Here is a 230686-nt window from a genome sequence, read left to right as displayed (position 1 = left end):
GCAGGTACCGCTGGTACGAGTAATACGCGATGCCGACATGACCGCCCAGGTCGAATACGGATCGCGCGCCGCTTTCGAAGAACTTCGAAAGCCACAGCATCATTGGATAGTCATTGATATACACGCGGCGCGTGCGCTCGCGATAGAGATCCGCGGATGCCTTGTTGTCATAGCTCGACTGGCGCGCCGAGGGGACGCTCGATTGGGCGGCCGCAAAGGTGGGATACACGCCGCGATAGAGGTTTTCCATCAGCGATGCCGATGAAAAGAAACGGCGCGTATAGCGCGCTTCCAGCCACTGCCGCACAAGCGGCCATTCGGTGACGGGGTGGGCGGCGGTGGGCGTGGTCATGCGATTCCTGCGGGCGGTAGGAGCATTCGCGTTGTAGCGCCTGCGATGAAGACGCTGCCATACGACGCATGGCCGAGGGCCTCCGTCGAATGGCCAGGTGCGTGGAAAATTACGCGGCAGGCAGCGTGAAGCAGAAGCGCGAACCCCGCCCGGGAACGGGTTCGAACCAGATCGTGCCCTGGTGTGCTTCGACGATCGAGCGACAGATGGCCAGGCCCATGCCAAGGCCATCCGTCCGCGTCGTGAAGAAACTTTCGAACAGCCGGTTCATGTCTTCCGGTGCGACGCCCGGGCCATTGTCTTCGACATCCACCTGCACCAGGTCGCCCAGGGAGTGGGCACAGAGCGCGAGATGGTGATCGCCTTCGCCTTGTTCGGCCATGGCCTGCATGGCGTTGATCGACAGATTCACGATGACCTGGTGCATCTGCACGCGGTCAGCCTCCACGGGAGGAAGGTCGGGGTGAAGGTCGAGCCGGAGTTTCACCTGATGGTTCTGGATTTCATGACTGAGGAAAGCGGCGGCGTCCTGGATGATCTCCTGGAGGAAAACCACGATTCGGTCCGGTGCCTGGGACAGGGACATCTGACGCACGCGTGACATCACGTCCATCGTCCTGTGCGTGTCGGCGACGACGCGATGAAGCAACTGCGTGGCTTGCCGGACTTCCGGTGGCGAACGGTCGAGCCATCCAAGCGACGCGCGGGCGTCGTTGGCTATCGCGCTGATGGGCTGGGTAATGGCCTGGGCAATCGATGCCGTCAGTTCGCCCAGCATGGACGTGCGCGCAGCGCGCGTGAATTCCGTCTGCTGCGACAGGCGCACCTTCTCAAGGCGTTTGCGGTCGGCGATATCGATCATGCCGACGAGCAGGGTGGTCGAAGGCACGTCATCGGTGGGCCAGGTCAGCGTGAATTGCACATCGACTTCGTCGCCCTGCAGCGTCAACAGGCGCGTTTCGCCTTGATAGCCAGGCACGCCACGCAGCTTTTCATCGCGATCGACGTCGCATGAAAAGCAGGCCATCAGCGCTTCGGCAAAGGCGCCACGGCTTGCCGGCGGCCAGAATCGCCGGACCGAACCGAGCAGTTCCTCGCGCTTGGAAGCACCGAACCATTCGATGCTTCGCTCGTTGACGTCCACGATCCGCACGGCTTCCAGCGCGAGATCGACGAAGGCAGGATGCGTGGCGATATGCGTACGCAGATCGGTAACCTGGTGCGCGCGAAGATCATCGAAGACGGCTTCGAGTCCAATGCACTCAAGTTCCCACAGCGACACGGCCATCGCTTGCAGGAGAGGGCGGTAACGCGCGTCGCTCGCTTCCATCAGGGAGCACACTCCGTCGAATCACCCATCGGGTCACCCAGGCGCATCCACACATGCGTGGTGAGGACATCGGCGCTGGCAGCGCCAACCCGCCTAGCGTAGCGCGTGGCTCAGCGGGCGCAACCGCCTCCACCTTGACGCGATCTTCACCGATCGGCCGAGCAGGACGATGGCGCGAAGCCCGTGCTCTGTCTACAGTGACGAATCGCCCCGCACCGGAACCTCGCCATGAACCCTCGCATTCATCCCGACACGGTGCTCATCACGGGTGCTTCCTCCGGCATCGGTGCCATGTACGCCAGGCGACTGGCCGCCCAGGGGCACGACCTGATTCTGGTAGCCCGCCAGCAGAACAAGCTCGACGCTTTGGCCACGGACTTGCAACAGCACCACGCTGTTCGTGTCGAGGTCATGCCGGCGGACCTGACCTTGCCGGATGACCGTTCGCGCATCGAACAGCGATTGCGCGGCGACGATGCCATCAACATGCTCATCAACAACGCCGGCATGAGCGTGTCCGGTGGCAACGCCCAGGCCGACCCGGACACGGTCGAGGCGATGATCGCGCTCAATGTCACGGCGCCGACCCGCCTTGTCCGGGCCATGCTGCCTCGGCTCCTGTCGCAGGCGCGCGGGACCATCGTGAACGTGTCTTCGGTACTGGCCCTCGCACCCGAACGATTCGGCGGCAGCTACGCGGCGACCAAGAGCTATTTGCTCAGCTTCAGCCAGGCCCTGCAACGGGAAGTGGCGGGCCATGGCGTGCGTATCCAGGTGGTGCTGCCCGGCGTGGTGCGCACCGATATCTGGGAGCGGGCGGGCAGCAGCCTGGACCGCTTTCCGGCTGACATGGTGATGGAAGTGGACGAACTCGTCGATGCCGCACTTGCCGGTCTCAATCAGGGCGAGCTGGTAACCATTCCTTCCTTGCCGGACCTGGGCGAATGGGACGCGATCAATGAGGCGCGTCGGGCCCTTCTGCCGAAGTTGTCCCTGCGACACGCGGCCGAGCGTTATCGCAGCGACATCTCGGAAGACGCCTGACGCTTCGAGCGGCCTCGTCCTCGGCGAAGAATTCACGTGGACCGTCCGATGATCCCGTCCAGGCCCATCCAGAAGCAGGCCTGTCCCGAGGCGGATGACCGGAGCGCCCATGAGTCGACCGATTCGCGTGCTGCTGCAAACCACGATCCCGACGTCGGACGACGACTGGCATATCGGTCGGTTTTCGATGCTTGGACAGCTATTGGCCGAGGCAACCGATCGGCACGGGCGAGCGTTGTTTGAAGTGAGCATGCGCGATCGCGGTGCGTCTGACCGGCCGGATCCGCTATTGTCGGAAATCGATCATTCGAACTTCGATGAGATCTGGCTGTTCGCCGTGGATACGGGCGATGGCCTGCATGCAGAGGATTGCCAGGCCATCGAACGTTTCCGCCTGCGCGGTGGCGGCTTGCTGGTGGCGCGCGATCACATGGATCTGGGTTGCTCCGTGTGTGGTTTGGGCGACGTGGGTGCGGCCAACTACTTCCATACGCACAACCTTGATCCCGATGCATCACGTCATCACATCGACGACCGGGTTACGGCCAATATTTCCTGGCCCAATTTTCATTCGGGCGCCAACGGCGACTGGCAGTCGATCGAGGCAGAAGGCGATCCGCATGCCGTGTTGTTTTCGCCGGAGGGGCGGCACGGCGTATTGCGCTATCTGCCCTCCCATCCCCATGAAGGCGCGGTGGGCGTGCCGGCTGGCGACGAAACGGCGCGCATTGTTGCGCGCGGGCAAAGCAAAGTGAGCGGAAGCATGTTCAATCTTGCGATCGCGTTCGAACCCACCACGCAACGTGGACCGGCAGTGGCGCAGTCCACCTTTCATCATTTCGCCGATTACAACTGGGATACCCGCATGGGTGCGCCGAGCTTCGTGTCGGAGCCACCGGGGCATGCGTTGCTTCGCCACGCCGGGGCCATGGCATCCACACGTCGCTATGCCCTGAATGCTGCGCTTTGGCTCGGTGGCCGCGAAGTGACGCTGGCGGCCTGACGGTCAGGCCGTGATCTCACGTCCCTGCAGGAGTCGACGCGCGAGGCGCGGCTGCCGCAACTGCTCCAGCCACCACGCCAGGGCGCGTCCTTCCTGGTCGCCGCGCCAGCCGACATACAGCACGTTGGGCTCGCGCGGGTTGGCGACTTTCTTCTGAACGAGCGCGCCTGTCTTGATCAGGCCAGCGGCGCGATCACGTGGCACCCAGCCGACGCCCAGTCCCTCCTGCTGCGCCCTTACTTTCGCCTGCATGCTCGGTACGGCGAGCACCGGCTGCCCGCTCTGAACGCCATAGACGCGGCCCGAAGTGGATCGCGACGAGTCGGCCACGACGACGCTTCGATGCGCAGCGATCATGTCGCGTGTGAGCGGTTCACGTACCTTCGCCAGCGGATGCCGGGGTGACACGGCGAAAACCCAGTCGATCACGCCCAGCTCGAACCACTTCAGGTGTGGCATGGACGGTGGCTCGTTGGTCGCACCCACCACCAGGTCCGCACGTCCGTCGCGCAAGGACTCCCAGGTGCCGCCCAGCACTTCATGGGTTATTCGCAGGCTGACGCCGGATCTCAGGGCATCGAACGCCTGGATGACCGGAATCAGCAGTTCGAACTCCAGGAGCTCGTCGGTCACCACCCACAGGCGGTCTTCCCAGCCGCTGGCGACCTGTTTCACGCGCTGGGTCAGGCGTGAGACATCCAGGCTCAACCGGGCGGCCTCCTGGGCCAGCAGTTGGCCGGCAGGCGTGAGCTGCAGTCGGTAGCGGCGCCGATCGAATAGCAGCGCATCGAATCGCGCTTCCAGCTGCCGGGCGGCGTGCGAAACGGTGGATGGTGCCTTGCCCAGGCGCGCAGCGGCACGCGAAAGGCTGCCGCTGTCGCGGATCGCTTCCAGCAAAGCCAGTTCGTCCTCGGACAACATGTTCGACACCTTCGAACGTCTTCGTCGTCGCGATGGTACGGCATCCGGCATGGCCGGGCGCAATCTTTCACTCAACTTCCCCCAACTTTTGAAGGATTGCGACATGAAACGTTTCGAAGGCAAGACGGTCCTGGTCACCGGCGGCAACAGCGGCATTGGCCTCGCATCCGCCCAGGCGTTTATCGACGAAGGCGCAAAGGTTTACATCACCGGCCGCGACGCATCGACCCTGGCGTCGGCCGTCACGGCACTTGGTCCGTCCGCACGGGGTATCCGCAATGACGCATCGTCCCGTGATGGTGCGGCGGAGCTTGCGCGTGACCTGGCCGGCGATGGCGTGCGCCTCGATGCCGTGTTCTTCAACGCAGGCATGGCAAAGTTTGCAAACCTCGCGGAGGTGACAGAGGACTTGTGGGACCAGACCTTCGACGTCAACGCCAAAGGCGTCTTCTTTCAGACACAGGCCTTGCTTCCCTTGCTCAATCGTGGTGCTTCGCTGGTTATCAACGGGTCGATCAATGCGCGCATCGGGATGCCGGCGTCATCGGTGTACGCCGCGAGCAAGGCGGCGGTGATCTCGCTGGCCAAAACGCTGTCGGCTGAGTTGTTGCCGCAAGGTATCCGCATGAACGTCGTGAGCCCGGGGCCGGTGGCGACGCCGCTTTACGGCAAGCTGGGCCTGGACAAGGCGCAACTGGACGCGACGGCCGCCCAGATTCAGGCGCAGGTTCCGCTCGGCCGATTCGGCAAACCGGAAGAAGTGGCGTCGACCGTGCTGCATCTGTCCTCGCCTGAGTCAGCTTTCATCGTCGGGACCGAGATCGTCGTCGACGGTGGCATGAGCCAGCTTTGAGATAGCTTCGCCCGCACCGCGATGCATGACTACCGAAACTGAGGAGAGCCGTGATGAACACCCGGATTGATTTTTACAAGGCAAGTCCCGATGCAATGAGGGCGATGATGGCCCTCGAACAGCGCATCGCCCAAAGCGGGCTCGAGCCACCGCTGGTCGAACTGGTTCGACTGCGCGCATCGCAGATCAATGGTTGCGCGTACTGCGTTGACTTGCATTCCCGCGATGCGCGCAAGGCCGGCGAAGACGAGCGACGGCTGGCGACGTTGAGCGTTTGGCGCGAAACGCCGTTCTTCAGCGAACGGGAGCGTGCGGCGCTGGCGTGGACGGAAGCGGTCACGCTGATCTGTCAGACACACGTGCCCGACGACGTATGGGATCTCGCGAAACCGCAATTTTCGCCGGCTGAAATCACGGATCTGACGCTGCTGATCGCCACTATCAATGCATGGAATCGCTTTGCCATCGCGTTTCGCAAGTTACCTGCCTGATCGCCTCCCTGCGACGTGCATGCGTGAATCGGCATGCACGTCGATGAATGCTTGCGCGAACCTTGCCGTGCTGTTCACACCCCGACAACCCGATGTGCACTTTTGAATTCCTAAGGTGCGGGAACTTTCACGGGAGAAAACACGCATGAATCAAGGGAACTCGAGCAAACTCCGTCATGCCTCGTGCGCGGCGCTGACATGGGCGATGCTGGCGGCGAGCAGTTCGGCGTTTGCCGATCAATCCCCAGCGTTGGATCGCGTGAGCATCTGGCTCGGCGGCTACTGGGCCAACACCGATACGAAGATCGGGGCAGGGGATAACGGTGGTCTGGTTTACGGCCGCTTCGGCCTTGAAGACGATCTTGGCTTTCCGGATCACAAGTTCAGTCCTCGTGCGCGCCTTGACTGGTTGCTCGGCGATCACCAGGGCTTTTCATTCGATTACTACAACATCAACCGCTCCGAAACCAAGACACTCACGAAGGACATCCGGTTTGGTGGCAATGACTACCTGGCCTCGGCGCGCGTCAAAGGCAAGCTGGATTTCGGCTTTGGCAGCGCGGCGTATCGATGGTGGTTCGGCTCGGGGCAAAGTGTGTTCGGCGTTGGACTTGGTGCGGCTTACTACCGTCTTCGTACCGGCCTCAGCGGTGAAGCCAGCGTGGGCGGCATCAGCGGGCAGGCATCAAGCAGCAGCGATGACAGTGCCTGGGCCCCCATGCTTCAACTGGGTTGGCGCTACGCCGTCAGCGATCAGTTCCGCATCTACATCGACGCGTCGGGCATCAAGAAGAATGGTGGCAATCTCAACGGCCACATCTACAACGCCGCGCTTGGCCTCGAATGGTTCCCGTGGCAGAACGTCGGCCTTGGTGCCGAATACGGCTACCAGAAGATCAAGCTCAATCAACGCCATCACGACTACTACGATGACCTGAACATGCGGGTCGATGGGCCGTCACTGTTTGTGCGCTTCCGGTTCTGAGTTCGAAACAACCGGATCGGCGCACCTGGGCGGGACGCTGCAGGGCGTCCCGCCCAGTCTTCCTTTAGCGTCGGGCGCGCTTGCGCGTCGCTTTGCCGGTGGCAGTCCGCTTCGCGGCCGTCTTCCTGGCGGCCGCCTTCTTGGCGTTTGCTTTCTTGGCCGGCGACTTTCGCTCGGCGGGTGTACGACGGTTCTCGGAGAGGCTTTTCTGCAGAAGTTTCATGAAGTCGACGACATTGGTCGCAGCGCCTTCGTCATCGCCTTCCGCAATCTCTGGAGGCGGCGTCACGGCTCCCTTGGACTTGATGCGCTTTTCGATAGTTTTGCGAAGCCGGTCGCGGAACTCATCCTGGTAGTCGGAGGGGTTCCATGTCGTGGTCATCGATTCGAGCAACTGCCTGGCCATCTCCATTTCCTTGGCGGAGATCCTGTACTTGGCCGGAGCGGCGTCGGGCAGCGCGTACTCTTCGGCATCCACGACCTCCTGCGGATAGCGCAGAAGCAGAAGCAGCAAGGCGTGTTCCTTGGGCACGACGGCGGCGAGGTATTCGCGCGAACGGACGACGACCCGGGCAATGCCCACGCGGTGGGTCTTTTTCAGCGTTTCACGAAGCAGCACATAGCCTTTCTCGGCTTTTTTGTTGGGCACCAGAACGTACGGTTTCTCGTAGAACTCCGGCGATAGCGAAGCCGCATCGACGAACGCTTCGATCTCTACGGTTTCCTTGCTGTCGGAGCGCGCGGCCTGAATGTCTTCCGGTTCGAGTACGACATAGCTGCCTTTTTTGTATTCATAAGCGCGAACGACATCCTTCCACGGCACCTCTTCGCCGGTTTCGGCATTGACGCGCTCATAGCGCACCGGCGCCTTGTTGCGGCTGTCGAGCATGCGGAAATGGAGGTCGACTTTGCGCTCGCCTGGCATCAGTGAGACGGGCACATTCAGCAGTCCGAATGAAAGCGAGCCGTTCCATAGGGGGCGTGGCATGAGGACATCTCTTCCGACCGGGGATGTCTAGCAAACCGGCACCGGGGTAAAGCGCGCGTGACCACCATGTATGTCTCGACCGCAAGGTCACGTGCAAGCGCCTAACGTGGCGCGAGCTTGAGGGAAGCATTCATGGCACGTACCGAGGACGCGAAGGTCCGCATCACGCATCCGGAGCGAGTGATCTATCCGGAGAAGGGCATCACCAAGCAGCAGGTGGCCGATTACTACGCCGCGGTCATGGACGCCTTCCTCCCGGGCGTGACGGGTCGCCCGACATCGGTCCTGCGTTGCCCCGAGGGACGCGGTTCGGCCTGTTTCTTCCAGAAGCACGAGATTGCTGGCCTGAAGCGCGTGGCCACCGTGCCCATGGAGGAGGTCAGTGGCGCCCGCGATGAGTACCTGTGTCCCGACTCGCCGGATGCCGTGCTTGAACTCGTCCAGTTCGGCAGCCTTGAGTTTCATCCATGGGGAGCGCTTGCCCGCGACCCCGGGCACGCCACCTTCGTGGTGTTCGATCTCGATCCCGGCCCCAATGTCACCTGGACCGATGTCGTGGCGGGGGCGCGTGCCGTGCGCAAAGTGCTGGCCGGGATGGGGTTGATGTCGTTTGTACGCCTGACGGGCGGTAAGGGTGTCCACGTGGTGGCGCCCCTGTGCCCTCCTTGTCCATGGGACGCGGTCAAACCCTTTGCCCAGGGGATCGCGCGATCTCTGGCAGCGCAGTGGCCCGATCGCTTCGTTGCGGTGGCCAGTAAGCGCGAGCGCGCCGGCATGATCTTCATCGACTACCTGCGCAACAGCCGTGGCGCGACCAGCGTTGCTTCCTATTCCCTGCGCGCCCGCGAAGGTGCGCCCGTTGCCATGCCTTTGCGTTGGGACGAACTGGGCCGCGCAGGGGCGGCGTCGGCATTCGATATGTCCAAGTCGATGCGTCGCCTGGCGCGCCAGCGCAGCCATCCCTGGGAAGGCTGGGACGACGTGCGGCAAGGGCTGCCGCCCATCGCATGAAACCCGGCTTAGTCAGTGGCTTCCGTACTGCTGGACGACTTGCGCGCAACGAATCGTCTCCGCGCAGATCTCCTCCAGCAACTGGCTCACGCGATCGCCAGGCTGCTTCTTGTGCAGCGTGAGCGCCAGGTCCGCGTGCAAAACGATGGAGCCAAGCACATTGTTGACCTGATGGGCCCACTGAGGATCTTGGGCAACGAATCCGGCGCTTTCGTGGGTCTGGGTATGCCCGTCCATGCTGTCCCATCGCAGCAGTGGCCACATCAGCGTGGTGAAGCGATCCAGCCCGTCCAGGAGTTCGCGATCAATCACCGTATCGTCGCTGAAATAGATGCCCAGCGAGCCAAATACGTTATCGCCCCGCACCAGCGGAAGCACGACGCCGCGCTGCAAACCCTCGCTGTCTGGCCAGGGATCCGAGGGTATTTGACCTCGAAACCACGTCGCCGGACCGCCCGCGATCAGCGCCCGTTCGGTCAGGGTGCCATCGAGTCCGGTGAGTGCCGAGTCGGTGACGCCATGTGCGGCCGGGCTTCGCCAGTGGATGCCGCCTTCGCCGTGCTGCGGATCGACTTTCACGATGAGGCAAAGCCGGGCCCCCACATGCTCGCGCATCACATCCAGCAACTCCTGGACGGCACGGTGCGGACACGGCCCCCCGCTCACTTTGGCCATCCATGTCCCAAGCAGGGCATCGCTCAACCTTGGCGTCGATGTCATGTACGTCTTGTCGCCTCGTCGCTGGCCGCGTAGCGGGCCAGCTTGTTGTAGATCGTCTTCGTGCTGATGCCAAGTACTTGGGCGGCGCGGACTTTGTCGTAGCCGTAGTGCGCCAGCGTGGTCATCAGCATCCGACGCTCGACCTGTTCGAGCGTCATCCCCACTTCCATGTTGAGTGCGCCACTGTCACGGCCGGGTGAACCCGGTGGTGGTGGCAGCAAAGACAAGTCAACGACGTCTTCGGCGAGGACGAAGGCACGCTGGATGCGATGCCGCAATTCGCGCACGTTGCCGGGCCAGGCGTAACGCTCAAGGCTTTCCAGGGTACCCGGAGCGAATTGCAGGTGCGCCGCGTAGCGCTGATTGAGTTGTCGCAGGAAATGGGCGGCCAGCAAGGCAATGTCGCCCACGCGCTCGCGCAACGGTGGCATGTGGATGGGGAAATCCATGAGGCGGTAGTAGAGGTCCGAGCGCAGCATCCCCTCCTGCACCGCGCTGAAGGGATCGCGATTGCATGCCGCGATGACACGGACATCGATGCTGCGACTTTTGTCGGCGCCGACGCGCGTGATTTTTCGTTCCTCGAGAACGCGTAGCAGATGCGTCTGCAGGGCCAGGGGCATTTCGGTGAACTCGTCCAGGAACAGGGTGCCACCCTGCGCCTGCTCGAAGAAGCCGGCGTGCTCCCTGATGGCGCCGGTAAAACTTCCCCGGGCGTGGCCAAATAATTCGCTGGGAAGTAGCTCATGGGCCACGGCGCCGCAATTCACCGCCACGAAATCACCCTTGCGTCCACTCAGCTCGTGCAGCGCGCGGGCGGCCAGTTCCTTGCCCGTGCCGCTCTCGCCTGAGATGAGCACGGTGGCATCGGTCGAAGCAACGCGGGTGATGGCCGCAAAGACGTGGCGCATCGCGCCACTCTTGCCAATAAGCGCGCCCACCTTGTCCGGTTCCGGCTCGCCCTGGCGCTGCGCCGCACTGGCGATGGCCCGGTCGAAAAGCTCATTGAGCTGCGCGCCGCGGATCGGCTTGATCAGGTAATCGATGGCCGCGGATTTGACGGCGCGCACGGCGGTATCCATGGTCGGAAATGCGGTGACTACGACGGCCTGGCCGGCACGCGCCAGCGCGATGTCGTTCAGCAGATCCAGGCCGTTGCCATCAGGCAGGTCCAGGTCGACCAGGGCCAGGTCGTATTCATGCGCGCTGGCGGCCGCTTGTGCCTCGGCATAAGTCGCTGCAGGAATGACCTTGCAGCCCTTGAGCGTCGCGTGCGCCGCGGCAGCATTGCGATAGGACGCATCGTCATCGACGAGCAGGATGGTGGGAGCGGAGAGGGGCATGCTGTTCTCGTACAGAGGCGAGTGGTGCATGCGGTGACATCCGGCGAAAGAGCGTTTGCAAACATCCTTGTCGACCGCACTCAAGCAATACTGCGCGCGCAAAAGTGCACGACTTGTCTACAGCGAGGCGCAAGAATGAACGCCAGCAACATGCTGAATTCACGCGCTGAAATCTCAGGGCGGATGAAGCGGGGACTGCACTTGCGGTTCATCTGCCGGGGCGCAAGGTCGGTCAAAAGCGTAAGGAGCCTTCACATGGCTAAGCACGATCGCAAAGACCTCGATCATCCGTCCGACCGCGAAGACAGAAAGAAGGAAAGTGAAGCTGAGCGTGCGGCACGCAAGCGCGCCGAGAGCGAGAACCAGGATCATTCGCTCGAAGAGACGTTTCCCGCGAGCGATCCAGTGTCGCCCTTCATTCCCGCCAAGGCACCCAAGGACTGAATCGTTGCTCAAGTGAGCATGGTCGGTTGCTCGAAAGGCAGGCGCACCAGTCCCAGGTCATGCATGACCAGATCCACGTGTGGCATGACTTCGCGTTTGCCGTCGAGGACAACCAGAATGCTGCCCTGTTCAATCTCGTGCTCGAATTTGCGCCGCACGGGGTCGGGCAGGGACGCGCCGGCCAGCGCGCTGGCCCACGCCCCCATCGTGGCACCGATGAGCGTCATCGCCCCGACGCCGGCGAGCGTCAGGCCCAGGGGCGGAATGACGATGGCGACCAGGCCCACCAGCAAACCTGAGGCGCCGCCGCCGACAACGCCTCGCGCGGCAGCCGGATAAAAATCATTCGTCACCACTCGCCGCTGGTCAGGAATCGACTCCAGCTCGATGTCGTGCCTGGCGATCAGCGAAATGCAGCGGCTTTCGATGCCTTCCTTGCGTGCCGCGCCCATCGCGCGCTTGACGAGGCCCATGTCGGGGGCGCTGTAGACGTGTCTGACTTTCATCGCCGTCCCCACGCAGTTGACGAGTCAGAAGCATGCGCCACGCCTCGTGAAGCGCGCGATATGTCGCGTTTTCGCGAGACGCAGATAACCGCCGGCTAAACGCAAACGATCCTGTGTATGAGGTCGTTGATGCGTGCCACGCGTTTCGTTGAAGCGATCACCGCGATGCTGTTTGCGTGCGGCGCCATTCGGCGCGACGCCGTGCAGATGCACCTTTCCCCCATTGGGCGCCGAGCCTCTGGAGACATTCCCCATGACTCAGCAGAACAAACCTGGCCACGGCATACCGGAAGATCAGAAACAGCATGCCCGCGAAGCCACCGGGAAGGAAGGCAAGCACCAGGATCAGCAGAGCCCGAAGCGCGAGGCCAGCCATCAGCCGCAGAATCCGCAGCGCCAGGACCAGGGCAACAAGCACCAACACTGACCATTGACGGCAGGGGCCGCGCAACGTCGCGGCCCCGGGAGGAGCAAGCATGCACGCAAGGGACATCATGACGGCGCATCCACGTTGCTGTGGCGCCGACGATACGCTCGAACACGCGGCGCGCCTGATGGCGGAAGAGGACGTGGGCGAGATTCCGGTGATTGATGCGGCGCATCATGTCGTGGGCGTGATTACTGATCGCGACATCGTCCTGCGCTGCGTTGCCCAGGGCGAGAGCGCCACGCTTGGCCCCGTGGGCAAATACATGACGGCGCCGGCCCTGTGCCTGGGAGAAGACGCATCGCTTGAAGACGTTGCCCACCTCATGGCGAGCCAGCGCATTCGTCGCGTGCCCATCACTGATGGCGAGCAATTGCTCTGCGGCATTGTCGCGCTCGCCGATCTTGAAAAGACCGACGCCCGTTCACTGAAGATGAAGGTAGCTGAACGTGTATCCGCGCCCCATTGATTCGATAGTGGCGGCGGGTGCGCCCGGTGAGGTGCCGGCCCCTGTGCCGGACCCGGTCAAGCCGCCGGCACCTTCCGAACCCCCCGATCCCCGTCCGGAAGAGCCTCCCGTTCCTCAACCGCACCGGCCACCGCTTGGCGACCCAGAGCCGCCGCCGGCTCCGGTAACCGATCCGGTTCCCCCACCCAGCGAGCGCCCTCAGGCGCTCGCTTTTTGCCGGGGTGTTGCCGCGTCCCTGCGGCAGACGTGACATCCCTGATTCAGATCAGTCGAGCGATTCGACCGCCTTGTTGGGCTTGCGCTCACGGCGGCCGCCAATCCGGCCGATCGCCGCCATGTGTTCCCGGTTCGCGCTCACTACCTGTCCGCCCTTGTGGCCGGCGAGGCGTGCCTCCTCGGCCGTGAATTCGTGGGCATTGCCGCGTGCATGGGCCGTACGGCCACCCAATGAGGACACCTCCTTCTGTCGCTGGCTGTCCATGCGTGCGAAACCACGAGGTGCCGGAGTTACGCCAGTGTTGTCGTTTACTGCCATCGTCTCGTTCTCCATGGGGATGAGTGGGGTGAACCACCGAAGTGGCTCATCCATAACGAGGCAATAGCCGTGCCAGCGCCCGAAATGGCGCTACGAAGCCATTGGCGACACGCTTGAGTGTGCTGGCGAGGGAAAAATGTGCAGGGCAGCGTAAGAACTACACGGCCATGGATAATCCGTGATCAATAAATGCACGATATTTCGGAAACCGTTCACATGACCGTGCGGACTTGCGGATTCCCTCACGTTGGGAATACTTCAGTTGCTTTGAAATCCGCGCACGTCAACCGAGGGAACCGTAGTGAACCTGATCATGGTCGTGGAAGACGACGCCGACATCATGGCTGTCACCAGCATGCTGCTTGAAGACGAGGGCTACGAGGTACTGCAGGCATCGCAGGCAAGTGAAGCCCTGGCGTTCGCCCGGCAACATCCGGAGATCGACGTCGTGTTTACTGACGTGAACCTGCGCGAAGGCGTGAATGGCATCGAACTGGCGCGTGACCTGAAAGCACAGGGCAGCCAGGCCTCCATGATCGTGGTTTCCGGTGACCTGGGCTGGGCGCATACCCGGCTCGATGCGGACATGCGATTCCTCGCCAAGCCCTACACCCGCAAAGACCTGATCGAAGCGGTGTCGCAAGCGTGTTCACGGCACCACGCCTGACCGGCGCAACGTCGCGTACGTCCATCCATTAAAAATCCAGCGGCGAACTCCATGTCCTCAGGCTTGCTTGCGGCTTCACCGGTGCTTGGGTCCGATGCGGACCGGTTTCGGCTGCTGGTCCAGTCCGTTGTCGACTACGCCATCTACATGCTGGACCCCGGCGGCCACATCGCCAGCTGGAACCTGGGTGCCCAGCAGATCAAGGGTTACTCCGCCGAAGAAGTGCTGGGTCGGCACTTCTCGATGTTCTACACGCCAGAGGATCGGGAGCAGGGCAAACCGCAAGAGGCCCTGGGAACTGCAGCGCGCGAAGGCCGCTTCCATGGCGAAGCCTGGCGCCTGCGCAAGGACGGCAGCCGGTTCCGTGCCCTGGTAGTCATCGATGCGATTCGCGACGTGGACGGGAGCCTGATCGGCTTTGCGAAAGTCACGCGCGATATCACGGCGCGTTGGGAAGCGCTCAACCGCCTTGAGGAAAGCGAGCGACGCTTTCGCCTGCTGGTGGAGGGCGTGCCGGACTACGCGATCTGCATGCTGGACGAGCAACGACTGATCCAGCACTGGAATAGCGGCGCGCGGCACATCACCGGTTACGATCGCCAGGACGTCATGGGCCGCCCCGTGCATTCGCTGCTCGCACTGGAGGAGCGCGCCAACGAAGAGGCGATGGATGCCGCCTACGATCGCGCGGTCTCCGTCGGCACCTACGAGGCCGATTACTGGCATCGTCGCAAGGATGGCAGCAGTTTCCTTGCGCACATCCTGATCCGTCCGCTGCGCGACTCGGATGGCGTACTACGCGGCTATGCGCAGATAATCCGGGACGTCAGCGAGCAGCGCGCCGCTGAAGAAGAGCTTGAGTCGACGCGGCAGCAGCTGTTCGAGGCGCAGAAACTGGAGGCGCTGGGTCAGCTGACGGGCGGCGTGGCGCACGATTTCAACAACATCATGCAGGCGGTGATGGGCAGCCTTGAAATCGCGCGGGCACGGCTGAAACGTGGTGACGGTGAGGCCGCGGGCACGCATATCGATCATGCGATCCGATCCGTCGAGCGTGGCGCCCAGCTGACCAAGCGGCTGCTGGCGTATGCACGACGGCAACCGCTGATGGCCACGTGTGTCGACCTGAACAAGCTGGTCGCCTCGATGGTCGACATGATCGAACGGACCGTCGGAATGCGCGTGAGGCTTCAGTTCGAGCCGACCGAAGGCGAGCTGCTAACCGTCTGCGATGCCAATCAACTGGAAACGGCGCTGCTCAACCTGTGCATCAATGGACGCGATGCGATGCCGGACGGCGGGCGCCTGACGATCAGCACGCGGCGTGGCGTCAGCTCGCACGTGCCGCATGACTGGGTCGGCGTGGCGGTGTCCGACACGGGCGTTGGCATGACGCGCGAAATCATGGAGCGCGTGTTCGATCCCTTCTTTACCACTAAGCCGCTGGGCCAGGGCACGGGGCTTGGTTTGTCGATCGTGCAGAGTTTCGCGGCGCAGTCACAGGGGGCGGTGAACATCCAGTCGAGCGTCGGCGTTGGAACCTCCATCGAGATTCGCCTGCCGCGTTACACGCCCGGTGCCGAAGAGGCGATCGGCACGCCCTGAGCGTGCCGACACCCGGGCGCCTGATCAGGGAATCAGTACGGCGCGCCCCTTGATTTTGCCATCGCGGAGTCGCTGATAAACCTCCGGTGCCTTCTCCAGCGGGAATTTCTCCACCAGCGGATGAATGCGGCCGCTCGATGCAAGGGCAATCACTTCCATCAGCTCCGTGCGCGACCCCCAGTAAGGCACCATCACGGATGTGCCATACGGCGGGTTGTTGGCGGCGTAGTGCAGGGTGCCGCCGCCCAGGCCGATCACCGTGATCCGGCTATGGCGACCGACAATTTTCGTACACAGGTCGACAGTTGGCTGGGCGCCGACGAAATCCAGCGCCAGCACGGCGCCGCGCGCGCCGGTGAGCTTGCGAATCGCTTCAGCGGCCTCTTCGCCGTTTCGCGTGTTGACGGTGTGCTTCACCCCCAGTTCGCGCGCGTGTTCGAGTTTCCCGTCGTCGATGTCCCCGGCGATGATCGTGGCTGAGCTCAGGGCCTGCAGGATTTGCACCGCCATGTGCCCCAGTCCGCCGATGCCGATCACCACGACGTGGGTGTCAGGCGTGAGTATCGGCAGGGCTTGTTTGATGGCGTGATAGGGCGTCAGTGCGGCATCGCTCAACGGCGCGGCAATCGCGGGATCGAGCTTGCCCAGTGGCACCAGCAGTCGCGACGAAGGCACCAGCATGAACTCTGCCATGCCACCGTCCGAACCCAGGCCACCACCCATGGTGGGTAGCGACGCGTGGTTCTCGCAGTAGTTCTCCGCGGATGTCTGGCAGGTGTGGCAGCGTCCGCAGCCCCAGGGGCCGTAGACAGCCACGGGATCGCCTTCCTTCCATCCCGTTATGCCATCGCCAAGTCCGGCGATCCAGCCTGCATTCTCATGACCCAGGGTGAAGGGACCCTTCAAGCCAAGCTCTTCATCCATGACATGCAGGTCGGAGTGACAGACGCCTGCGCCGCCAATCTTGATCAGCACTTCGCCTGGACCGGGTGTGGGTTTCGGGAGATCCACAACTTCGGCAGGCTTGCCGACACCGACGAATCGTATGGCTTTCATGGTGAGTTCCATGTTGCTTCTGGGGAAGTGCCTAACGTGCGCGATGCATGGTCAGTGCGAAGTGAACGGAAAGCGTCGAGACGCGGACATGTCGTCGCATGATGTTGATCAGGCGAATCCACCATTGACGCGAAGCACCTGCGCGTTGACCCATGCACCATCGGCCCCTGCGAGAAAAGACACGGCAGCGGCGATGTCTTCCGGTGTGCCCAATCGCTCCAGCGGCGCCTGTTCGGCGATGCGGGCAATGAGGTCTTCGCTCTTGCCTTTGAGGAAGAGTTCAGTGGCGACGGGGCCGGGCGCAATCGCGTTGACGGTGATGTTGCGTCCGCGCAACTCGTTGGCGAGCACCTTGACCATGCCTTCCACGCCGGCCTTGCTGGCGATATAAGGTCCGTACGACGGAAGGGATTTGGCGATCACGCTTGTCGACAGTGCAATGATCCTTCCGCCGTCCGAAACCGAACGGGCCGCATGACCCAGCACCAGGAATGCGCCCCTGAGGTTGGTGGCGATCACCTGGTCAAGTGCATCCACATGATCGGGATCGATCGTCGCCATGGGCATGATGCCTGCGCTGTTGACGACGACGTCGATGCGTCCGTGCGTACGCATCACTGCGTCGAACAGTCGCGCAACATCATCCGCGTTACCGACGTCGCCTTGTACGGCCGTGGCCGTGCCGCCGGCGGCGCGGATCAGCGCGAGACTTTCGTCGGCCGCTTCGGCGTGCCCGGCGTAGTGAATGACCACAACGAAGCCGTCGGCCGCCAGGCGCAGGGCGATGGCGCGGCCGATACCGCGGGAGCCGCCAGTCACGATGGCGGTGCGTGAAGCAGTGTTCATGGCAAATCCTTCAGCGGGGAGAAGGTGTCTATCGTGCTTGTTGCGATCTTTTGAATAAACGCGCTAAATCGGACAAGACTATTCAGAATGGGCGAACAATTGCGTATGGACCGCTTCGACGCCTTGCAGCTTTTCGTCCGGATCGTGGAGCAGGGAAGCTTCACCCGGGCCGCCATGTCCCTGGACATGCCGCGCGCCACCGCGACCCTGGCCATCAAAGAGCTGGAGGCGAGGCTTGGCACGCGGCTGCTGGAGCGCACCACGCGCAGCGTCCGCCCCACGCTGGATGGCGAGGCTTTCTATCTCCGCTGCCAGTACCTGTTGTCCGAACTGGACGAAGCCGAAGCGTCCCTGCGGCAAAGTCTCGATGATCCCGCCGGTACGCTGCGCGTCGACGTACATGGCACGCATGGTTCGCGCATAGTCATGCCGCGCATCGGCGAGTTCCATGCGCGCTACCCGCGCATCACCCTGAAGCTTTCCGCGGGCGATCGCCTGGTGGACCCGGTGCGCGAAGGCGTCGATTGCGTCATTCGCGCCGGAGAACCGCGGGACTCCAGCCTGGTCGCGCGACGCCTTGCAGTCATGCCTGAAGTCATCTGTGCCAGTCCGGATTACCTTGCTCGCATGGGCCAGCCAGCCACGCCGGCGGATCTGGGGTCCCACGTGGCGGTGGGTTTCTTCGCCTCCGACAGCGACGCGGGCTATCCCTTCGAGTTAGTCGTCGATGGCGAAGTGAAGACCTGGCGCCTCGCCCAGTGGCTGACGGTCAATGACGCGGAAAACTACGTCAGCGCGGCGCGCAGTGGCGCGGGTTTGATCCAGCTGCCGCGATATCACGTCGAAGACGAACTAGTGCGAGGGGAACTGGTTGAAGTGCTCGCGACGTGGGATAGCCCCGGCGTCCCGGTATCGGCGATGTATCCGCAGCATCGCCAGCTGGCACCGCGCGTGCGCGTTTTTATCGACTGGGTGGCGGCTGTCTATCGCGAACGGTTCGGCGAGCTTCCTTAGTTCCAGGGCATGGCCGGTTTAGCGCGACAACTCGCAGATCCAGTTCACCTCCCAGCTTTTTCCGCCATCCGGCGAGAACGACTGCTCCATGCGCGCCGACGTGGGCGAGATGTTGTGCCACATCCAGCGCACCAGCACGATGCGCCCGTTCCAGGTTTGCTGGTTGTAGAACTCGCCCCGGTCGCCGTGGAACTGGCCCACGACCGGCGCCTGCAGTTCGCCCTTGTCCAGATCCAGGCCGTAGATGCTCCACTGATGCGTGTCAGGGTTGTACATGCGCAAGGTCTGCGCCCTGATGTGCAGTTTCTTGTCGGGACTGGTGACATCGAACTGCTCGAAATTGGCGTTGGTATCGATCAGCTTGTGATGATTGGAAATGCCGTCGTACTCGTTCCACACCGTCGAATGATTCAGTCGGTCCGGCAAGCGGCGAACATGCGCCTTCCAGTCGCCAATCAGGAAGTCGAAGTCGTGCGAACCATCGCGCGCGGGCTTCTCGAAGGCCGCGGCGGCATCCTGGCGTGGGTTTTCGGCAAGTGTTGTGCGTGGTGCCAGCGTGGCGCACGCCGCGCAAAGAAAGATGGCCAGGGCAGCCTGTGGTTTCGTGAACACAGCAACCTCCTTGAGACCGGATGGGCTGCGGGACGATAGCACGGGGGCTTTGGAGGCAGTGCACGTCGAACATACGCGAAGGAATGCAAGGATCAGGTCGGTGGCGACTTCAGTCCGGGGCGTATGGCTACCGGGAGGTCAGCGTCGCATGCCCAGCCAGATGACACATTCCGTTGAGGCGGCAACGACGGGGTAAATCATTCGAAACCATGCGCTTTGCTTGGCCACCTGCGTCAGCGCCTGGTCGTGATGCAGGCGTTCCTCTTCGACGATGGATGATATAGCCCTTAAGGCGTCATCATCCACGCCCAACAGATGACGTTGCTGCTCTTCAAGATGGCGCAAGACCACGCTTTCAACCGCAGCCGTGGTGGCGGCAATGGCGGATGGTCCGAGCAGACCCGTCACGACCCCAAGAACCCATCCCCCGATGCCGCACAGTGCGTAGCTTCGGCATCGGCGCTGGCCGCGGCGCTGCAGTTCAGCGGCGAAGATCGCACGATGCCTGCGCTCGTGTTCACGGAACTCAGTCAGTTCACTGACCAGGTGAGGTGCACGAACACGCGCCACCCCGATCTGACCGGTATAGATGCAGATAGCGCCAAACTCGCCGGCGTGATCGACTTTCAGCATGCGCGTTCCGGGCATGCCCGGATGCATCATGTCCGTGGACGGGCGAGTCTTCACCTGCGGTCAAGATCCGGCCGTGCCAGCACCCAGAAGGTCATGGCCGTCAGGCCTCCCATGACCCCCAGGATGCCGGCGAAGATCAGGTTGTCACGCAGGATGCTCCGGGCGAATCCGATCCACGCCAGCATGCCGCCGAGGCATCCGGCGATCGTGTAATGCCACCACTTCACCCGATGAATCCACTTGAGCAGGGCGTGCGTGGGCAGGCCCACGATCACTGCCACCGGGTAAGTGATGACGATCGTGACGACGAAGCCGAAGGCATCGGGTGCTCCCGAGAAAACGGAAGCGACCATCACGACAAAGCCGGGAGCCAGGGGTGCGACCAGGAGCCCAAGGCATGCCTTGAGCGCAACGATGACGAACCCTGGGCGTGGGGCCTCAGCAGGAGGTGATGGAGCGTCCATGTGCAATCGAGCTCATCCCTGCTTGCTGGCGTCCTTGGACTTTCGATAGGCGGTGAGTTCTTTCACCATGTTTTCGTTGATCTGTTGCAGTTGCGGCACGATGCCCTTGACCTTGGATTCGCCCATGGCCATGGATTGCTGGACCACCAGCGGCATTTTCTCGATCACGGCTTTGCCGGAAGGCGTCAGATAGAAGGCCGTCAGGTCGTCGACTTCCTTCTGGGTAAAGGTTTTCTTGTAGATGTCGGTCAGCGACGGCTCAAGCTCCTTCCAGGCGACCTGCTTCGTCAGCAGGTCGGTCAGTTGCGTGACCGAGCGGGTGACGATCTCTTGCTCCTTGGGATCCAGATCACCATTCCCGTTGCCTAGCGCCTGCTTGGCCGAGCGCAACATGACCTCGCGCATCTGGGCCATGATGTTTTCCGACATCTTCTGCGCCTGCGTGACTTCCATCAGCTTGTGGATGGATGCATCGCTGGGGGGCGCATCGGCGCTCCAGGCGGGAAGGGCGATCAAAGCAAGCGACATCACCAACGCAAAACGCACTTTCATGAAGTTCCCCCGTGACACGATGAATGCATCGGGTAAGTCCGGGCAGGACGCGCGCCGCAATGCGACCCCAGCAAAAGGTCACGGCGGCGATCTGCCCGGGGTACCCCTGCGGCCTGGCGCGTGAAACCACATGCGGCTGGCCAATGACGCATCCTACTCCAGGTGCGTTGCAGCGGCGGAAGGCGTCAGGGGGTCGGCTTTCGAGTGGTCTTCGTCGGCGCCCGGAGCCGGGCATTTTTCTTCAGATTCGCCAGATTGAATGCGATGGCTGCCTTGACGAGACGCTTGAGCGCCGCAGCATCGAGCTTGTCGTCTTCATGTATGTCGATCGCGCGCCAGGTGCTGCCGCCCAGTCCGTTGTTGAATAGCTTGTCGGGGTCGGGGAGTTTTGCCCCGTGTGAAAAGGTGACCTTCACCTTGTCCTTGTGTGCATTCGCCACGGCGATCATGCCGTCACGCGACCATGCCGGACTTCCCCTCCATTTCCATTCTTCGATGATCGCCTTGTCGGCGGCGAGCATGGCCTTGCGCACGGCGGCAAGCGTTTTGCCGCGCCAGTCGTCCATGTTTCCAATGTAATGGTCGATGTGTTCCGAGGCGTCCATGGATGTCGGTTCCTGAGCGGTGCAGACCGGCAGGAGCGGAGCTTCGTGTCGATGCGTGCCGTGACGAAGTCGCGCTCATGCAGCAGAAGGTGATGGGGTTTGGTACCGACCCTGAAGCCGGTTGGCGGAGAGTGCATATACGTTTGATGGAACACCGGTGTCAATCGGTGCTGCAATCGAGACGCTTTTGCATTACGCCGCGCCACCTTTCAAGAAGCCTAATCCGGCGATAAGTCGCTTATAAGTTGCCGGGCGTAGCGTCGCTGCTGTTGGAATGCACCCGCGCATTCCCGGGATGACTGCGATGCGAACCATGCACGTTGCATTCGCGGCCCTGTGCCTGCTGTTGCCTGGCTGGGCGGCGGCGGGCGGAGGACCGTTTGGTATCGATCACATGGTGCATTACGACGACAGCGGCATCTGGAAACGCAGCAATCAGCAGATCCTGTTGTACGGCACCATCATTGGCATCGGCGCCAGCGCCGTCTGGTATGGCGAAGACGACACGTTTGGCAACACCGCCTGGCGATCAGTTGACGCGATGGCCGTGTCCGCCGCCAGCGCGCAGCTATTGAAATGGACCTTCCAGCGTGAGCGTCCCTCGCAGACCACCGATCCGAACAAGTTCTTCCAGGGATGGCACGCGCAGAGTTTTCCCAGCGGCGAGGTGGCCACCATCACGGCCGCGGTGACCCCCTTCATGGTCACGTACGGCCATGACCATCCGTCGGTCTACCTGTTGACCCTGCTTCCCCTCTATGACGCCGTGGCGCGCGTGAAGACGCACGGTCACTGGCAGAGCGACGTGCTGGTTGGCGCGGCACTGGGTGCGGGTGTGGGCATCTGGGCGAGCCGGCGCGATTCACCCTGGATCGTGAGTTTCCTGCCCAAGGGCGTGCAGGTCGGGTACGTGCACAAGTGGGATTGAGGCGCCTAGCGACCGGCCATGTTCGCGGCGCGCAACACGGACAGCGAGCCGGCCGCGTCGACCTGGTTGTTTCCGTTGACCGGTTTGCTGCCTTGCTGCAGCAAGTCGCGGATATGTCGCGCGTCCAGCTGCGGTGAAATGGCGAGCAGCAGGGCAGCAATGCCACTCACGTGGGCAGCGGCCATCGACGATCCCGACGTGAAGTCGTAGCCACCGCCAGGCTGCGTGGTCAGGATGTCCTTGCCCGGCGCGCTGACGACGCCCGCGGGTGCCGGGGTGGCCGTGGACGTGCGCACCACGATGACGCCCGGATCACCACTGGGAAAACCTTCCAGCGAGCCATCGGGAGGCAGCGCCGCGATGACGATGCGACGCTGGTTGAGCAGGGCCTGCAACAGTTGCTTGAGCAGTGGATCGGAGGGGCCGCCCAGACTCAGGTTGACGATTCGCGCATCCGTATCCAGTACGGCGGCGAGGGCCTTGGCAAGCGTGAATGAATTGCAGCGTGCGATGCCTGGTGCGTCCGGCGCGTACCAGCAGGCCTTGTAGACCGAAACCCGCGAGCGAGGCGCGATTCCGACGATTCCAAGATGGTTGTCCCCGATCGCCGCAATGACGCCGGCCACTTCGGTTCCGTGGCGATCAGCCTCGAAACGTGCTGCATTGCCGTCGACTTCGTTGGCCCCCGCTTCAACACGCCCCTTGAGATCCGGATGCGTCACATCGGCGCCCGTGTCGATGACGGCGACGCGGACGCTGTCGCCCTGGCTAATGCCATGGGCCTGCGCGGCATCGGTCTCGACGAATCCACGCTGCAGCTCGGCATACGGATCGTTGTAGCGATGGGCGGCCTGTGGCGCGTCGCTGTAGACGGCGTAGTCCTGCAGGGGCTGCGCCAATGCCACGCGCGGGTCGTTGCCCAGGCTGGCGAGCAGCGCGTCGCGTGACACGCCGGCGGGTGGCTCCAGCACGACGCAGTAAAGATCGAGCGCCTTGATGGACCATCCGGTGACTTCACGCAGACCGTAGTGCTGCTTGAGTTCGTCCAGCTGGGAAACGGCGCGCTGGCCTGCACCGTATCCTTGACCTGACGAGTAGCCGAGCAGGTTGGAGCCTGCGTGAAGCGACGGCGGATCCACCGGATTGCGCACCGCAAGGATAATGTCGCGCGTGCTGTCCATGTGCATGCTTTGTGACGCGTTCGCATTCTGTTGGCCGCGAACGGCCGTCGTGCTCGCGCAGGAACTCAGTGCGAGGGTGACCAGCAAGGCGGACAGCAGGCGAAGGGTCATGGCGTTAGCGCAGGCTCGGCCAGGCGAATGCCCTTGGTGGCGCGCAGGCTGGCCACGTCGGCGGGCCGGCCATTCGTCGGCGCGAGCGTATAGGCACCCACGTCGTTGGGGCCGGCAATGATCTGGAGGTGTTGCTGTTGCAGCAGCGCATTCCAGTCCGCGAGCGTCATCCCGGTTTCGGGCACGACGTGGATGGCTCCGGCCTGGGTGGTGACGACGGGGTCGCTCAAGGTGCGGAAGTTTCCCGGCGCAGAAGGTTCGCTCCACAGTCGCATGCCCAGGGCGCCGATGCCAATGGCTTGCATGACCACGGCGGCCGCCAGGGCGCGCGTGATCCACCCCGTGCGCCGCGTCGCCGGCAGACTCTCCGCCTGCGGCGCATCCAGGCGCGCCATGAGCCGGCGCAGGCCTGCATGGACATCGACGGGCACGTCCGACGGCAAGGACATGGCCTGGCGCAGCCGCGACTGCTGCGCGAACTCGGCGCGGCAGTCTTCGCATTGCGCCATGTGTTCCATCAGCCACTGGTCCTGGTCCTCGGACGCGACGTCCTGCAGTACCCAGGGCATGGCTTCCCAGGCGCGGGCACAGTCCCTGTCGTTGTGCGTCGAGTACTTCATGGGATGCTCGCTTGTTGCGTGGGGGATTCGCCGGCCAGGCCGGGCAGCACATTGCGGAGTTTGACGCGGGCGTGGAACAGGCGGGCCTTCACGGTGCCAACCGGGCACTGCATGATGACCGCGACGTCGTCCAGCGAGTGGCCCACGCCGTAAACCAGTTCCACCACCACCCGCTGGTCGGTGGACAGGCGATCCAGACCCTTGCTGAGCCAGTCGCGCAACTCCCGATCCTCTCCCGGGTCATGCGACGGAAGCAGGTCCTCTGGCAGCGCATCATCATCCACGGGCTCGTCGCCGTGCTGTCGCAGCGCTTTCAGTCCGCAGCGATAGGCGATGCCGATGATCCAGGTGGAGACGCGGGAATCGCCGTGGAAGGTGCCCGCCTTTTGCCAGGCAATCCAGAAGCAGTCGTTGATGACTTCCTCGATGATGTCCGGTCGCCGGGTCAGTCGCGACAAAAACCTGCAAAGGCGGCCGTGATAGCTGCGGTAGAGCACTTCCAGGGCCGTGCGCTCCCCTGACGCCATGCGCTGGAGCAGCATGCGATCGGTGGTATCGGCGTCGAAGTCGGCGTCAGTCATGGCTTTGCTCGAGCAAGCATGGGTTTCACGTGAGTGCCGTGCCAAAGCGATTAGGTTGCCGCCGTCAAAAGCTCCAGGACACCGTGCCCAGCCAGGGCGAAGCCGCCAGGTCGCCCAGTTGGCGCCGCATGTCCGGGTCGATCATGATCCGATCCAGCGCCACCCGCCACGAACCGTGCGTCCAGGCCAGGCCGAGGTGCCCGTAAGCGTAGGCGTGGATGCTGTCATGCCCGTAATAGCCGGGGCCGCCATCGCCATGGCCGTAGTCGCCGTATGCATGACTTTGGCTGTGAGCGTAGGTGCGATAACGCGTGGCGAGGCTTTCCGAGTACCCGGCGCTGGCGGTCAGGGAAAAGCGCCAGGGAAGCGGCCAGCGGAACCCGACGTCACCGGCCCAGCGGATGCTGCTGTCGCCCGATGCGAAGGTGCGCATGGCGGATATGCCGACACTGAGCGTATCCCGATACTGGGCGGTCACGCCCAGTTCGGCGCGATCGTAGGCGGGCAGGCTTGCCGCGCCGGGATAGTCGTAATAAGAGAGCCCGCCCTGGATCTGCCAGTCCGGGTCCAGCGTCCAGCGATGGGACACTTGCGCCAGGATCTGCGCGACGCGACTGGGCGCACGCACTTCCGTGGCCGCCGATGCACCCGCGGACCACCCACTTGCCGTGTTCCACGACAGGGCTCCCTGGAGCATGGGCGTTTCCGGCGACATCGCCAGGCCACGGTCAACCAGCTGCGAATCAAGGGATACCGCACCGTGCCAGATCGCACTCTGTGCCATCAGTGGTCCCCAGGGGATGCATCCGCCGGCAGCCAGGGCGGCTGCGACGACGAACCGTCGCCACGCGTGTGGCGCCACCACTCCCGCCCGGGCCTGTCCCGTGCGAACCGGATGGTCATCCTGACACCGCGACGCATCCATCATCGGTCCAGGTCACGTCGCGAAGACCTTGCGGTGCACCCTGTCATTCGTCCCCTTAATGCAGTGTGGCGAGATAAGCGATGAGGTCGTCCAGCTGCCCGGCGTCGTCCAGTCCAGGGTATTTCATCCGCGTCCCCGGGTTCGCCTGCCTGGCTGGCTGCGATAGGTAGCCATGCAGTTTGTCTTCTGTCCAGACCCACGGTGCCTGCTTGAGCGCATCGGTGTAGTTGTAGTCGGGCAGGGAGCCCGCATGCCGACCCACGATACCGAACAGGCTGGGCCCCTTCTTGTTGCGGCCCTCTTTGGGGCTGTGGCACTCGGCGCACTCGGACTTGAAGACGTTCGCACCGGCTTGCGGATCACCGGCGCGGGCGGGCGCAGCAGCGACGAGCCAGATCAGGATGGCAGGCAGCAGGCCATGCGCAAGCTTCACGAACCAACCCTCCCGGTCAGAACGCGAGACTTACGATCAGCGAGAACTGATCCAGGTCGTGCGCGTTGGTCACCGGGGAGGTCGAACCGGGTGGCACCCCAAAGATGTTCGAGCTGCGTCCATTGAACTTGCTGAAGCGGAACCAGGTGGCGGCGATCTTGAGATTGGCTTTGGTGGTCCATGAATCGTCCTTTCCGAACGGTGCCCAGAACAGGCTGTAGAGGTCGCTGGTCGTATCCGGATTGCCGAAGGGCGGGTAACGCACGGGGTCATGCGAGCCAGTGCTGACCAGATGCACCCAGTTCACTCCATAGGACTGCCTGAAGGTGTAGGTCAGCGACAGTGTGCGATCACGCGCGCTGCCGTGCGGCAGCCCCGAAAGTGCACCAACGACCGGTGTACTTCCGTACTGACGCTTCTCGTAGATGTTCACGTAGCTGATCTGCGCGATGTGCTCGCGATTGCCCAGGAACTGATAAGTGAGGTCGTATCCCAGGTCAGTGATGTCATCGCCCGCCGCACTGCGTGGCAACTTGCGCGTGGTATCGAGCGTGACGATGCCAATCGAGACGAACTGTCGCTTGAGGTCCTTCATCCAGGCCAGTCGGAGGTAGCTCGTACCGCTCAGCTTGCCGGGGTCGCCGTTGGGGTTGTAGCCAAGGTCATCCTGCACCGAGGGCTGCATCGATGAATAGGTGCCCAATTCGGCATACCACTGCGCATCGTAGAAACCGTAAGCCGTGGCACCCAGTACGCGATTGGCCAGCGCGTGTGCGCTCGATGGATTGAGCAGGGTTCCCGATACCGCCGGCGGGCCGAGGCTGGCCGCATTGGGCAACGCGCCGATCGCATCCTGGAAGCCCGGGCTGTTGTTGACGCTGACGCCGAACATGGCGTCTTTCTTACCCAGGTTCAGATCCTTGGCAACGAAACGCAGATCGAGATTGCTGAGCTTGGTGTTGTAGTTGTTGTGGCCATCGTTGTCGGTTTCGACTTTGGCGAAGCCACCGAAATGATCGTTGAGACGACCGGCGATGAAGATGTCCGCCTCGGTCAGCCGGGTCGAACTGTCCCCACGCTCAGGCACAGCGTGGGTGCCGATGAGTTGCGCGGCCAGCGGGATCTTCAGTCCCTGGCCATCGGTATCGGTGTAGCCGTTGAGCTTGAAGCGCATGCCATAAGGCGTCAGTGCCGGCCCGTACGCGCCGGCATGACAATCCGCGCAGGCCGATCCGGTCTGTCGCGCGTAGGCGGGAATGGCATCCGCCGGCAGGCTCACCAACAGCCCGCATAAGCCGCCCAGCAGCAACATCCCTGCGCTGCAGGCGAGCACCGTCCGGCGGCGCTGGCGGGAAGACGTCGTGTTCAACATGAAGACTCCTTGGCTTCGGTCACGGTGCCCGTCGGCCGGCCGGCCACATCGCGCGAAGGACCCGGTCGCGGCGAAAAAAGTGATGCCACAGCGCAGCCGCGATGTGCATCACGATCAGGCTGAGCAGCACCCAGGCCACGTCCGCATGCCAGATCGCCAGGCGATCGGCCAGGTCCTCATCGGGCGCCACCAGATAGGGAAGGCTGAAGCCGAACAGATGGGGAGGCTTGTCGGCGGCGCTGCTCATGGCCCAGCCGATGACGGGTTGCGCGAGCAGCAGTAGATACATGGCGGCATGCGTCGCGGAGGCCGCCAGGTGCTGGAGCCTCGGCATGCGCGCGGTCGGTGGAAGGCGGCCGAGCCTGAAGCGATAGCCGAGGCGACAAACCGTGAGCACCAGGATCGAAAGACCGCAATCCCGATGCGCATCGAGCAGCCACTGGCGCACGGCGCGACCATCCAGCAGTTCCCTCGTCAGGATGCAGGTCAGGCCAATGACGAGTATCAGAAAAGTCAACCAGTGCAGCACGATCAGCATCATGGGCCGATGCAACGCGAGGGCAGGGACGCTGGCATCTGCGCCAATGGGCGATGACGCGTCGTTCGACGTCGCATGGGTCTGCCACTGCATGTCCTGGCCTCTCTGCCCCAATCGGGCTCCCTCGCCGTCGCAAGCGCGCGGGAGCCTGGAAACGTAACGGGAATGAGTGCAGCCAACGGTGGGAAAGGTTGCCCGATGGCCCGGCGCACGACGCCATCGAACCGCACGCAACCTTTGCCGGAAGCGGCGGCACTCAGATGAAACGGTCGTCGACGCGGATTCCTCTACGGCACGGATCATGGACATCGAACGCGTTCAACTTCAGTCCCACGGCGACCACGGTGGCATGCTGGTATCGCTTGAAACCGATCGCAATGTTCCCTTTCCGATCCGCCGCGTCTATTACATCTTCGGCACGCAGCAGGGCATCCATCGGGGATGCCACGCGCATCGCCATCTCAATCAGCTGGCCATCGCCGTTCGCGGCTCGGTGAAGATACTGCTCGACGATGGAAACGGCGCGCGCGAGGTCCTCCTCGACCAGCCATCGAGCGGATTGTTCATGGGCAGCATGGTCTGGCGTGAACTCTATGATTTCAGCGACGACTGCGTGCTGATGGTGCTGGCCGACCAGCCTTATGATCCGACGGACTATATCCGCGATTACGCCCAATTCCTGGGCGAACTCAGCGACCGGACCTACCTGGAGGGTGTGGTGGCATGTCCCGGCCGCTGATCCTGATCGGTGCGGGCGAGATGGCGCAGATTGCCTGCGAATACTTCGAGCACGACAGTGACTACGACGTCGTGGCCTTCTCGGTAGAATCCCCATACCTCACGTCCCCCGATCTCGCGGGCCGTCCCGTCCTTGCTTATGAGCGCCTGGCTGACATTCATCCCCCGGGCACGGTCGACCTCTTCGTCGCCATACCCGCCAGCCAGTTGAATCGCCTGCGCACGCGCTTCTACCTTGACGGCAAGGCGCGCGGCTATCGCTTCGCCACGTACATCAGCTCCCGGGCGTTCGTCTGGCGCAATGCCGAGGTCGGCGAGAACAGCTTTGTTTTCGAGAACAACGTCGTGCAGCCCTTCGTGCACATCGGCAACAACTGCATCCTTTGGAGCGGCAATCACGTCGGTCACCGAACGGTGATTCGTGACAATGTCTTCGTGGCCTCCCATGCCGTGATATCCGGCTATTGCGATATCGGCTCGAGCAGCTTCATCGGCGTGAACGCCACCTTCAACGACGGTATCAAGGTCGGCGAAGACAACGTCATAGGAGCGGGGGCGCTGGTGACGAAGCATACGGAGCCCGGGCGGGTTTACGTTGGTTCGCCCGCACAGGCCATTCCCAACCGCTCCAGTTTCGATGTAAGGCTTTGAGGCCATGTTCGCCTGGACCAAACGCGGACTGGTCTTTCGCACCGCGCAGCAAGGCGTGGGGGGATGGATGCGCCATTCGGCGCTGACGCCAACACCCATACGGCGTGGCAGTGACAGGATTCGCGTGTACGCCGGTTTTCGCGATGAGGATGGTGTCAGCCGGATCGGCTATGTCGACATCCGCGCCGATGACCCGTCGCACGTGCTGTCGGTCAGTACGCGGCCCGTGCTCGATGTCGGTCGCGGCGGCTGCTTTGACGACAACGGCATGATCCTGGGCGACATCGTCGACGGTCCCGGTGGCCTGCACATGTTTTATGTCGGCTTCCAGCAAGTGGCGCGCGCGAAATTCCTCGCCTTTACCGGACTGGCGCTGTCGACCGATGGAGGCGACTCCTTCCACCGCGTGCAGGAGACGCCCATCCTGGATCGCGCGCCAGGGCGAAGCACCATTGGCGCGGTGCACACAGCGATGTATGAAAACGGAAGCTGGCGACTCTGGTATGCCGTGGGCGACAGCTGGGAGTTCATTGGTGGCCGGCCGTATCCGCGCTACCACATTCGCACCGTGGCCACGCGCGACCTGGCTGCCGTGCCGCGCGACGACCAGGTCTGCCTTGCGCCGCGGGGCACCGAATACCGCATCGGGCGACCGCGCGTGTATCGCATCGATGGTCGCTACGTCATGTACTTTACGCGCGGCAATACGCAGGGCGACTACTTCCCGGGCATCGCTTTCAGCCCCGACGGCGAGACATGGACCCGGGACGACGGACAACTTGGACTCGCGCTCTCCCGGTCAGGCTGGGACTCGCGGGTGATCTGTTATCCGGCGTTGATCCGTCATGGCGGACGCTGGCTGATGTTCTACAACGGCAACGACATGGGTGTGGACGGTTTCGGCGTCGCCGAAGCCGCGGATCATCCGGCTTTCGAGGCCGCGCATGCTTAGTCTGCTTCCTTACGAACCGGGGCTGGAGGCCGTCTGGGACGGCGTCGTCGATGCGTCGCGCAACGGCACGCTTCAGCATCGCCGCGCCTATATGGACTACCACCGCCAACGATTCAGCGATGCCTCGCTGATCGTGATGCGCAAGGGGATGCCGGTGGCCGTCTTTCCGGCCCATCGGATCAATGGACACATTGTCAGCCACGGTGGCCTCAGCCACGCGGGACTGATTCTCTCGCACGCACTGCGGGCGGAGGGCACGCTCGAAACCTTTGACCGGATGGCCGACCACTACCGGGCCCAGGGATGTTCGCGAATCACGTACAAGCCGGTACCCCATGTCTTTCAGGCCTACCCGGCGGAAGATGATCTGTACGCCTTGCAGCGACGAGGTGCGCGACTCGCCCGTCGCGAGCTGTCCACCGTGATCGGCTTGCAGCAGGGTTACCGATGGTCCGAGGCACGCCGACACGCGATGCACCGCGCGGAACGCGAAGGCGTCACCGTAGGCGCAGGCCGGGACTGGGAGAACTTCCATACCCTGCTGACCGATGTGCTCGCGTCACACGACGCCACGCCAACCCATTCACTGGGCGAGCTGCGCCTTTTGCACGCGCGCTTTCCCGGACACATTCTGCTTCACGAAGCCCGCCGGGAAGGACGCCTGCTGGCCGGTGTAGTCACCTATGACTACGGCCGGACCGTGCACACCCAGTACATGGCCGCGTCGGAAGAAGGGCGCGCCTGCGATGCGCTGAGCCTGCTCCTGGGTAGCCTGATTCGCGATCACTACGCATCGCGAACCTGGTTCAGCTTCGGCATATCGACTGAGCAGCACGGTGACGTTCTCAACGAAGGCCTTGTCGCCCACAAGGAGTCCTTTGGTGGCCGCTCGATCGTGCACGACACCTATGAGTGGACGCTGTGATGGCCGTGCCCTTCCTGACCGTCGGCGACATCAACGCGCGCTATGGCGACGAACTCAAGGCCGCCGCATCGCGAGTGATTGACTCAGGTTGGTACGTGCTCGGCGAAGAGCTCGCCGCCTTCGAACGCGAGTTCGCCAGCTACCTGGGTGCAAGGCACGTGATCGGCGTCGGCAACGGCCTGGATGCGCTCGTGCTGATCCTGCGTGGTTATCGCGAGCTCGGTTTGCTAATGCCGGGTGATCAGGTGATCGTTCCGGCAAACACGTTTATCGCCACCTATCTGGCCATTACGGCGACCGGGTTGGTGCCGGTGCCCGTGGAACCGGACCCCACCAGTTTCAACATCGATCCTGCCCGCGTGGAGGCTGCCATCGGGCCGCGCACGCGCGTACTGCTGCCCGTGCACCTGTATGGACAGCTGGCTGATATGCCCTCGTTGGTGGATATCGCGCGAAGGCACGGTCTGCTGCTGGTGGAGGATGCGGCGCAGGCACATGGCGCGCGCCTTGGCGGGCGCATGGCGGGGACGTGGGGCGATGCGGCCGCCTACAGTTTCTTTCCGGGAAAGAACCTGGGCGCCCTGGGCGACGGAGGCGCCGTCGTCACCGCGGACCCGGAACTGGCCTCACGCGTGGCGGCCTTGCGCAACTACGGCTCGCAGGAAAAGTACCGGCATCTCTACCTGGGGATGAACTCCCGCCTGGATGAAATCCAGGCCGCCATGCTGCGCGTGAAATTGCGCCACCTCGACGCGGACGTGACCGAGCGTCGTCGCGTCGCGCGGTGCTACCGACAGTCCATCGCACATCCCGATATCGCGTTGCCGCATGTCGCCATGGAAGAAGCGCACGCCTGGCACCTGTTCGTCGTGCGCTGCGAGCGCAGGGACGCGCTGCAACACCACCTGCTTGAACGCGGCATCCATGCCCAGGTGCATTATCCGGTGCCGGCTCATCGTCAGCCGGCGTACGGCGACATGGCGTCGATCTCCCTCCCGATTGCCGAGCGCCTGCATCGCGAAGTGCTCAGCCTGCCGATGGGGCCGACCATGGATGATCGTGCGATCGAACAAGTCATCGACGCATGCCTGTCCTTCGGGGTGGCCGCATGAATGCGGTGAGGGCAGGCGCATGGTCCGCCATGGCGACGGCCGCACGGCTGCTCGCCGCCCTGGTGATCATCAAGCTGGTCGCGTGGATCGCCGGCCCCGTTGGCGTCGGCAAGCTGGGGCAGTTCATGAGCCTCATGTCGATACTCGCGGTGCTGGCCGGCGGGGGCATCAGCTCGGCGATCGTCAAGTACGTCGCCGAGTACCGGTACGATGCCCACCTGCTCGACCGCTTGCTGGCGGCCGCCCTGTGGTACGCGCTCAGCGCGTCCGTGCTGACCGGCATCGTCGCTCTGGTTGCCAGCCGTCCACTCGCCGCCTGGCTGCTTGGGGACGTCCACTTCGCCAGCCTGATTCGCATACTCGCGTTTGCCCAGATCGGCATGGCGCTGGCCAACTACATCCTTGCCGTCATCAACGGGTTCATGGATGTGCGGCGGCTCGCCTTCATCCAGGTCACCGGATCCCTGGTGGGCATGATCGTCGCCGTCTGGCTGGCGAAGTGGCTTCAGCTCTACGGCGCGCTGTTGGCGATGATCATCACGCAGCTGCTGTGGCTGGCCGTGGGTCTTCCTGCATGGCGCCGCAGTCCTTATTTCCGGCCGGGCATGTGGCGGCTTCGCTTCGATGCGGAGATGACGTGGCGACTGGCGGCTTTTTCGGTCATGACGCTCACGTCGGCCTTGATGCCTCCCCTGGTGGGTATTGCCGTCCGTGACCATCTCGCCTTGCAGTTTGGCTGGGAGCAGGTGGGCTACTGGCAGGCCGTGAGCAAGGTGTCGGACGCCTATCTGTTGTTCCTGACCACCGCGATCAACGTGTACTACCTGCCGAAGCTCGCCGCCACCGAGGCGCCCGAGGACATCGTTCGCGAACTGCGGCAGGCCTGGCGCATCGTGCTCCCGCTGGTCGTCGGGCTGGCCTTGCTCGTCTATCTGGCGCGCGATGGGATCACGCACATGCTGTTCAGTGCGGACTTCGGCTCAGCGAATGCACTCTATGGTCCGCAACTGGTGGGCGATGTCATCAAAATCGCCTCGTTCGTGCTGTCCTACCTCATGCTGGCCAAGGCGATGACGCGGCTGTTCGTGGTGTCCGAATGCGTTTTCGCGCTGACTTACGTCGCCCTCGTCTATGTACTCACGGCGCACTACGGCCTGATCGGCGCGATGTACGCCTTCGCGCTCAACTACGTCGGCTATCTGGTTTTCACCGCGGTGGTCGCCCATCGCTATCTGGGAGTGCGGGCATGATTCAGCGACGCGCCGTGCCGTACTCACCCCTCGTGTCGGTGCTCCTGCCGGCATACAACCACGAGCGATTCGTAGAGCGCTTCCTGGACAGCGTGCTGGAAGATCCTTACCCGTCGAAAGAGCTCGTCATCATCGATGACGGCTCGATGGATGGCACGCGCGAGCGCATTGCCGCGTGGATCGTCCGGCATGGCGCCGACCTGCCCGTCGAGTTCGTCTGCCGCGCCAACAAGGGGATTGCCGCCACCCTCAACGAACTTGCGGCGCGAGCGCGCGGACAGTATCTGCGCCTCGGTGCCAGTGATGATTACCTGCTGCCGGGAGGCATCGGTGCGCAGGTGGCGTACCTGCAAAGCCGACCGCGCAAGTGGGCAGTCGTTGGCGACTCCATCGTGGTCGATGCGCAGGGCAGGCAGCTTCACGACAGTGGCATGCAGGATCTCCATGGCGCGGACAAGCGCATGTACGCGTCTGACGAAGGCATACGGCGCGCTGTCATCAGTCGCTGGGCCATCGGCGGCCCCGTCGCGCTTATCCGGCGCAAAGGGCTTGAAAGCGTTGCTGGCTGGAGCGAAACCCTGCGGATCGACGACTGGGATTTCTTCCTCCGCCTGGCCGCCCACGATGCGCTGGGATTCATCGATCGCCCGGTTTGTGCCTATCGGCTTCACGGCGAGAACTTCAGCCGGACGCGCAACCGGCGTGTGCGCGTGCACAACCTGATGGAGTCCCGCGATGTCGCCTTACGCAGGGCGTGTATGTTCAGCGGTCCTTTTCTGTTGCTGATGCGTGCGCAGGCGCACGTGATCGGCGCCAAGATCCATTTCCTGGAGCATCGCTACGGCGCCGTCGCAGGCCACATGCTGGCCTATGCGATGTTCTCCGCCATGGCATGGGTTCGCATGCGATCTGCGCAACGCGCCTTGCCCCGAAGGGTGGAGCACGCCTGATGCGCTGGCTGGCCCTGCCATCGACCTACATCGTCTTGCCCATGCTGGTGGCGTGCGCGCTTACCTGGCTGACCTACGACGTGCCGCCGGACTATCTGGAAGGCCTGGTGTGGCTCGTGGTTTCGTCGCTGGCACTCGCCGCCGCCGACGGGATTCGGGGAACACGACGCATGGACTGGCCGGCCCTTCGATCGATGCATTTCGCGGGGACGCGAGAAGGTCTGGTCGCACTGGCTTTCGCCGGTGCCATCGCGGTGTTCTGCTTCATCGATCTGGTGTTCTTTCCGATCCCCCTGTTCGACGAGCCCGCCGCGTACGCCAGCATGGCAGGCGGCCGCGAACACATCCGGCATGTCTCCGACATGTGCTGGGTGCTCGTCCCCATTGCGATGCTATGCACCGACCGTCGTCCTTTGCGGTGGTCGTTGCTCGCCCTTGGATTCGCATTCCCGATCCTGGTTATTGATCGCAACCGCCTGTTCGCGGCGCTGTGCGCCCTGGGCCTGCTGATGCTGTTGCGCAGGGATCGCTCAAGGCGGCTGCCGTGGGGCAGGGGGCTGGTTTTGCTGGTTGGCGGAGCTGCAACATTCTCGGTGCTCGGTATAGTGCGCTCGGGCACGCTGGACTATGTCACCTTGCCGTTTGATGACCTCTATCGTGCCTCGCCACCGGGCATCAAATGGCTTTTGCTCTATGCCACCGCCGGTCCCTACAACTTCAGCGCGATCCTCGCCAAGGGATATACCAACGCCAGCTTTCTGGTGAATCAACTGGTGCCTCTGGCCGGTTCGGTGGCGACGGCCGGTACCGATATCCCGCTTGATGCGAAGAACATCAACGTGGGCACAGAGTACTTTCCTTTCCTGATGGCGTGGGGCGCCGGTGGCGCGCTGCTGTCGATGGGGCTTCTCTACGGCATGCTCGCCTGGAGCATGCGGCGGCTTCGTGATGGCGTGTCGCTCTTCGCGCTGCTGATTTTCCTGCGCATGGCCTATGTCTGCCTCATGGCACCGTTCGCACCCCAGGCTTTTACCTGGACGAACTTTGGTTTCATCGCGCTTTGCCTCCTGATGCAATGGCTCGCCTGGTTGCTGCCAGTGCGCTCGAACAGTCACGGCGACCGTGTCGCCACTTTCGGATGACGGGATTCCCATGCGACGCGAAGAGATCTATCTGGTCGATCTTTGGCACGTCTTTCGACGCGAATGGCTATGGATGCTGGCTGCGCTGGTTCTTGCCGGCGCGGCGGCGTGGACGTTTACGCATACGGCGAAACGGCAATGGGAAGCGTCGGCATGGATCCAGATCGGGCAGGTTGGCGTCACGCCGCAAGGGCAGGATCCCAAGATCGAGCCGCTACAACGCGTGCTTGAGCGTCTGCAGATGGCGTCGTTCCAGAACGACGTCCTCGCAAGCCTCAAGATACCTTTGAACTCACCCGAAGCGGGTCTCTATCGGAAGAGCGTGAAGCTTGAGCCGCTGCCATACGCCGGACCCATGGTGAAAGTGAACTTCCGCGCGTACTCGCCGGACGAAGCCAGGCAACTGGCCGAAGCGACGGTTGCCTGGTTGCACGCCGTCCACGCACCGCTCCAGGCCCACGCCATGACCTGGGCCCAGCAGCGCGTGCGCCAGGTGGACGACGACCTGCGTGCCGCCAGGGCCGAGCGTGCGCAGCTTGCATCGGCAGCAACTGACCGCGTCAGTGCCGGCGTGTCGACGGTCGTGCTGTCGACCAGGAACGAGGAGATCCGCGTCCTGGAGGCCCTGCGCAGCGACCTGGAAGGGAAGCTAGGCAGCGCCTATACCTTCGAGACGTCGCTGGCATGGCCCGTCTATGTGCCCGAGCACCCGGTGTTTCCCAATGTCGTGTTGAGCTGGGGCATGGCCTTGTTGCTTGGACTCGCGCTCGGCGCCTGCCTGATGTCCGCACGCGATGCGATGCGCCGTCGTCGCCTGGCGGCGCTGTCTGTCGCCATGCGTTGATTCAACCCGGCAAGGCCGGGATGGCACTCACGGAAAACGTGGGCATCGTGCCCACGATCTCCACGACCGGGTGCCAACGGCATGCGTCAGCATCACACCAATACGCAGTTCCGGGCGGAGCAGGGGCCCGGCCGGGAGGATGAATTGTGCGAGGCGCGCCTGCTGGATACGCAGCGTGCCTTTGACAGCGTTGCTGCCGACTACGATGGGCCGCGCGGCAACAATGAACTGATCCAGCGCATGCGCGCCACGATGTGGGCGACGGTGCAGCAGCGGGTGCCCACAGGTGGCGCGCTGCTGGACCTGGGATGTGGCACAGGCCTCGATGCCCTTGAGTTCGCGCGGCTCGGTTATCAGGTCCTCGCCACCGACTGGTCGCCGGCCATGGTGGGCCGTACGCAGGCGCGCGCGGCGTTCGCCGGACTGGAGTCGCGGCTGCTTGCCGAGCATGTCGGCACCCATCAGCTCGATCGCATCCAGGATGAGTTCGACGGAATTTACTCGAACTTCGGTCCACTCAACTGCGTGCCGGATCTGCGCGCCGTCTCGCGCGAATGTGCGCGACTGCTTCGCCCCGGCGGCACGCTGGTGTTCTCCGTCATCGGACGTCTGTGTCCCTGGGAGGTCGTTCATTACGTCATGCGTGGTCGCCTGCGTCGCGCCGCCATCCGCGGCCGGCGCGGCCCCACGGCGGTGGGCATGAACAAGCACACGATCTGGACGTCGTACTACACGCCACGCGAGTTCTATCGTGCATTCGCCGGTGATTTCGCGCTGGAGCGGTACCAGGCCATGAGCCTGTTCATGCCGCCGCCCTATCTGGTCGATTACTACCGTCGACATCGCCGATGGTGTAACGCGATGGGTTGGCTCGACGATCGCCTGGGTGCCTTGCCACTCCTTCGGGGCATGGGCGACCACTTCCTGATCGTCATGCGCAAGCGTGATGAGCATGGACGGTAACTCGCGCATCGTGCAGTTGCGCCATGCCGCCGTGCACGGTCGGGGCGGGAGAGTGTCCCTGCAGATCGAGGATGGTCGTCTGGGCACTCCCACGGCTTCGGCCGGCATGCGCATTGATCTGCGCGACCACCGGATTTATCCGGGATTGATCAACGCGCACGACCACCTGCACCTCAATGCCTTGCCGGCCTACCGGCCGCGGCACCCCTTCGCGAACAGCTATGAGTGGATCGAAGCCTTCCAGGTGCAGTTTCGCGATCCTGCCACGCTGAAGGCGCTGGCCCTGCCGAAGGCACTTCGATTGCGGCACGGTGCATTGAAGAACCTGCTCAGCGGGGTCACCTTTGTCGCCCACCACGATTCCTGGGAACCGATGTTCGACGCGTCGGATTTCCCCGTGTCCGTGCTGCGCGATGCGGGTTGGTGTTACGCCCCCGGATGGCCGATGTACGGACCTGCGATGCGGCAGAGTTTTCTCGAGACGCCCGCCGGGCGACCCTGGATGATCCATCTGGCGGAAGGGACCGACGAAAAGGCGCACGCCGAGTTAACGGCACTCGATGCGCAGGGTTGCCTGTCATCGCAGACCGTGATGATCCACGGCGTCGGCCTTTCGCTGCGCGACATGGATCGCATCATCGCCAGCCATGCCGCTGTCGTGTGGTGCCCCACGAGCAACCTGCGCCTGCTCGGTGCCACGCTGGAACCCACGCGACTGGCCCATGCCGGTCGACTCGCACTGGGTACGGATTCACGCTTGACCGGCGCCGATGATTTGCTCGATGAGCTGTGTCGCGCCCGCGCATACTCCGACCTGCCTGCATCACGCCTGATCGATCTCGTCACCGAACGCCCGGCGAGGATTCTGGGCAGCGAAGGGCGCGGACACCTTGCGCCGGGCGCTTGTGCCGACCTGGTTATCGTTCCTGACCGGGGCGAAGGCACGTTGGTTGGGCTGGCGCGCGCCGATATCCGCATGGTCGTGCGCGATGGGCTGCCGCAATGGGGCGACCCCATGTTTGCCGCATGGTTCGAAGCGGCTGGCGTTCCCACCACCCCCGTCTTCCTCGATGGTCAACCGAAGCTCCTGGCAACGCAGTACGCCGATCCGGTACTGCTCGCACTCGAGCCAGGGCTGACCGCCACGCTTCCGATCACCTCACGCGATGTTCGCAAGGAGGCCCGATGCTGATGTCACAACTGCCTGAACTGGAGCCACGCGACGCTTACGCACTGTGGGCGCCGCACTATCCGGCGCATGCTCATAATCCGGTGATGCTGGCCGAAGAGCGGGCGATGCTTTCGATGTTTCCCGAATCGCTTCTGGGCAAGCGCGTGCTCGATGCCGGATGCGGTAGCGGTCGATATCTGTTGCATGCGCTGCGTCGCGGTGCCACCACGCTTGCAGGCGTCGATATCTCGTCCGAGATGATCCAGAGCGCCCGCATGGAACTGGCGGCCTGGCGCCACGACGCCTGCATCGCGCTGGCCCAGGGTAGCCTGACGACCTTGCCCATGCCCGGCGAGTGGGCCGACCTGACCCTTTGTGCGCTGGCGGTTGGCCATGTGGATCGCCTCGAGGACGCCTTGTTCGCCCTGCGCGAGGTGACGCGTCCTGGCGGCACGTTGCTGTGCAGCGATGTCCACCCCATCGGCGCAGGCCTGGGCTGGCAACGCGACTTTCGCAGTGGCGGGCGCCGCTACGCGGTGAAACATGCCATTCATACCGTCGAGGCGTGGCACGACACCTGCGCCAGAGTGGGGCTGACCATCGAGACCATGGCGGAGCCGGCACTTGATCCAGCCGACGTGCCGATGGGCGCGCATTTCGATCCGCGTGCACTGTCGGTACCGGTGGTTCTCGCTTTCCGCTTGCGACGCCCGGGATAGACCATGTCCGATCGTCCTCGCACCTTGCTGATCAACCCGACGGTTACCTCACGTCACAGCGCGCGGTTTCCCCTGGCGCTACTGCACCTTGCGGCCGGACTCGATGTGAAGGGCAGCTGCAAGATCGTCGACTGCAATGTCGATCGCGATATGCCCGGCGCGGTGCGTGCCGCGTTCGATGGTGATCGATTCGACGCGGTGGGCTTGGGGGTGATGGGCGGGCCGCAGGTCGCAACCGCGATCCAGGCGTCGCGTCTGGTCCGTGAGCTTGACCCACGGGTACCCATCGTATGGGGAAGCTATTTTCCGACCCTCTACCCCGATACGGCCCTGGCGGCTCCGTACGTTGACTATGCCGTGCGTGGCCAGGGCGACGTCGCACTACCGGAGCTGGTGCAAGCGCTGCATCAAGGACGGCATGATCGCATCGCGCAGATCGAGGGGCTTTCCTGGAAATCACGCGAGGGTATCGTCCACAACCGGGCGCGAAAGATCGTTCGCAGCGACCCCACCGGACTGTTGCCCTACCACTTGCTCGGTGACCCCCGGAAATATCTCGCGCATACCTACCTTGGCCGGCGGACGGTTGCGCACCAGGCGTCGATCGGCTGTCGCTTTCGCTGCACTTTTTGCGGTGTCGCCGCGATGTTCGGTGGTGCCACTGCGTTGCCGGATGCCATGCGGCTGCGCCGGGACCTGAACTACCTGAAGTACGACCTGGGCGCCGATTCGGTCCAGTACTTCGACCACAACTTCTTCGATCGCGAGCAGGACATGGTGCCGCTGCTGGAAGTCATGGCCGAGATGGCGCTGCCCTGGTGGTGCTTTGCCCGTGCCGATGCACTGCTGAATCTCTCGGAGTCGACGTGGAAGCTGGTGCGAAAGAGCCGGCTTCGCATGGCCTACATCGGCGCCGAATCGGCGAGTCCCGCGATGCTGCGCGAGATTCGCAAAGGCACGCGGCCGGACCAGACACTGGCCGTGGCCGAGCTCTGTCGTCGCCATGGCGTGATCCCCGAAATGTCATTCATGGTGGCGCCGCCGGTGAACACGGAGGAAGAAACCGAGCACACCTTCGAGTTCGTCCGGGAACTCAAGCGCATTAATCCGCACTCGGAAGTCGTGATCTACATTTACACGCCGCTCCCGGACAGTAGTCGCAACGAGAGGGATCGTGAAAGGCATCCCTCGGCGCCTCTGCTCGATGCGGATGGCCACCCTATGGTTTTTCCCGCCACGCCGGAGGTGTGGACCGAAAAGCGTTGGGTTGACTATGCCTGCCACACCGACGCCCCGTGGCTCACGGACCGACTGCGCCGACGGATCCGCGATTTTGAAACCGTGCTGCGTTGTCGCTTTCCTACCGTGCAGGACATGCGTTCGCCGCGCTGGGTCAAACGCACGCTGAGCGCCGCCGCGACATGGCGATACCACGCGCGACGTTACGACGGCCCGTGGGAACTGAACCTGGCCAATCGGATCGTGCGCCTGCGCATGCCACAGGTTTCCGGACTTTGAAGACGGTCATGCACGTGGTCCAGATCAATTTCGAGGAAGCGCCTGCGGATATGCCGCCGGGCGTGTTGTTCGACCGGTGGCATTCGGTGGCCGATATTCCGGAGACGGCGGCCAGCGTCGGCGTCCGCATGTCGGTGGTGCAGCACGCGCGCTACACGGGAAGCTTGCGTCGCAATGGCGTGGACTACCACTTCCTTGATGTCGGCGAGGTGCCACACCCAGGCAGCCGGGGGCAGCGCTCCGTGCGTCGCGTCCAGGAGCTGCGGCCCGACGTAGTGCATGTCCACGGCCTCCGGTTCGCTGCGGAGGCATACGCGCTCCAGCAAGGCCTTCCCGGCGTGCCAATCCTGATCCAGGATCACGCGGACCGCCCGCCGCGCTGGTGGCGGCGTGCCCGATGGAAACACTGGTATTCGGTGATTTCCGGCGTGGCCTTCACCACCCGGGCGCTGGCCCAGCCGTATCTTGATGCCGGCATGTTTGGTCCGCGCATGCAGCTTTTCGACATCCCCGAGTCGACCTGCCACTTTCGCGTCGGGTCGCAGCTCAGGGCTCGGGCGCGAACTGGCCTGCACGGGTCGCCGTGCGTGCTGTGGGTGGGGCGGTTGAGTTCCGGCAAGGATCCGCTAACGGTACTCGATGGTATCTCGCGTGCGATGTCGGTCTTGCCCGGGCTCGAGATGTGGTGCCTCTACGGTGACGCCACCTTGCTGGAGCAGGTGCGCAAACGGATCGACAGCGATTCGAGGCTGGCCGGGCGCGTCCATCTTCGCGGCAAGGTGCCCCATGCCGACGTCGAAGCCTATCTTCGCAGCGCGGATATATTCGTTTCCGGCAGTCATGCCGAAGGCTCCGGCTACGCGCTGCTGGAGGCCATGGCTTGTGGCGCCATGCCTGTCGTTACCGATATTCCGGCCCATCGCGCCCTGGCAGCACCGGTGGCCAGGCTGTGGCCGCGGGGAGACGCCGTTGCCATGGGCGATGCCCTTATCGAAGCGGCGCGGGGACGCTTCGATCGCGCCTCGGTTCGTGCCCATTTCGATCGCTTTCTTTCACGCCAGGCCGTGGGCAAGTTGTGGGCTGATGCCTACGAGCAACTGCTGGCCACGCACTGGCGGAGGACGGGATGAAGCTTGCGCTGGTGGTGCCGGGCGGTGTCGATCGGTCGGGCGAACGCAGGGTCATTCCCGCGCTGCTCGCCCTGATCGAGCGCCTGGCCCGGCTGCACGAAGTGCATGTGTACGCCTTGCACCAGGAGCCGCTGCCCGACACGTGGATGCTGGCCGGCGCGTTCATACACAACGTCGGCGAACGCGCGCCTCGGTGGCATGCGCTTCGTGCTATCCGGCACGAGCATCGTCGCGCCCCCTTCGATGTGATCCAGGCGATCTTCTCAGGCTATTGCGGACTCGTCGCCGTGCTGGCCTCGCGTTGGCTGAAATGCGCCGGGCTGGTGCATATCGCCGGTGGCGAGCTGGTCGATCTTCGCGCGATCGGTTATGGCGGGCGAAGGCGCCTGCGCGACCGATGGCGTGAGGCGGTTATTCTTCGCGGCGCCGACGCCATCACGGCGGCCAGTCATCCGGCGATCGACGTACTGCGTTCCCTCGGACTGCGTGCGCGACGGCTGCCATTGGGCGTGGACCTTCGACGTTGGCCGCCGATGGTGCCGAGGCAACGCGGCGCAGGCCCCGCGCGATTGATTCACGTCGCCAATCTCAATCGTGTCAAAGACCAGGGCACCTTGCTCCAGGCCATGGCCATCCTCGACCGGTCGGGTGTCGATTTCCAGCTGGACGTGGTTGGCGTCGACACGCTCGACGGCGAGACCCGCCGGCTCGCCGGACAGCTGGGTCTGGACCGTCGCCTGCAGTTCCACGGCTTTCGCACGCAGCGGGAACTGCGCTGCCTGATGGAGCGTGCCCATCTGCTGGTGATGTCTTCCCGTCACGAGACGGGTCCCGTCGCCTTGCTGGAGGCGGCGGTCATGGGTGTGCCCGCCGTGGGCACATGCGTAGGTCACTTCGCCGAATGGGCGCCGACAGCGGCCCTGGCCGTGCCCGTGGGCGACGCTGACGCCATCGCATCCGCGATCGGTCAAGTGTTGGGTGACGAGGATCTACGCCTGCGTCTGGCGATTGCCGCGCAGCGCCGCGCGATCGTCGAAGACGCCGACTTTACCGCGCGAGCTTTCGAGTCCCTGTACCTCAAGCTGCTCACCGGAGGCCTGCGGTGACGCCGCGCCGAAAGCGAGCCTGACGAGGTGACGCGTATCCGCGCGGGGCGTCGTGTGCGCGAGCAACGACCACGCGCGCGACACCATGCTTGCGTGCGCAGAATGATCCTGGAGCCATGCCTGCGTGCGTAGCATGGCCTTGCGTTCGCGCCGGGCTTCCGCATCCGGATGCAGTCGCGACGAGACGTATGCCATGGCTTCGCCGGTGCTGCGGGTCCAGCGCCATCCCGGAAACGCCGCGGGCCACACCGCCGAACACGATAGCCGCGTCAAGGCCGCTCCGGTTGTCAGCGGGCGTAAACGCCGTGGACAGCGTGGCTCAAGCGCGTCAAGCACGCGGCGTGGCACGGCACCGGCGAAATAACGTTCGACCAGTCGCAAGGGAGGGACGGCCCACCAGTCAGCCAATGTGCGGTGCGCCTCCAGCAGGACATCCCAGTCATGTGGTTGCAACAGCGCCGCCAGGCGGCTGATGTCATGCACGTGGATCAGGCGCACGGTGCGCGTACACATGTTGCCCGCCAGATGAAGCAGCAAGTGGCAGAGCAGGGCGCCCACGGACGCATACGCGTTGATGCCGGGTACCTGCGCGGCACCTCGAACGCGTGAGCTCAGATCAACCACGTGCATCGGCAGGCGTTCCTGGATCGATGTATGGACTTCAATCGTGATCGCCGCGTCGCGATGTTCGCCCAGCGTTGACGGTTCGAACGCTTGAGGGATGCGGTACACGCGGTGTTTCCACACGACCATCGAAAGCTCGTAGCCAAGCCGTTGCAGCAAGTCGCCGACGCGGGATTCGTCGGCCGGATCGATCAGCAGATCCAGGTCAGCCATCGGGCGTTCGCCGGGCGCGTAGACATCCAGTGCATGCAATGCCGCTCCCTTGAGCGGGACTAGCGGAATGCCGCGCTCACGCGCCAGTGAATCGATAGCCTCCAGTTGTGCCAGCAAGCGTTGGTGTCGCGCCTCGACATGCATGCGTTGACCGGCGAGGTACGTTTGCCAGCACCCATGCGGCCAGCCGGGATAGGCACTCAGCAGTGGCGCGACGCCATGGGCAGTTGCCATCGCCATGGCCAGTCGCCACTCAAGCGCGCCCCAGGGCGGTGGCTGGGCGACAGGCTGGGCGAGCTCGTGGGCAATCGCCTCCGTTACGCGCTCCATGCCGGCGCGTACCTCATGCCAGCCTGGCATGGCGGGCGTGTCAGCGCTGTTGGCGGGCATGGTGTGGCATCGCGATGATTCGCGCCTCCGCCCGGTGGGTGCGGTGGGACTGTTCGGTGGCCAGCAACGCATCCCATCGGCTATCCAGTGCGGTGACGGCCTCCTGATGTTGCGCTCCGTCGTCGACGACGTGCCATTGCTGCAAGGTGACTTGTTCATGCAGCAGGTCGCGGACGCGTCGATAGAAGTCCGTGTCGTACGCACCTTGAAACATCATGGCCAGGTCGTTGCTCTCGTGCCAATGCGTTTGCTCGCCCATTTGCGCCTTGACCTGTTCATAGAATCGAGTGCCGGGAAGCGGGTAGGACACACTGACGCCGATGTCGTCGGGACGGGCACGCGCAATGAGGTCGCGCGTGGCAAGCAGGTCGTCCAGGTCTTCGCCCAGGTAACCGAGCTGGATAAAAAATCCGACTTTGATGCCGTGCTCGCCCAGGCGCATACGCGCCGTGATCAGGTCCTCCACCTGGGTGCCCTTGGCCATGTGGTCGAGCACGCGCTGGCTGCCGCTTTCCGCGCCAATCCATGCTTCGACGCATCCGGCCCGGTGCAGTGCGGCCGCCATGCCCTCGCTGGCAAGATCGGCGCGCGTCTGGATGGTAAAAGGCACCGTGCCTCCGCCCGCGTGCATGTGTTCGGCCAGTTCATCGACCCAGCGCGTATGGAAGCCGAAGATGTCGTCGGCCATCCAGATGTGGTCGGGATGGAACTCGAGCCGGAGCCGACTCATTTCGTTGGCGACGCTCTGTGCCGTTCGCCGGCTGTAGTGATTGCCCCAGATGGGTTTGGCGCACCAGTTGCAGCGGAAGGGGCAGCCGCGCGATGCGGCCATGTTGAGGCTGAAATAGCCGTGGCGTGCCATCCAGAGCGCGCGATATGGCTCGATATCGACAAGATCCCATGCCGGGTGGACGGCGAGGCGCGGGTCAGGCGGCTGGGCGCCCGGGCGACTGACGTGAATAGCCCCTCCGGCCATCGTGGCTACGCCATGCAGTCCGTCTGACCACGACTCCTCGGACACGAAGCCACGATCCAGGCGATGCACGAGATCGAGCAACGGTCCGACGCCTTCGCCCATCAGCACCGCGTGCGCGCCGGCGGCAAGGAACGGCTCTGGTTGGTCGGACGCGTCGGAGCCGGCCACGATAACGCGCGCGCCGCGGGAGCGTGCTTCGCCGATCATCAGGAGCGCAGCTTCGCGCATCCTGCCCAGGCACATCTTGGTCAGGAAATTGAAGTTGTCTTCGTAGATGACGACAAGCTCGGGACGAGCATCATCGACGGCGGGTCCGAAGTCCTCGACGCCCTGCGCCAGCATCGCATCGAACAGCGATACGTGGTGGCCGAGGTCGCGCAGCATCGCGGCGACGTGGATCGTCGCCAGCGGCGGATACGGCTTGCCGCGTTCCCATTGCTTGCGGTCGTAACGCAGGAAGTACGAGTGTGCTACCTGGATCCTCAACATGCGCTTCCGCCTCCATCCCCGCCGACACACGGCGAACCAGGGTCGCCCACGCTTCCACGCTGGTTGGAGGTGAGTGCGGCTGCCGCGCACAAGGGTTGCGAGGCGGCAGGGCAACCTCTGCGCGCCGGCACGGCACTTACAAGCCGACCCACGACACCCGCCGCAGGACGCCGTGCTGCTGACCGAGACTCCACGTCCTGATTTGCCCGTCGCGACCAGCGTTCGCCATGTCGTGCTCGGCGTGCCGTTCCGCTTTGAATCCCGATATCCGCGCCTGCTTGACCTGGTCGACAAGGCTTACGCCGGGTTGCCAGAACATCGTTGGGTTCGCGAGGTGCCCGAATGCCTCGTCGAACTGAAGCTGTTGCCGCCGCGCCGCGGGGAATCGCCGTTGGCCCTGACGCCGCCGGAAGATCACGGCGATGTGGTGACGCATGCCCTCGATGCCGTCAACGCGGCCTGGATCGTTCCGGACGGGAGACGTGCCGTTATCGCCGTGACACCCGACATGCTCGAACGACCCTATCTTGTTCGGCACGAACTGATCGAATTCTCGGTGTACACGCTGGCGACGCGCGTCATGGGCCTTGTCCCCCTGCATGGCGCTTGCGTTGCGCGCGGGGATCGCGCCGTGCTGCTGCTGGGTGATAGCGGCGCGGGAAAGACGACGCTGGCCATGCACGCTTTGCTCGCAGGCTGGGACTTTGTCGCCGAAGACGCTGTCTTCGTTGAGCCGCATACGTGCCAGGTGACGGGCGTCGGCAACTTCCTGCACGTCCGTCCGGAGGCGGTGGGCCGGATCGAGGATGACCATGCCTGGCAATGGATTGTCGAGTCATCCCTGATCCAGCGCAGCAGCGGAGTGCAAAAGCACGAAGCCGATGTGCGGAAGGGCATCGGGCGACTTGCCTCGCGACCTCCCAGGGTCGCGGCGATTGTTTTTTTGATGCCCGAACCGGCCGCGCGCGGGAGCGATCTGCTCCGGGCCATCGACAACCCGCGTGCCATGGCTCGCATCGCCGCCGAACAACCCTATACGGCGCGCCAGGCGGGCTGGCAGGCGTTCCTGGATACCGGGTCAGGCATTCCGGCGTTTGAGCTGCATCGCGGTGCGCATGCCGCCGATGCCCTTGCATGCGTCGATGCGATGCTGGATCGCACGCCGGCGCCGCGCCATGGATGAACGCTTTCAACCGGGCCAGTCACCCGATGCCATGTTGCACGAAGACTGGCGCGGCCTTCCTGGCGCGCTGTTGCGCGGTCGCATCCGGCGTGTCGTCGCCTATGTCCTCCTGTCGCTGGCCACCGCAAGTACCGGCACCCTGGCCGCCTTGTGTGTCGTGCCACTGATCCAGTCTGGCCCGCTGACGTTGCCGTTTGTGGGCCACGGCTGGGCATTCGGGACCCTGGCCGGGCGCATCGCGGTCTTCGTCGCTGCATCGTCATGCTTTGGCGTGCTGCGATGGTGGACGACCTGCCTTGGCGCGGATCTCGTGACGCGCTGCGGCCTGCGCTTGCGCAGCGAAGTCCATGCGAGCCTGCAGTCAGCGCCGTTGCGGGAGCTTCAGCGCATGACCTCCGCCGAAGTCGCGCATGCACTGACGCACAACATCGAGACCCTAACGCAGGGATTCAGTGCTTTGCTGCAATTGTTCATCGCCGGCATCACCGCTGTGCTCAGCCTGGCTGTCGCGCTGTGGCTGTCACCCGGGCCATCGCTGATTGCCATCGTCGTGCTGGCCGCCGCCATGCTGGTGTCACGCATGAGCTCGCGCGAGCAGGCGCAGGTCAACCACCGCTACGTTGGCGACATGACGAGCTTGTTCTGGCGGAGCGAGGATTTCCCCAGGCGCTGGCGGCACGTGCATTCCTTTGGCCGTCGTGGTGACGAACAGGCGGCCTTCGAAGCGAATGCCGCGCGTCTTGGCGACGGGTACAAGGCGCAACTGCTCCTGATCGGGCGAGGCCGGCTCTATCTTGAGATGCTTGCCGTGTGCGGCATGGCGGCCATTTTCTGGCTCGCGCTGGGTACAGGGAACACGGATCGTGCCTCCCTGATAGCCGTCTGCCTGCTGCTCGGTCGATTGCTGCCTTACCTGACCACCACGCGGCAGAGTCTCCAGCAACTTCGCTCCGCGATACCGGCATGGCTGCTGTGGCGCCGGTTCAGCCAATGGCCGATAGATGAAAGCGATGTCCTGCCCGGGCGACCGGCGTTGATCGATATCGAGCAGGTGGCGTTGGCCAGGCCGGTGCCTGTCGATCTCAGGCATTTGAACCTGCGGCCTGGCGAAATGACGCTGGTGTCCGGCGATTCCGGCATCGGCAAGAGCAGCTTGATGGACGTGCTGGCGGGCTTGATGGAGCCGGTCACCTTTAGGGCGACCATGGATGGCCGCACGGCGGGATTCACTGTCTATCGCCAACATGTCAGACACGGCGCCTACGTCGGGCAGGGCGTGCGTTTGTGGCATCGCACCGTGCGCGATGCACTGGCCTGGGTCACTGGTGCGCCAACCGATGCGCGGTTCCTGTCCGTTCTTGACGACGTGGGCCTGACGCGTCCCGGCATCCTCGAGACGCTGGTGAACAGCCTGTCTGGGGGCGAGACGCAACGCGTGGCCCTGGCCCAGGTGCTATTGCGGGAGCCACGGCTGGCTATCCTCGACGAAGCAACCGGCGCGCTCGATGCCGCGTCCGAGCTGACGGTCCTGCGCCGCATGAAGGAACGTCTGACGCAAACGATCATCGTCGTCGTTTCCCATCGCCCGGGCGTCAGGGTACTCGCCGAGCAGGTCGTGTACCTGGGCGCATCCTCCACGGTCGAGGACGCGAACGGGGCTAGTGCTCGGGAAACAGAAGCGTCAGGCTGAAACGCAAACCCCAGTCCGGCCCGTGATTGGGCGCTTCTGCGTAGTAACGCACGCCACCCTGGTAACTGATCATCTGGCCGCCGATCTTCGTGACTTTCGAGTACATGAGGTTGATCGGAACGGTCCAGTCCTTACCCTTCCAGTCATACGTCGATTCGATGTTCACGGTGAGCGTGCGGCCGCCCTTGAACTGCTTGGCGAGGAACGGCTGGAGAAACGTGTTGCTGATGTCATTGCGCTTGCTGTTTCCGGCAAACGACCAGATGTGGTTAACCAGCATGCCGTAGGTCCATCCCGTATCCGTCTGGCGCAATGCCAGACCCGTGGGGCCTGCGCCCCATTTCTCCGTGCCAAGCGCCTTGTCGGTCGCGGTAGGCAGAAGGAAGGTCGGCCCAATGCCAAAGATCCAGCCACCCGCGGAAGGTTGCTTGGGCGAGAAGAAGAACTCGGGATTCATGTCGCCCAGTCCAAACTCACTGCTCGATCGTCCCGTCACATCGTTCTGGTACACGACGGGCGTGATGATGCGGCTGATCAGATTCCAGTCGCTGGAAATCGACGTGGGAATCACCGGCTGGATGTTGAGCTTCTGCTGCGTGCCGTCGTAGGGCCCTACGTTGAAATCGACGTTGTACTGGAAGGGGACGCTGATCAGCGAAGCGACCGGGTTGGCGAGCTTCTTGGCGAGGGCGTCCGCGTCCTGGGCGTGGCTGACGCTGGGGAGGGCTCCAACAAGCAACAACGGCAACGCCGCGCATGCATAGAAGCGATTCGTCATGTCCGGACATCCTATGGGCGGTGCGACGAACCAAGGGGAGCTCGCCGTTGCGATCAAGTATCCGAATCGCTTATCGAGCGACGCTACCGAAGCTCTACGGGAGCAGTGCAGGTAAAACTACTCGATGGTGAAGCGTGCAGATGCGTGCCGCGTGGGGCGAAATGACCTCATGATAGTGATGTAAGGCATTGATAGTACGTCATATGATTTTTGTATCCTGCGAACGAACTTCCGTGATGCACGCGAGTTGCCAGGCTCAAGCGCGGCATCACATGCGTCCCCCGGTCTGCGACACGCGCATGTCACCATGCCTGCATGGATGACTTCTCCCTTCCTCGGACCCTCGGACGCGGCCGCACTTTCGTCTACCTCCTGCCGTGCCGCGACCAGGACCTGGTGAAACTGGGTTTCTCCCGCCAGCCGTTGGTTCGCATGCGGACGCTGCACCGTCGGTTCTTCGAGCTGTTCGATCTTGAACGGGGATGGCTGCTCGAGGTGGAGCGGCTGGCCGACGCGCGGCGTATCGAGACATCACTCATCCGGCGCTTCGGGGTGCACCGATCACCGGCGCCCTTGCAGGTGATGGACGAAGCGGGTGGCTACAGCGAATGGTTCAGGGGCATCAGTCCTGAAGCGTCGGCCGTGTTCCGGGGCTTCGCGCAGGAGGAGGGCTGGCCGCTTCATGTCCTGCAGTCCTGGGTAAGGGACATGTTCACTGCCCAGGCGGACGGCTTGTTCGATTGGTCCGCGCGCATGCTCCAGATGATCGAGTACGAGACGTTCAATGTTCCGCCGGAACGCCAGCGCGGGGTGGCCGCTGAGTCCCTGGGCTATGTCATGGATGCCTGTGAATCCGTCGGCATGGATACGGCGCAATGGTTTCCCGACGAGGTGATCACCTGGCGTCGCAGTCGCTAAAGATCGACCTGGATGCGGATGTCGTTCGAGCCGCCATCCCGGAACGTGGCGATGCGTCCACCGATGCGCTCGAAGCCTAGCCGGAAGCGTTGGCCGGCGACTTCCAGTCCGTTCACGCAGAGGCGATCGATGCCCTCTGGCAGACGAGGATTGCGCACGTGCACCACGCCGCGTCGTCCATCGATGGAAACGCCCAGGCATGACTGCATCAGCATGAACATCGAGCCGGCTGCCCAGGCTTGCGGCATGCAGGCCACCGGATAGGCAACGGGCGGTTCACCGGTGCGGCGTGGAAAGCCGCAGAAGAGCTCGGGCAGGCGCATGCCGAACTGCGACGCCGCCTCGAAGACTTCACTGACCAGCCGGACGACATCATGCCGCTCGCCGTAGTGCGCCATGCCCGCGGTACACATGGCGACGTCGTGCGGCCAGACGGAGCCATCGTGGTAGGACATGGGGTTGTAGCGCGCCTGGCCGTAAGCAAGTGTCCGCACACCCCATCCGCCATCGAATGCCGCGGAACGCAATTGGCGGATGACTTTGCGGGCGCGGCTCTCGCGTGGAAGCCCGGTGTAAAGCAGGTGTCCGACATTCGACGCACGCACGCGACAAAGTTCATCCGCACCATCGCGCGCGATCCCGTAGAAAGACAGGTCGTCGTCCCAGAAGAGCTCTTCGACGGCCTGGCGCAGCGCCAGCGCGCGTTGGCGCCATCGCTGGGCGTGGGCGTCATCACCACGACGCTCAGCCATGCGTGCCATGGCGCGCAGGGCCGCATAAAGGTAACCCTGCACTTCGATCAGGGCGATTGGCCCCTCCGGGATGCGGCCATCCGCGTGGAAGACCGAGTCGTTGCTGTCTTTCCAGCCCTGGTTGACGAGGCCGCCTTCAGCCCCGCGTGCGTAGGCGAGGAAGCCATGCCCGTGGTTGTCGCACATGGCGTCGATCCACGACATGGCCGCGAGCAGGGATGGCCATAATTGATCAATGAAAGCATCGTCGGCGGTGCGCTTCGCGTAATCGCCAGCCAGCATGATGAATAGCGGCGTGCTGTCGACGCCGCCGTAGTAGAGGCCAAAGGGCACTTCGCCCAGCGCAGCCATCTCGCCGGCGCGCGTCTCATGCATGATCTTGCCGGGCGCCGAATCGCGAAAGGCTGAGATTTCCGTTGCCTGGCGACTGGACAGGTATCCCAGTACGCCACGCGCCAGGGATGGATCGACCCACAGCGTCTGCATGGCGGTGATCAGCCCGTCGCGACCGAAGGGCGTGGAGAACCAGGGGATGCCTGCGTACGGATAAGGTCCGGTCGGCAGGTCCGCCACCAGCAGGGCGATATCGGCGCGGGAGCGATCGAGCCATGCGTTGAACATGCGGGCATTGCTTTTCAGGCAAGCGCCCCGATGGCGCTTGTTGCGCATGGTGGCGCGTGCGCAGGCGGCGGCGTGCCGGAACCGTTCGCGTGTCGGTGGCACGTGGTCGTCGCCGACTTCAACGTACAGCGTCACCGTGCCCATGCGCGGCAGCGGCAGCGAGAACTGCGCGCGGTGCGTTTGCAACTCGCTGGGCTTGGCGGAGAAGGCGATCGTGCTGCGTCGGTCGACATGGTCCAGGCCGCGATAACCGAGCACGACGTGATCGCCCTGGAGCCGGGGCGGTTGAACCTCACCGCGCCGTTCGCGCTGCATGCCGCGCACTTCGAAGATGTCCCGGAAGTCCGCGTGAAAGCGCAGTCGCACGGGGACGATCAGATCGCGGTCGTCGAAGTTGTGCAGGCGAATTTCTTCGAACAGGCGGTTTTCCCACAGCAGGCGGATGCGCTGGATATGGATCACGCCTGCAGGGGTCGCGACGCCGCCGGTCGGCGGCAGCGGTTCATTGGTCAGTTCCGCCGTGAAAAGTACATTGTCGTGGCTGATGGCACCGCTGAGCAAAGAGGGCCGCGCCCCACCCACCTCCAGAATCCAGTGCGAGAGCACCCGCGTATCATTGCGGAACATCCCTTCGGCGCCACCGAGCATGTCCCCATGCGCATCGCACACGGCAAAGCTGTGCGCGGCCTTGAGTGCAAACATCGAGCGGGTTTCGGCAATGCCCAGGTCGCCGGTGATTTCGTTAGGGGCAAATGCGTCGTCCATGCGGTCGCCTCACATGCCGACGGCGCGCAGGCCCGGCGACTGCCGCATCACCTCGCGGTAGACGTCTTCGTAAGCAGCCGCCATCACGTTGGCCGTGAAGCGGCGCTCGAACACGCTGCGGATTCGCTCCCGACTGAGATGGCCCAGGCGCGAGATGGCCGTGACGGCATCATCGATGTTTGCCACGATGTAGCCGGTAAGCCCGTGGTCGACCACGCCAGGCACTGAGCCGCAATTCCAGGCGATGACCGGCGTGCCGCAGGCCATGGCTTCAATCATCACCAGGCCGAAGGGCTCGGGCCAGTCGATCGGGAAGAGAAGGGCGCGCGCATGACCAAGGAAGGCTTCCTTCTCGTGATCGGAAATTTCGCCGATGTATTCGATCAACGGATCATCGAGCAAGGGCTCGATCTCCTCATGGAAATAGGCGCGGTCAACAGCGTCCACCTTCGCTGCCATGCGCAGTGGCATGCCGGCGCGCTTGGCGATCGCGATGGCGCGGTCGGGCCGCTTCTCCGGTGAGATGCGACCCAGGAAGGCCAGGTAGGGCTTGTCGCCATCGATATGCGGACGGTACAGATCGCCGGGGATGCCGTGCGGTACCGTGGCAATCCAGTTGGCGCGCGGCAGGGGCGAGCGCTGTTGCCTGGATATCGAGGCCAGAGCGTACTGAGGCCAGCAGGCATAGGCGTTGGCCAGGTCTGTCAGGTCGAGCCGCCCGTGGAGCGTGGTCAGCGTGCGCTCCGCATAGGCTTCGAACACGGGCAGGTGCAGTTGGTCGATGTGGAAATGCAGGACATCGAAGTCATGCGCCCGCTCGCGCACCTGATGTAGCAGGACCAGATGCGCGGCCAGGTCCGATTTGAGCGGGGAGGGATCGAGGCGGATGGATCGCTCGCGCGTTGCCACCAGCCGTGCGCGCGTATCGGCATCCGCGCCGGCAAAGAGGGTAACTTCGTGTCCGCGGGCGACCAGTGCGTCCGTCAGGTAGGCCACGATGCGCTCCGTGCCGCCATAGAGTTTCGGGGGGACTGCCTCATACAAAGGTGAGATTTGGGCTATGCGCATGCTTGCCTCCGTGCGCTCACGCTGACGCGTGTCGCCCAGGTTAAGTGGCATCCATTCGTGGACTTTCGCGACACAACGTCCGTCGCGAAAGGGGGAGCGTCCACTGTGAAGCGGCGTCGGTGGAGTTCGCGTCGAAAGCACGTGAGCGATTCGCGCCAAGCAAGCCCTAGCATGAGGGCACCGTTCAACTAGTGATGTCGCGACTTGTGTCCGGACGCCTTCGGCGCCGTTTCGCGCTGAACCTTGCGCAGTTGTGCGCAAGCCAAATGCCCGCAAGCACAGGCGGATTCGATCACGCCGCTCTCGGCAACGCTTCGGCAGTACTCGCCGCAGAATTCACCGGGCGCGGCGACGGAACAGTTGCAAGGCGCGTGAGCGCATGTGGGAGCGTGAGTCGTCGCCATGGATGCATGCCTCTTGGTAAGACATCATGGACTTTGCGCGCGGTCACGTGCGCAAGGCGTGCGCCTGGCGTCGTCGGATCATGCATGGCTTCGCTCGATGCATGGTGCATTCATCCGGGAGATCGTCTGGCCAGGGTGTGCTTGCCCGTGACGGCGTGATGAGCCTGTTGTCCGGTGAATGCGCGCGAAAGAAACGCCGCCTGGTTCGACGTCAGGCGCTTTCGACCGCCAGCGTCCGCCGGAAAGCGCTCGGCGTAACCCCCATGCGATCGCGGAATGCGGTGCTCAGGTTGCAGGCATTGCGAAAGCCCACCTGGTCGGCCACGTCCTGGATGCTCATGCGCGAATCGGCGAGCAGCTCCCGGGCGCGGCGCAGTCGTTCATCGCGAATCCACGCAAAGACGGTCATGCCCAGATGCTGCCGGAAGATGGCGGACAGGCGCTTGTCGTGCGTGCCCACTTTGTGCGCAATGTCAGCCAGCGACGGCACATGGGCCAGATCGCTACCGATCAGGCGCATGGCGGCGCGAAGGATGACTTCGTCGTGCGAGGCGGGGGTGGCTGGCGTGAGGTCCGACGCTGGGGCAGGCGTACGCGCCGCCAGATGCAGGTGGATGCGAATGCGGGCCAGCACTTCGGCGGGAAGGCAAGGCTTGGGCACGTAGTCGACGCCGCCCTGGGTCAGACCCTGCAGGCGCTCTTCATCAGTGATGGCTGCGCTCAGGAAGATCACCGGGATGTCGCGCGTGCGCGCCGAGGCCTTGAGCAGCCGGCAGACGGCGAAGCCGTCGGTGCCGGGCATGCGCACGTCGAGGAGGATGATGTGCGGGTTCAGGGCCTGGGCGCGTTCGTAGCCCTGCCTGCCATCGGTGGCGATGCTTATCCTTAGCCGCTCCGCGCGAAGCAGGGCGGTGACCGCGCCCAGCTGTTCCGGCTGATCGTCAATGATGAGTACGAGCGGTTGTTCCTGCTTCAGCACCATGCTGCTCCAACTTCCTCAGACTGCATCGAGCGACTTTCCCTTCAGGCAAGACGCGCCGCGCGACCGGCAGTGAAGCGGATTTCCCCTGGCCGGGCCAGTGCCTGCGACGTGGTGACGCCATTCCGCTCACGCAAAGCTGGCGTCCGCTCGATCAAAAACCTGTTTCCTTTGATCGGCTTATCGTTCGCACCGTTGCCGGTCTAGCACATGGACCGAGCGCAAGTAAGTTGAGCCGATCACGGAAACAGGGGCCGTGATCGGTGCGTCGCACCCCATGCGACGTCCTCGAAGTTCCTCCCGCCGAATGACCAGTGCGACCGACGCTTCGTCCGAAGCGCTTCGGGCGCATCCGTGTTATCCGCGCTTCGGAAGTCGAAAACCACCCCCTCGGCGACAAACCCGCGCGTGCCTCTGGCGAGGCGCGCCAGGGGAGGTTTTGTCCTCAGAAACATGGGATGTCTGATGGAACTCCAACGTACGCAAGCCCCCACGATGCGTTCGCGCGCATGGCCCCTGCTGGGTCGCATCGCGCTCGCCGGTGTGCTGCTGCTTGCCGCCGGGCCGGTCATGGCGGCGGTCGACCTGGTCGTCAATAACTCCGACGCGGGTTCCGACCCTTCGCCGGCCGGCGGCATCGTCACCTACACGGTTCGCGTGGACAACAACGGCAGCACGCTCGCGACGGGCGTCAAGCTGATCGACACCTTGCCCGCGGGCGCTACCTACGTTGGCGTGAGTGCACCGGCAGGCGCGACCTGCGGCGCACCGGTGGCTGGGGTGCTGACCTGCGATCTGGGGTCCCTGGCGAGCAGTGCAAGCACCACCGTCAGCATCCAGGTGCGCGCGCTGGTGGCTGGCATCATCACCAACAAAGCCTCGGCGACGTCCAATGAAGTGGACACTGCGCCGGGCAACAACACCGACATCACCCAGGACACCACCATCAACCAGGGTGCGGACCTGGAGCTCTCGGTCGTGCAGTCGCCGACCAGCCAGGTGATATCGGGCGGCGCGCTCAGCTATGCCATCGCCGTGATCAATCATGGCCCGGATGCTGCCAGCAGCGTGCGCGTCACCGCGAATCTGCCGCCAGGCTTCAACAGTACCGGCACCTTGCCGACGGGCTGCACGATCGCCGCGCTGAAGCTCACCTGCGACATCACCGGCTCGATCGCCAAGGACGCGAACAAGAGCATCGGCACGGTCGGCGGTGTGGTTTCGGCTGCCGGCGGTTCGAACATGGCCTTCAGCGGCAGCGTCTCGGTGACGTCGTCCGGTGCGGCACAGGATCCGGACAGCGGCAACAACACGGTCGTGACGAATGTCGCCGTCAACAACGGCAGCGACGTCAGCCTGACCAAGACCGCCAGTGTTGGTTCACCGATTCTCACTGGTACGGCCTTCAGCTTCATCCTGGCGCCGCGCTACACCGGCGACAACCCGACCAGCGTCACCGTCACCGATACGGTTCCCTCGCAGTTCCAGATCACCGGTACGCCGTCGGGCACAGGCTGGACCTGTGCGGCGCCGGTGGGCCAGACGATCACCTGTTCGCGCCCCCTCGGTGGTTCCGCCGCTGGCTACAACATCGCCATGCCGCAGATCACGGTGCCGGTGAAGGCCGTGACGGCCGTGACGGCGGTGATCAACACGGCAACCGCCAACAGCACGCTCACCGACCCGAACACCGCCAACAACAGCGGCTCCGCGACCGTGGGCGTGGTCGATCCGACCTCCGACCTGGCCGCCATCAAGTCCGGCCCGTCGCCGGCGCTGGCAACGGTCGGATCGAGTTTCGACTGGGTCGTCTCGGTTCACAACAACGGCACCGCGCCGCTGACCGGCAAGGCGGTGATGACCGACACCTTGCCTGTGGGCGTGACGCTCACCGCCTACAAGCAGACCAACGGCTGGACCTGCGCACCCGCGGCACCGTTTACGCCGACGGCGGGCAACCAGACCGTCACCTGCTCGCGTGACTACACCTCCGGTTCACCCCTGGCTGTCGGCGGAACATCGCAGGCAGTCATCTATGCCGTTCATGCCGACGCCGTTGGCACCATGAACAACACCATGTGCGTGTCCTCGGCGCCTTCCGCCGCGGGTACGCCGTGGGGCGACAACGACAGCAGCAACGATTGCGTCAGTCATTCGGTAGGCGTGCAGGCCGGTCCGGATTCGGCCGATCTGCAGCTGATCAAGAAAGCCTCGGCGAGCACGATTGCCGCGGGCGACGAGCTGGACTACACGCTTGAAGTGGTCAATACCGGTCCGCAGACGGCTGTTGGCGTCACGGTCGCCGACCAGATCGACACGCTTATCAACAGCAGCACCGGCGCCACGGGCGCGGGCTTCATCGGCGCAGGCATCGCCAACGCACCGGTCGGCGCCACGTGTCCGGCACCAACCGTCACTTCGGCCAACGGTGTCAGCCTCAAGTGCACGCTTGGCGATGTGCCGATGTGTACGGCAGGCGTCAACTGTCCCGTGATCACGGTGAAGATCCGTCCCGGCGGCGATGGCGGCGCGCGCACCAACAGCGCGTATGTCGTCTCGCCGACGACCGCCGATCCGAACTACGACAACAACAACGACAGCGTCACCACCACCACCGATGCGCGCGCTGATCTGAGCGTCGTTGTCACCGGCACGCCTTCGCCGGCGACGGCAGGGCAGACGCTGACGTATGTGATCACGGTCAAGAACGGCAATTACAGCCAGGCGCAGGGCGTCAGCGTGCTCGATCAGCTGCCGCTGGATGTGACCTTCGTTTCGGCCACGGCTTCGGGAGGCGGTACCTGTACCGTCAAGCCGGCCGCCAATGCGGTGACAACATCCGCGAACCGCGGCCTGCAATGCGGTTGGGCTTCGATCAATTCGAAAGCCCAGCAGACGGTGACCGTCGTCGTGCGCCCGAACGATGTGACGCGCGGCACCACCCTGGTCAATACGGCCACGGCCAGCACCTCGACGATTGAGCTGGACTCCACCAACAACAGCGGCACGGCCAATGTCCCGGTAAACAATCCGGCGCTCGACATCCTCGGCAACATCGTCGACAACCCCGACCCGGTCGCCGTCGGCGACAACATGACGTACACGCTGACGCTGACCAACAGCGGCCCGTCGTACGCCGAAAATGCCAACTTCGTGGCGACCCTGCCGCCGGCGCTGCTGAGCTTCCAGTCGATCTCCACCCCTGCTGGCGTCACCTGCAGCATACCGCCCGTGGGTCAGATCGGCGGGAATGTCACCTGTCAACTGGGCCACGTCGCCAACAGCACCAGCGTCGCGGTGCAGGTCACCATGCGTGGCGAAGCCAAGGGCACCACCACGCTGAAGCTGGCGACCAGCTCCGATGAAGTGGCCGCCGGTTTTGATACGCAGCCGAACAATAACAACCCGACGGAAAGCACCACGGTGCGCACCAAGGCCGACGTGGCCGTGGTCAGCAAGACCGCCAACCCGTCCAGCATCGGTTATCGCGAGGGTTTCAACTACACCATCGTCGTCGCCAATAACGGTCCTGGTGTGGCCGATGGCGTGCAGCTTACCGACAGCCTGCCTGCGGGCATGGCCCTGACGGGCACACCAACGGTCGCCGCCAATTCGGGCTTCCCGTCGATGCCGTCGACGCCGTGTACCGGCGTTGCCGGTGGCACCAGTTTCGCCTGCGATCTGGGCGATGACGTTGCGGTCAATGCGACGACGACCATCACGGTGCCTGTGCGCGTCACGGGCCAGCCCTCGAGCAATCCCTCGACGCTGACCAATGTGGCCAGCATCAGTACGACCTCGCTGGAAACGCAGCCCGCGAACAACAGCGCGAACGGCAATGTTTCCATCACCACGTCGTCGATCGCCGGCTTCGTCTACGCCGACCTCAACAACAATGGCGTGAAGGATGCGGGCGAGGCGGGTATCGCGGGCGTCACCCTCAAGGTGACCGGTACGGCCGTTGACGGCACGGCGGTCAGCAAGAGCGTGACCAGCGCCGCCGATGGCAGCTACACCATTGCCTATCTTCCGAAGGGTACGTACACGGTTACCGAAACCACGCAGCCTGCGGGCTATCGCGACGGTATCGACGTGGCCGGTAGCGCGGGTGGCACGGCAACCAATCCTGGCGATGCGATCACCGCCATCAGTTTGCCGGGCAACACGGCCGCGACCGGTTACAACTTTGGTGAACTGCCCGACGCCAGGATCAGCGGCAAGGTTTACAGCGATCTCAATAACAACGGCGTCGTGGACGCGGGTGAGCCGGGCATTGGCAGTCCTGCGGTCACCGTCACGCTGACGGGTACGGACGATCTTGGTCTGGCCGTTTCCAAGACCACGACCACCGATGCCTCGGGCAACTACAGCTTCACTCAACTGCGCCCGGGTCAGTACACCGTCACTGAAACCCAGCCGACCGGTTACCTGCCGGGCAGGGCCACGGTCGGCACCGGCATCGCCACGCCAGGTACGGCGTCGGCTGATGGCAATGTCTTCACCGGCATCACGCTGAAGCCGGGCGAGCAGGGCATCAACTACAACTTTGGTGAACTGGCGGCGACGTCGCTGGGCGGCTTCGTCTATATCGATGCCAACAAGAACGGCAAGCGCGATGCCACAGAAACCGCCGGCATCGGCGGCGTCACGATCACGCTCACGGGCACCGACGACCTTAACCAGCCGGTCAATCAGACGACCACTACCGCAAACGACGGCAGCTACAGCTTCCCGAACTTGCGTCCGGGTACCTATGCCATCGCCGAAACGCAGCCCTCGCAATGGGAAGACGGTGAGGAAACGGTGGGTGTCGTCGCCGGTTCGCCGAACGGCGGTGTGATCGCCAACGACCTCATCGGCAACATCGTGCTTGGCGCGGGCCAGACCGGCACCGGCTACAACTTCGGTGAGATCGGCCAGGGTCTGGGTGGCTTCGTATACGTCGACGCCAACAACAATGGCGTGCGCGATGCGGGCGAGACCAGCATCGCCAACGTGACGATCACGATCACCAACACGACGACGAATGCCGTGGTGACGGTGACGACCGACGCCTCCGGTGCCTATCTCGCATCGAACCTGCCGGCGGGCACCTATCGCATCGCCGAAACCCAGCCGCCGCAATACAAGGACGGCAAGGAGCAAATCGGCACCCTCGGTGGTACCAACGCGGTCAACGATCAGTTCGACAACATCGTGCTTGGCGTGTCGCAGATTGGCGCGAACTACAACTTCGGTGAGCTTGCCGCGCGCCTGGCCGGTTCGGTCTTCGTCGACGCCAACAGCAACGGCACGCGTGACGCGGGTGAAACCGGCCTCGCCGGCGTGACCATCACGCTGACCGGCACGGACATGGACGGCCAGCCTGTCCATCGCACTGTCACCACGGATGCGCAGGGTGAGTACGTCTTCGACGGCTTGCTGCCATCCAATGGCGCCGGCTACACGCTCACTGAAACCCAGCCCCCGGCCTATGCCGACGGTGCGGAGCATGTGGGCAGCCTCGGTGGCACGGCAGGTCCTGCTGGCACCAGCGTCATCAGCGCGATCCATGTCGCTGCGGGCGCACAGGGCAGCGACTACGACTTCGCTGAGTTGACCGGCGGCATCACCGGCTCGGTGTTCGTCGATGCCAACAACGACGGCGTGCGCGATGCCGGCGAGAAGCCCCTGGCAGGCGTGACCGTGCGCATCGTCGGCACGGATATCGACGGCCATCCGGTCGATCGCACCACCACCACGGGCGCGGATGGCACGTACACCTTTGCCGGACTGACCAAGGCTGGCCCGGGTGGTTACACGATCACCGAAACGCAGCCGGAGGGTTACATCGACGGCAAGGCCATGCCTGGCCAGATCGACGGTTCGGCCTGCGCGGTGTGCAGCAACGCCACGCATCATGTAATCGGCAACGTGCCGTTCGATCCCGAAAAGACCTTCACGGCCTTTGACTTCCCGGAACTGACGCCCAGCGCACTGCATGGCTCGGTTTATGACGACGTCGATGGCAATGGCGTGCAGGACACCAACGAAGGCCTCAGCGGTGTCACCGTGACGCTCACCGGCACGGACGATCTTGGTCAGTCGGTCACGCGCACCACCACCACGGGCAGTGACGGTTCCTACAGCTTCGACAACCTGCGTCCGGGCGCCTATGTCCTGACCGAAACGCAGCCCGAAGGTCTGGGCGACGTAGGCTCGCGTGCCGGCACAGCCGGTGGCAGCACCACGCCGAACGCGATCAGCGCGATCAACCTCCCGCAGGGCACCACGGCCACCGGCTACGACTTCATCGATCACGGTGGCGTGCTTGGCGGCGCGGTGTATTTCGACCAGAACGGCAACGGCGTGCGTGATGCCGGGGAACCGGGCATTCCGGGCGTGACCATCACGCTCAACGGTCCGGTGTCGCATACCGTCACCACGCAGGCCGACGGCAGTTATCAGTTCACGGGTCTCGTGGCTGGCAACTACACCGTGACCGAAACGCAGCCGGCGCTTTACCAGGATGGTGGCGTCACCATCGGCAGCGCGGGCGGCACCAAGGGCACCAACAGCGTCGGCAACATTGCGCTGGCCGCGGGTATCAATGCGCATGGTTACGACTTCCCCGAACTGACGGGCGCCGATGGCAGCATCGCCGGTGGCGTGTGGCTTAACGACGCCAGTGGCAATCCGCTCGTCAAGGATCCGGGCGAGGCCGGCCTCCAGGGTTGGTACGTGGAGCTGTATCAGAACGGTTCGCGCGTGACCTCGGTCGCCGCCGCCGCAACGGATGCGCAGGGCAACTACCTGCTCAGGAACGTTCCGGCCGGTACCGGTTACGAGCTGCGCTTCGTCAGCCCGGGTGGCACGTACTACGGCTACCCGGTGTCGCAGGATCCGAACGCGCAGTGGAACGGCACCGTCGACAAGACGGCTGCCATGCCGTCGATTCGCGGCGTCAGCGTGGGCTCGGGTGTGTCGGTCATTCAGCAGGATCTGCCGCTGGATCCGGGTGGCATCGTCTATGACTCGGTGACGCGTCAGCCGCTGGCCGGTGCGCACGTCACCTTGCTGGGCCCCTCCGGTCAGCCGGTCGAGGCGCAGTACGTCGCCGGCGGCCAGGGCAACATTGCCCAGACCACGGGCAGCGATGGTCTGTATCAGTTCCTGCTGATGCCGGGTGCGCCGGCGGGCACGTACACCGTGCGTGTCGAAGCGCCGGCCGGTTACCTCAACGCGCCGTCGAGCATGCATGCGCCGGCGGGCAACGAGTTGCCTGTTCCCAGTGGTGCGGAAACCTATCGCGTGTCGCCGCTCAACGGTCCGCCGTCGTCGGGTGATCTGCCGCCGTACTACCTGTCGTTCGATGTGACGCCGACGTCGGTGGCCTTTGCCGGCAACCACATCCCGGTGGATCCGGTGCTGCAGGGCGCGATTCGCGTCACCAAGACCACGCCCAAGATCAATGTGAGCAAGGGTGACCTGGTGCCGTACACCGTTACCCTGACGAATACGTTGGGCGCGACGCTGAGCAACATCGCCGCCACCGACCTGGTGCCGGCGGGCTTCAAGTACCGCACGCAGAGTGCACGCGTCGACGGCGTGGCGCGCGAACCAGTCATCAACGGTCGCACGTTGAGCTGGCCGGAACTGACGATCGGTCCGAACCAGAGCCGCACCGTCACCCTGGTGCTGGTGATCGGTTCGGGTGTGGGCGAGGGCGAGTACACCAACCAGGCGTGGGCCGTGAACACCGTGGCCAATCGCGTGGTGTCGAACATCGGCACGGCGGTGGTGCGACTGGTGCCTGATCCGACGTTCGACTGCGCCGATCTGATCGGCAAGGTCTTCGACGATCGCAATGGCAACGGCTACCAGGACCAGGGCGAACCCGGCGTGGCCGGCGTGCGCCTCGCCACCCCGCGTGGCTTGCTGGTGACCACCGATGCGGACGGCCGCTATCACGTGCCGTGCGCGGACATCCCGCAGTACCAGCGCGGTTCGAACTTCGTCATGAAGCTCGACGAACGCAGCCTGCCGACCGGCTATCGCATGACGACGGAGAACCCCGGCGACGTGCGCATGACCGCCGGCAAGATGTCCAAGCTCAACTTCGGCGTAGCGCTGTATCGCGTGGTTCGTGTCGATGTGAGTGCGGCGGCGTTCGAGAAGGATGGCAACGCGCTGCTCGACACCTGGGCAAGCCAGTTGCCCAAGCTCTACGAGCGCATCAAGGGCCAGCCCTCCGTGCTGCGCCTGTCCTATCACCTGCAACCGGGAGAGAACGACGACAAGTCGAAGCCGCGATTGCGAGAACTGCAACGACGCATAGAGGACGACTGGAAACGGTCCGGCGATGGCCACCCCGTGCTGGTTGAACAGGAAATTGCCGAGGTGCAGCCATGATCGCGTTCCATCGTCACCCCCTGGCTGCGCTGATCGCGCTGGCCCTGGCCGCCCCCGTCGTGGCGCAGGCCACGGATGCGGCGCCGACACAAGCCGATAGCAACCACGGTCGCGTCGTGCAGAACGGCGCCATCGTGCCCAGTCGGGTGCCGCCCTCGAGTGAGCACGTGCAGACATTGCAGAACGACGGTGCGCGCCTTGGCAGCGATGTCAGCCAGGCAGGCAACCTGAGTTGCGTGACTGACGGCGTGCCGATGGCGCCCACGAGCGCTTTGCCATTCGTCGTCAGCGTCGACGGGGCACCTGCCAACGGGCAGGCATCCCATGATGCCGATCGTCAGCGATGCGTCGACGTGACGCTTGCCGGTGACACGGTGCAGGTGCGCTATGACCCCATGGTGGCCAAGCCGATGCTCAACGCATGGACGGCCACCGACGGTGGCGTGCGCGGCGAGCCAGTGCGTTTCCGCACGTGGAGCAACTACGCCGCGTGGGTCGCCCGTGCCGAGATTCGTGTGTTCGCGCGCGGTTCGAGCACGCAGGAAACGCCGCTTGCCGTTGTCCCGGTGGATATCGGGGGCGACGCGCAGTGGCTGCCCGCACCCGATGCGCCGGCCGACCTGACCTATGTGTTGCGCGTGGCCGACGCCAAGGGCCGCTTCGACGAGACGCGAGTGAAGTCGTTGACGCTGGTGGACTACCGTACGCACCACGACGACCTGGATACGCCGGAGCGCGAGGCACTGACCGGCTACGGCGAGGATAGCCGCGACGTCGCCAACATCCCGGTCCACGGCGCTGCGGTGACCGTCAACGGCCACGTGCCGCAGGCAGGCACGGCCGTGCATGCCATGAACACCGACGTGCCGGTCGGCCGCGACGGCAAATTCGCCATGCAGCAGATCCTGCCGCCGGGTGACCGCGTGGTGGACGTGACGGTCGGCGATCGTACGTATCGTCGCAGCGTGCGGCTGCCAGAACGCGACTGGTTCTACGTGGGTGTCATCGACATCACTGCCAGTCACGGCAGCGCATCGGCCAATGCGACCGTGGTCGATCCAAGCTTGCGCAATGAAGTGAAGAGCAGCGCGGTCGACGGCCGCCTGGCGTTCTATTCAAAGGGCACCTTCGAGAACGGCTGGAAGGTCACCGCATCGGCCGACACGCGCGAACAGCCGCTGTACGACCTCTTCAGCAACTTTGCCAGCAAGGATCCGCGCTACTTGCTGCGTCGCATTGATCCGGACCAGTACTACCCGGTCTACGGTGACGATTCGACGGCGGTCGATGATGCGCCGACGCAGGGCAAGTTCTACGTCCGCGTCGAGAAAGACGACAGCCAGTTCACCTGGGGCAACTTCCTGACCTCGTGGACGGGCTCGGAGCTGGTGCAGTACTCACGTGGTCTTTACGGCGCGAACGCGCTGTGGAAATCACAGGATTCAACTTCGCTCGGCGAGCGTCGCACCACCTTGAACGCCTTTGCGGCGGATCCTGGCACCGTTGCCTCCCGCGAGGAATTCCGCGGTACGGGCGGTTCGCTTTACTACCTGCAGCGCCAGGACATCACCACCGGCTCTGAACGGGTGTGGGTCGAGATTCGTGATCGTGATTCGGGTCTTGTCCTGCAGCGAACGTTGCTGGTTCCCGGTTCGGACTATGACTTGAACTACCTGCAGGGTCGCGTCTTGCTGCGTTCCCCGCTTTCGTCCATGGCCGATGGCTCCGGACTGGTCCAGGTGGGCAGCCTCTCCGGCAATCCCGCTTACCTCGTGGTGAACTACGAGTACGTGCCTGGCGTGACCGAGCTGGACACGTTTGCGACGGGCGCGCGCGGCGAGCACTGGTTCAACGACCATGTGCGCATCGGTGCTACCAGCTACCACCAGGGTGGGGAAGGCACGGACCAGAACCTGGGTGGCATCGATGCCACCTTGCGCTATAAACCGGGCACGTTCCTGCGGATGGAGGCGGCACGCTCGAAGGGCGAGGGCACCGGCACGCTCAACTCCATCGATGGTGGCTTCAACTTCCAGAACACCACCGGCCTGGGCAACCAGCCAACCGTCCGTTCGGGCGATGACAAGGCCTACGCCGGTCGCGTGGATGCGGCCGTGTCGCTGGCTGACTTCTCGGAGACCATGCGCGGCACCGTCGGTGCGTACTGGCAGGATCGCCAGAGTGGGTTCTCCGCACCCGGTCAGATCACGCTGGGTGGCGAGGGCGCGCGCCAGGTCGGTGCACATGCTGAGTTGCCCTTGGGTAAATCGACGGACCTCAATCTCAAGGCCGATCGCACCGATGCACTGAGCCAGGACCGCAACTCCGCGGAGGCCGCGCTGAAGCATCAGTTCGATCCGCACTGGTCGGGCAGCTTCGGTATTCGCGCCGAAGACCGCGGCGTGGCCGATGCCACGCTTATCCAAAGCCCCACGCTGTCCGAGCATGGCAAGCGCACCGATGCCATCGTTCGCGTGGACTATCAATCGCTGCTTGCCGATCAGGACAAGCCCAGCGAGCCGCCAGCCACGCTGGATGCCTGGAACGCCTATGGTTTCGTGCAGCAAACCCTGGCTCGTTCTGGCACGCGCAGCGACAACGACCGCGTGGGCCTGGGCGGCGGCTGGCAGGTGACGGAGCGCATTCATGCGAATGCCGAAGTCTCCGAAGGCGATGGCGGCCTGGGCGGCAAGCTGGGTGGCGACTACCGCATCAGCGATCGCAGCAATGTCTACGCGCAGTACCTGATGGAGACCGATCGCCCGGATCTGGCGTACCGCGGTCGGTTCGGTACATTGGTTGGCGGCGCCAAAACTCGCCTCAATGATCGCGTCAGCGTCTACGAGGAAACTCGCGAAACCACGGGCAGCGGCCAGGACAGTCTGATCCATGCCTTTGGCATCGACATGACGGTCAATGATCGCTGGACCACGGGCTTCAAGCTCGAACAGGGCACCGTCACGGATCCGTTGGCCGGCGACTTGCGCCGCCAGGCGGCAAGCGTATCGCTGGCGTACAAGGGCCTGATCACCAAGTGGGCATCGAGCCTGGAGTACCGCTACGAAGACAGCAACAACGCCGGACGCCGCACGTCGTGGCTGACGCGCAACACCATCGGCAGTCAGCTGACGCCTGCATGGCGCCTGCTGGGCAAGCTCGACATGGCGCGCAGTGGATCGAGCAACGGCGTGTTCTTCGACGGCAACTACACCGAAGGCGTGCTCGGTGCGGCCTACCGCCCGGTCGACAATGACCGCTGGAATACGCTGTTCAAGTACACCTACATGTACGACTTGCCTTCGCCTGGACAGTTGTCGCCGAGTGGGGGCATCGGCGGCGTGAGCACCGATCCGAGCAGCAATCTGTATGCGAGCACCGTGGCTGACTACAGCCAGAAGGGCCAGGTGCTATCCGTCGATACGATCTACGACGTGACGCGCTGGTTGTCGCTCGGCGCCAAGTTCGGTTACCGCTGGGGCAGCCTTAAGCCGACGCGAACGGCGGGCGACTGGCTCGACAGTACGGCGACGCTGTGGGTGGTGCGCGCGGAATGGAAGTTCGTGCGCAACTGGAGCGGGCTGGTTGAGTGGCGTCGCTTGAGCGCGCGCGAAGCGGGCGACGCCAGGCAGGGTGCGCTGGTGGGTGTGTACCGCTACGTCACCAAGCATGTGAAGGTGGGCGTGGGATACAACTTCACCCGCTTCTCGGACGATATGACCAACCTCAACTACAACAACCGCGGCGTGTTCCTCAACGTGCTGTCGACCTTCTGAGCATGGCGGTCCCCGGTGCGCCGCGGCGCGCCGGGGGCTCCATGACTTGAGTCCGGGCACAATCCACTGACGATTCGCCGGCTATGCGCCTATACTCGCCGACGCACAGGGGGTGCATGCGGTTTCCGGGTCGGTCCGCTGGAGGGCGGTACGACCGCTGCGGCAGGGAATGTGCCGCTACCCGTAAGTTCGATACCGACATTGTATGTGAACGAATCTTTGCCGTGACTTGCCTTCGCAAACCGTCACGGGGACTGGCCATGTTTCGCTTCAAGTGCGAGCGTGCCGCCACCCCCGATGATGCTCGACGCCGTCGTAGCCGCCAGAGGTTGATTGCAGGGTGGATGCTGCTTTGCGCCCTGTGCTGGCCTCTGCATACGTTTGCGACCCAGCTTTCACTGACGACTTACGACCAGGGCACTGGGCTGACCAGCCTGTCCGTGGTGCGCATCTATCAGGATCGGCAGGGATTCGTGTGGGCAGGCACGGAAAAAGGCCTCTATCGATTCGATGGCGTGGCCTTCAACCACGTGGCGGGTGAGCAAGGCTTTCAGGTTTCCGAAGTTGTCAGCATCGCCGAGGATGTGAATGGCCATTTGTGGGTCGGTTCGCGCGCGGGCCTGCAGTTGCGCGAGAACGAGCGATTCACCTGGGTCAGTCCCGACGATCGCCCCTTGCTCACGGATCGCGGCCAGACCCTGTCAGCGGATCAGGATGGCGGGATGTGGCTGGTCAGCGGCAACCGCTTGTCGAAGATAACGCGCGATGCGTCGGGCCACTGGCGCGTCACGCCAGCCTTCAGCGAGGCCCAGGTGGCTGCCATGCCGGGGCTGGGGCAGGTAAGCGCGGTTTTCCATCGCCACGGCACGACCTGGTTTGGTTGCGGGCCGGAGTTGTGCAGCGTGCGCGATGGCGCATTGCGACGGTTCGGTGCGGAGCAGGGTGTTCCCAGGGACAAGTGGCTCGGGTTCCTGGCGGCGCGCAATGGTGCCTTGTGGGTCCGCGGCATGCACCACGTGCGTGTCCTGGCCGAAGACGCCGACGACTTCCTGTCGTTCGACCTGCCGTCCAGCACGGGTGATGTGGCGGCATCGAGTATCGATATCGTGCAGGACCATGAGGGCCGCGTGCTTACGCGAAGCTCCACCGGCCTGGCGCGCTGGAACGGGCGTGCATGGGAGTTGTTCGGTGCCGATGACGGCCTGCCCAAAGTCGGGCTTTCGTCGCTCATCGTTGATCAGGACGGCACGCTCTGGTTCGGCACTTACGGTCGCGGGCTCCTGCACTGGAGCGGTCGCGATGCCGTGCAGAACTGGACCGCATCGCAGGGCCTGAGCGGCTCGCTGATCTGGTCGATCGCACGTGCATCGTCGGGTCACGTTTGGGTGGCTGATGACTGGGGCGGAAGCGTTCTGGACCCTGCCACGACGCGTGCCCAGCCCTGGCCCCTGACCGTTGCTCCGCCGCACCAGACGCGCACGGTGCTGACGGCGCTGGACGGGAGCATCTGGTACTTCCTGTTCGACGGCCGCGTGTTGCAGTACGAGGCCACGAGTCATCGGACACGTCAGGTCGCGACCCTGCCATTTCTCGTGCGCGGTGCTTTCCTCGACAGTCGCGGACGGTTCTGGGCTTACACCCTGGGTGGGCTGTTCGAAGTCGATCCGGTGCATGGCGAAGTGAAGCGAGCGGCGCCCGGATTGATTCCCACGTCCATGTGCGCAGACCTGGCCGAGGATGAGGAGGCCCGCCTTTGGCTGGCCTGCAACTCCGGCCTTTTCCGCTTCAGTCGCGGTGAGTGGACACGCGTCAAGGTGCTGCCCAAAGAGAGCCTCGGTGGCTTCGAGAATGTTGCTGTCACGAGGGACGGACGGATCTGGCTGAGTTCCCTGCAGCCAGGCGTGCAGGTCGGTCAGGTGGGGGAAAGCGACACCTTGACGCTGACCGAGGTGGACGATCCGCTGCTCGCCGACTCGCGCGTTTACTTCCTGCGCGCCGATCATCGAAATCGCCTGTGGGTGGGCGGAAACAGTGGCGTCGATGTTCTCAGTGGCGCGCAATGGACGCGTCTCACCACGCGCGATGGCCTGTTGTGGGACGAAACCAATCACGGCGCGTTCTACGCCGACAACGATGGTTCGGTATGGATCGGCACCCCCATCGGTATCTCGCATCTGCTCAAGCCTGATGAACTGATGGCGCCACGTCAGATTCGGCCGTGGCTCGTGTCAGCGCAGTACCGGGGACAGGAGCTGGTGGGGCAATCCCCGGAGATCAAGTTCCATGTCGCCAGCGCCCTCGTGCTGAAGCTCGCGGTGCTGGGCAACAGTTCGGGCAGTCCGGTGCGCTTCCGCTATCGCCTGTCTGGCATCGACAGCGAGTGGGTGGAGTCGGCCAACCGCGAATTGCGCTATGCCTCGTTGCCGCCAGGGCACTACCGGTTTGAGCTGCAGACGGTCGACGACAACCAGCGACGCATTTCTCCGCCGCTGATGCTCGACTTCACTTTGTCGCCGCCGTGGTGGCAGAGCGGGCCGGTCTACTTGCTTGGCGTGCTCTTGATCCTGGCTGGCATCGTCGCGGCCTGGCGCTGGCGTGTCCGGGTGCTGATTACGCATGCGCACCGGCTGGAACATGCGGTGACCGTCCGCACCGCCCAGCTGCAGGACGCTATGCGTGCCCGCAGCATGTTGCTTGCGCGCATCAGCCACGACCTTCGTTCGCCCCTGGCAGGCATCATCGATGGCGTGCGGCAGTGGCGGGCCAACGATGTGCAGCGCAACTATCCTGACTTGATCGAGAGTTCCGCGCGGCAACAGATCGATCTCATTGATGAATTGCTCGAGTTCTCACGGGACGAACTGACAGATCTGGAGTTGCTCGATGCGCCGGGCTATCTGCATGCTTTCCTGCAAGGCATTGTGGATCACGCGCACCTGCTGGCGGAGCGTCGTCACAATCAACTGCTATACACGCCATCCGATCGGCTGCCCGCCGTGGTCAAGCTGGACTTCCGCCGCCTTCGCCAGGTGTTGATGAACCTGCTTGGAAACGCGGCCAAGTTCACCGATGACGGCCTTATCGAGTTCTATGTAACGGCGTCGCCGTCCACCCCGGGCAAGGTCTTGCTGCAGTTCGTAGTCGAGGACAGCGGCATCGGCATCGATCCCCAGGACCAGGACCGCGTATCCACGCCGTTCGCGCGCGGGAGCAATGCGAGCCAGCACAGCGGTCATGGGCTCGGGCTGGCCATCGTGACCCAGATCCTTGACCGCATGCACAGCCGTCTGATCATCGGCGCATCGTCGAGCGGTGGCAGTCGCTTCGCCTTTGATATCGATGTGCCGATCGCCACCGAAAGTGAACTGGACCAGGTGCTGATCGAAGGCGACCTGGGTGCCGTAGAACTTGATGGCGGCGGGCGCTCCGTGCTGGTGGTCGATGACGATGCGACCAGTCGCGACATGCTCTGCGATCTGCTCGATGGTTTTGGTTTCGAGAGCCTGGGCGCTGCGAGCGTGGAAGCGGCCGTTGAGATTCTGCAAACGCATCACGTGCATCTGGTGATCAGCGACCAGTACATGCCCGGCCTGAGCGGCTGGGACCTGCTGCGCAAGCTTCGGCGCCGTTACGGGACGCTGCCCGTCCTGCTGTACTCGTCGTTGCCGCCACGACGCCCGAAAGGCTACGAAGGCCTCATGTTTGACGACACCTTGCTGAAACCAGCAACCGGACGAGCGCTGATGGAGCACGTTGAGCGACTGGTGAACCTCGGGCGGAACGTCATCGCATAGATCTGGAGATCGGTCGACGTCCCGATACGCCGGCTCGCGGCGAATGCGGCAACGCCATCGGCGCGCAACGCCCGTGGCTGGCAATGGAATGCCGAACGTCCCGGCCGCGCCACGTGCGTGCCCTCGATGCCAGAGGGGCTTGGTGCACTTCATGTGCCAGGTTGTGCCATATCCATGACACGTTATCAGTCGTCTGCCATTCAGGCTTGGATGGGGCTGGGGCGCGTTTGTGGAAGAGGATGTTGACCGCACCCATCCGCTCTCTTCAACGCAGCAGGGTGAGCATCAACTCGTTGCCACTGGGCAGCCGGCGAAACGCCCTCACCACGCATGGATGCGTTCATCGACAGGAGATCCATCCATGACCATTCGTAGCCTGTTGTCCGCAAGCCTTGTACTGGCGCTCGCGTGTCCGCTCTCGGCAAGCCTGCAAGCCAACACCAACTCCAACCAGGCCTTCGTCACCGAAGCCTCCCAGGCGGGCGCCACCGAGGTCGCCATCGGCAAGCTCGCGCAAGCGCAGGCCACGTCTGCCGATGCGAAGCACATTGCGGCGATGATCGTGAAGGATCACGTGCAAGCCAACGAGACACTGGCCGGTATAGCCAAGGCGAAATCGCTCCATGTCGCCGATGCACCCGGGGTCGAGGGGAAAAAGTCGATTGCCGATTTACAGGCGCTTCAGGGCGACCAATTTGATCGCGCATTTGCGAACATCATGGTGATCGACCACCAGAAAGCAGTCGCGGCCTTTGAGCGTGCCAGCAAGACCGTCACGGACCCGCAGTTGCGCGGCTTCGCGGTCGAAACCCTGCCGACGCTCAAGTCCCACCTGAAGATGGCGCAGGCGCTCGAAGGCAAGGACGGTGCAGCCAGCCATCCCCATGCGGAGATGCCGCCGGACCGCAGCGACAAATGAGCCATGTGCGTGGCTACGACCTCCGTCCTGGGCGAGCTGGTTCGTCCCTGGTTGAAAATCGGTGGTGTGTCACGATCGCACTGACACGCCCTTCATCCCGCCTCGACATTTGAGCCTCGTATCCCCCGCGTCGTGGACATCGATGCCCGACTGTTCATCCCGCGTGGAGGTTTGACCTTGCACCATGGACCTGTGTGATCAAGCCCATTAGCAGATAGGAGGTGTCATGACCCCGTTGGATAAACCACTGCGCCGTGAACTGGCGGTTGGCGATCAACGCTATACCCTGCTGATCGATCCGCAGGGACTGAAGATCACCCTGAGAGGCCATCGGCAGGGTGTCGCTCTGGCATGGAGTGATCTCATCAACGGCGATGCACAGCTCGCCGCCGCACTGAACGCATCGACGCATGAGGGTGGGTCGAGCTGATCCGCAAGCGTTGACTCGCATGTCGCCTGGCACGCAGCGTGCGGCCAGGCGACAAAACATCAGTGGTGATCGTGGAATACGGCGGTGACGTCGCCTCCCAGTCGGGTGTTCTTCATCGGCCGCAACGATTCGGCCTTCTGCGCGATGGGCCCCTGGCAGCTCGCAGCCCAGCAATAAGGTTCTATCCAGGCCAGTTCAGTGGGTTGCTTGCTTACATCTTCGAGTTCCTGCGGATAGCCGCTTTTCGCAGAGAACACCTGCGGATCGTTGATGCCAGCAAGCGTTCGTTCGGCAAGCCGCTTCAGGGCGCCGTTGCCCTCGCTCGCGAGATCCACGCCATTGGCCTTGCCGAAAGCGGCAATCATCGATAGTGGCGTTATCGCAAAGTTGTGGTATCCGAGTGCGCGCGTCTGTCGCGCCAGTTCGTTGGGTAGGTAACCGTCATTATCGACCTGGCTGGCAAAGATGCGATACGTCTTCACCGCCCAGTCGAACTCATCACGACGGTTCTCGACCACGCTGGTGGCCATGATGGCCCATGCAGCCCAGTAGAAATGGTTGTTGATCTTCTCGCGTGGCGAGTTGAGATCCCACTCGGTCAACACCTTGTCGCCCACGAGCCCAAGCCACGTCTTGATCTTCTGCGTCTGTTCCGGAAACGCCGCCAGTGGCTGTGAGCGGGAGAACTGCAGATGAAGGAAAGCGCCGCTCAGGCTGGCCAGCGACCACTTGCGCATGGCCTTGCCCGAATAGGACGCAGAAGGGCCGAGCAGCGCGTTGGCGTCGGCCCAGGTCGTGTACCACTTCAGCACGCATTGCAGCGCGTCGGCATTGCCGGTGCGCATGTACTTGTCGACAAGCTTGTTGACGCCTTTTTCCATTTGGCTGATCGGCTCGCTGCGCTTCTTGTAGTCGGCATTGGCTTGTTCGTTGAGTTGATCGCGCGCTTTGCCGGAGCCCTCGTACTTGCTTGGAAAGTCCAGCGTGTCGGTGTAGGGCGCCGGCGGGTCGTCGCAAGTGAAGTTCTTGTCCGGCTTATTGACGACTTCCGCGTAGTAGCCAGGTGGGGGTACCAGCGTCGACTGGGCCGCTACGGCACAGGAAAGGCCGGCCAATGGGAGGAATAGCGCAAGGCGGATCATGCGATGCCAGTGGAAGCGGGTCATGGGGTTCACCTTCGTTGTGCCGTGAGTTCCTGTGGGCCCCCTCGCTCACACAGTTGGGCCGTCACGCTGAGTGGCTTCGCCGGCGCCTGATCGAGCTGCATGGTGACACCCATCAGTGTCGCTGCAGCATAGTCGGGGCGATCCGAGCGAAGTTCGGCGTTGAAGCGACCACCGTTATCGACGTATTGCTTGTAGTGCAGCTTGAGCGATTCCTTCAGGCCGCTGAAGTACCAGACCTCGGCTGCCAGGTCCTTTACCGCCGGGTCGCTGAACTGGAATTCCAGCTGGTATTGCTTGCCCACCAGCGGCAGGATCTTGCCTCCGCCGTTGAACAGCACTTCATTGTTGCCCTGGTGCAGATCAACCTTGCGCTCGAGCACCGGGGTCTTGCCGCGGCAACCGTTGTTGACGAGCGGAATGGCCTGGCGATAGACCTTGAAGGCCATCTGCTCGGTGTCGGGGTAATCCTGGTAAGGCGTCTCCCAGATGATGAACTTCGGCGGGTGCTGCTGGAACTCCTTGCTTGCCAGGTAGTGCAGCAGCGAGCCTTCGTACGATCCGCCCGTGATGGCAACGTTCAGCACATCGACGCCGAGGTTTTCTTCCAGATAGCCGGCGAAGTTGTAGCCGCCCAGCGAGTCGCTGTTACTGGTGCCCACGAGCACGACATCGGGTTGCGACTCCCTGCCCAGCAGGCTGTCGCCACCCACCGGGTCGGTGACAAAAACAGGTTCGTATTGCATGGAGTACGCGCCGCCGCACATCTGCGACGCCACTTTCTGCAGCGTACCCGGCTTGCCAATGACCCCTTGAGTGTGGGTTTCGAATTTCTTCCGTGCGATGGCGGAAAAGCCCGGCTGGTTCTTCATGGCATCGGCGACAGCCTTGGCCGTGTGTTGCGCACCGGCGGCCGTCCAGTGATGGTCGCGGCGGAAGTAGTAGTCGTAGCCCTTGTGCTCATCGACCAGCTTGTCGAGCGCCGGAACGATGACGCCGCCTTCCGAACGCATGCGCTGCAAGGCCTGGGCGTAATTGCTGCGCGCCATGTCGAGGTTGTAGCCACGCCGCTGCGTGGGCGTGAGCTTGTCGGGGTCCATCAGTCCGCGCGGTGGCTGGTACACCATGACGATGCGCGTACCCCGTTGGCCCAGGGCCTCGCTGAGGCGATGCAGCTGCGTCAGACTTTCATCCGATACGTTGAACTGCGTGGGCAAATCCAGCGCTGTACGAAAGAGCCAGCCGTTGCGGCCGTCGATCAGGACGCGGAAGTCGTTCATGAACTTCGAACCCTCGTACGCCTGGGGATCGCCCGCACGCGGGCACAGCGAACAACAGGGTCTGGCGCTGTACTTGGGCAGGGTGGACGCCGTCGGCACGGCTGCCGGCGGCGTAGGATCGGCGGGCGGCGGCGAGCCGGCGACCACGCCGCCGGCCCACACCACTCCCGCAAACACAGATGCCTGGAGGAACCGTGGCATGGCGAACCTCATCCGTTGACCCAGATCAACACCGGACTGCTGCGCGTGCCCATGACGAACAGGCTGTAGGTACTTCCGCGCATCAGAGTGACGGGCTTGGCGTCGGCCAGCTTGTTGGCGCCGTCGTAAATGGCCAGATCGGCCTTGATCGGATTGACCTCCCGCTGGCCGGTGGCGTTGGCGGCGACGTTCTCCACCACGGCGGTGCCGTCGGCAGTCTTGAGGCTCAGTGTCGTGCCGTCGATCAGGTTGTACACGGCGACCAGCGACTTCAGCTGACTGTTGAAGCACTGCTGCTCGAACTGATGCACTTTGCTGTCGCTGCCCAGCGCCGCCGTGTAGCAATGCGAACCCTGGAGGTTGGTGTTCTCGCTGGCATCGCCGATCTTCACCGGATACTGCCCCGGAGGAAGAAAGGCATAGGCGCTGGCTTCGAGTGCATTCACGTCGCCAAGGTTCTTGCTGCCGACCTGTGCGGTCACCTTGGGTTGATTGGAGGCGTTGAACACCCGGATGAAAGCGGAGCCGGGTGGCGCGGCGGCGGGATAAAGGCCGGCAACGGCGGTCGCTGCACAGGCCAGCAGGACGAGAGCGAGTGCGGACTGGCGAAGCGCGCGTGCCCGCATGCGGCGATCAGAGATTGCTTTGGACATGGCTGGTGGAACCTCCTTCTCTGGCAGGGTTGCCGCCGGTGGCGGCCGATGCCGCCACGCGCGGGATCCACGCGTCTGGCGGCAGGTGGTAGGCGGCGAGTGCCGTCTGGGGAAGCGGCATGTAGCGTTCCGGCACTTCCCATATCACCAGTCGCGGCGGCGATGCGCGGAAGTCGGCGGAGTGGAGATAGGCGAGCATCGGCTCGAAGGGGCCGTTGCCATCCCTGGCGTAATTGAGCACGTCTGTGTGCAGGGCCTGCTCCAGCGCGCCGGCGAAGTTCCAGTTGGCCTCGGCGCTGTAGCTGGTTCCCACGAGGGCCACCTGTGCGCGCGGCGTGTCACCCAGGAGATCGTTGCCTTTCGCATCCGCGGCCGTCTGCACAGGCGTCAACACGTCAGGTGCTGGCAGCATCCAGCCGAACCAGGGATCGAGCGGAAGAAAATTGAAGAGGTCGCCGCGATGCATTGCGGGTGCGCCGGCGATGGTGTGGAAGTTGCCCGACGCATCGGCGACATGACCCGTCTGTCCGGCAATGGCCTGCGCGGAAAGCCGCGCGCCAAAGGGCGTCCAGTGCGTATCGGTGCGCAGATAGGTCGCGTTCCGTCGCTTGCCGTCCTGCAGGGGCTCCCGCAGGTCGACCGTGTTTACGCCACTGGCGCGAAGCTGGCTGATCATTTGAGGGTAGAGCATCTGCCGCAGTGCCGGTGGCTGCCTGCTGCCCAGATACTCCGGATAGATGCGCGCCTTGGCGGGAACCACGGCCACGACCAGGGCGACATGCTGCCGCTCCAGCTCACGCTTCACCCAGTCGATCAGCGCAAGGTTGCGCCGGACGAGCGTCGCCGAGTCGTTGTCCAGCTTGAACTCTTCGTCCGTGTACAGCCAGCCATCCTTGCCGACGATCACGCCCGGAAGGCCTTCGCGAAACAAGCCGTAATCCACGGCGGCCCAGAGGTTCACGCCCATGCGTTTGGCGGGAAACGTTTCGTCGTAGTGATTCTCGAACGCGTGCGCCAACGCGCCGCGGACCACGCTCAGTCCGGGTTCGGCACGGAAATCCACCGAGCGTACAAGCCCGGCCGCGCCGAGGACGGCGACCATCGTGGCAAACAACGCGCCGTTGAGTAGCGTCACGCGATGCGTCAATGCCATTGATCCTGACAGTCCCGCACGACGCCAGGCCCTTGCCCAGGTGCGCCCCAGTCGCAGGCGGGTACCACGGTGCGATGTCGGAATCACGTCAGAACCCGATGCCCTCGCGTCGAAAGCCTGGCTCATCGCTTGTCTCTGAGTGCGCATGCGTCGCTACCCCGCTAGAACTGGAAGTAGAGGAAAGGCGAGTAGCTCTGCGCCGAGAGCTTGAGAATCGCCAGGACGAAGACCGGCCACACCAGCCATTGCAGTGCCAGATGGCCGCGTGCACGCACGGGCGGACGGGGCGCGGGGCGCAGGCTCGCCGCACCCGTGGCGATGGTCACCACGATGGCCAGTCCAAGCGTGATCACTTGCAGCGAGGTGATACTGCCTGCATACACGTCCGACAGACCGTGCCCGTGGAAATCGAACATCGCGCGATAAACGTGAAAGGCATCGGTAACGGTGGGCGCGCGGAACATCACCCAACCGAGCACGACGAGCAGGAATGTCAGTGCCCAGCGATGAAGACGGAAGCGCGGCGATTCGGCCTTCACACCGGCAGCGCGCTCGACGGCAAGCATACTTCCGTGCCAGCCACCCCAGATCAGGAAGTTCCAACTGGCGCCGTGCCAGAGCCCGCCAAGCAGCATCGTCAGCAGCAGATTGATGTAGGTCCGTGCACGGCCTTTTCGGTTGCCGCCCAGCGCGATGTAAAGGTAATCGCGCAGCCACGCCGACAGGCTCATGTGCCAGCGCCGCCAGAACTCGGTGATGCTCTGGCTGATGTAGGGCTGGTTGAAGTTTTCGACAAAGCGGAAGCCCATCATGAGACCAAGACCGATGGCCATGTCGCTGTAGCCGGAAAAGTCGAAGTAGAGCTGTGCGGTATAAGCGAGCGCGCCGAGCCAGGCGTCCGCGGTATGCGGATGGGTCAGAGCGAATGCACTGTTGGCCAGTGGCGCGATGGCATCGGCGATCAGCACCTTCTTGATGAAACCCTGCATGAAACGCACCGAGCCTTCACCGAACTTCTCCCAGCTGTGCTCGCGCTGCACGAACTGGTCGGCCAGGTCCTTGTAGCGGAATACCGGTCCGGCAATGAGATGCGGAAACAATGCGATAAAGGTGGCGAAATCCACCGGGTGATGCGTGGCCTCCGTATCTCCCCGGTACACATCGGCGATGTAGCTGATCGATTCGAAGATGTAGAACGAGATGCCGATTGGCAGGATCACGTGCAGCCACGAGATCTGACCGCCGCCGGTGGCGGCCAGGGCGTCGTTGATGCTGCTGACGCCGAAATTGGCGTACTTGAAATAGGCCAGTGTCAGCAGGTTCCCGGCCACGCCGATGATCAGTCGCCGTCGCGCAGCCGGACTGCGCCGTGGAACGCGGGCAATGGACAGGCCCACGAAGTAATTCCACACCGTCACCGACGCGAACAGCATGAGGAAATCGAGGCGCCACCAGGCATAGAACAGATAGCTGCCGATCAGCACAACCGAGTTGCGCGCCCGGCCGCGGTTGGGTGTCAGGTAGTACACCGCCAGGAACAGGGGCAGGAACAGAAAGAGGAAGACGTTGGATGAGAAGACCATGTGTCGTCGCTCCGCGTCATTTGTCCGTACTGCTGACGCTCAGGGTTTCCGGTTTCACCACCACCGGAAGCTTCTGTCGCACCATGATGTCGAGCACCTTTTCCTGGTACGTGCCGAGCACGCCCGTGAAATGGATGCCAAGTTCACGCCGAGGCTCACGCAGATCGACGTTGTAAACCTCCAGGCTGAGGGGCTGGTCGATCGTGATCGGACCGGAGCCGTTGGACACGAGCTTGCCGCCCACCACGGTCATGGAAATGATCGGGTGGAACGGGTCGAGCTTCAGATTGCGTCCCGTATCGCTCAGGTTTTCGATGTGTCCGTAGATGCCGGACAGCGTGTTGCCCACGGCAACGTTGTCGCGCAACTGCACGTCGATGCTGTTGCGAACGCGTATGCCGTGGCGTTGGTTCGCCGTGACCAGATTGCGCCAGATGACCGTGTTCGGGCTCTCATAGATGGTGATGCCGTCCGAGTTGTTCCGGTAGGTCTTGTTGAGCGCAATGACGTTATGCATGCTGCTGCGATCGGCGACGATGCCGGACAGGCCGTTGTTGTGCGAGGTGTTTTCGACGATCCAGCTTTCGTTGACCTCGCGCGAAACGATGATGCCGTGTTTGATTCGCGTGTCGTAAACCGTGTTTCGCGCAATCAGCAGGCGCTTGGATCGGTCGTGCGGATCGATGCCGTATTTGATGTTGTCATGGTAGACATTGCCGACGATGGCCATGTCCTCCGCTTCGTAGCAGTAGAAGCCATACCAGTTGTCGAAGAATTCCGAGTTGATCAGCCAGCCGGTCGGCGGCGGCTTCTTCATGATCGGTGCTACCGAGGGGCTGTACTGGCTGATCGAGATGCCATACGCCTTGCTGGCCGCATAGCCCAGATGCGCGATGGTGCTGTGGATGAAATAGGTTTCCGAGCCACCCCAGGAGACCACGAAGGGCCGGAATTCCTTCTCGTCTTCGAAGATGGACGGTTCCTTCTTCGCCTCGTTCCATCCTTCCAGGCGGCTGCGTGAGACGAACAGGTTGCCTTCGTTGACAATGAAAGCACCGCGGTCCAGCGACAGCCTGAAATCCTTTACGTCATCGCCGATATGAAGCGTCGCGCCCGGCAGGACATCGATCGGCAACCGGGCAACGAAGACGCCGGGTTCGGTTTCAGCAAAGTATTGCTTCGGCAGGGCCCTGGCCATCTCACGCGGCGTCACGTAACCGCCACCGACATAGATGACCTGGGGCATCGACGACTGGCGCTTGGCCCATTCGCGCATGCGTTCGTCGCGGCCCATGAAGTTTCGGAACTGCGGTTGTTCGAGCATGCTGCCGACATGGACGTGCCCGAGCGGCGTTCGCTTGAGCCGCTTCATTGCCGCCGCCTCGGTGTACTGGTCGATGTCGGGAATGGTCGGCGGCGTCCACTTCATCAGGCTCTGCGCCGAACCCGTGCCGACGCTGTAGTTCTTGGGTTGCTCGGCATTCGACTCGAAGGCGGCGGCGTCCACCTGGTTGTTGTCGTCTTCGTCCGACCCGTCCGTCTGATCCGAATCGTCGTCGTCGCTGGCGGTTCGGTGTGGATCCTGGGGCGCAGACCTGGTGCCTTTCTTCGCACCATGTCCGGCGGTGGCTTGCGGCGGTGTCTGCGTCGCCCATGCCGCGCCACCGCTGCTTACCAGCAGCAGCGCGACAAGGCCGAACGCCAGCGTGGCGCGCTTTACATCCACAGGACCAGCTCCAGACTGACGCGGTACTCGTTGCGCGCATTGGGACCATAGGCCGAACCGGGCTTGAAGACCGAGCCACGGAATCGCACCGAACTGGCTGGTTCGTCGCTGCTGAGCAGATCCGTGTGGGCGATCTTCTTGCCGAAGAAGCGCGTGACCACCAGGTCGTAGCCCTGTCCCAGCGAGCCGGTGGTATTGACGGGCAGGGCAGAGATGTTTTCCGCGTAGACCGGTGCGTCGCCATGGACACGATCGAAGTGGTTGTAGATGAAGCTGGTGTTCCACTGTCCCATGTTCATCGACGCAAACGCAGTGGCGACTTTCAGGTTGCCGAGGTCCGCTCGATAGGCATCGGTGAATCGCTGGGTGAGCGAGTCGGTGCCGGTGAAGCGGGAATAGTTGCTCTGCAGGCCCGTCTGGCTGTATTGCGACGACAGGTCGTTGCCGTGGCCGCCACTGCTGTACACATAGGCGGCGCCAAGCTGCAGGGGGAACTTCTCGACAGGCAGGCGATAGCGCACCGCGACGTCCGCCGCCCAGGCATGCGACACGCGCCGATCGGTGACGTCGGTGACAGCGCGGGTAAGGGGATCGACCAGCGCGGTGCGCTGGTTACCGCTCAGCCAGTTGATCGATGCGTTGTAGGCAAACGGAGGCGCATCGGCACCGTCGTAGTAGTGGTTATGCAGGAACGCGCCCACCCACAGCAGGTTGCCGGCGCTTAGCTTGGTTCCGACGTTGGTGACCTGGCCGGGCTGGGGCACGTTGTAGTCGTCGTGGACATACATCATGCGCACGCCGATGCGTTGGTAGGCCTTCCATTCGCCGCCGAGTGTGCCGAACACGTAGAGGCGGTGTTTCTGATCCGGCGGAAGGCCGACGTCATCGGTGCGATACGTTCCGAATTCACGGCCGACGCCAAGCTCCGACTGGACCAGCGTGGTTTTGAAGATCCAGCGTGCCGAATCGACGTCCTGGTCGATATACATCGCATCGTCCTGGCGCACACGCTGTCGGCCCAGGCGAATGGATTCGCCGGGATAGCGGAAGCCGGCGTAATCGACCCAGGCTTCCTTCAGGCCCAGGAAGGCCTGGTTGGTGGGGCCGACGTTATTGTTGTCGTTGGCGTTGGTCTGCACGATGCCCGTCGGCGCAAACAGGCGCACGCGCAGGAATCCGCTCCAATGCTGGTTGAACTGAAAACGCATCCAGGGCGTGGCATCGAGATAGGCCTGCACCGAGTGGTTCTTGTCCTGCCGGCCGAAGTCACCGGGTGTCTGGTCCACCACCGCGATGTCGGTCTTAAGCGCGTAATCCGTTTCCACCGCCGTGGCGGGGGCGGCAACCAGCGCCATGAGGACGCCACATCCGGTGATCGAGAGCTTGCTCATCGCAGTTCCCTTTTTCATGGTGAGGATGGGGTGGCTTCAGCCAGGTCGGTCTGCGGCACTTGCTGACGCGCCGCCTCCTCCTGACGAAGGAGCCGCTGCGCCGACTGACGCTGTTGCGGGGTGAGCGCACCGGTCACCTGACCGGCCAGCGTGCGGATCGCAGGGGCGCCGTCGCGCGCACCCAGTTGCGCGAAGACGAATGCGTTGACGAGGTCCGGACACACACCTTTGCCCGAGGAATAAAGCCGCGCCAAAGCGCTGTCGGCGGCGACATAGCCGCGCCGCGCGGCGAAGAGCAGGTGATCGATGGCTTTTTGCGGATCCACCTCGTCGAGGTAGCCGTACTGATAAAGGCGCCCGATGTAGTACTGCGCGTCGAGCGCCGTATCGGGATGTTTCGCGGCGCGCTGGAGCAGGTCCAGCGCCTTTTCCGGATCACGGGGCGCACGCGCGCCGTGCAGGTACAACTCGCCCAGATAGAGCGGAGCATCGGCCAGACCCTGCTTCATGCCGTCCTGCAGGATGTTTTCCAGATCCAGGTCCGGTGCCAGGTAGGGAAAGCGCACCGCGACACCGGCGGCCTCGACGCGAGCTTCGGGCGAACCACCAGCGAGCTTGGCAAGAATCTGGTTGGCCATTTCCGGCTGTGCATTCGCGTCGGGTGCCGGCTGGGCGGCTGGCTTGGCATTGCCAGGCGCGGCTGCCGGTGCGGTGTTCCTGGTTGGCACGATGTTGGCGACGGGCGGCGGTGCACCGGCTGTCTGCTGCGATGCATTGACCACTTTGGTCACGCCGACCGGATCCTGTTCGCAGGAACGCGATGCCGCCATCGTGGTCGTGCCCGATGAGGCCCCGGTTGACGCCAGGTCCTCTGCATCCGTTTCCGGGGCGTCCGAAACGGGTGTGTCGTCCCCTGCTTCAAGCGCGCCGTCGGGTGCCGCGACCAGCGCACGTGCGAGGCCGGATGCAGTGGCCACGGGTACCAGACCCTGCGCATACTGCGACATCGCCGCGGAGACCATCTGCTGCATGGCCTTGAGATCTTTGCGTTCGCGCATGTCGCGAACGAGATCGACGTAACACGTCGGGGCGATATTCAGCGACTTGCGACACATCGCCAGCAGGTGATCGTTGTGGCCGGGCACGTCGCGCGTGTTGCGGTACCAGCTGATCAGCGCGCCATTGGTCACCGGCAGGTCGAGCTTCTCCGCCGTGACCACCAGGGTTGGAAGCTGCTTGCTGCCATCCTTTTCCGGGTAGGCGGTGTATAGCTCGATCAGGCCAGCCAGCGCTTCCGGGTCTTGCCGCTCCTCCCAGGCGTGCAGGAACAGGCGCTGCGATTCATCGAGCTGCGAAGGGTCATCCTGCTTTAGCAGCAAGCGCGCCAAGGGGACTTCAGCGTCGACGGGATCTTTTTGCGCGGCTGTGCGGAACCAGTGAATCGCGTCCTTCATCGACTGCGTCGTCTGCCGACGCGCGTACAGGCGGGCCAGGGCGAGCTGGGCTTCGGTGTAGCCGCGCTGTGCGAGGGGCAGGAAGTTGCTCTCCGCCTCGGCGTCATGACCCATCTGTGCGGCGAGCTTGCCGCGCTCCAGGTCCGGCATGCCGCCGCCTTCGACCGCCGTGGGCGGGTTCTGCGCGGGCGGCGGCGCCTGCTGCGCGGAAGCGCAGGTCATGGCACCAAACGCCACCATCAGGAGACTGCGGGCGACGGGACGTTTCATCACAGTTTCGCGAGCATGGCGCGCACGCGACGCACGCCTTCGTCGATGGGGCCCGCAATCGCGCTGCGCGGGTCGCCCAGCTGCACGTCGACGGGCTGGTCGATCATCGCGCGTGGCAAGGCTTCCGTCGGTTCAATCTGGGCCAGCACGTCGCTGACGGTACCCGGGCTGTCGAGGCCACGGATGTCGCTGGCACTGCCGCGCTCATCGTTGCCGATGGGCGTGGGCAGTAGGCGCACCTGTCGGATGGTGCCATAGCGCTCATGGCTCTCACCGCTGACCTGAAAGGCGACGGTGCGGCCGACGCGCAGGTCCTGCATGCTGTCGAAGTGGAAGCGCGCGAGCACATAGGGCTTGGCGTCTTCCGGCAGCAGGGTCACCAGCGGCTGGTTGCGATTGACGTACTGCGAATCCAGCGCGAACTTCTGTTGCACCGTGCAATCGCAGGGGCTCGACAGCGTGCCCTTCAGCGTCTCGCCCATCAGGTCCGACAACTGTTGCGGCGTCAGATGAAGCGAACCCGGATCGTTCTGCACGACGTCGAGCATCGCCGCCTGGAACGTGCCGATCGGCTGTCCCTTCTTCACCTTGCCGTTGGGTGGAATCAGGTTGAAGTAGGTGCCGTCGCGGGGCATGGCGATGGCGAAGCTCGGTGCGGCCACTTTGGCGGCGATGGCGTGATTGATGAAGAGCACGCCATACAAGCGGGAGAACGCATAGGTGAAGGCCGCCAGGCCGACCAGAAAGAACACCCCCGTCAGCGTGAATGCCCTCGACCGGGTTCGTTGTGGCTGCGGCTTGCGCGCCACCTGCTGCGTACGCGCCCGCGTGAAGTTGTTGCGCGACAAGGTGGTGATCACATCGCCCACCGTCACCACTTCGCCGGCAATGTACGCATTGATCAGTTGGCGAAGCAGGGTGGTCTGGCGCTCGTCGAGGTCTTCGAAGGTGACGCCGACGCGCTGGTTGGCGGGGTCGAAGTTGCGCACGCGGAAGCTGACCGGAAGCGTCATGCCCATGGGGTCGATGGCAAACCGCAGCGTGCCTCGGTACATGCGTCCGATGTCGTAGCTGTTGCCGCGCCCATGGAAAGCGAAGCCACCTGCGGAGATATCGATCAGGCGGAAGGTCTGCTCCTGGCCGCGAACTTCCAGATGCAGGGTCGCGGGGATGCGCACCCTTGGATGTTGGCGCTCGACTTCCGTTTCGTGCACCACATTGACAGATTCATGAGCCATGGTTGGGTTTTCCTTGCGGTCCTGTTCGGTTCGTGGGCGTCACAGGCTCAGCAGGCACATGACGATGGCTGCGAACACGCTGGTCGCGGTAAAAGTCATGGCCCATGAGGACCAATGGTTGAAGCGGCGTTCGAAGGCGCCGAGGTTGCGATCGAGGGTGGTGTTCTGGCGCGTCCAGGACTGCTGGTCGAGGCGGAAGAACACGAAGATCTTCATGACCGATCCGATGACCTGGTTGTAATAGAGCAGCACCGGGAACGCCGGGCCGATGCGATGGCCCGATGCGAGCAACATCATCGACATGATCAGGCGCGTGATGCCGACCCAGAGCAGGAACGTCAGCAGGTAAACCGGGCTGAACTTGATGCTGGCCACGATGGCCATCGCCAGGCCAAGCAGGCCGGTCCACATCAGCACCCGCTGGTCGAGCAGCACGTAGTAGGTGAACCAGCCCAGCTTGCCCGGCCCGAGCTTCAGTGCGCGGCTGTTCTGGCGCAGCGAGTTGCCGTACCAGCGGAACATCAGTTTTCGGCTGGCTTTGAGGAACTTCGGATCCGGCGGTGTTTCGAGTGTACGCACGGATGCGTCCGGAACGTAGTAGGTATCCCAGCCCATGCGCATGAGGCTGTACCAGGTGCTCTTGTCATCACCGGTGAGGAACTTGAACCGACCCAGACGCCAGTGCTCGACGGAGTCGTTCTGAACGTCATCGATGAATTCCGGATCGATCACGATCGATGCACGAAACAGCGACATGCGGCCGGTCAGCGTCAGTACGCGGCGGCCTAATGCCATCGAGCACATATTCAGATGACGCTGTGCAAAGCGCAGCTTGTGCCATTCGCTCATGGCGTAGCTGCCGGCGACTTCGCAGAACTCATTGGTGGTCAGTGCGCCGACGCTGGGCATGGTGGTAAGGAATGGCGCCGTTCGCGCTATGACGCCTTTCTCGAGAACCGTATCGCCATCGATCACGGCCACCACTGCATTGGGTTCCGGCATGTCGCGCGAGATGGCGCGGAAACCCTGGGCGAGGGCATCGCGCTTGCCGGTGCCGGGGATGCGTACGATCTTTAGCCGCACGCGCTCGGGCGGATCCATGTACTCCCACAACGCCAGGATCAGGCGCTGGTCACCCATCTCTACGATGGAGGCAACGACCGTAGTCGGCACGCCACACTCAATGGCTTCCTCGAACGTCGACTGGTACACCTTGGTCGTGGTCAGCGTATCGATGCGAAAGCTCGTCACCAGCAGGTACACATGTGGCGGCATGCCCAGGTCGCCGGCTTTGCGTACGCGCCGGCGAGCCCAGGGGAACGACCAATGCAGGAAGATCATGCTCCGGATGAAGTGCACGGCCCGAAGGCTGTAACGCCACATACCCAGGACGCCCAAGGCGAACACGAAGATCCGTGTTCCGGGTTCAAACGCCTGCGGTGGGAGCAGCAGGACCAGGCCGATCAGGGCGCTCACGTAAAGTAGCCAGCCACCGAGATCGATGAGGAAACTGCCGACCATGCCCGGAGCAGGACTGCTGCCGGGCAAGGAGGGGCAGGCGATGAAGCCACGACTGGCATCCGGCGTCCGCATCATGGCGGCGTTACCAGCAGATGCCCTGCATTTCGGGCGTCGACGCGTGCGGCATCATGCCGATCAGGTCGACGACCTTGCGATCACCACGCGCTCCGTTGAGCACCTTTTCGAAATGCTGGTCGCGCTGGCCGACAATCAGGACTTCGGAGCTTTCGATAACTTCATCCAGGTCCGGATTGAGCAGGGAGGATATGTGCGGAATTTTGCTGTTGATGTACTCGCGATTGGCGCCGTGCACCTTGGCGTACTCGATGTTCTCGTCGAATATCGATAGCTCGTAACCTTTGCCGATGAGCATCTCGGCCAGCTCCACCAGCGGGCTCTCGCGAAGGTCGTCGGTCTGGGCCTTGAAGCTCAGGCCGAGCATGCCGACGCGACGATCGCCGAACGAGGTAACCAGGTCGAAGGCCCGCTTCACATGCAGCTCGTTGCTCTGCATCAGCGACCCGATCAGCGGGTGCAGGGCATCGACCTGAGTAGCGCAGTAGTTAAGTGCGCGGACATCCTTGGGCAGGCACGAGCCACCAAAGGCATAGCCCGGCTTCAGGTAGTAGCTTGAAAGATTGAGCTTGTGATCCTGGCAGATCACTTCCATCACGTCGCGGCCGTCGACACCCAGTTCTTTGGAGATGTTGCCGATCTCATTTGCGAAAGCGATCTTCGTGGCGTGCCAGGCATTGCAGGTGTACTTCACCATCTCTGCCACTTCGATGGGTTTGCGGATGATGGGGGCGGCAAGCGAGGCATAGAGTTCGGCAAGCTGGTCGCCTGACGCTTCGTCCCACTCACCGATGACGGTCATCGGCGGGTCGTTGTAGTCGGCGATCGCCGTGCTTTCGCGAAGGAACTCCGGGTTCACGGCGAGGCCAAATTCGCGGCCGGCCCGCTTGTGAGATGTATCTTCGAGCAGCGGCAGCACGACATCGCGAATGGTGCCGGGCAACACCGTGCTGCGAATGACAACGGTATGCCACTGGCTCTTGTCGCGAAGCGCCGCACCGATCTCGGCGACGACGGTCTGCACGAAGTGAAGATCAAGGTCGCCATTCTTCTTGCTGGGCGTGCCGACGCACACCATTGACAGATCCGAGTTATGCACGGCGTAGGCCGTATCGGATGTCGCTGTGATGCGCCCGCTTCTGACACCCTTGTCCAGAAGGTCTCCCAGGCCTGGCTCCACGATGGGTGACCGGCCACTGTTGATGAGGTCGATTTTGGTTTGAGAAATATCCACGCCGATCACGGTGTGGCCGCGATCGGCGAGGCATGCGGCGCACACGGCACCTACGTAGCCCATGCCAAAAATACTGATGCGCATTGCAGCTTCCTCCGAATAGGGAACGACAGTTGGCTTGCTTAACTCCTGCGCCCGGAGGCGCGGTTTCAGTGGCTATTCCTCTATTCGGGGCGTGCCCGGTACACGACTTCGCATCCGGGCGAAGCACGGTCTTTCCTTCGCGATGCCGCGCCGGCCAGGTCAGGCGGGCGTGGGGACGGGCGTTGCCTGCAACTCAGTGGTTCCTTCGGTGCGGCCGTAGGCGTCGCTGAAGCGGACAATGTCGTCCTCCCCCAGGTACACACCGGTTTGTACTTCGATCAGTTCGAGCGGAATGCGTCCGGCGTTCTCGAGTCGATGCGTGTTGCCTAGCCGGATGTAAGTCGACTGGTCTTCGGTAAGGATGAAAGTCTTTTCCGCGATGGTGACGCGTGCCGTGCCTCGGACGATCACCCAGTGCTCGGCGCGGTGATAATGCATCTGCAGGCTGAGCTTCTGTCCCGGCTTGACGCATATGCGCTTGACCTGGAAGCGATCGCCGCCGGCAATGGTTTCGTAGAAGCCCCAGGGGCGGAAGACACGCCGATGGTTCTCGACCTCGGACCGCTTGTCGCGCTTGAGCGATTGAACGACCCGTTTGATGTCCTGGGCACGATCTTTCGGTGCGACGAGGACGGCGTCATCGGTTTCCACCACGATGTGGTCATCGACGCCGATGAGCGCAACGAGCCGGCTGCTTGCGTGGACCAGGTTACCCGTCGCATCTTCAAGCAACACATCGCCTTCGGTGTGGTTCTGGCTCGGGTCATCGCTTGGCATGTGGTCGAGATAACTCCACGAACCCACGTCTTCCCATCCTGCATCGAGGGGGACCAGTGCAATGCGCTGGGTTTTCTCCATGACTGCATAGTCAATGGAGTCATTGCGGCAGAGGGAAAACGCTTCGGCATCCAGATGGGTGAAACCGTTGTCCTGGCGTGCGTACTGAACGGCGTGAAGCGAACGCTCGTAGGTTTCGGGCTCCAGGCGGCGAAGTTCTTCAAGGAAGTGGCCGCATCGGAACAGGAACATCCCGCCGTTCCAGAAGTAGTCGCCAGACGCCAGGAACGTTCGGGCCGTCTCGGCGTTGGGCTTCTCGACGAACTGCTCGACTGCGCGAACATCGTTCTGGTCAATGGTTTCGCCGCTGCGGATATAGCCGTAGCCAGTTTCGGGTCGCGTGGGAGTGATGCCAAACGTCACGATGCAATCGCGCGTCGCTGCCTGGGCGGCTGCGTAGGTTGCCAGCTGGAACGCAACGAAGTCGGCAATGTAGTGATCGGCAGCCATGAGGAAAGCGAAGGCATCTTCACCGTGACGCACCGCGATATGTTGTGCGGCGACGGCGGCAGCGGCGAGGGTGTTTCGGCTCTGAGGTTCCAGCAGGATGGCGGAAGGCTTGATCTCGATATCCTGCAGCTGTTCGGCGATCACAAAGCGGTGATCTTCCGATCCAAGGACCACCGGTGCGACAGCGTTATCGATACCTGTAGCGCGTTGCGCCGTCTGTTGAAAGAGGCTGAGCGGTCCGATGAGTGTGAGGAACTGTTTTGGATATTGCTCGCGTGAGAGTGGCCAGAGTCGAGTGCCGGTGCCGCCTGCCATCAGTACGGGAACCAGGATCGGTGAAGCACTCTTGGTTAATGTTGCCGAGGGTGTAACCATGCGCGCGCCTCATTCTAGTCGCGTGGCCCCTGTAGCCATGGTCGGTTTCTGGCAAAAACTCACCCAAGGATGCGGTGATCTGCATCCTTCGATTCGTGGTTGCGACAAGAAGAAAGCGGCAATGAAACGCGATGGAGATTAACGCTATGTCATCGCTCTTCTAACGACCGGCGACCGTTATAGGCTCCTGCGATGACCACAACATGAATTTGCGCATCGTCGTTCTTGAGTGCGCTGAATGCGTGAATCCACTGACTTGTTCACTGTTTCGAATGGACGTCCAAATGCATTTTGATCTGCGTGAATGGGGTGATATGTGATCACGCATATTCATGGTTGTGAGGATGCGCCACCGTAATTTGCGACGGTTGCGTGCGCTTGTTCGACATGATTTCGAGCGGATTTGCATCGCATCAGAGCACCGTTTACAGAGGCGGCACGCCTCGATCGTGCCTAAGGCATAACTAAGCAATGACGCGCATGGACCTGTCGCTCGCGGCGTGTTTCGGCTTCGTAGTGCGGCCTGCGACGCGCGGCGCATGGAAAGGCATGGCGATGGGTGCCGCCTAAGATTGCGCACGCCATGCTCGTGTTCGTCGCTTGCATATTGCGGCGCGCCGCTGAGATCGCTACACGATTTTGCGTGCCAAGGACCAGCGAGCTTGCGATGCATGAAGCGGCTTGAGTTCAGTTTGGCGACGGCGCATGACCCTGCTTTTCGGCTGCGGAAAGTTTCGCTGAGCATCGAAACATCCCGGACATGCGCTACGTAACATCACACGCACGTTAACCGGCGAGAGATGTTCATGACTTCATTTAACACCCTTGCGGGGGCGCTCATCCTGGCTTCGCAGGCTTCAGTGGCCAAGGTGGAGACCATTCCCTTGCACGCGGCGAATGCCACGACCGTGGCGTTGCACTGCATAGAACCTTCCGCATCCGGCCACAGGGGCGTGCTGTTCATTCACGGATCCAGCTTTCCCACCATGCTGGCTTCCGGATTTGAATTTAGTCCTGGTGATTCCTGGCTGCGATTTATGGCTGGGCGGGGATACAAGGCCTGCGGTCTCGACTTTGCGGGGTTTGGTGCCTCCGATCGCCCGGCTGCCATGCTGGGTGCTGCCGATGCCGCCTCTCCCGTGTTGCGTGCCACGGAAGCGGCTGGAGAAATCGCACGAGCGGTTGCCTTTCTTCGCGAGCATGGGATGACAAGCATTCATGTCGTCGCGCACTCATGGGGAACGATTCCTGCCGCTACGTTTGCCGCGCAGGAGCCCGCTGCTCTTGCATCACTGACGCTCTTCGGGCCCGTCGTGCCCAGGACCGCCACGCCGGAAGGAAAGCAGGAAGCGCATCCCGCCTGGTTTCCCCTGACGGCCGAGGAGCGATATGGCCAGCTGAAGTTCCGGTCAGTACTGCCGGCTGGCGTCTCATTGCTTGACCCAGCCATGGCCGGGCGCTGGGCGACCGCCTTCGACGCGGCGACGCTTCACGTTCCCGGGGACAAGCCGGACCAGCTTCGGATTCCCGAAGGACCCAACCTGGATATTCAGGAGGCTGCGGCGGGCAAGTACCCCTATGATCCGGCCCATGTGACAGCCCCTATTTTCGTGGTTTATGGCAACTACGACGTCATCGTGAACGACGAGGGCGCAAGGGCGTTCATCGCTCGCTTCACAGCAAGTCCTCTGAAGTGGCAGATGCGCATCGACGATGGCACCCACGTCATGCATCTCGAACGCAATCGCCGCTCGCTCTATGAGAGCGTTGCGTCCTTTATCCACACCGTCGATTCCGCAAGGCAGGAGGGTGGCGATGAGCAGGGTGCACCCTGATCCTCGTGCACTGGCCGCGGCCAAGTACGTGGTTGCCTTCGAGGTCAAACCCGCGGCCGGGGAGACCGAAACCTATTTCGACATAGCAGGCAAGCTGCGTCCTGCGTTGTTGGCGATGGATGGCTTTCTCGCCAATGATCGCTTTCGGAGCAGGGCACGCCCAGGCGCATTCCTTTCGCTTTCCTTCTGGGAAAGTGAGGCGGCATTGGTTCGCTGGCGAAACGAATCCATGCATCGGGGTGCGCAATCGATCGGAAGGGCGCATCTCTTTGAGGATTACAGGCTACGCGTCGGCAGGCTTGTCGAACCGGGTGCCGCGTCGGTACCGGGCGACGGGCGCGCGTTTGTGATACTAGACGGTACCGCGCGCGATCTTCCCCGATTCGAGCAGATGGCGGACGCCGATGTATTCGACCATCTGACGGAAGCAGGCAGAGTCGCCACGGTTTTGGAATGCGCGAATGCGGGAGCGGCATGGGGCTTGTGGACGCTCCTGCGGCCGCGCCAGGAGTTCACCTGCCATCTGATTCTCACTCTGCGCGATTACGGCCTGAATCGCCGCCAGGAGGCGCCGATTTGCTAGCAGCACATGAACGATTGCCGTGATCTGCCTTGTCGTCACCAACGAGCGTGGCTATAGTCCGCGCTCGCTTTCATTCCCAGAGGTTTCGTCCGATGCGCCAGTGATGCCGCTGTCTTCACGACAGCCTGTCTATTCCCATCCCCATGGATGGATCGACAACCGGCACCCTGGAGTTCCCATGACGGAAGCTTTTCTGACGCTGCATGACGTGGCGTTTGCCTGGCCCGACGGCCAGCCACTTTTCTCCCCGCTCTCCATCCAGTTCGACCGACGCCATACCGGCCTCGTCGGGCGAAACGGCGTGGGCAAGAGCGTGCTCGCACGCCTTATGTCGGGGCAGCTGGAACCCACGGCCGGCCGACTGACGCGCTCCGGGCGCGTGGCCTATGTGCCGCAACTAGTCGCAGCCCCTCCGGATGCCACGGTAGCGGGCATGGCGGGCGTACAGCCCGTCCTGGACGCCGTGGCGCGCATCGAGGCGGGCAGCGTGCACGTCGATGATTTCGAGATCGTCGGCGACCGCTGGGACATTCGCACCCAATTGGTCGCGTGGCTCAACGATCTGGGCCTGGGGCACCTCTCGCCGGAACATCCCGCCACGAGCCTCAGCGGCGGCGAGCTCACGCGCGTTGCGCTCGCGGGTGCCTGGCTGCGCGAACCCGACATGCTGATTCTCGACGAACCCACCAATCATCTCGATCGTCCGCGTCGCGAAGCTTTGCTGGAGCGCTTGCGCAGTTGGCCCAAAGGGCTGGTGGTCATCAGCCATGATCGGGCGTTGCTGCAGTCGATGGAACGCATCGTCGAACTGACGCCTGCGGGCCTTCGTGACTATGGCGGCAACTACGACTTCTACGCGCAGGCTCGTGCCGAAGAGCAAGGCCGCGCGCAACAGGAGCTCGATCACCGCAAGGCCGAGCAACGCCGCGGTGAAGCGGAGCGCCGGCAGACCCTGGAGAACCTCAGTCGTCGCCAGGCGCGCGCCACGCGTGCCGGGCGCACCGAAAACCAGGCCGCCATCCTGCTGGGCGGCCGCAAGGCCAACAGCCAGGTCAGCGCCGGGAAGAAACAGCGCGAACAGGATGCCCGCAAGGACGAACTGGCGCAAAACGTACGCACCGCCGCCATGCAGGTCGCCGCCGACGACGAGATTGCCTTGCTGACACCCGAGATCCCCGGTGCTGCGCAACGCAAGGCCATCACGCTGGCAGACCTCGTGCTGCCCTTTGGCGTGGCCCACGGTGAACCGATCAACCTCACCCTCACCGGGCGCCAACGCATCGGCATCACCGGCGCCAACGGCAGCGGCAAATCCACCTTGCTCAAGGTGCTGGCCGGCCAGCTGCAACCCCTGTCAGGACGCTGCGAGGTGCATGTGCCTTCGGCGTTCCTTGACCAGCAACTGGACTTCCTGCATCCGGCGCAATCGCCACTGCAGCAGTTGCTGGAGCTCAACCCCGGCGCCACTCAGGCCGACATGCGAACCCGCCTGGCATTGCTTGGCCTGTCAGGCAATGACGCCCTCAAGCCATCCGCGAACCTCAGTGGTGGCGAACGGCTGAAAGCGGCGCTGGCTTGCGCCTTGTATCGCGAACAACCGGCCGAGCTGCTGCTTCTTGACGAGCCCACCAATCACCTCGACTTGCGTTCGCTCGAGGCGCTGGAGGCGATGCTGATGCAGTTTCGAGGGGCGCTGGTGGTGGTGTCGCACGACCTGAGTTTCCTGGATCGATTGGGATTGGATCTTCGTATCGATATGACGCATGGTGGCATCGTTCAACCCTGGTAAACGCACTTAGGCCTCATCGAACGGTGTGACATACCGGCGTCGATAGGCTTGGTGGTAACCCGGTGTGTGATGCACCAGGGGTTGAGCATGCTGGCGAGGATGAAGCCGCCCCGTTCGACGACGGAGGCGAGTCGTGCAAACAGTGGCCCGAGGCGGTCGAAATGATTGAAGACAGCGAAGTTGGCGGTGATGGCTGGCACCCGGCACGCCAGCGTCGACGACACCGGGATCACGCAGTGCCGGCCGATTTCGTCGCCGCAGTACTCCGTGAGGCATTCGCGCATGGCATCCGACGGCTCGTACACAAACGTTCGGTGACCTTGCGATGCGTAGTACTTTGCGTCGATGCCGGTGCCTGCCCCGAAATCCAGTACGTCGGCCCCTGGGGGAAGGCGATCCATCGCCAGGCGCAAAAAGCGATCACGCGTACGCAGGTCGCGCGGCGAAGTCAGGAAGAACTCGTGATATTGATGGCCCGTATGCATCGCGCCGCTCGACCATGGCTGGACGGCAACCAGGCAGTCGCCGCTTTGGCGTGAGTGCTGTTTGGATGCGCGCGGGTTGCCTTCTCAGGGCTACGGCGGCGCCAGGTTCAGATAGTCGTCGACCGCACTACCCACCGTCGGGTGGAAGCTCTCGTCACCGATGACACCCATAAGCTCGAAGCGCTTCAGCTTGTCACGTACCGGGTCCTTCATTTCGGCGAAGTGCAGATCGATGCCTCGCGCGGCCAGGGTGGCGTTGAGTTCACGCAGCATGTCTGCGGAGGTGACGTCGATGCTCGTCACCGGCTCGGCCGCCACCACGATGCGGCGGATGGAGGTGGGCGCCGCATCGACAGCTTCCAGCAAGCGTTCCTGGAAGAGTTCCGCATTGGCGAAGAACAGCGGCGCATCCCAGCGGAACAGCAACAGCCCGGGAACCTGCTTGGCTTGCGGGTAGCGCTTGGTGTCGTGATAGCCGCGCAGGCCCTCGACGCGTCCCATGACGGCAAAGTGCGGCCGCCAGCCGTCCCACAGAAACTCCATCACGGCGATGACCACGGCAATGCAGATGCCAGGGATAGCACCAAAAACAGCGACGCCCACGAAACACGCGACCGACAACCAGAATTCCCAGCGCTGGATGCGATAAATGCGCTTGAGGTCCGCAAACTCGAACAAGCCGATGGCCGCCGCAATGACGACGGCAGCCAGCGCGCTGTTGGGCAAGTAACGCATCAGGTTGGGCGCAGCGACCAGCAGGAGCGCAACGGCGATGGCGCCTACGACACCCGTCAGCTGAGTCCTGGAGCCCGCGGCTTCGGCGACGGGCGTGCGTGACGAGCTGCTGCTGATCGGGAAGCCCTGGAAAAAACCCGCCGCCAGATTGGCCGCGCCCAGGCCAACCATTTCCTGGTTGGGATCCACGCGCGTGTTGTAGCGCGCAGCGAAGGTGCGGGAGAGCACGCTGGTGTCGGCGAAGGAAATGAGCGCCACGGCGCAGCTTCCCAGCACGATCTTCATCAGATCCACATCGCTGAGCCAGGGCACCACGAACTTGGGCAAGCCTTGCGGAATGGTGCCGAGGACCTTGACCCCGTGTGCGTCCAGCTTGAACACCGTCACCGCCAGCGTTGCGATGATGACGGCAATGAGAATGCCCGGAACACGTTCGAATCGCTTGAGAAACAGGATCAGAACCAGGCTGCCCGCACCGACCGCTAACGAGTAGACGTTCACCTTGCCTTCGGCGATCGAGAGCACCAGATCGACGATTTCCCGCAATGGCCCTTGATCCTCCACGGGAATGGCAAACAGCTTCGGCAACTGGCTGATCAGCACGGTCAACGCAATGCCGTTCATGTAGCCATAGCGAATGGGCTTGGACAGCAATTCGGTAATGAATCCCAGCCGCAACAAGCCAAGGACGATGCAGAACAAGCCCGAGACGACGGCCATCATGCTGGCCACGGCGACGGCGCGGGAGGGATCGTTGGCCACCATGGAGACCACCACGGCCAGAATGGGCGCCGCCAGGGCCGAGTCGGGGCCTAGTACCAGGATGCGGCTGGGACCAAAGATCGCATAGGCCAGTAGCGGCACGATGGTGGCGTAAAGCCCGTAAACCCCGGGTACGCCCGATGCTTCCGCGTACGCGATGCCGACGGGTACAAGCATGGTGGTCAGTACCAGGCCGGCGGCGATGTCTTTCGTTAGCCAGGCCGCCTGGTAGTGCTTCAGCGTGACCAGTCCTGGCAGCCAGCGCTGCCAGCCGAGGGCGCGCTGCTTCGAGGATTCATCGGCGAATACCGGGTGGTCGGGAGACATGAGTCGATCCATCCCATCGAAGCACGATGGAAACATCATAGGCTCAGGACGGGCCGCTCGTCAGCCATGTGACCCGTGCCTGCGAGTCGTTCTCAGATGCGTGGGAGGACCAGCGAAAAAGTACGTGCATGCACTACGTAGATTTACCAACGTCGTTTGCTGGATCCATGCGCGCACTGACCTGGTGGCAGCCTCCATCGTCAGCTTCACGAAAACGGGCCAGCCGCTGAGGTAATGCCCTGATCAGCAAAGACGGGTGCAGCAAAATGCGCTGCACCCGCCCTGACGACCCAGTCGTTAGTTGCTGCTGCCGTTGGGTGCCTGCAGCTTTTGCATGGCACCGTCGATGGCGCGCTTCATGCTGAGGGTGTCAGCACCCTGGCTCGGTGGGTATTCCTGCAGGCTCTTCAGATGCTCGGCCAGGAAAGGTACTGCGGCCGTGGGTGCCCACAGTTTCTGCGCGACGAACTTGCGTCCCTCGTACTGGTACTCCTCGGAATCGGGTGTCACCTTTTCCATCGGGTCCATCAGCAGATTGACGATGTACGGCACGCTCGGATACGACTTCTCATCGAACCAGCTGCCATGGTGCTTCACGCCGATGTGCATCTTCCAGCCATCGACGCGCACCGCCATCAGGTCGGTTTCGTCGTAGTAGAAGATCTCGCGCCGCGCCGACTTGTCGGACTTGCCGGTCCAGTAGTCGAGGTTGTTATAGCCGTCCAGATGCACCTTGTACTTCGTGCCGTTCATCGTATAGCCCTTCAGCAGGTCTTCCTTGAGGTTCGGCAGGCCCGCTGCTGCGGCCAGCGTGGCGTAGACGTCCTCGTGGCTCTGGATGCCATTGCCTTCACGGCCGGCCGGAATGTGTCCGGGCCACTGCACCAACATCGGCACGCGAAGGCCGCCTTCCCAGGTCGTGCCCTTCTCGCCGCGGAACGGTGCATAGCCGCCGTCGGGGAAGAACATGAACTCATTGCCGTTATCGGTGCTGTAGATGACGATGGTGTTGTCTTCGACGCCCAGGTCCTTGAGCTTCTGCAGGATCTGACCGACCTGCTCGTCATGTTCGATCATGCGCGCGCGAACGACGTCTTGCTCGGCACGCCCTTCATCGACGGCCTTCTGCACGTACTTGGGATTCGGGTGCGACCAGACGTGGATGGCGGTGGAATTGAACCAGACGAAGAACGGCTTATCACCCTTGCCGACCTTGTCCAGGTACTTGAGTGTTTCGTCGGTCACTTCCTGGTCGATGGTCTCCATGCGCTTGCGCGTCAGCGGACCGGTATCGACGATCTTCTGCTTGCCAACGCGACCGAACTTGGGGTCGACCGTGGCGTCGTCCGTGTCCGTCGCCCAGGTATGCAGCACACCGCGCGGGCCGTACTTGTCCTTGTAGGCAGGGTTCTTCTGACCGGGATAATCGAGCTGCTCGGGCTCTTCCTCGGCATTGAGGTGATAGAGGTTGCCGAACCATTCGTCGAAACCGTGCATGGTGGGCAGGAACTCGTTGCGATCGCCCAGATGGTTCTTGCCGAACTGCGCAGTGGCGTAACCGGCTGACTTGAGCACTTCAGCAATCGAGGGATCGCTCTTCTGGATGCCGCGCGTCGAACCGGGGATGCCGATGGTGGTCATGCCGGTACGAATGGGCAGTTGGCCCATCACGAATGCTGCGCGGCCGGCTGTGCAGCTGGGTTGCCCGTAGTGGTCGGTGAACAGCATGCCGTTGCGTGCAATCGAATCGATATTCGGCGTGCGTCCCATCATGCCGTGCGTGTAGGCGCCGACATTCCACATGCCAATGTCATCGCCCCAGATCACCACGATATTGGGCTTGCGACCGCTGTTGGCCCCGGCACTGGCCGGTGCGCTGACCGGGGGCGGGTTCATGGCGGTATCGGCGGTGGGCCGCGCATTGGGCTGTCCCGCGGAGGTCGCCGGGCTTGCCTGTGCTGTACCAGAGCCCTGGTCGTTCTGGCTGGAGGATGAACATCCAGCTGCCAGGGCTATCAACAAACCCAGCAGGAGCGGGCCGCACGACGATATGAGCTTCGTTCGAAACCGTTTCATGATCAGATCTCCCTGCAGCAACTCAATGAGGCACGTGCCTGCCGGGCCATCCGGAGGCATTGCGCGCACACCATGGGCATGCGAAGAAAACCCACAGAACATGGGAAGTGTGGGAGTCCCGCCATCGATGGTGGTGGGCCGGGCGAGTGGCGAACAGCGAATAAGTACGCAGGTGTTTTTGGGTAGAAATACTGGTCCCGGCCCCATTTGATCAGGCGCCGGAACTCCTTGCGTCCATCAAGATGAGACGCTGTAACGCATGAAGAGCCCGCGCGGCACTTGATCTGGCTAGGGTGTTGTCAGCATCGCGTTCAACGACCGCGTCTCGCCACGCTGCAACCCATCCTTCGCATTCACGCGCCTTGTACACCGTAGCCGTTGCCGCTCGGGATCGTCGTGGCCATCGTCTGGCTTTTCGCGCTGGCACTGGCCTATCCCTATCTGCCGGGCGCGCAAACCGATGCGTTCAAGGGTCTGAGCGTGCTGGTGGGCTTGATGGTGTCGCTGGGCGCCTCCAGCATCGTCGGCCAGGCCGCAGGCAGCTTCACCATTCTTTACTCACGCACCATGCGCGTGGGCGAGGTCATCAAGTCAGGCGACAATGAAGGCGTGGTGCTGCAGATCGGCTTGTTCGCCACGCGCATACGCACGCTGACGGGTGTGGAGATCAGCATTCCCAACACGGTCATCCTCAGCAACCAGCTCTCCAACTTTTCGCGAAATCCCGAAGGGCAGGGCATGTGGCTCACCACCACAGTCACCATCGGGTATGACGCACCGTGGCGGCAGGTCCACAAAATGCTGATTGGAGCCGCCATGAAGACGAAGGGCGTGGAGAAAACGCCGGCTCCCTTCGTCCTTCAGACCGCGCTATCGGACTTCTACGTGGAATATCTGCTTCACGCGCGCATTCTGGACAACGGGCTTCGCCTGGACATCCTCAGCGAGATGCACGCCCACATCCAGGACGCCTTCAACGAGGCGGGCGTGCAGATCATGTCGCCGCATTACGAGCGCGACCCGGCCGAGCCGAAGGTTGTGGCGCCCGAACATTGGGAAGGTTAGTTCGCTTCTGGCGAACGAATGAGTTGTCCTGGTCCGTGTCCTTGCTGCCGCGGTGGCATCCAACGCGCGCGCCGTGACGATGCCACGAGCGCCAAGTGATTCGCGCATGGATATCTAATTAAGTGTGGCACGCCGCGCGTACGCGTTCGTGCCACGGGTACCGCGACTACGCATCACACCAAGCAATGAAGTCTCGTCGGCCTGCTCGTGTCCGAGCGCCGGGCGGTTTGGTTCCGAACGTCAGGCAGGACGGGGCACTGGCGCTCCTAGTACGCCAGCATGTGTTCACACACAAACTTCGGAAGCGCCCCAAAAGCTGCGCTTAGTTCATCAGCCGTGTCTGGGTGGGCCGCAGACGGTCCGGGGACTTCCGAGGGATTTGTCGCAGGGGATGCGACAGGGAGGGGATGACGTACAATCCGTCATAGCCATATCAACTTACTCTCAGTTGGTGATGGTCAGCGGGCCATGCGGTGTTGGTAGCACCCCTGGCCCGCGCTTCGTTGCTTCATGCAATGACTGCTTGCGGTGTCGTTGAATGACGGCCCAGCAGTGCGTGAAACCCTACCAAAGCAGTCGGGTCATGTATGTAAGGGAATGCCGCGCGCGCTCACCACATGTCGTATGGGGAGCACGCGCGATGCGTCCGCAGCGTTACTCCGATGCCGGCTTTGCCGAACTCGCCACCTCGCTTCCCTTGCTCGGAACCACCCAGGCACGATGATTCGCCATGTCAATGGTGACGTCGTACTTCGACAGGAAGGTCATGCCGAGATTGCCGTCGAGCGTGAGGTCCAGCACCTTGACGTTGCCTTCGATCGGCTGACCATCGGCAAGCGCGGTCTTGATGGTCTGCTTGGTCCGGGGATCGTTGTCGAGCTTGAAGGTGTCAGCCAGATGCTTGCCGGCGAGGATGAAGGGGCTGGTGTTGCCCGAATCCAGTTCAAACCAGGCCGTGCCGTTATCGGTTTTCACCGGCAGGTTAACCGCCAGCGCGAGGCCTTCGGCTTCACGCACGACGTGGATGGGCACGGAGGGCGTCTTTTTCGACAGTGCAGCGACGGCGGACTGGTCCAGCACGGTGAGCGTGCGTTCGCTGTAAGAGAACTTCACCACCTGGCCATCGAAGATATCGAGGGCCAGCGAGCCGTCGATCTTCTCCTTTGAGCCGGTCGGCAGGAACTTATCCATGTCGAACACACCTACCGTCTCGCGACGCACCTGGTGTTGATCGACCTGCACCGACACATTGTCGCAACGCTGCATGTCCAGGCGGTTGCCGGTCATCTGGAAACCGGTGATCTGTCCCCACGGCTTGCAACCGATTTCCGCGGCAAACTTCGGCGAGATGAAACTGATGCCGCCGCCGGTGTCGAACATGAAGGTACCGGGGTGGCCATTGATCGTCGCGTTGACGATCAGGGCACGCTCCATGAAGGGCTGGAACTGAATGGGCTTGGCCGATGCGGCATGCAATGCCGGGGCAAGTGCGAGGCAGGCAACGATGGTGGCGAGGCGCATGGATTTCATGGACATTCCTTTGAGTGGCCAGCATGGCGAGGGGCGGCTTGACGGATCGTAGGTATCTGCGAGCAGGGCGATCAATGGCGCAGAAGTCATGGAGGTCGTTTGGCATAAGGCCTTTAGACATAAGGGCTTTTGGCATGGGCCGGACGCGTTCGTGGACATAAACTTCCATGTCACTGTCGATTCCGGACCATCCGCTTCGTCGTCACTACCTACCCACCCAAAAAAGGACGCCCCATGAAATACCTCGGCCTGGCCTACTTCACCCCCGACCAGTTCGCAGCCATGGCGCCGGACCAGATCAAGAAGATCGTGAGCCAATGCCCCGCGCTGGATGAAAAGATGTACGCCACCGGCAAGGTGCGGGTGTCCGCGTCGCTCGGCGATCTTGAAACGTGGAAGACGCTTCGGCCGCGAAGCGGCAAGACGCACGTGACGGATGGGCCCTATACCGAAACCAAGGAAGTCGTGGGTGGCCTTTTCATCATTGAGGCGGACGACCCCGAAGAGGCGCTCCGGATCGCCTCCATGCACCCGGCAGCGCAGATTGGCGAAGAAGGTGGTTGGGCTGTGGAGCTCATTCCGATGGGCTTCTATCTGGAGCCGTAACGCCTCAGGCATTTGGTGCAGTGCACGAGCGTCAGCCGGCCTGACGACGTGCACTTGCCGTCGCTCACCAAGCTCCTTACCGTGCGGCTTCGATGTTGTCCCACCCTTTCGAACCACAGGCAGCCGGGAGCACGCCATGCAATCTGTATCGCTTCGCAAATGGGCATTGTTGAGCACCCTGGCGCTGGTCGGGATTCCGCTGGGGAACGCAACAGCGCAAAGCGCTACCGCACCTGCGCCGGCTTCCCCGGGGCCTGCTGAGACGCCCGCAGCTCGCCCTGAAGACGTCGCTTCCATCAACGCGATCGTCGGCGCGGTCTACGATGTGATTTCAGGCCCCAAGGGACAAGAGCGTGACTGGAACCGGATGCGCTCACTGTTTGCGCCAGGCGCCCGTTTGATCTCCGCGCGCACCAAAGATGGCGTCACCTCGGCGCGGGTGTTGAGCGTAGAGGATTACATTCAACTGGCGGGCCCCATGCTGAAAAAGGATGGCTTCTTCGAGCGCGAAGCCCATCGCACGGAAGATCGCTACGGCAACATCGTCCAGCTTTTCAGTACCTACGAATCGCGCCACGACGCTTCAGATGCCAAACCGTTCCAGCGTGGCATCAACAGTTTCCAGTTGATGTTTGATGGGAAGCGTTGGTGGGTCGTGACGATCTACTGGCAGGGCGAAACGCCCGAGTTCCCGATTCCGAAGCAATACGGCGGCTGACATCAGGGCGCGGCTCATGCGGTTCCGCGCAACGAGGACATGATCGCGCTGTTCACCCCGCGAGATCCGGGGATGTGATCTCGGCTGAACTGTCGTGGATTCGGGGGCCTTTGTGCCCCCGATCGCTACTTGCGCATGTCGACTCCGCGGCGTACAGTGAACCATATGGTTCACTATCAGGCCCGCCTCGACGCCACGTTTGCCGCGCTTTCGGACGTCACCCGACGTGGCGTGCTGGAGCAGCTCGGCCGGTCCGATTGCTCCATTACCGACCTTGCACTGCGATTTGACATGACCCTCACGGGCATGAAGAAGCACGTGACCATTCTGGAAGAAGCAGGGCTTGTGACGACCGAGAAGCTCGGTCGCGTACGCACCTGCAAGCTAGGTCATCGACGGCTGGAGGAAGAGGCCGCCTGGATCGACCAGCACCGTCAGCTCTGGAATGCGCGCTTCGACGCACTGGATCAACTTGTCGAGCACATGAAGAGTAAGGAGAAGGCAAATGCCACAAGCAACCGCAAGTAGTGCTGTCGCTCTGAACCCTACAGCCGTGGAACGCAAGTCCGACCGAGAACTCGTCGTCACCCGGATATTCGATGCCCCCGTGCACATCGTTTTTGAAGCATGGAGCAATCCGGATTTGTTCAGGCAATGGTGGGTGCCAAAATCCGTCGGCATGACACTGGAGTCGTGCGACATGGACATTCGGACGGGTGGCTCGTATCGCCTCGTCTTCCGCCACCCGGCCTTTGATCAGCCGATGACCTTCTTCGGCTCGTACAAGGAAGTGACGCCGAACAAGCGGATCGTCTGGTCGAATGACGAAAGCGATCAGGGCGCGGTCACCACCGTGACGTTTGAAGAGCGCGGCGATAAAACGCTGGTGACGTTCCACGAACGCTACCCCACCGAAGCTGCGCTGGACGAAGCGCTTGCCGGCTCGGCGGAAGGCCTGCCCGAGCAGTTCGCCCAGCTGGACGAGTTGTTGGCGGCCTGACCCATGCAGTGGCAGGGGCGCGCATAGCCGCGCCCTGCCTGCCGTGGTAACGTAGCCGAGTCGGAAAAGGCAGACTTGGTTTGGTAAGCCCAAGTCCTTTCGGTAACGAAAGCTCTGGTCTTTGGCTTCGTGCCCGAGACCCCCGCGACGAATATCGGACGCATCAGGCGTCCCATCATTCGTCCGAGGGGTTCTCGCATACGGGGAACGCTCCGGTCGAACATCGCATCGACACTGGAGTCACCCATGCACAGCCTTCCAATATCCCATGACGTTGTTATTGCCGGCGCCGGTCCCGTCGGTCTCTTTCTCGCGTGCGAACTTGCGCTGCAGGGCCAGTCGGTTCTGGTGCTCGAGCAAGCCGGCGATCCGACTTCGCCCCTGAAGCGGCTGCCTTTTGGCATGCGCGGCCTTTCCGTCCCGACGCTGGAAGCGCTCCATCGTCGCGGGCTGCTTGATGCCGTCAAGGATGCTCAGCAAGCGAACGAGGCGTCCGGGGCGACACACAAAGCGGCCCACTGGATGCAGGAGAAGCGACGTCCGGCAGGGCACTTCGCCGGCATTCCGTTCTTCCACGACCAGATCGACGCCTCACGCTGGCCCTGGCACCTGCCGAGCCCTGCAGGCACCAGCCTGATGGTGACCCTGGAATCCCTCGAAATGGTGCTCGCGACACGGGCCCGCGCGCTCGGTGTCGATATCCGGCGCGGTGTCGCCGTATGCGACGTCGATCAAACGGACGACGGCGTCATCGTGCGCAGCAACGGGGAGACCTTCGTCGGACGCTGGCTGGTGGGTTGCGACGGCGGCCGCAGCACGGTGCGCAAGCTGGCCGGATTCGAGTTGGTTGGCACCGATCCGGAATTCACCGGCTACTCCTTTCAGGCCGAGCTTGAAGACGAGGAAGTACTTCAACCAGGACGCACCTACACGCCAACCGGCATGTATACCTACGCCCGCCCCGGCACCATCGCCATGGTCGATTTCGACGGCGGCGCCTTCCATCGCACCCAACCGATCACGCTCGAACATGTGCAGATGGTGCTGCGCCGTATTTCCCAGACTGGCGTGACCGTAACCGCCTTGCATCGGGTCACCACGTTTACCGACCGTGCCTGTCAGGCAACCCACTACCGCAAAGGCCGCATCCTCCTTGCCGGTGACGCTGCGCACATTCATTCGCCCCTGGGCGGGCAGGGGCTCAATCTCGGTATCGGTGATGCGATGAATCTCGGCTGGAAGCTCGCCACCACGATTCGCGGCGATGCGCCCGCCGGCTTGCTCGATAGTTATCAGGACGAACGCCATCCCGTAGGAAAAGAGGTTCTCGACTGGTCGCGGGCTCAGGTCGCGCTGATGCGTCCAAGTCCGAGTTCACGTGCTCTCGAAGCGACCATTCGACAACTCGTCGATACGCGTGACGGCGCAACCTACTTCGCGGAGCGCGTATGGGGTGTTTCGCTTCGCTACGATCTGGGAGGTGTTCATCCACTCGTGGGGCGTAGTGTTCCGGATTTCCTCGTGTCAGGCGCGGCGAGGGTTGGCGACCTGATGACGCGTGGCCGGGGTTTGTGGCTGGATTTCGACGAACACGAGCCACACCGGGAGCTTGCCAGCCGCTGGCATGATCGGATCACTTACGTTTCCGGTCACGTCGAGAACGCGCTCGGCGTGAATGCACTATTGGTGCGTCCAGATGGCGTTGTGGCGTGGGTTGGTGAAAGCGTCGACCATCCCGTCACTCCGGCGGGCGCGGCGCTGCGTTGGTTCGGTGAGCCGGGGCCTCTCTCGCCCTGAGGCGTTTGGTCTTCGGTGGAGATGGAAGGCCATCGCATTCAGAGCAGTGCGCGCCTGAAGTCGCCAAGCAAGCGGGCAAGCTCAGTGGTGAAACGAGCCGCTGCCGCGCCGTCGATGACGCGATGGTCGTAAGACAAGGAAAGCGGAAGCAGGCGGCGCGGCTGAAATGCAACACCGTCCCACACGGGTTGAACGGAGGACCTGGACACGCCAAGAATCGCCACCTCGGGCGCATTCACCATCGGTGTGAAGGCGCTCCCGCCGATACCACCCAGCGAGCTGATCGAAAAGCAGCCGCCTTGCATGTCGTTGGGTGCCAGTTGGCTCGCCCGCGCGCGCGCGGCGAGCGCTGCCACCTCTTGCGCAATCTCGACAATGCCCTTCTTGGCGACATCACGCACGACCGGAACAACCAGACCTTGCGGCGTTTCCGCTGCAAACCCGATATGGCAGTACTTCTTCAGGGTCAGCATGTCACCTCGCTCATCGAGCGAGGCATTGAAACGCGGGAAACGCTTAAGCAGGCATCCACATGCCTTGATCAGGAAAGCGAGCAGAGTGAGCTTGGTGCCATCCTTTACCAAGTCGCGATTGAGCTGCAGACGCAGGTCCTCGAGATCGGTGACGTCTGCCTCATCGTGCTGCGTGACATGCGGAATGAAGGCCCAGCTCCGTGATAGATGGGCGCTTGCGATATTCCGGATGCGTTGAAGCGGCTGCTCCTCCACATCGCCGAACTTGCTGAAGTCGATCCTTGGCCAGGGCAGGAGGTTCAACCCGCCTTGCGGTTTCGGCGAACTTGTCGCTTCCACGCGTCCATGGACGCCGGACAAGGCACCACGCACGTAAGTCTCCACGTCAACGCGCATGATGCGGCCGCTGCGGCCTGTGCCGCTGACAACGCCCAGCGATACGCCAAGCGTGCGGGCCAGTTGGCGTACCGAGGGACTCGCGTAGGGCATGGCGCTGGGCTGGATCTCCCGGCGCGTAGTGGACTTCAGTGGATCCATGCACGGCGAATCGCCGTCCACGATGGTCGTTGCGGCCACGGCCGTCACCATCGATGGCGCAGGGGGTGCGTGAAGAGGCGGTGTCTCATGAACTGGCCCGGGGGGACTCTCGACGACGTGGGCCACTTCGATCAACGCGATCACGTTGCCTTCGGAAAGCGTATCGCCAAGGCGCGCCTTCCATTCCCTCAAAATGCCTGCAGTGGATGAAGGGACCTCCATGGTCGCCTTGTCCGACTCCAGCGTCATGATGCCCTGGTCCACGGCAATGCGATCGCCGACGTTGACAAGCAACTCGATGACGGGAACGTCCTGAGCGCCACCGAGATCCGGCACGCGTATTTCTTTCAGCTGATTCATATAAGCCTCGGCGTCACACGGCGGCCGGATCGGTCTTTTCCGGATCGATGCCGAATGCCAGGATGGCATCGGAAACCCGTGAGCGCGGCACCTGCCCGTCATCGGCCAGCGCTTTGAGTGCCGCGAGCGCAATGAAGTGTCGGTCGACCTCGAAGAACGTGCGCAGCGCGGCTCGCGTATCGGAGCGACCAAAACCATCCGTGCCCAATGCGACGAAGCGGCGGTCAGGGACGAACGGACGAATCTGGTCACCCACGATTTTCATGTAATCGGTAGCGACCACCACCGGACCCCGGCGGCCAGCCAGGCAAGTTTGAACGTAAGGCACGCGGGGCTCGGCTTCTGGATGAAGCATGTTCCAGCGCTCGGCAGCGAGGCCATCGCGACGAACTTCGGTGAGGCTGGTCGCGCTCCAGACATCGCAGTGAATCGCGTAGTCCTTCTTCAGGAGTTCGGCCGCCGCCAACACTTCGTTGAGGATGGCGCCGCTGCCCATCAATTGCACACGCGGTGCTTCCTTTGATGTGGTGCTGTCTTCGCGCAGCAGGTAGAGGCCCTTGAGGATCCCCGCTTCAACACCCTCGGGCATGGCCGGGTGAGGGTAGTTCTCGTTGAGGATGGTGATGTAGTAGTAGATGTCTTCCTGCTCGGCGAACATGCGCCGCATGCCGTCCTGGACGATGACGGCCAGCTCATAGGCGAACGTCGGGTCGTACGAGATGCAGCTGGGAATGACGGACGACAGCACGTGGCTATGGCCGTCGTCATGCTGCAGGCCCTCTCCCATCAGGGTGGTGCGCCCCGAGGTTGCGCCCAGCAGGAAGCCGCGCGTCCTGGCATCGGCAGCAGCCCAGGCCAGATCGCCGACGCGTTGCAGGCCAAACATGGAATAGAAAATGTAGAACGGAATCGTGGTCAAGCCATGGTTGCTGTAGGACGTGCCCGCCGCGATCCACGACGAAATGGCCCCGGATTCGTTGATGCCTTCCTGCAGGATCTGCCCGTCCTTGGCCTCCTTGTAATAGCTCAGCTGCCCGGCATCCTGCGGGGTGTAAAGCTGGCCGAGGTAGGAGTGGATGCCGATCTGGCGAAACAGGCCTTCCATGCCGAACGTGCGCGACTCATCCGGAACGATGGGGATGACCAGCTTGCCGAGGTTGGGATCCTTCAGCAGCGTGCTGAGGATGCGGACGAACGCCATGGTGGTGGATTGCCCGCGCTCGCCGCTGCCCTTGAGAAGGCCATCGAAGCTGGAAAGCGACGGTATCGGCAGCGCAGGCACATTGTGATGGCGAGAGGGAAGCTGGCCGCCGAGTGCGGCGCGGCGCGCAGCGAAATAGCGGGCTTCCTCGCTGCCAGGCTCCGGACGCAGATACGGCATGTCGTCAAGCTGCGCATCGCTGACTGGCAGCGCAAAGCGATCGCGGAACGCACGGACCGCATCCGCGCTCATCTTCTTCAACTGGTGATTGATGTTTTGGCCTTCGCCAGCTTCGCCCATCCCAAAGCCCTTGACGGTCTTGGCCAGGATCACCGTTGGCCGGCCCTGGGTGGCGACAGCCTGCGCGTAGGCTGCGTGCACCTTTTCCGGATCGTGGCCGCCGCGCGTGAGCTTCCAGATGTCTTCGTCCGACATATCGGCCACCAGGGCCAGCAACTCTGGATACTTGCCGAAAAAATGCTCGCGCACATAGGCGCCGTTCTGCGACTTGAAGGTCTGGTAGTCGCCGTCGACGCACTCCATCATGCGCTGGCGAAGCAGGCCGCTCGTGTCCTTCTCCAAAAGGCGATCCCAGCCACTGCCCCAGATGACCTTGATGACGTTCCAGCCCGCTGCGTGGAACGTCCCCTCAAGTTCCTGCATCACCTTGCTGTTGCCGCGCACCGGGCCATCCAGGCGCTGCAGGTTGCAGTTGACGACAAAGATCAGGTTATCCAGTCGCTCGCGTCCGGCGACAGAGATGGCCGCCAGGGATTCGGGCTGGTCCATCTCGCCGTCGCCAAGAAACGCCCAGACCTTGCGGCCCTGATGTTCCTTCAGCCCGCGATACTCCAGGTAGCGCATGTAACGCGCCTGGTAGGCGGCGGTCAGCGGCCCTAACCCCATGGACACCGTGGGGAACTGCCAGAAATCGGGCATCAGGCGCGGATGCGGATAGGAGGACAGCCCGGCAGTGGCCGACTCACGACGGAAGTTGTCCATCACCTCCTCGCTGAGGCGGCCTTCGACAAACGCACGCCCATAGATGCCCGGCGCGGAGTGACCCTGGATGTAGACCATGTCGCCGTCGAATTTGTCGGTGCGTCCGCGGAAGAAGTGATCGAAGCCCACGTCATAGAGCACAGCTGCGGACTGATACGTGGCGATATGGCCGCCGACGTTCGAATGCTTGCCCGCCCGGAGCACCATCACCATCGCGTTCCAGCGGATGTAGGCGTTGAGTCGCTGTTCGATCGCCAGGTTGCCGGGGTAATCCGGCTGGCGAGCCCGCGCAATGGTATTCACGTAGGACGTGGTGACGCGGCCGTGCAGATCGCCGTGCCGGTGGACATCGAAGTCGCTGAGCTGATCGATCAGGTAATGCGCGCGGGTGCGCCCATCCGCGTTGGTGACCGCCTCGAACGCCTCGAGCCATTCGCGCGTTTCCGCAGGGTCGATGTCGGGCTGCACGAGAGGGGGATTCATGGGTACCTCCGAATGAACGGGCACGCCGGAACGCGCCACGTGATGGCGGACAGGGATAAAGGTGGGGCGCTTTGGGAGGGCGCCATGGACGATTGCAATTGCAATCGTCGGCCAGCCGATCATGCCGGGATATAATTGCGATTGCAACTCACTGGGCACGGGAGACAACGCCAATGGCCAACAAGAAGCCGGACCTTTGGTTTTCGTTTGTGCGCTCGCATCGCGCCTTGATTCGGGAGATCGAACGTCGACTCGCCGAAGCACAGTTGCCTGCCTATGCCTGGTACGACGCACTCTGGGGCGTGGAAAGCGGCAAGGACGGGACGCGCCGTATGCACGAGCTGGCCGACACGCTGGTGATCGAGCGCTACAACCTCACGCGTCTGGTCGATCGTTTGGAGCAAGAGGGGCTCGTGATACGTGCGCGGTCGCCGGATGATGGGCGCGCGGCCTATGTCACGATCACCGAAGAGGGCCGTGTGCTTCGCAAGCGGATGTGGAAGATTTACGAGGCAGCCGTGAACGAACTCTTTCTGAGCCAGTTCGATGCGGATGATCAACGGGGCTTTTCAGAGGCACTTGATCGCGCGGCGCTGGCTGCCCGCAAGGCGTAGCGGCTGGTGGGGAGGCGCATTCCGTCCTCAGCCACTTTCACGCACGCGGTTTCAGCCTGCCTGGGGCAGATCGATAACGGCAAGTAGCAGATCATGCTGCGGCGCTATGACTGTTTTGCAGTATTGCCACCGGCGTAGTGATCGACGAACTGCTCCCTCAGCCTGTTCTTGAGTACTTTGCCAGTAGCCCCAAGGGGGAAGCTATCCACGAAGACAACATCGTCCGGCTTCCACCAACGGGCCAGCCTGCCATCGAAGAACGACAGCAGCTCGTCCTTCTCCAAGGCACTGCCGGCGGCCCTGGTGATCAGCAGCAAAGGACGCTCGTCCCATTTCGGGTGGCGCACGCCAATGCAGGTGGCGCTCGCAACGCCGGGGTGCAGGCAGGCGATGTTCTCGATATCGATGGAACTGATCCACTCGCCGCCGGACTTGATGACATCTTTGCTGCGATCGGTGATCTGCATGAAGCCGTCGCGATCGATCCGAGCCATGTCACCGGTAGGAAACCACCCGTCACTAAGCGGGGACGTTGCCGTGTCGCCGAAATAGGCGCTGGCGACCCACGGCCCGCGAACCAGCAGGTCGCCGACCGACTCGCCATCCCACGACAGACTTTTGCCGTTGTGATCGACGATCTTCATGTCGATGCCGAATACAGCGCGACCCTGCTTGGCCTGGATGCCGTAGCGCGCGTCTTCGGGGAGGCTGAGGTGTTGGGCCTTGAGGCTGCAGACCGTGCCCAGCGGGCTGAGCTCGGTCATGCCCCAGGCGTGCAGCACGTCCACGTTGTGTACTTTCTGGAACTCCGCTGCCATCGCGGTCGGGCAGGGCGCGCCACCGATCACGGTGCGTTTCATCGATGAGAATCGGCCGCCCTGGGCGGTGACATGCGCAAGCAGACCCTGCCAGATCGTGGGCACGCCGGCGGACATCGTCACCTGCTCGGCTTCAATCAACTCGTAAAGCGACTTGCCGTCCAGCGCCGGGCCCGGCAGCACCAGCTTGGCGCCGACCATGCAGGCAATGAACGGGAGGCCCCACGCGTTGACGTGGAACATCGGCACGACCGGCAGGATGGTGTCGCGCGCGGAACAGTTGAATGCGTCCGGCAGCGCGCCGGCATACGAATGCAGCACGGTGGATCGATGACTGTAAAGCACGCCCTTCGGGTGACCGGTGGTACCCGAGGTGTAGCAAAGCGACGACGCCGTGTTTTCGTCCATCGTCGGCCAGTCAAAGTCGCTCTTGTGGCTTTCGATCAGGCGCTCGTAGCACAGCAGTGAATCGTTGGCGGGCGGCATGCACGCGGCATCGCACATGGCCACGAACAACCGTGGCGTGGACAGGCGCGCCTGCAGTGCCTCGATAATGGGAAGGAACGTCAGGTCGAAGAAGATGGCGCGGTCGTCCGCGTGCTCGACGATATAGGCGATCTGATCCAGATGCAGTCGTGGATTGATGGTGTGAAGCACGGCACCGGAACCGGAGACTGCAAAGTTGATTTCCAGATGGCGATAGCCGTTCCATGCCAGCGTGGCGACGCGGTCGCCGGGCTGGATGCCAAGGGCGGCCAGTGCGTTCGCCATGCGGCGCGACCGAACGCCAAGGTCGACGAACCGGTAGCGATGGATGCCACCTTCGACGCGGCGTGACACGATCTCCTGATCGGCGTGATGGCGGCACGCGTGGGTCAGCAGGGAGGCGACAAGCAGCGGTTGCTGCATCATCAATCCGATCATTGTCGTATTCCGAGCAGGAGGCAGGGGAGGAGCGTGAAGCGGTTCCGCGCTGGATTCATCTGATGCCGCCGCCTGTGTCGCGACGGCACCAGACGGATGCCGTCAGAACGTGGTCTGGAACGTGAGATCGATGTAGTTGCGGTCGCGCAGCAGCGACGCCAGGCCGGCGCTGGACGTCACGACGCCCGCCTGATTGACGGCAAGGCGACCCACGTAGCCGATGTACTTCAGGTCGAAGCGATAGCGCTGGTGAACGTCCGCACCGACGCCGAAGGAGAAGTTGCCCATGCCCTTGTTGCCGCCGAACGTCACGGCGGAATTGCCGGACAGGCCCATCGTGTAGGTCATTGGCGCAAGCAAGTCGACACCCGGATACACCTGGAACCACGTTGGCGTGAAGCTCAACTGGGTGCCGACGTAGTTGCGGCTCGGCTTGTCGATGCCAGCATAGCCCGGGCTGGTGCCTTCGAAGGCATTGGGGTTCTGTGTAACCTTGTTCCAGCGGCTCCACACGAATTCGACCACGTAGTTCGCGGTATCGAACAGCGGCGTTTTGGGGACGATGCCGGCAAAGTCGGTGACGGCATGCCAGGTGTCGCCACGAGCGCCTGCGGTATCCCCGCTCGACGGCGCCGTGCTGATGGCGCCCACCACTTTGCCGGCCAGCGGCGCCGGCAGCAACTGCACCGGGATGCTCACCAGCGGCATATTGTGGCGGTAGTTCACTTCCGCACTGAAGCTGATGCCAAGGATCTGCTTGGCGAAGCTTGCGCCATAGATGTCGATGCCGTCGGCATAGGTGGCCATGTACTTGCCCACGTTGCCGGCCAGGACCTGGGGCACGCTGGCCATCGATGGATTGATGTAGCAGAGGGTCGGGGTGAGCGACTGGAAGCCAAGCGCCTTGCATGCGGCGGCGGGCACATTGGGCGCGACCGCCGGTGCCAGCATGAACTGGGGTTGGATATCAGACGTGTTGCGGTAGTAGAGGCCGATGGTCGAGTCGATGGCCTCCGGGCTCCAGTGCATCGACACACCCCAGTCGCCCGAGCCGTGCGGCCTAACGTCCTGTCTTCGCAGCGCACGCTGCGTGGCGTTGATGTAGATCGACTGGCCGCCTTGCAACACCGCATCGTTCGGGTCCATGTACGAACCCGACTCGGGGTAATACACCTGGTCCCAGCGAAGGAAGTACTGGCCTTCAAACGAAAGCGTGGGCGTTGCCTGGATCTGCGCCGACACCTGCGTTCGCGGACGGAACAGTTCCTTGGCAGTGGCACCGGGCACGGTCAGCAGCTTGCCGATGTCCAGCGGCGACTGGCCGTAGCTCAGCGAATGGATCGGATTGAGCAAGGCCTCGCCCCAGAACAGGTCGTAGCGACCGGCTTTGGTGTTGACGTTCACGCCACCAACGTCGAAGTTGGCAAATACGAACGCGTCGAGAATCTGGCCGGACGGGCCGTTGAAATAGCGTTCGGTGTAGTTGGGCAGTCCAAGGGCGGGCTTGCCATTGACGATATGGTTGGACGAGGAAACGTGGTTGTTGTCCAGCGAGTTGTACGCGTTGTCGTACCAGCCGTTGGCGCTGACGCGAAAGCCGTAGTTCTTCTTGTAGATGAAGTCGAACTCGCTGATCAGGTCCACGCGATTGGTGACGATCGCGTTGTTGCCGAAGTTGCGGTCACCATCGTCATTGTTGGGACTGTTGAGGATCGACTGATCCTGCGAATGCGCGCGATGTCCCAGGTTGTAGCGAATCGTGTTGTCCCAGCGAATATCGAGATCGGGATTGCTCGTGTTGAACTCGGTGGCGTGTAGCGTGCCCACCGACCCAAGCGCGATAGCGACGGCCAGCGCCGTCCGGCGAATGGCAACAACGCCGCGGCGCTCGATCCCCCCTTCAAACTTCATCATGCAACTGTCCTCCCCCATGTCTTTTGCGTCTGTGTAAGTTGACCGGAGCTCCCGCGCTTTCGGCTGGAGCTTCACATCCGGATACATCCCGCCAGGCCGCCCATGAAGTTCTCCCCAGCTGCGGGGCGAAGTGCTTTCGGGTGGACGCTACCGCCAGCGCTGCACATTCGCCGAATGCACACCACAAAGCGGCTGCGCGGGAATTCACGTTCCCTCTCCGGCGAAGCCGCCAGTGGTGGCTTCTGGTATGTCCAGATTCCAGCCGGTGGTTGAGTAAGGCCCCCCCCAGTCCGGTGGGGGAGGCCGTTGTTCACCATTCCAACCAGCGCGCACGGGAAAAGCGTCGCACTTGCGACGCAAATGCATCTCACAACCGGCATTCAATCAGTGGGGCAAAAGCGGCGTCACAGCAGGGTGTCGATGAGTGTCTGTGCCATGGGCCACGGGCCATAACCGGCTGCGGGATTGAGGTGCCCAACCGCCCCCAACTCCACCAGCAAGCTACCCCACTGATTGGCCAGCTCCGCGGCGCGCGGTGCAGCGCACAGTGGATCGTTGTCGCTTGATGCGACCAGAGAAGGGAAGGGCAAAGGTGCGCGCGGAACGGGCAACCAACCGTGCTCGTGCAACGTGTCGGTGGTTGGATAGCCCGCTGGCATCGGTGTTTCCAGGTCAGCAGGGGTGGCCAGAAGTGCGCCATGAATCGGGCGGCGGTGCGTCTGTGCCCAATGCACGGTGATCATCACTCCAGCGCTATGGGCGACAAGAATCACTGGGCCATCGATGGCCTCCAACGCCCGGTCAAGCGCCGCCACACGAGCTGCGCGACTCAGCTTGTCATGCTCTAGCGGCGGCACGGAGCGCGCGCTTGGAAGCTTCGCTTGAAGCAGGGTTTGCCAGTGTTGCGAGACGTGGTCGCGTAGGCCGGGCACAAAGAGGATGGTCGGGGTGGTCACTTGGCGCTTCCGTCAGATAGGGGCCGCAAAGATCAAACTTCGGTGGCCAGTGCGGGTGACTGGACACGCTCGATGTCACACGCGTAGTGGGTACGACCGATCCAGAAGGCGAGGGCGGCAAACAGTGCCATCAAGGGAATCACCTTGAACGCATCAAGCAGGCCTACGCGATCGGCGAGTACGCCCGTCAGCAACGGCCCGGGTGCAAGGCCCAGCAGATTGTTGGCAAGCGTGAGCGTTGCAAAGGCCGTCGCGTGAATCGGCGTGGGCGTGAGATTGGCGACCATGGCCCCCGCAGGCCCGCAGGTGCCTGCAACCAGAAACATGCCCATGCCGATAGCAATAAGCTGAGGCGTGCCGGGCGTCATCTGAAAGGCTACGCCAAGGATCATCGCCGTCGTCACGCAGTACGCAATCGCCATGGCCATTTTTCGTGGCGGCGAGTGGCGGCACACGCGATCAGTGACAGCACCGCAGACCACCATGCCAATGGCGCCGATAAGCACGAACACCGCGGCAGTGACGCCCGCCTGGTCAGGCTTCATCGCGTAGTAGCGATTGAGGTAACTCGGCATCCACGCAATGATGGCCGCCATGATGAACAGCTGCAGACCGCTGCCGATATACGCGCAGATCACGGACGTGGTGGAGAAGAGTCCTGCAAACAGGTTGCGTAGTGAAAGCTTGAAGCCGGGCCGGTTCAGTCGCGACTCCGTGGTTTGGCCCTGGCTTGTGCGCACGCGCCGCTCGTTGACCGTCAGCGCATACATCACGACCAGCGCTGCGCCAAAGATCGCCATGGCGACAAACGCCGAACGCCAGCCGAATCGCGCGGCGAACACGCCGCCGAGGGCCATGCCCACCACCGAGCCAAACGCGCCGCCAGCCATGAAGGCACCCGTGAGCGTGGAGCGCAGGTGTGACGGAAAGATGCTGATGATCAGCGCAATGCCCACGCTGCCATAGGCGGCTTCGCCGAGGCCGACAAAGAAGCGGGCCGTCAGCATTTCACCGTAGTTGGTGGAGATCGCACACCCAAGCGTGGCGAGGCTCCAGAGCGTCGCCATCAGCAGGATGCTGCGCACTCGCCCCCAGCGATCCGCCATCACCGAAAGGGGGAAGGTCAGTACACCGACCAACAGCGCGACCACACCGGACAATGAGCCAAGCTGCGTATCCGAAAGCCCCCATTCGGCTTTGAGCAGCGGAAAGACGGCGTTGAGCACCTGGCGCGACATGTAGTCCGACAGGAGGAGGCCGAACGTGAGCGCGAACACCAGCCACGCATATAGGCGTGGCCTGGCCACGGATGTGACCGGCGTTCCCAGTGTGGATGCCTCGACGTAGTGCATGCCCAAGTTGGCCTCCTCGGCGACAACGCTGCCGAATGTGTGGGTGTGAAGGCCCGCGGACGCGGCATTGACCGCATCCGCAGGCCGTGACGACTCAGGCTGCAAGTTCAGCCAGTGCCGGCTTCACCGGCTTGCGGTTGGGTGAAAAGCCGTTGGCGGCCAGGGTCTCTTCGATGGTGTCGTAGAACACGCCGATCTTCAGGATCTCGCGCGCTTCCTTGCCATTGGCAATGTCACGACCGAATTCGCGGGAGATGCGCACCAGCTGCTCGATCTGTTCCACCGTCGTCATCTTGGCGGTGCGCGATTGATTCCACAGGTTGTCCTCGATGCCGCAACGCACGTGCAGCCCCATGGCGATCCCCATCATGTTGATGGGCAGCACGTTGCGCATGCTGCTCTCGACGGTCAGCATGGAGCCATCGGGAATGGCGCGCAGGAAATTGGCCATGTTGTAGATGTTGGGTGCATCCATGCCGCCACCGATCGCCACCCAGTTCATCACCAGCGGACCCTTGTACACGCCGCGACGGATCAACCGCTCGACGGTCTCGTAGCTGTTGATATTGTAGAACTGGAACGCGCTCTGGATGCCGGCAGCGGTAAGGCGCTTGATGTGCTCTTCAATGAAACCCGGGCCCGACGGCACGATCATCTCGCGATAGGCCTGGTAGGTCTGCGGCTCGGCGATGGACGTGCCGGCCAGGTCAGCCATCTCCATCTGCTCGACGATATTCATCTGCACCGTGTTGACGGTGACGGTCACCTGGTCGGGCTTGGGATCGAGTTCGGCCAGCATGTGGCGGGTGTCGTCCTTCAGCCACTTGGCGCTTGCGCCATCGGTTTCCGGGGCGAATGAAATCGAGCCGCCCACCTGGATGACCATGTCAGGCACGGCCTTGCGCACGCCGGCGATCAGCTCGTTGAACATCGACAGGCGCTTCGAACCGCGGCCATCCAGCTCGCGCACATGCAAGTGCAGCACGCTGGCACCGGCGTTATAGCAATCCACCGCCTTCTGAATCTGCTCCTCCATGGTGACCGGGATGTCTTCGGGAAAATCCGAAGGGATCCACTCGGGGCCATAGGGCGCAGCGGTGATGACCAGCTTGTCCTGGTACTCGGGAATCAGCGAACCGTCGAGGAAGTTCATGGCGTGTCCTGTTGCTCTGTGATGGTGGGTTGGGGTTCAGAACGTGGCGTCGCCGACGATGCCAGCGCGCTCCATCTTTCGATGGCAGGGCGGGTAGTCCATGACCGCGTAGTGCTGTGTCGAACGGTTGTCCCAGATGGCGATGCTGTTTTTGCTCCAGCGCCAACGCACCTGGTATTCGGGAATGTGGGCCTGGCTGATCAGGTAGTTGAGCAGCAGGCTTGCGCCAGGATTGGCGTCCTGGCCGTAGCACACGTTTTCTTTCGTGTGGAAGTTGGTGAAGTGCGTGGTGAATGCGTTGACGAACAACACCTTCTCGCCCGTTTCCGGGTGCGTGCGCACCACCGGGTGCTCGGCATCGGGATACTTCTCGCGCAGGGCATGGCGACGCTCGATGGGCATGGCCGCGCCAAAGGACGCCTCGATACTATGGCGCGCATACAGAGGCGCGATCTGCTTCTTGATATGGGCCGGCAGCATGTCGTATGCCGCCACCATGTTGGTCCACATGGTATCGCCGCCGACCGGCGGGCATTCGACGCAACGAAGCACGCAGCCCATGGGCGGGTTGGCGCGCCAGGTCGCGTCGGTGTGCCAGGCGTTTTCGTAGCGGTCTGCCGGCGCGTCGGGGGTTTTGTAGATCTGCACCAGCCCCGGGGCGTCCGGATGGCTGGGTACGATCGGGTGGTCTTCCAGCTCCCCGAATCGACGGGCGAACGCCGCGTGATCCTGACGGCTGATGTCCTGGTCACGCAGAAAAAGCACGCGGTGCTTGAGCAGCGCGGACTTGATCTCGCCGAACAGGTCGTCGTTGTGAACGGCATCCGCAAGATTGACGTCGAAGAGTTCGGCGCCAATGTTGCAGGTGAGTTGCTCAATGCGCATGGCGTTGCCTCAGATGACGAAGATCGACGAGCCGGTGGTCTTACGCGACTCGAGATCGCGGTGCGCCTGCGCCGCATCCTCCAGCGCATACCGCTGGTTGATTTCGATCTTGATGCGGCCGGACGACACGTGGCCGAAAAGTTCCTCGGCGAGTGCCGCCTTGTCCACAGGATCGGCGATGTAGTCGGCCAGTGCCGGTCGCGTCAGGTACAGCGAACCCTTCATGGCGAGAATCTGCGGATCGAACGGCGGGATGGTGCCGGAGGCCGTGCCGACGCACACCATGAGTCCGCGCCGACGCAGTGAGTTGAGTGAAGCGTTGAAGGTGGATTGGCCCACCGAGTCGAACACCACGGACACACCCCTGCCATCCGTCAGCTCGCGCGCACGTGCCGCGATGTCTTCGTGGCTGTAGTTGATGATCTCGTCGCAGCCGTGGGCCCGCGCAACAGCGGCTTTTTCTTCCGTCGACACCGTGCCAATGACACGCAGGCCGAGCAGCTTGGCCCATTGCGAAACGATCAGGCCCACGCCGCCGGCTGCGGCATGCAGAAGCAGTGTTTCACCCGCCTGGAAGGGATAGATGCGACGCATCAGGTAGGCGGCGGTGAGGCCACGCATGGTCATGGCCGCAGCCGTTTCCGTGGCAATGGCTTCGGGCAGGCGGATCAGCGGTGCCGCGGGCACGATTCGGGCCGTGCTGTAGGCACCCAGGGTGTTGAGGAAACCGGTGTACGTCACGCGATCGCCGACGGCCACGTTGGCGACGCCCGCACCGACGGCCTCGACGATACCGGCCGCTTCGACACCCATGCCGTTGGGTAACGGAATGGGATACGTGCCGTTACGAAAGTAGGTGTCGGCAAAGTTGAGCCCCACCGCGTGATGCCGCAAACGGACTTCGCCCGGGCCGGGCGAGCCTACCTGGACGGATTCGTAGCGCAGCACATCGGGGCTGCCTGACTCGTAAAAACGGATAGCGTGTTCCAAGGGAGACTCCTGTGCTCAAACCATCGGCGCGAGGCGCCGCGTACTGCTGACCATGGGGTGGCGTGGCGTCATGGCGGTGCCAGGTGCGCCATGCGAGAGAACAACTGCTGGAAGGCAGCCTTTGCCTCGCCGTTGGCACGCGGACTTCCCTGGCGAGTGGCCGCCGTGAAAATCTCGTTCCAATCGGCTTCGGAGAGATAACGTTGAGCGATGGGAAGAATCACGCCCTCGACGCGCCCCACGTGTTCCCACATGAACTGCGCGTAGTTCTCGACGGCATCCCGAAGCTGCCCCTGAACCCACTGGCCCTGGCTGAAACGCTCCACGCCTTCGGCCAGCGCTTCGGCCATCGCGCGCTCGCGTTCGTGCTGGCGTTCCAGCTCATCGAGCTCGGCATGAACGACGGCCGTGCGTCCGCGCAGCACGACGTACAGATAGCCGTGCTCTTTTGGATGCTGGAGGGCGAGCGGCAGTTCAATGACGTACCGGGCCATGGCGCGCATGAGATCGACATCCTCGGCGCTGCACGCGGCGTCCCGGTTGAGCAGGTATATCCATGCGTGCAGCACCGCAGAGAGCGCGCGGTGCTCGTCACGGATGATCTCGATCATCGGGTGGACCTGGCCAGCTGGCTGAGCCGAGGACACGAGTACCGGCAGCTCGCCCGACATCAGCACGCTGGCTGTCTGGGAACCCAGTGCGGCGCCACGCACCGCGCGATGACCGTGAGGCGCCATGAAGATGAGATCGCAACCGAGCTTCCGCGCGGTGTCGAGGATCGCCTGATAAGGCAGGGCGCCATCGAGGATGACTGAATCGCAAGGAACGCCGAGCGCACGCGCGGCCGCTTCGGCCTTGGTCAGCAGTGCACGGGCGCGATCGCGATAGGTGTCGGCGTAGCCAGTCTCGTCGTCGCTGCCATCGGGCTGCGCCGAACGATGATCGTGCACATGCACAAAGCTGACCCGGGCTCCAAGCGCACGCGCGAGATTCACGGCCTTGCTGACCGTTTCGATCGTCAGATCGCTGTCATCGAGCGGAACCAGGAGATGACGATACATGCGGACTCCAAACAGATGTACTACCTGCGACCGCGGCGTCGAGCCCACCGCACCTTGCGATGGCCGCCGGAACATGTGCTGTTGCGTGGGTAGCGATGCAATCCACCGTCGCTTCCCGACAGGCGCGCGCCCGGCCGCCCAGTGGAGCCTCCGTTTGCGAAGGCTCATCGGTTGGACTCCACCCCCATCCGGCCGGCGCGCGCGCCCACCGGACCCCAGGCGTCGGACGGCTGGATCGCCAGACATGTTCTGTCACGAATCCAAGGCTAGGTACGCCTCGCCAGGGAGACCCCCCCCGGCTAGGAGGGGGAGTCTCGTGAAGGGTGAGTGATGAGTAGCGACGCCGGTTGCAGCGTGACTACAATGATTTGTGGCGCACGCCTTGGGTGGGTCGCTCAGGGAGCGAGGGCAGGGCCACAGCCTCATTCTTTCGGGAAATTCGCGGCAGCCTACCTGGATCAGCTTGATGGCCCTTACAGCCGGCGGAGCAGCTCCCGCCATTGCCGAACTGGTTCTGAAAACCACGCCGCCGCGTGCGCCGCGCTATTTGCTGGTGCGGCCACGCCTGGGCCTGGATGACGAGCAGTTCCGCGAGCGGCCCTTCATCCTGGTGCAGGCACCCGCGGGGTTTGGCAAGACTTCACTGCTCGCGCAATGGCGACATGAATATCTCGCGCGCGGATGGGCAGTCGCCTGGATCTCGGCCGACGGAAGCCCGGATCCCCAGCGCATGCTGCACAGCCTTGTGCTTGCGGTGCGCATGGGGTGTGGTCGACCGCAGTTCGGCGCGACGCTGCTGGAAAGTGCTTCCGTGGCGATCGGCGAGTACGAGGGCGTCACCGCGTGGCTCAGCGAGGTGGCCCAGGCCCCGCTGTCGATGGTGCTGATGATCGATGAAGCCGAACGCCTGCATCCGGGCAGCCAGGCTGCACTCAATTATCTGCTGCACAACGCGCCGCCCAACTTGCGCGTCGTGGCGGCGGGTCGCTCCGATCTCGCGTCGATGGTGGCCGACCTGGAAGCCTATGGCCTGTCGACTTCGGTGGGCGTCGAGACGCTGCGATTCACGCTGGAGGAAACCATTGGCTTGGTGCGCAACCGCATCGGCGCCAAGGCGGATCCTGACACCTGTGCGCGGCTGCACGAACTGACGGAAGGCTGGCCGCTGGGCCTGCAGCTTGTGTTGGCTGCCATGGAGCGGGGCAGCGATCTGCGCAGCGTGGTGGGGCCGCACTCGCCCGATTCACGCAACCAGCTGGTTGAGGCACTGACCGCCAAACTCGCGCCGGAGGACGTGGCATTTCTCACCCGCGTTGCCGTGGTGGATCAGCTGCATCCGGATCTGTGCGTTGCGCTTACCGGTGACCAGGGGGCACCGCAGCGACTGGCGCGGCTTGCCCGCGAGACGCCGATCTTCGTCGTTGGCGAAGACTCCGACTGGTACCGCCTGCATCTGCTCGCCCTCGATGCACTGCGCCTGCATCTGGCTGAACTACCCGAGTGGGAGAGGGACGACTTGCATGGCCGCGCGCAGGACTGGCTGGCCGCACACGGCATGCTGACGCAGGCCGCGCGCCATGCGCGGGAGGCGGGCAGGGAAGGCGTTGCCGTCGACCTGGCGCAGAAGGGCCTCTACGAGGCGGTGATCCAGGGCCACATGGGCACGATGCGCGAATGGCTCGATGTACTGCCTGAGTCCGTGCTTGATCAACATCCGCAGCTGCGGCTGGCGGCGGCGTGGTCGCTGGCCGTGAGTGAGCGTCACGAAGAAGCTGAGCGCATGGTTGGCCTGATCCTGTCGCGGCCGGACGTGAATCTCGCCTTGCGCTACGAATGCGTGCTGATTGCCAGCGGCGCGGCCTACTACGCGGACGATCCTGATCGCTGCGTCGGCATGCTGGCCCCGTGGAAGGCTGCCCCGCCGGCCGAGGAGCCCAAATTCCAGCGAATGCACATCAACCGCCTTGCCATGATGGCCCTGCTGCAGGGTGATCCGGCGGAGGCGCGGCGCCTGTGCACGACGCCAGGCACGGATTTGCCAAGGGAGCCCGACTACGCGATACGTTGGCGCGATTTCATCATCGGCCTGAGTTTTGTGTGGGAAGGACAGATCCTTCTCGCCGAAGAAGGTTTGCGTGCCGCCCTGGTCTCCATCGATGCGAAGTTCGGACGACGACATCCTTTGTCGTGCATGTTCGCCGCGTTGCTCGCCTCCATTGCCTACGAGCGCGATCACATGGACGAAGCGGTGGCCTTGCTCGCCAATCGCCTGGACGTCCTGGAGCGCGTCGGGGCGCCCGAGTCGATTCTGGTCGGCTATCGCACCGTGACACGCGTGGCGGCCGCGCAGGGCGAGGAGCATCGCGCGCTGGATATCCTGGAAGCATCGTTCGCCATTGGTGCTGCACGCCGACTGCCGCGTCTGTGCATTGCCAGCCTGGGAGAGCAGGTGCGCATGCATGCCAGCCGCTTTCGCCGCGAGACGTGCTCGGCACTCATCGCGCGCATCGACGAGATGGTGGCCAGCGAAAGCCCTGGCCGCGGCCCCTTGTGGCGACGGAACGTCGAGATGGTGAGCGCCATGGCCCATGCCTACAGCGCGATGGCCGCCCAGGATTGGCCCGGCGTGCTGGAGTCCGTGGCACGAGCGGCCCCCTTGGCCGAACAGGCCCACCTGGGACGCTTTCGCATCGAATGCATGGCACTTCGCGCCTTTGCTCTGGACCGCAACGGCGAAGACGGCCGCACGCTGATGATCGAAGCCATGAGCCTGGCCCGGACCTATGGCTTCGTGCGCCTGTTTACCGATACCCATCCGGTGCTCACCGACTGGGCTTATCGCGTCATGGAAGAGGCAAGCGGCGAACCGGCCACGGTTGCCGCGTCGCCGTCGCGCGTGATTCCGCCGCCCATGGATCAGCGCCAGGGCGGCCCGCGTGTCATGCCAAGCATGGTGTTGACGCCCAAGGAGCGCGAAGTGCTCGAGTTCCTGGCGCGCAACCTGTCGAACAAGGAAATTGCCCAGGCGATGGCAGTGGGTGAGGCCACCGTGAAATGGCATCTTAAAAACCTGTTCGGCAAGCTGGGGGTAGGTACCCGCCGGCATGTCGTCCACCGCGCACAGCTGCTCGGTCTCATCCAGGGTCTGGAATAGCCGCCAAAGCTGGTAGGCGCTGCGTTTGCCGCCCCGTAGACCCCGGCGTACGCCTCCGGAGACCGGCTCCTCCCGTTGACTTGCTTGCCCCTCCCCCGACGTTTTGGGGGGGGTGTGGTTTTCAGCGCTCCTAACAATGGGTATCGACCGCTTTGGCGTGTCCCTGCCAGTCAGGCGGGACGCGAAGACCGGTGACGAGAGCCAGGCAACTAGAGAGCGTGGGTGGTGCCAGAGCATGCGCCCCGACGCTGGAATCACCATTGTGAGGAGTACGCGCATGCAATTACGCAAAGCCTTGATCGCCGGGGCCATTGCCGTTTTGATCTCCGGCGTCGGCCATGCCAGCGTTTCATCCGACGAGGCAAAGAAGCTTGGCACCACGCTCACCGGCGTTGGCGCAGACATGGCCGGTAGCGCCGATGGCGCCATTCCCGCCTACAGCGGCGGCCTTACGAGCCCGCCTTCCGGATTCAAGGCAGGTAGCGGCATCCGTCCCGACCCGTTTGCCGGTGAAAAGCCGCTGATGTCGATCGACGCCAAGAACATGGACAAGTACTCGGCCAATCTGACCGAGGGCACCAAGGCCCTGATGAAGAAGTATCCGGGCTATCACATCGACGTGTATCCGACTCATCGCACGGCCGCCTTCCCGAAATTCGTCATCGAGAACACGGCCAAGTGCGCCGTGGAAGCCAAGACCGATGCGGGCGGTCGTTCCATGAGTGGCTGCCACGCGGGCTTCCCGTTCCCGATGCCGCAGACCGGCTTCGAAGCGATGTGGAACCACCTGGTGCGCTTCAACGGCGTGGCCTATGACACCAAGTATCGCAACTACAACGTCGACGCCTCCGGGCACGCGACGCTGTCCACCGAAGGCAATGCCGTCGAAGAGTATCCGTACTGGGATACCAGCAAGCCTGGCGCGGATGTGTTCTGGCAACAGCGCCTGACCTACACCGGCCCGGCGCGTCGCGCGGGTGAGGCGATGCAGATCGTCGATCCGCTCAACTACAGCGACAAGGGCCGCAAGGCATGGCAGTACCTGCCGGGCCAGCGCCGCGTGAAGGTCGCCCCCGATCTCGCGTTCGATACGCCCAACCCGGGCTCGGGCGGTTCGTCCACCTTTGACGATGTGTTCCTCTTCAACGGCTCCATGGAACGCTACGACTTCAAGCTCGTTGGCAAGAAGGAAATCTTCGTTCCGTACAACGACTACAAGATGGCCTACGGTTCAAAGGCCGATGATCTGCTGACGCCGAGCTACCTCAACCCCTCCGACGTGCGCTGGGAAAAGCATCGCGTGTGGGTGGTCGAGGCGACGCTCGCTGCCGGCAAGCGCCACATCTACAGCAAGCGCACGTTCTATCTCGACGAGGACAGCTGGGCAGCCGTTGCCTCCGAAGCGTATGACGCGCGCGGCCAACTGTTCCGCACGGGTTTCGCGTACATCACGCCAGCCTATGACATGCCCGCGCCGGTAGCCGACCTGCATGGCATCTACGACCTCATGGCCGGCTCGTATTCGTTGACTGGCTTCTCCGGCGAGACGGGGGGCGTGCGTTACACCAAGCCCTTGTCTGAGCGCGACTGGGCTCCGGAGTCGCTGGCCGGATCGGGTGTTCGCTGAGCGTCCATCAGGAAGGATCGTGAGTATGGTCGCGGAGCGAAGCCACCTTCGCTTCGCGACTCCCTGGCATGGCAATGGCGGTGGTGAAGTACACGCTGTCTGACTGCGGCGACGAGCAAGGTTCTCGGGGGAGGGTTTGCGTCCAGCGTTACCCGACCAGCACAGCGTCCCACCGCCATTTGCCACGCACCTCGTGACGCGGCATCACCTGTCTTTACACGTGATGCATGACGCCGGGCATCCGGTATCACGAGATTGGTTCAGTTGTAGATTTTCGGGGCATCCCATGTTCAAGCCATCCATCTGTCGCACGCTGGTCGCTCTGGCGCTCGCGCTTCCCGCTGTGTCGATCGCCGACTTCAGCGATGTGCTGGACACGCCAGCGGACATGAGTCCATTGGCCGCCAGGGGTTTGCTCAATGACCTGGCCGTCGCAGGCCAGCGAATGATCGCCGCGGGCCAACGCGGTCATATCGTCTACTCCGATGACCATGGCGCGAGCTGGAAGCAGGCGAGGGTGCCGGTGTCGTCCGACCTGGTCGCCCTGAGTTTCCCAACGCCCGCCCTCGGATGGGCCGTGGGGCACGACGGTGTCGTGCTGCACACCACGGATGGCGGCCTGAACTGGTCCTTGCAGATGGATGGTCGTCGCACGGGGCCACTGATGCTGGAGCAGATCCGCGCACGTGCCGCGAAGGGCGAGCTCGGTGACAAGGCGCAAGCCGACAAGCTGGTCGACGAAGTGGGTCACACGGCAGCGCAAGGCGCTGAGAACCCGTTTCTCGGCGTGTGGTTTGCCGACGCGCAGCATGGCTTTGTCGTCGGCGCGTTCAACGTCATCTTCGAGACGACGGATGGCGGGCAACACTGGGTATCGTGGTTTGATCGCACCGATAACCCGGATCGACTTCACCTGTACGCCGTGCATGGCATCGGTACGGACGTCTATATCACCGGCGAGCAGGGTCTGGTGCTCAAGCTTGATCGCGAAGCGGGGCGCTTCCATGCGCTGGAAACGCCGTACAAAGGCACCTATTTCGGCATAGCAGGAACCACCGATGCCGTGGTGGTCTACGGCCTGCGCGGCAACGCCTATCGCAGCACCGACGGCGGTAGCCACTGGTCGCCCGTGGATACCGGCGTGCAGGACAGCATCACCGGCGGATCGAGCTTCGGTGCGCAGGGGCTTGCCCTGGTGAGCCAGTCCGGCACGGTCCTTTTCAGCCGCGACGGCGGCGAGCATTTTGTTTCCCATCGACCGGCCAAGCCTGCACCCGCATCAGCGGTGGCGGTATCCGGTGACGTCATCGTGACGGTCGGCGCGAAGGGCGTACGCGCCCAGGCGCTGCAGTAAGCCGGCCAGGATCTATTTCATGACTGTTTCTCCCAAACTGCTTGATCGCAAGTCCGTCGTGCGGTCCATCGAAGCTTTCGACAAGCGCTCCGGCAACTGGCTGGAGCGACTGGTGTTCAATCACCGCTTCATCATGGTGATGGCGTGCGTGATGGCCACGATGGTTCTGGGCTGGTTCGCGGCGACGCGACTGAGTTTCAACGCCAGCTTCGAGAAGATGATTCCCAGTCACCACCCCTACATTCGCAACTACCTGGAGAACGCGGGCGAGCTTCGCGGCCTGGGTAACTCGTTGCGCGTGGTGGTGGAAAACGAAGACGGCAACATCTTCGATCCGAAGTACCAGGAAGTCCTGAAGAAGATCAACGACGATCTCTTCCTGACCCCCGGTGTCGATCGCGCCTGGGTCAAGTCGCTGTGGACGCCATCGGTGCGCTGGACGGAGGTCACGGAGGAGGGCTTTCGCGGCGGTCCGGTGATGCCGGACAACTACGATGGTTCGCCGCAGAGTACCTCGCAACTCAAGCAAAACATCGCGCGCTCGGGCATCGTCGGCCGCTACGTGGGCAACGACTTCAAGTCCAGCATGATCTTCGTGCCGTTAATGGACAAGAATCCGGAGACCGGCAAACCCATCGACTACAGCACCTTGTCGCGTTCGCTGGAAGGTATCCGCGCGCACTATGAAGCGACGCCAGGCGTCAAGGTCCGCCTGCATGTCATTGGCTTCGCCAAACTCGTCGGCGACCTCATCGAAGGTCTGGTGAAGGTCATGAGCTTCTTTGGCATCGCCGCGTTGATCGCGACGCTGGTCATCTTTGGCTACACGCGATGCGTGCGCAGCACGGCGCTGGTCATCCTGTGCTCCGTCGTTGCGGTGGTCTGGCAGCTGGGTCTGGTGGCGCTGCTGGGCTTTTCGCTCGATCCGTTCTCTATCCTGGTGCCGTTCCTGATCTTCGCGATTGGCGTGTCCCACGGCGCGCAGAAGATGAACGGCATCATGCAGGACATCGGTCGAGGCACGCATCGCCTCGTTGCCGCGCGCTACACCTTCCGCCGCCTCTTCCTTGCGGGCGTCACCGCTTTGCTGGCCGATGCCGTGGGCTTTGGCGTGCTGATGATGATCGACATCCCGGTGATCAAGGATCTTGCTTTGACCGCGAGCATTGGCGTCGCCGTGCTGATCTTCACCAATCTGTTGTTGTTGCCGGTACTGCTTTCCTATACCGGCGTCGACCCGGCCGCGGCGGCGCGAACGCTGCGCGCTGAGAAGGACCTGGCCAAAGGGAAGGGCAGCCACTCGCATTGGCACTGGCTGGATCGCTTCACCACGCGCCGTTGGGCCATGGCCGCGCTGGGCGTATCGGCAGTGCTGGCGGTCGGCGCCTTCGCGATAAGCACGCACCTGAAAATCGGCGACCTGGAATCAGGCGCTCCGGAGCTGCGTGCCGATTCGCGCTACAACCGCGACAACACGTACATCACCAGCAACTATTCGCTTTCCAGCGACGTCTTTGCGGTCATCGTCAAGACGCCGCCCGAAGGCTGCCTGAAGTATCAGACGCTGGTCGAGGCGGACCGACTCGCGTGGGCGCTGCAACAAGTGCCCGGCGTGCAGGCGACCACCTTCCTCGGCGATGCCGTGCGCCAGATCACCGCCGGTTCCTATGAAGGCAACCCCAAATGGCTGACGATCGCGCGCAACCAGGACGTGCTTAATTACGGTGCGCAGCAGGCGTCGGTGAACAACCCGGACCTGTTCAACAACGCGTGCTCCATCATGCCGGTGATCGCCTATCTCTCCGATCACCGCGCGGAAACGCTCGATCGCGTCGTTGCTGCCGCCGCGTCGTTCGCCACCGCGCACGGTGCCAAGGACCGGCAGTACCTGCTTGCCGCCGGCAGCGCCGGCATTGATGCGGCCACCAACATGGTGGTGCGGCAGGCCGATCACACCATGCTGTTCTATGTGTACGGCGCTGTGATCGTGCTGTGCTTCGTGACGTTCCGGTCGTGGCGGGCGGTCGTCGTGGCCGTCGTGCCGCTGATGCTCACGTCGATCCTTTGCGAGGCCTTGATGGTGATCCTGGGCATCGGCGTCAAGGTGGCCACCTTGCCGGTTATCGCGCTGGGCGTAGGCATCGGCGTGGACTATGCGCTCTACCTGCTTTCCATCCAGCTCGCCCAGCAACGCGCCGGGGTGCCGCTTGCCCAGGCGTATCGACATGCCGTGCAGTTCACCGGCAAGGTCGTCGCCCTCGTGGGTGTCACGCTGGCCGCCGGCGTGGTGACCTGGGCGTTCTCGCCGATCAAGTTCCAGGGCGACATGGGCATCCTGCTGACCTTCATGTTCCTGTGGAACATGGTGGGCGCGCTCGTACTCATCCCTGCGCTATCCCATTTCCTGCTTCGCGATTCGGCCTTGCAGGCGGCCAGCGCCGAAGTCGAGCGCCCCAAGAGCTTCGGGTCGACGACGAACGGGGCCCGCCTGGTACGGCCCCAGGCGAGCTCGGGCCACCGGTAGCCGGAGGCGGGGCGGGCATCCGGACAGGGCGAGGTGTCCCTACGGCGGCGCATGGCGACAGGCCCGGGTTAACATAGGGACTGTTTCATGCCCCTCCTGGAGTCATCGCGTGATCATCAACCCCAAAGTCCGTGGTTTCATCTGCGTCACGGCTCACCCCGTCGGTTGCGAACGCAACGTGCAGGACCAGATCGACATCACCAAGGCGATGGGCGACTTGGGCGAGGGTCCCAAGCGCGTGCTGGTGATCGGCGCATCCACCGGCTACGGCCTGGCCTCGCGCATCACCGCTGCCTTCGGTTACGGCGCGGCGACGCTGGGCGTGTTCTTCGAGAAGGCGAGCAGCGATACCAAGACCGGTACGGCCGGCTGGTACAACTCGGCCGCTTTCGACAAGTTCGCCAAGCAGGCAGGCCTGTATAGCCGCTCGATCAACGGCGATGCCTTCTCGAACGAGACGCGCGAGCGCGCCATCGAGATGATCAAGAACGAGATGGGCGGCAAGATCGACCTGGTGGTCTACTCGCTGGCATCGCCGGTGCGCAAGCTGCCGGACACCGGTGAAGTCGTGCGCTCCTCGCTGAAGACCATCGGCGAAACCTTCACCGCCAACTCGATCGACACCAACAAGGACACCGTCGTGCAGACGTCGGTGGAGCCGGCGACCGAGCTGGAAATCAAGGACACCGTCACCGTGATGGGCGGCGAGGACTGGAAGCTCTGGATCGACGCGCTCAGCAGCGCCGGCGTCCTGGCCGACCACGCCAAGACCATCGCCTACAGCTATATCGGCACCGAAATCACCTGGCCGATGTACTGGCACGGCACCCTCGGCCAGGCCAAACAGCACCTGGACAACACCGCCAGGCAGCTGATGGCCGAGCACAAGGCCGAGCATCTGGACGCCTACGTCGGCGTGATGAAGTCCGTCGTGACCCAGGCCAGCGCCGCCATCCCGGTTCTGCCGCTGTACATCGCCATCGCCTTCCGCGTCATGAAGGAACTGGGCATCCACGAAGGCACCATCGAACAGGCCAACCGCCTGTTCCGCGATCGCCTCTACCGCAAGGATCACCAGCCGACGGCACTCGACGACGAAGGTCGCGTGCGCCTCGACGACTGGGAGCTGCGCGAAGACGTCCAGAAGGCCTGCAAAGCACTGTGGCCCACGGTGACCACCGAAACCCTCAATGAGCTGACCGACTACGCCGGCTTCAAGAAGGACTTCCTGCGTCTGTTCGGGTTTGCGCGCGAAGATGTGAACTACGAGGAAGACGTGGACTCGGATCGTCGCTTTGACGTGGTAGAGCTCTGATTCGGGAGAGAGCAGGGCGGCCGGCTGGGTTTTGTTTCAAAGATGGATCACGCAGGTTCGATTCCTACACCTCTCACCGATGACAAAAAGGCCGCCCATTGGGCGGCCTTTTTGTTCTTCATGCAGAGCTCTGCTTGGCGAATCAATTCCGGTCGAGGCGCCACTCCAGGGTTTGCCCGGCGAGAAAGGGCACCACTGGCTGACCTCCGACTTCAATCACATCCGGCACCTGCCACGGACTGCGCGTCAACGTAACCCGACTCTCATTGAGGGGAAGGCCATAGAACCGCGGCCCATGCTCCGAAGCAAAAGCCTCAAGACGGTCTAGCACACCTTCCTCTTCGAACACCTGCGCATACGCTTCCATCGCCACGGGTGCATTGAATATCCCCGCGCAACCGCATGCCGATTCCTTCGCCGCGCGAGGATGGGGAGCGGAGTCCGTACCGAGGAAAAAGCGAGGTGAGCCCGAAGTGGCCGCCTGTCGCAGCGCGATGCGATGCTTTTCGCGCTTGGCCACCGGCAAGCAGTAAGCGTGCGGACAAAACCCACCCTGGAACATCGCATTGCGATTGATCATCAGGTGATGCGGCGTAATGGTTGCGGCGACCAGCTCGCGAGACTCACGGACAAAGTCAGCTGCCTCGGCGGTGGTGATGTGCTCCAGCACCACCTTAAGCCCCGGGAAGTCCCGCACGATCTGTGACAGTACGCGCTCAATGAAGATCGCTTCGCGATCGAACACATCCACCGCTGGATCGGTCACTTCGCCGTGAATCAACAGCGGCATCCCGATACGTTCCATGGTGGCCAGCACGGGGTAGATTTGCCGAACGTCGGTCACACCATGGCTCGAGTTGGTCGTGGCATGAGCTGGGTAGAGCTTGCAGGCTGCGAAGACACCCGACTCGTAACCCGTTGCTACCTCGTTAGGATCGATATCGTTCGTGAGGTAGCAGGTCATGAGAGGCTCGAACGCGGCTCCCGCGGGGATGGCAGTGCGAATCCGGTTCCGGTACTCACGGGCTGCCTCCACCGTACAGACCGGAGGAACCAGATTCGGCATCACGATGGCCCGCGCGAAGCCATGGGCTGTCGCCGCGACAGTCTGCTCTAGCTGCGCGCCATCGCGCAGATGGACATGCCAATCATCGGGTGTGCGGATAGAAATGGTGGTCATAAATCGTGAGCCTTCTGCCGTCGCTGGAGCATTGATCAGTGTTGTCAGCATCCTAACGTATACGGGGCGGGCGGCCACTGGTGCCACCTTGGCATCCGGCTTTGTCGCGCGATGTGCGTTAAGACTTCGGCTTTCTGCATAGGTTACAGGGGACAGCTCTACCCCGCAGTGTCCGGTCCGGACTCAAAGCAGGGATAAGCAGGAGAGCGATTAGGTCAAGTTATCGGGGGTGGGGCTAATGTCCGTATATGGACTCCTCCCCGTTGCAAGCCTTCCGAGCTTTGGCGTCCATTTCGACCGAGCACGTATATCCGGCCTCTGACATCGACACCGTTTTGCGGTGCTGGGCCATGATGGGCCAATCGCGCGCCGGCTCCCAATCGCTTTCACGTGCTTGAGGGTGCCCGGACATTTCAGGGTTCTGCCGGCGCCGGTTCGACCGGTTCGCCATGGTGCGGCGGGCTGGCAATCGTGGATGGAACGTATGGATCGCAGGTCTCAGGCGGCCGCCAGGACCGGGTCGCAATCGCGATGGCGATACAGCAAAGCCCAGGCAAGCCGCGCCATCTTGTTGGCGAGCGCGATGCAGGCGACGTTGGGGTGGGCGCGTTGGGACAAGCGCACGAACCATTGACTGAGTCGGTCATCCTTGGTGGGTGCCGTACGAAGGGCCGAGCGTGCGCCGTGGACGAGCAGGCTGCGCACGTACGCTTGCTGATGCCCAGAGCGTTCCTGGCCGACGGAGCTGTGCTGGCGTGGCGTGAGCCCCAACGAAGCGGCCTTCTGTCGACCATTGGTAAACTGCCGCGCGTCGCCGACGGCCGCGATCAGTGCCGTGGCCACGACGGGCCCTACACAGCGCAACAGCTGCAGACGCTTCGCATCGGGATCGGTCTGCGTGATGCGCGTAATGTCCACATCCACCTCGGTCACGCGCTGGTCGAGCCACTACAGGTCGCGCCAGAGTCCATCACGCAACCGACGGAAACACGAGCTCAGGCCGTTGTCGGGAGCTTGCAGCCACGCAGGCACGGCGCGCCGCAACGACGACAGCGCCGGACGTGTCCCAGTCAGACATGGCACGACCAGCAAACCCGTCAGCTTGGCGAAAGAATATCGTCTGTTAATGCGATTTCTTGCCGAGGTATTTTGCGATGCTTCGCAAATTCCTGTTGCATCGAGGGTATGATTTTGCTAATGCTTTTGCCGCCGCGCATGCCGTGGTGTTGAAGGAAATGGGAGGCAAGCCCTGCCAGGGTTCGACCGGGCTTGTTCGCGATGTCCGCAATGGGTGTCTGCGCAAGGATTCGGGGGAAAAATGGGGAGCAAGGTTGGGCGCCGAGCGTGCGCTATTGGGACGTTTGTTCTTCTTGGGCTGGTTTCATTACACGCTGCAGCGCAGTCTGCTGACGTCAAGCCGGAAGACGAGTACAAGAAAAAGATAAGAGTTACCGACGATATTCAGCCGCTTGGCGAAACACCGTTCGGCGAAAATCTCAGCCTGTACAACGGCACGCTGAGCTTCTCTCAAACCGATGTTCGCGCCGATGGTACAGGCCCTTCCATCGAGCTGACACGCAGCTTCCGTATTCCGGACGTGGATCCGAACTTCACGTATCAGGAATTCATTGATAACGCATTGGTCGACTGGACTCTCGATGTTCCCCACATCGAAACGCTGTCTGCGAAGTACAGTTGGTCGGACGTCAATGGGCAGCTGCACACCGGGTGGTTCTTCCGCGATTCCTTGTCGCGTTGCTCGTCCCTAGCAACCGCGCCAGACATCGTTGTAAGTACAGGTCTAAGCGACCCAGTTACTTACAACAGCGCAGACTGGTGGCATGGCTACCAGATGATTTTGCCTGGTGCCGGCGCGCAAGATCTCATGCGTCGCAGCGCCTCGAACATCGCATCCCCGCAGATGACCGTCCCGGGAACATCCAGCACGACATTTCCAATTGTGACAAAGTCGCAGTGGGCGATAGGTTGCCTTGCGCAGACCTCCAACGGCCAACCTGGAGAGGGGTTCTTTGCGGTATCCCCCTCGGGAACCAAGTACTGGTTCGACTGGCTTACTTACAAGGCCGCCGATTCCATGGTTATGACTGGGGGCGGTTCACTGCACCGACAGGTCGATTTCATGCTCGTCTCCAGAGTGGAAGACCGCTTTGGAAACAGCGTGACCTACTCTTACGACGCAAATAGCAATCTCACTGCTGTGATGGGCAGTGATGGCCGAAATTTGGCGCTGGGTTATGACACGTGGCAGCGGCCTGGTATCGACCCGTCTGGCAACTACTACAGCCCGCTGGCCCACCGGTTGCGCACCGCTACGCTTCAACCTGATTCGCCCCAATCGCGGACTTGGACGTACAACTACAGCAACGATCCGTATCTTCCGCGCCTGACGAGCGTTCAGTTGCCGGACGCATCGGCGTGGAGTTTCAATCTAGGGGGGTTTCGTGCTTCCAGTCTCGACAATCTGGTTATCTCGCCGGAAGGTGGTGGCTGTATTGGCGTTGCTGGGCAGGTGGGCGGGAGCTCCATTGGAACGATTACGCATCCGTCTGGACTTGTTGGGACCTTTACGGTCACGACAACTTTGCGCGGGCGCTCCTACACGCCCAATACCTGCATCCAGGCGCCTTCTGGCGACTTCACGCTGATACCCAATGTATATAGCGTTGCAGCCTTGACGAAGAAAACATTCACGGGTGCTGGATCACCTGATCGCGTCTGGCAGTATGTATATTCGCCAGCCAATCAAAGCAGATTGGAGGATTGCGCATCGGGGTGTGTGGGCGTGGTTTGGACGGACGTGATCGCGCCGGACAACCAAGCAACACGCAGTACCTTCAGTAACCGTTACGACAGCACGGATACGTTACTTCTGCGCGAGGATATCTATGCTCAGGCAGTGGGTTCCACGCTAATCCAGTCCAATATCAACGAGTACGCGTCCTTTGATTTTGGTCCTTGGCCGAGCCGGTTCGGCGTGAACCCACAGCGCAGGCTCAATGACGATCAGTTGGAAACTCAATCGCCACAGAGAAAGCGGCAGATACAAAGGGAGGGCGATACCTATACTTGGGAGGCCCTGGCTTTCAATCAGTTCGCCCAACCTACGCATACAAAGCGATTCAACTCGATAACAGGCCAGCAAGCGGTTGACGACTACTTGACCTACCTCAACGAGACCAGGCTTTGGGTATTGGGCCTGCCGCTGACACGTGTCTCGGCCAATAATGGTACTAACGAGGCGGTCAGCGAGAGCGTCTACGACGTACCGGATAGTAGTCATCCTGACGGGAAGGACACCCTGAAGGAGCGCAAGCGGTTCGGCCAATCGGTGGTGAGCTATAGCTTTGACTCAGCCGGGCAACTCGCCAGCTTCACGGATGGCAATAGTCATACGACGACGCTTACCAACTACAAGCGGGGAATTCCGCAGTTCGTCACGTATCCCGATCTGACAACGCAGCATATTGCCGTGGACGATCTGGGTCAGATCAGTAGCATCACCGATCAGGTTAGTAATACGACCGGCTTCACTTACGACGCCGTAGGGCGCTTGGCGAGCATTACATACCCGACTGAAGCCGGCCACGCCTGGTTTCCAAAGATCTTTACCTACGAGTTCGTGCCCAGCGAGCGCGGCCTCACCGGCAATCACTGGCGGCGCACGATCAGCAAGGGGGCGTCGCGCAGCGTAACGATCTTCGACGCCTACTTGCGCCCGGTGCTGAGTGACACATTCATCAATGGCGTCGCCGGGTCACTGAGTACGGCGGAGACCCGTTATGACTGGAAGGGGCAAAGCGTTTTCCAGTCGTATCTGGACGATACGGCGAGCAATATCGGCGGCTATGCGGGTGGTCTGACCACGCAGTACGATGCCTTGGGCCGTGTCACCGCAGTTATTCAGACCTCCGAGCTTGGGAATCTGACGTCCACGACCGAATACCTGTCCGGCGCCCGCAAGAAGGTGACCGATCCCAAGGGTTACGTCACCATCACCAGTTACCAAGTGTTCGATACGCCGTCCTTGGATACGGTTATTGGCGTTCAAGCCCCTGAGGGCATTAATCAGAGCATCACCCGTGACGTCTATGGCAACCCACTAGAAATCCGGCAGTGGGGTACGGGCGGCGGTTTGACCGTCGATATCAGCAAACGGCTTTACTACGACGGTTACCACCGCCTGTGCCGCACCAAGGAGCCGGAGTCGGGTGGTGAAATGACTGCCTATGATGGAGCTAACAATGTGGCCTGGACGGCATCTGGGCTCAGCATTGATGGGGACGGTTGCGGCTCAGCGGCAGAGGGGGCCAAGACCTTCCGGATGTATGACGCCATGAATCGCGTGCGTACACTCACGCCTCCAGCTGGCACGCCGGGTACCACATATACCTATGATGCGCTCGGCAATGTTCAATCTTCCGTCACGAGCGATGGTACGAGCTGGACTGGAAGTCGCAACAGCCTGGGATTGCTGACTTCCGAGCAGCTGGGTGTTACCAATAACGGCGTCAACGCCGTTACTTATGCGTACGATGATTACGGCAGTGTGCGTTCGATCAGCTATCCGGATGCCACGGTGGTTGATTACGCCCCCGATCCACTCGGCCGCCCGACGAAGGCTGGCATCTACGCCACTGGCGTTCATTACTACCCGGACGGCGACGTTAAGAACTTTGTGTTTGGCAATGGAGTGATCTACACGGTCGACAAGAATGCGCGTCAGTTGCTTAGTAATTTTAGCTACGGCAGTAGTGGTCCGGTGTTGAGCAAGGACTACGCCTATGATGCTAATGGCAACATCATGGCGATCACGGATCTTCTTGATGGCACCCACACCAAGACGATGACTTACGACCAGCTTAATCGCCTGAGCTCGGCCACATCGAGCCTTTGGAACGGCGTGGAAAGCTACACTTACGATCCGCTGAACAACATCCGAAGCCGCCTATCCAGCGGGCAGACCTTCACCTACAACTACGACGGAACCAATCGTCTCGCCAGCATCACCCAAGGTACCGGGAGTTTTATGACGCTGGGTTACGATGCCCGCGGCAACGTCATCAACAAGAAAGGTAACACCCTGGTCTTTAACGACAAGAACCAGCTCACCGCCATCCCTGGTTTCGGCACTTACGCCTACGACGCCTCAGGTCGCCGCGTGGTCAAGAGCAGGCCCGACGGTTCCGCAACGTACTATTTCTACACGCAATCCGGGCAGCTGATGTACTCGCTCGACACAGGCACCGCCAAGGAGGCCAGCTACATCTATCTTGGCAAAAAAATGATCGCGCGGAATGACACATTGAAGCTCGCTGCGCCATCTGCCATCAGTTTCGACTCCAACCCGAACAATGGGCGCTACACGGTGAGCTGGACGGCCTCGCCCGCGGCGACCAGCTATCAGCTCGACGAGAGCAGGGAGGGTGGTGGTTGGACCACGTTGAGCGGCACGCTCACCGGCACCAGTTATGTCATCACGAGCAAAGAAGGGGGGGGCTACGGCTATCGGGTGAGGTCCTGCGCCAGCGGCCAGTGTACCGCCTGGACCAGCTCATCGAACCTCGGTGTAACGCCGACCTTGCCCGGCATTTCCGTACCTACGCTTACTAATGTCACCTTCGATGTCAGTTGGACCATGCCCATCAGTGCCACAACCTACGATGTGCAGGAGCAAGTCAATGGCGGCTCCTGGACCACGGTGGTCAGTAACACCGCCGCGACACAATTGAGCCGAACCGTTGCCATAAGCGGTAGTTATCTCTATCGCGTACAAGCCAAGAACATCTATGGTTCCCGTGGCTGGGTCACCTCAATGGCCTTCACCGTGGACAGCACCTACGGAGTTGTTCCCATTGCTCCGGCGGCTCTGAACGTTCCGTCCACCAGTTACACCGATAGCACCGCCATCAGCTGGAGCTCAGTTGCCGACGTAAATCGCTACGTGTTGGAGCGCAGCAGCGATGGTGGCACGACCTGGGGGGCAGCTTACGACGGTACCGCCACCAATGCCGCAGTCAATGGTCTAGCCGCCGGGGTCCATACGTTCCGCGTTCGAGCCTGTAATAGTTATAACTGCAGCGCTTGGAAGTCGAGTACGAACCTTGTCGTCACACTCGCGCCGAACGGTACCCCAACACTGACAGCACCTGGTGGCAGCATCAACGGTGCCTATACGATCGGGTGGTCGACGGTCTCCGCGGCGACCAACTACACCCTGCAGGAGAGCTTCAACGGCGGCGCCTGGACGCAGGTGCAGGCCAACGGTAATACCAGTTGGGCCGCAAGTGGCAAGGGCAACGGCAGCTATGCGTATCGCGTGCAGGCCTGCAATGTAGCCGGTTGCGGTTTATGGAGTTCGACTGGAGCAACCACGGTACTGTTGCCGCCGCCAGCGCCGACTAGCGTAACCGCGCCGGTGACGGCCTATGGCGCGTTCACCGTTTCATGGGCAGCTGCGCCCACAGCGACGGCGTATCAGGTCTATCAGTCGTTCAATGGCGGCGCGAAAGCTCTTGTCTACAATGGGTCAGCCATGTCGCTGACGGTCGCGCCTTCATCCAGCGGTACTTATGGCTATAGCGTCTATGCCGCCAACGCGAGCGGCTCAAGTGCAACGAGCCGTGAGTCGGGCAACGTCGTGACGGTGACATTGGCGCCGACTTTGGCGCCGTCCATATCGGTGCCAGCGAACAGTATCAACGGTAGCTATACCGTCAATTGGTCGGGGGTGTCGGGAGCTACGAGCTACACGTTGCAAGAGCAGTTCAATGGCGGTGCGTGGGGCAACGTCCAGGCCAATGGAAGCACGTCCTGGGGTGCGAGCGGAAAGGGGACGGGAATCTACGGCTATCGGATACAGGCATGTAATGTTGGCGGATGTGGACCGTGGAGTTCCGTCGGAACAACTGCTGTCTTGCTGCCCCCAATTACGCCGACTGGACTCGCAGTGACTGTCTCAGGGACGGTCGACAAACCTGTCGTCCACCTTAGCTGGAACGCGTCGGCCAACGCGACCACATACAACCTTGAGGAGACGCATCCTCAGGATGGCGTATTCATTCTCTATTCGGGTCCGAATACCAGCGCGGGGATGCTGACATATGCCAATGGACAAGTCAGGTTTCGAGTTCAGGCATGCAATTCGTCGGGCTGTTCCGCGTGGAGCGCCTACGCGAGCACTTGGCTTGACTCCGGAAGCGGGTGATCTGCAAGGAGACTTCCGGCCAAAGCTTTCCGGTTGTGAAGGGCATTGAAATGCCGTCGAGAACTCTTTGAAGAGGCAAATATGTCAAACCGATATGCGTTATTGCTGGGCATGCAATTGATATTGCTATCGGCGAGAGCCTATGCAGGCAATACCACTTATATCTATACGGATCCATTGGGGACCCCGCTTGCTGAAGCGGATTCCACGGGAAACATGGTTCTGGCGCAAGAGTACTCACCGACTGGAGCAGTTCTGGTAGGGAGCTCCACCCTTGAGACAGGATTTACGGGTCACGTTTTCGATCCCAACTCAAACCTGATTTACATGCAGGCTCGCTATTATGATCCCGATACAGGGATTTTCCTCAGCACAGATGCCAAGATACGGCGACCGGGTGATTTTAAGTCATTTAGTCGATACTCATATGCGGACGCGAATCCAATTTCGAACCTGGATCCTGATGGTAATTCAACTTTCTGTGGCGCTTACGCTTGCGATGTCTTCTCATCCGGGTTTAATCAAGTAACATCCAAGGGCCAGGCGAGATATTTGGCGTCTCGTTTTTTTAACCACTATTACTACAACGGCCCAAAGGATGGTGGCGCCAAAACAACACTTCCTAAAGCTACAAAGAAAGCGCTAGTTAAGATAATTATGTCTCCCATTGGCGGTAGGCTGGTTTCTAGCATGGCTTCAAACAACGAAAGAATCGATCTCGTTTATATGGACGCCAAAGATGCGTTTGGGACCTTTGGTAACGAGATTTGGTACACGCCTAGTGTAGGAGATTACCTCTATACCCATGCCGAGTCGCTGTTCCCGGGGGATGGTGCGGATAGCACATCACTCGACATTCTTTTGATGCATGAGTTCGGACACTCGGACGCAGGTCATAGGGCTTTTGGTTTTGAGGAGTTTGAAGGCGATAAGCTCAATATTAGGGAGGAGATGCGGGCCGTTAAGTCGTTTGAAAACCCCTACAGGAAATTCAAGGGTGTGCCAATCAGATGCACGTACTTTGTCGAGAACGATTTGTGCAAATGAGGTGGTCTAGCATGAGTATGCTTCCATTTTTGATCTTTGCTTTGAGTGCTCCTGCGAATGCGGGATCCTGTCAGTTGTTAATGGACAAGTACGATGAGATGCCCTTTCATGGGGAGGCGCTTGTTCTCAAACGAGGAGAATTTAAGGTCTCTCCCCATGTTTTGGGGCGGTCGCAATTTGCCGCTTGCGCAATTATATCGTTTCAAATTGACGACGATGGCAATGCCGTTGGTCCCAAAGTTGTTGAGTACTGGCCAAGTCGGGGGGTCGGTGAGGCGGCAAGGACTTCGCTAAGAGATTACAAGTTCAACATGGGCGACCATGGGAAGCGCTACGTACTTTTTCTCCAATACAATGGGGCTGCAATCTGACCCGCAGTGTGTCACGCATCAGGGTTAGCAGGCTTGACCTGCCCGTTCTGAGCCGTATCAGGTGAAGCTGTAAAGTCCGACAACCCAAGAGGACGGACATGAAGAACAAACTAAGGGGTCAGAACACTTTTAAGAGGCCGACCCCGTCGCCGAACGTGGACTGCGCGCCCCAGTTCGGCCCCAATGGACGCCCGGAATCGACTTGATCCCAGCGCCTTCTTCTGTTTCAGATACGCGCGAATGTCCTGCTGCTGGTCACCGCTTAGGGCTTCCGTGGATAACGCCTTTTTTGGGGATTCCATCGCTGCGTCGGATCGGAATCGAGCGAAAGATATTCGTCGTGTGGGTGAATCAGGCGGTCGAAGGCGCCTAGCGCGTTAGCGTCGACACTGCTGGCCGAGCCACCATGGCGGGCCCAAACGGGGCTCATTTCGATGTAGCGATAGCACCTCAGCAGATAGCTTTGGCTATCGACAAGACAGGCTTTGTATCACCCTTCCCACAAAGTACCGCTTCGCTGATAGGTTCGATTGAAGTACGGCACGTACCGACCGCCAAGTGCTTGCACGCATTGGGACAGCGCACCTTCAAGTTCCTAGGTGATCAGCAGGTGCACTTGATTTTTTATAAGTACGTAGGCGTGTACCTGGCAGTGCTCATGCATCGCCGCCTCATACTAGAGCTGCACGTAGCATCTGTAGTCTTGCTCTTGCAGGAAGCACGGTTGGTGGTTGTTGCGGCGCTGAACGACATGCCGAGGATCATCGACTACATTGAGGCGGGACTGCCTAGGCAGGTTGAAGCTGCCGTTGGGGAAGGGCAACAGCTTCTCAGTGGCGGCGCAGGTCGTAAGTCGGTGGTGTCAACAATCTTTGTCGGAAAAGTGTTCTGACCCCTTAGGTTCGGAGGTCGTCCGCATTCTCCGGGGTTAGATGTAGTACTTGAAATTCGGCTTCCACTTGTCGGGACTGACCCCGCGGTTTGCCAATAGGATCTCGCCCACCCGGTCGGAATATTTGATGGTGATCGGCCGACCCTCACCCAACTGGCAGGCGTTGTAGTTGAGCTTGGTCAGACCAAGGATGTCCTTAGCGATCTCCAGAATGTCACCCTCGCCATGCTGCAGCGTGATCTCCAGGGGTACCGGTACCTCGAACCCATCGTAGGTAGCAATCCTGGCCTTGAAGCCGTTGGTGAACAGCAGGCCATGGTTCGCAGATCGTTGCCAGAAGATGCCGCGCTGGACCGGTTGCTGGCCGCGCTTAGTGGCATCAGGATGCGTGTCGTAACGATACAGGCGGAGTCCCTGCGAATCCTGTCTCACGCGGATAGCGGTGAGCTTGACTCCCGGCGGACAGGCATTGAGGAACCCTTGATACTCGTCGATATCGATCCCCGAATGAGCATGCAAGAAGATTTCTTTGAGCGGTAGACCGTGCTCCTGGTTGTAAGTGGCAATCGTGCCGCGTAAGAGCGCCTCGGCCTTCTCAGGCGGCAAGTGAAATTCGCCGCGCTCCTTGGAGTACCAAGGACCGAATTCACCAACGAATACCACGCCATCGCCGCTGTCGAGGAACATCTGGGCCGCGCAACAGGCTTGGCGTCCGTCCTCGGTAATCTTGTATGCGAGCCCGACGTAACACACGCCCTCGCGTGCCCAAGGCGTTTTCCAAGGTTTGGCTCCACACTTGTAGTACAGCGCGGTGCTGAAGTTCCAGAGGCGGTCGGAGAGCGGATTGGTACCTTTCTCGCCATTACGCACCTGCGCGCTCACGCGTAGCGTCGCCTCCCGAATGATCTGTACCGGCAGATCGTGCGCCATCATTCGAGCCTTGAGCTGGCGCCGGAAGTCCGGTGATAGCCCAAGCGCCTGCTCGTAGGCATCAATATTACCGATCGCAGCCGCGACATTGTCGTCGGCATCATCGAACATCCTGGTCTGGCCGTGCTTGCGGTCGAATAGTGCTTGGTCAAGGAACTTCTTTTCTTTCCGCGTGCGCTGTGTGTCGCTGCGCTCGTCCAATGCCACGCTCGAATTGGGATGACAATTCTCATACACCTCGTCGGGAACGATGCAGATCGCCAGCGCGGGCTTGGCATCAAGCTTGATGGTGCGCTCGATCGCCTGCATAAACAGTCCGGTGACTGCATAGGCACGCTCGTACTTGTCGCTCTTGCGCGAGGCCTCAGACAGCGCCTGAGCATCCACCTCATAGTTGCGGATCGGTGATGGCCAGCGCGTTCCGAAGGCGACATCGAAACCAGGGTAGGGCGGCCAAGCACGGTGCCGGTCCTCGTCGACGCAAGCGGCTGGGCTATTGAGGTCGTCGCACCAGCTCTTCCACAGCGCTAGCCCCTCTGGTGTGCCCATGACGACGTGTTTGGGCAGTTGGGCGCAGGATTCGGCCGGTCCGAACAGGGCCAGTCCATCATGAGGATCTTCAGCGGTCTGGCCATTTCCGAACAAGAGCGCGGGCTCGCCGAGATAATGAAAGGTGTCGGTCATGGTGTCGTCAATATCGCGGGGTGGTTGGGCACGCCGGCACCGTCTGTATCGTCTTCGCCATCCTGGTGCGCGCGATACAGCGCCATCTCTTGGCCGACCTCCGATGCATCGGTTAATGCAGACACATCCAGACCGACCGGACACTCCCATCGCATGGGCGCCGTAGTCATGGTCACGGCCCTGCGGCCATTGCCGACCGATACCTTGCCCGGATGAGTCTCAAGTCCCTGCACGACGCCGAGTAGACGGGCGAGCCATTGCTTGTTCCACCAAGATTTGGTCACCACTTTCCTGCGTTGGTTAATCTCCTTGCCCTCGAACATCGCACCTTCTAGCGTCGTGACCCTGACGTAGAGCCTGATGACAGCGGTCCAGTGTCCCTGCTTGTCTCGGTCGAAACGGAATCGTGGGCCGAGCTGATAACGGAACTCCGAGGCGCGCTCGCCAAAGCCTTTAGTGCGTTTTCCCGTGAGCTGAACGGTTGTCTTCTGTCCGTCGACATGGGTGATGGCTTGAGCCAGCTCCTGCTCGCCATTGCGGGTGAAGTGATATCCCTTACGGTCGTGACAGAACACCAGTCCTGTGATTTCACAGGCGACATCTAGGGTGCGACGCAGCAGGGACTTGGCGACGTTAATCGTGGGATGTCCGTGTACGAGCGCGGTATCTTGCCAGGAGAACTCCGAATATCGGCCGGTCAAGTCGCCGAGACATGAGTCGGAAGGAGGAAGGTCGAAGGCGATCAGCGTGTATTCGTTGGCGGTGTAAAATGCCCACCGTTTTGACAATTCGTAGCGCTCGGCCATGGTCAGCGGTTGCTGTACGCTGATATCGAGCATGGCGGTGGGCACAGTCATAGCGAATACATTAGCGAAGACCGGTTCGGGCTTGGCGACGGTCACCTGCGATGGCAGAAAGTCGCGCAACGCGATCTGCGCGCCGCGCTCAGCAGCGAGCGATGGTCGGATGCCGGACGAGGACAAGGCATTGAGCACCGCATTCAGACCCTCGCGCCACGACGAGGAGAAGTCGGCCGCGACCAGCTTGGTCAGGCGCGAGGGCAAGACCCAATCCTCCGAGATGATCCCTTTACAGGGAATCACGAGATCTGGGCTTCGCGCGGTCGCTATAGCGCAGCGTTCAAGAAACAGTGGGTCGGCCAAGCTCCCGGTCGAGAGAATTGGCAGATAACGGTTGGCCCGATGCGCAATCAGCGTCCTCACCGTCTCGTCGGCGTCTTCGCCAGCCAGTGGTGCCGTGCCTCGACACCACGTGCGAAAGCCCGACAGGGAGAGTCGTCTGGAAAGCCAGGCGGCTATCGCATGGTCGGATGCGACGTGATCGATGAGAATCGTATCGTGGCTGTCAGCGATCGATTCGCCGCCCCGCTGCGGGAAGAACGGCGGCACGAAGATGGACTGGTGCTGCGCCAAAAGATGACGCTGTGGCCCGGAAAGCTGGACGCGAAGTCGCTCAAGATCGAAAAGGTCGAGTTCCCAGCCGAAATCTTCCTTAACCATCTTCACCGCCGCGTCCTTCTCACTCGCGGCGATGACTTCTGTGCAGGCAAAGACGAAGATATCAGGCTTATGATTCGCTTCTCTGACGCGCTTGCAGTCACTGCGCAACTTGATACGCCAGTCAGCGCGCACAGTGTATGCAAAACAAATTGTGCGTCCTGCGGAATCGCTACGGATGATTGCGTCGCGACCTTCGTCTCCGGTACCGCCCAAGGGATCGATTGTTGAATAGCCTGCGTTGGCGAGAAGTGCGGAGCACAGTCGCTCAAATTGCCTATAGTCCGAGAGCTGCTCTAGGCAATACGTGATGGCATCAGCAGACACAGGCGGAGTACCCCTTTTCGTCGCATAGCTCCACAAGTTATAGACTGGTCCCTTCAAGTTCAAGCGAGCGTCAGCAACCCAACTGCAGCCTGATCAAGCACGTGAACACTTAGCCGATGCGCGCCGCCTTAGGGGTTACGATCTGGGTCGGCTCATGACCGAGGCGGAATGCCACGACGTACAGGACGGTGGCGTTCACCCGCTCGCCCGAGCCCATCCTGACGGTGACTTTGCGCTGGCCGTGGCACAGCGACACGCCCAACACCCGCAGCGCTTCGACGTGCTGCTGCAGCTCATCATAGATGTCGGGCTTGTCGGTTTCCGAGTATAGGTCGTGGCAGTCTCGGTATTCACGGTAGTAGTCGATTAGTGCGGCGAACTCGGCCGCCGCCTCGCGCGGCAGTTCGAAGGCCGACTCGGACAGGTCCATCTCGCATGAGGTGACCAGGCGGGCCAACTGACGGCCCGTGGCCAGCGGCGCCACTGCCAGGGTGATGTGGTCGTGCTCGAACTGCGCTTGCGCCGTCTGCAGTTCCTCGGCCGTAGGCAACGAAATTGGCTTGTTGAGCGCATCGATGTCGTTGAGATCGAAGGCGCAGGCCAGTGCGCGACGGGTGTCGAAGCTGGCCGAGTCGCCCTGTTCGACCCGCTGAACGGTGCGCACGTTCAGGCCCGAAATCTCGGCCAGTTGCTCCTGCGACCAGTGGCGCAGATCGCGGAACTGGCGGATGCAGGCGCCGACTTCGGCCGGGGTCAGCAGGCAGGGCGGGGTGATGGTGGTCATGGGTGTCACTCCGGTGGTGTAGGGCGCCAGACTAGGGATGCGTCGGACCCGGCAACACGACAGCGCCCCGACAAGCGCCCGGCACGGCTCAATGATCGAGCAGTCGGGCCGCAGGGTTCCGTAGTAAATTACGTGCCGCAAGCTCGCTGAGCATTTAGAGTACCGGAGCCGTCGGTGAGCCAGGGGCGGATAGGAAATTCTGCTATCGCGACGTAGCGATGAGGGGTGGGGCGGATGAAAGAAATTTACGCTAAGCAACTTACTGTGGCGCGCCAGCACACTTCAGATGCTGCGATGTTGAGCTACATGTGCTCCATTATGCGATCGCTTCTTCAAAACATGGCGATCACAGCCTTAGAAATCGCGATTCAAAGCACGCCGGATCTTGATGATGGGGTCGATCTCAAGCCCTACATTGACAGATTTAGTCAGCCGTCGGACGGCCTTCCGATTGAAATAATTGACGTACTAGTGCCAGTCATTCGTGGCCTTGTATCGCGAAACTACTTAAAAGGCTGGTTTGAAGAAGCCGATGGATTCGATCATCCATTAGTAGCTGCGCTTACGGAGTGGGTTGAATTTCGCAATAGGAGGCCAGGGCACGGCGTACTGGATGCGTCCACCACCACCCTTTGGGCGCAGCGAACGGGTGATCTGATCCAGAGAATTCTTGATGCCGATTCTGACGCGCTACCAAAGATGACGTCGAACGGGCTCGCTGTTCAAGTGGGAGATCTCAACATTCAGTTGATGACGCCCCTGGTGATTGACGAGCAAGCGGTGGTTATTGGAAAGGTCCTGTCTCGAAAAGGCGTCTGGAAGATTCAGGGTCAACTCTTGTCATGGTCGAACGCCAGGGACGTAACCATAGACCTTGGATCAACGAACATTTTTGCGACGGACGCGCAAGCTGCCGAAAAGTTTAGGTGGTCCGAGGTGCCGCAAGCCACAGGCGCAAAGCTAGTGCTCAACAACGTGCCGGTGCGCCAAACGTCTACCTTTGTTGGTCGAAAGAAGGAGCTAGACAAGCTGAAAGAGTGGCTTGAGGACACCGTCGACTCCCGGACCTGCTTAGTGTTTGGTGACGGTGGATTCGGCAAGACCACGCTGGCGCTTGAGTTTTTCAACAATCTTCTCGAGGGTGGAGTTGAGGGCAATCCTCCGCTGCCATCTGTTATTAGCTTCTACACGGCAAAGAAGACAAAGTGGACTGATGATGGTCTGGTTCACTTTAAGGGCATCTCAGACGCAATGGAAGATAGCGTCAGAGAGCTCATATATTGTTTCAGCCCAGTACTGGGGAAGGAATGGTACAAGCTCGAGGGTCGCGCGCTAATCGAAAAGGTCGCCACGGAGTTCGAACAGCAGGGCTTCACCAGGAACGACATCCTGCTAATCATCGACAACACCGAGACACTGGCCACCTCGCCGCTGGATGCCGAGGCTTTGGCTGATTTCATTGCCCGCGTAGCCAAGAGGGTTGGTCGAGTAGTTATCACGTCACGTAGGCGCGAACTGATCGCTGCCGCACCCATTGCGGTCAGTCAACTTTCCGAAACAGAGGCACTTCTTCTTATCCAGAAACTGGGCGATGAATATGGTGCTCGCTCTATTATTCAAGCGGGCGAACCACGACTCAGGCAGGCATGCACGCAATTGATGTGCAAGCCGCTACTTATCGACACACTTGTTCGCTTTATCGCGCGCTCATCTTCAGGCATCCAAGATGGGCTTGATCACATCCTGCGCAAAACCAACGACCAACTCCTCGAGTTCCTATATGAAGACGCATGGGAGCGAATGAGCTCCCTCGTGAAGGAGGTCTTCATGGTGCTGGTATCTCTTGCGACCCCTCTGGATGGCAAGTGCGTTGGAGACGCGTGCACCGAAATAGGCGTCGTCCACTCAGAGTTTCAAGCAGGCTTGGGTGAAACCTACTTCGCCAGCATCATTGATCACGGGGACACATACGAATTGGAGATCGTGGATCTCGCGAAGGAATTCTTTCGTCAGAAAAGGCGACGACTCTCGAACGACGAAGCGTCACGCCTGGACAAAATTGCGTTCAAAGTGGATAAGCAGGCGACAGAACGCTTCGAGATCGAAAAGAACTACAGAACAGATCGGGTGGCTGACGGATTTAGGAGCGAATACGCAAAGGCTGCCAGAATCGCCACGATCAAAAAGGACTATGAATCAGCCAAAGACTACTTTGAGCTGGCGATGATAGAAGAGCCGCTCAATGCGGCATTGCAAGAGCGCTACGCCTCGTTCTTGTTGAGGAATCGCGGCAAAGCCGACCTGGCTTATCCATATGCGAAGCGGGCGACGGAACTAGACCCCCATAGTGCGGATGCGTGGCTGACACTTGGTTTAATTTCCTACAAATTAGGACGCCTTTCGGACGGTGATTTGGCAATGGACAAGGCCATGAAGTATGGAAAGCCCGAGGGCCTTTGTGTCCTTCGAAAAGCAATAGCTCGGTACCACGACGCAAGGCGAGAGCCATACAGCAAGCGATCACCGAGACTGCTGAGAGATGCTGAGTCGCTCGTGGATCGGTCAATGAAGGCTGCCTCCCCTAAGGATTTTTACTATCGCAAGAATCAACAAGAAGCTGAAAAGTACAAAGCGTTGATTCGCTCTCTTGTCTACATGATCAACCGACGCCAAGTAGTTTCTGAAAACGCGCCGAGGGGTTAGCCAAAGTGTCGCAACAGAATAAGATGACAAGTTCACGGCCGTTGCTCGACGGCAAGACCTCAGGCGATCTGAGCGGGGATTTCGCGGGGATAGTCGATGAACGCTACGGAAGCTTTGATCTTCCTAACTTCGCCATATATCACCAGCAACCTCACGGTTAGAACACATTTAGGCGATTCGGCATATCCAAGCCCAGCATGAAGCGTGGCACGCCGTTCGTTCACGGACGTGCCACAGGTAAAGCAACTTCACATCGCGCAAAGCAATGAGGTCTCGTCGGCCCGCTTGTGTCCAAGCGCCGGGCGGTATGGTTTTGAAAGTCGGGCAGCACGGGGCACTGGCGCTCCTAGTACGCCAGCGTGTGGTCCAGACACACGCTTCGGAAGCGCCCGAAAGGCTGCGCTCTATTCGTCAACCGTGTCTGGATGGATCGCAGACGGCCCGGGAACTTCCGAGGGATTTGTCGCAGGGGATGCGACGGGGAGGGGATGACGTACAATCCGTCATAGCCATATCAACTCTCTCTTAGTTGGTGATGGTCAGCGGGCCATGCGGTGTTTCCAGCACCCTTGGCCCGCGCTTCTTTGCCTTGCCGATGACTGCTTGTGGTGTCGTGATGACGTTCCGGCAAGCAGTGGTGCGACCCTATCAAACCGAACTGTGATTGTCTGTAAGGCTTTGGATGTTCGTGACATGACAGTTGTTTGAAGATTTTCTGCTACTCGCTTTCCTCAGCATGATGCAACCGTTCGGGAATAACTGGAGGCGCTGACCGCCAGGTCATCACGCCAAGAGATTCAGCGGATCGCGGTTGCCGCTTCATGAACCTGCCAATTCTGGGCTAATCGAGTCTGTGCAAAGCGAGGGCAGGGAAACCACGTCCCAACAACTGCCCGGCTTGCGCGCGATGTATGTCTCATCAGGCCCGGTCCCTATATGCTCCAACGGCATACAGGGAGAGAGCCATGGAAGACTCGACGAAGATTGCCTTGGGCATTCTGGGTGCCGCTGGCATCCTGCTGATTGGACACATCGCTTACCGGGAGTACCAGCGCCAGAGGGACATCGAAGAGGCCCAGGCGGTCATTCAGGGGTGGACCGAGCAGCTGCAACAAGCCGCCGCGGAATCTTCGCGAACAGCCCAGCGGGATGCCCGCCAGCGAGCCGAAGCCGATGAGCGACGTCGACAGGCGCTTTTGTTGAGATCTGACGAGCAATGCCTTGCTGGTTCCGTCGTTACGGTCCGGGGAAATGTGTACACGCAGCTGATCGGCCAGGATGGACGTCCTGAAGCATGTGTCGGGCGACAGCGGCTGGATGGGCGTCATTGAGCCAATTTGAGCTGGAAATCAGCCAGATTCCAGCCAACCGTTGTCGCTGTATCGCTAATTTAGTCGCCACAGAACAATTATAATTAAAACAATAAATTACAATCGATTTTGGGTTGTTCGTCGCGTTGCGGTTGCGAACGTATGACAGCATTGCCAGGCAGCCTGAAAACGGCGACCCAATAAGCGGTATTGGGTCTTGATCAATGCTTGCCGCTGGCACCGACGGAGACGGCGAAAATGCGTATACCCTAGATTGCAGGGGCATCCGCATAGGGGCAGATCTACCGGACGAGGTTCGGTAACTCCGACAGCGAATTGATGGTGTCCAGGGTCAAAGACAGCGATCCTCGGCGAAGGCGCATGGCCTGCATTCCAAAGCGAAGTGGGCCCACGTAATCCTCATCCTCACTATCACCAACCATGAGTGCTTCGCACGGCGAGACACCAAGCTGCTGGCACGCCGAGGCGTAAATGTCCTCGTGCGGCTTAATGGCGCCGACCTCAAAGCTCCAGGAAATCGCATCCCATGCCATTGGGATGAGTCTCTGCACCGGGATTGCGTATGGCTTGGCGAGATTTGAACAAACCGCAAGTTTCACCCCGCGCTGCTTTAGGGCATGCAAGCAGTCAATGACATCGCTAAACGGTCGGATGCTGGCCAGCTCGCAATCGAGGTCGTGGTGCAGCTGGTCGAGTGTTTTGGGGGATAGCGGAATCCCGAATCGAATGGCGGCCGCCTCCAGATCCATGGGTTCTGACATCACGGTCTGCGCGAATGCTTGCCGAAATGTGGATTCGCGGGGAAGTTGTTCGAGCAACTGCTTGAAGGGTCGACGCCTATCGGTGATTTCGACCAGTGTCCCGTAAGCATCAAATACCACGGCTCGAATCTGATGCGCAGGCCGCCTTGCCATCACTCAAGGTCCGATGAAGAGAGGAGGGTGCCAGCATGAAGGTCCCCGCGAGTAACTGTCCAGTTCCTGAGGCTCCAAAAAACAACATCAAAGTCCTGCTAGCGCTTGCCTGGTTGGCGCTCACATAAGCTCAGGTAGTGGCATTCGTTGTTCCTCGAGGGCTTGTACCTCAAGGTTTGATATAAATATATCACAATCATGCACTTACGTTGACTTGGCGGGGCTCCGGCGATATAAGCGAAAGTCGCCAAATAGTGGTGTTCCGGGAGAGGTTTGCGACGGACATTCTGGCGCGGGTCACGAACGCCACCACACGCCATCCGCGGCTCACTCGGGGGTGGTGAGTCGTTCGTTGTGGCGTGCATGACCAGATCGATCTCTCACATCGGCGCCCCTCGGTGCACCTCACTCCTGTCGGGCGACACGGTCAAGATCGCGTCAACCGTTTAGCCATCTGGACGGCTAGCGCCCGGCGAGGCGCGCCTCAGGTGGCACAACTATTCACGACACACTGCACCGCGAACGCTGAGTAGCGAGATTTTCGTGCGCGATCTATTCGCATCGACGTACGACCGCTGGCGTTCGCACACAGGTTACAGGGCGGCCCACGAAAAGGAGGAATGCCTATGCGCCAATGCTGAGGGATAGAAAAAAAGAAACCTCGCATGGCGATGCGAGGCTCTATGTGGCGACAGTTGGTAGCTGTACGCTCCATTTCTATTCCCTTCCTTCGTTGAAGTCAAGGCTCTTCGTGCCGCTGCCGGCACGGAGACGACCCGTTGCACCTCAAGAATATCTGGAGGGAACATGAATACTCGTTCCAGCAACTTGCAACACCGCTCCGAACTGACCCTTGGGACACGCTGGGTCTTTGACGGACAGCTCGTTCAAATCGATGGCATTACATCCGGGAGTACGGTCAGTGTGCGTACGGAAGCGACGGGCGCAATAAACGTTGTTCCCGTCGCGGCGCTCCAACCTGTGCCGACATCCGAGGGAACGCGAGACATCCAATCGATCGCCTCGGATGAATGGGCGCGCATTGCACCACTCGCTCAAGACATTCGTCCTCTGGCCGAGCAGGTGACAAACCCTGGAGAGCAATTACGGCAGTTGGCGGCCAAACACTATTTGAGTGTGCGTCATATCCAGCGCTTGATCACCAGATTCCGGGCCAGCCCGAGGACATCCACGCTGGCCAAAAGAAAGCGAGGCCGACGCAAAGCATCGCATTTTCTAAAACCACCTGTTGAACAGGTCATTCAACACGTCATCCAGAAATACTATTTGGTGCGGGAACGCACGAGCGAATCCGAAATCACTGCGCGAGCGCGCTCCATTTGTCGTCGCCTGGGATTGCGACCTCCCTCGGCGGGTTCGGTACGGCGACGCATAGCCGACCACCAAACATACCAAGGGGATCTGTGCCGACTGGGGAATAAGCAGGCAAAGCAGGCCAGGCAGCCGCGCCCAGGGCAGCTGTGCGTTGTCCATCCGTTAGATCTGGTTCAAATCGACCACACGCTCGTTGACGTATTCGTACTGAGTAACGACCGCACTATCGTCCTTGGACGCCCTTGGCTTACGGTCGCCGTGGATATAGCGACCCGCACTGTGCTTGGGTTCTATCTCTCGATGGATGCGCCATCGTCGGTGGCGGTGGGCCTGTGTATTGCACATGCCGTCCTGCCCAAACCCGAGGACGCACGCGAGCCCGGGCTCTGGCCCATGTTCGGCAAGATGAAGGTGATCCTGGTCGATAACGGAAAGGATCTGGTTAGCGAAGCCATTCGACGGGGTTGCGAAGAACACGGCATAGCGCTGCAAACACGCCCTGTGGGAGAGCCGCAATATGGCGGGCACGTCGAGCGTCTCATCGGGACCTTGATGCAGATGGTTCATGGATTGCAGGGAACGACATTTTCGAGCGTTAAAGACAGGAAGGACTATCCGAGCGAGCGTAAGGCGACCATGACGCTATGGGAGCTTCATGAGTGGCTTCTGCAAAAAATCGCGCGGGCTTATCACGTGCGAACCCACCGCGTACTGGGCGTGCCGCCACTAGTGGCGTGGGAAAGAGCGTGGCGGACAGATGATGGGGCCGCGGTTCTTCCTCCTTTGGTGGCTCATCCGGATGAGTTTCGGCTGACATTCCTTCCCTTCGTCAAGCGACGACTGCAGCGCACCGGCATTCAATTCCGACGGAGTCGCTACTGGGCCGAGCCACTTGCTTGCTGGGTGCATCCGGAGCGAGTCCTCCAAATTCACTACGACCCACGCAACCTGTCGCGCATCTGGGTTCGTACGCCGGACGATCACACCATTCAACTCGAAGCTGTAGCCGGTCGAGCCGCCGGGCAGCCGCAGAACGTCAGGATGGACACGGTGGAATCCGCGCGCATCGACGTCTTGCGCGACGCAGGGTTTGAGGCCACCGAGCGATTGGAGCGCATGGCGGCCTCGGCCAAACGTGCGCAGCAACGCCGCCAAGCAAAGAGTCCTCGACAGCCTGGGGCAGGGCCCACAAGCAACCAGGTGACCGGTTTCGGAAACGAAGGCAATACGGTGCCACTTGATCGATCCAGCGTACACGTCAAGAGGATTGACTGATGGCCACGACCTATAGCCACCTTTTATCGTCCGTGATCGACGCACTCGAATGGCCTGTTGAGCTTCGTGTGCGCGACATTCTGGAGCGTCGCTTTATTGCCCACGAACGCATTAACGCCATCTTCAAGTACATCGACTACCTCATGTTTCGTCCCACTAGGACACGCACTGCGGGCCTGGTCGTGGTGGGGGCGCCGGGTGCGGGTAAAACCGATCTACTGGAGCAACTGCGTGATCGCTATCCCGAGAGTTCCGCAACGCGCGAGACGATCGCAAAGCGGCCTACGTTGTTGTTTTCCATGTGCGGGGTGCGCGAAGCCCGGGGGCTGTATGTGCGGATGCTCGTAGCCTTTGGGCATCCTAATTCGGCAAGTTACACCGGGCGGGAGCGGGAGCAGCTTGTCTTGATCGCCGCGCGCGCGTGTGGACTCAGGCTTCTCTTGGTTGACGAGATACAGGATGTGCTGAACGGAACTCGGCAGCAGCAGCGGGCGACGCTTGAATCGCTGCGCTTCCTCATGAATGAGCTTCGCATCGTCATTGTCTTGGCGGGGTCTGAAGAAGCTGAGCTCGCCATCAAGATGGATGAGCATTTGCGTGCCCGTCTTCGATTGAAACGCCTTCCATGCTGGCGGGCTGATGGTTATCTGGCCCACTTTCTGGAGGCCATGGAATCCACCCTGCCGCTTCGGCTTCCATCACGACTGAATTCGGAAGGCACTATGAAGTTGATCGTTCGACTGACGGGCGGTCAGACCGATGCCATCGTGACCTTGGTCGGCAACGCCGCCGCGCTTGCGGTGATGTCAGGTGGTGAGCGGATCACTCCCAGCTTGCTCGAGCGAGCGGTGAATGAATTTCCGGAGCTTTGCGCCACGGAGCTCGCGACGGGGACTCGCCATGACTAAACAAACGTCACAACTGCAGGGCGAGCGCTGGTGGATCCACGGGCCGGCCGACGATGAAACATTGCATTCCATTACGGAAAGGGCCTGGCGGTGCTATGGCGCGGAGGGGCATACGCTACGCCGAAGGGTATGGCCGCGCGCGACATCGCTCCCCGGAGAGGATGTCGGCCTTGATGGGATATCTGCCCGTGAGGTCTGTGTCTTGGCTCGTGCTATTGGTGTGGAGCCACGTGAGCTGTATCGACACCGATTGCAGGACCACCCGCTGGTGTTGCAGGAGAATCAGCGGCGGGCCTACTGCCCGTCGTGCTGGCACGAAGATGCCAAAGCAGGACATCCTCCGTCCTTTCGGCGAGCGTGGATGGGCGTGTTCACGCTGGATTGCCCGGTTCATCGCCGGCCACTGCACTGGGCACCCTTAGGTGTTGAATTGCATAGTCCGCCGACCAGCCGCATGCCTGTGTGGCCGCGAACCGCGGAAGGCCGTGACTTGCTTCGCACCATCACTGGTTTTGCCCGCACCTTGCACGACTGCCTGGAAGGAAAGGCGACCTGGCCGACTGCTTGGCGGGGTTCCCCAGATATGGCGCGAGCATTACTCATGCGCGTGGTCGTCAATCTTGGACGAATTCCAGAACATCCGCCATTTGCGAGTATCGGTTTTCCGGCGGAGTTGTTCCCCTTCGTTGGCGTGCCGGCGCGGCGAGTCGCGCCGTTGCAAATGTCTCCGTGGGAACACGTACGCGCCCTCGGGCCACCTGCTTGGCGCCGCGCCGCATTCTGGATGGTGGCCCGTTATGTCATGCCGGCGCATCGAAGGCCGCCCAGGCCGGAGGGGTTGCCGATGGAGCCGTTTGCGGCACTTGACGCCCAATGGGATAGCCCATTTCAAGTAAGGGAGCTTCAGCGAGTGCAGCGTTATCGGCACGCGTTGCGACTTATAACTCGTCCTTTGGTTGTTGCCAGGAAGGGGGAGTCTCGCGGAGACGATGGGCACTAGTGAAGACAGACAGAGGCCTGACCTGAAGAACAATCGTGGCTCAGGGACTATCCGATTATCGAGCATGACCCTGCGGCGCTAGATGCACGTCATGCCGTCATCAAGCGGGGCGCCTTGGCGCCCCGCTTTCTTCCCGGGTTTTGCAGCCGAAGGCGTGACCGAGTCGCTCGGCAATCGTGTCTTTTAGCGTGGTGGCGTTCCCAGCTATTTGATGCCTTTGGTCAGCCGCTGGATGGCCTGCCCGTGCCGTCAGGACAGATCACGCGCACCATTCTGGGCGAGCCGATAAATCCCCTCGATCGAGCGCCGCTGGATGAGGCGCTTGAAACGGGGGCGTGTCGTGGACAACCAAGCAGCGACGTCCGCAGAAGAAAATTTCGCCCTGAGCGAAAGGCCGGTCGTGACCGCGCGACGGGGTAAAATTAGAGCGAAAACGCAAAATATGGGGCTAGTCTCATGTTTTGAGACAATATGTTGTGGTTGGCAGTCGCCCGAGGGGATTGCCAAACTATTAAGATGCCATTAAACTGTGATCTGGTGCGCATAAAAAAACGCCTCGCACTGGGCGAGGCGTTTGGTATTGCGGCAAACACAGGAGACACAACGACCAAAAATCTAGAGAAGTCCCAATAGGGCTGCTCACAAAATCTGGTCTGCGGTGACCTACCGCGATGCGTCTTGGCAGACGCGGGAGTATAGGCTGAAAAAGCTACTTTCGTAAAGCATCTACGTGGGTCTACCGCAGTCCGGCCTAACGCCCCACCGATTCGTTCCCGGGTCTTGGTGGCGTGTTGTTGAGCAGCCTCAGTTCGCTGATTTTTCAACAACTGAAAAGGCAGTAGCTATGACTGGCAAGAAGACCATCACTCAAAACCGCAGTGCGATCACCGGACGCTATGTCACGCCGGCGTACGTGAAGACGCACAAGTCAACCACGGTCACCGAACATGTCGTTCGTAAGCCGTCGAAGCCGCGCGGCAAATGAGTCACGCAAGGGGTAGCCATTCTGGCTACCCCTTTTTCGTTCGTAGATTGCATAAGGAAGTCGAAGCCAATGAGCGCTCTCCCGAAATCCCCTCTCACGATCAGCAGGCCGCGTCTTTCAGCGCGCAGCGCTGCGAAGTTTGTCCGCCTGCCCGCGGTCGAACAGATGCGATTGCTTCATGATCAAAAATACCCGAAGCAAACACCGCAGGTTTTCAAGCAACCGTATTACGCGCCCCCACTTAACGGCATTCGAGATTTCCTCGATCGGGGGCTTCCTGGGCTCGTGGATGCTCGCGCAAAGATTCAGAGCCTAAGCATCAAAAGCCGTCGCGATCATTGCAATCGCGTACTCACTCAATTCGTTGAATCCGGACATGCACACAGGGGCCTCAAGCCGACCACCATGCTTCGTTGCTACGCAAGCATGAGTGACCTCGAGCTGAGATTGTCGCCGGACCTGTGCGCTATGGATGGCAAGCTACAGCGTGTCATCTACTTTAACGCTAACGCCTCCGAGCAAGACCCAGAAGCCGCCAAGATGACCCTTGAAATTGCCCACTGGGTACTCGAGCAGAACGGGGAAAATGTCGCACCAAGGCAGCTGGAGTTCATCGACCTTTTCTCGGGAAAGGTCTTCTCGATTAACAGGCGCAGGCAGAAAACAATCAAGCTTCTAGAAGAAAACGCCAGATTGATTGAAAGTCTCTGGTCCGCGATAGAGCCCTAAGTATCTGGCCCTCCCGGTGCCAGCTGAAATATTGCTGGCACCGGCGTTCAACCATGTCAGAACTTGGCCGTGTTTCGCCCAAGCTGCATTTTAACAACATCAACCGAAGCTCTCCCGGAGTCTACCCGACTCGCTGAATCGAGCACCGAGGTTGGATGCAAGGTGGAGTGATATGGATTTCTTTAATACGCATGCCGACGCCTTCACTATACGCACTTCGTCCAGCCCCAATACAGGACTGCGACCAGGCCAGGTGGGGGCGCTATACGCCATAGCTGCTCACTTCATGACGAGTGAAGAGGGTGCAATTGCCTCACTTCCGACGGGCTATGGAAAGACCTCGGTGATGATGGGGGCTTGCTTCATGCTCAAAGCCCGAAGAGTTTTGGTTGTAGTACCGACCAATGCGCTTCGAAATCAAGCAACAAAGGCATTCCGAGCGCTCGATGTTCTCTTTAGTCGAGGGCTTATCGATCAAAATGCGCTTCCCCAGCGACCAACGGTAGTTGCCCTGGAAGCTCGCATGAATGATGCCAGCGACTGGGATGCCCTGGCACATGCAGATGTCGTGGTCGCAACCCCGAATCTTGTAAGTCCCGCAGTGAGAGGCGTGAATCCTCCGCCCTCGGACTTCTTTGACTTAGTGCTGGTCGATGAGGGTCACCATTCCCCGGCTGCAACATGGGCAGCCCTCCTAGCGCACCTGCGCGCGCGCCATGTTTTGCTCTCGGCAACGCCGTTCCGTCGAGATCGGCTTAGCCTCCCGGGCAAACTCATTTTCTACTATCCACTCCGAAAGGCAGTCGCAGAGAACGCGTTCAGTCGCGTCGATTTCATTTCCGTCCCGGTGGAGGAGGGTGCCAACCGGAACGCAGTCGATTCCGCCTTGATCGCGGCAGCAGTGCAGGTGTACCGGAGGGATCGCGATGCGCAGCTTGATCACCGCTTACTTATACGTACGGATGCTATTCAGAAAGCGAAAGTATTGGCCGAGCAGTATCGGGCAGCGGGCGTCCGGGTTGAGGCTGTGTCAAGCCACCTCACACGCAGGAACATTAGCGGCATTGAGCAAAGACTTCTATCCGGCGAACTCGACGGTGTAGTGTGCGTCGACATGTTTGGCGAGGGTTATGATTTTCCAAAGTTCAAAATTGCCGTGCTCCATGCCGCCCACCGAACACTCGTGCCGACTCTCCAGTTTATTGGGCGCTTTGCACGAACAAACGATCAAGGCACCGGAGCCGCAACATTCTTGGCCGCCCCGAGCGATCTCCGCTCCGAAAGCAACGAACTTTTCCGCGAAGGGGTCGACTGGTCGATCATGTTGGCTGATATAGCTGATGCTCGCCAGCATCAGCTCATTGAGGAGCGAGAGGTTCTGCGCGACTTTGAGCCTGTAGTCGAACTAGCTTCAAATTACGAAGCAATATCGCCCAGTATTCTCCGCTTACCTTTCCACGTGGCCATGTACAAGGCTGGCTTTGCCCCCGATCTCCGCGATCTCCCGGGCGTTATAGCTTCGCAGCGCGTCGTCATGAGTTGGCGCACGAACGACGAACTGGCCTGCATTCTCTTAACAAGGAGCCTTCAGCCCCCTGCTTGGTGTGCGACAGAAGATCTGGTCGATATAACTCACGAATGTTACTTGCTTCGCTACTTCCCTGAGTCAGAGCTATTGTTCGTCGCCGCCACTTTGCGATCAGCCAGGTCGTACTCTGACCTAGTGGAACACTATCTTGATGGCGAAGCAAAGAAGTTAGGATTTCACCAGGCACGCCGAGTTCTCAACGGATTGCAGGGGCAAGAGTTCTTTAGCGTTGGGATGAGAAGCACCTCACCGGTTCGATCTACCGAGTCCTACCGAATTCTTGCAGGGGCGCAAACCGATCGAAACATTCGAGATAACGACGCTGCAACGTATACACAAGGCCATTTCTATGGACGTGGTTACGATCAGAATGGTAGCCAAGAGCTGATTGGAGCGAGTGCCGGAGGAAGAGCATGGTCAAACGGCAAAGATTCGATCGATAAAGTTCTGCGCTGGATGGTTTCGCTGCATAACCGCATCACCGCGGAGCAATTAGTGATTGGCAGGTCGGGCTTGGACCGACTGCCTGTAGGCGAGCCTCTTGAGCTGATTCCGGTGGATACGTGCAGTGCTGATTGGGGTATTGATACATATCGCGTCGGACCTCGAGCTCGCTGGCAACGTGGCGATGATCATATAGTCGTGAATCTGCTTGACTGCGGACTGCAAGTTGTTGATGTCTCGCCGGACCAGGCCTGCCTGTCGGTCGATCTGGTATACGAAAACTGGAGCTGCCGACTAACGTTCTCGCCCTCAATATCTCCAAGTTACTTCACAACGATACGCGACGCAGGCGCGGAGCTTTATGTTGAGAGTCGGGAGCACGAGTACACGCCGATTGCAGATTGGCTTGAGGCTGATCCACTTACGTTTTTTACGAAGGATCTATCCAGTTTTAGTGAGGGAACCCTCACTCGCACGCTCGGCCGCGCGATTCTTCGGGAAGACGCACTCGCACCCAGAGACTGGAATGGCTGCGACATTCAAGTTGAATTCGACACGGCGAATCCAGCTCGGCAAACCGTACAGCGATTCCTTCAAGACCAGCTGCTCGCTTCGCAACCGACATTTCTAATATTCGACCATCGAAGCGGCGAGGCTGCGGACTTTATACTTGGTCGACTGCTCGCCAATGGGCGACTACTGATCGAATTACATCACTGCAAAGGAGCTGGCGGTGTGCCGTCCGCCGGGCGTGTTGATGACGTTTATGAACTTGCAGGCCAAGCCGTTAAGTCTGTCCGCTTTCTAAATCGAGAACAGTTGGAGCGGCACATTACGCGCCGTACCGCGCCCCGCGCCGGCGGAGGCTTCTCGACATTCCTTGTCGGCGATCGTGACGAGACAATAGATCTAATACAGCAGATTGAGCCCATCGATGTCGAGTTGACAATTTTTGCCGTGCAGCCAGGGTTATCGGCGGCCGCCCTAAACAGGGATGATGAGGTGATCAATGTGAAGCAGATAATGGCGGCCGCGAATGATGGCGTGGCGGCACAGCAGGCGAAGTTAATCTGGACTGTTAGTCACTGACTCATGAGGTTTTAATTGAGTGAAGCGCCTGCTAGTTGAGCGAACTGACCCGATCCGTAGCAGCTTATAGTCAATCACCGTGACCTGCTTGCCTGGTTCCTCATGCTCCAGTCAGGATCGCGGGCTTCTGTGGTCCAGCGATCCTCTGCACGCCCACGCCACACGACGACCTGAAGCGCCATTGTCGCGACAGGGTAGTGCTGCCGCCCTTGCGCTCGCCCTTGAACCTTCGGTACCGCGTAAACATCCAACGCCCAGTCTTCCGTGATGCTGGCGACGTTGGCAACGATAAGACGGGCACCATCACGAAACTCGGCAACGGCGGCTGGCTCTTTGCCTGTTCGCCGCAATCGCGCCATGGCCAGGTTCTGTGTGTCTTCGTCTCGGAGCCAATAGAGATCATCTTCATGTAGCGGGAAGGCATCATGTGCGACTAGCACTTGGGTCAATGAATAGAATTCCGCCAAGGTGGGGCGCGTCCATTCACAGTGCTTTCGATCCAGGTACTGATCCTCTTTTCGATGGACGCGAAACACTTCCGGATCTGGCGTTGTCCGCATGTCCACGCACTGCCAAACCAACCCCTCTGAAAACTCGTACGCACGCACGACATTTTGACGCTCGATCACGCGGCTCGTCCATTTCCGCCAGGCTGTCGGAATGCCTGCTTTTGCCCGCATGTCTGTCGACCGCCCCACCGCTCGGCGTACCCACTGCGCCTCAATGCGTGTGGCAGGTTCGTATGTCTCGACAATGGGGAAAATACCGGTGTCTGACAGGCCAATTTGCTCAAGCAAGCACTGAGCCCTTGCAAGACTGGCCTCGTCGCTGGCGCTGCGACCCCAGCTCAAGAATAGGTCACGCATCATGTCAGTCCACATCACAGAAGCACATTCGTCACTGCCACCGACGAGTGCGGCAACGAACAAGAACTCCATGATGCTTCGATGAGCGAATTTGTAGTTTCCAGCCGAGTCGCGATTGAGAAGTGAGCGACCAGTGAGCTTCCAGGTCTCGATGCTCGAAGAACTTCTTTCGAGCAGGACAGCGAGATCGTCCAACGACAACCGCTCCGACCGCCGGGCGTATCGATTTAGGTATATATCGACGGCCACTTTTTTTGAAACTCCCAATAGCTCTTGGGGTTCGATCCAGTGGCTTTCACGCATCAGCCAGCTGTCCACCATGAAATGGTAGAGGTCCCAGAGTTCGCTGAATTCATCCTCTCGCCTGAGTAAGTCTGGCAACAAGCCAAGCAGCATCGGGCGAACAGTCAACTCAGGGATGCGGGCAACTAGATGGTGAGCTCGGCGGCGCTTTCGCAACCCATACCAAGGCGTGATTGTCCGCAGGTACTCATCAATCTGCCGCGGAGTAAAGGGCAGCAGATACATTCGTTGAAAATGTTGGGATCCCTGTGTTCCTGCCTTCTTAGGGCCAACTCGCGCCACGCCAGAGGTGGTTGGGATAGTCTTGTCATTGGCGAAGAACTGCGTTCGGCATGTCATGATGACTGATTTGAAATCCGCCGACAGTCCCATGATCTGTTGCAGGCGCAACTTGTGATCGTCAATGGCTTGCGTGTCCTCATCAAGGGCATCCAGAAGCAGGATAGTGTTGCGCTTATCGGTAACCGCCTTGATTTGCTCGTCGGCATCCGCTCTGCCAAGTGGCACTAATGCCATCTCTCGACGACGCTTGGCAGGCTTTTTGAGCTCGCGTGCAAAGATATTCAACAGCAGCGTAGTTTTCCCCATGCCTGAATCGGCCAGAATGAGGAGGCGCGCACTGCTGCCAGCGGATAGTGCGCGCTCCACCACCGCGAAGATGCCTTCGCGAACGGAGGCGAAATCACGAAGATCATCGTCATCGGTAGGGTCGACGTTGGAGGCGTCCGGGGTAATGTATTGTTGAACTGCTTCGCGAATCTCTGCATCGTTAAAGCTGGCGACATGAGTCATCCGCTTCAGTGATTCCGCGATAGCGATGGCTCTCCGACCATGAGCCCATTCAACAAAGCGAGCGATAGGCTTCACCCATTTGGCGGCAGTCCCCAATATGACTGTCGCCTCCGTAATGAGCACCCAGAGCGGCTGGGTTGTTACGTACTTCACAATCCTGGCTGCCTGTGGCAGCAGGTCAACGGATATATCCATGGTTCCCCTCGTTAACCGGCGAGCCCCTATAGTCCCTATCTCGCACTAGACCGATCATACAATCTGAGAGCGCTACTTCTCTTCTTCCACCGAGGGTGAGGGGGAGTCATGTGGCAGCATTCCGTCCTTACGCATCGCGCGAAGAGCCGCCATCGCCCCCGAGCCGGCCTGAGATCGACGGGTGTAGCAGGTCACCATGCGGTCCGTTTTCCAGCCGCCCGCTTGCTGAATTTGCGTTCCCGTTGCCCCGTGCTCGGCCAGGTCGTTAGCGGAGCCAATTCGCGCGGAATGCCCACTGATGCTCGCCGCATTTTCCAAGCCGGCCGCTTTGGCTCGCCGCCGGAAGATCCGCGCCACCTCTTGGGGTAGCAACGCATCTTCGGAATGACCGCCGGCCTTCGGCCGCCCGCCGGTGGATCGGAAGAGGGCACCCTCGTCGATGCCGGACGCCGCTTGCCACGCGCGCACCCGTGCCATTGTCTCCTGGCTCACAAACCGATAGTCCGGCGCCGCGCCGTCTTGGTTGGTCTTGGAGAACGGCACATGCAGGGACCAGGCGTTACGTCGGCGGTTGTGATGCAGGTGCTCGACGCAAATGGCGACCAGCTCCGACTCGCGACACAAGGTGTCCGAGGCGATTGACAGTAACGCCGCATCGCGCAGATCGCGGGGGCTGTCACCCAGCGAGACGAGGATGGTCTGGATGCCGGCGCTATCCAGTTCGCCGGCTTGCTTGCGGGCATGGCCACCGGTGGTCTTGAGGCGCCGAATCAGTTTCTTCCATTTGACCGGCCAATCTGGATCCTTAGACGGACTCGGCAAACCCGCGGCGACATGCACCAGACCGACGGTATACAGATAGCGATCCACCGTGGCGCGCTTGCGCCCCTTGTCGATGGCGGCCGACAAGAACGCTTCGAGTTGCTCGACGGAGGCGGGCAGGGGAGTGGCCCTGCTCGTTTCACACCACGCCAGGTACTGCGTCCAGTCCGAGCGGACCGCTTTTACCGTCGCCGGTGCGCTGCCTTCGGCGAAGTCCGCGGACCAGCTGGCAAGTCGCTCGAGCACGGCCTCGACCGAAGCGGCCATCGCCGGGCGTGGTGCATGAATGTCGGGCGCGATCGCCGGCACCGCGGTCAGCTCCTGCAGCGCATCGACGACGCGAAGGGGAAGGGTGGTTGGCTCGGTCATGACGGGCATCCCCGGGGCGCGCCAGGCGGCGGCGACAACCCATGATAGCGAATAAGTGCCATTATTGGCTATTTTAAATAATGCAATATATTTCTTATTTTCAATGGGTTGTGGCAATATCTTCATGCGCGAACCCATGACTCGCCGCGCAATCCTGATGGCGCCTCGATCGGCCACAGCGACCAAAGACTATCGATCGCATCCAGCCATTGCATACGGACTCATCGACGGTGTTGGGTTGTCGCGAGATTTGAGATCGAAATCCGCCACGATCCCGGCGAACTTACGGGGAGAAAGCTCGGATGTCGTACGTATCTCGGATGTGCGCCCGTCTATTGATGCCGAGTGTGGTGCCGCTAATGGCCGCGCTACTGGTGGCCGTACCGGCCAAGGTCTTGTCGGATCTGCCGGTAGCCGTGGGCGGCGCACCGGCCTGGCCCAATCTGCCGGCTATCCTTGTAGCGCTTGGCGTGGGTGCCAGTGCGCTGTATTACCTTGTTCAAATGGTTCGGCTGCTCCGCTGGCGACAAGGCCGCACGGACACGTGCTATGTATGTGATTGCCTGTTAGGCCGCGAACGCCACGGGCGCTGGGGCGCGTATCGGCGCTGCCTGGGCTGCGACAAAAACCACTCTATCTAAGGAGCGATGCATGGCGACCAAGCTACCGCGCGGACTGGATGGCCGTACCCGCGACCAAAACCCACCGAAGGCCGGTGAAATCCGCCAGAAACGGGGCGACACCAAGGTGGCCACCTTGCGGCGCGAGTACGGCGAGGGGTTTGCCGCAGGCATTCGATCGGATGCCAAACTCGAGACCGTCCGTGAGCGCACTGGCAAAAGCCTGCATCAGCTCGTACACGACATGCCCAAGAAAAAATGACCATTGCGGTTCGGCGACGCTCCAGCAGGAGTTGGTCCGCCTGAATCCTTTTCCTGCGGAACTCTGTTAGTTGGTCTTGCCGATTCCACCGGCAACCGGCGCAACCGCGTAGGAAAGTAGCGCGGTGTCAAAGGATGACCGAATAAGCGGAGATGACACGATTAGCGGACAAACGACGGAATTAAGAGGATGGCGACAACCGTGACCCTGAGAACCGCCATCCTTAATTGCGCATAATGTATATTATGTCAAATACGAAATAGGCCTATCTGGCCAGCCGCAGACCACACCCCAGAGTCCTGCCTTCTCCCATTCCCCCAACAGCTGGCCTTGCTCCTTAGCCCCCCCGGCGTGGCTCCTGCGCTCTGACTCGAGTCGAGCTTTCACTTGCCCATCTGTAGTCGCCTGATCGTGCCACCACGTAACCGGGCCTAAGTAGTTTTGCGACCTTGAACTCGGTCAGTTTGTAGAGTGAAGTTCTCTTGGGAGCATGTCGCTCAGCGCCGGCGCGCCTGGTTCAAGAACGCGCCTGGTGTCGCTGCCGGTCCACGTTCGTCTGCAGGAGCATCTCCATGCAACGCAAAGAAATGCTGGAAACCCTCCGGCGGTATACCAAACCTTTTCGCGTGGTCGATGGCAAAGGCTTCCGCCTGAAGGACTTTGATCCGGGCGACACCCAGGGATTGAAGATGGACAAGGACGATGCCGTCGAGCTCCTGGAGCGTGGATCGGAATGGCTGGCCCTGGAACAGGATGTGCTTTATGCACAAAGTTCCTGGTCCGTATTACTGGTGTTCCAGGCCATGGACGCGGCGGGCAAGGACGGCACCATCAAGCACGTTATGTCCGGCGTGAATCCTCAGGGTTGCAGCGTTCAGTCATTCAAGCAGCCATCATCCGAGGAGCTTGCTCACGACTTCCTCTGGCGGTATCACTCGAAAACGCCCAGGCGCGGACACATAGGCATCTTCAACCGTTCCTATTACGAAGACGTACTCGTCGTTCGCGTACATCAGGAGTTGCTCAAGGCGCAGAACCTGCCCTCCTCGGTTGTCAGCGATGACATCTGGCGCGAGCGTCTTTCCGATATTGCCGGTTTCGAGGATTACCTGAGTCGCCAGGGTGTGGTGATCCTGAAGTTCTATTTGAATGTATCGCGTGATGAGCAGAAAAAGCGCTTCATGAAGCGCCTCGACAAACCCGAGAAGCACTGGAAGTTCTCGGCGTCCGACGTCAAGGAGCGTCAGTACTGGGACGATTACATGGAAGCGTACGAATCAGCGATTCGTGCCACCGCATCCAAAGCAGCACCCTGGTATGTGGTTCCTGCCGACAATAAATGGTTTACGCGGCTTGTCGTTGCCGCGGCCATCGTCGAGGCGGTGGCCAAGCTCGATCTCGATTACCCGAAAATCACGTCGGATCAGAAGAAGCGCCTCGCCGTGGCGCGCACTGAGCTTGAAGCTGAAAAGTAACGACCTTGGCGAGGCGCTGGCTGCACTCAGGTGTTCTTGATCGACGGATTCGTGCTCATCGCAAACCCGCAAGCAAACGTCAGCGGCACGCCGTAAACCTGTCCGTTCACCCGCGCAAAAAGCTGGTAGTGCCAGTGGCCTTCAGTGTCCTGATGGTGATGGTGGTTTTCGATGCTGATGGTCTTGTCGTTGACGCGGAGCTTTTGAAACACCTTCCCGTTCGGCTGGCGAATCAGCCAGCAAAAGCCGGGATTGTCTTTCTCGTCCAGGCCACAGAACTCGCCTTCGCTGGCATTGCCCGTCAGGCGCCAGGTAATGGTGTGCGGTCCGTCGTTGGTCCCGCACTTGGCGAAGCTGTGATGATGCTTGCCCTGGTTGATGACGAGCATGTTGAGGTCGTCATGGCCTTTCGCATCGGGATGCTTGTAGTCGTGGTGGAGTTCGACGTCGATGACGATTTGCTTGGCTTCGCGGGACTGCATGGCTGTTCTCCAGGTGATGGTGGAATGAACGGGTGACTTCCCTGCTCGTCTCGTGCTCTGCCCCGCTCGTCCGGATCAATGCGCCACCACGTTGTCCGCGAGCAGGTGCTTGCGGAATGCGGTATTCACGGGGTAGTTGATCTGGGCTCGCGCGAGTGCCTCCAGAAAGGCGGGATCGCGGAAACCGCTTTCCCAAAGGTGGTGAATGGTGGGCTCCACGTCGGTCTTGCGACCCAGCTTGAGCAGCGCCTCCACTTGCAGGGCGCGCATGCGCGGATCGCCCCGCCCGCTGGTTTGCGCAAGGACGGCGGCGTTGACGGCAACGTAGTGTCTTCGTGCTTCGTCCGGTCGCGTGGACGTGGCGGCCAGCAAGAGCCGTGATGTCAAAGCGGCGAGCAGGATGGCGCGGTCGTTGGGTTGAGTCGCGAGCAAGGGCTCCAGCGTGTCGGACGCCGCTTGCGCCTGTGCTCGTGCCTCGGCCGTCTTGCCCGCCTTTAGCTGTTGCGCCGCGGACTCCAGGCGTGCCTCGGCAAGTTCACGCTGAAGCCGCGCATTGCTCGCATTCTGGCGGGCAAGTGCCTCGAGTATGTCCAGCGCGGGTCCCGTGAGCCCGGCCGCGACGGCCTGATGTCCTGCCAGGCGCTCCAGGCGCGCCAGTTGCGTGGCGTAGCGCGCGTGGTTCTCGCGGAAGTCGTTGTTCTGGGGATTGGAGGTCATCAAGGTGTTGGCCATGTCGACCGACTGGCGCAGCATCTGCGCACCCGCCTCGTGCGATCCGGCCAGCGCCAGGGTGCGGCCGAGAATGGCGCGCACCGTGAGCATGGATTCGCGCTGGCCGTTGTCCTCCGGGTGCTTCGCTGAGAGCCGGGATTCGATGGCGTCATCGGCGCTGTATTCGGCGACGGCCGTGATCAGGTCGCCATCGAGCAAGGCCAGCTTGCCCAGGTTGTTGTGCGCGCCGCCGAGCTCGACCACCCATTCGGCACGCTCGGGATCGGCCGCGACCAATTGCCCAGACAACTGCAGCGCGCTGCGATAAGCGGCCATCGCTTCGTCGAGGCGCCCTTCGGCTTCGAGCACGTGGCCGATGTTGTTCTCCACCATCTCAAGCTCAAACAGCAGCTCGAGGTCGAGCGGCTTCTGCCGGCCGGCGCGTGTCAGGACCATCCGTGCTTCATCGAAGGCCTTGCGCGCCTGATCGAGCTCACCCTGAAACCAGCGCGCCTGGCCGATGTAGGACAACGTGCGCGCATACTGCAGCTCGCGATCCGTGTCGTTGGGTGCTCGCATGCTGAGCAACTTCGCCAGTTTGGACGAGGCCTGGAACGAGGCGATCGCATCCGTCAGATGACCTTGTGACTGGCGCACGCTGCCAATGCGCTCGAGCACCTTCGCCCGCTGTGCAAGCACCTGGTCCGTGACATCCGTGTTGGGCATCGAAGCGAAGTACTGCATCGCCTTGGTATCGACGTCTTCCATGATGTCGAGGCGGCGAACCTGATCGAGCTTTTCGGCAAGATCGCCAAGCATGAAGTCGACCAGGGTTTCGGCCTGGCGTTGGCGTCGCTCTGCATCGGCGCGTGCGACGACGGCCGAATGCCGGGCAAACAACGCTGCAATCGCCAGCAGCGTGGTAACGGCCATGACGAACAGCGCCGCGGCGGCGATCGCCGTCAAGCGCCGGATGCGGCGCTGGAGTTCGCGCTGACGCAAGCTGTCGTAGCTGACATCCAGCATGCCCGCGATCAACTTGAGCTTGGCGTTGCGCTTGCCGTCCTTGTCTTTGCGCGCGTCGGCTGCGATGGGTTCGGCCCTGTGGTTGCGTCCGGGTCGCAAGGCCGGCACGAAACACTCCTCGGCCTGTGGCTCACCCTCTACCAACAGGCAAAAGATGCGGTCGGGATGTCGCAGGCGACGAAATGCCTGGACCTCCTCTTCCACCCATCGCGAATTCGCCGAATGCGGCGAACAGATCACGATTAGGTTGGCGGATTCGGCCAGTGCTTCATTGACCTTCCCCGACAGATCGGTCGCCGATGCCAGTTCGTCACGGTCGCGAAAAACAGGTGTCAGGCGCCGGGGCACCTTCCCCGCCGATGTGATCGATCCCACCAGCCGCGAAGGGATGCGGTAAGTTTCCAGGGCTTTGTGCAGCCATTCGGCCCACGCGGCATCGTGGTGGCTGTAGCTGATGAACGCGCGGTACCGGAAGTCCGGCGCCGGCGTGGATGGGGCCGCGCTTGGCATCACATCCAGCCCTCCCCCGGCTGGTGGTCCGCTTTCCTCCGCACGGGCTTCCGCCCGGCATAAGGAATGCCGCCCTGGCTGACCCCGAGCCGGGACGGGCTAATTATGTGATGTATATCACACTTTGAGTGCTAGTCTGTCCAGGAGACGGCAAGGCGCCCGGGAAGGCATGGGGGGTGGCCAGCCTCCGGGCCGACCCCTGCGGAGACCTCCATGACCCCCTTGGTTATTGGCGTCACCAGCCACCGTAACCTTTCCGCTGACGAAATCGAGCCCATTCGGGCGCGCGTGCGCGAGCTTTTCGCCTACCTCACACACGAGTTTCCAGGCCTGTCGCTAGTAGCGATGTCTTCGCTGGCCGAAGGCGGCGACCAGCTCTTTGCCGCCGAAGCGTTGGCGGCAGGGGCCCGTCTGGTGGTGCCGTTGCCGCTACCCAAGGAGATGTACGCCGAGGATTTCAAGGATCCGGATGTCAGGGATACCTTCAGCGCCCTATGCGATAGGGCCGACACCATCCGCCTGCCATTGCTGAAAAGCCAGTCGCGCGAAGCCCTGCAGACAGCCGGCGAAGCGCGTGACCGTCAGTACGCCAAAGCCGGCGTCTTCATCGCCAGCCACTCCCACATCATGGTGGCCATCTGGGATGGCAACGATTCGGGGCGTCTTGGCGGCACCGGGCAGATTGTGAAGTACTACTTGCATGGCACCCTGCCCGGCATCATCGAGCACCATCGTCAGGCACGGCATGTCCTGGGTGGCGGCGACGAGCATCTGCTCTATCACATCGCCTGCTCGCGCGTAGATGCCGAGCAACCCATCGCCCAGGGTGTGGCCCCTTTGGAGGCCCGGTGGCTAACCGGCAACGAAGCGTCATCACTCGCCGACATGCCGGCAGACTTCCATCTGATGTTCCGGCACATGGTGGCCTTCAACGACGACTGCGAAAAGTACCGCGACACCGTCGAGGAAACGTGCGGCCGTCACGCGACCGAGCCGGTCGAGGAGTTGTTTCATTTCGCGGACTGGTTGGCGCTTCATTTCCAGAAGCGTGTGCTGATGGCCCTGAGGGTCACCTTCACGCTGGCTGCGCTGATGGGCATCGCCTTTACGTTCTATGCGCACCTGCAGGCGCAGAACAGCATGATCTACCTGTTCCTTTTGCTTTTCGCGATAGGCGGCATCGTGGCCATCCTCGCGCGACGCCGCGAGTGGCATCGCAAATACCTCGACTATCGCGCGCTGGCCGAGGGTCTTCGCATCCAGTCTTACTGGCGCAAGGCCGGCATCTCCAAGAGCACCGACCACGAGTTTGCGCACGACAATTTCCTGCAGAAGCAGAACATCGAACTGGGCTGGATACGCAACGTCATGCGCGCGATGGGACTGCACCCTCCATCGCGCCCAACACCCGAAGCGCTCGATGCGGTCATCAACGAATGGGTGGGCGAATCAGGAAAATCCGGCCAGCTGCATTACTTCGAACGCAAAACACTTGAGAGCAGCGGCCTGCACCACATCACGGAGACGATCGGCCTGATCAGCCTCTGGGCGGGCGTCGCCATCAGTGCGTTCCTGGCCATTTTTGCGCTACGTCTGCCTGAAACAACCAAGACCATGCTCGTCATGGCCATGGCGATGCTGTCGATCATCGCCGCTGTACGCGAGGCTTACGCCTACCGCAAGGCCGACAAGGAGCTGATTCGTCAGTACCGTTTCATGGAGCGCATCTTCAAAGGCGCACGGGCCGCCATTGATCGAACGCGCGATCCCGGCGAGCGCCGGGACATCCTTCGTTCGCTGGGCGATGCTGCTCTCACCGAGCATGCAGAGTGGACCCTGATGCATCGCGAGCGGCAGGTGGAGCACAGCAAGTTCTGAAAGGCGCGGGAACCGGGCAAGGCTTCGCCCTGCCCGGCTTTGCTCACGCCATTACCACTTCATTCGGAAACCCAGCGTACCGTTGAGCGCATGCGAATCGCCGAAGTGCTTCATGCTTGTGGACGCCTGCACTTCGCCGAACACCGAATAGCGACCACCCGCCCAATCCATCGCCGTGCCCAGGCCGAAGCCGCCCCACAGTCGCTCATTGCGCGTGGTGAAGTCGGTGCCGGCCACGTTGACGCGGGCTCCATCGCCGAAGTTGTGATACAGGTTCGCGATCGCGTAGACATGAGTGGCCACGGTACCACCCGTGCCAACATGCGAGCTCTGGTAGTCGAATACGGCACCGGCACGAGCCACCGTGGCGTTGCCCTGCTTTTGCGACACATGCGCACCGAAGGCGTCATCGAAGCTGTCGAAGCTCGCCTTGCCGTAGCTCAGCTGCGCCTGCGGAATGATCGACCACCGATCGCTCAGCGCGATGCGCTGGCCCACTTCGACGCCGACGGCGTAGCCGTTGGCCTTGCTGCCATCTTCCAGCAGCCTGGTGAGCGTGGTGGATTGCAGGTCGGTGTCGAAGCGCGTCCAGCGCGCCTGGCTATCGACGTATACACCGTTGCTGCCATACCAGGTCAGGCTCAGACCCACGCCATAGCCATCCGACTTGAGGCGACCCTGGCCGTACACGGAACGTGCGTTGGAGTGATATCGACCGTACTGCAGCGTAGCGCCGCCAACGAGTTTTCCATCTTCGCCTTCGCTCATCGTCGTGTCGATGCCTGCCTCGGCCCTCCAGCTGGAGATGTCATAGCGGGTCGCGCTGGTGGAACTGTTGGGCTTGAAGGTCTGATCGCCGCCTTCGACACGCATCCACAGGCCTTCGCCCGGCGTCATGCCGCCGTCGCTGGCCTTCTCCGAACCCGCCCACAGGCGATCACCGGTGCGCTGGAACAAGGTGCCCAGCGAGTTGATCTGTTGCAGGATGCCGGCATAGGCCTCGTACAGCGGCACACCCGGCTGATACAGCGGCGGATCGACCGGGTCCGTCGGGTCGGTGGGATCAGTCGGGCCATGGGTCAACGCGGAGCGCAGATACCAGTTGCCGTCGGTGGCATCGCTGCTGCCCTTGTACAGACGGTACGAGTACGCACCCGCGACAACCGCCTGGTCGCCCTGGAACACGTAGTCGCCTTGCAGCGCGAACGTACCGCTGGAGGCGCCCTGCACTTCGATCAGCTTGATGCCCTGCGCGGTTTGCGCGCCGCCGCCGCCGACGTTGTTGACGCGAATGTTCGAGTTGCCCGCGGTATCGCCGGTGACGACGAGCTTGTCGGTCGTCGACGAGTCGCCACCGAGAACCGTGTTGAGCAGCAAGGTGCCGCCCTGGCCGGTGTAGTTGCCCTGCACCGTCAGCGTCGTGCCCGGCGTCGTGCCGAACTGCACGGTGCCCGCGTGATTCAATCCGGCAACGGTCTGCGCGTGACCGTCCAGGTTCAGAATGCCGCCACGGAGGACCGTGAACGCCGAGCCCTGGTTGAAAACATTTGCCGCACCGGCGGTAAGTTTGCCTTCGGCCACCGTCGTGGTGCCGGCATACGTCGAAGCGCCGCCGAGTACGAGTTCGCCTGCGCCGCTCTTGGTCAGGCTACCGGTACCACCGATTCCCTGGCTAATCGTCAAGGCGGTGCCGTCATCTGTGCTGATCGTTGCCGCGCCGCCCAGACCGATGTTGCGGTCACTCTGGAAGCTGGCAGTCGTGCGCAGGGTGCCATCGTCGATGGAAAGATCGCCCGCCGCAGCGCCGAGGTTTCCGTCACCCGATACCTGCAAAGTACCCGCATGCACGGACGTGCCGCCGCTATAGGTGTTGGCACCGCTGAGCACCAGAGTGCCCAGATCGTCCTTCACCAGCATGCCCGCCCCGCTCAGTGTCGCATCAATCGTCGCAGTCATGGTCGCACCGAGTGCCGTGCCATCACCCACGCGGATAGTGGACGCACCGCCTGCCAGATCCACCGCATCGCCCGTCACACGATAGCCGTCTGTCTGGAACTGCATGCCGGATGCACTGACCTGACCGTTGTGATTGTCCACCGTCACGACGCCCGCCGTACCTCCGAAGACAGCGAACGCGCTATTGCTGTACGAGGCGTTGATCGAACCGGAAGCATCGGTCCAGTAATCGTTGTCCGTCAGGCGCCAGGTGCCGGTGCCGCCTTCGATGCCGCCGTTGTTCGCATGTCCCGGACCATCCCAGAAGCTCAACGTGAGACCCGATGTGTTGACCAGATTCACCTGGTGGGCGATGGATGTCTGCACAAAGGCATCCGTCGTGGGCATCGAGCCCAGACTGAGCCCGTTGTCGATCAGTGCGCCGTCGTAGCTGAAGATGCGGTAGACGCCGGCACCAAAGGTGCCGCCCGGCGAGGTGGTCACGTTGAGCGTGCCGCCGAGAGTCAGGTCACCGTGCACCACCGTCAGGTCGTTGTACGGACCTCCGGGCGTGCCCGCCTGGCCGAATTGGTAGTCGAGTAAGGCATTACCCGACAGCACCACGTTGCCATTGATGGTGAGCGTACCTGCCGATGCGCCGGGACTGAGCGTACCGCCGTCGGCAATGGTGACGTGGCCACCGATGGTGCCGTTGCCGCCAAGCGTGGCGCCGCTCTGGACGAGCGTCGCGCCCGTCGACACCGATTGATTGCCATTGACCAGCAGCGTGCCAGAAGACACGGTGGTGTCGCCCGTGTAGATGTTATCGCCGGTGAGCACGAGCGTGCCGGTGCCCTTCTGCACCAATGCACCGCTGCCGGAAATCACGCCGTTGAAGTTGCTGTTGTCACTGCGATCGAAGGCGAGTGTCGCGTTGTTGGCGATATTGCCGATGACCGAACCCGTGTTGCCACCGTTGCCCAGCTGCAGCACACCATCGCGAATCGTGGTGCCGCCAACGTAGCTGTTGTCGCCTTCAAGGATCAACGTGCCAAGGTCGGTCTTGGTGACGGCGCTGTTGCCGGTGAGCACCGACGCCACCGTTGCCGTCATGCCGGCACCGTCTGTCGTGCCATCGCCCACGCGAAGAATGGCGGCCGGCGTGCCCAGGTTGATCTCGGCGCCTTCGACCCGATAGCCATCAACGGCAAACTGCATGCCGCCACTGCTGATGGCGCCAAGGCTGTCATCAACGGACACCGTGCCGCCCGTACCGGCGAATATGGCGAAGGCGTTGTCCTTGTAAGGCGCGTTGATTGAGCCGTCCGTTATGGTCCAGTTGTCGTTGCCCGCGGCGTTCTGCCAGACGCCATCACCGCCGAGCACGTTGCCGTCGCCACGACCGCCATTGCCATCCCAGAAGTTCACGTCCAGGCCGTTGGTGTTGACCAGGTTGACCTGATGGTCGATGGATGTCTGCAGAAAGTAATCAGGCGTCGGCACCGAGCCGATCGACATGCCGTTATCAGCAAGCGAGCCGCTGTAACCGATGATGCGATAGATGCCCGGGTCGAAGCTGCCACCCGAACTCACGTCGACAAATAGCTCGCCGTCGAGCGTAAGGTCGCCTTCCACCTTCACCAGATCGTTCAGAGGGCCGCCCACGACATTGGCCTGGCCCAGGTTCACCGCGAGCTTGCTCGTGTCGCTCATGCCAAGGTTGCCCTTGATCGTGAGCGTGCCCGGCACGTTGCCAACATCGCCGGGACTCAAGGTAGCCCCGTCATCCAGTGCGACATCGCCGCCGATCACGCCCGTGCCGCCGAGGGTGCCACCGTTGTTCACCTGGGTCGTACCGCTAGCACCGGCCTGATTGCCGTTGATGATGAGGCTGCCCGCATTCACCGTTGTGGTGCCTGCGTACGTGTTGCTGCCGCTCAGCACCGTCGTACCGCTACCCTGCTGCACCAGTGAACCGCTGCCCGAGATCAGCCCACCAAAGGTGAGCGTGTTGGAGCGGTTGAAGACCAGTGCGCCGTTGTTCGCGATGTCGCCAATGACGGAGCCAGTGGTCCCACCATTGCCGAGTTGCAAGGTGCCGGCCACGATCGACGTGCCACCCGCATAGCTGTTATCGGCATCGAGAATCAGGGCCGCGCCGCCGTCCTTGGTCAGGGCGCCGTTGCCGATGATCCTGCCTGCGAGCGTCAGGTCGGCATCGGTCTGGAACCGGCCACCCGGGCCATTCAGTACGACGTCCCGGCCCGAGACGAAGGCAGCGAGATTCTGCAGGATGCCGTTGTTGAACGTGAGTCCACCGCTGGCACTGCCGAGATTCGCATCGCTGGAGACAACGATGCGCCCGCCGTTGATGGTGGTGCCGCCGAGGTAGCTATTCACGCCTGCCAGCAGCAGCGTACCGTTACCACTTTTCGTCAGTCCGCCCGAACCGACGATATTGCCCAGCTGGGACAAGTCCGCCTGCGTTTCAAAGTTGGCACCGCCCTGGTTGATGGTTACCGTGCGCACGCTGGTGGTCAGACCGGGACCGGTGTTGCGCAGCGTGCCACCGTCGAAGCTCAGGCCGCCGCTTGCCAGACCCAGATTGCCATCCGACGAGATCTGCAGCGTACCGCCGTTGATCGCCGTCCCCCCGCCATAGGTGTTGTTGCCAGTCAGCACAAGCGTGCCGAAATCATCCTTGACGACACCGCCAGCACCGGACAGCACGCTATCGATCGCGGCGGTCATGCCCGCGCCGGCGGACGTGCCGTCGCCAACTCGGATGGTGTTCTGCGCGCCAGTCAGGCCCAGCGTGCCGCCGTCGATCCTGTAGCCGTCCACCGCAAACTGCATGCCTGAACTGGTGACATTGCCGAGGCTGTTGTCGACCGTCACCGTACCCGCCGCGCCGGCGAAAATAGCGAACTCGCCGTCGGTGTAAGGCGCGTTGTACTGACCCGCCTGATCGGTCCAGTTGTCGTTGCCCGCAGAGCTGTGCCACACACCAGTTCCGCCATTGATGGTGTTGTTGGCGTGGCCGTTGGGACCGTCCCAGAAATTCAGCGTCAGGCCGCTCGAACTGAGGAGGTTCACCTGCCCGCCGATCGACGTCTGCACCTGATACGTACCACCGGGCGTGGTGCCCAGCGAGAGGCCGTTGCCCGACAGCGTCCCGTCATAGCTGATGATGCGGTACAAGCCGGGGCCGAAGCTGCCTCCGGGCGTGGTAGAGACATTGAGCGTGCCATCGAGGCTGAGGTTGCCATGGACGATGGTCAGGTCGTTCAGCGGCCCACCCACCACGTTGGCCTGGCCGAACTGATAGTTCAGTTGCGAGCCCGCATTCAATGCCAGCGAGCCGTTGATGGTCAGCGTACCGGCTGCGCCTGCATCACCCGGATTCAGGCTGCCGTTGCTCGCAACGATCACGCTGCCGCCAATCGTGCCCTTGCCGCCCAGTGTGGCGCCGCTCTGGACCGTGGTCGCACCGGTCGCGGCTGACTGGTCGCCATTGATGAGCAACGTACCGTTCTGCACAAGCGTCGCGCCCAGATACGCATGGGCTCCGTTGAGCACCGTGGTGCCACTGCCCGCCTGGGTGACACCACCCGTGCCGGAGATCAGGCCACCGAACGTATAGACGTCCGAACGGTTGAAGGCAAACGTACCGTTATCGACGACATCGCCAAGTATGCTGCCGCTGGCACCGTTATTACCCAATTGCAGCGTGCCACCGTTGATCGTAGTGCCGCCGGTGTAGACGTTGGCGGCGGTGAGCGTCATCGTGCCCGCACCTTGCTGGACGACGTTGCCGGCACCGGAAATGGTGCCGTCAATCGTCATGGCGTTGGAACGATCGAAGGCGAGCGTGCCGTCCGCGACGATGATGGTGCCGCTGGCAATCGATCCTGTCGTTCCTCCCGCACCCAGCTGCAGGATGCCGCCATTGATGACCGTGTTTCCCGTGTATGTATTGGTTCCGGTCAACGCCCACTTGCCGTTGTCGTTCTTCGCCAGCGTGGTGAGGCCGCCGGTACCGTTGATGATGGTGCCGCCCATGATGTTGAGGTCGCCGTTGCTGCCGCCGAGACTCAAGGTGCGCGCGCCGCTGCCGGAAGAGGCTGCCGAACTGGTGTTGCTGAAAACCACGGCGCCCGACCCGGACGACTCGATCACACTGGTGCCGACGGAGAGCGTGAACAGTCGGTCGGTCGTGTCACCCGCACCGGTGTAACGCAACGTGGCGCCGTTGCCGATGATCAGATTCGCGGCTGCATTGGACGACTGGCCGATACTGCTCACCTGCCCGCCGTCGCTGAGTTTGTCGACACCCAGCACGCCACCGGAAATGGTGGTGACACCGGTATAGGTGCTGGCGGCATTGCGCAGAATCCACGTGCCCGTACCCGTCTTGTTCAGCGCGGTCTTGCCCGTACCGTTGTCGGAAAGCTGCAGGGCCAGACTGTTGTCGTCGGTATTGGTGCCTGTCAGCGTGACGCGCTGCGCCGCGTTGGCGCTGCTGAAAGTGAGTGCACCTGTGTTGGTGAACGCCACGGCGCCAGTACCGGACGCGTCCAGCGCGCTGTTGAGCGACGAACCCAGCGTCATCAGACGATCGGTCAGGTCGCCGGTCCCCAGATAGGTAAGCGTGCCGCCATTGAGTACAAGGTTGCTCGCCGCGTTGCCCGATGCGCCGATGGAGCTGGCCTGGCCACCATTGGATAGCTTGGCAACCTGCAACTGGCCGCCGGTGATGGTGGTCGTTCCGGTATAGGTGCTACCCGCATTGGAGAAGTACTGAATGGCATTGCCATTCTTGACCACACTGCCCGTTCCGCTGATCACGCCACCCAGATTGGCCGACGCGCCGCTGCTGGCACCGTTGCTGATGGTGAGGGTCCGGTCAGTGAGATCGATGTTGCCACCGTTCGCGCCGCCGCCATTGATGTACAGGGCACTAATATCGAAGTGGTTCAGATCGAGGAGTACACCAGCGGTGTTGTCCAGCGACAGCAGTCCCGTACCAATCGCGTTGGTTGCTCCCGCCCGAACGATGCCGCCGCGAATATAGGTACCACCCGAATAGGTGTTGGCGCCGCCGAGCACCAGGGTGCCCGGCCCCTGCTTCTGCAGCGCCCCGGCCCCCTGGACCGTACCGCCGATGCCAAGTGTCGTGCTGGCGTTGCTGACGTTCAAGCTGCTGGTGGTCTGCAGCTGTATGCCACGATCCGTTGAGACGTCTGTGCCGGTATAGATGAGCGTGGCGCCACTCATGGTCAGGTTCGCCGGTGCGCTGCCTGACGCGCCGATGCCGCTGGCCTGCCCGCCATTCGCAAGGCAATCCGTGGAGAGGGTCGACGAAGTGATCGTCGTGCCGCCGGTGTAACTGCTGCCGCAACCATTGAAGGTTTGCGATCCCGCGCTCAGCTGCACGCCGCCCGTGCCACTGATGGCACCGGTGAACGTACCGCTGTTGTTGATCTGCAACGTGCCCGCACCGAGCGTGACGTTACCCGCGCCTTGCAGGCCACCCACCCAGACCTTGTTGCCTGCCAGATCCAGTGTTGCGCCGGCATTGACGGTCATGCGCCCCGCACCGGCGCCGTTCGCCGCGCCACCAAAGGCCTGGTTGGAACCGGCGCGCAGCGTGCCCGCGTTGACGGTATTGCCACCGGTGTATGTATTGGTGCCTGACAACACGAGGATGCCGTCACCATCCTTGTTGAGCGTGCCCGCACCGATCACCGTGCCGCTGTCGGTCAATGTCGTTCCCGCCTGAGACACATCGACGCGACCCGCGCCAGACGCCAGCGTGAATCCGCGATCGGTCGAGACAGTGCCACCGGTGTACTGCAGACTGCCGCCCGTTTGCAGGATGAGGTTGGCCGCATCGCTGGTGCCTGCACCGATACCGCTGGCCATACCGCCATTGGCCAGCGTGCCCACCGACAGCACGCCGTCGCTGACGGTGACCACGCCGGTAAAGTCATTATTCGCGTTGGCGAGTGTCAACGTGCCGCCACCCGTCTTGATGAACCCGGCATCGTCAGGACTTGTCACCACGCCGCCAAAGGTGAGATTGGCGGTGCCGTACACCTGGATCGTGCGCGACGGCCCCCCGTTGACGAGCGTGAAGCCGCGATCGGTTGTGGCATTCGGCCCCTGGTAATACAGGCGGCCATTTTCCAGCACGAGGTTCGAGGACGCGGCGGTGGATGCGCCGATCGAGCTGGCGATGCCTCCGTTGGCGACGCTGGTGATATTGAGCGTGCCGCCACTGATCGTCGTGGCACCCGTGTAGGTGTTACTACCAGTCAATGCCACCACGCCCGTACCCGAACCACCGGAGATGAAGCTGGTGGCTCCGCCGTTGTCGACGATCTTCGAATTGATGGTGAACGTGCCGCCGCTATTCTGCAGCACGCCCAGCGGGCTGCCACCAGCGCCACCGGTGATGGACCCGTTCTGAATCGTTTGCGAAGCCGTACCGGCGGAAGGCGACACGATAATGCTGCCATCCACGCTGAGCGTGTTGGCGGCGCCGACGGTCACCGTCGAACCGGCTGCGGCAGCAACTTTCAGACCGCCGAGCGCGACATTGCCATTGACTGTACCGAAGTAAGGCGTATTGGGATTGCCACCTTCATCGCTGACGATGTCGCCGTTCTGCCACTGGCTCGCATCGTCTTTGTTGGCATACGACGTGAACGCACTGATGACCCCGCCACTCACCTGGGCGTAGTCGGTGCCATTGACGGTTGCCCAGCCACCCAATGCGCCGTCGGCATGCGTCGTCAAGATGGTGCTGCCGGCATTGAAGGCGAAGTCGACGAGTCCACCCGTGCGGTTGATCGCACCGAGGTTTGTTGCAAGGGTGCCGCCGGTACCGGCCGTCGCGCTGATGCGGTTACTGCCCGCGGTGACGTCCAGCCCGTTGAAGGTCTGACCGCTGGTGCCGGTTCCGCCCTTGATCGACAGCGTGCCGCCGGCAAGGTTGAGCGAAGAACTGCTATGGATGATGTTGCTAGCAGGCGCACCTATGGCCGTGAAATCCAGCGCGAGCGTTCCGCCGCCGATCGATGTGGTGCCCGTGTACGCATTGGTGCCAGTGAGCGTTTGTGTGCCGGCGCCGAGCTTGGTCAAGCCGCCGGTGCCGGCGATGTTGCCGCCATAGACCGTACTTCCCGTGGCGGCATTGAGCGTGAGCGTGCCGCTGCCCAGAGCGACGGTTCCGCCCGTTCCGGCAAGCGATGGCGCCGCGATATCGAAATTATTGATGTCCAGGGTGCCGCCGTTGACAACCAATCCCTTCGACTGGCCAAACGCTGACGTGCTGCCAGCCGTAAGCGTGCCGGACTGCACCGTCGTTGTACCGCTGAACGTATTCGCGCCACTCAGCAACCAGTTGCCGCTGCCGTTCATCACGAGGTTGCTGTTACCTGTCCCCGTGATGGCACCGCTCAACGTGTTCGTGCCGATGTAACTGCCACCCAGCGTCAGCGTATCCGTGCCGCCGACGACATACGCGATATCGCCGCTCAGCGTGAGCGATCCGGAGCCGTCATTGGCCAGAGTGCTGGCACCGTCTGTCGTCATCCCATGGTTGGACGACGTGGCACCACCGGTGTAACGTAGCGTGCCATTGACGAGGTTCAGCGTGCCTGCCGTGCCCGTACCGAAGGAACTGGCAACGCCGACATCCGCCAACACCGGCGCATACACAGTGATGGCATTGACGTTGGACGCGCCGGTGTACGTATTGGCACTGCCGAGCGTGATGTTGCGCCCTGCACCACCGGTGTAAACGATCGTCCTGTCCGACGTGCTGCTGATTACACCCAGCAGGTTCATGTCGGCCGACACGGACTGGAAGCTGTGACTGAGCAGCCAGGTGTTGGTCAAGGCGATGTTGCCGGTCAGGGTCAGCGCGCCCGTGCCGATGTTGCGGAAAGCGGTGCCGCCACTGGAAGTATTCGCGAAGCGCCAGTCGCGATTCGATGAATTGCCCGAACCACCGTAATTCAACGTGCCGCCAAGACCGCCACCCGCCTGCACCACGACGAGGCCATTGGCCGCCGTGGAGGGTGCGCCAAGAGCACTGGCTTCACCGATGTTGCCGACCGAAAGAAACCCGTAAGTACCACCGGTGTAGAAGTTGACAATGCCATCGAAATCGCTGGCGGCATTGCCCATCGTGACGCCGCTGCCAGCGTTGACGTTGCCGACGCCACTGAAGCGAGCGTAGCCAACACCATTGCCGGCCAGGCTGACTGTTCCGCCGGTAAGTGTCACCAGGCGCGTTGACGCAAGCTGACCGCCACTCGCGGCCAGACCTGTGCCGGCGGCCATCGTGACGCCGTTGCCGGCCACGCCCAGTGCTGCATCATTCGTGACGGAAATACTGCCGCCCGTCAGGTTGATGCCACCGCTGAAGGTGTTGACCCCACCCAGGGCAAGGGTGCCGCCCGAGGTCTTGGTGAGTCCGGCCGTACCGGCGATCACCGAGTTGATCGTGGCCGTACCGACAATCGTCGGCGTTGCGCCGGCCAATGTCAGCGTGCCGCCGTTGAAGATATAGCCGGCGGTGTTGAAGGTCAGCTTATTGGCCGTGATCGGTGCACCGAGCGTGACCGTACCCGCTGTGCCAGCGAACACCGCACTGTCGAGCGCCGTGTTGTCCCAAGCGTAGAACGGGCCTGCGACACCATCGTTGGCGGCGTTCCAGTATTGCGTCGAGGTATTCCACGTACCGGTGCCACCGCTGCCCGCCTGCCCTCCATTGACGTCCCAGTAGCGATCCGCTGCATGCGCGCCTGGCGCGTAGGCCGACACCAGTGCTGCAAGCACGGCCATCCGCAAACTCCACGCATGCGCCGACGAGCGCGATCCGGCGCGCTCGTCGACCGAAGCACCGGCGCGACCGCGACCCTTGCCACATCGTTCCGTCAACTCAGAAGCAACCACCCAGGCATTGGACGCGCGCGACCAGACAATGCGGAATACGCGATTCATGAATTTTCCCTGTCAAGATTTTTGAGAACAAAGCGATGTGCCGGGTAGCCGAAGGGCTATCCGAGGGCGATAGGCATGCGAGAGCGCTAAACGGGGATCCGCAGTCGATGCGGCGCGCGCGTCAGTGGGAGCGCGCGGGGAGCGCTAAGGAAACACGTGCGGCGGTGCGGTGGCTTGGGGTGCCAGGAGGTGCTCGTGATTTGCGAAACGGGAAGTGGCGTCCGGCTTTGACGCGTCACTTGGGTAGGAAACGTTGGCGTTACGACGAGTCACTGTGTTTCGCACTTTCATCTCCCGACTCCACCGCTGCTGCTTTCCATGCGCGCGTGCAGCGGTGCGAGCATCAGCCTGAGGCCAACGCTTCGGATATGGGCGAGGTGACGCCCCCTGTTTCAGGGATGATACGAAAGTTCTTGCTCTCGTAAGGTGTGCGTAAGGTCATGGCCAAAAAGTGAATGAAGTTCACATTACCTTCTCGAGAATTCATCTATCGCACGCGCGTTGAGACACATTCACGGCATGTTGTCGACATGACTCTCCAGCCCCACCTGCCTACGGTGAACGCGCCAAGGGTAAACGCCAAGGGCAAGCGCATGGGGCGGCAGCCACGGCCAACTCACCGGAAACTTGAGCGCGAATCGACCCCTTGGGGCTGGCATCGCACGGTGGTCTCGGTGAGCAAGACCTGTTCTACACATCTCGTTCTACTCTAGACGCCTGTCACAACTCACAAATCCTTCGCCGCGCCGACCGTGAGGTCGCCCGCACCGCTGTGACGTCAGGTCAGGGAGTGACCGAAGGCGCCAGCTTCGCGCAAAGCCGAAGACGGGCCACCGTACCTCCAATGTTAGAGTGGACGTTTTCCGCCTCGAATCCGATCCATGAGCAACGGCCATTTCTATCCCGTCGGCATCCCTGGCCAACCCTGGGGGCCGGAAGAACGCGCGGCGTGGCTTGCACGCCAAATCAAACACCGCAGCTACGCAGACGATGTGCTCAGCGCCATCGACAAGCTGCGGAATCGCTTCGACGTCACCGAATATGGCGCCACGGACTACGCCACGGAGCATTTCTCGTTGCTGGTCGTGCGCAGCCGCGACTGGCGCGATGACCTGCCCCTGATGATTGTTACCGGCGGCGTCCACGGTTACGAAACCAGTGGCGTGCATGGTGCACTGCAGTTCCTTGAGCAGCACGCTTCCGATTACGCCGGAAAGGCCAATCTTCTGGTGGTGCCTTGCGTAAGCCCCTGGGCTTATGAGCGCATCCATCGCTGGAACCCGAACGCGCTCGATCCCAATCGCAACTTCGTCAAGCACAGCCCGGCCGGTGAATCGGCAGCGCTGGTGGATCTGCTGGAGCCGCTGCGCGATCGCGCGCTCATGCACATCGACCTTCACGAAACCACCGATTCCGATGAATCGGAGTTTCGCCCTGCCCTTGCCTCGCGCGACGGCAAGCCGTTTGAGCCGGGTGAGATCCCCGACGGTTTCTATCTGGTTGACGATGCCGACCAGCCGCAGCCGGAGTTCCAGCGTTTCGTCATCGATGCGGTGGCGAAGGTGACGCATATCGCGCCGGCCGATGCACGAGACGAGATCATCGGTTCGCCGCTGTTGATGCCCGGCGTAATCAAATTCCCGGTGAAGAAGTGGAACCTCTGCGCGGGCATCACCAACGCACGCTATGCGACCACGACCGAGGTCTACCCCGACAGTCCGCGTGCAACGCCGCAGCAGTGCAACGATGCCCAGGTGGCCGCCATCCGCGCGGCGATCGACTTCGCCCTGGCGCATCCGTAACACAGAAAAAGGCGGGCACAGTGCCCGCCTTTTTTCCTATCTGGCTTGATGAAGGATGGGTGCGGACGGAAGCGATCACTTGCTTCCGTCCACACCGCCCGCTTCATCAGAACGACACGCGCACGCCCGCGGTGACACCATAAGCCGCACGACCCGAACCCTGCTCCGCCGTCAGGCCACCGTAGAGGTAAGCCTGCTTTCTCAGGCGCATCGTGCCACTGGCATTGACCTGCACGAAGCCGCGGCCGGCGTCCGGTGCGCGGGTGTCGAACGACTGACCCACGACGCGTGCACGCACGGTCGGCGACAGCAAACCACTGCTATCCATACCCGCGGCCACGCCCACGCGCCAGGTCGAGTCGACGGCCAGCGGATCGATGCTGCGCGAGGTGGCATTGAGGCCCACCACGCCACGCGTGCCGGTCTGCGACAGACTGTCGAGCGACAACGCCAGGGGCGAGCTGCCCGTTTCGCTGAAGGCATCACGTTCGATCTTCTGCCACACCACGCCCACGTACGGCTCGATACGCGACGAACCGGCATCCATCGGCAGACGGACCGTCAGGCTGGCCGTGGTGCTGTGACCATCGGCGCGCGACTCCAGTTCGCCCTGGCCCAGCGGGTCATTGCGATGCGAGGTCCAGCGCTCGGAACCACGGGCCAGCATGCCGTCGATCAGCACGCTGCCTGCCTTCTGCTGTGCGTAGATCATGCCTGCGTTACCACGGATGTTGCCGCGGCCGCCGGTGGCGATGACGTTGCTGTCACCGTGCGATGCGGCGACGCCGATGGTGGTGCTCTCGCTCGAATACAGGTCGAGACCGGCGGTGAGGCGGCTGGTGCTGGTGTTGAAACCCGTGCCCTGGGCATCGGCCGTGGAGCGCAGGCCGTCCTGGGTAAAGTTCGCCCAGGCCAGCGTACCGGTGTCGACGTGATCGGTGCTCAGATGATCCACGGCATCGCGATGCATGGCCAGGCCGCCCGAGCGAGCCGAGGCCGCCTGGTCAGCGAAGACGTCACCCGCCATGGCCTTGACCACGCCGGCAATGTCGCCGGACTTCATCGAGCTTAGGCCATACATCGTGGCGCTGTAGTTGTTGCCCGTGCCTGCCACCTGCGCGTTCATCGCCTGATCGAGCGCACCTGCGGCGGCGAGCGCGTTCTTCGTGGCACCCTTGCCCAGGAGGTCGCCGTACGCGTTGGGAATCACGCGCAGGTCGATGCTGTGGCTGTTGCCCACGTCGTAGAAGGCCACGAAGCGCGCGCCCGGCGTCATGCCAGCCGTCGGCTGAGTCACGCTGCTGAAGCGACCGACGATGCCGCCCTCGGCCGTCACGATGCGATAGGTATCGCCCAGCGACGGCGTGTAGGTGTTGCTGGCATCACCGGTGATGCCGCGCAGCAGCGGCTCCAGCGTGCCATTGGCGAAGAACGGGTTGCCTGCACCCACGACCAGCAGTCGCGAATAGTTGCCGGCGCCCGTGCCCGTGCCGAGGCCGTCGATGTCGGCTTCGAACACGCTGCCGGCGTTCATCGTGACCGGGCCTTCCACCACCAGCGTACCCGGCGAATTGCCCGGGGCGAGGCGACCGCTGACGCTGACCGGGCCACGAATCGTGCCCGTGCCGCGCAAGGCGGCGATCGCATCCACCGTGACGAACGAGCTGTCGAGGTTGCCGTTGGCGCGCAACGTGCCGTTCTGCACGCAGGTGCCCTGGGCAAGGTTCGAGTTGCCGGTGAGGCTGAGCGAACCCGCGCCGCTCTTGACGAAGCAGCCCGACTGGCCGTCGGTGTTGATATCACCGGAGAGCACCGTGGTGGTGCCTGCCGACACGTTCACGCCGGAGTCGCCGCTGACAATGACGCGCTGACCCGTGCCGAGCGTGGCGTAGGTTTCCAGGATGCCGCCGCGCAGGATGATGTCACCGGTGCCGAGCGACGAGCCGGTATCGATGCGAATCGCACCGCCGTCGACCAGCGTGCCACCGGTGAACGTGTTGGAGCCGCTGACCACGAGCGTGCCGCCACCCTGCTTCACCAGCGTGCCGTTGCCCGAAATCGAACCCTGCTGGTACAGCGTGGCGCCGGTACCCGTGTCAATCGCGCCGCCGTTGGTGCCGATGACCATGTCGCGCTGCGTCGTCATCGTGTCGGTAACCTGGAGCGTGCCGCCGTTCAAAAGCACATCACCGGAGGCATCGCCAAGGTTGGCATCACTGGAGATGCTCAGCGTGCCGCCGTTGATCGTCGTGCCGCCCGTGTAAGTGTTGTTGCCCGACAGCACCAGGGTGCCATCGTTGACCGTCGTGCCGCCCGAATGCGAGGCCGTGCCGGCGATGTCCAGCGTGCCCGCGCCATTCTTCACCAGCCCGCCAGTACCGCTGACGTCGCCATGCGACACAAGGCTCGTACCGGCATCGGTGACGATGTTGGCGGTTTTGTCGAGGATGATGTTGCGCGAGGTATCGACGTTGCCCGTGGTGTGCAGGCTGCCACCGTTGAAGGTAAGGCCGCCGTTGGCGTTGCCCAGATTGGCATCGCTGGAAATGGTCAGCGTGCCACCGTTGAGCTGCGTGCCGCCCGTGTAGCTGTTGTTGCCCGAGAGCACCAGGTTGCCATCGTTGACGGTGGTTCCGCCGCTGTGCGAGAGCGAACCGCCGAGCGACAACGTGCCCGTCCCGTCTTTCACCAGGCCACCCGTGCCAGTCACGTTACCCGTATTGCTGAAGGTGCTGTTGCCGTCGACATAAAGCGCGCCGCCGTTGAGGGCCATATCACGCGCCGAGTTGACGTCACCGGTGGCGACCAGTACGCCGCCGTTGAGCGTGAGCGCATCGCCCGCATGACCGAGATTGGCATCCGACGAAATCGCCAGCACGCCGCCGTTGATCGTCGTGCCGCCGGTGTAGGTGTTGTTGCCCGAGAGCACGAGGGCGCCGTCGTTGAGCGTCGTGCCACCCGACTGCGACAGGTTGCCGCTGAGCCACAAGATGCCCTCGCCGTTCTTGACCAGGCCGCCGGTACCGGTCGCGTCACCCGAACTCTGGAACGTCCTGCCGCCGTCGATATCCAGCGTGCCGCCGTTAAGTTCCAGATCGCGCGTCGAATCAATGTTGCCGGTAGCGTGCAGCGAACCGCCATTGAGCACGAGCGTATCGCCGTCGTGACCGAGGTTCTCGTCGGCCGACACTTCGATGGTGCCACCATTGATCGTGGTGCCGCCGGTGTAGGTGTTGTTGCCGGAGAGCACGAGCAGGCCGTCATTGACGGTCGTGCCACCGGACTGGGACAGGTCACCGCTGATCGACAGCGAGCCTTCGCCGTTCTTCACCAGGCCGCCGGTGCCGCTCACATCGCCGGAGGTAACGACATGCGTGTTGCCGTCGATGTCGAGTGAGCCACCGTTGACGGTGAGATCGCGCGAGGAGTTGATGTCGCCCGTGGTATGCAGCGAGCCGCCGTTGAGCGTGAGCGTGTCGCCGGCATGGCCGAGGTTCGTGTCGGACGACACTTCCAGCGTGCCGCCGTTGACGGTGGTGCCGCCGGTGTAGGTGTTGTCACCCGACAGGACGAGCGTGCCGTTGTTGACCGTCGTGCCACCGGACTGCGACAGGTCGCCGGTCAGGGACATCGAGCCTTCGCCGTTCTTGACCAGACCACCGGTACCGGTGACATCACCCGAGGTCTGGAACGAGGTGTTGGCATCGACGTTGATCGAGCCGCCGTTGACCGTCAGATCGCGCGTCGAGTCGACGTCGCCCGTGGTGTGCAGCGAGCCGCCGTTGAGCACGAGCGTGTCGCCGGCATGGCCGAGGTTCGTGTCGGACGACACTTCCAGCGTACCGCCGTTGACCGTGGTGCCGCCGGTGTAGGTGTTGTCACCCGACAGGACGAGCGTGCCGTTGTTGATCGTGGTGCCACCGGACTGCGACAGGTCGCCCGTCAGGGACATCGAGCCTTCGCCGTTCTTGATCAGACCACCGGTGCCGGTGACATCACCCGAGGTCTGGAACGCGGTGTTGGCATCGACGTTGATCGAGCCACCGTTGACCGTCAGGTCGCGCGTCGAATCGACATCGCCCGCGGTGTGCAGCGAACCGCCGTTGAGCACCAGCGTATCGCCGGCGTGACCAAGGTTGTTGTCGGCCGAGATCTCCAGCGTGCCCTGGTTGAGCGTCGTGCCGCCCGTGTAGGAGTTGTTACCGCTGAGCACCTGGGTGTAGTCGCCGTTCTTCACCAGGCCACCGGTGCCGGAAATGTCACCACTGAAGTTGGCGTCATTCGTACCGTTGGTGGTGAGCGTCGTGCCGTTCAGCACGATGTCGCCGTTGCCATCGATACCGGCGACCGTCTGCGCGCCGTTGTTGAGCGTGGCGGTGGCGTCGTCGCCAACCGTCAGGCGGCCGTTGCCCAGGTTGCTGTTGCTGCCGACGACCAGATCGCCGCCATCGACGTGGGTGCCGCCGGTGTAGGTGTTGTGACCGTCCAGGGTCAGCGAGCCCTCGCCTGTCTTGGTCAGGTCGCCGGTGCCGGAGATGCCCTGGCTGACGGTGGTGTCATAGCCGTTGGTATCGAGCGTGCCGCCGTTGTTGCCGATGATGATGTCGCGGTTGGCATCGAGATCGAACTGGTTGCCCCACTGCAGGGTGCCGCCATCGAGCACGACGTCGGCGTGCGTGTCGCCAAGCTGCGAATCGCGCTCGACATTCACTGCACCACCCTTCACCACCGTGTCGCCGGTGTTGGTGTTGTTGCCACGGATGTAGAGGGTGCCCTCGCCTTCCTTGATCAGGTCGCCGCGGCCGTCGATGTCGCCCGAGATGGTCAGGTCGTGATCGTTGGTATCGAACGTGCCGTTTTTGCCGGTGATGCTGACGATCTGCTCGAGCGTGCCGTCTGCCGTGCTGCGCTCCTTGCCGCCGTCCATGATCATCGGATCGGTGTCATAGGTCTGGTCGACAACCTCGCCTTCGCCAATGCGGTGCGCGGTGCTCAGGTCGGCCGTGATGATCGTGACGGTGTTGCTGAGGATGGCGTTGTTGATCGGCTCCCACACCTGGGTCGGGTTCTGGATCGGCACGTAGGTAAACGTGTAGGTACCCGCCGTGAGACCGGTAAAGGTCACGCCCTGCCAGTTCAGGATGACGCGCCCCTGGCCGATGTCGGCTTCGTTGCCCGACAGGTAGTTGACCGCGCCCGAATAGAAGTTGGTATCGCCGTCCACCAGGCCCGCCGGCTTGTCGCTGGTGAGGATGCTGAACTGAACAGTCTGATCGAAGGTACCCGTCGAGTTCACCAGGTGGAGCTGGCCCTCGTTGAAATAGGTATCCGCGATCGAGTGGTAGGTGCCGTAGTAGAACGAAAGCGAGTTGTTACCCGAGTTCGCGTAACCGATCGACGTCGTATGCGCCATGGCAGCCGGGGCCATGCCCAGGGCCAGGCAGACACCTGCGGCCATCAACCCCCACTTGCCGAGGACCTTGTTTGACTCACTCGTCGAGCGAGATCCCTTCACTTTCGAACGGGCCAGTTCGGACGCAACGACGAACTGACCGAGCGAGCAACTCCAGATCACACGGAAGACACGATTCACTTATTTTTCCCCTACGGCTGACGGTGCCAATTGGCCGACATGCGGTCGGCCCTCCTGGCGGTAGGGGCGCCATAGCAACTAGTGTGCCAATGGCTTTAAGGTCGAATTGACGGCCTTCACAACACCTTCACATGCTCAGTCTGCGATGTGATTCACATTTTTGACGCGCACTGCGTCAGGTTTCTGACTTGACTTATTGCCACCTAAGGATGAATGAAACTGTCGCGAGGCTTGCGACCATGCGCCCCGCCTGCCTGCAGGAAGGGCCCGAAGGGAACCCCGATGGGGCCCCCTTCCGCCATGGATATCAAGGGGCTGAGGCCGCCTCTTCGATCATCTTCGCCACTTCAACGGGGTGGGACACCATGACGACATGGGAGGCGCCGCTGACCACCTTGGTATCCCGCGCTTGCGCTCGCTTCGCCATGAAGGCCATCGCTGCGGGCGGGATGTTCTTATCCGCCGAGCCATAGATGTGCCACGACGGGATCTGCTTCCAGCCGGCCTGCCCGCTCTTTTCATTGAGAGCGGCCTCGGTCACCGGACGCTGGGCGACGGCCATCAGGCTGGCCTGCGCCACTGGAACGTCTGCCGCGAACTGCGCGGGAAACTTGTCTTGCAGGATATAGAGATCCTTGCCGCCATCGGCGAGCGGCACGGGAGGCGAAAGCGTGGGCCCCAGCGTGCTGCCGGGGAACTTGCCCGACAGCTCGACGGCCGATTCACCGGTCTCGGGGGAGAAGGCCGCCACATAGACCAACGCCTTGACGTTGGCATGGCCGTTGGCGGCCTCGGTGATCACGCTGCCCCCGTAGGAATGGCCCACCAGCACAACCGGGTCCTTGAGTGCCTCGACAAGGCTGCCGATGTACTGGCCATCGCCTTTGACACTGCGCAGCGGATTGGCGGCGGCAATGACGTGGTAGCCGTCCTTGCGGAGGATCTTCGCGACGCCGTCCCAACTGGTCGCGTCGGCGAAGGCGCCGTGGACCAGGACGATATAGGGCTTGTCGGGTTTCTTCATCTGCGCGAAGGCGGCAGTGCCGGTGAGGATGGCAGCGGCGGCCATGAGGGTGATGAGGGTGCGTTTCATGAGGGTCCTTGGGGCGTGGTCGCAGTGAATTGACGTGGTCGCAACGGGATGCCCGCCTTCGCGGGAATAACGACCTGATGGGAATGGAGCACCTCCCTGTGCTCGCCAAGCGGCATTACGGGGCGTAGCGCGTGAAGACGTAGTCGCGCGCTTTGGCGCGTGCTTCGTGGCAGGCGAAACAGGTCTTGTGCTGGGCTTCGTCCGCGGGTTTGCCACGGACGAAGCGGCCGTAGCCCCAGCCGCCTGTCGACGCATATTTCTTCGCATCCTTCACCATGACCTGCACCGTGGTCGCATCGCCGGGAATGGACGCCGATTCGAACTCCGGCGACTGCTCGTGCTTCCATGCGAGCTTCACCAGCACGGTGCCGTCGGGAAACGGTTGTGCGCCGGATTGGTAGGCCTTGATCGCGGTTCGATTGCCGAGCACGGCGCGCAACTCATTGAGCGGCGCACCTTCCTGGGCCGGGGCGATCAACTGCCACTGGCGATACCCGTCAGGCAGGGTGACGCCATAAATCGGCGACGCCTCTTTCGGTGGCGATGCCTGCATGGCCATCGCCACGGAGGCAAGCAACACGGAACAGCAACTCGCCGCGAGCAGAACAAGCTGATGGGGTTTCATCCAGGCGCTCCCGTGGTTCAGAGGTGATCGGCGTCAATCACGGCCTGGGTGAAGGCTTGCGGCGCCTCTTGCGGCAGGTTGTGGCCGATGCCGCCAGTGATCAGCCGGTACTCGTACTTGCCGGTGAAAAACTTTCGGTAGGCATCGGCATTGGGGTGCGGGGCGCCATTGGCGTCGCCTTCCATGGTGATCGTCGGCACACTGATGGTCGGAAACTTAGCCAGGCGGCTCTCAAGCCCGGCGTACTTCGCCTCCCCCGCGGCCAGGCCCAGCCGCCAGCGGTAGTTATGAATGGCCAGCGCCACCTGATCCGGGTTGTCCAGCGCCACGGCGCTGCGATCGAAGGTCGCGTCATCGAACTTCCATTGCGGCGACGCGAGTTGCCAGATCAGCCTGGCGAAATCGTGCGTGTATTTCGCATAGCCCTGCTCGCCGCGCTCCGTGGCGAAATAAAACTGGTACCACCACTGCAGCTCTGCCTTCGGCGGCAGCGGTTGCTTGCCTGCCTCCTGGCTACCGATCAGATAGCCGCTGACCGATACCAGGGCTTTCACGCGCTCGGGCCACAGGGCGGCCACGATATCGGCCGAACGTGCACCCCAATCGAAACCACCGATGACGGCGCGATCGATCTTCAGCGCGTCCATGAAGTCGATGACATCCTTGCCAAGAGCGGCCGGCTCGGCGTTGCGTGGCGTCGCATCGGAAAGGAAGCGCGTTGCGCCGTAACCGCGCGCAAACGGCACAAGTACCCGATAGCCCTTCGCCGCCAACGCGGGCGCCACGACGTCGTAGCTGTGTATGTCGTAAGGCCAGCCGTGCAGCAGGATGACGACGGGACCTTTGGCAGGACCCAGTTCGGCGTAACCCACGCTCAGGACGCCTGCTTTAACCTGCTTCAACTCGCCCAGCGGACTTTGGCTCGCCGTCGATGGCGAGGCGATGTCGGTCGCCTGCACCGCGGCAACCGTGCCCCACTGAGCGGCGGCAAGGACCAGGGTGGCCAGAATGGGACGTTGCTTGAGGGACATGAATGTGACTCCCGTGATGTGAGTGGATAACGCGTTACGCCGTCGGGCCGAGCAGCAGCCGGGCGTCGTCGGCCAAAGCCTCGGGCACCAGCAACTGCACGCCCGCGCCACCGCCTTCCATGCCGATGTCGACGCCGACCACCAGGGCCGGAATACCGGCCCCGTCCAGCGCGAGCCTCGCCACTTCGGCGGCGAGGCGGGTGGCGTACGTGCGGATCACTTTCATGGCGCGGCACTGGCTGCGTGCGTTGCTGCGTCCTTGCGCAGCGGACGGAATGCATCGCGCAGCTCTTCGGCGAACAGCTGCGGCTGTTCCCACGCAGCGAAGTGACCACCCTTCGACGCTTCGTGGAAGTAGTACAGCGAGGGGTAAGCCTGCTTCGACCAGCTTTCCGGCGCGCGATAGATTTCGTGCGGAAACACCGTGATCGCCACCGGCACCTTGATGTCGCGGGTCTTCTGCGCGGCGGAGCTGAAATTGTTGTTGTTGTTTTCCCAGTAGAAGCGCGACGAGGACGCGCCCGTATTGGTCAGCCAGTAGATGGTGATGTCGTCGAGGATCTCATCGCGGCTCAGCACCGTCTGGGGATGGCCGTTGCTGTCGGTCCACTCGGCAATCTTCTCGTAGAGCCATGCCGCTGTCGCACTCGGCGAATCGGACAGCAGGTAACCGACGGTCTGCGGTCGCGTCACCATCATGCCGCCGTACGCTGCGTTGCGGCCAAAGAACGTGCTCATCGACTCATACGCGCGCTTTTCGGAAGCACTCAGATGGGCCGGTGCCGGATCACCGGCATTTATGGGCTTGACCAGCTCGGCGGGGATCGTGGCCGGCATGTTCAGATGGATGCCCAGCAGGCCCTTCGGTGCCTGGCGCGCCATGGCATCGGAAATCACCGAGCCGTGGTCACCGCCCTGCGACACGTAATACGTGTAACCCAGGCGCTTCATCAACACGTCCCAGGCCCGTCCGACGCGCTCGGGATTCCAACCCAGTTCGGTGGGGACGCCCGAGAAGCCGTAGCCCGGGATCGCCGGAATAACCACGTCGAATGCATCTTCCGGCTTGCCGCCGTAGGCCACCGGATCGGTCAGCGGCCCGATCGTCTTCAGGAATTCCAGCGGCGAACCCGGCCAGCCATGCGTGAGGATCAACGGCATGGCGCCCGGCACGCGCGACTTCACATGAATGAACTGGATGTCGATGCCGTCGATGGTGGTGACGAATTGCGGCAGCGCATTCAGCTGCTTCTCGATGCGGCGCCAGTCGTATCCCTTGCCCCAGTAGGCGACGAGATCCTTCACCTCCGCCAGCTGGATGCCCTGGGATTCGTCACGCACGGTTTCCTTGTCAGGCCAGCGCGTCTGGGCGATGCGTTTACGCAGGTCATCGATCTGCGACTGCGGAATGTGGATCGGGTAAGGACGAATGCTGCTGTCGTTTTTGACCGCAGCCGCCGGGGCATCCGCGGCCTGGGTCGAGGTCACTGCCATGCTGACGGCTGCCACCAGCGCCACCTGGCAGGCAAGCATCAGCGCGCGACGCGCAAGCGACGGATGGGTATTCGAACGAATGGGGGACATGGTGGTGCTCCTTGGGGAAGGTGGGTTCCGTGCGTCATGCAGTCTTCGTTGCGGAAACCGCGCGGGTTACATCAGATCGTCGGTATCGATCGCTTCACGCCAGATAGCCGCCATCGACGTTAAGCGCGGCGCCGGTGATGAAAGAGGCTTCGGGTCGGGCGAGGAAAGCGACGAGACTGGCTACTTCGTCCCCCGTGCCCAGGCGACCCAGGGCGAGGATCGGGCGCAGCATGTCGCGCACGGCTTCGTCATCGGTCATGTCGGTTTCGGTCGGACCGGGCTGCACGTTGTTGACGGTGATACCGCGCGGACCGAGATCCCGTGCGAGGCCGCGCGTCAGGCCGGCCACGGCGGCCTTGCTCATCGAGTACGCGGACGCACCAGGAAACTTGGTCTGCACACCGGCCACGCTACCCGTGGTGATAATGCGACCGCCCTCGCCCATGTAGGGCAAGACGGCCTGCACGGCAACGAAGACGGCGCGGACGTTCACGGAGAGCACGCGATCGAATTCGGCCAGCTCGTAGTGGTCGACCGTGCCGTGGCTGAGCACGCCCGCGTTGTTGACCAGGATGTCGAGGCGCCCGAAATGACGGGCGGCCTGTTCCACCGCGCGTTTGACCTGGGCCGGATCGGCACTGTCGGCCTTGATGGCCGTTGCCTTGCCGCCCTTTGCCTCGATGGCCGCGACCAGCGCCTGCGCCGGTGCTTCTGCACTTTGGTAGGTGAATGCCACCGCCGCACCGTCTTGCGCAAGGCGCCGCACGATGGCCGCACCAATGCCGCGCGATCCGCCGGTGACGAGTGCGAACTTGCCGGCCAGACTCTTGCTGTCGCTCATGACCAGCCTCCTCAGGCGACGTTGATGGTCACCGCGACATTGCCGCGCGTGGCCTTGGAGTACGGGCAGGTCTGGTGAGCCGCATCGACGATGGCACGAGCCGTTTCCGCATCGAGGCCCGGCAAGCTGATGTTGAGACGCGCTTGCAGGAAGTAGTCGTCGCCCGTCATGCACAGGTCGATTTCGGCATCCACGGCGCGTTCCGGCGGCAACGCGACCTTCATGCGGCGCGCGGCAATGTTCATCGCGCCGTCGAAGCAGGCTGACCATCCCGCTGCGAACAGCTGCTCCGGGTTGGTGCCCTTGCCCGAGCCCGGCAGCGCATGGTGGATATCCAGCAGGCCATCACTGCTGCGCGAGGTGCCGCCGTCGCGGTTGCCGGTGGTGTGGACCTTGGCGGTGTAGAGAACCTTTTCGGGCGTCATGGCGGAATCCTTCAGATGATCGAATGTCACGTTCCGGGGTGGAACGGCGAACGATCAAAGCAGGCCTGCCAGGACGGGGCGATTGCACGTTGGTATCGGTCGATACCTTGGTATGTGGGTGCCGGCGCCAACCGACACCAAAGTATGATGTCCCCGCGCGCGCACCTGGCGCATGCTCGACAGACGGCGATCGCCGAGTGAGGCCGGTATGAAGAATGAACTCAGCAGCGTCCTCGATGCGCTGCCTGGGTTGGTGTGGACTGCCCTACCCGACGGGCGTGTCGATCACGTCAATCGGGCATGGTGCGAGTACACCGGCCAAAGTGTGGAAGCGGCTGCCGCTGATGGCTGGCCTGCGGTGATGCACCCGGAGGATCTGGGCGCACTGCTCAAGCGCTGGTGGCATCCGGGCGAGCTCATCGAAATGCGGGCCCGCTTGCGGCGATTCGACGGCAGCTACCGTGCCTTTGCCCTGCGCTTGTGCCCGGCCAAAGATGAAACGGGCACGATCATCCAATGGCATGGCATGGCCACCGACATCGAGGCCTACCTTCCCTCGACGCCCACCGACGTACGCGACATCAATCTCTGCGCGATTGTCGACAGCATCCCCGCCTTCATCGGGCTGGCCGATGCCACGGGACAAGGTGAATATTTCAACCGCTATGCACGCGAGTACCTCGGGGCCACGCTCGAGCAGCTCCTGGGCTGGAACGCCATCGACACCGTCCACCCTGATGACATGCTCGCCGCCATCGCCACCTGGAAACACGCCGTAGCAACGGGCGAGCCCTATGAGTTTGTCCATCGCGTCCGACGCGCGGATGGCGCCTACCGCTGGTTCCACGTGCAAGGCCTGCCGCTGCGCGACAGCGAGGGAAAGATCGCCCGTTGGTTTCTGGTGGACGCGGATATCGAAGACCAAAAGCGCGGCGATGTACTGTTGGCCGGCGAAAAAGCCTTGCTCGAACGCGTTGCGCAGGGACGTTCACGCGCGGAGATCCTTGACGCATTCTGCCATCTGGTCGAAGACACCTTCACCGGATGCCGTTGCAGCGTGATGCTGCTCGACCCCACCGGCACCCGCATGGAATCGACTGCCGGCCCCCACCTGCCGGCCAACTTCGTTTCAGTCATTTCCGGCTGCGCCATCGGCGTGGACGTGGGGCCCTGCCCCATGGCCGTTCGATTGCGCGAGCAAGTCATTGCGCCGGACCTCACCAACGAAACCCGCTGGGCCTCCACCCACTGGCCGGCACTGGCCATGGCGCACGGACTGCGCGCGTGCTGGTCGACGCCCGTGATCGCAGCCTCGGGGGAAACGATCGGCGTTTTCGCCATTTACTTTGATCGCCCTACTTCACCGACCGCGCGGGACCTGGCGCTCATTGGGCAGCTCAACCATATCGCCGGCATCGCCATCGAACGCATGCGCTCGCAGCGATCGATCGAGCAGGCGCTCGACCAGCTTCGCCTCTCCGAAGATCGTCTGCGCAGCATTCTCGACGCAACACCCGGCTTTGTGTGGAGCACCGACGCGAGCGGTAGCGTTGACTTCCTCAATCAGCGCTGGAGCGAGTACACCGGCATGACGCTGGACGATTGCTACGGCTATGGGTGGACCGCGGCCGTGCATCCGGATGACGCGCCTGCGCTGGCCGTTTACTGGCAAACGCTGCTGGAATCCGGACAGCCAGGCGAATATGAAGCGCGCCTGCGCCGCCACGATGGTGTCTATCGCTGGTTCCTGATCCGCGCGACGCCGCAACGTGACGGCTGGGGCCACGTCGTGAAGTGGTATGGCGCCAATACGGACATCGAAGATCGCAAGCAGGCGGAAATGTTGCTTGCCGGCGAAAAGAAGTTGCTGGCCATGATGGCGCGCACCGCGCCGCTGCCGCATATCCTTGATGAAGTCTGTCGCCTGATCGAAACGGTCATGGACGGCGCGCTTTGCAGCGTGGTGCTGGTCGACCCGCGTCGATCGCAGCCGGCGCGCGAAGAGGGTGCACTGCTCTATCTCCAGGCGGGCGCGGCGCCGCATGTTCCGTCGGCACTGATCGAGCGTGTTACCGGACGCCCGGCGCGCGCGAGCGACGACCCCATGGCGTGGTCGGCGCTCCATGTCAGTTCCGTGATCTCGGTGGACCTTCGCGCTGAGCCGCGCTGGGACGACTGGCGTGCCGAGGCCATGGCCAGCGGGATCCACGCCAACTGGTCCACGCCCATCACGTGCGTCGCGGGCCAGGTGGCGGGCGTCCTTTCCATTGGATTCCGACAGCCTCGCGCTCCGGAGCCCATGCATCAGGCGCTGATTGCACGCTTTACGCATCTGATCCACATCGCCATCGAATGCGCCTATTGGGAATCCGCGCTGAAGCAAAGCGAAGCGTTCCTCGCCAAGGCGCAGCGCCTGAGCCAGACCGGCACGTTCTCCTGGCGCGTCGCTACCGATGAGATCGTCTGGTCCGACGAGATCTACCGCATCATGGAAATCGCGCCGGGCATCGAACCGAATTTCGAGATGATCTATGCCCGCATCCATCCGGAAGATCTGCCGCTGGTGCACGACATGCTGACGCGGCAGCGCCTGGACGGACGCGATTTCGAACAGGAGCATCGACTGATGATGCCGGACGGTCGTATCAAGCACGTCCGTCTGGTGGCGCATGCGAATCGGGACGATGAGGGTGGCCTGTCGTACATCGCCGCCGTCCAGGATGTCTCGCAACGCTGGCACTCCGAGGAGACGCTGGGCAAGGTGCGTTCCGAACTGACGCACGTGGCGCGCGTGGCGAGCCTTGGCGCACTGACCGCGTCCATTGCCCATGAAGTGAACCAACCGCTTGCCGGCATCATCACCAACGCCAACACCTGTCTGCGCATGCTTGCGGCCGACCCGCCCAATGTCGACGGCGCGCGCGAAACGGCGCGTCGCACGATACGTGACGGCAACCGCGCTTCCGAAGTGATCCAGCGCCTGCGCGCGCTGTTCGCCAAGAAGGAGCTGGCACCGGAGCCGGTGGATCTCAACGAGGCGACGCGCGAAGTACTGGCGATGCTGCTGGGCGAACTCCAGCGCAACAGCGTCGTGCTGCAACCCGAATTTACCGACGAACTGCCCGCCGTTCGCGGCGACCGCGTCCAGTTGCAGCAGGTGATCATGAACCTGATTCTCAACGCCTCCGATGCCATGCGGTCGATCGATGGACGCCTGCACCACCTGCGTGTCACCACCGGCGTTGACGGCCAGGGGCGTGTCTACCTGGCGGTGCGCGACAACGGCTCCGGCTTCGAGGCACAGGACAGCGAGCGTCTGTTCCACGCGTTCTACACCACCAAGGCTTCGGGCATGGGCATCGGCCTTTCGGTCAGTCGGTCGATCCTCGAGAACCATGGTGGCGAGCTGTGGGCATCGGCCAACGACGGCCCCGGCGCCTGCTTCACCTTCGCCCTGCCGGCCTGGTCGGTCAGCGCCGTACCGGATCGGGCGCATGGCCCGATTCGGGTGGATGCTTCGCTCCTGGCGCCTCGCTTCGGGGAAACGCCTTGATGGGTGCCCCCTTGCTCATCGCAGTTGTTGATGACGACGAGTCCGTCCGCGAATCCCTTCCCGACCTTCTGCGGGAGTTTGGTTTCGCCGTGCACGCCTATGCTTCGGCCGAAGCCTTTCTCGACTCCGGGCAGATCGAAGCCACGGCTTGCCTGATTCTTGACGTCGCAATGCCTGGCATGTGCGGACCAGACCTGCAACGCGAACTTCATCGTCGCGGACATGCGCTTCCCGTCATTTTCATCACGGCCCACGCCGACGCCGCCGAACGCCCGCGACTGATGAACCAGGGTGCAGTGGATTGCCTGCTCAAGCCATTCAGTGAAGCGGCCCTGCTGCGCGCACTGAGCACCGCCCTGCCCGTCAGCCCCGGCCCGTCGACCCCATGAGGACCCATGGCATGCTCCCTTCACCCGCTCGTCCCGCGCACGCACCCAGGCTTGCATCCATGGCAACCGACACGCCCGTCGTCTACGTGGTTGACGATGACCTCTCCGTGCGCGAATCGCTGGAGCTGGTTATCCGGCATGCGGGCTGGCATCCCATCCTGCTCGCATCCGCGCAGGCCTTTCTTGCCCTGCCACGCGCCGACGGACCCAGCTGCCTCCTCCTCGACGTCAACCTGCCGGACCTCAACGGGCTCGACCTGCAGGAACGCATTGCCGCTGACCGGCCGGGCATGCCGATCATTTTCATTACCGGCTACGGCGATGTTCCCCTCACCGTGCGCGCGATGAAAGCGGGTGCGGCCGAGGTGCTGACCAAGCCGTATGACCACGACGTGCTGCTGCGCGCGATCACCGATGCCATCGAATCAAGCCGACATTCCCTGAGCCATCAGGCACACTTGCGAACGCTTCGCGAGCTCTACGCCTCGCTGACACCGCGTGAGCAGCAAGTGCTTTCCATGGTGGTGGCCGGTCGCCTCAACAAGCAGATTGCCGGCGTGCTGGGTATCAGCGAGATCACCGTGAAGGCCCACCGCGGCAAGGTCATGCGCAAGATGGGCGCACGCTCGGTGCCCGATCTCGTGAAGATGGCGGATCAGCTTGGCGCGTCGATGGAAACCGCCGGCTAGTTCGGCCAGCGCGCCTCGAACAGCGCCACTTTGCCGGCAAGCTGGATGTTCACTTCATCGAAGTGCTGCTTGAGGGCCTGCTCAAGCCCCTCGCGGGTATCCTGCCGGTTGCCGAAAATGCCTTTGCGGTTGTAGACGTCCATCAGCTTGCGGCCGATGCGATTGTGATTCGCCTCATCACCCAGGATGGTGGCGCCGTACAACACGCCACTGGGACGCAGCTTCGACTTCAGGTGTCCAAACACACGCGCCTTGTCCGCCATGTTTCCCGGCAGGCAATGGAGCAGATAGAACAGGGAGATGGCATCGTATGCGCCCTCGTCGCCAACGGGCAGCGGCGTCATGACATCGTGCTGCATCGTGCGAGTGGACGGTCGATCGATCCGCAGGTCGGCCGCACGCAGGCTGGACGCGTTGAGGTCCATCAGCGTCAGCCTGGCCGAGTTGGGAAACTCCGCTTTCGCCGGGTAGTAACCCGTGCCGACACCCACGTCGAGGTGGTGGCGTCCGGCGTGTAGCTTGAAGAACGGCAACAGCACCTGGCGCGTCGGGCACTCCCACGCGTAACGATTGGAAAAGCCCAGCACCCATCCGTCATAGAGCGTCAGGACCAGCGGCGAATAGACGGCCGCGCCTTTGTCGGTGTCGTGGTTCAAGGTAGCTATCCTGCATCAACCGGGGAACGCGGGGACGGGGTTCGCCACAATCCATGGCATCCCTGCGCATACCTATTGCAGCAGAGACACGGCGCGGACGCCATTACACATTGGTGTAAGGCGATACCTTGGTTCGATAGCCAGCGGGTTGCGGGAAGGATTCAATCCGGGGCGCAAGGCGACTTCGGCGCCTTCCCACTCGAGGCCCAGCATGCTCCTCAATGCCAGACACCGCTTCCGCAACGCGGCGCTTCCTACCCTCAACCGGTATTGCCCGGACGATCGCGTCGATGCCGCCGTCGCGATCTTCAAGGCTGCCGTACGCATTGAGCCCCGGCTCAGCGACATCGTTGCGTGGTATCGCGACACGCCGATCCGTGAGCTGGATAGCCGGACCGCCGAAGCACTGGTGAACGCGGGAAGGACCATCGAGGTGCTGGCCTTCCTGCGCGAGATCGAGGACGAACGGCGCGACTGACCATCCACCTCGAATCACTCAGACGGGCTGCATGCGCCTTTGTGCATCGTCCCAAAGCATCAGCAGGTCGCGCTGATCCCGACCGCTGGCACCTTGCCTTGCCGACGCCAGCCAGGGGCCGAGAATCTCGATGGCTTCACCGGGGCGCCCCGCTTCCAGCGCCGCCCTGGCAAGCTCGGTGGAAGAACGCAGTTCCCAGGCATGCGCACCCTGCGCCCGAGCCATCGCCAGCGACTCCTCAATCAATTCCACCGCCGCTCCAGGATTCCCCTGAGCCCGGAAGATACGCGACCGGATGCGCAGGAGGTCCGGCAAGGCATAGGCATCGCCGCTTGCCCGGCAATGATGAATGGTCCCATCGATGAGTCTGGCCGCCTCATCAAAGCGGCCGCTCAGGATCAAGCCTTCGGTCAATGCCGTTTCGAAGGTCGACGTCAACAACTCATAGCGCATGCCATGCAGCCGCGAAAGGCTGTCCTCTAGCCAGCCGATGGCATCACCCGCATCACCCGCATTGCCGGAACGAATGCGAATGGCCGCCCGCATGCCCGGCGTCGCCGCGATGTACGGCGCGAGCATGTTGGATTCGGCCAGATGGGCGAAGGTCTGCAGCGCCACCTCGGCGCGTTCGAGATCACCGAGCCAGGTATAGATGCCCAGCGTCCACACCAGCGCGATGCAGTGCGTCACCGGGTGGTTCAATGCCGCCGCATCACGCTCGACCCGCTCCGCCCATGCGCGGGCTTCATCAGGATAGCCCTGCAGCCAGAGGGTGCGTGCCAGTGCCAGGCCGGTGCGGTTGCGGTGGTCAAAGCCGTAATGGATGGTGTGACTGCGACGCGGCGGCTGGCTGTGCCTGAGCGCTTTTTCCAGTTCGCTGCGCGCCAGGACCTGATTGCCCAGGAGGTGATGCGAAACACCGGCAAGCGACGCGGCCACCGAAATGGCCTCGGGCTCGCCGATGGCGTCACCGACACCCATCGCTTGCTCCGCCCAGGCCAGCGACGATGCAAAGTCGCCAATGCGTTCGTAAAAGATCTGCAGACGACCCAGCAAACGAAGCTGGGAGCCATGATCACCAAGCGTTACGGCGATATCCATGGCACGCAGCAACGCCTTCTCGGCTGACTCGCTGTTTCCACGCGTAAACATCAGCACCAGGCCGAGTGCCGCCTGCAGCTCCATCTCGGTGGGCGTGCCGAAATAGCCCAGTTCAAGCAGTTCGATGGCCCGACCGCACCAGGTGCGGCATTCGACCAGCAGCGAAAAATGCAGGAACAAGGGCGCGCTGGCGGCGGCCATGGGTAACGCAAGGCCCGGATCGCCATCCGGCCCAAAGCTCCATTCCAGCGCGCTGCGGATATTGCCCAGCTGACTGGCCAGTCGGGCCGAACGTTCGAATATCTCGTCGGGAGTCGTGCCGAGCTGCCCCAGCAATGCCGTGTAATAGGCGCCATGCCGAAAGGCGATGGCGTGCGCCTCATAACGATCATGCGTGGCCAGTCGCTCCCTGGCGTATGCGCGCGTCATTTCGAGCATCCGGTACGAATGGATGGCTTCGGAGTGATCGACGGCAACCAGGCCCTTGGACGCCAGTTCATCCAGCAAGGCGGCGGCCATCACCGGCTCCACCCGTGCATCGCCCACGATCTGCGCGGCGGCATCCTGGGAAAACGGGCCGACGAACACGGCCAGTCGATCGAACACCAGCCGCTCGGCATCCGAGAGCAGTCCGTAGCTCCAGTCCAGTGTCGCGCGCAGGGTCTGGTGGCGCGGCAGCGCCGTACGCCTGCCCGCCCATCCCAGGGAAAACCGCTCACCCAACATCGAATGCGTCGCCTGGATGCCATGCGTTGCCACGCGGCCGGCTGCCAGCTCGATGGGCAGCGCCAGACCGTCCAGCCGCCGGCACATGTCGGCAATAAGGCGCACCTCGTCGGTGGTCAGGTTTGACGACGCATTTCCGGCGGAAACGCGCTCGACGAAGAGCTTCACTGCAGGAAACGACACCAGTTCGTCGAAGGTGTAGCTCGTCGATTCCGCGGGAAAATCCAGGGGATTGAGCCAGTGCAGCTGTTCTTCCAGCGCCCGCAACGGCTCGCGACTGGTGGTCAGCAGGCCCGTTTCCGGCGCACCCGAACGGATGCGCTCCACCACGGCGGACACCGCATCGATGACGTGTTCGCAGTTGTCGATCACAAAGAGCAATGTGTGCAACTGAAGATGGGCCAGTAGCACGAACACCGGATCGTCTGCCTGCACGGGCAGGCCAGCCGCCCCGACCAGGGCCGAAGGCACCAGGGACGCATCTTCCACCTGCGCCAGGTCGATGAAATGGACCGCCTCGTAGTGTCCGCAGAGTCGATGCGCTGCCGCGACGGCAAGACTGGTCTTGCCCACGCCACCCGTCCCGACAATGCTCAGAAGCCGGGGCGTCGCGAGGCGATCGACGATCAGCTGGATGTCGACATCGCGACCAATGAGCGGAATCGGTGGCGGCAATCCCTTCAGTCGGGACGCGACGTGTGCCATTGGCGACACCGGAAGGGCCATGGCGTGTGCCTTCCGCTCCACGGGAGCGACGAAGGCATAACCCACGCCAACCTGCGTGTTGATATAGCGCGCGCCCTCCTCACCATCACCAAGGATCTTGCGCAAACCGTTCATGTGGAAACGCAGGCTGCCTTCTTCGACGATGGCATCAGGCCAGACCCGGCGGATCAACTCGCGCTTGGCGATAACCTTGCCCGGCTGCTCGACCAGGGCCATGAGGATGTCGAGCGCGCGGCCACCGATCTCGATCGGCAGACCCTCGCGCATCAGCAACCGCTTGCCCGGCACCATGCAGAACGGGCCGAAGAGGAGATGCACCTCGGACGCATCGTGCAGTTCGACAGGGGCGGACTCCACGGGAAGCGCTCTCTCGCATGGTCGACGGAAGGGGCGGCATCCCGGAAGGCGGGCCGCGAATGCCCGCATCATAGGGGATCGGAAGGCCTTCGGTCACGGGGTGGAACGTGATTCTCGCGGCAGAAGGCGAACCTGCGCGCGGGTTCATCGACCGGCACCTTCGCGCGCGTCTGAAATGGCCGTTTAAGCGGCCATATGCAATGTCGATCTCAGACGAGCCTGAAAGCCACGTCCACATTGCCGCGCGTTGCCTTCGAATAAGGGCAGTTCTGGTGCGCCGCATCGATCAGCGAGCGGGCGATCGCAGGATCGATCCCCGGCAGCGACACCCCAAACCGCGCCTGCAGGAAGAAGCCCTGCTCGCCATGCCCCAGGTCGACCTCGGCCTCAACCGAAGCCTCGGGCGGAAATCCGATCTTGCGGGCATGCGCGGCGTGGCGGAGCGCACCGATGAAGCAGGCTGACCAGCACGCCGCGAACAGCTGCTCCGGATGGGGGCCTTCACCCGGCGCACCGGGTGGCGAAAGCCGGATATCCAGCCTTCCGTCATCGCTGCGGGACATCCCGTCGCGCCCACCTGTCGTGAAAGTCTTGCCACTGTGAAGAATCTTTCTGACCGTAATCATCGTACTTCCGTCAAACCCAAACGTCTTTCCGGCAGCCATCGTGGGGATCGATGCGGCGCCGGATCACTGCCAGCCATCGGTACTGTCACCTTGCGTTGGCCAACGCCGGCACTCGCAGTGCCTCGCGCGCCTGCCCTTGCACCAGCTTGTGGAAGAACAGCGTGATTTCGCCATCGACGTCGTAGTCGGCGACATGGCGAGGCTCGTCCGGTTCACCGGCAGCCGTGCAGCCGTCATCGTCCGGATGCGCCACGTAGTTGACGAGCCGCGTCCGCGCCAGGCCGAGCAACCACGCCCGGAACGGCCGGCTCGGGTCATAGCTCGCACGCCGCCGATAGACATCGATCAGCGTGTCCAGAACCAATACGTTCAGCACCGACTTCCGCTCCGGCAACTGTCCCTCGAAGAAGGCGAACAGCAGCGGCGTCACGGCACCGAAGAGCTGCTGCAGCGACTGACTGTCGCTCCGGGCATCGGCGCGCAACCAGGCTCCCAACTGCTCATTGGATGCCCGGCCAGCAGGATCCACACAACTTGCGCCACCAGCGTCAGCCATCGCTCCGTCCTCCCTCACACGCTCCCCCTGCCGGTTCGAAACACGCCCCGGAAACGCTCCGGGAATCTGTCGCCATCCACGGTGGGTGATCCTGCGAAGGATCGCCAGTTATTTGCTGTTAGCAGGTGTTAGCCCGACATTTTTCGCAGCCGATTCACGCGCTTGCGCGTAGCGTGGATGAGACCGCCCGGGGCTACCCCGCCCCTTCGAGTACCTGGGGATTCGATCGCCACCTGTCCGTTCCGGCAGACGCCGCCCTTGTCACAGGAGTGGTAACGATGGGCATTCCTCTGATCCACTATTTCCGCATCCTCGTCGCCGGTGAGCGCAGCGAAGAGGTCGCCACGATCCTTTCCGAAGACCTGCATTTCCGGGTGCTGGTGGTTTCGCCCGCCGGCATCGAAGAAGCGCTCCGCTCAGGGGCCGACCTGGGGGCACTCGTCGTATCCCGCGAACTCGCACCGACGGCCATCTCCGCCCGGGACCGACGTGGGTTGCGCATGCCCATTTTCATGATCACCGAGCGCGACGAAGCAACGTTCTCCGATCCGTTCCTGAAGTCACTGGATGGCGTGGTCATCGCGGACATGGAAAGCCGGGACTTCTACGAGAAGCGCCTGGTCTCATCGGTCGAAAAATACGTTTCCAGCCTGATGACACCGTTCTTTGGCACCCTGATGCAGTATGACTTCGATGCGAACGGCACCTGGGCCTGCCCCGGACACCAGGGCGGCCAGATGTTCATGCGGCACCCCGTGGGCCGGCTCTTCTATGAGCACATGGGCGAGAACGTGTTCCGCGACGACATCTGCAACGCCATGGTCTCGCTGGGCGACTTGCTGATCCATGAGGGCCCCGCGCTGGAGGCGCAGCAGGCCGCTGCGAGGGTGTTTCAGGCGGACCGGACCTACTTCGTTCTCAATGGCACGTCATCGTCCAACAAGGTGGTCAATACGGCCTTGCTGACCAGCCGGGACATCGTGCTGTTCGACCGCAACAACCACAAGTCCAACCATCACGGCGCACTGGTTTTCGCCGGTGCCATTCCGATCTACCTGGAAACCGATCGCAATGGCTATGGCATGGTGGGGCCGATTGACTGGTCGGCGCTCGATGAGGCGTCGATCCGGGAAAAGATCCGGAATCATCCGCGACTCAAGGGCACCGATGCATGGCAGCGCGAACGCCCCATCCGCGTGGCGATCATCGAGCAGTGCACGTATGACGGAACCGTCTACAACGCCAGGAAAGTGCTGGAGAAGATCGGCCGCCTTTGCGAGTACATCCATTTCGACGAAGCGTGGGCCGGATTCGGTGCGTTCCATCCGCTGATGAAGGATCACTTCGCCATGAGCCTGTCCCTGGGCGAATCCGATCCTGGCGTGATCGCCACCCAATCGACGCACAAGCAACTGGCGGGCTTCTCGCAGGCTTCGCAGATCCACGTGCGCGACGCGCATATCCGCCAGAAGCCGTTCCGCCTGAACCACAAGCGCTTCAATGAGATGTTCATGCTGCAGGCGTCGACCTCGCCGTTCTATCCGTTGTTCTCCAGCCTGGACGTCAACGCGCAGATGCATGCCGACAAGGCCGGCCGCGTGCTGTGGGACGACATGGTCCGGCTGGGCATCGATGCCCGCAAGGCGATCCGCAAGCGCTTCGCCGGCTTCCTCAATCCGTTCGTGCCCGACACGGTCGCGTATCAGGGGCAACGCATCAAATGGGAAGACGTGCCTACGGATGTGCTTGCGAGCGAACAGGCCTATTGGCAACTCGACCCGAATGAAACCTGGCACGGCTACCGCCACCTGGGCCGTGACGCGGCCATGGTCGACCCAACCAAGCTGATGCTCACCACGCCCGGCATCGATCCGCGCACCGGCGACTACGCAAGCAGTGGCATCCCGGCGACGATCATCGCCAACTACCTGCGCGAGAACAACGTTATCCCGGAGAAGAACGATCTCAACAGCATCCTGTTCCTCATGACGCCCGCCGTCGGCGAGGGCAAGATGGCCATGCTGTTGGCGGCGCTGGAACGTTTCCGCGATCACTACGACGAGGACAGTCCGCTCGAGGAGGTGCTCCCTGCCCTCTATCGCAAGTACGAGTCACGCTACCGGGGATACTCGGTGCGTCAGATTGCGCAGGAGATGCACGAGTTCTACGCCTCGAAGAACGTCAAGGAACTTCAGCGCCTGAGCTTCCGCTACGAGTCCTTCCCGGAACAGGCGATGTCGTCGCGCGAGGCCAATGAAGCCCTCGTCGCCGGACGCGTGGATTTCGTGGCGATGGACCAGGTGAAAGGTCGCGTGGCCGCCACGCTGGCGTTGATCTATCCGCCGGGCATCGGCATCGTGATCCCCGGCGAACGCTATGACGAGCACGCCCAGCCGATGATCGACTACTTCCTCGCCTTCCAGGAAAGCTGCAATCGCTTCCCGGGCTTTTCCTACGAGGTACAGGGGGTCTATCAAGTGCCCGAAGACGGCAAGGTCCGCTTCTACACCTACGTCGTCAGGGAAGATTGAGCCGGCACGGGGCGCCTGCCCGAGCGTGGGCGCCTCACGACTCACCGGCCGCGAGTGCTTCCGGCTTCCTGGTCACCCGGATAAGCGCGTACAACGGAACCGTGGCCAGCAACACGATGAGCGCCTTGCGACCGAGCAGGTCGGACTGACCAAGCACCACGCTCACGCAATACATGCAGGCAATGATGCCGGCCACGACGAGGAAGCGCTTCCTCCCGCGATCAACGTCAATGATGCGGTTGAGCCGCCACATGGCAACCACCGAATAGATATAGGGCAAGGCCATCAGCACCACCGTTGCATCGGTGATGCTGGAGAACTGGGTGGCGACATTGGGTGATGCGGTAGCGATCAGGATCGCCGTCATCATCACGCCCGTGATCACCAGATTCTGCACCGGCATGCCGTGGGCGTTGGTCTTGCCGAAGCGCTTGGGGAACATGCCGTCCTGCGCCGCTGCCTGGGCGGACTGCGCAACGATCAGGATCCAGCCCACCAGTGAGCCCGACGCCTTGAGGATGGCCGCCAGGGCGATCAGCACCCCGGCCCAGGGACCCAGCATCAGGCGCGCGGCTTCGGAGAACGGTGCGCCCGATGTCCGCAGGTGCTCGCCGGGAATGATGCCCATCAACACTGTGGTGCACGAGATGTAGATCACCGTGGAAAGCAATAGTCCGATGACGGTGGCGAGCGGAACGTTGCGCCGCGGATTGTCGATGACGCCGGCAGAGACGGCCGCGCTTTCAACGCCCAGGAATGCCCAAAGCGCAATCGATGCACTGCGCTCGACCGCCGTGTAGGTCGGCAACGCTTCCGGATTCCAGCTGGCACGAAACACCTCGGGTTGAAACCAGAACCAGCCAAGCAAGCCAACAAAGGCAATCGGCAGAATGCCCGCGATGGTGCTCACCGCGGTGAACTTGCCGATCACGCTCGCATCCCGGGTATTGAGCCAGACGAACAGCCAGATGATGGCCGCAGTGGTCACATTGGCGACCATCTGGCCCTTCAGCGCGGGAAAGAACGTGGCGAGGTAACCGGTGACCGACACGGCGATGGCCACGTTGCCGATGACGTTGGCGATCCAGTAGAGCATGTTCGTCTGGAATGCCGGGAACGCACCGAGATGATCGCGTGCATAGGCATAGGGCCCACCGGGTTTGGGGTCGACCATGCCCAGGTGCGCGAACACCAGTCCCAGTGCACTGGCGCCGATGGCGGCCACGATCCATCCGAGGATCGAAATGCTGCCGACATTTGCCAGGCTGGAGGGCAGCAGGAACAAGCCCGTGCCCACCATGTTGGCCACCACCAGCGAGGAAGCCCCCACCAACCCCATCTTCTTCCCGCCGCCCGTGGACATCGTCCCTGTTCTCCTACTTCAGGCACTGAATGAAGTACTCGCCATCCTCGACTTCCACGCCGTGCGTGTCATGGCCAAAGCCCGGGAAGGTGCGGTCCCAGTTCTGCAGTGCCTTGAGATAACCGATGTACGGGCCATCCGCGGGGCCCGCCACTTCGCCGGGCATCAGCATGGGAATACCTGGCGGATACGGCACCACGCTGGTGGCGATGGTCCGGCCGGCGAGATTCGGCAGAGCAACGCGTTCGATGTCGCCACGCACCAGATGCTGATAGGTGTCCGCCGGTGTCATGCGGATCTCAGGGAGATTCGAGTACGCCTTCTGGAGATGGCGTGTCTGGCCGGTCTTCTTCAGCTCGGCGAACATCTCGTCACCCAGGTCGCGGAAACCCATCGCGCCATAGCGATCCGGATAACTGGCGACCAAGTGCGGCATGACTTGCTCCAGCGACTTGTTCTCGTCGTAGTCGCGCTTGAAGTCCAGCATCGCGGTGATCAGCGTGCTCCACTTGGCCTTGGTGATGCCGATGGAGAACAGGAACAGCACGGCGAAGTCGCTGGTCTTCTCCACTTCGATACCACGGGCATCCAGGTAAGCGGTGAGCAGCGTCGCCGGGAATCCACGATCGGCCAGGGTGTCGTCGTCGTTGACGCCTGGCGTGATCACCGAAACCTTGATCGGGTCCAGCATGCAGTAACCGTCTTCGAGCTTGTCGAAGCCGTGCCAGGTTTCGCCCGGATGCAGCACCCAGGCGTTCGAATCCTCGGCCAGCCACTCGGGCGAGGCATCGGCAAACGGAATGCGCTTGCCGGTCGAATCCGTGACTTCATCCGGATTCCAGGTGCGGAAGAACCACTCGCTCTTCTTGGCGAAATCCCGATTCAGTCGGCCGACCACCTGACGGAAAGCAATGGCCTCGTCGATGCTCTCGCGCGTCAATGCCTTGCCGCCGACGCCATCCATCATCGATGCGGCGACCTCGTTGGAGGCGATGATCGGATAGAACGGCGAGGTCGAGCCGTGCATCATGAACGACTCGTTGAAGCGCGCATGCGGAATCGCGCTGCGCCCGTCACGGATGTGGATGTACGAGGCCTGAGAGAACGCCGCCAGGAGCTTGTGCGTGGAGTGCGTGGTGATCACGGTGGGGCCGTTCGGATCGTGTTCCGACGCCGGCCCATGCATGGCCAGCCGGCCCGAATAGATGGGATTGAAGCGCGCGTAGCCATACCAGGCTTCATCGAAATGCACGCGATCCACCCAGGTACCCACCTCCTCCAGCACGCGACCGGTGTTGTAGCAAAGGCCGTCGTACGTGGAGTTGGTAACCACGACAAAGACAGGCTTCTGGTCCGCCAGCCCCTTCGAGAACGGGTTCGAGGCAATGGCATCGCGCACGCTGGACTGCACGAACTTGTCCGGATAGATCGGGCCGATCAGGCCGTAGCGGTTGCGAGACGGCACCAGGTAATGCGGGATGCCGCCCGTCATGGTCAGGCCATGCTCGATCGACTTGTGGCAATTGCGATCGCACAGCACCACCTGGTCACGACCGACGCAGGCCATGAAGATGATGCGATTCGAGGTGGACGATCCGTTGGTGACCGAATAACTGCGATGCGAGCCGAAGATGCGGGAAATGTACTTCTCGCTTTCACCAATCGGGCCTGTGTGATCGAGCAGCGAACCGATTTCGCCAACGCTGATCGACAGGTCGGTACGGAAAATGTGCTCGCCATAGAAATCGTAGAACGCCCTGCCCGAGGGGTGCTTGAGGAACGCCGTGCCGCCCGTGTGTCCGGGCGTGTGCCAGGAATACTCGTGCACCTGGTTGAACTCGGCCAGCGCCGTGGTCAGTGGGCCAAACAGCGTCGCGAGATAGAGCTTCATCGACGCCTGGACGCGACCGCAGACAAACGTTGCCGAATCCTGCGTCAGCCACACGAGCTCGTTGATGGCCTGGACAATCTCGACGCTCAGCGTGCGCGCCTTGCCCGCCTCGGACATCAGGAAGATCGGCACGTTCTCGTTGCGCGAACGCACCAGGTCGATCAGGCTCTTGGCCGCTGCATTCTCATCGCCCGGTGCCGTGGGATCAGGCAAGGACCAGTCGATCATCATGGCGTGGATCGCCGCGTCGGCCGTGATGATCGAGCGTGCATCATCCACGTTCGTCGCCGTCACGGTTTCAATATTGCGATCTTCGAACTCGTTGATCACAAGCCGCGCCGCGCGTCCTCCCGCACTTTCGGTGCCGATGTTGGGCTGGACCAGCAGGACGCGGAATTTCTGGCGGAGATTGCGGCGCTCAAGCATGGGGATGTCCTCGATGGGGAAAGCCTGCGTACGTCGATACGGGTCTCAAAGTGCCGAACCCCGCCTTGCGGCGGGGCACGGACATCATTTCTTCTTGCTGGCGCTCCTGGCGGCTTTCGCGGGTGGCGTTTTCTCGACGATGACGCGAACCCACATGTCGCCGCTGGCGTCGGGATGGACGTTTTGGACTTCGCGCCCGAATCCCGGGAAGCGCTTGCCATAGGCTTCCACGGCCTCGAGGAAGCGAACGATGGGACCACCCTTGGGATCCACGCGCTCACCCGGCATCAGCACGGGAATGCCCGGCGGGTACGGCACGATCATCAGCGCCGCGATGCGCCCCGGCAAATCGCTCAGCCGGACTTCCTCGGTGTTTTCGTGGATGAGGTGCTGGTAAGCCTCCGCGGGTGTCAGCACCTGCTCGGAGAGCGTCTCGCCTGCCAGATTGGCCATGTCCTGGAGATTGGACTCAGTCATCACGGCGTGCATCTCGCCGCAAAGCATCGCCAGCGACATGCCGCGATAACGATCGGGATAGGCCTGCACCAGTTCCGGCAGCGCTTCGTCCAGCAAGGCATTGCGGTCGTAGTGCCGCTTGAACGAAAGCAACGTCTCCAGCAGCGTGCCCCACTTGCCCTGCGTCGTACCGACCGAGAACAGGACCAGCACCGTGTAATCGCCGGTGCGCGCAATGGCCTGGCGGTGGGCACCGAGGTACTTCGAAAGAATGGCGCCGGGCACGCCACGCTTGGCGAGCTTGCCCTGGGCATCGGTGCCGGGGCACAGGATGGTGACCTTGGTGGGATCGAGCATGCAGAAGCCGTCCTTGACGACTTCGTCCGGCAGCCCGTGCCAGCTGTCACCGACTTTCAGGGTCCAGTGTGCGGGGTCGTTGGCCAGCGCGTCGATCGGCGCATCATGGATCGGGATGCGCTTGTTCTTTATCGATACCGTCGGCGGCTGATAGAGGTTGAAGAACCACTCGTCTTCGTCCTTCAGGCGTTGGTTGACCAGCGACACCGTGCGCCGGAAGGCCACGGCCATTTCCATGGTTTCGCGCAGCAGCGCCGGGCCGGAGGGGTCATCCATCATCGCCGTCGCGATATCCAGCGACGCAATCAACGGGTAATACGGCGAGGTCGTGCCATGCATCATGAAGGCTTCCTTGATGGGAGCCCACGGGATGGCACCACGTTCGCTGTTGCTGACATGGATGTACGACGCCATGGAGAAGGCCGGAAGCATCTTGTGCGTCGACTGGACGGCCAGCACGGTGGGACGGTTCTTCATGTTGCGCGGCACGCCCATGGCATAGCGCTGCCGGTAAAGCGGATGGAACTTGCCGTAGGGGTACCAGGCTTCGTCGAAGTGCACGCGCGGCACGCTTTCGGCGAGCAGCTCCGTCACCTTGTCGACGTTGTACATCAGCCCGTCGTAAGTGGGATTGGTCACCACGGCGTAGACGGGCTCTTTGGCGCTCGCGCCGGCGCTGAGCGGGGACTTCGCAATCAGCGACTGGATATGTGCCTTGGTGAAGCGCTTTGGGGGGATCGGGCCGATCATCCCGTACCCATTGCGACTGGGCTGGAAATACACCGGTCGCGCGCCGCAGAGCGTCATCGCATGGTTGAGCGACTTGTGGCAATTGCGGTCGGCGATCACCATCTCGTCCTTGCCCACGGCCGTCTGCGCGACGATGCGATTGGAGGCGGACGATCCTGCAAGGACATAAAACGTCCAGTCCGCACCAAAGACACGCGCAGCCATGCGCTGCGATTCGGCCGGAGCGCCTTCGATATCCAGCCACGAGCCCAGCTCAGGATTCGAAATGCCTATATCGGCACGCATGATGTTCTCGCCGAAGAACTCATGGAACTCGGCGCCTGCGGGATGCTTGAGGTAGGCCGCACCACCCATGTGACCCGGTGCATCCCACTGGTAGGCGCCCTCTTCCGTCAGCTTCTTCAACGCCTTGAAGTACGGCGGCAGCAGGCCCGCGTGGTACTCGTCCACCGCAAACTTGACGCGCCGCGCGAAGAATTCCGGTGTTTCGCTGCCGACATTGACGTACTCGCGCACTTCACGGATCAGTCCAAGTGGAATGTCTGGCGTCTGCACACTGCGCGTCAGCAGGAAGATGGGAATGCGCAGGGACTTGTCGCGCACCGCGTGCACGATCTTCATCACTTCGGCTTCGCCCATGGCTGCGGTTTCGCCGAGATTCCAGTCGATGGCGATCACCGAGTACGACGGCTTGCCCCGCGCAACGGCGAGGCCGTCCTCGCAGCTCATGGCCCGCACCACTTCGATGCCCTGCGCCTGGATGGCATGGCCCAGTCGCGCGAGGGCCAGCTGGTACACCGAGCCCTCATCCGGCAGGTCCGTCGTGACGTAGAGCATCCAGGGATGGTTCATCGACATGGCACGGCTCCATGGCGCGGGTCAGGCCCGCGCATCGATCAGGGATTGAGGTCGTAGCGGAACGTGGTCTGGATGCGCTGGCCCTGGCCGCGTGCGTCGGTGAGATCGATGTTCTGGCCCCACAGGTATTCCACACCCATCATGGCGCGCTCGCTGAACTGCCATGCCAGGTTGACCGACGCGAACTTGGTGCTCTTGGGCATCGTCGGAAGAATGAGCAGATCCGACTGCGGGCTGATGCGCAGGTAACCGTACGAAGCGCTGGTCGTCAGCGTCTCCATCCAGGCGTGTGTGTAGCCTACGCCGTATCCGCGCGCGCGAATCGCGCGCAGATTGCCGTCCGTGGTGAACGCAGCGTCGAGGCCAAAGCCGGAGATGTCCTGCAGGAAGTTGGCGTAGCCCTTGCCGTAACTCACCCAGCCCTGGGCGCTGTCGTGCTCGAAAACATCCACTGCGCTGCTGAGCTGGCTGGCATAACCCGAGGTGCTCCGGGTGCGACCTTCTGAGTTTTCAACACGCAGATCGCGGAAAAGGTTGGCCCACTGAAGGTGCCAGCTGGGCGCCTGCCAGCGCAGGCCCAGCGTGATATCCGGCCGACGCGAGTAAGTATTGAAGCCTTCGATGACGCTGATGTCGGCATTGGGTTTTTCCAGTGACATCGGCATCGTCAACTTGCTTTCGCCACTCGTGTACAGCACAGGCGAGAAGCGGATCTGTGGCGTGTACTTGAAGGTGAAGGAGTTCGGGCCTTCGAAATCCAGGGTGTTCGGGAAGGCGTCGATATCGGTAAACGCGGAGATGTTGTAACCGGCAAGCAAGCTGTAGTGCGGGTTGTCCAGTTCGCCGTAGAACGACTGCAGGTTGTACGGCATGTCGCCGCTGCCGCTACCGAAGAAGTTGTTCTTGTAGACCACTTTCAGCATGCCGTAATCCGTGTCGCGCCGGAAATCCATGCGGAAGATGCTCTGCTTGCCGCTCATGTTCGAGCGCCGGCCACTGTCGTAGAACGGTTGACCGCTCACCGGAATGGTCGAGGGCAGGAAGAGGTCCGCACCGCCCATGTAAGTGCTGTCGAGCATGGCATCGAGCTGGGCGACGAGATCGAGCTTGATCAGGTTGCCCGTGTCGCCAAGGCGCACATAGCCTTCGGGCAAAGGCTCGACCACGCCAGCCGGCGCTGAAGGCGGGCGATACGCGGGCGTCGTGGCAGTGCCCTGCACGTTCGCCGCGGTCACGGGCGTGGCCTGGGCAGGCTGCGCCGGTTGCGTCTGCACCACCTGCTGTTCCTTGGCCGCCTTCTCCTTTGCCTCCAGCTCGTCCAGCCGGGCCTGCATCTTTTCCATCTGGTCCTGCTGCGCTTTCATCTGCGCGCGCACGGTCTGCAGTTGGTCCTTCAACTCCTTCGTCTCGCTGGATTGCGCGAACGATGGCGGGCTTGCCATGGCCAGTCCGGCCACGGCAAGCGAAGCGACAACCATCCCGGGTCCACGTTTGGCATTGAGCGACGAACCATGCATGGGATTACCCCCAACTGGATTGATGAGCTAGTACGAAGCGGAGCCAACGGGGCTCCGCTTCTGGTCTCACTCGTGAAGTGCGGCGCGGCGGAACCACGTCTTGGTGGCATCGTCCGGCTTGCCGAGGTATTGCTCGTAGATGGCGTTGATCTTTCCGGACAGATACAGCTGGCTGAGCGCCGTATCGACCAGCAGACGGAAGTCGGGATCGTCGCGGCTGAGCGCGAAGGCCATCTCCTCTCGATCGAAGACCCGGTTGATCACCACCAGCTTGCCCTGCCCGTTCCGGTTGGCCTGGTCGAGCAGCACGCTGCGCTCGCCCACGAAGGCGTCGGCACGCCCGTCCAGCAGCATCTTCACGCCCGTCGCCAGGTCAGGCACGGTCGAAATGATGCTGTTGACGTGGAGCTCGTCACGACGCTCGGTCAGCAGCTTCTCCTGCAGAGAGCCGCCAATCACGACGAAGTTGCGCTCCTGCAGGGCCGCGAGCATCGGCGATCCCCGCCACACCGGACGGTCCGCGGTATGTCCGGTTTCGAGAAGTTCACGGAAGCTGTTCGGGGCGTCCTTGCGCAACAGGATGGCCGTGCCGCTCTCCAGGATCGGCAAGGAGAAGCTGACTTCGGCGCGGCTGCTCAGGGTGGGTACGCTCGGCCCGCACAGCAGGTCCACCTTGCCCTCCTTGACCAGCGGATAGCGATCGTTCGCCTGCACCTGCACGAACTCGGTCGCCAGGCTGCTCATCTTCAGTTGCTCCTGCAACGACGCCGCCACGGCCTTGCAAATGGCGATGGCATAGCCGTCCGGCTGGCCGGGACTGCCCTGGTAGGTGAATGGACGCGCTTCGTCGTAGTAACCCAGGGTCAACTTGCTGGTCGACCGGATGCGGTCAACCGTTGGATCGCTGGACGCCTGTGCGAAGGCGAGTGACTGCACGGCCAGCATCGTCACGAGCGCAAGCGCCCGCGCGAGCTTCTTACCCGAGACACCGATCACGCGCTGCATGTGTTGATCTCCCATACGGATGTCCATGGCGGCGCCTCAGGCGGCCTTGGCCGCAGTCTGGCCCACGACCGGCGGCGGGAAGCGCGGTGCGAGGAAGCCGTAGATGATGTACGTCAGTGCCAGCACGATCGTGCCGCCCAGCACGGCTTCCATGCCTGAGGCATAGATCGCGTAGGTGCTGTAAAGCATGCCAATCGTCGCCACGCTGGCATTGAGCCGGAACGTGCTGTCCGGTGTCTTCGCCTTGCGCATCATCAGCATCAACGCAGAAAGCGAGATGATGTACGGAATGACATTGGTGACCACCGCCAGGCTCACCAATACCTGGAACTGCTTGTTCAGGCTCGGCGAGATGGTCGAGAGCGCCATCAGGGTCTGCACGACACCCATCACGATCATGCCGACCACCGGCGCAGTCATCTTGTTGGTCTTGGCAAAGAAATGCGGGAAGAGATGATCCTCCGCCGCCGTCTTGGCCGTTTGCGCAATCGTGAACTGCCAACCCAGCAACGAACCCAGGCACGCCAGGATCGCCAATGCACGGATGACCGATCCGACGCCGGGGCTGAACATCTGGATGTAAACCAGCGCGAATGGCGCCGTCGACTTGGCCAGTTCCGGATTGGGCACGATGCCCTGGATGACCGTGGTCGACAGTACGTAGATGACTGCCGCACCGAGCGTGCCCAGCATGCAGGCCATCGGCACGTCGCGCTTGGGGTTCTCCACGGCGTCAGAGTTCTGCACCGCCGATTCCATGCCCAGGAAGGCCCACAAGGTCAGCGTGATGCTTGAACCCATGCCCTTCAACAGGCTCAGTCCCTGCGGATTCCAGGCTTCGCTGAAGGTGCTGCTCTTGAACCAGAACCAGCCGATGATGGACAGGCCGGCAACCGGAATGATCACGCCCCACACGGTGATCGCGCCGATGCGACCGGTGATGCGCGGCCCGCCGAAATTGGCGACGGTGGTGAGCCAGACCAGGCCGATCACGCTGATGCAGGTGGCGATCGGTGTTGCCGACATCGAGGGGAAGAACGCGGCGAGATAACCCACGGCCGAAATCGCGATGGCCACGTTGCCGACGGCCAGCGACAGGAAGTACAGGAAGAATGTGACGAAATAGCCGCCCTTTCCGTAGGCGTCTTCGGCGTAGGCGGCCATGCCGCCAGCCCGTTGATTGAGGAGGCCCGCCTGGGCGAAGCCGTACGCGATGGCCATGGAACCCACGGCCGTCACGATCCATGAGAGCAGTGAGATCGCGCCGACCTGAGCCATGTTGGCCGGCAGCATGATGATGCCCGATCCCATCATGTTGACAGCGACCAGCACGGTCAGCTGCATCATGCTCATCTTCTTCTTGCCGTCCATCGGTACCTCCAGTCGAAACTTCCGGAGTCGATTGATGCGTTGAACGCTACGCGGCAGATTCCGATGGGGGCTTTTGACACGAGGTGTCGCGACTGGCAACGCGGCGGTGAACGGCAAACGTGACGTACGACGGTACGCCTACGACGGAACTACACCGCATTGCTGGTTTACGGCACTTGCCCCAATCGCTATGCAATGGCCGAGAAACGTTCGGTCAGTTTTCTCGAGCGGTTCCGCACCCCCGTGCGGAACGTGAAACGACACACGACTTCATCGCGAAGTCACGTCGCCCTGAACGGCGTGGCAGCAGATCGCGCGGCGGCGATTCTGCTACCGCCGCCGGCGATTGGCACTAGGTAAATCTACGGTGAAAAGCGCGTTTAGGTAGAACTACGCAGCCGGTGCTAAGTACGGTATCGCCGTCGGCTTGCCACGACTTCGCCGTTGACCTCGGAACGCAGAAAAATGCTACGTGCAGGGCGCATCGCAAGAACGATGAATGCTTGCGAAGACCTTACGGCGCGCGACGCTCCGTTTGCGCCCTTGTTGGGCGTCATGCCTTGTCGGAGGGAACCGAAGCGTCCATCCACGCGACGATGAACGCATCCAGCGATACGCGCTCGGGAACCTCAACACGTGCCTGGCGAATGATGGCGTTGGCTGCCTTGATCAGCGACTGGCGCGCGACGTTGGTTGCCTGCCGCGCGGCGGCCTGTTTCTGGCGCAACTGAATGATGTGCGCAGACGGTCTTCCCGGCTTGGCGTATTTCTGGAACTTGCGCAGCTCGTCGGCGATGAACGCCGTGTCTGCCGCCGCCTGCATCGTCGCCGCGCGCGCCTTCAGAAGCACGATCAACGATTGCGCCAGTGCCGCCGGATCATCCGTTGCGCCCGGCATCCAGGGCTGCATCCACGCAGGCGCGGCTCCGGCGGGATCACTGCAGAACGCCTCGAGATCAGCGATGGCGCGAGCAAAGGGAAAGGGCGGATGCGCGCTCATGGGCAACGTCCGAAGGACAAGGGCGCGCATGCAACGCGCCCTTCCGGTGCGTCGACAGCCTTAACCAAGCTCGTTGCCCCGGCGCACATGGATACCCAGCTCGGTCGCCAGCTCTCGCATGGTTTCCGTATCGCGCGACAAGGCCATCCACCCCGCTACGCTGTCGTCTTCGGTGTCCCTGACCCACAACGTGTAACCATGCGGCGCGAGGTTGTCGTAGGCCACGCCGATAAGGTCGCTCGTGTCGATGTCAGCATGAAATTCGTCCTCGTCCGGATCGCCATCCCAGTCGATATCGATGCTCCAGCGGGAAGCCAGTTCATCGACCACCTGGACCAACGCGCGCGTGTCTTCGCCATCGGCGTGGAACGCCGAGCGCCAGTCGGCCACCTGCACGACCAGCTGGCCGACGTCGATCTCATCATCGGGCAGGCCGTCGACCGCTTCGCGGAACGCCGCGAACTGTTGCAGGGCCGACTCGTCGTCACCGGGGTTGATCAGGACAAACAACTGCCAGACGCGGGACTCCATCGAGTCGTCGTCATCGTCAAAATCCGGGGTGGAGTCGAAGTCGTCGTCGTACATGGCGTGCTACCTGGGGCAATGGCCCATGATCGCCCCTGGCGCGCGCCCTGCAAAGCGGTTTCAGCGTTTCACTCCGATTCTTCGTCCACTTCCCGGCCGTTGACCTTCTGCAAGGGTCGATGGTTGTCCGGGAAGAGCTTCTTGAACGAGGCAATCTGGCTGCCCGACATCTGGATGGGATGCGTAAGCACGATCCAGCGAACATCCTCGCTGCACGGCGGCGTGGTCAGGGAGCCGCTGTAGACGAAGGCTTCGTGGTCCGCCGGCAGAATCGACGCCAGATTCACCGGGATCGTCGCGCCGCCAGGAGTCGGCGCGTTTTCCGAATGCGCGGGCAGGCTCCGGAAGACGGGCGCGAGGCTCTCGTTTTCCTTGCCAAGCTTCACCAGGACACCGAGCACCGCCACGCGCTTGTGTGCGTCGGCGTGGACGAAATGGATCTCCAGCGGGAAGCGTGTCCCATTTTCGGTGTGTTCGCTGGGCGAATGGAAGTGGAACTGGGCGAGCTTGTACGTATCGCCGTCGAACTTCATGGTGTCACCGGCGCTGCTGACGTTCGCCTGGATGGTATGGCCGTTGTTGACCAGTCCCACGTCGCTCTTTTCGTAGTCGATATGGAAATGCCCGGGGGCGCCGGGCTTGGCCTTCTTCGATTCCAGGTCGATCGGCGATTGCGCCCTGCCGTCGTGGCAGGCGGCGAAGGCGGCGTCCAGCGCCGACCAGTGGGTCGGGCCCGATTCGCCTGCATAGGTCCAGTGATGCGAGGGTTCACCGGTGCCCGACGCTTGCGGCAAGGCCAGCGCACCCACCGATGCCGCTGCCACCGCCAGAGCGGTCAATCCCGTGACATGACGCTTCGACTTCTGCATGGCTACGCCTCCGCAGGTGGGGAGTGCAGATCCGCTTGTTGCGCTTAGCAGCCCGAGGGGCTGTTGCGGCGGCGGGATTCTCACTCCGTGAGCCTTGCGTCGTTGTGAAGAACGGCGCTACTCCGACGAACGCCTGTGGAACACCATGGAGCCGATGGCGACCGACCTGGCAACGCCGTTGGTCATCGCAAACTGCAGGAACTGACCCGAGCCCGGCACCAGTTCCGCGCGGATCTGGTCGGGATCCTTGCCCGCGCTGGCGATAGCCTGCAAGCGCCCCCAGCGCAGCAGAAACGCGCCGTCCGGCGCCAGGGACACGACCAGGTCACCCAACTGCTCATGGGAATAGCGTCCTGCATACGCCTCGCGTGGCTGGCTCAGCCTCCACACCCGCGCCTGGATCGACTGACGCTGGCGGGCGGCTGCCGCGGTGATCCTGGCGGCCCTCGCGACCACCTCGTCGAAGCGCCGGGAAACCTTGCCCGCCACGTCCGGCTCGCCAAGCAGCGCGCCATAGACGTAGTCGGCGATCAACTGGGTGGTCTGGGCGCAAAGCACGTCTTCGTTGTTGAGCACGACCAGGCCCAGCCCCTTCTCTGGCATGAATGACAAGTGGGCGTGGAAGCCCGCGAAGGCGCCGAAGTGATGCAGCAGCACCTGACCTTTGTACGTCCCGCTATACCAGCCCCAGGCGTAGCCGTTGCGCTCGAAATTCTGGTACGTGGAAGCTACCGGGACCTGGACGTGCTGCGACCGGGCGATGACCGCAGCCGGCAACGCCGTGCTTCCACCCAGCTCGGCGATCAGGAACCGCGCCAGGTCCGGCGCCGTGGAGAACATCCCGCCGGCAGCCTGCATGGTGTCGTCGGACTTCGAGAGATAGAGCGGCTCGCGGGGCTGGCTGCTGGCAAGGGAATACGGCCGGGCCATGGCCCATCCGGCTTTTTCCGCTTCGCTAACGTAGGCAGTCGTGTGCGTCATGCCCAGGGGCGTGAAGATTTCCCGCCGCAGGTGGGCTTGCCAGGGCGTACCGGTGTGCTGGTCCATCCAGATACTGACGATGTTGTAGCCCACGTTGGTGTACTTGAAGGTGCCATGGGCCGCATCGGTGGATGACGTCGAATCTGCCACCAGCGCCTTGAGCGACGTGGGCGTGTGGATGCCGCTGAACGCCGTCGCCCAGACCAGCGGCTCGTTGTCGACGCCTGACGCATGCGTGAGCAGATCCCTGACTGTCACCTTTCCGGCGTCGAATCCCCTGAAGCCGACGCCCGGATACATCTGCTGCAGCGACATGCCGGTATCAAGTTTGCCCCGCGCCTCCTGCAGCAACGCAAGGAGCGCGAAGAAGGGTTTGGTGGCCGAGGCGATGTAGAACGCCGTGTCACGCGTTACCGGGGTTTGGGCGGCCAGATCAGCCAGGCCAAAGTAGCCTTCGTAAATGACCTTGCCATCCCGGACCACGGCGATGGCAACGCCCGTGGGCATGGCCGTCGCCTGTTTCGCCTTTTCAATCATGGCCGCCAGCGGCCGGAAGTCCGGTGACGTTTTTGAGGCGAACGACATCATCGGCATGGCCAAAAAGAGGGCCATGCCAAGTTTGAGCACGCGGTTCATGGGTGTTCCTTGGGCGCAGGTCGCCGCGGTGCGAAAGCGCACCGGGCCTGACCATCGAAGGGAAACGGGCGCCGGGTGTACTCACCGGCGCAGGTTGAACGAGCGGCTCGAAGCGATTTACTTGAGGTGACGCTCGAGCATGTAGTAGACGAGGTTACCCAGGCCCGTGGCGCCCAGGATCAGGGCGATGCCGCCGGCCGTGATCTGGTCCGAATTCGTCCCAGCGACGCCGGCAAAGCCCAGTGCCAGAAAGACCAGGACGCAGCCCCACTGGAGCGCGGAATGGCGGCGACGGGTGTTCTCGCCTTCGATCAGCGAACGAACCAGCTCCTCGGAACCGCGCGACTCGATGATGCGGCGCCGGGCGTAGGCATCGGCGACGGTCTTGATCGACCAGGCGATGCAGACAAACAGGCTAATGGGGATCAGCACTTCGGTGTTCATGGGTCGTTCCCTGTTGGAGGTCTTGCCCAAGGAGATACGGCGGCGGCGGCATCGGTTGCACGTTCGATCGTTGCAACCGAATCGCCGCATGACGTATCTCTAAGTGGATGCCGCTCGCGCCTGCGCCCGCTCAAGCTCCCTTTGCCGATGACCTGGCGCTGGTCAACGACGTGCTGTGCCTGCGTGCGGGCGCCTTCGAGCGGCTGGTGCGGCAGTACCAGAACCTCTGCTGGCATGTGATCGACCGCATGGTCCGCCATCCGGACGACACGCGCGAACTGTGTCAGGAGACCTTCCTGCGCATCCATCAGTCGCTGCATCAATACCGTGGTGAGAGCGCGCTGAAATCATGGATCGCCCAGGTGGCCTACTCCATTGCCAAGCGACACCTGGAGCGCAAGCGCATCCCTCTGGTCGAGACGGGTGACGACGACGAGGGCCTGGCGCTGATCGAACGGGTGAGCGATGGCTATGACCTGGAACGGGCAGTCAGCGACGAGGACATGGAGGCGCAGCTGCACGCCGCCATGGACGAGCTCCCTCCCCTCCAGCGCACCTTGCTGACGCTCTATCATCTGGAAGACATGCCGATCGGCGAGATTGCACGCACGACGAATCTCGCCGAAGGTACGATCAAGAGCCATCTCTTTCGCAGCCGCAAGCGGTTGCGCGAACTACTCGAAGCACGCATGGGAGTGCCGACGTGAGCACACCGGACAAGCACGACATCGACGAACGCGAATGGGCCGCGCAGGAGCGCGCCATGCGTGCGCCCCGCCACACGGCACCGTCCGATGAGATGGAAGCCAGTTATCGGTGGGTTGCCAGGGCGGCGGCATCACAGCCCCTGAGCGGCCCACCCGCCGACTTTGCCGCGTCCATGGCGGCGGCCATCGTCGGCACCGAATCCCGTTTTGAACGGCTGCTCTCGCGTTGTTTGTTCCTTGTGTTCCTGCTGGTAGCCGGGGTGGTCACGCTGGTAGCCCTGAAGCTCGCAGGGGACGCGATGTCCGCCTCCGGTGACCTGCGCTGGATGGTCGCAGGCGCCGGTTGCATTGCCGTCACCTGGGGCTACAAGCAGTTGCGAGAGCTCGCTTTTCTTTCCAGGGCGTCGGCACCTCAGCACTAGGCGCCCGGCCGTTCCCGGCACTTGGAACGTTACAAACGCGAATCATTATCATTATAATCGGCCCCATTGCCGGCCCGGGAACCCCTCGCGCCGGCCCCGATCCGACTTTCCTGGGGCCTATCCACCATGCCTGTCCGCCACGCCAGAACGGCGCTTCTGGTCGCCATCTCGATCGCGCTCGCCGCACCCGTCTACGCCGCCGATCAGGCCGCGCCCGACACCACGACGACGGACAAGGACAAGAAGGCGGTCGCCCTTGAGTCGGTGAACGTCGTCTTCTCGACCACCAAGACCGAAACACCGGTGATCGATATCCCGCAGTCCGTCAGCACCATCACGCCCGACCGCATGCACACCTATGGTGTGCAAGGCCTGGATGAAGCCGTCCGCTACCTGGCCGGTGCCGTGGGCGGAAGCTATGGCGCCGACCCGCGCAGCGACTGGATCCTGATTCGCGGTTACGACCCGGCGAAGTTCCTCGATGGCCTGGCCCTTCCCAATGGCGACTGGACCGGTGATTCGCGCATCGAGCCGTATGGCCTCGAACGCGTTGAAGTGAACAAGGGCCCGTCGTCGGCCATGTATGGGCAGCTGCCGCCTGGCGGCATGATCGAAATGACCAGCAAGCGCCCGAGCCTCGAGGCGCCACATGAAGTAGAAGCAACCGTCGGCAGCTTCAACCAGCGCCAGTTGTCAGGCGATACCGGAGGCCAGTTCGACAAGGACGGCAAGTGGCTGTGGCGACTGGTAGCGCTGGCACGCAAAGGCGACTCCAACATCAACCATTCGAAGGATGACCGCTATTACTTCGCCCCGAGCGTGACGTGGCAGCCGAACGACCAGACCTCGCTCACGGTGCTCGCGCGTTACCAACGCTCACTGTCCAGCGGCGTGGGCGGCTTCCTGCCCTCGCAGGGCACGCTGTACCCGAATCCAAACGGCCAGATTCCGCGCGACGTCAATCCGGGCGAGCCCGGTTATGACCACTACAACAAGACGGACGAGTCGGTTGGTTACGCCTTCAGCCATCGCTTCGATGACACCTGGACGTTCCGCCAGGATGCGCGCGTGCAGAACGTCAAGGTCGACCATCGCTCCATCGGCAGCCTTGGTTTGCAGGACGATCTGCGGACACTCAATCGCTACAACTATCCGCTGGTCGATCATGCCAATGTGTTTGCCATCGACAATCAGGTGGAAGCGCAGTTTGCCCAGGGCGACGTGCAGCACACCGTGCTGATGGGCCTGGATTACCTGTACAGCCGCAATGACTACAAGTCCGGCTTTGGCAGCGCTGCACCGATCGATATCTTCGATCCGGTTTACGGTGCGCCGATTGTCCCAACCCCCTTCACGTATCACACCAACAGCCTTCTCGAGCAGCTGGGTGCTTACGTGCAGGATCAGATCCAGGTCGGTCGCTGGGGCATTGTCGCGAGCGGCCGCAAGGACTGGGTCAGCAATGACGTGACGGACAAGATCGGCGACTCCCACACCCGGCAGAACGACAACGCCTTCTCGGGCCGCCTGGGGATCAACTACACCACCGACATCGGCCTGACGCCTTACCTCGCCTACTCCCACTCTTTCAAGACGACCGTGGGTCAGACGTTCGACGGTCGCGCCTTCAGGCCCATCACCGGCGACCAGTACGAAGGCGGCGTGAAATACCAGACGCCCGGCGGACGCACGCTCATCACCGCCGCCGTCTATCAGCTGACGCAGAAAAACGCCCTCACCGTCGATCCGGATCACATCTTCAACTCGCTGCAGCAGGGGCAGACGCGCACGCGCGGTGCCGAGCTGGAAGCCAACGTTGTCGTTACTGACCATTTCAGCATGACGGCGGCGTACGCCTACACGGATGCAAAGGTCACGCACGCGAACGATGCGACCCTGGGCAAGAAGGTCGCACTGGTACCGAAGCAACAGGCCTCCCTCTCAGGCGATTACGCCGTGCACGGCGGCAGCCTCGACGGCCTGGGTTTCGGCGGCGGCGTGCGCTACATCGGCCCGCACTACGGCGATGCCAACAACCTCTTCCGCACGGGCGGCTATGTCATCTACGACGCCAATGCGCACTACGACATGAACAACTGGCGCTTCCAGGTGACGGCGGCCAATCTGTTCGATCGCGAGTACGTGAGTGCCTGCAACAGCGCAGCATGGTGTTACTACGGGTATCCGCGTCAGGTGACGGTCTCGGCCCGTTACCGCTGGTAAGCCCTCCGGAGGTCAGCAAGCACTGCATGCAAAGCAATCGCGCTTGCTGACCTCTTATCGCATCAGGCTGCCATCTCGCACGCGAGGGCAACATCGCTTGCCCCGAAGCCGAACGGCGGGCGCTGTTTGACGACGCCGACGACCGTCGGTTTCAGGTATTGATTTGCCAGGGCATGGCGATTGCCCTTGGCCGCATGCAGCGACTCCAGCATGCGGGAAGTGACAACCGTTTCCAGATTCGCGTTGAGGTTGTCGAGCTCCTCGGCGGAGAGCATGAAGCTCCTGGCGAGGTACTCCATCTGCTCGCGCACGACGGCGAGCATGGCGATGCGATCGTCTTCCACCAGTTCGTTGGCGATGATGCTGGCGATGCCGCTGGCCACCAGGCCACCCAGGACGCCACCGGCCACGCGACCCACGACCATGCCGACCGGCCCCAACGGACTAAGCGCAGCGCCGCCGACCACGCTGCCCAGGGCGCCGCCGGCGATTCCCGATACACCCACGGCGGCATTCTTGAAGAACTGTGCCTGCGAGATGCGCCCACGCATCAGCTTGAGCATGTCCGGCCCGGTCGTGACCAGCACCAGCACCATCGAGGTGACGACCGTGCCACGAACGGCCTTGTTGATACCGGCGACGCCCGACTTCCCCGCGGCAGCCTTTACGCCCAGACCGTCACGCAGCACGCGCAAGGTGGTGGGTGACGCCGATGAGAAATCAATGACGGTCAGCGCCTTCTGAACCATGGCGAGGCGGTGCAATTGCTGCGCGCCAACATAGACCATCATCGTGCTGCCAAAGGTCTTGCCAAACTGGAAGGCGGCGGCGCGCAGCGACGCACCGTGGTCGCGCGTATGGAAGTAGTGGACGAAGGCGCAGACGCCAAAGCTGATGCCTCCGGCCACGACGCCTACGACGGCGCCGTCGACAAGGTCGAATTTCAACGAATCCAGCGTGCCGAATTTCGTGATGTTCTTGGCCTGGTCATACGTCAGCTCGCCTTTGCGAAGAATCGTGTCCGCTTTCTCCGGAGGGATCGGCTGACCTTTCGCGTCCAGTACCTTGCCAGCCTTCATCCGCTCGCGCATGACCACGAGTGCCCTGTCGTACTGATCGCGCGGCACCTCCAGCTGCATGGGTTCCCCGGTCGCCTTGTCGACGTACCGGTACATGCCGTCGGACCCGAAACCCTGGCCCACGGAACTACCAGGTGTCTTGCAGTACTTCGTCTGGATCAGCTGCCCATTGACCAGGCGGTCGGCACCATTGGCCGCGTTGTCGCCACCCACGATCCGCGCACTGCGGCCGTGCAGGACGTCCGACTGATGGTTGCCGGCTTCTGCCGCGAAACCATGGCCCTGGCCGCCCGCCGCAAACATCTTGTGATTGCCGGACCAGGCGGTGGCGCCGGCCATGATCTTGAACCCCTGGCTCGCCGCTTCGGACAGAAACGTTTCCCGAGACTTGGCCTGGAGGACATCGCAGATATCTTCCGTTTTGCGGCAGATCTTCGAACAGTACCAATCCGGCTGCCCTTCCTCATGCGTGTGCTGTTCCTCCGAAAAGCCGCAGGACACGCACACTCGTACCTCCGACATGCGTCGGAAGCTCACGTAATGGACACCCTCGGCAAACCGCAGGTGCTGGCCCAGCGACAGGTGACGTTCGATGAAATCGTCGTTGGCAGCCGGAGGCAGGGCCAGGTGATCTGTCGCCATCCGTGCAAGCGACACCGGATGATGACGAACCGCGTTGGCGAGATACCCATCCATGGAATGGATCGCCGCGTCGTACCAATCGCGCCTGAAGAACCAGCGACCACCGGCCAGATCGAGTTCGCGCAGGACACCCTCGAGCACCAGTTTCGCGGCGATGCCATCGAAGATCGTTTCGAGTTCCGGCGTGTTCAGCGAACCCTCCCGGGCCACGGCGAAAATGATCTTCTCTGCGTTGACCTGGTTGCTCTCCGACAACTCGCGAAAGAAGGCATCGCTCGCCTTTCGCCGGCCGGCCATCTGCGCCGCGACGCCGATCTGCAGCAGCACCGCGGCGGCCAGGTATACGATCCGGATGGTGGTCGTCACGCCCGCGCCAAGCTCAATGGATTCGACGAGGCGAGGGACCAGGATACCGGTCACGAAGAGCGCCGTGGCCGACAGCAGCAACGCGTGGGTCTGTGCCGCCTTCTCATCGAAGTAGGCCAGGGGCAGGCTGCGCTTCTGGACGGTGCCTTGCCCCAGCATCTGCAACGACGTGACCATCGCCATCAAGGCGAAGCCACCACAACCCACCAACGTGACGCTATCGAACGCCGCTGAAGCAACCCCCAGCTGCCACGTGTCGAGCGCAGCCCATCCCATGGCTGCAGCGGATGCGATGAGGGCCGCCGTCGCACCACCTCGAATGAGCCGGGCGATCCGTTCGAGGCCAAATCCCACCAGCAAGGCCGGCGCGAACGGAATGGCTACGGCAATGCCCAGCGCTACCGCCAGCACTTTGAACAGGAAGCGGAACACCGCGCCGGCGACGGCAATGATCAGCACCAACACGATCAAACCAAGAATGACCTGCATGATCGTCAGCCCCGGCCGTTTGGCGTCGTCGCACGCCACTGCACGCTTTTAAGCACCTTGACCAGGCCCACGATCGCAAGCCCGTACACCACCGTCGCACCAATGACGCGAAACATCCGTATCTCCCATGAGGTCAATCCACCCTGCCCTTCGTGACGAGCAACGAAGTCAGTGGCGCTCATCGGGCCACCGGCTTGTCGCACGGTGTGCGACGGGTTGCTCCGCACAGACAACAAAGTGCAGGCCAAGGGTGGCGGAAGCAAAGGCTATGCCATGACTGGCAATCGAGGCGGCACAAGCAACCTGCCCGCGGCGTAGTCCCCGACGGTGTCGCAGCGGGGCCATCTTGTAAGCGGAGCGTCAGATCCGCGGCAGGTGGGTGAGCCGCCGGCGGCGCGCCTGTTGATCACCCACCAACCACCCTCGCGGGCGAAGGGCGGTTTCATCGCGCCGCCACACCCGGCACCAGGCGTCAATTTTCCGGCAATCCACACCTGCCGACCGGCTTGATACGACGCCATCACAAACCGCACCGGACACTGTGCTGGCGCCCGGCTGGCGGGCTTTCCGTGGTGCAGGGCAACCGTCGACATGTCCGAGGCTTCGACCAAGAGCGATTCGATCAACCGTCGATTCCGCCACATCGTCATCACGATCTATCTCGTGGTACTGGCGGTGGTGGTGTGGCTCTTCTCCCTTCAATGGACGGGCTTCCGGGACGCCAATGAAGCGCGCCATGAGTACCGCGCCGTGCAGGCTGCCATGCGGGCCATGGCCGACGTCTCCCTCGAACGTCGTCCGGTTTATACAGTGATGATGGTTGACGAACTCCCGATGGCGCAGCGGCTCGACACCCTGCGCCAGGCTCGCAGCGTTACCGACGCGAGGATGGCTGAACTGGGCAACGCCCTGCGCGACCCCAGCTGCATCCATTGCGTCGAACTTCTGCCAGCGTGGGAAAGCGCATCACGCCAACTTGCGGACGCACGCAAGAACCTGGATGCCCTGGTCGGCAAGCCCGTCCGTGACCTCTCGGACGACGAGCTGCTCGATGGATTCACCCGACTGAGCGACGTCATTCCCTTGCTTTCAGGCATTGCCGACGCCGGTTCGTTTGGCGTCATACGCGAGAACGCTGACGTCCAAAGCTACCTGATGGCAGCGCGCCTGGCCGCGCTGATCCGCGCACATGCAGGCGTGCTGCCGTCGGAATTTGCGCCGGCACTGGTGCGCCATCGCGCCTCCACGCCCCATGAGCTATCGCGCATCGCTGGCACGCTGGCGAAGATCGATCAGCTCCACCAGCTGCTGATTCCCAGCATCAAGGTCCTGCCGCCCTCCCTCCAGTCCGGCTATGCCACCTTGAATCGCGAGTTCTTCGGGGAAGGCCTCACTTTCATCGGAAAACTTGAGGGTGATATCACGCAACCCGATGGGGTCGACATGACACCCATGCAACTGGCGGAGCGCTATGGCGGCCGCCTCGTGCCCATCGACCGGTTCCGCGACGAAGCCCTGTTCCTTGCAAACCAACGCATCGAGCGGAGCCAGCGAAGTCACCTGCTGCTGCTCATCAGTTCGGGCCTCTTTGCACTGGCGCTCACCGCTATCCTGCTGGTGATGACCTGGCGCTTCCGGGAACACGTCATCCAGCCCTTCGTCGATGCGCGGCGTTTCATCCTCGGCGTCGCCTCGGGCAATCTCCGAATGAAACTGCCCCAGGGCTCGCATGGGAGTGAAGTCGCGGAATTGTTCAGTGCGCTGAACGTACTTCGCGAGAACGACGTCAAGCGCCTGCACCTGGAGCAGGAACGCAAGCGCCTGATTGGCGAGCTGCGCAGCATGGCCGAAACCGATCCGCTCACCGGACTACTCAATCGCCGCGCCCTGGAAGAGCGTGCGCAGGTGCTGTTGAACGACAAGCGCGGCACTGAGCCCCTGGTGGCCCTGATCGCGATGGACATCGATCACTTCAAATCGGTCAACGACACCTGGGGGCATGAAAGTGGCGATCGCGCCCTTCTGCGCTTGGCCAGTGTCTGTCGCGAATCGGTGCGCGCCGAGGACATCGTGGCGCGCCTGGGTGGCGAGGAATTCGCGATCATGCTCCGCGTGCAGACGCCTGCGGATGCAAGGAGCCTGGCTGATAAGCTCCGTGACCGGCTACACGAAGAGATTATCGACACCGAAGAAGGCGCGAGCTTTCGGATCACGTCCAGTTTTGGCGTCGCCCATGCGACCCGGGACGGCGCAGCGGATCTTGCGGAGTTGTTGCGTGTCGCCGACGGCCTGCTCTACCAGGCAAAGAAGAACGGACGCGACCGCGTCGAAATGCAATAGTCCGGGTCGTCAGTCTTTCGCGGGTTCCGGATAGAGCACCGCGGCAAGCAAAGGCCAGCGGTTCATGGCCTGATCCAGCCGCTCCTTGGCCTGGCTGTCGAAGTAGCGGGAGGGATCGATGCCTTCGACGTAGTGGGCGAAGGTGTCGATGTCATTGGGCATCATCCTGGCGTTCGGGTCGCTCGTGCCGGCCATCACTTGCCCTCCATCCAGACACCATCCGGCGTGTGGATCACATAGCCGTTGGCGGTTTTCATGGTCACCGTGTTCTCGTTCTCGCCAACCATCCGCGTTTGCGGCAGGTCAGCCGCGTACTGTTGCAACGCAGGTGCATCGGCACGGAACGGGCTGGTGGCCAGCATGTTCGAGATCATCTGCGTCAGGGCCAGATAGCTGGTGGGCGCGTCGATCGCGATCGGTTGTCCGTGATGGTCCTTGTCCGCCGGCAATCCGACGAGCTTCACACCCACGGGTACGTCGATGATGCGCGGCGTCGGGATTTCACGCAGGCCCGAAATCTGGCCTGCGTCGCCACGCAGGGCCGCACCATGCTCGGGCACGAACACCAGCACAGCTTTTCGCCCAGATCGCGAGATGAGGTCGATCAGCCGGTCGACATCGCCCAGAAGCATCTTCAGGCGGATCGGATAGGACTGCACGCTGGTGAGGTTGTTGCCCGGCAGCCGGTTGCCGTCATGCAGGGTCACTGTGTTGTAGTACAGCGCCACCGGGCTGCCACCCCGTGCAACGCGCCCCTGGTACCACTTGGCCAGTGCGTCGTAGTCGCCGATCAGCGGCGAACCATCGAATTCGCGCATGGCCATCGGCAAGCCTTCGTTCGATTGTGGCTGGATGCCCGGCACGCCGATCTCGCGCTCCACCACGCCGCGGAAGTCGTCGAAGCGACCGTCGTGGTTCATCAGGAACTGGACGTCGTAGCCGGCCGCCGCAAGGTCGGCGAACACGTGGCACTCGTCCGGCGCGGCGCTGTACAGCTCCTTATGCGCATCCTGTCCGCAGGACGCACGCAGCACCCGGATGGCCGCCGGACCGCTGTAACTGGCGGCACTGCTAAAGTGAGTGAACAGATAATCGAACCGCGCGAACAGCGGGTTCTCGCGCATGTTGGCCACATCCATGTCGTCCCAGGACAGCGAGCAGATGTGGATGAAAATGATGTCGAACTGGGACGCCGGATCATTCGACCCCGGGCTGAAGATCACGTGGCGCGATTTTTCATTGTGATGGAAGGTCGCCAGCTGTTCGTCGTAACTTCCGCTGCCATCGACGGCACCCGCGTTGGCAAGGCCTGCGTTGGCGATGGGATTGGACGAGGTGGCCTGACCGCTGGAGGCCATGGCGATCATCGACGACATGCCCTGCCACAACGGCACTACGATCAGGCCGATCAACACGAACGTGGTGACGCGAACCCAGCGATTAACGATGGCATACGCCAGCAAGACCAGCAGCGGTATGTAGACCATGGCCGGATCGAACACGCGCCGGGCCAGCTCCATCATGTAGGTGCCGGAAAAACCCGATAGCTGCGAAGCCTGTCGCAGCGCATAGCCGACAGGCGGAAGACTCGACTCGCGGTACAGCAAGGCCGCGCCCGCGATCACTGCCAGCACTTGCCGCGCGATGCGCTGCCAGCGCTGGTGAAGCGGCACCAGCAGGGCCAAGGCAAACAACAGGTTCGCCCACCAGATCGGCTGGATCGCGCCGGCCAGGCCCAGGTAAAGCACCGCAATGAAATAGAGATTCCAGAGTCCCATGGGGTTTCCCGTTAGTCCGGCTGGCGGGGCCGGCGCACGAATACGGCTTCGGCCGCATCCAGGCAAGAGTCGAACAGGCGCAGCACGCCCTGGTAACCCATCTCGACCACCTCCACGAAGCTATGCAGCGGCGAGTCGGGCACCAGTTCTTCATCCCAGCGAATCCATGCATCGGCCCGACCGAAGGTGCACTGGATAAGCTGAGTTTCCTTTTCATGCGACCAGTCTTCGAACTTCAGGCCAAGGTGCAGGCCACTGTTGCGGGCAACCATGGCCGAGAAGTAGTAATCGGCATCGCCGCGAGTCAGCGACACACCGACGGCCTCGCCCCGCTTCAGCGCAAACTCCATGGGCAGAACGATGCCTAGACCACCCGTCGAATAGTTTTCCGTCCGGCAGGCGACGGTACGTCCATCGGCCAGGATCAGCGTGGCGGGCACGCGCAGCGGCACGTGGTGTGACACGCGCACCTGCCGCAGTTCCTTGGCGACACCCACCGCGGCCCCCAGCATCGCCACGTTGAACATGGCCCAGACCATATTCATCAGCACGGTCGCCGGTTCATCGCGCTGCGTGGTGAACATGCGGATCACGCCGGCCAGCAAGGCCGCGATGTTGATGCCGAGCAGCCACACGTACGGCTTGGACGTCGCCCAGTCGAGGTATTCCTGTTCGATCAGCCCGCCTTTTGCGGTGACATTGAACTTGCCCTTCTTGGGGTTGATGAAGGCCACGGTCGTTGGCAGCACCGTGTACCACGCCAGTACGGATTCGTAGACCTCCGCCCAGAACGAGTGGCGATAGCGACCCTGGATGCGGGAATTGGCCAGGCCGGAGACAAACAGGTAGGGCAGCACGTATGCCATGACGGCTACCGCGTCGGCCGCGAAGACATGCAGGCCGAAGAAGAGATAAGCGCACGGCATCAGCAGGAACACCAGGCGCGGTATGCCGTAGAAGAAGTGCAGCATGGCGTTGCTGTAGCAGATTCGCTGGAAGAAGCTGAGCCCCTTGCCGATCCAGGGATTGTCCACGCGGAAGATC

The 230686-nt window shown here is 62.3% G+C and carries 168 protein-coding genes (2 of these 168 only partly in view); 76 read left to right on the top strand and 92 right to left on the bottom strand.

What is annotated here, in order from left to right; genetic code table 11:
- Positions 1-352, bottom strand: partial view of a methyltransferase, TIGR04325 family gene (locus tag EYV96_RS04650; protein WP_165488592.1) — the 5' end (the start) only. 461 nt of this gene lie to the left of the window's left edge; the window shows 352 of its 813 coding nt (coding positions 1-352); it begins with the start codon at positions 350-352; the stop codon falls past the left edge of the window.
- A gap of 109 nt (positions 353-461) precedes the next feature.
- Positions 462-1682: a sensor histidine kinase gene (locus EYV96_RS04645; RefSeq protein WP_131150309.1), complete on the bottom strand. Its 1221-nt coding sequence runs from the start codon at positions 1680-1682 to the stop codon at positions 462-464.
- Between the two features lie 228 nt (positions 1683-1910).
- Here EYV96_RS04645 and EYV96_RS04640 point away from each other — a divergent pair, with 228 nt between their 5' ends.
- Both EYV96_RS04640 and EYV96_RS04635 read left to right on the top strand, forming a co-directional pair.
- A complete protein-coding gene (locus EYV96_RS04640) occupies positions 1911-2726 on the top strand; it encodes an SDR family NAD(P)-dependent oxidoreductase (protein WP_131150308.1) in 816 nt (271 codons plus the stop codon).
- Between the two features lie 109 nt (positions 2727-2835).
- The gene (locus tag EYV96_RS04635) at positions 2836-3729 is read left to right on the top strand and encodes a hypothetical protein (protein WP_131150307.1); all 894 of its coding nucleotides are present in this window, start codon (positions 2836-2838) and stop codon (positions 3727-3729) included.
- Positions 3730-3732: 3 nt separating this feature from the next.
- Here the strand turns inward: EYV96_RS04635 and EYV96_RS04630 are convergent, their stop codons facing one another.
- Positions 3733-4650, bottom strand: coding sequence for a LysR family transcriptional regulator (locus EYV96_RS04630; protein ID WP_131150306.1), 918 nt, complete (start codon positions 4648-4650; stop codon positions 3733-3735).
- Positions 4651-4753: 103 nt separating this feature from the next.
- Between EYV96_RS04630 and EYV96_RS04625 the strand changes: the two genes are divergently transcribed.
- The 3 genes from EYV96_RS04625 (at position 4754) to EYV96_RS04615 (ending at position 6979) form a co-directional block, all read left to right on the top strand.
- On the top strand, positions 4754-5503 hold the full coding sequence (locus tag EYV96_RS04625) for an SDR family oxidoreductase (protein ID WP_131150305.1): 750 nt from the start codon (positions 4754-4756) through the stop codon (positions 5501-5503).
- A gap of 53 nt (positions 5504-5556) precedes the next feature.
- Positions 5557-5994, top strand: a complete 438-nt coding sequence (locus tag EYV96_RS04620; protein WP_131151494.1) for a carboxymuconolactone decarboxylase family protein — start codon at positions 5557-5559, stop codon at positions 5992-5994.
- A gap of 145 nt (positions 5995-6139) precedes the next feature.
- Positions 6140-6979 carry a hypothetical protein gene (locus EYV96_RS04615; RefSeq protein ID WP_131150304.1) on the top strand — a complete coding sequence of 280 codons (840 nt, stop codon included), beginning with the start codon at positions 6140-6142 and terminating at the stop codon, positions 6977-6979.
- A gap of 64 nt (positions 6980-7043) precedes the next feature.
- Here the strand turns inward: EYV96_RS04615 and ku are convergent, their stop codons facing one another.
- On the bottom strand, positions 7044-7967 hold the full coding sequence (ku, locus tag EYV96_RS04610) for a non-homologous end joining protein Ku (protein ID WP_131150303.1): 924 nt from the start codon (positions 7965-7967) through the stop codon (positions 7044-7046).
- A gap of 132 nt (positions 7968-8099) precedes the next feature.
- Between ku and ligD the strand changes: the two genes are divergently transcribed.
- Complete coding sequence (ligD, locus tag EYV96_RS04605; RefSeq protein ID WP_131150302.1) at positions 8100-8978, top strand: non-homologous end-joining DNA ligase; 879 nt, start codon at positions 8100-8102, stop codon at positions 8976-8978.
- Positions 8979-8990: 12 nt separating this feature from the next.
- Here ligD and EYV96_RS04600 read toward each other — a convergent pair whose 3' ends face one another.
- Complete coding sequence (locus EYV96_RS04600) at positions 8991-9653, bottom strand: GAF domain-containing protein (RefSeq protein ID WP_338068484.1); 663 nt, start codon at positions 9651-9653, stop codon at positions 8991-8993.
- 41 nt (positions 9654-9694) lie between these two features.
- The gene (locus tag EYV96_RS04595) at positions 9695-11071 is read right to left on the bottom strand and encodes a sigma-54-dependent transcriptional regulator (protein ID WP_205746088.1); all 1377 of its coding nucleotides are present in this window, start codon (positions 11069-11071) and stop codon (positions 9695-9697) included.
- A 225-nt stretch (positions 11072-11296) separates the two neighbouring features.
- On the opposite strand from EYV96_RS04595, the gene EYV96_RS04590 reads away from it, so the two are divergent.
- Complete coding sequence (locus tag EYV96_RS04590) at positions 11297-11485, top strand: hypothetical protein (protein WP_131150300.1); 189 nt, start codon at positions 11297-11299, stop codon at positions 11483-11485.
- Between the two features lie 8 nt (positions 11486-11493).
- On the opposite strand, the gene EYV96_RS04585 is transcribed toward EYV96_RS04590, so the two are convergent.
- A complete protein-coding gene (locus EYV96_RS04585; RefSeq protein WP_131150299.1) occupies positions 11494-11991 on the bottom strand; it encodes a hypothetical protein in 498 nt (165 codons plus the stop codon).
- 253 nt (positions 11992-12244) lie between these two features.
- Here EYV96_RS04585 and EYV96_RS18725 point away from each other — a divergent pair, with 253 nt between their 5' ends.
- Positions 12245-12418 carry a hypothetical protein gene (locus EYV96_RS18725; RefSeq protein WP_165488591.1) on the top strand — a complete coding sequence of 58 codons (174 nt, stop codon included), beginning with the start codon at positions 12245-12247 and terminating at the stop codon, positions 12416-12418.
- 49 nt (positions 12419-12467) lie between these two features.
- Entirely contained in the window at positions 12468-12887 is a 420-nt protein-coding gene (locus EYV96_RS04580; protein WP_131150298.1) for a CBS domain-containing protein, read from the top strand.
- 265 nt (positions 12888-13152) lie between these two features.
- On the opposite strand, the gene EYV96_RS04575 is transcribed toward EYV96_RS04580, so the two are convergent.
- On the bottom strand, positions 13153-13422 hold the full coding sequence (locus tag EYV96_RS04575) for a stress-induced protein (RefSeq protein WP_131150297.1): 270 nt from the start codon (positions 13420-13422) through the stop codon (positions 13153-13155).
- Positions 13423-13723: 301 nt separating this feature from the next.
- Between EYV96_RS04575 and EYV96_RS04570 the strand changes: the two genes are divergently transcribed.
- On the top strand, positions 13724-14089 hold the full coding sequence (locus tag EYV96_RS04570; protein ID WP_131150296.1) for a response regulator: 366 nt from the start codon (positions 13724-13726) through the stop codon (positions 14087-14089).
- Between the two features lie 51 nt (positions 14090-14140).
- Positions 14141-15694, top strand: a complete 1554-nt coding sequence (locus tag EYV96_RS04565) for a hybrid sensor histidine kinase/response regulator (protein WP_131150295.1) — start codon at positions 14141-14143, stop codon at positions 15692-15694.
- Positions 15695-15718: 24 nt separating this feature from the next.
- On the opposite strand, the gene EYV96_RS04560 is transcribed toward EYV96_RS04565, so the two are convergent.
- Both EYV96_RS04560 and EYV96_RS04555 read right to left on the bottom strand, forming a co-directional pair.
- Entirely contained in the window at positions 15719-16750 is a 1032-nt protein-coding gene (locus tag EYV96_RS04560) for an NAD(P)-dependent alcohol dehydrogenase (protein WP_131150294.1), read from the bottom strand.
- A gap of 108 nt (positions 16751-16858) precedes the next feature.
- Positions 16859-17596, bottom strand: a complete 738-nt coding sequence (locus tag EYV96_RS04555) for an SDR family oxidoreductase (RefSeq protein ID WP_131150293.1) — start codon at positions 17594-17596, stop codon at positions 16859-16861.
- 105 nt (positions 17597-17701) lie between these two features.
- Here EYV96_RS04555 and EYV96_RS04550 point away from each other — a divergent pair, with 105 nt between their 5' ends.
- Positions 17702-18610: a LysR family transcriptional regulator gene (locus EYV96_RS04550; RefSeq protein WP_131150292.1), complete on the top strand. Its 909-nt coding sequence runs from the start codon at positions 17702-17704 to the stop codon at positions 18608-18610.
- Between the two features lie 18 nt (positions 18611-18628).
- On the opposite strand, the gene EYV96_RS04545 is transcribed toward EYV96_RS04550, so the two are convergent.
- From EYV96_RS04545 to EYV96_RS04525, 5 genes are all read right to left on the bottom strand, one after another.
- Complete coding sequence (locus tag EYV96_RS04545; protein WP_131150291.1) at positions 18629-19222, bottom strand: hypothetical protein; 594 nt, start codon at positions 19220-19222, stop codon at positions 18629-18631.
- A 138-nt stretch (positions 19223-19360) separates the two neighbouring features.
- On the bottom strand, positions 19361-19855 hold the full coding sequence (locus tag EYV96_RS04540; RefSeq protein WP_131150290.1) for a demethoxyubiquinone hydroxylase family protein: 495 nt from the start codon (positions 19853-19855) through the stop codon (positions 19361-19363).
- Positions 19856-19905: 50 nt separating this feature from the next.
- On the bottom strand, positions 19906-20208 hold the full coding sequence (locus EYV96_RS04535; RefSeq protein WP_131150289.1) for a hypothetical protein: 303 nt from the start codon (positions 20206-20208) through the stop codon (positions 19906-19908).
- 123 nt (positions 20209-20331) lie between these two features.
- A complete protein-coding gene (locus tag EYV96_RS04530) occupies positions 20332-20871 on the bottom strand; it encodes a DUF2059 domain-containing protein (protein ID WP_131150288.1) in 540 nt (179 codons plus the stop codon).
- Between the two features lie 185 nt (positions 20872-21056).
- Positions 21057-21476 carry a DUF1801 domain-containing protein gene (locus EYV96_RS04525; RefSeq protein ID WP_131150287.1) on the bottom strand — a complete coding sequence of 140 codons (420 nt, stop codon included), beginning with the start codon at positions 21474-21476 and terminating at the stop codon, positions 21057-21059.
- Positions 21477-21789: 313 nt separating this feature from the next.
- Between EYV96_RS04525 and EYV96_RS04520 the strand changes: the two genes are divergently transcribed.
- Positions 21790-22404, top strand: coding sequence for a phosphatase PAP2 family protein (locus EYV96_RS04520; protein WP_240732340.1), 615 nt, complete (start codon positions 21790-21792; stop codon positions 22402-22404).
- Positions 22405-22409: 5 nt separating this feature from the next.
- Here EYV96_RS04520 and EYV96_RS04515 read toward each other — a convergent pair whose 3' ends face one another.
- From EYV96_RS04515 to EYV96_RS04485, 7 genes are all read right to left on the bottom strand, one after another.
- Entirely contained in the window at positions 22410-23696 is a 1287-nt protein-coding gene (locus tag EYV96_RS04515) for a S8 family serine peptidase (RefSeq protein ID WP_131150285.1), read from the bottom strand.
- Entirely contained in the window at positions 23693-24316 is a 624-nt protein-coding gene (locus EYV96_RS04510; protein ID WP_131150284.1) for an anti-sigma factor family protein, read from the bottom strand. The genes EYV96_RS04515 and EYV96_RS04510 overlap by 4 nt, the downstream gene beginning before the upstream one ends.
- On the bottom strand, positions 24313-24897 hold the full coding sequence (locus EYV96_RS04505; protein WP_131150283.1) for an RNA polymerase sigma factor: 585 nt from the start codon (positions 24895-24897) through the stop codon (positions 24313-24315). Before EYV96_RS04505 ends, EYV96_RS04510 begins: the two co-directional genes overlap by 4 nt.
- A gap of 64 nt (positions 24898-24961) precedes the next feature.
- Complete coding sequence (locus EYV96_RS04500; protein WP_165488590.1) at positions 24962-25681, bottom strand: TorF family putative porin; 720 nt, start codon at positions 25679-25681, stop codon at positions 24962-24964.
- Positions 25682-25877: 196 nt separating this feature from the next.
- Positions 25878-26255, bottom strand: a complete 378-nt coding sequence (locus EYV96_RS04495; RefSeq protein WP_425478695.1) for a c-type cytochrome — start codon at positions 26253-26255, stop codon at positions 25878-25880.
- 16 nt (positions 26256-26271) lie between these two features.
- Positions 26272-27627, bottom strand: coding sequence for a cytochrome C (locus EYV96_RS04490; protein WP_131150281.1), 1356 nt, complete (start codon positions 27625-27627; stop codon positions 26272-26274).
- Positions 27628-27646: 19 nt separating this feature from the next.
- On the bottom strand, positions 27647-28258 hold the full coding sequence (locus EYV96_RS04485) for a cytochrome b (protein ID WP_131150280.1): 612 nt from the start codon (positions 28256-28258) through the stop codon (positions 27647-27649).
- 208 nt (positions 28259-28466) lie between these two features.
- On the opposite strand from EYV96_RS04485, the gene EYV96_RS04480 reads away from it, so the two are divergent.
- From EYV96_RS04480 to EYV96_RS04410, 15 genes are all read left to right on the top strand, one after another.
- On the top strand, positions 28467-28904 hold the full coding sequence (locus tag EYV96_RS04480) for a sugar 3,4-ketoisomerase (RefSeq protein ID WP_131150279.1): 438 nt from the start codon (positions 28467-28469) through the stop codon (positions 28902-28904).
- The gene (locus EYV96_RS04475) at positions 28889-29554 is read left to right on the top strand and encodes an acetyltransferase (protein ID WP_131150278.1); all 666 of its coding nucleotides are present in this window, start codon (positions 28889-28891) and stop codon (positions 29552-29554) included. The genes EYV96_RS04480 and EYV96_RS04475 overlap by 16 nt, the downstream gene beginning before the upstream one ends.
- 4 nt (positions 29555-29558) lie before the next feature.
- The gene (locus tag EYV96_RS04470) at positions 29559-30506 is read left to right on the top strand and encodes a glycoside hydrolase family protein (protein ID WP_131150277.1); all 948 of its coding nucleotides are present in this window, start codon (positions 29559-29561) and stop codon (positions 30504-30506) included.
- The gene (locus EYV96_RS04465; RefSeq protein ID WP_131150276.1) at positions 30499-31431 is read left to right on the top strand and encodes a GNAT family N-acetyltransferase; all 933 of its coding nucleotides are present in this window, start codon (positions 30499-30501) and stop codon (positions 31429-31431) included. Before EYV96_RS04470 ends, EYV96_RS04465 begins: the two co-directional genes overlap by 8 nt.
- Positions 31431-32543 (top strand): DegT/DnrJ/EryC1/StrS family aminotransferase, encoded by a 1113-nt coding sequence (locus tag EYV96_RS04460; protein WP_131150275.1) that lies wholly within the window; start codon positions 31431-31433, stop codon positions 32541-32543. Before EYV96_RS04465 ends, EYV96_RS04460 begins: the two co-directional genes overlap by 1 nt.
- Positions 32540-33793 carry an O-antigen translocase gene (locus EYV96_RS04455; RefSeq protein ID WP_131150274.1) on the top strand — a complete coding sequence of 418 codons (1254 nt, stop codon included), beginning with the start codon at positions 32540-32542 and terminating at the stop codon, positions 33791-33793. The genes EYV96_RS04460 and EYV96_RS04455 overlap by 4 nt, the downstream gene beginning before the upstream one ends.
- Positions 33790-34743 carry a glycosyltransferase gene (locus EYV96_RS04450; protein ID WP_131150273.1) on the top strand — a complete coding sequence of 318 codons (954 nt, stop codon included), beginning with the start codon at positions 33790-33792 and terminating at the stop codon, positions 34741-34743. Before EYV96_RS04455 ends, EYV96_RS04450 begins: the two co-directional genes overlap by 4 nt.
- On the top strand, positions 34743-35885 hold the full coding sequence (locus EYV96_RS04445; RefSeq protein ID WP_205746087.1) for a hypothetical protein: 1143 nt from the start codon (positions 34743-34745) through the stop codon (positions 35883-35885). Before EYV96_RS04450 ends, EYV96_RS04445 begins: the two co-directional genes overlap by 1 nt.
- A gap of 10 nt (positions 35886-35895) precedes the next feature.
- Positions 35896-36729 (top strand): Wzz/FepE/Etk N-terminal domain-containing protein, encoded by an 834-nt coding sequence (locus EYV96_RS04440; RefSeq protein ID WP_131150272.1) that lies wholly within the window; start codon positions 35896-35898, stop codon positions 36727-36729.
- A gap of 81 nt (positions 36730-36810) precedes the next feature.
- Positions 36811-37692 carry a class I SAM-dependent methyltransferase gene (locus EYV96_RS04435; RefSeq protein WP_131150271.1) on the top strand — a complete coding sequence of 294 codons (882 nt, stop codon included), beginning with the start codon at positions 36811-36813 and terminating at the stop codon, positions 37690-37692.
- Positions 37682-38884, top strand: coding sequence for an amidohydrolase family protein (locus EYV96_RS04430; RefSeq protein ID WP_240732339.1), 1203 nt, complete (start codon positions 37682-37684; stop codon positions 38882-38884). Before EYV96_RS04435 ends, EYV96_RS04430 begins: the two co-directional genes overlap by 11 nt.
- Positions 38884-39582 carry a class I SAM-dependent methyltransferase gene (locus EYV96_RS04425; RefSeq protein WP_131150269.1) on the top strand — a complete coding sequence of 233 codons (699 nt, stop codon included), beginning with the start codon at positions 38884-38886 and terminating at the stop codon, positions 39580-39582. Before EYV96_RS04430 ends, EYV96_RS04425 begins: the two co-directional genes overlap by 1 nt.
- A 3-nt stretch (positions 39583-39585) precedes the next feature.
- A complete protein-coding gene (locus tag EYV96_RS04420; RefSeq protein ID WP_131150268.1) occupies positions 39586-41100 on the top strand; it encodes a B12-binding domain-containing radical SAM protein in 1515 nt (504 codons plus the stop codon).
- Between the two features lie 8 nt (positions 41101-41108).
- Positions 41109-42230: a glycosyltransferase family 4 protein gene (locus tag EYV96_RS04415; protein WP_131150267.1), complete on the top strand. Its 1122-nt coding sequence runs from the start codon at positions 41109-41111 to the stop codon at positions 42228-42230.
- The gene (locus EYV96_RS04410) at positions 42227-43336 is read left to right on the top strand and encodes a glycosyltransferase family 4 protein (RefSeq protein ID WP_131150266.1); all 1110 of its coding nucleotides are present in this window, start codon (positions 42227-42229) and stop codon (positions 43334-43336) included. Before EYV96_RS04415 ends, EYV96_RS04410 begins: the two co-directional genes overlap by 4 nt.
- Here EYV96_RS04410 and EYV96_RS04405 read toward each other — a convergent pair.
- Together EYV96_RS04405 and EYV96_RS04400 are read right to left on the bottom strand one after the other, a co-directional pair.
- A complete protein-coding gene (locus EYV96_RS04405) occupies positions 43220-44563 on the bottom strand; it encodes a nucleotidyltransferase family protein (RefSeq protein ID WP_165488589.1) in 1344 nt (447 codons plus the stop codon). The genes EYV96_RS04410 and EYV96_RS04405 overlap by 117 nt on opposite strands.
- Positions 44544-46028: a B12-binding domain-containing radical SAM protein gene (locus tag EYV96_RS04400; RefSeq protein ID WP_131150264.1), complete on the bottom strand. Its 1485-nt coding sequence runs from the start codon at positions 46026-46028 to the stop codon at positions 44544-44546. Before EYV96_RS04400 ends, EYV96_RS04405 begins: the two co-directional genes overlap by 20 nt.
- Positions 46029-46200: 172 nt before the next feature.
- Here EYV96_RS04400 and EYV96_RS04395 point away from each other — a divergent pair, with 172 nt between their 5' ends.
- Together EYV96_RS04395 and EYV96_RS04390 are read left to right on the top strand one after the other, a co-directional pair.
- Positions 46201-47211 (top strand): phosphoenolpyruvate carboxykinase (ATP), encoded by a 1011-nt coding sequence (locus EYV96_RS04395; protein WP_131150263.1) that lies wholly within the window; start codon positions 46201-46203, stop codon positions 47209-47211.
- The gene (locus EYV96_RS04390) at positions 47204-48901 is read left to right on the top strand and encodes an ATP-binding cassette domain-containing protein (protein ID WP_165488588.1); all 1698 of its coding nucleotides are present in this window, start codon (positions 47204-47206) and stop codon (positions 48899-48901) included. Before EYV96_RS04395 ends, EYV96_RS04390 begins: the two co-directional genes overlap by 8 nt.
- Here the strand turns inward: EYV96_RS04390 and EYV96_RS04385 are convergent.
- Positions 48870-49679, bottom strand: a complete 810-nt coding sequence (locus EYV96_RS04385) for a transporter (RefSeq protein ID WP_240732338.1) — start codon at positions 49677-49679, stop codon at positions 48870-48872. The two genes, EYV96_RS04390 and EYV96_RS04385, sit on opposite strands and share 32 nt — an antisense overlap.
- Before the next feature lie 315 nt (positions 49680-49994).
- Between EYV96_RS04385 and EYV96_RS04380 the strand changes: the two genes are divergently transcribed.
- Complete coding sequence (locus EYV96_RS04380; RefSeq protein ID WP_131150261.1) at positions 49995-50597, top strand: GIY-YIG nuclease family protein; 603 nt, start codon at positions 49995-49997, stop codon at positions 50595-50597.
- Here the strand turns inward: EYV96_RS04380 and EYV96_RS04375 are convergent.
- From EYV96_RS04375 to EYV96_RS04360, 3 genes are all read right to left on the bottom strand, one after another.
- Positions 50594-52735 carry an amylo-alpha-1,6-glucosidase gene (locus EYV96_RS04375; RefSeq protein WP_131150260.1) on the bottom strand — a complete coding sequence of 714 codons (2142 nt, stop codon included), beginning with the start codon at positions 52733-52735 and terminating at the stop codon, positions 50594-50596. The two genes, EYV96_RS04380 and EYV96_RS04375, sit on opposite strands and share 4 nt — an antisense overlap.
- 9 nt (positions 52736-52744) lie before the next feature.
- Entirely contained in the window at positions 52745-53803 is a 1059-nt protein-coding gene (locus EYV96_RS04370) for a glycosyltransferase family 4 protein (RefSeq protein WP_131150259.1), read from the bottom strand.
- A 615-nt stretch (positions 53804-54418) separates the two neighbouring features.
- Positions 54419-55189 carry a response regulator transcription factor gene (locus tag EYV96_RS04360; RefSeq protein WP_131150257.1) on the bottom strand — a complete coding sequence of 257 codons (771 nt, stop codon included), beginning with the start codon at positions 55187-55189 and terminating at the stop codon, positions 54419-54421.
- Positions 55190-55651: 462 nt separating this feature from the next.
- Here EYV96_RS04360 and EYV96_RS04355 point away from each other — a divergent pair, with 462 nt between their 5' ends.
- From EYV96_RS04355 to EYV96_RS04335, 5 genes are all read left to right on the top strand, one after another.
- Entirely contained in the window at positions 55652-63577 is a 7926-nt protein-coding gene (locus tag EYV96_RS04355; protein ID WP_165488587.1) for an SdrD B-like domain-containing protein, read from the top strand.
- Positions 63574-67350 carry an OmpA family protein gene (locus tag EYV96_RS04350; RefSeq protein WP_131150255.1) on the top strand — a complete coding sequence of 1259 codons (3777 nt, stop codon included), beginning with the start codon at positions 63574-63576 and terminating at the stop codon, positions 67348-67350. The genes EYV96_RS04355 and EYV96_RS04350 overlap by 4 nt, the downstream gene beginning before the upstream one ends.
- A 260-nt stretch (positions 67351-67610) precedes the next feature.
- Positions 67611-71144 carry an ATP-binding protein gene (locus EYV96_RS04345; RefSeq protein WP_165488586.1) on the top strand — a complete coding sequence of 1178 codons (3534 nt, stop codon included), beginning with the start codon at positions 67611-67613 and terminating at the stop codon, positions 71142-71144.
- Positions 71145-71373: 229 nt separating this feature from the next.
- Positions 71374-72063: a DUF4142 domain-containing protein gene (locus EYV96_RS04340; protein ID WP_131150253.1), complete on the top strand. Its 690-nt coding sequence runs from the start codon at positions 71374-71376 to the stop codon at positions 72061-72063.
- 226 nt (positions 72064-72289) lie between these two features.
- Complete coding sequence (locus EYV96_RS04335) at positions 72290-72493, top strand: hypothetical protein (protein WP_131150252.1); 204 nt, start codon at positions 72290-72292, stop codon at positions 72491-72493.
- A 59-nt stretch (positions 72494-72552) separates the two neighbouring features.
- Here EYV96_RS04335 and EYV96_RS04330 read toward each other — a convergent pair whose 3' ends face one another.
- The 12 genes from EYV96_RS04330 to EYV96_RS04275 form a co-directional block, all read right to left on the bottom strand.
- A complete protein-coding gene (locus EYV96_RS04330; RefSeq protein ID WP_131151489.1) occupies positions 72553-73635 on the bottom strand; it encodes a mannuronate-specific alginate lyase in 1083 nt (360 codons plus the stop codon).
- A 29-nt stretch (positions 73636-73664) separates the two neighbouring features.
- Positions 73665-75137, bottom strand: coding sequence for an alginate O-acetyltransferase (locus EYV96_RS04325; protein ID WP_165488585.1), 1473 nt, complete (start codon positions 75135-75137; stop codon positions 73665-73667).
- Positions 75138-75145: 8 nt separating this feature from the next.
- Complete coding sequence (locus EYV96_RS04320; protein WP_131150250.1) at positions 75146-75790, bottom strand: alginate O-acetyltransferase AlgF; 645 nt, start codon at positions 75788-75790, stop codon at positions 75146-75148.
- Positions 75771-76943: an alginate O-acetyltransferase AlgX-related protein gene (locus EYV96_RS04315; protein ID WP_131150249.1), complete on the bottom strand. Its 1173-nt coding sequence runs from the start codon at positions 76941-76943 to the stop codon at positions 75771-75773. Before EYV96_RS04315 ends, EYV96_RS04320 begins: the two co-directional genes overlap by 20 nt.
- Positions 76944-77104: 161 nt before the next feature.
- The gene (locus EYV96_RS04310; protein WP_131150248.1) at positions 77105-78526 is read right to left on the bottom strand and encodes an MBOAT family O-acyltransferase; all 1422 of its coding nucleotides are present in this window, start codon (positions 78524-78526) and stop codon (positions 77105-77107) included.
- Between the two features lie 16 nt (positions 78527-78542).
- Positions 78543-80252 carry a right-handed parallel beta-helix repeat-containing protein gene (locus tag EYV96_RS04305; RefSeq protein WP_205746085.1) on the bottom strand — a complete coding sequence of 570 codons (1710 nt, stop codon included), beginning with the start codon at positions 80250-80252 and terminating at the stop codon, positions 78543-78545.
- Entirely contained in the window at positions 80243-81643 is a 1401-nt protein-coding gene (locus EYV96_RS04300; protein ID WP_131150247.1) for an alginate export family protein, read from the bottom strand. The genes EYV96_RS04305 and EYV96_RS04300 overlap by 10 nt, the downstream gene beginning before the upstream one ends.
- 14 nt (positions 81644-81657) lie before the next feature.
- Positions 81658-83367: an SEL1-like repeat protein gene (locus EYV96_RS04295; protein ID WP_131150246.1), complete on the bottom strand. Its 1710-nt coding sequence runs from the start codon at positions 83365-83367 to the stop codon at positions 81658-81660.
- Positions 83367-84605, bottom strand: a complete 1239-nt coding sequence (locus EYV96_RS04290; protein WP_131150245.1) for a PilZ domain-containing protein — start codon at positions 84603-84605, stop codon at positions 83367-83369. Before EYV96_RS04290 ends, EYV96_RS04295 begins: the two co-directional genes overlap by 1 nt.
- A gap of 39 nt (positions 84606-84644) precedes the next feature.
- Positions 84645-86201, bottom strand: coding sequence for a glycosyltransferase family 2 protein (locus EYV96_RS04285; protein WP_276320304.1), 1557 nt, complete (start codon positions 86199-86201; stop codon positions 84645-84647).
- Positions 86202-86208: 7 nt separating this feature from the next.
- Positions 86209-87519, bottom strand: a complete 1311-nt coding sequence (locus EYV96_RS04280; RefSeq protein WP_131150244.1) for a nucleotide sugar dehydrogenase — start codon at positions 87517-87519, stop codon at positions 86209-86211.
- 159 nt (positions 87520-87678) lie between these two features.
- Positions 87679-89181 (bottom strand): mannose-1-phosphate guanylyltransferase/mannose-6-phosphate isomerase, encoded by a 1503-nt coding sequence (locus tag EYV96_RS04275; RefSeq protein ID WP_240732337.1) that lies wholly within the window; start codon positions 89179-89181, stop codon positions 87679-87681.
- A gap of 806 nt (positions 89182-89987) precedes the next feature.
- On the opposite strand from EYV96_RS04275, the gene EYV96_RS04270 reads away from it, so the two are divergent.
- The 3 genes from EYV96_RS04270 (at position 89988) to EYV96_RS04260 (ending at position 93388) form a co-directional block, all read left to right on the top strand.
- Positions 89988-91016 (top strand): alpha/beta hydrolase, encoded by a 1029-nt coding sequence (locus tag EYV96_RS04270; RefSeq protein ID WP_165488584.1) that lies wholly within the window; start codon positions 89988-89990, stop codon positions 91014-91016.
- Positions 90997-91599: an antibiotic biosynthesis monooxygenase family protein gene (locus EYV96_RS04265; RefSeq protein WP_165488583.1), complete on the top strand. Its 603-nt coding sequence runs from the start codon at positions 90997-90999 to the stop codon at positions 91597-91599. Before EYV96_RS04270 ends, EYV96_RS04265 begins: the two co-directional genes overlap by 20 nt.
- A gap of 178 nt (positions 91600-91777) precedes the next feature.
- Entirely contained in the window at positions 91778-93388 is a 1611-nt protein-coding gene (locus EYV96_RS04260; RefSeq protein WP_131150241.1) for an ABC-F family ATP-binding cassette domain-containing protein, read from the top strand.
- On the opposite strand, the gene EYV96_RS04255 is transcribed toward EYV96_RS04260, so the two are convergent.
- From EYV96_RS04255 to EYV96_RS04245, 3 genes are all read right to left on the bottom strand, one after another.
- A complete protein-coding gene (locus tag EYV96_RS04255) occupies positions 93376-93873 on the bottom strand; it encodes a class I SAM-dependent methyltransferase (protein WP_131150240.1) in 498 nt (165 codons plus the stop codon). The two genes, EYV96_RS04260 and EYV96_RS04255, sit on opposite strands and share 13 nt — an antisense overlap.
- A 90-nt stretch (positions 93874-93963) precedes the next feature.
- A complete protein-coding gene (locus EYV96_RS04250) occupies positions 93964-95697 on the bottom strand; it encodes a SulP family inorganic anion transporter (protein ID WP_131150239.1) in 1734 nt (577 codons plus the stop codon).
- A 297-nt stretch (positions 95698-95994) separates the two neighbouring features.
- A complete protein-coding gene (locus EYV96_RS04245; RefSeq protein ID WP_131150238.1) occupies positions 95995-97593 on the bottom strand; it encodes an arylsulfatase in 1599 nt (532 codons plus the stop codon).
- A 576-nt stretch (positions 97594-98169) separates the two neighbouring features.
- Between EYV96_RS04245 and EYV96_RS04240 the strand changes: the two genes are divergently transcribed.
- Entirely contained in the window at positions 98170-98838 is a 669-nt protein-coding gene (locus EYV96_RS04240; RefSeq protein WP_165488582.1) for a mechanosensitive ion channel family protein, read from the top strand.
- 654 nt (positions 98839-99492) lie between these two features.
- Here the strand turns inward: EYV96_RS04240 and EYV96_RS04235 are convergent.
- Complete coding sequence (locus EYV96_RS04235) at positions 99493-100368, bottom strand: retropepsin-like aspartic protease (RefSeq protein WP_165488581.1); 876 nt, start codon at positions 100366-100368, stop codon at positions 99493-99495.
- 234 nt (positions 100369-100602) lie between these two features.
- Between EYV96_RS04235 and EYV96_RS04230 the strand changes: the two genes are divergently transcribed.
- From EYV96_RS04230 to EYV96_RS04210, 5 genes are all read left to right on the top strand, one after another.
- A complete protein-coding gene (locus EYV96_RS04230; protein WP_131150235.1) occupies positions 100603-100974 on the top strand; it encodes a YciI family protein in 372 nt (123 codons plus the stop codon).
- Between the two features lie 136 nt (positions 100975-101110).
- The gene (locus EYV96_RS04225) at positions 101111-101692 is read left to right on the top strand and encodes a hypothetical protein (RefSeq protein WP_205746084.1); all 582 of its coding nucleotides are present in this window, start codon (positions 101111-101113) and stop codon (positions 101690-101692) included.
- 135 nt (positions 101693-101827) lie between these two features.
- Positions 101828-102220, top strand: coding sequence for an ArsR/SmtB family transcription factor (locus EYV96_RS04220; protein WP_240732420.1), 393 nt, complete (start codon positions 101828-101830; stop codon positions 102218-102220).
- Positions 102198-102692: an SRPBCC family protein gene (locus EYV96_RS04215; protein ID WP_131150234.1), complete on the top strand. Its 495-nt coding sequence runs from the start codon at positions 102198-102200 to the stop codon at positions 102690-102692. The genes EYV96_RS04220 and EYV96_RS04215 overlap by 23 nt, the downstream gene beginning before the upstream one ends.
- A gap of 246 nt (positions 102693-102938) precedes the next feature.
- Positions 102939-104489 (top strand): FAD-dependent monooxygenase, encoded by a 1551-nt coding sequence (locus tag EYV96_RS04210; protein WP_131150233.1) that lies wholly within the window; start codon positions 102939-102941, stop codon positions 104487-104489.
- Between the two features lie 38 nt (positions 104490-104527).
- On the opposite strand, the gene aceF is transcribed toward EYV96_RS04210, so the two are convergent.
- Positions 104528-105859: a dihydrolipoyllysine-residue acetyltransferase gene (gene aceF / locus EYV96_RS04205; RefSeq protein ID WP_240732336.1), complete on the bottom strand. Its 1332-nt coding sequence runs from the start codon at positions 105857-105859 to the stop codon at positions 104528-104530.
- Between the two features lie 13 nt (positions 105860-105872).
- Positions 105873-108545 carry a pyruvate dehydrogenase (acetyl-transferring), homodimeric type gene (gene aceE, locus EYV96_RS04200; RefSeq protein WP_131150231.1) on the bottom strand — a complete coding sequence of 891 codons (2673 nt, stop codon included), beginning with the start codon at positions 108543-108545 and terminating at the stop codon, positions 105873-105875.
- A 173-nt stretch (positions 108546-108718) separates the two neighbouring features.
- Between aceE and EYV96_RS04195 the strand changes: the two genes are divergently transcribed.
- A complete protein-coding gene (locus EYV96_RS04195; RefSeq protein ID WP_131150230.1) occupies positions 108719-109159 on the top strand; it encodes a MarR family winged helix-turn-helix transcriptional regulator in 441 nt (146 codons plus the stop codon).
- 104 nt (positions 109160-109263) lie between these two features.
- Here EYV96_RS04195 and EYV96_RS04190 read toward each other — a convergent pair whose 3' ends face one another.
- The 8 genes from EYV96_RS04190 to EYV96_RS04155 all read right to left on the bottom strand — a co-directional run bounded on the left by EYV96_RS04190 (position 109264) and on the right by EYV96_RS04155 (position 119212).
- Positions 109264-110901 (bottom strand): 3-(methylthio)propionyl-CoA ligase, encoded by a 1638-nt coding sequence (locus EYV96_RS04190; protein ID WP_131150229.1) that lies wholly within the window; start codon positions 110899-110901, stop codon positions 109264-109266.
- 102 nt (positions 110902-111003) lie between these two features.
- The gene (locus EYV96_RS04185; protein WP_131150228.1) at positions 111004-112815 is read right to left on the bottom strand and encodes a DUF1302 domain-containing protein; all 1812 of its coding nucleotides are present in this window, start codon (positions 112813-112815) and stop codon (positions 111004-111006) included.
- Positions 112816-113219: 404 nt separating this feature from the next.
- On the bottom strand, positions 113220-113771 hold the full coding sequence (locus tag EYV96_RS04180) for an RBBP9/YdeN family alpha/beta hydrolase (protein WP_131150227.1): 552 nt from the start codon (positions 113769-113771) through the stop codon (positions 113220-113222).
- A gap of 32 nt (positions 113772-113803) precedes the next feature.
- Positions 113804-115123 (bottom strand): MFS transporter, encoded by a 1320-nt coding sequence (locus EYV96_RS04175; RefSeq protein WP_131151483.1) that lies wholly within the window; start codon positions 115121-115123, stop codon positions 113804-113806.
- Positions 115124-115217: 94 nt separating this feature from the next.
- Complete coding sequence (locus EYV96_RS04170; RefSeq protein WP_131150226.1) at positions 115218-116276, bottom strand: beta-keto acid cleavage family enzyme; 1059 nt, start codon at positions 116274-116276, stop codon at positions 115218-115220.
- Between the two features lie 36 nt (positions 116277-116312).
- Entirely contained in the window at positions 116313-117161 is an 849-nt protein-coding gene (locus tag EYV96_RS04165; protein ID WP_131150225.1) for a TauD/TfdA dioxygenase family protein, read from the bottom strand.
- A gap of 9 nt (positions 117162-117170) precedes the next feature.
- On the bottom strand, positions 117171-118151 hold the full coding sequence (locus EYV96_RS04160) for a quinone oxidoreductase family protein (RefSeq protein WP_131150224.1): 981 nt from the start codon (positions 118149-118151) through the stop codon (positions 117171-117173).
- 68 nt (positions 118152-118219) lie between these two features.
- The gene (locus tag EYV96_RS04155) at positions 118220-119212 is read right to left on the bottom strand and encodes a universal stress protein (RefSeq protein ID WP_131150223.1); all 993 of its coding nucleotides are present in this window, start codon (positions 119210-119212) and stop codon (positions 118220-118222) included.
- A gap of 466 nt (positions 119213-119678) precedes the next feature.
- On the opposite strand from EYV96_RS04155, the gene EYV96_RS04150 reads away from it, so the two are divergent.
- From EYV96_RS04150 to fabV, 5 genes are all read left to right on the top strand, one after another.
- A complete protein-coding gene (locus EYV96_RS04150; protein ID WP_131150222.1) occupies positions 119679-122366 on the top strand; it encodes a winged helix-turn-helix domain-containing protein in 2688 nt (895 codons plus the stop codon).
- Between the two features lie 277 nt (positions 122367-122643).
- Complete coding sequence (locus EYV96_RS04145; protein ID WP_131150221.1) at positions 122644-123993, top strand: DUF1329 domain-containing protein; 1350 nt, start codon at positions 122644-122646, stop codon at positions 123991-123993.
- Between the two features lie 286 nt (positions 123994-124279).
- On the top strand, positions 124280-125347 hold the full coding sequence (locus EYV96_RS04140) for a WD40/YVTN/BNR-like repeat-containing protein (protein ID WP_131150220.1): 1068 nt from the start codon (positions 124280-124282) through the stop codon (positions 125345-125347).
- A 19-nt stretch (positions 125348-125366) separates the two neighbouring features.
- On the top strand, positions 125367-127871 hold the full coding sequence (locus EYV96_RS04135; RefSeq protein WP_131150219.1) for an efflux RND transporter permease subunit: 2505 nt from the start codon (positions 125367-125369) through the stop codon (positions 127869-127871).
- Between the two features lie 109 nt (positions 127872-127980).
- Positions 127981-129186, top strand: coding sequence for an enoyl-ACP reductase FabV (gene fabV / locus EYV96_RS04130; RefSeq protein WP_131150218.1), 1206 nt, complete (start codon positions 127981-127983; stop codon positions 129184-129186).
- 142 nt (positions 129187-129328) lie between these two features.
- On the opposite strand, the gene pyrC is transcribed toward fabV, so the two are convergent.
- Together pyrC and EYV96_RS04120 are read right to left on the bottom strand one after the other, a co-directional pair.
- Positions 129329-130366: a dihydroorotase gene (gene pyrC / locus EYV96_RS04125; protein WP_131150217.1), complete on the bottom strand. Its 1038-nt coding sequence runs from the start codon at positions 130364-130366 to the stop codon at positions 129329-129331.
- Between the two features lie 498 nt (positions 130367-130864).
- A complete protein-coding gene (locus tag EYV96_RS04120) occupies positions 130865-131299 on the bottom strand; it encodes a transposase (RefSeq protein ID WP_131150216.1) in 435 nt (144 codons plus the stop codon).
- A 385-nt stretch (positions 131300-131684) separates the two neighbouring features.
- Here EYV96_RS04120 and EYV96_RS04115 point away from each other — a divergent pair, with 385 nt between their 5' ends.
- The 4 genes from EYV96_RS04115 (at position 131685) to EYV96_RS18720 (ending at position 139901) form a co-directional block, all read left to right on the top strand.
- Complete coding sequence (locus EYV96_RS04115) at positions 131685-137591, top strand: RHS repeat domain-containing protein (RefSeq protein ID WP_131150215.1); 5907 nt, start codon at positions 131685-131687, stop codon at positions 137589-137591.
- 81 nt (positions 137592-137672) lie between these two features.
- Complete coding sequence (locus tag EYV96_RS04110) at positions 137673-138638, top strand: RHS repeat domain-containing protein (protein ID WP_131150214.1); 966 nt, start codon at positions 137673-137675, stop codon at positions 138636-138638.
- 11 nt (positions 138639-138649) lie between these two features.
- Positions 138650-139009, top strand: coding sequence for a hypothetical protein (locus tag EYV96_RS04105; protein WP_131150213.1), 360 nt, complete (start codon positions 138650-138652; stop codon positions 139007-139009).
- A 463-nt stretch (positions 139010-139472) separates the two neighbouring features.
- A complete protein-coding gene (locus EYV96_RS18720) occupies positions 139473-139901 on the top strand; it encodes a hypothetical protein (protein WP_165488580.1) in 429 nt (142 codons plus the stop codon).
- A 36-nt stretch (positions 139902-139937) separates the two neighbouring features.
- Here the strand turns inward: EYV96_RS18720 and EYV96_RS04095 are convergent, their stop codons facing one another.
- The 3 genes from EYV96_RS04095 to EYV96_RS04085 form a co-directional block, all read right to left on the bottom strand.
- The gene (locus EYV96_RS04095; RefSeq protein ID WP_131150212.1) at positions 139938-141515 is read right to left on the bottom strand and encodes an argonaute/piwi family protein; all 1578 of its coding nucleotides are present in this window, start codon (positions 141513-141515) and stop codon (positions 139938-139940) included.
- Entirely contained in the window at positions 141512-143359 is a 1848-nt protein-coding gene (locus EYV96_RS04090) for a restriction endonuclease (RefSeq protein WP_165488579.1), read from the bottom strand. Before EYV96_RS04090 ends, EYV96_RS04095 begins: the two co-directional genes overlap by 4 nt.
- A gap of 109 nt (positions 143360-143468) precedes the next feature.
- Complete coding sequence (locus EYV96_RS04085; protein ID WP_131150210.1) at positions 143469-144143, bottom strand: helix-turn-helix domain-containing protein; 675 nt, start codon at positions 144141-144143, stop codon at positions 143469-143471.
- A 234-nt stretch (positions 144144-144377) separates the two neighbouring features.
- Here EYV96_RS04085 and EYV96_RS04080 point away from each other — a divergent pair, with 234 nt between their 5' ends.
- On the top strand, positions 144378-146846 hold the full coding sequence (locus tag EYV96_RS04080) for a tetratricopeptide repeat protein (protein ID WP_131150209.1): 2469 nt from the start codon (positions 144378-144380) through the stop codon (positions 146844-146846).
- Between the two features lie 965 nt (positions 146847-147811).
- Positions 147812-148177 (top strand): hypothetical protein, encoded by a 366-nt coding sequence (locus tag EYV96_RS04075; RefSeq protein ID WP_131150208.1) that lies wholly within the window; start codon positions 147812-147814, stop codon positions 148175-148177.
- Positions 148178-148458: 281 nt separating this feature from the next.
- Here EYV96_RS04075 and EYV96_RS04070 read toward each other — a convergent pair whose 3' ends face one another.
- On the bottom strand, positions 148459-149058 hold the full coding sequence (locus tag EYV96_RS04070) for an HAD family hydrolase (protein WP_165488578.1): 600 nt from the start codon (positions 149056-149058) through the stop codon (positions 148459-148461).
- 840 nt (positions 149059-149898) lie between these two features.
- Here EYV96_RS04070 and EYV96_RS04065 point away from each other — a divergent pair.
- From EYV96_RS04065 to EYV96_RS04045, 6 genes are all read left to right on the top strand, one after another.
- The gene (locus tag EYV96_RS04065) at positions 149899-151701 is read left to right on the top strand and encodes a Mu transposase C-terminal domain-containing protein (protein ID WP_131150206.1); all 1803 of its coding nucleotides are present in this window, start codon (positions 149899-149901) and stop codon (positions 151699-151701) included.
- Entirely contained in the window at positions 151701-152609 is a 909-nt protein-coding gene (locus tag EYV96_RS04060; RefSeq protein WP_131150205.1) for a TniB family NTP-binding protein, read from the top strand. Before EYV96_RS04065 ends, EYV96_RS04060 begins: the two co-directional genes overlap by 1 nt.
- Positions 152554-153609, top strand: a complete 1056-nt coding sequence (locus EYV96_RS19065; protein ID WP_131150204.1) for a TniQ family protein — start codon at positions 152554-152556, stop codon at positions 153607-153609. The genes EYV96_RS04060 and EYV96_RS19065 overlap by 56 nt, the downstream gene beginning before the upstream one ends.
- Positions 153610-154453: 844 nt before the next feature.
- Positions 154454-154594: a hypothetical protein gene (locus tag EYV96_RS18715; RefSeq protein WP_165488576.1), complete on the top strand. Its 141-nt coding sequence runs from the start codon at positions 154454-154456 to the stop codon at positions 154592-154594.
- Between the two features lie 69 nt (positions 154595-154663).
- The gene (locus tag EYV96_RS04050) at positions 154664-155323 is read left to right on the top strand and encodes a hypothetical protein (protein ID WP_131150203.1); all 660 of its coding nucleotides are present in this window, start codon (positions 154664-154666) and stop codon (positions 155321-155323) included.
- 172 nt (positions 155324-155495) lie between these two features.
- Complete coding sequence (locus tag EYV96_RS04045; protein ID WP_131150202.1) at positions 155496-158444, top strand: DEAD/DEAH box helicase; 2949 nt, start codon at positions 155496-155498, stop codon at positions 158442-158444.
- Between the two features lie 74 nt (positions 158445-158518).
- Here EYV96_RS04045 and EYV96_RS04040 read toward each other — a convergent pair whose 3' ends face one another.
- Together EYV96_RS04040 and EYV96_RS04035 are read right to left on the bottom strand one after the other, a co-directional pair.
- Positions 158519-160600, bottom strand: a complete 2082-nt coding sequence (locus EYV96_RS04040; RefSeq protein WP_131150201.1) for an NACHT domain-containing protein — start codon at positions 160598-160600, stop codon at positions 158519-158521.
- 72 nt (positions 160601-160672) lie between these two features.
- The gene (locus EYV96_RS04035; RefSeq protein WP_240732335.1) at positions 160673-161917 is read right to left on the bottom strand and encodes a tyrosine-type recombinase/integrase; all 1245 of its coding nucleotides are present in this window, start codon (positions 161915-161917) and stop codon (positions 160673-160675) included.
- A 525-nt stretch (positions 161918-162442) separates the two neighbouring features.
- Between EYV96_RS04035 and EYV96_RS04030 the strand changes: the two genes are divergently transcribed.
- Positions 162443-162673 (top strand): hypothetical protein, encoded by a 231-nt coding sequence (locus EYV96_RS04030; RefSeq protein WP_131150200.1) that lies wholly within the window; start codon positions 162443-162445, stop codon positions 162671-162673.
- 572 nt (positions 162674-163245) lie between these two features.
- Positions 163246-164148 carry a polyphosphate kinase 2 family protein gene (locus tag EYV96_RS04025; RefSeq protein ID WP_131150199.1) on the top strand — a complete coding sequence of 301 codons (903 nt, stop codon included), beginning with the start codon at positions 163246-163248 and terminating at the stop codon, positions 164146-164148.
- A gap of 26 nt (positions 164149-164174) precedes the next feature.
- On the opposite strand, the gene EYV96_RS04020 is transcribed toward EYV96_RS04025, so the two are convergent.
- Positions 164175-164630 (bottom strand): hypothetical protein, encoded by a 456-nt coding sequence (locus tag EYV96_RS04020; RefSeq protein WP_131150198.1) that lies wholly within the window; start codon positions 164628-164630, stop codon positions 164175-164177.
- A 75-nt stretch (positions 164631-164705) separates the two neighbouring features.
- Entirely contained in the window at positions 164706-166877 is a 2172-nt protein-coding gene (locus tag EYV96_RS04015) for a TIR domain-containing protein (RefSeq protein WP_131150197.1), read from the bottom strand.
- 213 nt (positions 166878-167090) lie between these two features.
- Here EYV96_RS04015 and EYV96_RS04010 point away from each other — a divergent pair, with 213 nt between their 5' ends.
- The gene (locus tag EYV96_RS04010; protein ID WP_131150196.1) at positions 167091-168755 is read left to right on the top strand and encodes a DUF4231 domain-containing protein; all 1665 of its coding nucleotides are present in this window, start codon (positions 167091-167093) and stop codon (positions 168753-168755) included.
- 51 nt (positions 168756-168806) lie between these two features.
- On the opposite strand, the gene EYV96_RS18710 is transcribed toward EYV96_RS04010, so the two are convergent.
- Positions 168807-179705 (bottom strand): autotransporter-associated beta strand repeat-containing protein, encoded by a 10899-nt coding sequence (locus tag EYV96_RS18710; RefSeq protein WP_165488575.1) that lies wholly within the window; start codon positions 179703-179705, stop codon positions 168807-168809.
- A gap of 881 nt (positions 179706-180586) precedes the next feature.
- Here EYV96_RS18710 and EYV96_RS03970 point away from each other — a divergent pair.
- Complete coding sequence (locus EYV96_RS03970) at positions 180587-181507, top strand: M14 family metallopeptidase (protein ID WP_131150195.1); 921 nt, start codon at positions 180587-180589, stop codon at positions 181505-181507.
- Between the two features lie 106 nt (positions 181508-181613).
- Here the strand turns inward: EYV96_RS03970 and EYV96_RS03965 are convergent, their stop codons facing one another.
- The 8 genes from EYV96_RS03965 to EYV96_RS03930 form a co-directional block, all read right to left on the bottom strand.
- A complete protein-coding gene (locus EYV96_RS03965; protein ID WP_131150194.1) occupies positions 181614-187100 on the bottom strand; it encodes an autotransporter-associated beta strand repeat-containing protein in 5487 nt (1828 codons plus the stop codon).
- A gap of 307 nt (positions 187101-187407) precedes the next feature.
- Entirely contained in the window at positions 187408-188169 is a 762-nt protein-coding gene (locus EYV96_RS03960) for an alpha/beta fold hydrolase (protein WP_205746081.1), read from the bottom strand.
- A 139-nt stretch (positions 188170-188308) separates the two neighbouring features.
- Positions 188309-188818: a cytochrome P460 family protein gene (locus EYV96_RS03955; RefSeq protein WP_131150192.1), complete on the bottom strand. Its 510-nt coding sequence runs from the start codon at positions 188816-188818 to the stop codon at positions 188309-188311.
- Between the two features lie 17 nt (positions 188819-188835).
- Positions 188836-189849, bottom strand: coding sequence for an alpha/beta fold hydrolase (locus EYV96_RS03950; protein ID WP_131150191.1), 1014 nt, complete (start codon positions 189847-189849; stop codon positions 188836-188838).
- Between the two features lie 34 nt (positions 189850-189883).
- Entirely contained in the window at positions 189884-190075 is a 192-nt protein-coding gene (locus tag EYV96_RS03945; RefSeq protein WP_131150190.1) for a hypothetical protein, read from the bottom strand.
- The gene (locus tag EYV96_RS03940) at positions 190072-191433 is read right to left on the bottom strand and encodes an epoxide hydrolase family protein (RefSeq protein WP_131150189.1); all 1362 of its coding nucleotides are present in this window, start codon (positions 191431-191433) and stop codon (positions 190072-190074) included. Before EYV96_RS03940 ends, EYV96_RS03945 begins: the two co-directional genes overlap by 4 nt.
- 94 nt (positions 191434-191527) lie before the next feature.
- Positions 191528-192274, bottom strand: coding sequence for a 3-oxoacyl-ACP reductase family protein (locus EYV96_RS03935; RefSeq protein ID WP_131150188.1), 747 nt, complete (start codon positions 192272-192274; stop codon positions 191528-191530).
- 11 nt (positions 192275-192285) lie between these two features.
- A complete protein-coding gene (locus EYV96_RS03930) occupies positions 192286-192699 on the bottom strand; it encodes an organic hydroperoxide resistance protein (protein ID WP_131150187.1) in 414 nt (137 codons plus the stop codon).
- A 208-nt stretch (positions 192700-192907) separates the two neighbouring features.
- On the opposite strand from EYV96_RS03930, the gene EYV96_RS03925 reads away from it, so the two are divergent.
- The 3 genes from EYV96_RS03925 to EYV96_RS03915 are packed head-to-tail and all read left to right on the top strand — an operon-like array spanning position 192908 to position 197330.
- The gene (locus EYV96_RS03925; RefSeq protein WP_165488574.1) at positions 192908-196252 is read left to right on the top strand and encodes a PAS domain-containing protein; all 3345 of its coding nucleotides are present in this window, start codon (positions 192908-192910) and stop codon (positions 196250-196252) included.
- Complete coding sequence (locus EYV96_RS03920; RefSeq protein ID WP_131150185.1) at positions 196252-196641, top strand: response regulator transcription factor; 390 nt, start codon at positions 196252-196254, stop codon at positions 196639-196641. The genes EYV96_RS03925 and EYV96_RS03920 overlap by 1 nt, the downstream gene beginning before the upstream one ends.
- 59 nt (positions 196642-196700) lie before the next feature.
- Complete coding sequence (locus EYV96_RS03915) at positions 196701-197330, top strand: response regulator transcription factor (RefSeq protein WP_131150184.1); 630 nt, start codon at positions 196701-196703, stop codon at positions 197328-197330.
- Here EYV96_RS03915 and EYV96_RS03910 read toward each other — a convergent pair.
- Positions 197327-197986: a class I SAM-dependent methyltransferase gene (locus tag EYV96_RS03910; RefSeq protein ID WP_131150183.1), complete on the bottom strand. Its 660-nt coding sequence runs from the start codon at positions 197984-197986 to the stop codon at positions 197327-197329. The genes EYV96_RS03915 and EYV96_RS03910 overlap by 4 nt on opposite strands.
- Positions 197987-198197: 211 nt before the next feature.
- On the opposite strand from EYV96_RS03910, the gene EYV96_RS03905 reads away from it, so the two are divergent.
- Positions 198198-198464, top strand: a complete 267-nt coding sequence (locus EYV96_RS03905) for a hypothetical protein (RefSeq protein WP_131150182.1) — start codon at positions 198198-198200, stop codon at positions 198462-198464.
- A gap of 18 nt (positions 198465-198482) precedes the next feature.
- On the opposite strand, the gene EYV96_RS03900 is transcribed toward EYV96_RS03905, so the two are convergent.
- The 3 genes from EYV96_RS03900 to EYV96_RS03890 all read right to left on the bottom strand — a co-directional run bounded on the left by EYV96_RS03900 (position 198483) and on the right by EYV96_RS03890 (position 202484).
- The gene (locus EYV96_RS03900) at positions 198483-201374 is read right to left on the bottom strand and encodes an ATP-binding protein (protein ID WP_131150181.1); all 2892 of its coding nucleotides are present in this window, start codon (positions 201372-201374) and stop codon (positions 198483-198485) included.
- Between the two features lie 209 nt (positions 201375-201583).
- Positions 201584-202000: an organic hydroperoxide resistance protein gene (locus EYV96_RS03895; protein WP_131150180.1), complete on the bottom strand. Its 417-nt coding sequence runs from the start codon at positions 201998-202000 to the stop codon at positions 201584-201586.
- A gap of 85 nt (positions 202001-202085) precedes the next feature.
- Entirely contained in the window at positions 202086-202484 is a 399-nt protein-coding gene (locus tag EYV96_RS03890; RefSeq protein ID WP_165488573.1) for a hypothetical protein, read from the bottom strand.
- 350 nt (positions 202485-202834) lie between these two features.
- Here EYV96_RS03890 and speC point away from each other — a divergent pair, with 350 nt between their 5' ends.
- Positions 202835-205087: an ornithine decarboxylase gene (gene speC / locus EYV96_RS03885; protein ID WP_131150178.1), complete on the top strand. Its 2253-nt coding sequence runs from the start codon at positions 202835-202837 to the stop codon at positions 205085-205087.
- Positions 205088-205121: 34 nt separating this feature from the next.
- Here speC and EYV96_RS03880 read toward each other — a convergent pair whose 3' ends face one another.
- The 11 genes from EYV96_RS03880 to EYV96_RS03830 all read right to left on the bottom strand — a co-directional run bounded on the left by EYV96_RS03880 (position 205122) and on the right by EYV96_RS03830 (position 219596).
- The gene (locus EYV96_RS03880) at positions 205122-206450 is read right to left on the bottom strand and encodes an amino acid permease (RefSeq protein WP_131150177.1); all 1329 of its coding nucleotides are present in this window, start codon (positions 206448-206450) and stop codon (positions 205122-205124) included.
- Positions 206451-206463: 13 nt separating this feature from the next.
- Positions 206464-208767, bottom strand: a complete 2304-nt coding sequence (locus EYV96_RS03875) for an Orn/Lys/Arg family decarboxylase (protein ID WP_131150176.1) — start codon at positions 208765-208767, stop codon at positions 206464-206466.
- Between the two features lie 84 nt (positions 208768-208851).
- Positions 208852-211188, bottom strand: coding sequence for an Orn/Lys/Arg family decarboxylase (locus tag EYV96_RS03870; protein ID WP_131150175.1), 2337 nt, complete (start codon positions 211186-211188; stop codon positions 208852-208854).
- Positions 211189-211226: 38 nt separating this feature from the next.
- Positions 211227-212705, bottom strand: a complete 1479-nt coding sequence (locus tag EYV96_RS03865) for a DcaP family trimeric outer membrane transporter (protein ID WP_165488572.1) — start codon at positions 212703-212705, stop codon at positions 211227-211229.
- Between the two features lie 66 nt (positions 212706-212771).
- The gene (locus tag EYV96_RS03860) at positions 212772-213710 is read right to left on the bottom strand and encodes an amino acid ABC transporter substrate-binding protein (RefSeq protein ID WP_165488571.1); all 939 of its coding nucleotides are present in this window, start codon (positions 213708-213710) and stop codon (positions 212772-212774) included.
- A 36-nt stretch (positions 213711-213746) separates the two neighbouring features.
- Positions 213747-215081, bottom strand: coding sequence for a putrescine-ornithine antiporter (gene potE / locus EYV96_RS03855; RefSeq protein ID WP_131150172.1), 1335 nt, complete (start codon positions 215079-215081; stop codon positions 213747-213749).
- Positions 215082-215634: 553 nt separating this feature from the next.
- Positions 215635-216081 carry a hypothetical protein gene (locus tag EYV96_RS03850; RefSeq protein ID WP_131150171.1) on the bottom strand — a complete coding sequence of 149 codons (447 nt, stop codon included), beginning with the start codon at positions 216079-216081 and terminating at the stop codon, positions 215635-215637.
- A gap of 60 nt (positions 216082-216141) precedes the next feature.
- The gene (locus tag EYV96_RS03845; RefSeq protein ID WP_131150170.1) at positions 216142-216666 is read right to left on the bottom strand and encodes a DUF6630 family protein; all 525 of its coding nucleotides are present in this window, start codon (positions 216664-216666) and stop codon (positions 216142-216144) included.
- Positions 216667-216734: 68 nt separating this feature from the next.
- Positions 216735-217535 (bottom strand): carbonic anhydrase, encoded by an 801-nt coding sequence (locus tag EYV96_RS03840; RefSeq protein WP_131150169.1) that lies wholly within the window; start codon positions 217533-217535, stop codon positions 216735-216737.
- 117 nt (positions 217536-217652) lie between these two features.
- Positions 217653-219152: a serine hydrolase domain-containing protein gene (locus tag EYV96_RS03835; protein ID WP_131150168.1), complete on the bottom strand. Its 1500-nt coding sequence runs from the start codon at positions 219150-219152 to the stop codon at positions 217653-217655.
- 117 nt (positions 219153-219269) lie between these two features.
- Complete coding sequence (locus EYV96_RS03830; RefSeq protein WP_131150167.1) at positions 219270-219596, bottom strand: DUF6249 domain-containing protein; 327 nt, start codon at positions 219594-219596, stop codon at positions 219270-219272.
- Between the two features lie 107 nt (positions 219597-219703).
- On the opposite strand from EYV96_RS03830, the gene EYV96_RS03825 reads away from it, so the two are divergent.
- From EYV96_RS03825 to EYV96_RS03815, 3 genes are all read left to right on the top strand, one after another.
- Complete coding sequence (locus EYV96_RS03825; RefSeq protein WP_131150166.1) at positions 219704-220303, top strand: RNA polymerase sigma factor; 600 nt, start codon at positions 219704-219706, stop codon at positions 220301-220303.
- Positions 220300-220725 (top strand): hypothetical protein, encoded by a 426-nt coding sequence (locus EYV96_RS03820; RefSeq protein ID WP_131150165.1) that lies wholly within the window; start codon positions 220300-220302, stop codon positions 220723-220725. The genes EYV96_RS03825 and EYV96_RS03820 overlap by 4 nt, the downstream gene beginning before the upstream one ends.
- Positions 220726-220851: 126 nt before the next feature.
- Entirely contained in the window at positions 220852-222948 is a 2097-nt protein-coding gene (locus EYV96_RS03815; protein ID WP_131150164.1) for a TonB-dependent siderophore receptor, read from the top strand.
- Between the two features lie 62 nt (positions 222949-223010).
- Here the strand turns inward: EYV96_RS03815 and EYV96_RS03810 are convergent, their stop codons facing one another.
- The gene (locus tag EYV96_RS03810) at positions 223011-225524 is read right to left on the bottom strand and encodes a hypothetical protein (RefSeq protein ID WP_131150163.1); all 2514 of its coding nucleotides are present in this window, start codon (positions 225522-225524) and stop codon (positions 223011-223013) included.
- A gap of 591 nt (positions 225525-226115) precedes the next feature.
- On the opposite strand from EYV96_RS03810, the gene EYV96_RS03805 reads away from it, so the two are divergent.
- Entirely contained in the window at positions 226116-227864 is a 1749-nt protein-coding gene (locus EYV96_RS03805; protein ID WP_131150162.1) for a GGDEF domain-containing protein, read from the top strand.
- Positions 227865-227873: 9 nt separating this feature from the next.
- Here EYV96_RS03805 and EYV96_RS03800 read toward each other — a convergent pair whose 3' ends face one another.
- The 3 genes in view from EYV96_RS03800 to bcsA are tightly spaced (at most 11 nt apart) and all read right to left on the bottom strand, a layout consistent with a single transcriptional unit that may run on beyond the window.
- On the bottom strand, positions 227874-228059 hold the full coding sequence (locus tag EYV96_RS03800; protein ID WP_131150161.1) for a cellulose biosynthesis BcsR family protein: 186 nt from the start codon (positions 228057-228059) through the stop codon (positions 227874-227876).
- Positions 228059-229642: a cellulose biosynthesis protein BcsG gene (gene bcsG, locus EYV96_RS03795; RefSeq protein WP_131150160.1), complete on the bottom strand. Its 1584-nt coding sequence runs from the start codon at positions 229640-229642 to the stop codon at positions 228059-228061. Before bcsG ends, EYV96_RS03800 begins: the two co-directional genes overlap by 1 nt.
- Before the next feature lie 11 nt (positions 229643-229653).
- Positions 229654-230686 carry the end of a UDP-forming cellulose synthase catalytic subunit gene (gene bcsA, locus EYV96_RS03790; RefSeq protein ID WP_131150159.1) on the bottom strand. Its footprint extends 1535 nt past the window's final position, so only the last 1033 of its 2568 coding nucleotides appear in the window; the start codon falls outside the window, past its right edge; its stop codon occupies positions 229654-229656.

The sequence above is a fragment of the Dyella terrae genome, from assembly GCF_004322705.1.
Taxonomy (GTDB): domain Bacteria; phylum Pseudomonadota; class Gammaproteobacteria; order Xanthomonadales; family Rhodanobacteraceae; genus Dyella_D; species Dyella_D terrae.
This window is presented reverse-complemented; position numbering and strand designations above follow the sequence as displayed.

Bases quoted from the DNA above. Each gene is read 5' to 3' on its own strand.
- EYV96_RS18710 (WP_165488575.1), bottom strand. From the start codon at position 179,705: ATGAATCGCGTATTCCGCATTGTCTGGTCGCGCGCGTCCAATGCCTGG.
- EYV96_RS04150 (WP_131150222.1), top strand. From the start codon at position 119,679: ATGGCCCTTACAGCCGGCGGAGCAGCTCCCGCCATTGCCGAACTGGTT.
- EYV96_RS04095 (WP_131150212.1), bottom strand. From the start codon at position 141,515: ATGACCGACACCTTTCATTATCTCGGCGAGCCCGCGCTCTTGTTCGGA.
- EYV96_RS03845 (WP_131150170.1), bottom strand. From the start codon at position 216,666: ATGTACGACGACGACTTCGACTCCACCCCGGATTTTGACGATGACGAC.
- EYV96_RS04275 (WP_240732337.1), bottom strand. From the start codon at position 89,181: ATGGTTACACCCTCGGCAACATTAACCAAGAGTGCTTCACCGATCCTG.
- EYV96_RS04195 (WP_131150230.1), top strand. From the start codon at position 108,719: ATGGCCAACAAGAAGCCGGACCTTTGGTTTTCGTTTGTGCGCTCGCAT.
- EYV96_RS04630 (WP_131150306.1), bottom strand. From the start codon at position 4,650: ATGTTGTCCGAGGACGAACTGGCTTTGCTGGAAGCGATCCGCGACAGC.
- EYV96_RS04315 (WP_131150249.1), bottom strand. From the start codon at position 76,943: ATGGCATTGACGCATCGCGTGACGCTACTCAACGGCGCGTTGTTTGCC.
- EYV96_RS04295 (WP_131150246.1), bottom strand. From the start codon at position 83,367: ATGAAACGTCCCGTCGCCCGCAGTCTCCTGATGGTGGCGTTTGGTGCC.
- EYV96_RS03835 (WP_131150168.1), bottom strand. From the start codon at position 219,152: ATGAACCGCGTGCTCAAACTTGGCATGGCCCTCTTTTTGGCCATGCCG.
- EYV96_RS04595 (WP_205746088.1), bottom strand. From the start codon at position 11,071: ATGCACCACTCGCCTCTGTACGAGAACAGCATGCCCCTCTCCGCTCCC.
- EYV96_RS03810 (WP_131150163.1), bottom strand. From the start codon at position 225,524: ATGCAGGTCATTCTTGGTTTGATCGTGTTGGTGCTGATCATTGCCGTC.
- EYV96_RS03880 (WP_131150177.1), bottom strand. From the start codon at position 206,450: ATGTCCACGGGCGGCGGGAAGAAGATGGGGTTGGTGGGGGCTTCCTCG.
- EYV96_RS04215 (WP_131150234.1), top strand. From the start codon at position 102,198: ATGCCACAAGCAACCGCAAGTAGTGCTGTCGCTCTGAACCCTACAGCC.
- EYV96_RS03935 (WP_131150188.1), bottom strand. From the start codon at position 192,274: ATGAGCGACAGCAAGAGTCTGGCCGGCAAGTTCGCACTCGTCACCGGC.
- EYV96_RS03970 (WP_131150195.1), top strand. From the start codon at position 180,587: ATGAGCAACGGCCATTTCTATCCCGTCGGCATCCCTGGCCAACCCTGG.
- EYV96_RS04035 (WP_240732335.1), bottom strand. From the start codon at position 161,917: ATGAAGATATTGCCACAACCCATTGAAAATAAGAAATATATTGCATTA.
- EYV96_RS03870 (WP_131150175.1), bottom strand. From the start codon at position 211,188: ATGTCGATGAACCATCCCTGGATGCTCTACGTCACGACGGACCTGCCG.
- EYV96_RS04105 (WP_131150213.1), top strand. From the start codon at position 138,650: ATGAGTATGCTTCCATTTTTGATCTTTGCTTTGAGTGCTCCTGCGAAT.
- EYV96_RS04420 (WP_131150268.1), top strand. From the start codon at position 39,586: ATGTCCGATCGTCCTCGCACCTTGCTGATCAACCCGACGGTTACCTCA.
- EYV96_RS04625 (WP_131150305.1), top strand. From the start codon at position 4,754: ATGAAACGTTTCGAAGGCAAGACGGTCCTGGTCACCGGCGGCAACAGC.
- EYV96_RS03805 (WP_131150162.1), top strand. From the start codon at position 226,116: ATGTCCGAGGCTTCGACCAAGAGCGATTCGATCAACCGTCGATTCCGC.
- EYV96_RS04225 (WP_205746084.1), top strand. From the start codon at position 101,111: ATGCAATCTGTATCGCTTCGCAAATGGGCATTGTTGAGCACCCTGGCG.
- EYV96_RS04335 (WP_131150252.1), top strand. From the start codon at position 72,290: ATGACCCCGTTGGATAAACCACTGCGCCGTGAACTGGCGGTTGGCGAT.
- EYV96_RS04375 (WP_131150260.1), bottom strand. From the start codon at position 52,735: ATGGACGACGCATTTGCCCCTAACGAAATCACCGGCGACCTGGGCATT.
- EYV96_RS04470 (WP_131150277.1), top strand. From the start codon at position 29,559: ATGTTCGCCTGGACCAAACGCGGACTGGTCTTTCGCACCGCGCAGCAA.
- EYV96_RS03860 (WP_165488571.1), bottom strand. From the start codon at position 213,710: ATGCAGCGCGTGATCGGTGTCTCGGGTAAGAAGCTCGCGCGGGCGCTT.
- EYV96_RS04255 (WP_131150240.1), bottom strand. From the start codon at position 93,873: ATGCATACGGGCCATCAATATCACGAGTTCTTCCTGACTTCGCCGCGC.
- EYV96_RS04010 (WP_131150196.1), top strand. From the start codon at position 167,091: ATGACCCCCTTGGTTATTGGCGTCACCAGCCACCGTAACCTTTCCGCT.
- EYV96_RS04415 (WP_131150267.1), top strand. From the start codon at position 41,109: ATGCACGTGGTCCAGATCAATTTCGAGGAAGCGCCTGCGGATATGCCG.
- EYV96_RS04540 (WP_131150290.1), bottom strand. From the start codon at position 19,855: ATGCTGAAAGTCGATCACGCCGGCGAGTTTGGCGCTATCTGCATCTAT.
- EYV96_RS04065 (WP_131150206.1), top strand. From the start codon at position 149,899: ATGAATACTCGTTCCAGCAACTTGCAACACCGCTCCGAACTGACCCTT.
- EYV96_RS04135 (WP_131150219.1), top strand. From the start codon at position 125,367: ATGACTGTTTCTCCCAAACTGCTTGATCGCAAGTCCGTCGTGCGGTCC.
- EYV96_RS04075 (WP_131150208.1), top strand. From the start codon at position 147,812: ATGGAAGACTCGACGAAGATTGCCTTGGGCATTCTGGGTGCCGCTGGC.
- EYV96_RS03850 (WP_131150171.1), bottom strand. From the start codon at position 216,081: ATGAGCGCGCATCCGCCCTTTCCCTTTGCTCGCGCCATCGCTGATCTC.
- EYV96_RS18725 (WP_165488591.1), top strand. From the start codon at position 12,245: ATGACTCAGCAGAACAAACCTGGCCACGGCATACCGGAAGATCAGAAA.
- EYV96_RS04040 (WP_131150201.1), bottom strand. From the start codon at position 160,600: ATGGATATATCCGTTGACCTGCTGCCACAGGCAGCCAGGATTGTGAAG.
- EYV96_RS03800 (WP_131150161.1), bottom strand. From the start codon at position 228,059: ATGGCCGGCACGAGCGACCCGAACGCCAGGATGATGCCCAATGACATC.
- EYV96_RS04250 (WP_131150239.1), bottom strand. From the start codon at position 95,697: ATGTCTCCCGACCACCCGGTATTCGCCGATGAATCCTCGAAGCAGCGC.
- EYV96_RS04345 (WP_165488586.1), top strand. From the start codon at position 67,611: ATGTTTCGCTTCAAGTGCGAGCGTGCCGCCACCCCCGATGATGCTCGA.
- EYV96_RS03940 (WP_131150189.1), bottom strand. From the start codon at position 191,433: ATGTCCCCCATTCGTTCGAATACCCATCCGTCGCTTGCGCGTCGCGCG.
- EYV96_RS04515 (WP_131150285.1), bottom strand. From the start codon at position 23,696: ATGACCCTTCGCCTGCTGTCCGCCTTGCTGGTCACCCTCGCACTGAGT.
- EYV96_RS04555 (WP_131150293.1), bottom strand. From the start codon at position 17,596: ATGAACACTGCTTCACGCACCGCCATCGTGACTGGCGGCTCCCGCGGT.
- EYV96_RS04400 (WP_131150264.1), bottom strand. From the start codon at position 46,028: ATGTTGAGGATCCAGGTAGCACACTCGTACTTCCTGCGTTACGACCGC.
- EYV96_RS04175 (WP_131151483.1), bottom strand. From the start codon at position 115,123: ATGCACTACGTCGAGGCATCCACACTGGGAACGCCGGTCACATCCGTG.
- EYV96_RS03945 (WP_131150190.1), bottom strand. From the start codon at position 190,075: ATGAAAGTGATCCGCACGTACGCCACCCGCCTCGCCGCCGAAGTGGCG.
- aceE (WP_131150231.1), bottom strand. From the start codon at position 108,545: ATGAATCCCCCTCTCGTGCAGCCCGACATCGACCCTGCGGAAACGCGC.
- EYV96_RS04325 (WP_165488585.1), bottom strand. From the start codon at position 75,137: ATGCCACGGTTCCTCCAGGCATCTGTGTTTGCGGGAGTGGTGTGGGCC.
- EYV96_RS04140 (WP_131150220.1), top strand. From the start codon at position 124,280: ATGTTCAAGCCATCCATCTGTCGCACGCTGGTCGCTCTGGCGCTCGCG.
- EYV96_RS04490 (WP_131150281.1), bottom strand. From the start codon at position 27,627: ATGTTGAACACGACGTCTTCCCGCCAGCGCCGCCGGACGGTGCTCGCC.
- EYV96_RS04525 (WP_131150287.1), bottom strand. From the start codon at position 21,476: ATGGACGCCTCGGAACACATCGACCATTACATTGGAAACATGGACGAC.
- EYV96_RS04280 (WP_131150244.1), bottom strand. From the start codon at position 87,519: ATGCGCATCAGTATTTTTGGCATGGGCTACGTAGGTGCCGTGTGCGCC.
- EYV96_RS04410 (WP_131150266.1), top strand. From the start codon at position 42,227: ATGAAGCTTGCGCTGGTGGTGCCGGGCGGTGTCGATCGGTCGGGCGAA.
- EYV96_RS04320 (WP_131150250.1), bottom strand. From the start codon at position 75,790: ATGTCCAAAGCAATCTCTGATCGCCGCATGCGGGCACGCGCGCTTCGC.
- EYV96_RS04050 (WP_131150203.1), top strand. From the start codon at position 154,664: ATGAGCGCTCTCCCGAAATCCCCTCTCACGATCAGCAGGCCGCGTCTT.
- EYV96_RS04355 (WP_165488587.1), top strand. From the start codon at position 55,652: ATGGAACTCCAACGTACGCAAGCCCCCACGATGCGTTCGCGCGCATGG.
- EYV96_RS03815 (WP_131150164.1), top strand. From the start codon at position 220,852: ATGCCTGTCCGCCACGCCAGAACGGCGCTTCTGGTCGCCATCTCGATC.
- EYV96_RS04025 (WP_131150199.1), top strand. From the start codon at position 163,246: ATGCAACGCAAAGAAATGCTGGAAACCCTCCGGCGGTATACCAAACCT.
- EYV96_RS04645 (WP_131150309.1), bottom strand. From the start codon at position 1,682: ATGGAAGCGAGCGACGCGCGTTACCGCCCTCTCCTGCAAGCGATGGCC.
- ku (WP_131150303.1), bottom strand. From the start codon at position 7,967: ATGCCACGCCCCCTATGGAACGGCTCGCTTTCATTCGGACTGCTGAAT.
- aceF (WP_240732336.1), bottom strand. From the start codon at position 105,859: ATGAATCAGCTGAAAGAAATACGCGTGCCGGATCTCGGTGGCGCTCAG.
- EYV96_RS04265 (WP_165488583.1), top strand. From the start codon at position 90,997: ATGAGCAGGGTGCACCCTGATCCTCGTGCACTGGCCGCGGCCAAGTAC.
- EYV96_RS04020 (WP_131150198.1), bottom strand. From the start codon at position 164,630: ATGCAGTCCCGCGAAGCCAAGCAAATCGTCATCGACGTCGAACTCCAC.
- EYV96_RS04620 (WP_131151494.1), top strand. From the start codon at position 5,557: ATGAACACCCGGATTGATTTTTACAAGGCAAGTCCCGATGCAATGAGG.
- EYV96_RS04385 (WP_240732338.1), bottom strand. From the start codon at position 49,679: ATGACGAATCGCTTCTATGCATGCGCGGCGTTGCCGTTGTTGCTTGTT.
- EYV96_RS04380 (WP_131150261.1), top strand. From the start codon at position 49,995: ATGGATGACTTCTCCCTTCCTCGGACCCTCGGACGCGGCCGCACTTTC.
- EYV96_RS04390 (WP_165488588.1), top strand. From the start codon at position 47,204: ATGGATGAACGCTTTCAACCGGGCCAGTCACCCGATGCCATGTTGCAC.
- EYV96_RS03905 (WP_131150182.1), top strand. From the start codon at position 198,198: ATGCTCCTCAATGCCAGACACCGCTTCCGCAACGCGGCGCTTCCTACC.
- potE (WP_131150172.1), bottom strand. From the start codon at position 215,081: ATGGACGGCAAGAAGAAGATGAGCATGATGCAGCTGACCGTGCTGGTC.
- EYV96_RS04185 (WP_131150228.1), bottom strand. From the start codon at position 112,815: ATGATGAAGTTTGAAGGGGGGATCGAGCGCCGCGGCGTTGTTGCCATT.
- EYV96_RS04060 (WP_131150205.1), top strand. From the start codon at position 151,701: ATGGCCACGACCTATAGCCACCTTTTATCGTCCGTGATCGACGCACTC.
- EYV96_RS04575 (WP_131150297.1), bottom strand. From the start codon at position 13,422: ATGGCAGTAAACGACAACACTGGCGTAACTCCGGCACCTCGTGGTTTC.
- EYV96_RS04110 (WP_131150214.1), top strand. From the start codon at position 137,673: ATGTCAAACCGATATGCGTTATTGCTGGGCATGCAATTGATATTGCTA.
- EYV96_RS04030 (WP_131150200.1), top strand. From the start codon at position 162,443: ATGGCGACCAAGCTACCGCGCGGACTGGATGGCCGTACCCGCGACCAA.
- EYV96_RS03825 (WP_131150166.1), top strand. From the start codon at position 219,704: ATGCCGCTCGCGCCTGCGCCCGCTCAAGCTCCCTTTGCCGATGACCTG.
- EYV96_RS04520 (WP_240732340.1), top strand. From the start codon at position 21,790: ATGCACGTTGCATTCGCGGCCCTGTGCCTGCTGTTGCCTGGCTGGGCG.
- EYV96_RS04300 (WP_131150247.1), bottom strand. From the start codon at position 81,643: ATGAGCAAGCTCTCGATCACCGGATGTGGCGTCCTCATGGCGCTGGTT.
- EYV96_RS03960 (WP_205746081.1), bottom strand. From the start codon at position 188,169: ATGGCCGCCGCTGCCATCCTCACCGGCACTGCCGCCTTCGCGCAGATG.
- EYV96_RS04080 (WP_131150209.1), top strand. From the start codon at position 144,378: ATGAAAGAAATTTACGCTAAGCAACTTACTGTGGCGCGCCAGCACACT.
- EYV96_RS04535 (WP_131150289.1), bottom strand. From the start codon at position 20,208: ATGGTCGCTTCCGTTTTCTCGGGAGCACCCGATGCCTTCGGCTTCGTC.
- EYV96_RS04350 (WP_131150255.1), top strand. From the start codon at position 63,574: ATGATCGCGTTCCATCGTCACCCCCTGGCTGCGCTGATCGCGCTGGCC.
- EYV96_RS04360 (WP_131150257.1), bottom strand. From the start codon at position 55,189: ATGGTGCTGAAGCAGGAACAACCGCTCGTACTCATCATTGACGATCAG.
- EYV96_RS04370 (WP_131150259.1), bottom strand. From the start codon at position 53,803: ATGCGCATAGCCCAAATCTCACCTTTGTATGAGGCAGTCCCCCCGAAA.
- EYV96_RS04600 (WP_338068484.1), bottom strand. From the start codon at position 9,653: ATGGCCAAAGTGAGCGGGGGGCCGTGTCCGCACCGTGCCGTCCAGGAG.
- EYV96_RS04260 (WP_131150241.1), top strand. From the start codon at position 91,778: ATGACGGAAGCTTTTCTGACGCTGCATGACGTGGCGTTTGCCTGGCCC.
- EYV96_RS04330 (WP_131151489.1), bottom strand. From the start codon at position 73,635: ATGATCCGCCTTGCGCTATTCCTCCCATTGGCCGGCCTTTCCTGTGCC.
- EYV96_RS04290 (WP_131150245.1), bottom strand. From the start codon at position 84,605: ATGGCTCATGAATCTGTCAATGTGGTGCACGAAACGGAAGTCGAGCGC.
- EYV96_RS04565 (WP_131150295.1), top strand. From the start codon at position 14,141: ATGTCCTCAGGCTTGCTTGCGGCTTCACCGGTGCTTGGGTCCGATGCG.
- EYV96_RS04045 (WP_131150202.1), top strand. From the start codon at position 155,496: ATGGATTTCTTTAATACGCATGCCGACGCCTTCACTATACGCACTTCG.
- EYV96_RS04230 (WP_131150235.1), top strand. From the start codon at position 100,603: ATGAAATACCTCGGCCTGGCCTACTTCACCCCCGACCAGTTCGCAGCC.
- EYV96_RS04475 (WP_131150278.1), top strand. From the start codon at position 28,889: ATGTCCCGGCCGCTGATCCTGATCGGTGCGGGCGAGATGGCGCAGATT.
- EYV96_RS03920 (WP_131150185.1), top strand. From the start codon at position 196,252: ATGGGTGCCCCCTTGCTCATCGCAGTTGTTGATGACGACGAGTCCGTC.
- EYV96_RS04220 (WP_240732420.1), top strand. From the start codon at position 101,828: ATGTCGACTCCGCGGCGTACAGTGAACCATATGGTTCACTATCAGGCC.
- EYV96_RS04440 (WP_131150272.1), top strand. From the start codon at position 35,896: ATGCGACGCGAAGAGATCTATCTGGTCGATCTTTGGCACGTCTTTCGA.
- EYV96_RS03950 (WP_131150191.1), bottom strand. From the start codon at position 189,849: ATGTCCCTCAAGCAACGTCCCATTCTGGCCACCCTGGTCCTTGCCGCC.
- EYV96_RS04455 (WP_131150274.1), top strand. From the start codon at position 32,540: ATGAATGCGGTGAGGGCAGGCGCATGGTCCGCCATGGCGACGGCCGCA.
- EYV96_RS04310 (WP_131150248.1), bottom strand. From the start codon at position 78,526: ATGGTCTTCTCATCCAACGTCTTCCTCTTTCTGTTCCTGCCCCTGTTC.
- EYV96_RS04085 (WP_131150210.1), bottom strand. From the start codon at position 144,143: ATGACCACCATCACCCCGCCCTGCCTGCTGACCCCGGCCGAAGTCGGC.
- EYV96_RS03925 (WP_165488574.1), top strand. From the start codon at position 192,908: ATGAAGAATGAACTCAGCAGCGTCCTCGATGCGCTGCCTGGGTTGGTG.
- EYV96_RS04210 (WP_131150233.1), top strand. From the start codon at position 102,939: ATGCACAGCCTTCCAATATCCCATGACGTTGTTATTGCCGGCGCCGGT.
- EYV96_RS19065 (WP_131150204.1), top strand. From the start codon at position 152,554: ATGAATTTCCGGAGCTTTGCGCCACGGAGCTCGCGACGGGGACTCGCC.
- EYV96_RS04190 (WP_131150229.1), bottom strand. From the start codon at position 110,901: ATGATCGGATTGATGATGCAGCAACCGCTGCTTGTCGCCTCCCTGCTG.
- EYV96_RS04170 (WP_131150226.1), bottom strand. From the start codon at position 116,276: ATGAACTTCCTCGACGGTTCGCTGATTCCCGAGTACCAGGACAAGCTG.
- bcsG (WP_131150160.1), bottom strand. From the start codon at position 229,642: ATGGGACTCTGGAATCTCTATTTCATTGCGGTGCTTTACCTGGGCCTG.
- EYV96_RS04505 (WP_131150283.1), bottom strand. From the start codon at position 24,897: ATGACTGACGCCGACTTCGACGCCGATACCACCGATCGCATGCTGCTC.
- pyrC (WP_131150217.1), bottom strand. From the start codon at position 130,366: ATGACCACCATTTCTATCCGCACACCCGATGATTGGCATGTCCATCTG.
- EYV96_RS04465 (WP_131150276.1), top strand. From the start codon at position 30,499: ATGCTTAGTCTGCTTCCTTACGAACCGGGGCTGGAGGCCGTCTGGGAC.
- EYV96_RS03875 (WP_131150176.1), bottom strand. From the start codon at position 208,767: ATGCTTGAGCGCCGCAATCTCCGCCAGAAATTCCGCGTCCTGCTGGTC.
- EYV96_RS04550 (WP_131150292.1), top strand. From the start codon at position 17,702: ATGGACCGCTTCGACGCCTTGCAGCTTTTCGTCCGGATCGTGGAGCAG.
- EYV96_RS04635 (WP_131150307.1), top strand. From the start codon at position 2,836: ATGAGTCGACCGATTCGCGTGCTGCTGCAAACCACGATCCCGACGTCG.
- EYV96_RS04425 (WP_131150269.1), top strand. From the start codon at position 38,884: ATGTCACAACTGCCTGAACTGGAGCCACGCGACGCTTACGCACTGTGG.
- EYV96_RS03895 (WP_131150180.1), bottom strand. From the start codon at position 202,000: ATGATTACGGTCAGAAAGATTCTTCACAGTGGCAAGACTTTCACGACA.
- EYV96_RS04270 (WP_165488584.1), top strand. From the start codon at position 89,988: ATGACTTCATTTAACACCCTTGCGGGGGCGCTCATCCTGGCTTCGCAG.
- EYV96_RS04245 (WP_131150238.1), bottom strand. From the start codon at position 97,593: ATGAACCCGCCCCCGGTCAGCGCACCGGCCAGTGCCGGGGCCAACAGC.
- EYV96_RS04235 (WP_165488581.1), bottom strand. From the start codon at position 100,368: ATGAAATCCATGCGCCTCGCCACCATCGTTGCCTGCCTCGCACTTGCC.
- EYV96_RS04430 (WP_240732339.1), top strand. From the start codon at position 37,682: ATGGACGGTAACTCGCGCATCGTGCAGTTGCGCCATGCCGCCGTGCAC.
- EYV96_RS04460 (WP_131150275.1), top strand. From the start codon at position 31,431: ATGGCCGTGCCCTTCCTGACCGTCGGCGACATCAACGCGCGCTATGGC.
- EYV96_RS04165 (WP_131150225.1), bottom strand. From the start codon at position 117,161: ATGCGCATTGAGCAACTCACCTGCAACATTGGCGCCGAACTCTTCGAC.
- EYV96_RS04155 (WP_131150223.1), bottom strand. From the start codon at position 119,212: ATGTATCGTCATCTCCTGGTTCCGCTCGATGACAGCGATCTGACGATC.
- EYV96_RS04510 (WP_131150284.1), bottom strand. From the start codon at position 24,316: ATGAAGTACTCGACGCACAACGACAGGGACTGTGCCCGCGCCTGGGAA.
- EYV96_RS04560 (WP_131150294.1), bottom strand. From the start codon at position 16,750: ATGAAAGCCATACGATTCGTCGGTGTCGGCAAGCCTGCCGAAGTTGTG.
- EYV96_RS18715 (WP_165488576.1), top strand. From the start codon at position 154,454: ATGACTGGCAAGAAGACCATCACTCAAAACCGCAGTGCGATCACCGGA.
- EYV96_RS03915 (WP_131150184.1), top strand. From the start codon at position 196,701: ATGGCAACCGACACGCCCGTCGTCTACGTGGTTGACGATGACCTCTCC.
- EYV96_RS04445 (WP_205746087.1), top strand. From the start codon at position 34,743: ATGCGCTGGCTGGCCCTGCCATCGACCTACATCGTCTTGCCCATGCTG.
- EYV96_RS04145 (WP_131150221.1), top strand. From the start codon at position 122,644: ATGCAATTACGCAAAGCCTTGATCGCCGGGGCCATTGCCGTTTTGATC.
- EYV96_RS04285 (WP_276320304.1), bottom strand. From the start codon at position 86,201: ATGATGCGGACGCCGGATGCCAGTCGTGGCTTCATCGCCTGCCCCTCC.
- EYV96_RS04615 (WP_131150304.1), top strand. From the start codon at position 6,140: ATGAATCAAGGGAACTCGAGCAAACTCCGTCATGCCTCGTGCGCGGCG.
- ligD (WP_131150302.1), top strand. From the start codon at position 8,100: ATGGCACGTACCGAGGACGCGAAGGTCCGCATCACGCATCCGGAGCGA.
- EYV96_RS04585 (WP_131150299.1), bottom strand. From the start codon at position 11,991: ATGAAAGTCAGACACGTCTACAGCGCCCCCGACATGGGCCTCGTCAAG.
- EYV96_RS04530 (WP_131150288.1), bottom strand. From the start codon at position 20,871: ATGAAAGTGCGTTTTGCGTTGGTGATGTCGCTTGCTTTGATCGCCCTT.
- EYV96_RS03830 (WP_131150167.1), bottom strand. From the start codon at position 219,596: ATGAACACCGAAGTGCTGATCCCCATTAGCCTGTTTGTCTGCATCGCC.
- EYV96_RS04450 (WP_131150273.1), top strand. From the start codon at position 33,790: ATGATTCAGCGACGCGCCGTGCCGTACTCACCCCTCGTGTCGGTGCTC.
- EYV96_RS04405 (WP_165488589.1), bottom strand. From the start codon at position 44,563: ATGCCCGCCAACAGCGCTGACACGCCCGCCATGCCAGGCTGGCATGAG.
- EYV96_RS04115 (WP_131150215.1), top strand. From the start codon at position 131,685: ATGGGGAGCAAGGTTGGGCGCCGAGCGTGCGCTATTGGGACGTTTGTT.
- EYV96_RS04580 (WP_131150298.1), top strand. From the start codon at position 12,468: ATGCACGCAAGGGACATCATGACGGCGCATCCACGTTGCTGTGGCGCC.
- EYV96_RS03840 (WP_131150169.1), bottom strand. From the start codon at position 217,535: ATGCAGAAGTCGAAGCGTCATGTCACGGGATTGACCGCTCTGGCGGTG.
- EYV96_RS04485 (WP_131150280.1), bottom strand. From the start codon at position 28,258: ATGCAGTGGCAGACCCATGCGACGTCGAACGACGCGTCATCGCCCATT.
- EYV96_RS03930 (WP_131150187.1), bottom strand. From the start codon at position 192,699: ATGACGCCCGAAAAGGTTCTCTACACCGCCAAGGTCCACACCACCGGC.
- EYV96_RS03865 (WP_165488572.1), bottom strand. From the start codon at position 212,705: ATGCATGGTTCGTCGCTCAATGCCAAACGTGGACCCGGGATGGTTGTC.
- EYV96_RS03955 (WP_131150192.1), bottom strand. From the start codon at position 188,818: ATGAAACCCCATCAGCTTGTTCTGCTCGCGGCGAGTTGCTGTTCCGTG.
- EYV96_RS04640 (WP_131150308.1), top strand. From the start codon at position 1,911: ATGAACCCTCGCATTCATCCCGACACGGTGCTCATCACGGGTGCTTCC.
- EYV96_RS04480 (WP_131150279.1), top strand. From the start codon at position 28,467: ATGGACATCGAACGCGTTCAACTTCAGTCCCACGGCGACCACGGTGGC.
- EYV96_RS04435 (WP_131150271.1), top strand. From the start codon at position 36,811: ATGCGTCAGCATCACACCAATACGCAGTTCCGGGCGGAGCAGGGGCCC.
- EYV96_RS04500 (WP_165488590.1), bottom strand. From the start codon at position 25,681: ATGGCACAGAGTGCGATCTGGCACGGTGCGGTATCCCTTGATTCGCAG.
- EYV96_RS04590 (WP_131150300.1), top strand. From the start codon at position 11,297: ATGGCTAAGCACGATCGCAAAGACCTCGATCATCCGTCCGACCGCGAA.
- speC (WP_131150178.1), top strand. From the start codon at position 202,835: ATGGGCATTCCTCTGATCCACTATTTCCGCATCCTCGTCGCCGGTGAG.
- EYV96_RS04015 (WP_131150197.1), bottom strand. From the start codon at position 166,877: ATGCCAAGCGCGGCCCCATCCACGCCGGCGCCGGACTTCCGGTACCGC.